This window comes from Streptomyces xylophagus, assembly GCF_000716435.1.
GTDB classification, from domain to species: Bacteria; Actinomycetota; Actinomycetes; order Streptomycetales; family Streptomycetaceae; genus Streptomyces; species Streptomyces xylophagus.
This window is the reverse complement of sequence record NZ_JNWO01000008.1, coordinates 167565-393623: the sequence shown is the minus strand read 5'-3', so window position 1 is coordinate 393623 and position 226059 is coordinate 167565. Positions and strand designations below refer to the sequence as shown.

Annotated in this window: 210 protein-coding genes, 1 pseudogene and 1 riboswitch (2 of these 212 running past the window's edge); of the genes and pseudogenes, 106 read left to right on the top strand and 105 right to left on the bottom strand. The window is 70.3% G+C overall.

What is annotated here, in order from left to right; all coding sequences use genetic code 11:
- On the bottom strand, positions 1-501 hold the 5' portion of the coding sequence (locus tag OO70_RS21815; RefSeq protein ID WP_043673816.1) for an MFS transporter. Its footprint begins 840 nt before the window's first position; only the first 501 of its 1341 coding nucleotides appear in the window; it begins with the start codon at positions 499-501; its stop codon lies beyond the left edge, outside the window.
- A gap of 71 nt (positions 502-572) precedes the next feature.
- Between OO70_RS21815 and OO70_RS21810 the strand changes: the two genes are divergently transcribed.
- On the top strand, positions 573-1649 hold the full coding sequence (locus tag OO70_RS21810) for a GlxA family transcriptional regulator (RefSeq protein WP_043673813.1): 1077 nt from the start codon (positions 573-575) through the stop codon (positions 1647-1649).
- 34 nt (positions 1650-1683) lie between these two features.
- Here the strand turns inward: OO70_RS21810 and OO70_RS21805 are convergent, their stop codons facing one another.
- The 5 genes from OO70_RS21805 to OO70_RS21785 all read right to left on the bottom strand — a co-directional run bounded on the left by OO70_RS21805 (position 1684) and on the right by OO70_RS21785 (position 7784).
- A complete protein-coding gene (locus OO70_RS21805; protein WP_043673811.1) occupies positions 1684-2871 on the bottom strand; it encodes a lactonase family protein in 1188 nt (395 codons plus the stop codon).
- A 292-nt stretch (positions 2872-3163) separates the two neighbouring features.
- A complete protein-coding gene (locus OO70_RS21800) occupies positions 3164-4462 on the bottom strand; it encodes a hypothetical protein (RefSeq protein WP_043673810.1) in 1299 nt (432 codons plus the stop codon).
- A 97-nt stretch (positions 4463-4559) separates the two neighbouring features.
- A complete protein-coding gene (locus OO70_RS21795) occupies positions 4560-5609 on the bottom strand; it encodes a Zn-dependent alcohol dehydrogenase (RefSeq protein WP_043673808.1) in 1050 nt (349 codons plus the stop codon).
- Complete coding sequence (locus OO70_RS21790) at positions 5609-6763, bottom strand: acyl-CoA dehydrogenase family protein (RefSeq protein ID WP_043673807.1); 1155 nt, start codon at positions 6761-6763, stop codon at positions 5609-5611. Before OO70_RS21790 ends, OO70_RS21795 begins: the two co-directional genes overlap by 1 nt.
- Positions 6764-6872: 109 nt before the next feature.
- Positions 6873-7784, bottom strand: a complete 912-nt coding sequence (locus tag OO70_RS21785) for an SDR family oxidoreductase (protein ID WP_043673806.1) — start codon at positions 7782-7784, stop codon at positions 6873-6875.
- 95 nt (positions 7785-7879) lie between these two features.
- Here OO70_RS21785 and OO70_RS21780 point away from each other — a divergent pair, with 95 nt between their 5' ends.
- A complete protein-coding gene (locus tag OO70_RS21780) occupies positions 7880-8815 on the top strand; it encodes a cyclase family protein (protein WP_043673805.1) in 936 nt (311 codons plus the stop codon).
- A 338-nt stretch (positions 8816-9153) separates the two neighbouring features.
- Here the strand turns inward: OO70_RS21780 and OO70_RS21775 are convergent, their stop codons facing one another.
- The 4 genes from OO70_RS21775 to OO70_RS21760 form a co-directional block, all read right to left on the bottom strand.
- The gene (locus tag OO70_RS21775) at positions 9154-9630 is read right to left on the bottom strand and encodes an ATP-binding protein (RefSeq protein ID WP_043673802.1); all 477 of its coding nucleotides are present in this window, start codon (positions 9628-9630) and stop codon (positions 9154-9156) included.
- A gap of 521 nt (positions 9631-10151) precedes the next feature.
- Positions 10152-11069 (bottom strand): acyl-CoA dehydrogenase, encoded by a 918-nt coding sequence (locus tag OO70_RS21770; RefSeq protein ID WP_043673799.1) that lies wholly within the window; start codon positions 11067-11069, stop codon positions 10152-10154.
- Positions 11070-11072: 3 nt separating this feature from the next.
- Positions 11073-12206, bottom strand: coding sequence for an acyl-CoA dehydrogenase family protein (locus OO70_RS21765; protein WP_043673796.1), 1134 nt, complete (start codon positions 12204-12206; stop codon positions 11073-11075).
- A complete protein-coding gene (locus OO70_RS21760) occupies positions 12206-13402 on the bottom strand; it encodes an amidohydrolase family protein (protein ID WP_043673793.1) in 1197 nt (398 codons plus the stop codon). The genes OO70_RS21765 and OO70_RS21760 overlap by 1 nt, the downstream gene beginning before the upstream one ends.
- An 86-nt stretch (positions 13403-13488) precedes the next feature.
- Between OO70_RS21760 and OO70_RS21755 the strand changes: the two genes are divergently transcribed.
- Positions 13489-15030, top strand: a complete 1542-nt coding sequence (locus OO70_RS21755) for a class I adenylate-forming enzyme family protein (protein ID WP_043673789.1) — start codon at positions 13489-13491, stop codon at positions 15028-15030.
- Here OO70_RS21755 and OO70_RS21750 read toward each other — a convergent pair.
- Both OO70_RS21750 and OO70_RS21745 read right to left on the bottom strand, forming a co-directional pair.
- Positions 15014-15526 (bottom strand): EF-hand domain-containing protein, encoded by a 513-nt coding sequence (locus OO70_RS21750; RefSeq protein WP_043673786.1) that lies wholly within the window; start codon positions 15524-15526, stop codon positions 15014-15016. The genes OO70_RS21755 and OO70_RS21750 overlap by 17 nt on opposite strands.
- Positions 15527-15688: 162 nt before the next feature.
- On the bottom strand, positions 15689-16078 hold the full coding sequence (locus OO70_RS21745) for an STAS domain-containing protein (protein ID WP_043673783.1): 390 nt from the start codon (positions 16076-16078) through the stop codon (positions 15689-15691).
- Between the two features lie 321 nt (positions 16079-16399).
- On the opposite strand from OO70_RS21745, the gene OO70_RS21740 reads away from it, so the two are divergent.
- The gene (locus OO70_RS21740) at positions 16400-16972 is read left to right on the top strand and encodes a sigma-70 family RNA polymerase sigma factor (protein ID WP_043673780.1); all 573 of its coding nucleotides are present in this window, start codon (positions 16400-16402) and stop codon (positions 16970-16972) included.
- Positions 16973-17202: 230 nt separating this feature from the next.
- Positions 17203-18456, top strand: coding sequence for a zf-HC2 domain-containing protein (locus OO70_RS21735; RefSeq protein ID WP_078651504.1), 1254 nt, complete (start codon positions 17203-17205; stop codon positions 18454-18456).
- A 325-nt stretch (positions 18457-18781) separates the two neighbouring features.
- On the opposite strand, the gene purU is transcribed toward OO70_RS21735, so the two are convergent.
- Together purU and OO70_RS21725 are read right to left on the bottom strand one after the other, a co-directional pair.
- Positions 18782-19663 (bottom strand): formyltetrahydrofolate deformylase, encoded by an 882-nt coding sequence (gene purU, locus OO70_RS21730; RefSeq protein WP_043673778.1) that lies wholly within the window; start codon positions 19661-19663, stop codon positions 18782-18784.
- 119 nt (positions 19664-19782) lie between these two features.
- On the bottom strand, positions 19783-20283 hold the full coding sequence (locus OO70_RS21725; RefSeq protein ID WP_043673774.1) for an SCO4402 family protein: 501 nt from the start codon (positions 20281-20283) through the stop codon (positions 19783-19785).
- 117 nt (positions 20284-20400) lie between these two features.
- On the opposite strand from OO70_RS21725, the gene OO70_RS21720 reads away from it, so the two are divergent.
- On the top strand, positions 20401-21714 hold the full coding sequence (locus OO70_RS21720; protein WP_043674104.1) for an ABC transporter substrate-binding protein: 1314 nt from the start codon (positions 20401-20403) through the stop codon (positions 21712-21714).
- A 52-nt stretch (positions 21715-21766) separates the two neighbouring features.
- On the opposite strand, the gene OO70_RS21715 is transcribed toward OO70_RS21720, so the two are convergent.
- Together OO70_RS21715 and OO70_RS21710 are read right to left on the bottom strand one after the other, a co-directional pair.
- Positions 21767-23479 (bottom strand): hypothetical protein, encoded by a 1713-nt coding sequence (locus tag OO70_RS21715; RefSeq protein WP_043673771.1) that lies wholly within the window; start codon positions 23477-23479, stop codon positions 21767-21769.
- A gap of 212 nt (positions 23480-23691) precedes the next feature.
- Positions 23692-25077: a hypothetical protein gene (locus OO70_RS21710; protein WP_043673768.1), complete on the bottom strand. Its 1386-nt coding sequence runs from the start codon at positions 25075-25077 to the stop codon at positions 23692-23694.
- Positions 25078-25333: 256 nt separating this feature from the next.
- Here OO70_RS21710 and OO70_RS21705 point away from each other — a divergent pair, with 256 nt between their 5' ends.
- The 3 genes from OO70_RS21705 to OO70_RS21695 all read left to right on the top strand — a co-directional run bounded on the left by OO70_RS21705 (position 25334) and on the right by OO70_RS21695 (position 28459).
- The gene (locus OO70_RS21705; protein ID WP_106971727.1) at positions 25334-25996 is read left to right on the top strand and encodes a bifunctional DNA primase/polymerase; all 663 of its coding nucleotides are present in this window, start codon (positions 25334-25336) and stop codon (positions 25994-25996) included.
- Positions 25997-26081: 85 nt separating this feature from the next.
- Positions 26082-26855 (top strand): ABC transporter ATP-binding protein, encoded by a 774-nt coding sequence (locus OO70_RS21700; RefSeq protein WP_078651495.1) that lies wholly within the window; start codon positions 26082-26084, stop codon positions 26853-26855.
- Entirely contained in the window at positions 26852-28459 is a 1608-nt protein-coding gene (locus tag OO70_RS21695; RefSeq protein ID WP_043673762.1) for a hypothetical protein, read from the top strand. The genes OO70_RS21700 and OO70_RS21695 overlap by 4 nt, the downstream gene beginning before the upstream one ends.
- Positions 28460-28573: 114 nt before the next feature.
- On the opposite strand, the gene OO70_RS21690 is transcribed toward OO70_RS21695, so the two are convergent.
- Together OO70_RS21690 and OO70_RS21685 are read right to left on the bottom strand one after the other, a co-directional pair.
- On the bottom strand, positions 28574-29431 hold the full coding sequence (locus OO70_RS21690) for an alpha/beta fold hydrolase (protein ID WP_043673757.1): 858 nt from the start codon (positions 29429-29431) through the stop codon (positions 28574-28576).
- Positions 29432-30008: 577 nt separating this feature from the next.
- Positions 30009-30701 carry a metal-dependent transcriptional regulator gene (locus tag OO70_RS21685; protein WP_019057324.1) on the bottom strand — a complete coding sequence of 231 codons (693 nt, stop codon included), beginning with the start codon at positions 30699-30701 and terminating at the stop codon, positions 30009-30011.
- Positions 30702-30950: 249 nt separating this feature from the next.
- Here OO70_RS21685 and OO70_RS21680 point away from each other — a divergent pair, with 249 nt between their 5' ends.
- A complete protein-coding gene (locus OO70_RS21680; RefSeq protein WP_043673753.1) occupies positions 30951-31706 on the top strand; it encodes an SIS domain-containing protein in 756 nt (251 codons plus the stop codon).
- A gap of 7 nt (positions 31707-31713) precedes the next feature.
- On the opposite strand, the gene OO70_RS21675 is transcribed toward OO70_RS21680, so the two are convergent.
- Complete coding sequence (locus OO70_RS21675; RefSeq protein WP_043674098.1) at positions 31714-33138, bottom strand: PAS domain-containing protein; 1425 nt, start codon at positions 33136-33138, stop codon at positions 31714-31716.
- Positions 33139-33291: 153 nt separating this feature from the next.
- Between OO70_RS21675 and OO70_RS21670 the strand changes: the two genes are divergently transcribed.
- Positions 33292-33900 (top strand): nucleotidyltransferase family protein, encoded by a 609-nt coding sequence (locus OO70_RS21670; protein WP_043673750.1) that lies wholly within the window; start codon positions 33292-33294, stop codon positions 33898-33900.
- Here OO70_RS21670 and OO70_RS21665 read toward each other — a convergent pair.
- The gene (locus OO70_RS21665; protein WP_043673747.1) at positions 33881-34321 is read right to left on the bottom strand and encodes a GNAT family N-acetyltransferase; all 441 of its coding nucleotides are present in this window, start codon (positions 34319-34321) and stop codon (positions 33881-33883) included. The genes OO70_RS21670 and OO70_RS21665 overlap by 20 nt on opposite strands.
- Before the next feature lie 601 nt (positions 34322-34922).
- Between OO70_RS21665 and iscB the strand changes: the two genes are divergently transcribed.
- Positions 34923-36278 (top strand): RNA-guided endonuclease IscB, encoded by a 1356-nt coding sequence (gene iscB / locus OO70_RS21660; RefSeq protein WP_267881228.1) that lies wholly within the window; start codon positions 34923-34925, stop codon positions 36276-36278.
- A 276-nt stretch (positions 36279-36554) separates the two neighbouring features.
- On the opposite strand, the gene pdxH is transcribed toward iscB, so the two are convergent.
- Complete coding sequence (pdxH, locus tag OO70_RS21655) at positions 36555-37274, bottom strand: pyridoxamine 5'-phosphate oxidase (RefSeq protein WP_043673744.1); 720 nt, start codon at positions 37272-37274, stop codon at positions 36555-36557.
- Positions 37275-37430: 156 nt separating this feature from the next.
- Between pdxH and OO70_RS21650 the strand changes: the two genes are divergently transcribed.
- The gene (locus tag OO70_RS21650) at positions 37431-38531 is read left to right on the top strand and encodes a citrate synthase 2 (protein ID WP_043674089.1); all 1101 of its coding nucleotides are present in this window, start codon (positions 37431-37433) and stop codon (positions 38529-38531) included.
- Between the two features lie 66 nt (positions 38532-38597).
- Here the strand turns inward: OO70_RS21650 and OO70_RS21645 are convergent, their stop codons facing one another.
- From OO70_RS21645 to OO70_RS21585, 14 genes are all read right to left on the bottom strand, one after another.
- Positions 38598-39221 (bottom strand): TetR/AcrR family transcriptional regulator, encoded by a 624-nt coding sequence (locus OO70_RS21645; protein WP_043673738.1) that lies wholly within the window; start codon positions 39219-39221, stop codon positions 38598-38600.
- Positions 39209-39943, bottom strand: a complete 735-nt coding sequence (locus tag OO70_RS21640; protein ID WP_043673732.1) for an enoyl-CoA hydratase family protein — start codon at positions 39941-39943, stop codon at positions 39209-39211. Before OO70_RS21640 ends, OO70_RS21645 begins: the two co-directional genes overlap by 13 nt.
- A complete protein-coding gene (locus tag OO70_RS21635; protein WP_043673726.1) occupies positions 39940-41508 on the bottom strand; it encodes a 4-coumarate--CoA ligase family protein in 1569 nt (522 codons plus the stop codon). The genes OO70_RS21640 and OO70_RS21635 overlap by 4 nt, the downstream gene beginning before the upstream one ends.
- 53 nt (positions 41509-41561) lie before the next feature.
- Positions 41562-42692 (bottom strand): acyl-CoA dehydrogenase family protein, encoded by a 1131-nt coding sequence (locus OO70_RS21630; RefSeq protein ID WP_043673721.1) that lies wholly within the window; start codon positions 42690-42692, stop codon positions 41562-41564.
- Between the two features lie 44 nt (positions 42693-42736).
- A complete protein-coding gene (locus tag OO70_RS21625) occupies positions 42737-44587 on the bottom strand; it encodes an acetyl/propionyl/methylcrotonyl-CoA carboxylase subunit alpha (RefSeq protein ID WP_043674085.1) in 1851 nt (616 codons plus the stop codon).
- 26 nt (positions 44588-44613) lie between these two features.
- Positions 44614-46212: an acyl-CoA carboxylase subunit beta gene (locus OO70_RS21620; protein WP_043673716.1), complete on the bottom strand. Its 1599-nt coding sequence runs from the start codon at positions 46210-46212 to the stop codon at positions 44614-44616.
- Positions 46209-47954, bottom strand: coding sequence for an acyclic terpene utilization AtuA family protein (locus tag OO70_RS21615; protein ID WP_051741480.1), 1746 nt, complete (start codon positions 47952-47954; stop codon positions 46209-46211). Before OO70_RS21615 ends, OO70_RS21620 begins: the two co-directional genes overlap by 4 nt.
- Entirely contained in the window at positions 47951-48751 is an 801-nt protein-coding gene (locus OO70_RS21610) for a TIGR03084 family metal-binding protein (protein WP_043673709.1), read from the bottom strand. The genes OO70_RS21615 and OO70_RS21610 overlap by 4 nt, the downstream gene beginning before the upstream one ends.
- A 95-nt stretch (positions 48752-48846) precedes the next feature.
- A complete protein-coding gene (locus OO70_RS21605; protein WP_043673701.1) occupies positions 48847-49773 on the bottom strand; it encodes an EamA family transporter in 927 nt (308 codons plus the stop codon).
- Positions 49774-49902: 129 nt separating this feature from the next.
- A complete protein-coding gene (locus OO70_RS21600; RefSeq protein WP_043673696.1) occupies positions 49903-51975 on the bottom strand; it encodes an ABC transporter ATP-binding protein in 2073 nt (690 codons plus the stop codon).
- A 104-nt stretch (positions 51976-52079) separates the two neighbouring features.
- Entirely contained in the window at positions 52080-52211 is a 132-nt protein-coding gene (locus OO70_RS56665; RefSeq protein WP_019072556.1) for a hypothetical protein, read from the bottom strand.
- Between the two features lie 258 nt (positions 52212-52469).
- A complete protein-coding gene (locus tag OO70_RS21595; RefSeq protein ID WP_043673692.1) occupies positions 52470-53597 on the bottom strand; it encodes a lipid II:glycine glycyltransferase FemX in 1128 nt (375 codons plus the stop codon).
- A 53-nt stretch (positions 53598-53650) separates the two neighbouring features.
- Positions 53651-54412: a metallophosphoesterase family protein gene (locus OO70_RS21590; protein WP_043673689.1), complete on the bottom strand. Its 762-nt coding sequence runs from the start codon at positions 54410-54412 to the stop codon at positions 53651-53653.
- A complete protein-coding gene (locus OO70_RS21585) occupies positions 54409-57390 on the bottom strand; it encodes an FAD-binding and (Fe-S)-binding domain-containing protein (RefSeq protein ID WP_407702816.1) in 2982 nt (993 codons plus the stop codon). Before OO70_RS21585 ends, OO70_RS21590 begins: the two co-directional genes overlap by 4 nt.
- A gap of 200 nt (positions 57391-57590) precedes the next feature.
- Here OO70_RS21585 and OO70_RS21580 point away from each other — a divergent pair, with 200 nt between their 5' ends.
- The 7 genes from OO70_RS21580 (at position 57591) to serC (ending at position 64367) form a co-directional block, all read left to right on the top strand.
- Complete coding sequence (locus tag OO70_RS21580; protein WP_043673687.1) at positions 57591-59297, top strand: sensor histidine kinase; 1707 nt, start codon at positions 57591-57593, stop codon at positions 59295-59297.
- On the top strand, positions 59294-59698 hold the full coding sequence (locus OO70_RS21575) for a roadblock/LC7 domain-containing protein (protein WP_019057294.1): 405 nt from the start codon (positions 59294-59296) through the stop codon (positions 59696-59698). The genes OO70_RS21580 and OO70_RS21575 overlap by 4 nt, the downstream gene beginning before the upstream one ends.
- Positions 59698-60042, top strand: a complete 345-nt coding sequence (locus OO70_RS21570) for a DUF742 domain-containing protein (protein WP_043673681.1) — start codon at positions 59698-59700, stop codon at positions 60040-60042. Before OO70_RS21575 ends, OO70_RS21570 begins: the two co-directional genes overlap by 1 nt.
- Positions 60023-60661, top strand: a complete 639-nt coding sequence (locus tag OO70_RS21565) for a GTP-binding protein (protein ID WP_078651493.1) — start codon at positions 60023-60025, stop codon at positions 60659-60661. The genes OO70_RS21570 and OO70_RS21565 overlap by 20 nt, the downstream gene beginning before the upstream one ends.
- Positions 60658-61863 carry a cytochrome P450 gene (locus tag OO70_RS21560; RefSeq protein WP_043673675.1) on the top strand — a complete coding sequence of 402 codons (1206 nt, stop codon included), beginning with the start codon at positions 60658-60660 and terminating at the stop codon, positions 61861-61863. The genes OO70_RS21565 and OO70_RS21560 overlap by 4 nt, the downstream gene beginning before the upstream one ends.
- A gap of 65 nt (positions 61864-61928) precedes the next feature.
- Entirely contained in the window at positions 61929-63164 is a 1236-nt protein-coding gene (locus OO70_RS21555; protein WP_043673670.1) for a cytochrome P450 family protein, read from the top strand.
- Between the two features lie 84 nt (positions 63165-63248).
- Positions 63249-64367: a phosphoserine transaminase gene (gene serC, locus OO70_RS21550; protein ID WP_043673667.1), complete on the top strand. Its 1119-nt coding sequence runs from the start codon at positions 63249-63251 to the stop codon at positions 64365-64367.
- Positions 64368-64444: 77 nt separating this feature from the next.
- Here the strand turns inward: serC and OO70_RS21545 are convergent, their stop codons facing one another.
- Positions 64445-65344 carry an NAD-dependent epimerase/dehydratase family protein gene (locus tag OO70_RS21545; RefSeq protein WP_043673664.1) on the bottom strand — a complete coding sequence of 300 codons (900 nt, stop codon included), beginning with the start codon at positions 65342-65344 and terminating at the stop codon, positions 64445-64447.
- Between the two features lie 38 nt (positions 65345-65382).
- Entirely contained in the window at positions 65383-66306 is a 924-nt protein-coding gene (locus OO70_RS21540; RefSeq protein WP_051741479.1) for an alpha/beta fold hydrolase, read from the bottom strand.
- Between the two features lie 75 nt (positions 66307-66381).
- Here OO70_RS21540 and OO70_RS21535 point away from each other — a divergent pair, with 75 nt between their 5' ends.
- The 3 genes from OO70_RS21535 to OO70_RS21525 all read left to right on the top strand — a co-directional run bounded on the left by OO70_RS21535 (position 66382) and on the right by OO70_RS21525 (position 69138).
- Entirely contained in the window at positions 66382-66897 is a 516-nt protein-coding gene (locus tag OO70_RS21535) for a MarR family winged helix-turn-helix transcriptional regulator (protein ID WP_078651492.1), read from the top strand.
- A gap of 159 nt (positions 66898-67056) precedes the next feature.
- Positions 67057-68175, top strand: a complete 1119-nt coding sequence (locus tag OO70_RS21530; RefSeq protein ID WP_043673663.1) for an FAD-dependent oxidoreductase — start codon at positions 67057-67059, stop codon at positions 68173-68175.
- 246 nt (positions 68176-68421) lie between these two features.
- Positions 68422-69138 carry a hypothetical protein gene (locus OO70_RS21525; RefSeq protein WP_043673660.1) on the top strand — a complete coding sequence of 239 codons (717 nt, stop codon included), beginning with the start codon at positions 68422-68424 and terminating at the stop codon, positions 69136-69138.
- A gap of 244 nt (positions 69139-69382) precedes the next feature.
- On the opposite strand, the gene OO70_RS21520 is transcribed toward OO70_RS21525, so the two are convergent.
- Together OO70_RS21520 and OO70_RS21515 are read right to left on the bottom strand one after the other, a co-directional pair.
- Positions 69383-69928: a hypothetical protein gene (locus OO70_RS21520; protein ID WP_043673657.1), complete on the bottom strand. Its 546-nt coding sequence runs from the start codon at positions 69926-69928 to the stop codon at positions 69383-69385.
- Positions 69929-70112: 184 nt separating this feature from the next.
- Positions 70113-71255 (bottom strand): FAD-dependent oxidoreductase, encoded by a 1143-nt coding sequence (locus OO70_RS21515; RefSeq protein ID WP_043673654.1) that lies wholly within the window; start codon positions 71253-71255, stop codon positions 70113-70115.
- Positions 71256-71495: 240 nt separating this feature from the next.
- On the opposite strand from OO70_RS21515, the gene OO70_RS21510 reads away from it, so the two are divergent.
- Positions 71496-72116 (top strand): TetR/AcrR family transcriptional regulator, encoded by a 621-nt coding sequence (locus OO70_RS21510; protein WP_234336899.1) that lies wholly within the window; start codon positions 71496-71498, stop codon positions 72114-72116.
- 42 nt (positions 72117-72158) lie between these two features.
- On the opposite strand, the gene OO70_RS21505 is transcribed toward OO70_RS21510, so the two are convergent.
- Positions 72159-72593, bottom strand: coding sequence for a hypothetical protein (locus tag OO70_RS21505; protein WP_043673651.1), 435 nt, complete (start codon positions 72591-72593; stop codon positions 72159-72161).
- Positions 72594-72659: 66 nt separating this feature from the next.
- Complete coding sequence (locus OO70_RS21500) at positions 72660-74123, bottom strand: MFS transporter (protein ID WP_043673648.1); 1464 nt, start codon at positions 74121-74123, stop codon at positions 72660-72662.
- A gap of 88 nt (positions 74124-74211) precedes the next feature.
- Between OO70_RS21500 and OO70_RS21495 the strand changes: the two genes are divergently transcribed.
- The 3 genes from OO70_RS21495 (at position 74212) to OO70_RS21485 (ending at position 75964) form a co-directional block, all read left to right on the top strand.
- Positions 74212-74781, top strand: a complete 570-nt coding sequence (locus tag OO70_RS21495) for a MarR family winged helix-turn-helix transcriptional regulator (RefSeq protein WP_043673646.1) — start codon at positions 74212-74214, stop codon at positions 74779-74781.
- Positions 74782-74897: 116 nt separating this feature from the next.
- Positions 74898-75449 carry a SigE family RNA polymerase sigma factor gene (locus tag OO70_RS21490; protein ID WP_043673643.1) on the top strand — a complete coding sequence of 184 codons (552 nt, stop codon included), beginning with the start codon at positions 74898-74900 and terminating at the stop codon, positions 75447-75449.
- Positions 75446-75964 (top strand): PASTA domain-containing protein, encoded by a 519-nt coding sequence (locus OO70_RS21485; RefSeq protein ID WP_051741477.1) that lies wholly within the window; start codon positions 75446-75448, stop codon positions 75962-75964. The genes OO70_RS21490 and OO70_RS21485 overlap by 4 nt, the downstream gene beginning before the upstream one ends.
- 74 nt (positions 75965-76038) lie before the next feature.
- Here OO70_RS21485 and OO70_RS21480 read toward each other — a convergent pair whose 3' ends face one another.
- Both OO70_RS21480 and OO70_RS21475 read right to left on the bottom strand, forming a co-directional pair.
- Positions 76039-76908 (bottom strand): ABC transporter permease, encoded by an 870-nt coding sequence (locus OO70_RS21480; RefSeq protein ID WP_043673640.1) that lies wholly within the window; start codon positions 76906-76908, stop codon positions 76039-76041.
- Positions 76905-77906: a daunorubicin resistance protein DrrA family ABC transporter ATP-binding protein gene (locus OO70_RS21475; RefSeq protein WP_043673637.1), complete on the bottom strand. Its 1002-nt coding sequence runs from the start codon at positions 77904-77906 to the stop codon at positions 76905-76907. Before OO70_RS21475 ends, OO70_RS21480 begins: the two co-directional genes overlap by 4 nt.
- Before the next feature lie 85 nt (positions 77907-77991).
- On the opposite strand from OO70_RS21475, the gene OO70_RS21470 reads away from it, so the two are divergent.
- Positions 77992-78774, top strand: a complete 783-nt coding sequence (locus OO70_RS21470; protein WP_043673634.1) for a TetR/AcrR family transcriptional regulator — start codon at positions 77992-77994, stop codon at positions 78772-78774.
- On the opposite strand, the gene OO70_RS21465 is transcribed toward OO70_RS21470, so the two are convergent.
- The gene (locus tag OO70_RS21465; RefSeq protein WP_043673630.1) at positions 78758-79759 is read right to left on the bottom strand and encodes a hypothetical protein; all 1002 of its coding nucleotides are present in this window, start codon (positions 79757-79759) and stop codon (positions 78758-78760) included. The genes OO70_RS21470 and OO70_RS21465 overlap by 17 nt on opposite strands.
- Before the next feature lie 118 nt (positions 79760-79877).
- On the opposite strand from OO70_RS21465, the gene OO70_RS21460 reads away from it, so the two are divergent.
- Entirely contained in the window at positions 79878-80618 is a 741-nt protein-coding gene (locus tag OO70_RS21460; RefSeq protein ID WP_051741488.1) for an SGNH/GDSL hydrolase family protein, read from the top strand.
- A 13-nt stretch (positions 80619-80631) separates the two neighbouring features.
- On the opposite strand, the gene OO70_RS21455 is transcribed toward OO70_RS21460, so the two are convergent.
- On the bottom strand, positions 80632-81417 hold the full coding sequence (locus tag OO70_RS21455; protein WP_043673625.1) for a Stf0 family sulfotransferase: 786 nt from the start codon (positions 81415-81417) through the stop codon (positions 80632-80634).
- A gap of 49 nt (positions 81418-81466) precedes the next feature.
- Between OO70_RS21455 and OO70_RS21450 the strand changes: the two genes are divergently transcribed.
- Together OO70_RS21450 and OO70_RS21445 are read left to right on the top strand one after the other, a co-directional pair.
- Complete coding sequence (locus OO70_RS21450) at positions 81467-82027, top strand: Uma2 family endonuclease (protein WP_043673622.1); 561 nt, start codon at positions 81467-81469, stop codon at positions 82025-82027.
- 44 nt (positions 82028-82071) lie between these two features.
- Positions 82072-83064, top strand: coding sequence for an aldo/keto reductase (locus OO70_RS21445; protein WP_043673619.1), 993 nt, complete (start codon positions 82072-82074; stop codon positions 83062-83064).
- A 200-nt stretch (positions 83065-83264) separates the two neighbouring features.
- Here OO70_RS21445 and thpR read toward each other — a convergent pair whose 3' ends face one another.
- The gene (gene thpR / locus OO70_RS21440; RefSeq protein ID WP_043673617.1) at positions 83265-83819 is read right to left on the bottom strand and encodes an RNA 2',3'-cyclic phosphodiesterase; all 555 of its coding nucleotides are present in this window, start codon (positions 83817-83819) and stop codon (positions 83265-83267) included.
- Between the two features lie 38 nt (positions 83820-83857).
- Here thpR and OO70_RS21435 point away from each other — a divergent pair, with 38 nt between their 5' ends.
- Complete coding sequence (locus OO70_RS21435; RefSeq protein ID WP_043673615.1) at positions 83858-84370, top strand: GNAT family N-acetyltransferase; 513 nt, start codon at positions 83858-83860, stop codon at positions 84368-84370.
- 43 nt (positions 84371-84413) lie between these two features.
- Here OO70_RS21435 and OO70_RS21430 read toward each other — a convergent pair whose 3' ends face one another.
- Entirely contained in the window at positions 84414-85685 is a 1272-nt protein-coding gene (locus OO70_RS21430) for an MFS transporter (protein ID WP_043673612.1), read from the bottom strand.
- Positions 85686-85798: 113 nt separating this feature from the next.
- Complete coding sequence (locus OO70_RS21425; RefSeq protein WP_019072529.1) at positions 85799-86236, bottom strand: MarR family winged helix-turn-helix transcriptional regulator; 438 nt, start codon at positions 86234-86236, stop codon at positions 85799-85801.
- A 207-nt stretch (positions 86237-86443) separates the two neighbouring features.
- On the opposite strand from OO70_RS21425, the gene OO70_RS21420 reads away from it, so the two are divergent.
- On the top strand, positions 86444-86626 hold the full coding sequence (locus tag OO70_RS21420; RefSeq protein ID WP_063749734.1) for a ribbon-helix-helix protein, CopG family: 183 nt from the start codon (positions 86444-86446) through the stop codon (positions 86624-86626).
- On the opposite strand, the gene OO70_RS21415 is transcribed toward OO70_RS21420, so the two are convergent.
- Positions 86619-88013, bottom strand: a complete 1395-nt coding sequence (locus tag OO70_RS21415) for an NCS2 family permease (RefSeq protein WP_043673604.1) — start codon at positions 88011-88013, stop codon at positions 86619-86621. The genes OO70_RS21420 and OO70_RS21415 overlap by 8 nt on opposite strands.
- A gap of 132 nt (positions 88014-88145) precedes the next feature.
- Here OO70_RS21415 and OO70_RS21410 point away from each other — a divergent pair, with 132 nt between their 5' ends.
- Both OO70_RS21410 and OO70_RS21405 read left to right on the top strand, forming a co-directional pair.
- Positions 88146-88433, top strand: a complete 288-nt coding sequence (locus OO70_RS21410; protein WP_043673601.1) for a DUF2530 domain-containing protein — start codon at positions 88146-88148, stop codon at positions 88431-88433.
- A 113-nt stretch (positions 88434-88546) separates the two neighbouring features.
- Complete coding sequence (locus OO70_RS21405) at positions 88547-90943, top strand: cation-translocating P-type ATPase (protein ID WP_043673598.1); 2397 nt, start codon at positions 88547-88549, stop codon at positions 90941-90943.
- Between the two features lie 118 nt (positions 90944-91061).
- Here the strand turns inward: OO70_RS21405 and OO70_RS21400 are convergent, their stop codons facing one another.
- From OO70_RS21400 to OO70_RS21385, 4 genes are all read right to left on the bottom strand, one after another.
- Entirely contained in the window at positions 91062-91997 is a 936-nt protein-coding gene (locus OO70_RS21400; protein ID WP_043673595.1) for a hypothetical protein, read from the bottom strand.
- Between the two features lie 144 nt (positions 91998-92141).
- The gene (locus OO70_RS21395) at positions 92142-92849 is read right to left on the bottom strand and encodes a calcium-binding protein (protein ID WP_234336898.1); all 708 of its coding nucleotides are present in this window, start codon (positions 92847-92849) and stop codon (positions 92142-92144) included.
- A gap of 47 nt (positions 92850-92896) precedes the next feature.
- The gene (locus OO70_RS21390) at positions 92897-93586 is read right to left on the bottom strand and encodes a calcium-binding protein (protein WP_234336897.1); all 690 of its coding nucleotides are present in this window, start codon (positions 93584-93586) and stop codon (positions 92897-92899) included.
- A 135-nt stretch (positions 93587-93721) separates the two neighbouring features.
- Entirely contained in the window at positions 93722-96850 is a 3129-nt protein-coding gene (locus tag OO70_RS21385; RefSeq protein WP_043673592.1) for a sacsin N-terminal ATP-binding-like domain-containing protein, read from the bottom strand.
- 273 nt (positions 96851-97123) lie between these two features.
- On the opposite strand from OO70_RS21385, the gene OO70_RS21380 reads away from it, so the two are divergent.
- Positions 97124-97396, top strand: a complete 273-nt coding sequence (locus OO70_RS21380; protein WP_051741474.1) for a hypothetical protein — start codon at positions 97124-97126, stop codon at positions 97394-97396.
- Here the strand turns inward: OO70_RS21380 and OO70_RS21375 are convergent.
- Genes OO70_RS21375 through OO70_RS21365 form a run of 3 tightly spaced genes read right to left on the bottom strand, consistent with a single transcriptional unit; the run spans position 97383 to position 98631 of the window.
- Positions 97383-97562, bottom strand: coding sequence for a DUF397 domain-containing protein (locus tag OO70_RS21375; RefSeq protein WP_043673588.1), 180 nt, complete (start codon positions 97560-97562; stop codon positions 97383-97385). The genes OO70_RS21380 and OO70_RS21375 overlap by 14 nt on opposite strands.
- Positions 97559-97768, bottom strand: coding sequence for a DUF397 domain-containing protein (locus OO70_RS21370; RefSeq protein ID WP_043673585.1), 210 nt, complete (start codon positions 97766-97768; stop codon positions 97559-97561). The genes OO70_RS21375 and OO70_RS21370 overlap by 4 nt, the downstream gene beginning before the upstream one ends.
- Positions 97765-98631, bottom strand: a complete 867-nt coding sequence (locus tag OO70_RS21365; protein WP_043673581.1) for a helix-turn-helix domain-containing protein — start codon at positions 98629-98631, stop codon at positions 97765-97767. Before OO70_RS21365 ends, OO70_RS21370 begins: the two co-directional genes overlap by 4 nt.
- 154 nt (positions 98632-98785) lie before the next feature.
- Here OO70_RS21365 and OO70_RS21360 point away from each other — a divergent pair, with 154 nt between their 5' ends.
- The 3 genes and pseudogenes from OO70_RS21360 to OO70_RS21350 all read left to right on the top strand — a co-directional run.
- Positions 98786-99280: an ATP-binding protein gene (locus OO70_RS21360; protein ID WP_043673578.1), complete on the top strand. Its 495-nt coding sequence runs from the start codon at positions 98786-98788 to the stop codon at positions 99278-99280.
- 206 nt (positions 99281-99486) lie between these two features.
- Positions 99487-100347, top strand: coding sequence for a helix-turn-helix domain-containing protein (locus tag OO70_RS21355; RefSeq protein WP_043673575.1), 861 nt, complete (start codon positions 99487-99489; stop codon positions 100345-100347).
- A 1-nt stretch (position 100348) separates the two neighbouring features.
- A pseudogene (locus OO70_RS21350) lies at positions 100349-100780 on the top strand (Uma2 family endonuclease); the annotation flags it as partial.
- 2 nt (positions 100781-100782) lie between these two features.
- Here the strand turns inward: OO70_RS21350 and OO70_RS21345 are convergent.
- Entirely contained in the window at positions 100783-101709 is a 927-nt protein-coding gene (locus OO70_RS21345) for a DUF3027 domain-containing protein (RefSeq protein WP_043673572.1), read from the bottom strand.
- A 422-nt stretch (positions 101710-102131) separates the two neighbouring features.
- On the opposite strand from OO70_RS21345, the gene OO70_RS21340 reads away from it, so the two are divergent.
- The 4 genes from OO70_RS21340 to OO70_RS21325 all read left to right on the top strand — a co-directional run bounded on the left by OO70_RS21340 (position 102132) and on the right by OO70_RS21325 (position 105619).
- Positions 102132-103556 (top strand): MFS transporter, encoded by a 1425-nt coding sequence (locus OO70_RS21340; RefSeq protein WP_043673569.1) that lies wholly within the window; start codon positions 102132-102134, stop codon positions 103554-103556.
- A gap of 73 nt (positions 103557-103629) precedes the next feature.
- Positions 103630-104094: a hypothetical protein gene (locus tag OO70_RS21335; protein WP_043673566.1), complete on the top strand. Its 465-nt coding sequence runs from the start codon at positions 103630-103632 to the stop codon at positions 104092-104094.
- Positions 104064-104768, top strand: coding sequence for a futalosine hydrolase (locus OO70_RS21330; RefSeq protein WP_078651487.1), 705 nt, complete (start codon positions 104064-104066; stop codon positions 104766-104768). The genes OO70_RS21335 and OO70_RS21330 overlap by 31 nt, the downstream gene beginning before the upstream one ends.
- A complete protein-coding gene (locus OO70_RS21325) occupies positions 104765-105619 on the top strand; it encodes a 1,4-dihydroxy-6-naphthoate synthase (RefSeq protein WP_199827367.1) in 855 nt (284 codons plus the stop codon). The genes OO70_RS21330 and OO70_RS21325 overlap by 4 nt, the downstream gene beginning before the upstream one ends.
- A 49-nt stretch (positions 105620-105668) precedes the next feature.
- Here OO70_RS21325 and OO70_RS56865 read toward each other — a convergent pair whose 3' ends face one another.
- The gene (locus tag OO70_RS56865; protein ID WP_019057239.1) at positions 105669-106052 is read right to left on the bottom strand and encodes a cold-shock protein; all 384 of its coding nucleotides are present in this window, start codon (positions 106050-106052) and stop codon (positions 105669-105671) included.
- A gap of 151 nt (positions 106053-106203) precedes the next feature.
- On the opposite strand from OO70_RS56865, the gene OO70_RS21315 reads away from it, so the two are divergent.
- Positions 106204-106452: an SUR7/PalI family protein gene (locus tag OO70_RS21315; protein ID WP_043673562.1), complete on the top strand. Its 249-nt coding sequence runs from the start codon at positions 106204-106206 to the stop codon at positions 106450-106452.
- On the opposite strand, the gene OO70_RS21310 is transcribed toward OO70_RS21315, so the two are convergent.
- Together OO70_RS21310 and OO70_RS21305 are read right to left on the bottom strand one after the other, a co-directional pair.
- On the bottom strand, positions 106431-107072 hold the full coding sequence (locus OO70_RS21310) for an HAD family hydrolase (protein ID WP_043673559.1): 642 nt from the start codon (positions 107070-107072) through the stop codon (positions 106431-106433). The genes OO70_RS21315 and OO70_RS21310 overlap by 22 nt on opposite strands.
- A 47-nt stretch (positions 107073-107119) precedes the next feature.
- Positions 107120-108133, bottom strand: coding sequence for a hypothetical protein (locus OO70_RS21305; protein ID WP_043673556.1), 1014 nt, complete (start codon positions 108131-108133; stop codon positions 107120-107122).
- Positions 108134-108332: 199 nt separating this feature from the next.
- Here OO70_RS21305 and OO70_RS21300 point away from each other — a divergent pair, with 199 nt between their 5' ends.
- On the top strand, positions 108333-110951 hold the full coding sequence (locus tag OO70_RS21300; protein WP_043673553.1) for a helicase-associated domain-containing protein: 2619 nt from the start codon (positions 108333-108335) through the stop codon (positions 110949-110951).
- A 43-nt stretch (positions 110952-110994) separates the two neighbouring features.
- Here the strand turns inward: OO70_RS21300 and OO70_RS21295 are convergent, their stop codons facing one another.
- Positions 110995-111510, bottom strand: a complete 516-nt coding sequence (locus OO70_RS21295) for an NUDIX hydrolase (RefSeq protein ID WP_043673551.1) — start codon at positions 111508-111510, stop codon at positions 110995-110997.
- 87 nt (positions 111511-111597) lie between these two features.
- On the opposite strand from OO70_RS21295, the gene OO70_RS21290 reads away from it, so the two are divergent.
- Positions 111598-113241 carry a DNA repair helicase XPB gene (locus OO70_RS21290; RefSeq protein WP_043674050.1) on the top strand — a complete coding sequence of 548 codons (1644 nt, stop codon included), beginning with the start codon at positions 111598-111600 and terminating at the stop codon, positions 113239-113241.
- Here OO70_RS21290 and OO70_RS56070 read toward each other — a convergent pair.
- Entirely contained in the window at positions 113207-113410 is a 204-nt protein-coding gene (locus tag OO70_RS56070) for a hypothetical protein (RefSeq protein ID WP_078651486.1), read from the bottom strand. The genes OO70_RS21290 and OO70_RS56070 overlap by 35 nt on opposite strands.
- A gap of 277 nt (positions 113411-113687) precedes the next feature.
- Here OO70_RS56070 and OO70_RS21285 point away from each other — a divergent pair, with 277 nt between their 5' ends.
- Positions 113688-115727, top strand: coding sequence for a HelD family protein (locus OO70_RS21285; protein WP_043673546.1), 2040 nt, complete (start codon positions 113688-113690; stop codon positions 115725-115727).
- Here the strand turns inward: OO70_RS21285 and OO70_RS21280 are convergent.
- Positions 115724-116053, bottom strand: a complete 330-nt coding sequence (locus OO70_RS21280; RefSeq protein WP_043673544.1) for an ArsR/SmtB family transcription factor — start codon at positions 116051-116053, stop codon at positions 115724-115726. The two genes, OO70_RS21285 and OO70_RS21280, sit on opposite strands and share 4 nt — an antisense overlap.
- Positions 116054-116158: 105 nt before the next feature.
- Between OO70_RS21280 and OO70_RS21275 the strand changes: the two genes are divergently transcribed.
- Positions 116159-117340, top strand: a complete 1182-nt coding sequence (locus OO70_RS21275) for an MFS transporter (protein WP_043673541.1) — start codon at positions 116159-116161, stop codon at positions 117338-117340.
- A 79-nt stretch (positions 117341-117419) separates the two neighbouring features.
- On the opposite strand, the gene OO70_RS21270 is transcribed toward OO70_RS21275, so the two are convergent.
- Positions 117420-118115 carry a copper homeostasis protein CutC gene (locus tag OO70_RS21270; RefSeq protein WP_043673538.1) on the bottom strand — a complete coding sequence of 232 codons (696 nt, stop codon included), beginning with the start codon at positions 118113-118115 and terminating at the stop codon, positions 117420-117422.
- 108 nt (positions 118116-118223) lie between these two features.
- Complete coding sequence (locus OO70_RS21265) at positions 118224-118904, bottom strand: maleylpyruvate isomerase family mycothiol-dependent enzyme (protein WP_043673536.1); 681 nt, start codon at positions 118902-118904, stop codon at positions 118224-118226.
- Between the two features lie 57 nt (positions 118905-118961).
- Here OO70_RS21265 and OO70_RS21260 point away from each other — a divergent pair, with 57 nt between their 5' ends.
- On the top strand, positions 118962-119624 hold the full coding sequence (locus OO70_RS21260) for an HD domain-containing protein (protein ID WP_043673533.1): 663 nt from the start codon (positions 118962-118964) through the stop codon (positions 119622-119624).
- On the opposite strand, the gene OO70_RS51295 is transcribed toward OO70_RS21260, so the two are convergent.
- From OO70_RS51295 to OO70_RS51290, 4 genes are all read right to left on the bottom strand, one after another.
- Positions 119524-121347 carry a S9 family peptidase gene (locus tag OO70_RS51295; protein WP_051741470.1) on the bottom strand — a complete coding sequence of 608 codons (1824 nt, stop codon included), beginning with the start codon at positions 121345-121347 and terminating at the stop codon, positions 119524-119526. The genes OO70_RS21260 and OO70_RS51295 overlap by 101 nt on opposite strands.
- A 404-nt stretch (positions 121348-121751) precedes the next feature.
- Positions 121752-123116 (bottom strand): MATE family efflux transporter, encoded by a 1365-nt coding sequence (locus OO70_RS21250; RefSeq protein WP_043673530.1) that lies wholly within the window; start codon positions 123114-123116, stop codon positions 121752-121754.
- Positions 123113-124150, bottom strand: a complete 1038-nt coding sequence (locus OO70_RS21245; RefSeq protein ID WP_043673526.1) for a SagB/ThcOx family dehydrogenase — start codon at positions 124148-124150, stop codon at positions 123113-123115. Before OO70_RS21245 ends, OO70_RS21250 begins: the two co-directional genes overlap by 4 nt.
- An 88-nt stretch (positions 124151-124238) precedes the next feature.
- Entirely contained in the window at positions 124239-125336 is a 1098-nt protein-coding gene (locus OO70_RS51290) for a SagB/ThcOx family dehydrogenase (protein ID WP_051741468.1), read from the bottom strand.
- A gap of 570 nt (positions 125337-125906) precedes the next feature.
- On the opposite strand from OO70_RS51290, the gene OO70_RS21235 reads away from it, so the two are divergent.
- Positions 125907-126953: a GNAT family N-acetyltransferase gene (locus OO70_RS21235; RefSeq protein ID WP_043673522.1), complete on the top strand. Its 1047-nt coding sequence runs from the start codon at positions 125907-125909 to the stop codon at positions 126951-126953.
- Between the two features lie 36 nt (positions 126954-126989).
- Here OO70_RS21235 and OO70_RS21230 read toward each other — a convergent pair whose 3' ends face one another.
- Both OO70_RS21230 and OO70_RS21225 read right to left on the bottom strand, forming a co-directional pair.
- A complete protein-coding gene (locus OO70_RS21230; RefSeq protein WP_043673515.1) occupies positions 126990-127265 on the bottom strand; it encodes a DUF4031 domain-containing protein in 276 nt (91 codons plus the stop codon).
- Positions 127262-127666 carry a hypothetical protein gene (locus tag OO70_RS21225; RefSeq protein WP_051741466.1) on the bottom strand — a complete coding sequence of 135 codons (405 nt, stop codon included), beginning with the start codon at positions 127664-127666 and terminating at the stop codon, positions 127262-127264. Before OO70_RS21225 ends, OO70_RS21230 begins: the two co-directional genes overlap by 4 nt.
- A gap of 55 nt (positions 127667-127721) precedes the next feature.
- Here OO70_RS21225 and OO70_RS21220 point away from each other — a divergent pair, with 55 nt between their 5' ends.
- The 3 genes from OO70_RS21220 to OO70_RS21210 all read left to right on the top strand — a co-directional run bounded on the left by OO70_RS21220 (position 127722) and on the right by OO70_RS21210 (position 131209).
- Positions 127722-128642, top strand: a complete 921-nt coding sequence (locus tag OO70_RS21220; protein ID WP_043673512.1) for a MurR/RpiR family transcriptional regulator — start codon at positions 127722-127724, stop codon at positions 128640-128642.
- Between the two features lie 184 nt (positions 128643-128826).
- Positions 128827-129762: an N-acetylmuramic acid 6-phosphate etherase gene (gene murQ, locus OO70_RS21215; RefSeq protein WP_043673509.1), complete on the top strand. Its 936-nt coding sequence runs from the start codon at positions 128827-128829 to the stop codon at positions 129760-129762.
- Between the two features lie 16 nt (positions 129763-129778).
- A complete protein-coding gene (locus tag OO70_RS21210; RefSeq protein WP_043673506.1) occupies positions 129779-131209 on the top strand; it encodes a PTS transporter subunit EIIC in 1431 nt (476 codons plus the stop codon).
- Here OO70_RS21210 and OO70_RS21205 read toward each other — a convergent pair.
- Positions 131187-132329, bottom strand: a complete 1143-nt coding sequence (locus OO70_RS21205) for an acyl-CoA dehydrogenase family protein (protein ID WP_106971736.1) — start codon at positions 132327-132329, stop codon at positions 131187-131189. The genes OO70_RS21210 and OO70_RS21205 overlap by 23 nt on opposite strands.
- A gap of 88 nt (positions 132330-132417) precedes the next feature.
- Here OO70_RS21205 and OO70_RS21200 point away from each other — a divergent pair, with 88 nt between their 5' ends.
- Both OO70_RS21200 and OO70_RS21195 read left to right on the top strand, forming a co-directional pair.
- On the top strand, positions 132418-133464 hold the full coding sequence (locus tag OO70_RS21200) for an AraC family transcriptional regulator (RefSeq protein ID WP_051741464.1): 1047 nt from the start codon (positions 132418-132420) through the stop codon (positions 133462-133464).
- An 89-nt stretch (positions 133465-133553) separates the two neighbouring features.
- Positions 133554-134459 carry a TIGR03620 family F420-dependent LLM class oxidoreductase gene (locus OO70_RS21195; protein WP_043673503.1) on the top strand — a complete coding sequence of 302 codons (906 nt, stop codon included), beginning with the start codon at positions 133554-133556 and terminating at the stop codon, positions 134457-134459.
- 52 nt (positions 134460-134511) lie between these two features.
- Here OO70_RS21195 and OO70_RS21190 read toward each other — a convergent pair whose 3' ends face one another.
- Positions 134512-135180 carry a class I SAM-dependent methyltransferase gene (locus OO70_RS21190; RefSeq protein WP_043673500.1) on the bottom strand — a complete coding sequence of 223 codons (669 nt, stop codon included), beginning with the start codon at positions 135178-135180 and terminating at the stop codon, positions 134512-134514.
- 26 nt (positions 135181-135206) lie between these two features.
- Positions 135207-135599, bottom strand: coding sequence for a hypothetical protein (locus tag OO70_RS21185; RefSeq protein WP_043673497.1), 393 nt, complete (start codon positions 135597-135599; stop codon positions 135207-135209).
- A 113-nt stretch (positions 135600-135712) separates the two neighbouring features.
- Between OO70_RS21185 and OO70_RS21180 the strand changes: the two genes are divergently transcribed.
- From OO70_RS21180 to OO70_RS21165, 4 genes are all read left to right on the top strand, one after another.
- The gene (locus tag OO70_RS21180; RefSeq protein WP_043673494.1) at positions 135713-136555 is read left to right on the top strand and encodes a helix-turn-helix domain-containing protein; all 843 of its coding nucleotides are present in this window, start codon (positions 135713-135715) and stop codon (positions 136553-136555) included.
- Positions 136536-136802, top strand: a complete 267-nt coding sequence (locus OO70_RS21175; RefSeq protein WP_043673491.1) for a DUF397 domain-containing protein — start codon at positions 136536-136538, stop codon at positions 136800-136802. Before OO70_RS21180 ends, OO70_RS21175 begins: the two co-directional genes overlap by 20 nt.
- Positions 136803-137018: 216 nt before the next feature.
- Positions 137019-137354, top strand: coding sequence for a helix-turn-helix domain-containing protein (locus OO70_RS21170; protein WP_043673488.1), 336 nt, complete (start codon positions 137019-137021; stop codon positions 137352-137354).
- Between the two features lie 103 nt (positions 137355-137457).
- A complete protein-coding gene (locus OO70_RS21165) occupies positions 137458-138066 on the top strand; it encodes a TetR/AcrR family transcriptional regulator (RefSeq protein WP_043673485.1) in 609 nt (202 codons plus the stop codon).
- Positions 138067-138259: 193 nt separating this feature from the next.
- On the opposite strand, the gene OO70_RS21160 is transcribed toward OO70_RS21165, so the two are convergent.
- Entirely contained in the window at positions 138260-139024 is a 765-nt protein-coding gene (locus tag OO70_RS21160; RefSeq protein ID WP_043673482.1) for an SDR family NAD(P)-dependent oxidoreductase, read from the bottom strand.
- A gap of 314 nt (positions 139025-139338) precedes the next feature.
- Between OO70_RS21160 and OO70_RS21155 the strand changes: the two genes are divergently transcribed.
- A complete protein-coding gene (locus tag OO70_RS21155; protein ID WP_043673478.1) occupies positions 139339-139905 on the top strand; it encodes a hypothetical protein in 567 nt (188 codons plus the stop codon).
- Between the two features lie 237 nt (positions 139906-140142).
- Here the strand turns inward: OO70_RS21155 and OO70_RS21150 are convergent, their stop codons facing one another.
- Positions 140143-141003 (bottom strand): metallophosphoesterase, encoded by an 861-nt coding sequence (locus tag OO70_RS21150; protein WP_043674033.1) that lies wholly within the window; start codon positions 141001-141003, stop codon positions 140143-140145.
- Positions 141004-141050: 47 nt separating this feature from the next.
- A complete protein-coding gene (locus OO70_RS21145; protein ID WP_043673475.1) occupies positions 141051-141647 on the bottom strand; it encodes a GNAT family N-acetyltransferase in 597 nt (198 codons plus the stop codon).
- Positions 141648-142065: 418 nt separating this feature from the next.
- Between OO70_RS21145 and OO70_RS21140 the strand changes: the two genes are divergently transcribed.
- From OO70_RS21140 to OO70_RS21130, 3 genes are all read left to right on the top strand, one after another.
- Positions 142066-148080, top strand: coding sequence for a DNRLRE domain-containing protein (locus OO70_RS21140; protein ID WP_324604865.1), 6015 nt, complete (start codon positions 142066-142068; stop codon positions 148078-148080).
- A 64-nt stretch (positions 148081-148144) separates the two neighbouring features.
- On the top strand, positions 148145-148477 hold the full coding sequence (locus tag OO70_RS21135; RefSeq protein ID WP_043673472.1) for a hypothetical protein: 333 nt from the start codon (positions 148145-148147) through the stop codon (positions 148475-148477).
- Between the two features lie 68 nt (positions 148478-148545).
- On the top strand, positions 148546-148767 hold the full coding sequence (locus OO70_RS21130) for a hypothetical protein (RefSeq protein ID WP_158711498.1): 222 nt from the start codon (positions 148546-148548) through the stop codon (positions 148765-148767).
- 80 nt (positions 148768-148847) lie between these two features.
- Here the strand turns inward: OO70_RS21130 and OO70_RS21125 are convergent, their stop codons facing one another.
- The 5 genes from OO70_RS21125 to thrC form a co-directional block, all read right to left on the bottom strand.
- Positions 148848-150008 (bottom strand): NADH:flavin oxidoreductase, encoded by a 1161-nt coding sequence (locus OO70_RS21125; RefSeq protein WP_106971721.1) that lies wholly within the window; start codon positions 150006-150008, stop codon positions 148848-148850.
- A 203-nt stretch (positions 150009-150211) separates the two neighbouring features.
- Entirely contained in the window at positions 150212-151840 is a 1629-nt protein-coding gene (gene groL, locus OO70_RS21120; protein ID WP_043673463.1) for a chaperonin GroEL, read from the bottom strand.
- A gap of 340 nt (positions 151841-152180) precedes the next feature.
- Positions 152181-152387, bottom strand: coding sequence for a cold-shock protein (locus OO70_RS21115; RefSeq protein ID WP_019057200.1), 207 nt, complete (start codon positions 152385-152387; stop codon positions 152181-152183).
- 431 nt (positions 152388-152818) lie between these two features.
- Positions 152819-153094 carry a MoaD/ThiS family protein gene (locus OO70_RS21110; protein ID WP_043673460.1) on the bottom strand — a complete coding sequence of 92 codons (276 nt, stop codon included), beginning with the start codon at positions 153092-153094 and terminating at the stop codon, positions 152819-152821.
- 94 nt (positions 153095-153188) lie between these two features.
- Positions 153189-154520, bottom strand: a complete 1332-nt coding sequence (gene thrC / locus OO70_RS21105; protein WP_043673458.1) for a threonine synthase — start codon at positions 154518-154520, stop codon at positions 153189-153191.
- A 17-nt stretch (positions 154521-154537) separates the two neighbouring features.
- Positions 154538-154694: riboswitch (SAM riboswitch) on the bottom strand.
- A 182-nt stretch (positions 154695-154876) separates the two neighbouring features.
- Here thrC and OO70_RS21100 point away from each other — a divergent pair.
- The gene (locus OO70_RS21100; RefSeq protein WP_043673456.1) at positions 154877-155821 is read left to right on the top strand and encodes a glucosyl-3-phosphoglycerate synthase; all 945 of its coding nucleotides are present in this window, start codon (positions 154877-154879) and stop codon (positions 155819-155821) included.
- Positions 155822-155916: 95 nt separating this feature from the next.
- Positions 155917-157332 (top strand): alpha,alpha-trehalose-phosphate synthase (UDP-forming), encoded by a 1416-nt coding sequence (locus tag OO70_RS21095; RefSeq protein ID WP_051741461.1) that lies wholly within the window; start codon positions 155917-155919, stop codon positions 157330-157332.
- A gap of 204 nt (positions 157333-157536) precedes the next feature.
- On the opposite strand, the gene otsB is transcribed toward OO70_RS21095, so the two are convergent.
- From otsB to OO70_RS21080, 3 genes are all read right to left on the bottom strand, one after another.
- Complete coding sequence (otsB, locus tag OO70_RS21090; protein ID WP_043673452.1) at positions 157537-158418, bottom strand: trehalose-phosphatase; 882 nt, start codon at positions 158416-158418, stop codon at positions 157537-157539.
- A gap of 84 nt (positions 158419-158502) precedes the next feature.
- Positions 158503-158754, bottom strand: a complete 252-nt coding sequence (locus tag OO70_RS21085) for a DUF3263 domain-containing protein (protein WP_043673450.1) — start codon at positions 158752-158754, stop codon at positions 158503-158505.
- A gap of 42 nt (positions 158755-158796) precedes the next feature.
- Positions 158797-160062: an ABC transporter substrate-binding protein gene (locus OO70_RS21080; protein ID WP_456113476.1), complete on the bottom strand. Its 1266-nt coding sequence runs from the start codon at positions 160060-160062 to the stop codon at positions 158797-158799.
- A 110-nt stretch (positions 160063-160172) separates the two neighbouring features.
- Between OO70_RS21080 and OO70_RS21075 the strand changes: the two genes are divergently transcribed.
- From OO70_RS21075 to OO70_RS21060, 4 genes are all read left to right on the top strand, one after another.
- Positions 160173-161117 carry an ROK family protein gene (locus tag OO70_RS21075; RefSeq protein WP_043673448.1) on the top strand — a complete coding sequence of 315 codons (945 nt, stop codon included), beginning with the start codon at positions 160173-160175 and terminating at the stop codon, positions 161115-161117.
- Positions 161117-162328 carry an N-acetylglucosamine-6-phosphate deacetylase gene (gene nagA / locus OO70_RS21070; RefSeq protein ID WP_199827364.1) on the top strand — a complete coding sequence of 404 codons (1212 nt, stop codon included), beginning with the start codon at positions 161117-161119 and terminating at the stop codon, positions 162326-162328. The genes OO70_RS21075 and nagA overlap by 1 nt, the downstream gene beginning before the upstream one ends.
- 168 nt (positions 162329-162496) lie before the next feature.
- Positions 162497-163426, top strand: a complete 930-nt coding sequence (locus OO70_RS21065) for a 1-phosphofructokinase family hexose kinase (protein ID WP_043673445.1) — start codon at positions 162497-162499, stop codon at positions 163424-163426.
- A gap of 109 nt (positions 163427-163535) precedes the next feature.
- Complete coding sequence (locus OO70_RS21060; RefSeq protein ID WP_078651483.1) at positions 163536-163889, top strand: peptidase inhibitor family I36 protein; 354 nt, start codon at positions 163536-163538, stop codon at positions 163887-163889.
- Between the two features lie 93 nt (positions 163890-163982).
- Here the strand turns inward: OO70_RS21060 and OO70_RS21055 are convergent, their stop codons facing one another.
- Both OO70_RS21055 and cdgB read right to left on the bottom strand, forming a co-directional pair.
- Positions 163983-164942 (bottom strand): carbohydrate-binding protein, encoded by a 960-nt coding sequence (locus OO70_RS21055; RefSeq protein WP_043673439.1) that lies wholly within the window; start codon positions 164940-164942, stop codon positions 163983-163985.
- Between the two features lie 132 nt (positions 164943-165074).
- Positions 165075-166733: a diguanylate cyclase CdgB gene (cdgB, locus tag OO70_RS21050; protein WP_043673436.1), complete on the bottom strand. Its 1659-nt coding sequence runs from the start codon at positions 166731-166733 to the stop codon at positions 165075-165077.
- 305 nt (positions 166734-167038) lie between these two features.
- On the opposite strand from cdgB, the gene OO70_RS21045 reads away from it, so the two are divergent.
- Together OO70_RS21045 and OO70_RS21040 are read left to right on the top strand one after the other, a co-directional pair.
- The gene (locus OO70_RS21045) at positions 167039-167611 is read left to right on the top strand and encodes a flavin reductase family protein (protein ID WP_043673433.1); all 573 of its coding nucleotides are present in this window, start codon (positions 167039-167041) and stop codon (positions 167609-167611) included.
- 57 nt (positions 167612-167668) lie between these two features.
- A complete protein-coding gene (locus OO70_RS21040; RefSeq protein WP_043673430.1) occupies positions 167669-168145 on the top strand; it encodes a GNAT family N-acetyltransferase in 477 nt (158 codons plus the stop codon).
- A 27-nt stretch (positions 168146-168172) separates the two neighbouring features.
- On the opposite strand, the gene OO70_RS21035 is transcribed toward OO70_RS21040, so the two are convergent.
- Positions 168173-169048, bottom strand: a complete 876-nt coding sequence (locus OO70_RS21035) for a sigma-70 family RNA polymerase sigma factor (protein WP_106971720.1) — start codon at positions 169046-169048, stop codon at positions 168173-168175.
- A 100-nt stretch (positions 169049-169148) separates the two neighbouring features.
- On the bottom strand, positions 169149-169586 hold the full coding sequence (gene arfB, locus OO70_RS21030; RefSeq protein ID WP_043673428.1) for an alternative ribosome rescue aminoacyl-tRNA hydrolase ArfB: 438 nt from the start codon (positions 169584-169586) through the stop codon (positions 169149-169151).
- A gap of 168 nt (positions 169587-169754) precedes the next feature.
- Between arfB and OO70_RS21025 the strand changes: the two genes are divergently transcribed.
- The 10 genes from OO70_RS21025 to OO70_RS54655 all read left to right on the top strand — a co-directional run bounded on the left by OO70_RS21025 (position 169755) and on the right by OO70_RS54655 (position 178982).
- Positions 169755-170330 carry a TerD family protein gene (locus OO70_RS21025; RefSeq protein ID WP_019057183.1) on the top strand — a complete coding sequence of 192 codons (576 nt, stop codon included), beginning with the start codon at positions 169755-169757 and terminating at the stop codon, positions 170328-170330.
- Positions 170331-170514: 184 nt separating this feature from the next.
- A complete protein-coding gene (locus tag OO70_RS21020; RefSeq protein WP_043673425.1) occupies positions 170515-171768 on the top strand; it encodes a DUF1266 domain-containing protein in 1254 nt (417 codons plus the stop codon).
- A 63-nt stretch (positions 171769-171831) separates the two neighbouring features.
- Entirely contained in the window at positions 171832-173196 is a 1365-nt protein-coding gene (locus tag OO70_RS51285) for a glycoside hydrolase family 26 protein (protein WP_051741460.1), read from the top strand.
- A 149-nt stretch (positions 173197-173345) separates the two neighbouring features.
- Positions 173346-174029: a DUF4232 domain-containing protein gene (locus OO70_RS21010; RefSeq protein WP_043673421.1), complete on the top strand. Its 684-nt coding sequence runs from the start codon at positions 173346-173348 to the stop codon at positions 174027-174029.
- 141 nt (positions 174030-174170) lie between these two features.
- On the top strand, positions 174171-175076 hold the full coding sequence (locus OO70_RS21005; RefSeq protein WP_267881226.1) for an NAD(P)-dependent oxidoreductase: 906 nt from the start codon (positions 174171-174173) through the stop codon (positions 175074-175076).
- Between the two features lie 26 nt (positions 175077-175102).
- Positions 175103-175405: a hypothetical protein gene (locus OO70_RS54660; RefSeq protein WP_051741459.1), complete on the top strand. Its 303-nt coding sequence runs from the start codon at positions 175103-175105 to the stop codon at positions 175403-175405.
- A gap of 9 nt (positions 175406-175414) precedes the next feature.
- Entirely contained in the window at positions 175415-176392 is a 978-nt protein-coding gene (locus OO70_RS20995) for a bifunctional GNAT family N-acetyltransferase/NUDIX hydrolase (RefSeq protein WP_043673416.1), read from the top strand.
- Positions 176393-176535: 143 nt separating this feature from the next.
- Complete coding sequence (locus OO70_RS20990) at positions 176536-176892, top strand: hypothetical protein (RefSeq protein WP_043673413.1); 357 nt, start codon at positions 176536-176538, stop codon at positions 176890-176892.
- Positions 176889-178247, top strand: coding sequence for a WXG100-like domain-containing protein (locus OO70_RS55380; RefSeq protein ID WP_043673410.1), 1359 nt, complete (start codon positions 176889-176891; stop codon positions 178245-178247). The genes OO70_RS20990 and OO70_RS55380 overlap by 4 nt, the downstream gene beginning before the upstream one ends.
- A gap of 15 nt (positions 178248-178262) precedes the next feature.
- Entirely contained in the window at positions 178263-178982 is a 720-nt protein-coding gene (locus OO70_RS54655; RefSeq protein ID WP_051741458.1) for a hypothetical protein, read from the top strand.
- 30 nt (positions 178983-179012) lie between these two features.
- Here OO70_RS54655 and OO70_RS20975 read toward each other — a convergent pair whose 3' ends face one another.
- A complete protein-coding gene (locus OO70_RS20975) occupies positions 179013-180458 on the bottom strand; it encodes a M1 family metallopeptidase (RefSeq protein WP_043673408.1) in 1446 nt (481 codons plus the stop codon).
- Positions 180459-180684: 226 nt separating this feature from the next.
- Here OO70_RS20975 and OO70_RS20970 point away from each other — a divergent pair, with 226 nt between their 5' ends.
- Positions 180685-181185 carry a hypothetical protein gene (locus tag OO70_RS20970; RefSeq protein WP_043673405.1) on the top strand — a complete coding sequence of 167 codons (501 nt, stop codon included), beginning with the start codon at positions 180685-180687 and terminating at the stop codon, positions 181183-181185.
- A 378-nt stretch (positions 181186-181563) separates the two neighbouring features.
- Here OO70_RS20970 and OO70_RS20965 read toward each other — a convergent pair whose 3' ends face one another.
- A complete protein-coding gene (locus OO70_RS20965) occupies positions 181564-182271 on the bottom strand; it encodes a pentapeptide repeat-containing protein (protein ID WP_199827363.1) in 708 nt (235 codons plus the stop codon).
- Between the two features lie 96 nt (positions 182272-182367).
- Here OO70_RS20965 and OO70_RS20960 point away from each other — a divergent pair, with 96 nt between their 5' ends.
- Both OO70_RS20960 and OO70_RS20955 read left to right on the top strand, forming a co-directional pair.
- On the top strand, positions 182368-183333 hold the full coding sequence (locus OO70_RS20960) for a zinc-binding dehydrogenase (protein ID WP_043673402.1): 966 nt from the start codon (positions 182368-182370) through the stop codon (positions 183331-183333).
- A 56-nt stretch (positions 183334-183389) separates the two neighbouring features.
- Positions 183390-184910: an MFS transporter gene (locus tag OO70_RS20955; RefSeq protein WP_078651482.1), complete on the top strand. Its 1521-nt coding sequence runs from the start codon at positions 183390-183392 to the stop codon at positions 184908-184910.
- A gap of 229 nt (positions 184911-185139) precedes the next feature.
- Here the strand turns inward: OO70_RS20955 and OO70_RS20950 are convergent, their stop codons facing one another.
- Together OO70_RS20950 and OO70_RS20945 are read right to left on the bottom strand one after the other, a co-directional pair.
- A complete protein-coding gene (locus OO70_RS20950) occupies positions 185140-186546 on the bottom strand; it encodes an NAD(P)/FAD-dependent oxidoreductase (RefSeq protein ID WP_043673397.1) in 1407 nt (468 codons plus the stop codon).
- A 9-nt stretch (positions 186547-186555) separates the two neighbouring features.
- Positions 186556-187209 carry a rhomboid-like protein gene (locus tag OO70_RS20945; RefSeq protein ID WP_043673394.1) on the bottom strand — a complete coding sequence of 218 codons (654 nt, stop codon included), beginning with the start codon at positions 187207-187209 and terminating at the stop codon, positions 186556-186558.
- Here OO70_RS20945 and OO70_RS20940 point away from each other — a divergent pair.
- The gene (locus OO70_RS20940) at positions 187208-188137 is read left to right on the top strand and encodes an aminoglycoside phosphotransferase family protein (RefSeq protein WP_063749733.1); all 930 of its coding nucleotides are present in this window, start codon (positions 187208-187210) and stop codon (positions 188135-188137) included. The two genes, OO70_RS20945 and OO70_RS20940, sit on opposite strands and share 2 nt — an antisense overlap.
- Positions 188138-188227: 90 nt before the next feature.
- Here the strand turns inward: OO70_RS20940 and OO70_RS52535 are convergent, their stop codons facing one another.
- Positions 188228-189400, bottom strand: a complete 1173-nt coding sequence (locus tag OO70_RS52535) for a LysR family transcriptional regulator (RefSeq protein ID WP_043674013.1) — start codon at positions 189398-189400, stop codon at positions 188228-188230.
- Positions 189401-189557: 157 nt separating this feature from the next.
- Between OO70_RS52535 and OO70_RS20930 the strand changes: the two genes are divergently transcribed.
- From OO70_RS20930 to OO70_RS20910, 5 genes are all read left to right on the top strand, one after another.
- Positions 189558-190814: an MFS transporter gene (locus OO70_RS20930; RefSeq protein WP_043673389.1), complete on the top strand. Its 1257-nt coding sequence runs from the start codon at positions 189558-189560 to the stop codon at positions 190812-190814.
- Positions 190811-191299 (top strand): GNAT family N-acetyltransferase, encoded by a 489-nt coding sequence (locus OO70_RS20925; RefSeq protein WP_043673386.1) that lies wholly within the window; start codon positions 190811-190813, stop codon positions 191297-191299. Before OO70_RS20930 ends, OO70_RS20925 begins: the two co-directional genes overlap by 4 nt.
- A 604-nt stretch (positions 191300-191903) precedes the next feature.
- On the top strand, positions 191904-192914 hold the full coding sequence (locus OO70_RS20920; RefSeq protein WP_043673384.1) for a DUF4037 domain-containing protein: 1011 nt from the start codon (positions 191904-191906) through the stop codon (positions 192912-192914).
- A gap of 92 nt (positions 192915-193006) precedes the next feature.
- A complete protein-coding gene (locus OO70_RS20915; protein WP_043673381.1) occupies positions 193007-194785 on the top strand; it encodes a histidinol-phosphate aminotransferase family protein in 1779 nt (592 codons plus the stop codon).
- A complete protein-coding gene (locus OO70_RS20910) occupies positions 194782-195585 on the top strand; it encodes a phosphatidate cytidylyltransferase (protein ID WP_199827362.1) in 804 nt (267 codons plus the stop codon). Before OO70_RS20915 ends, OO70_RS20910 begins: the two co-directional genes overlap by 4 nt.
- Positions 195586-195667: 82 nt before the next feature.
- Here the strand turns inward: OO70_RS20910 and OO70_RS20905 are convergent, their stop codons facing one another.
- Positions 195668-198058 carry a proprotein convertase P-domain-containing protein gene (locus tag OO70_RS20905; RefSeq protein ID WP_324604864.1) on the bottom strand — a complete coding sequence of 797 codons (2391 nt, stop codon included), beginning with the start codon at positions 198056-198058 and terminating at the stop codon, positions 195668-195670.
- Between the two features lie 161 nt (positions 198059-198219).
- Positions 198220-199836 (bottom strand): phospholipase A2, encoded by a 1617-nt coding sequence (locus tag OO70_RS20900; RefSeq protein WP_051741456.1) that lies wholly within the window; start codon positions 199834-199836, stop codon positions 198220-198222.
- Positions 199837-200046: 210 nt separating this feature from the next.
- Between OO70_RS20900 and OO70_RS20895 the strand changes: the two genes are divergently transcribed.
- The 3 genes from OO70_RS20895 (at position 200047) to OO70_RS20885 (ending at position 205075) form a co-directional block, all read left to right on the top strand.
- On the top strand, positions 200047-200736 hold the full coding sequence (locus tag OO70_RS20895) for an SCO4225 family membrane protein (protein WP_043673378.1): 690 nt from the start codon (positions 200047-200049) through the stop codon (positions 200734-200736).
- Positions 200737-200820: 84 nt separating this feature from the next.
- Entirely contained in the window at positions 200821-203124 is a 2304-nt protein-coding gene (locus tag OO70_RS20890) for a peptidoglycan recognition protein family protein (protein ID WP_043673375.1), read from the top strand.
- Between the two features lie 238 nt (positions 203125-203362).
- Positions 203363-205075: a membrane protein gene (locus OO70_RS20885; RefSeq protein WP_043673373.1), complete on the top strand. Its 1713-nt coding sequence runs from the start codon at positions 203363-203365 to the stop codon at positions 205073-205075.
- 46 nt (positions 205076-205121) lie between these two features.
- Here OO70_RS20885 and OO70_RS20880 read toward each other — a convergent pair whose 3' ends face one another.
- Positions 205122-207131 carry a glycosyltransferase family 2 protein gene (locus tag OO70_RS20880; RefSeq protein WP_043673371.1) on the bottom strand — a complete coding sequence of 670 codons (2010 nt, stop codon included), beginning with the start codon at positions 207129-207131 and terminating at the stop codon, positions 205122-205124.
- 223 nt (positions 207132-207354) lie between these two features.
- On the opposite strand from OO70_RS20880, the gene OO70_RS20875 reads away from it, so the two are divergent.
- The 3 genes from OO70_RS20875 (at position 207355) to OO70_RS53830 (ending at position 210670) form a co-directional block, all read left to right on the top strand.
- Entirely contained in the window at positions 207355-208422 is a 1068-nt protein-coding gene (locus tag OO70_RS20875; RefSeq protein WP_043673368.1) for a glucose-1-phosphate thymidylyltransferase, read from the top strand.
- A complete protein-coding gene (rfbB, locus tag OO70_RS20870) occupies positions 208419-209429 on the top strand; it encodes a dTDP-glucose 4,6-dehydratase (protein ID WP_043673366.1) in 1011 nt (336 codons plus the stop codon). Before OO70_RS20875 ends, rfbB begins: the two co-directional genes overlap by 4 nt.
- A gap of 431 nt (positions 209430-209860) precedes the next feature.
- Positions 209861-210670, top strand: a complete 810-nt coding sequence (locus OO70_RS53830) for a glycine-rich domain-containing protein (RefSeq protein ID WP_043673363.1) — start codon at positions 209861-209863, stop codon at positions 210668-210670.
- 509 nt (positions 210671-211179) lie between these two features.
- Here the strand turns inward: OO70_RS53830 and OO70_RS20860 are convergent.
- Complete coding sequence (locus OO70_RS20860; RefSeq protein WP_051741454.1) at positions 211180-212124, bottom strand: ribosome-inactivating family protein; 945 nt, start codon at positions 212122-212124, stop codon at positions 211180-211182.
- A 220-nt stretch (positions 212125-212344) separates the two neighbouring features.
- Complete coding sequence (locus OO70_RS20855; RefSeq protein WP_063749732.1) at positions 212345-213832, bottom strand: aldehyde dehydrogenase; 1488 nt, start codon at positions 213830-213832, stop codon at positions 212345-212347.
- Between the two features lie 107 nt (positions 213833-213939).
- Between OO70_RS20855 and OO70_RS20850 the strand changes: the two genes are divergently transcribed.
- Positions 213940-214530 (top strand): TetR/AcrR family transcriptional regulator, encoded by a 591-nt coding sequence (locus OO70_RS20850; RefSeq protein WP_043673357.1) that lies wholly within the window; start codon positions 213940-213942, stop codon positions 214528-214530.
- Positions 214531-215176: 646 nt separating this feature from the next.
- On the opposite strand, the gene OO70_RS20845 is transcribed toward OO70_RS20850, so the two are convergent.
- Both OO70_RS20845 and OO70_RS20840 read right to left on the bottom strand, forming a co-directional pair.
- The gene (locus tag OO70_RS20845; RefSeq protein WP_158711497.1) at positions 215177-215353 is read right to left on the bottom strand and encodes a hypothetical protein; all 177 of its coding nucleotides are present in this window, start codon (positions 215351-215353) and stop codon (positions 215177-215179) included.
- Positions 215354-215564: 211 nt separating this feature from the next.
- Positions 215565-216434: a UbiA family prenyltransferase gene (locus OO70_RS20840; RefSeq protein ID WP_043674001.1), complete on the bottom strand. Its 870-nt coding sequence runs from the start codon at positions 216432-216434 to the stop codon at positions 215565-215567.
- Positions 216435-216584: 150 nt separating this feature from the next.
- Between OO70_RS20840 and OO70_RS20835 the strand changes: the two genes are divergently transcribed.
- The 3 genes from OO70_RS20835 to OO70_RS20825 all read left to right on the top strand — a co-directional run bounded on the left by OO70_RS20835 (position 216585) and on the right by OO70_RS20825 (position 219273).
- Positions 216585-217652: a type III polyketide synthase gene (locus OO70_RS20835; protein WP_043673351.1), complete on the top strand. Its 1068-nt coding sequence runs from the start codon at positions 216585-216587 to the stop codon at positions 217650-217652.
- A gap of 80 nt (positions 217653-217732) precedes the next feature.
- Entirely contained in the window at positions 217733-218263 is a 531-nt protein-coding gene (locus OO70_RS20830) for an isoprenylcysteine carboxyl methyltransferase family protein (RefSeq protein ID WP_043673348.1), read from the top strand.
- Positions 218260-219273, top strand: a complete 1014-nt coding sequence (locus OO70_RS20825; RefSeq protein WP_043673345.1) for an NAD(P)/FAD-dependent oxidoreductase — start codon at positions 218260-218262, stop codon at positions 219271-219273. Before OO70_RS20830 ends, OO70_RS20825 begins: the two co-directional genes overlap by 4 nt.
- Before the next feature lie 42 nt (positions 219274-219315).
- Here OO70_RS20825 and OO70_RS20820 read toward each other — a convergent pair whose 3' ends face one another.
- Positions 219316-219636, bottom strand: coding sequence for a three-helix bundle dimerization domain-containing protein (locus OO70_RS20820; protein ID WP_158711496.1), 321 nt, complete (start codon positions 219634-219636; stop codon positions 219316-219318).
- A gap of 258 nt (positions 219637-219894) precedes the next feature.
- Here OO70_RS20820 and OO70_RS20815 point away from each other — a divergent pair, with 258 nt between their 5' ends.
- Positions 219895-220122 (top strand): hypothetical protein, encoded by a 228-nt coding sequence (locus tag OO70_RS20815; protein WP_043673338.1) that lies wholly within the window; start codon positions 219895-219897, stop codon positions 220120-220122.
- Positions 220123-220295: 173 nt separating this feature from the next.
- On the opposite strand, the gene OO70_RS20810 is transcribed toward OO70_RS20815, so the two are convergent.
- Complete coding sequence (locus tag OO70_RS20810; protein ID WP_043673337.1) at positions 220296-220790, bottom strand: Asp23/Gls24 family envelope stress response protein; 495 nt, start codon at positions 220788-220790, stop codon at positions 220296-220298.
- Positions 220791-221234: 444 nt separating this feature from the next.
- On the opposite strand from OO70_RS20810, the gene OO70_RS20805 reads away from it, so the two are divergent.
- From OO70_RS20805 to OO70_RS20790, 4 genes are all read left to right on the top strand, one after another.
- Positions 221235-221666, top strand: a complete 432-nt coding sequence (locus tag OO70_RS20805) for an STAS domain-containing protein (RefSeq protein ID WP_043673336.1) — start codon at positions 221235-221237, stop codon at positions 221664-221666.
- Complete coding sequence (locus OO70_RS56065) at positions 221663-222322, top strand: hypothetical protein (RefSeq protein ID WP_234336896.1); 660 nt, start codon at positions 221663-221665, stop codon at positions 222320-222322. The genes OO70_RS20805 and OO70_RS56065 overlap by 4 nt, the downstream gene beginning before the upstream one ends.
- Entirely contained in the window at positions 222319-223080 is a 762-nt protein-coding gene (locus tag OO70_RS20795) for an ANTAR domain-containing protein (RefSeq protein WP_043673334.1), read from the top strand. The genes OO70_RS56065 and OO70_RS20795 overlap by 4 nt, the downstream gene beginning before the upstream one ends.
- Positions 223081-223159: 79 nt before the next feature.
- On the top strand, positions 223160-223876 hold the full coding sequence (locus tag OO70_RS20790) for a GAF and ANTAR domain-containing protein (protein WP_043673333.1): 717 nt from the start codon (positions 223160-223162) through the stop codon (positions 223874-223876).
- Positions 223877-223973: 97 nt separating this feature from the next.
- Here OO70_RS20790 and OO70_RS20785 read toward each other — a convergent pair whose 3' ends face one another.
- Complete coding sequence (locus OO70_RS20785) at positions 223974-224276, bottom strand: hypothetical protein (protein WP_199827361.1); 303 nt, start codon at positions 224274-224276, stop codon at positions 223974-223976.
- Positions 224277-224409: 133 nt separating this feature from the next.
- On the opposite strand from OO70_RS20785, the gene OO70_RS55375 reads away from it, so the two are divergent.
- Positions 224410-224580, top strand: coding sequence for a hypothetical protein (locus OO70_RS55375; protein ID WP_199827360.1), 171 nt, complete (start codon positions 224410-224412; stop codon positions 224578-224580).
- A gap of 12 nt (positions 224581-224592) precedes the next feature.
- Here OO70_RS55375 and OO70_RS20780 read toward each other — a convergent pair whose 3' ends face one another.
- Positions 224593-226059: the 3' portion of a phospholipase D family protein gene (locus OO70_RS20780; RefSeq protein WP_043673330.1), read on the bottom strand. The gene runs 129 nt beyond the window's last position; the window shows 1467 of its 1596 coding nt (coding positions 130-1596); the start codon falls outside the window, past its right edge — the gene reads right to left on this strand; its stop codon occupies positions 224593-224595.

The following is a 226059-nucleotide window of genomic DNA, read 5'->3' as shown; positions in this document are numbered from 1 at the left end:
CGCCGTGAGGATGCCTGTGACCAGGCCCTTCCGCGTAGTGAACCAGCGGTTGGTGACCGTCGCCGCGAACGCGAGAGCCATCGAACCGCTGCCCAGACCCACCAACAGGCCCCAGCAGAGCAGCAGTTGCCAGGGCGCCGTCATCCACACCGTCAGGCCGGACCCGAGCGCGATCACGGTCAGCGCGACCGCGACGACGCGCCGGATGCCGAAGCGGTCCATCAGCGCCGCCGCGAACGGGGCCGTCAGCCCGTACAGCGCGAGGTTGATCGAGGCCGCCGCCCCGATCGTGCCGCGCGACCAGCCGAACTCCTGGTGCAGCGGATCGATCAACAGGCCGGGCAGCGAGCGGAAGGCCGCCGCGCCGATGATCGTCACGAAGGTGACGGCGGCGACGAACCAAGCCCTGTGCAGTGACATTTTGCGGCTCCGCCGCGGGCGGTTCGTCCGGGTGGGCCGGACCGCGTTCACAGCGGCGGTCGGTTCGGTTGTCTGGGTCACGACATACAGCTTCCGGCCTGGGACCCCGGCGGGCCATTGGCCCGAAGGACAGCATTCGCTAGGATCGAGCCATGGCCACCGCCACCGCCACCGCCACCGAGGGTTTCCGCCCGCACCGCGTCGTCGTGCTCGCCCTCGACGGCCTCCTCCCCTTCGAGCTGGGCATCCCGCACCGCATCTTCGGCCGCCCCAGGGACCCCGAGACCGGCCGACTCCTGTACGAGGTCGTCACCTGCTCGATCCGCCCGCCCGGCCCGGTCGACACCGACGCCGACTTCGCCATCCAGGTCCCGAACGGCCCGGAGGCCCTGGCCACCGCCGACACGGTGATCGTCCCGGCGTCGTACGAACTCGGCCCGGTCTTCGAGGAGGGCGTCCTCACCCCGGAACTGGCCGACGCCCTCGCCCGCATCCGCCCGGGCACCCGCCTCGCCTCCATCTGCACCGGCGTCTACGTCCTCGCCGCCGCCGGTCTCCTCGACGGCCGCCCGGCGACCACGCACTGGGCGGACGCCGAGCGCTTCCAGCAGCTGTTCCCGCGGATCGAGGTCGACGCGGACGTCCTGTTCATCGACGACGGCGACGTGCTCACCTCGGCGGGTGTCGCGGCCGGCATCGACCTGTGCCTGCACATGGTGCGCCGGGACTTCGGCACGGCGGTCGCCAACGACGTGGCCCGCCGCACGGTCGTACCGCCCCATCGCGACGGCGGTCAGGCGCAGTACATCCACCGCCCGGTCCCGGACCCGCAGTTGGCGACCACGACCGCCGCCCGCGCCTGGGCGCTGGGCCGGCTCCACGCACCCATCCAGCTGCGGGACATGGCCGAGCAGGAGGCCATGTCGGTGCGCACCTTCACCCGCCGCTTCCGCGAGGAGGTCGGCGTCAGCCCCGGCCAGTGGCTCACCCAGCAGCGCGTCGAACGCGCCCGGCACCTCCTGGAGTCCACCGACCTCTCCATGGACCAGGTGGCCACGGACGCCGGCTTCGGCACGGCCCAGTCGATGCGCCAGCATCTCCAGACGGCCCTCGGCGTCACCCCGACGACGTACCGCCGCACCTTCCGAACCGAGACCGGCACCGGCACCGGCACCGGCATCCGGGGCAGCGGGTCCGAGAGTTACGGCGGTGTCGGCACCGCGCCCTGAACCCGTGCCCCGGCCGTCCCTCTCCCCCCGTCTGTCAGCCGGCGACGATCCCCTCGCCGCCCACCGCCCCCGGCACCACGACCGAGCCGATCGCGGTGAGCGAGCCGTCCCTGCCGACCCGGAACTCGTCCACGATGCCCTTCGCGCCGGTCTGGACGTAGAGGTACCGCCCGTCCGACGAAGCCGCCGCGTCCACCGTGCCGGCGTCGGTCGCCGTGTTGCCCAGTGCGGTCAACTCGCCCCGGGGGCCGACCCGGTAGCCGGAGAGCGTGCCGCTGGCGGCGTTGGAGGCGTAGACGTGGTCGCCGACGGTCACCGCCCAGCAGGTGGCGGTCTGACCCGTCGGGACCGTCCCCTTCGCCGTCAGTCCGCCGTCACGGGCGACGGCGAAGGTACCCACCGAGTTCGTCCCGGCCTCCGTCACCTGGATCCGACCGGCGGAGTCGAAGTCGAAGCCGAACGGCACGGCCCCGGGGAGCGAGGTCACCACGGGCTGCGCGGACGGCCCGCCGTGACGGGTGACCGGGAAGACGTCGATGCTCTGCCCCGAGGCCTTGGTGGTGACCACCAGCTTCGAACCGTCAGGGGTGAACGAGATCTGCCCGACGGCCGAAGTCGCCGCGCTCAGACCGAGATCGCGGTGCCACGCGGGGACCTTGACCAGCCGCTCGCCGGTCCGCACGAAGCCCTGTACGGAACCGCCGCCGAGCGTGTTGGCGACGTAGACCCGGTCACCGTGGAAGGTGACGCTGACCGGGAACTCCCCGCCGCTGGAGATCTCCTGGACACGGCGGAGGTGGTCGCCGTGCACGGCGAAGACGGTCACCGTGTTGCTGCCCGCGTTGACGGCGTAGAGCAACTGGTGGCGCCGGTCGTAGGCGAGCGACCCCTGCGAGGCCAGGTGGTCCACGACGGTGCCGGCCAGCACACCGCCCTTGCCCCCGGTGCGGTAGACGCCCTTCTGGGCGAGGGTGCCGTCGGCGGCACGCTCGTAGGCGACCACGGTGTTCGCGGTCGTGTCGTCGGTCTGCACGAACACCGTCGAACTGCCGTAATGCGCACGGGAGTCGGAGCCGTGGTGACCATCAGCGGCGCCGGCCGCGCTGGCAGCGGGAGCGGCGAAGAGGGCCGCAGCGGCGACCGCGACGGCACCCACGCCCGTCGTACGGGCAACACGGGCGATCCGGGCGGCGCGGGAGATACGGGCCTTGGCGAGAGCCATGTCTGAGTACTCCTCTTACGAAAGCGGGATGCGGGATGCGGGAACTTGAGGCGGAATCAGAAACCGGCAGAACGGCACACCTCGGCCCCACCTTCCGACGGGCCCAGGACGCTCACGCTCAATGCCGGACGGCTGTAACGCTAGCCCGCAGCGAAGGGGCGTAAGCGGGCAAAAGGCGCACGCGGCCCCGACGTCCGAGCTTCGTAAGAATCACCGCCGTAACCGCCGCCGTAACCACCGTCGCCTCCGACGTCACCGCCAACTCCGCGCCGGAGCACACCACTCCACAGATCTACAGGCGCCCCTCGGGGTCACCCCGACCACGTATCGCCGCACCTTCCGCACCATCGGCGACCGGTTCCGCGCCAACACCCCCCAGCGCTACGGCGACACCGGCACCCCCCGTCGCACGCCCCGCCCGCCGCACCTCACCCCACCAGCCGGTGACAACCAGCGCCATGGTCAGGCAGACCCCCGCCAGGATCGCCGTCGACGGCGCCACCACCCGCAGCAGCGCCCCGGCCAGCGAACCCGTCGCCGCGTAACCCGCGCCCGCCGCCGCGTACATGAGCGAGTAGCCGGCGGCCAGAGCGCTCGGCGGCAGCACCTCGCGCAGGGAGAGATTCCGGGTGAGCATCGCGCCCGACTGCAGCGCGCCGCCCACGGCGAGCGCGCCCGCGATCCCCACGGTGGCCGCGATCCCCGCCGTGGCCGGTATCAGCGCGGCCAGCGCCACACACGCCGAGGTTCCCGCCATCAGCACCGCGCTGCGGGTGCGCAACAGTCCCGGCCAGTTCCGGATGCCGTAGCCGAACGCGCCGAACCCACCGCCGATCGCCATCCCGGCAAGCAGCGGGCCGGACCAGCCGACGGCGATGCCGCGCTGTTCGAGCAGGGCGGGCAGGACGAGTTCGGAGAGTCCGAGCAGGGCGAGGCTGGCCGCGCCCGTGACATACACCGGCCAGGCACCGACGAGCACCCGGAGCAGCGGAGCAGCGCCCCCTCCTCCCTCACCACCCGCGCCCCACCGGGCCGGCAACAGCCACAACCCCGCGACCGACCACGCCATCAGACCGGCCGCGAGCAGCAGCGGAACGCGCGGCGCGACCCCGAGCGCCAGCCCGGCCACCGCGGCCGGGGACACGGCCCACCCGCCCGCCGTGAGTATCGACTCGACGGACAACGCCTGCGCCACGGATCGCGCGGGCACCAACTCGGTGAGCAGGGTGCGCAGTCCACCGGTGGCGGCGGCCGGCGCGCCCCCGGCGACACAAGCGAACCCGGCGAGCACCGCGGGATGCGCCCCCGGAAACACCCCGAGCCCCAGAAACCCGAGCGTCCCGCACGCGAGCCCGACAGCCAGCTGGACCCGAGCCCGCTCCGGCCGCAACCGCATCCCGAGCACCGGCGCACAGCCGATCTCCCCGATGACGAAGGCCGCCGCGAGTATCGCGCCCAGCGAGTAGCCGCCCGGCCGCTCGCGCACCAGGAAGACCAGGGCCAGCGGCGCCATCGCCACGGGCATACGGGCGCCGACGGCGGTGCAGGCCCAGGTCAGGACCTGTCGGGAGACGACATCGCGGTAGGTCATGCCGAAACGCTACGGGCCGTGACTGACAACGCCCACGGATTATCCGCGCCTGTGGACAACTCCCGGCATGCCACCGTCAAAGCAGCCCGTACATCGGTCAGAACGTCAGAACCCCCCGCGCGACCCGCCCCGCCTCCAGGTCCCCCACCGCCTTCTCGAAGTCCTCCACCGGATACGTCCTGGTGACCAACTCGTCGAGCAGCAGCTGCCCTTGGCGGTAGAGCTGGGTGTACAGCGGGATGTCCCGCTGGGGTCGGGACGATCCGTACCGGCAGCCGAGGATCGACTTGTCCAGGAACATCGACGAGACGAGGAAGGACGCCTCCGCCGTCGCCGGTGCCGTGCCGAGCAGGATCGCCTGGCCGTGACGGTCGAGGAGGTCGACGGCCTGCCGGACCAGTTCGACCCGCCCGACGCACTCGAAGGCGTGGTCCGCCCCCGTGGGCAGCAGGTCCCGCACCCCTTCCGTGGACTTCAGGAAGTCGGTCGCGCCGAACTTCCGCGCCGCCTCCTCCTTCGCCGGGTTCGCGTCGACCGCGACGATCCGCGACGCCCCCGCGATCCGCGCCCCTTGAATCACATTGAGCCCGATCCCCCCGGTCCCGATCACCACCACACTGTCCCCACGATCGACCCGAGCCCGATTCAGCACAGCCCCGACCCCCGTCAGCACCCCGCACCCGATGAGCGCGGCGGACGGCATCGGAATGTCCTTCGGAATCCGCACGGCCTGCACGGCCTTGACCACGGTCCGCTCGGCGAAGGCCGAGTTGGAGGCGAACTGGTAGACCGGCTGCCCGCCCCGCGTGAACGGCTTCCCCGGCCGCCCGATGGCCTGCCGGCACATGGTCGGCCGCCCCCGGTCGCACTCGGCGCAGGTCCCGCAGTTGGCGAGCGTGGAAAGGGCGACATGATCCCCGGCCGACACATGGGTGACGCCCACACCCACGGCCTCCACCACCCCCGCACCCTCATGCCCCAACACCACAGGAACGGGAAAAGGTATGGTCCCGTCCACCACAGACAGATCGCTGTGACACAACCCGGCCGCCGAAATAGCGACCAGCACTTCCCCCGCCCCCGGCTCCCGCACCTCCAGATCGTCCACGACCTGGACCTGCTTGCCGTCGAAGACCACACCGCGCATCAGACGACCCCCTTGGGTTCCCTGGGCAGACCGAGCACCCGCTCGGCGATGATCGTGCGCTGAACCTGGTCCGAGCCGCCGTAGATCGTGTCGGCCCGCGAAAAGAGGAACAGGTGCTGGAGCAGGTCGAGTTCGTACGACGCGGTCGGCGACCAGTCCGCCGGCCCCACCGTCGCGGCAGCCCCCCGCACCGACATCGCCAACTCCCCGAGCCGCTGATGCCATCCGCCCCACAACAGCTTGGCCACACTGGGAGCCCCGGCGTCCCCGGCCCGCCCGAGCGTCCGCAGGGCGTTCCACCGCATGGCCCGCAACTCGGCCCACTGCCGCACGAGTCGATCACGCAACACGGGATCGAGCACGGCCCCGGAGGCGACGGCCGCCTCCACCACCCGCCCCAACTCACCGGCGAACCCGATCTGTTGGGCAAGGGTGGACACCCCCCGCTCGAACCCGAGCAGGCTCATGGCAACCCCCCAGCCCCCACCCTCACCCCCCACAAGATGCTCGCGACGCGCTCGCGCCCCATCAAAGAACACCTCGTTGAACTCACTCGTCCCGGTCAACTGCCGTATGGGCCGCACCTCGACACGCCCCGGCTGATCCATCGGCACCAGCAGAAAACTCAACCCCCGATGCCGCCGCGACCCCACCTCGGTCCGCGCCAACACAAAACACCAGTCGGCCTCATGAGCAAGCGAGGTCCAGATCTTCTGCCCACTGATCCGATACCCCCCGTCCCCCGCATCCCACACAGCAGCGGTCCGCACCCCCGCAAGATCCGACCCGGCCCCCGGCTCGCTGTACCCCTGACACCAGAGTTCGTCCCCGGCAGCAATAGCGGGCAGGAAGCGAGCCTTCTGCTCATCGGTGCCGTGCGCGATGAGGGTGGGCGCGAGCAGATTCTCCCCGATGTGCCCGGACCGCGGCGGTGCCGAAGACCGCGCGTACTCCTCGGCCCAGGCGACCTGTTGGGTGAGAGTGCCGGTCCGATTCCCATAACCCGGCTCCGGCCAACCGAGCCCTATCCACCCGGCTTTACCGAGCACCCGTTCCCAACTACGCCGATCCTGCCCGGACTCGGCATGATCCGACAGCCAGGCCCGCACATCCGCCCGAAACACTTCATCCTCGGCAGCGAATCCAAAATCCACAGGGGGTTCCCTTCCAACACCGGCCAGGTCGACTAACCCAGGGGCGCGGGGAACTGCGCGACCAGCCACAACGCACCCGCACACGCCACACAACCGCACCCCCACCCCACTAGGCGTTAGGCCGCTCCCCACCCCGCGCAGCCCTCTCCATCTCCTGCAACCGAGAAAGCATCGGCATCGGATCCACCCCCACCGACCCCGGCAAAAACTCCGCGATCTTTTCAGCCGTCCAACCGCCGGAGGCATACGCCGCCCGCAACTCCCGAGGCTGAGCCCACACCGCAATCTTCGGCCCGGCAACGGTATAAACCTGCCCGGTAACCCCCTGCTCCCGAGCGGAGTCCGACAACAGATAAACAACCAGCGCCGCAACATCCTCCGGAGACCCGATCTCCGCCAACTCCATGGGAACGTTCGCCGACATCCGCGTACGAGCAACAGGAGCCACCGCATTGGCGGTAACCCCATACTTGTTCAAGCCCAACGCAGCGCTCCGCACCAGCGAGATAATCCCGCCCTTCGCCGCACTGTAATTGGCCTGAGAAACCGACCCTTGATGATTCCCACTGGTGAACCCGATCAACGTCCCGCCCCGCTGCTTCCGCATCACCGCAGAAGCCGCCCGGAAAACGGTGAACGTCCCCTTCAAATGGGTGGCGAGAACGGGATCCCACTCCTCCTCGGACATATTGAAGAGCATCCGCTCCCGAAGAATCCCGGCAACGCAGACAACCCCATCGAGCCGCCCGTACGAAGACAGCGCCACATCAACAACCCGCTGCCCACCAGCCATGGTTGAGATGTCATCGGCAACGGCAGCGGCCTCCCCGCCCGCCGCCAAGATCTCCTTGACCACACCCTCGGCGATCTCACTCGTAGGCGACGCCCCGTCCATCGAGACGCCGTAGTCGTTGACGACGACCCGCGCCCCCTCGGCCGCCGCCCCGAGCGCGACCGCACGCCCGATGCCCCGGCCCGCCCCCGTGACAGCGATGACCTTGCCTGCCAAGAAGTTCCCCATGTCCGGCCCCTCCCGCAGTTTCTGACGGTCCGTTAGATTCGACTCAGATTCTACGACCCGTCAGATGCCTGGAGACAAGCCCCGGGGAGGCCCCGATGTCACAGCCGACACTTGGTCCGGAGTTCCACGACATCGCCAAGCGCGTGAACAACTGGGGCCGTTGGGGGTCGGACGACGAGATCGGCACGCTGAACCTGATCACAGACGACGTGATCCGCGAGGCAGCCACCGAGATCCGGACCGGCCGCCGTATCCCCCTCGCTCTCCCCCTCCAACACGACGGCGTACAGACGGGGTTGATGCCCGGCCGGGTCAACCCCCTGCACGCGATGGTGCAGATCAACCAGGAAATCTTCGGCCCGGGAACGGTGGCGTGCAGCGACGACGCCGTGACCATGGGCCTGCAGGCCGGCACCCACTGGGACGCGCTGACCCATGTCTCGCACTCCGGGAAGCTCTACAACGGCCGCCCGGCAGGGACCGTAACCCCGCACGGCGGGGCCGAGTTCAGCGGCATCGACAAGGCGCGGCACATCGTCTCGCGCGGGGTGCTGCTGGACGTGGCACGCGCGCGCGGCGTCGACCGGCTCGAAGGCGGCCACGCGGTCACGCCGGAGGACCTGGAGGCGGCCGAGCAACTCACGGGCACCCAGGTCCGATCGGGAGACATCGTGCTCGTACGGACCGGCCAGATCCAGGTGTACCTGTCCGGCGACAAGCACGGGTACGGCTACCCGTCCCCCGGTCTCTCGGTCCGTACGCCGGAGTGGTTCCACGCGCGCGATGTCGCCGCGGTCGCCAATGACACGCTGACCTTTGAGATATTTCCGCCGGAGATCGAGAACCTGTGGCTGCCGGTGCACGCCCTCGATCTGGTCGAGATGGGGATGCTGCAGGGCCAGAACTGGAATCTCGAAGAGTTGTCCACAGCCTGTGGACAAGAGAACCGCTACGCGTTCTTCCTGTCGGCGATGCCCGAACCTTTCGTGGGCGCGACGGGAACCCCGGTGGCCCCGATCGCCATCCTCTAGAGCAGTCCGGTTTTGACGAGGGCCGGACTTACGGTCGGATGGCGGCCCGCTGCTGCCCGCCCCGAGCACGGCACCGCGTGCCGCCATCCGACTCCGGCGCCCCGTCCTGGCCCCCGGCCCCGAGGGGGCCCACGCCGAACACGACCCACACTCGCCGAGGGCCCCCGTCACCGAAGCCCTCGTCGTCCCCTCGCGGCGAATCGCTGCCCACAAGCGTGACCAAGCGGTCACGTCGCGTCAACGCCCGTCCGGGGATTTATTCCGTAAGCCCCATTTGTTACAGGGCGCGCACGGAAGCACAGCCCGGCGCATCTCCGCCCGGCACTTGCACAGGGCACCTACACCGCTTCGTACGCGAAGCCCTCGAACTCGAACCCCTCGTACGCCGTGACGCCGCCCCCGAACGCGGCCGCGGCCTCCCGGGGTTCACTGTTCCGGTCGATCTCGCACCAGATGCGCTTGCCGGTACCCTCGGCGCTCCAGCCCCAGCGGTCGGCGAGGCCGTCCACCAGGGCCAGGCCGCGCCCACCGGTCTCGTCGCCCTCCGCGCAGCGCGGCACGGGGGCCTGACAGCTGGTGTCGGCCACCTCGAGGCGCACGGTCGCCGACTCGGTCACCACACCCGGCAGGGAGAGCCGCAGCACGGCCGGACAGCCGGTGTGCACCACGGCGTTGGTGACGAGTTCGGAGACGAGGAGGATCAGCGTCTCGGCGAGCGGCTCGTCGGCTTCTATCCCGGAGCCCGCGAGCCGCGAGCGCGCCCACCGTCGGGCCCGCCCCACCTCCGCGGGGTCGGGCCGGATCTCCAGCTGCATTTGAAGCACCTGCACCGCTCACACCATCCGAACCGGCGGACACATAGCCTCGCGCCTCACGAGGGCCACGATCGTAGCCATTTCCTGCATGGCCAGAACAATGGCCAGGGCAAGGGTCAGAGCAAGGGTCACGGAACGTGAATCCCTTGCGAGACAGCATGGTTGACGTTCAGTCACCCCAACAAGCGCTTCGGGCATATTCCAGCGCGAAGGAGTACGTGTGCGGGATACTGTGCGACGCTCGCCGCGGGAAGTCGAACAGGCAGGGGTGAAAGCCCGTTCTGCCGTACGAGCGGCGGAGCGCGCCACCCGATCCGGGGCCGCCTCACAGGCAACACCGGCATGGCTCGTACCTTGAACCACTCGCATCCCACACAAGGTACCGGAGCCCACAGCCGACTCCGGGCCGTGACGAGTCACGCATAGGACACAACCCGATATCAACGCTCCGTGATTCCGATATGCCACGATCCACGACACCGTTGTCGAGCCCACGCCGGTCGCCGCAGCCCAGCGCCCCGTCACGCCGCACCGGCCACCAGATCCGCGGCGAGCACATCCTCACTCTCCGTACCGCCCCCACCACGCCGAGCACGCACCCACGCCCGTTTCAGATGCAGATGGACCTCGGACTCCCAGGTGAAGCCCATCCCGCCATGCACCTGCAGACAGTCCCGGGCCCCACGCACGGCCGCCTCGTCGGCCAGCAGCCGGGCCGCCGCGATGTCCACCGGATCACAGGTCACGGCAGCCGCGTACACGGCGGCCCGCGCCACCTCGACCCGCACCAAGGCCTGCGCACACAGATGCTTCACGGCCTGAAAAGCCCCGATCGGCTGCCCGAACTGCTCCCGAGTCCGGGCGTGTTGCACCGCCAGCCCACACACACGCGCGGCCGTCCCGAGCTGCTCGGCAGCGGTAAGCAGAACAGCGACAGGCTCGGTCCGCGCCGGAGCCGGCACCCGATGCAACGGCGTCAACGGATCCACCGACCGCAGCGCTACGGCCCCCTCGGCCCCCGGCAACACGACATCGGCCTCGTCCAGCCACTCCACGAGGCTCCCGTCGGCAGCGGCGACCACCGTCTCCCCGGTGGCGGCCCCTGGAACCACCCCGGCAGCAAGATGCGTGGCGACCAACGGCCCAGGCACCAGCGCCGCCCCCACTTCCTCAAACACCAACACGGCTTCGGGCAACCCGAGTCCAGCACCGCCGTCGACTTCGGCCAACCGCAAGGAGAACACCCCAAGCTCTCCGAGGGCCCGCCAGAAATCCCGGTCCAGCCGAGGAGCGCCCTGAAGGGGCGCGGGGCTGTGTACATCAGCGGCTCCGCCGCGGGGCGCGACCAGCCACGACGAACCCGCACCCGACCACCGACCGACCACATCCCGCACAGCAGCCTGCAAAGCCCTCTGCTCCCCGGTCAGTTGAAACCGCACCGCTCACCGCCCCTTCGGCAACCCAAGAATCCGCTCAGCCACGATGTTCTGCTGAATCTGCGAGGTCCCCGCAGCGATGGTGTACGACAGCGACGACAGCCGGTCCAACACCCACGGCCGTTCCAGATCAAGGGAGTTCGGGCCAAGAACATCCGCCGCCGCGTCATACAGCTCCTGACGGGCGTGCGAGTAGCGGAGTTTGAAGACCGACCCGCCCACACCCGGAACGCCGCCGGAGGCCTCCGCCTCGCTCACATTCCACTGCGTAAGCCGCCACAACGCCCGGAACTCCGCGTTCAACCGCCCCAGCCGCCGCCGAAGCACGGAATCGTCCCAACTCCCGTTCCGCCGCGCCTCCAGGGCCAGTTCACCCAACACCCGCCGACAGGCGACGACCTCCCCCACAAAGGCCGTCCCGCGCTCGAAGGACAGCGTCACCATCGTCACGCGCCACCCGTCGTTCTCGTCCCCCACCCGGTTGCCGACAGGCACCCGCACCTCATCGAGGAACACCTCGGCGAACTCGGCGGACCCGGCAAGCGTCCGCAACGGCCGTACGGTGATCCCCGGCGCGTCCATCGGCATCGCGAGCCAGCTGATCCCCCGGTGCTTGGGCGCCGACGCATCCGTCCGGACCAACAACTCGCACCAGTCGGCGACTTCGGCGTGCGAGGTCCAGATCTTGGAACCGGTCACCACGTAGTCGTCGCCGTCCCGCCACGCGCGCGTGCGCAACGCCGCGAGGTCGGACCCGGCGTCCGGTTCGCTGAACCCCTGGCACCACACCTCGTCGCCGCGCAGCACCGGCGGCAGCCAGCGCTCCCGCTGCTCGGGCGTCCCCTCGGCGGCGATCGTCGGCCCGGCGTGCAACAGCCCGACGAAATTGGCCCCTACGTAGGGCGCGCCGGCCTTCTCGGTCTCCTCGAGGAAGATCAGCCGGGTGGTCGGGGAGGCGTCCCAGTGCACGTCGGCGTACCCGGCGTCGTAGAGCATCCGCTGCCAGCCGAGGTCGTAGACGCGCCGGGCGGGCCAGTCGTCCGGAGACGGCTTCGAAGGCAGGGTGGGAAGCACCTTGGCCAGCCACTCCCGCAATCGGGCCCGGTACTCGTCCTCCTCGGGCGTGTACGAGAGGTCCATTACTTGTCGAGGTCCAGGCCCAGCATGCGGATCGCGTTGCCCCGCATCAGCTTGTAGACCGTCTCGTCGTCGAGGCCCTTCACATGGTCGAGGGCGACCTCCTTGGTGTGCGGGAAGGTCGAGTCGACGTGCGGGTAGTCGGTCTCGAAGGTGGCGTTGTCCCGCCCCACCACGTCCAGCGAAGCGACCCCGTGCTTGTCGCGGAAGAAGCAGCAGAACATCTGGCGGTAGTAGTACGTGGAGGGCGGGTCCGGGATGAGGTCCCGCACGCCACCCCACGCGCGGTGCTCCTCCCAGACGTCGTCGGCGCGTTCCAGGGCGTACGGGATCCAGCCCATCTGCCCTTCGGAGTAGGCGAGTTTGAGGGTCGGGAACTTCACCAGGACCCCGCTGAAGAGGAAGTCCATCATCGAGGCCATCGCGTTGTTGAAGGAGAGCGAGGCCTGTACGGCGGGGGGCGCGTCCGGGGAGGCGGCGGGCATCTGGGAGCTGCTGCCGATGTGCATGTTGACGACCGTGCCGGTCTCCTGGCAGACGGCGAAGAACGGGTCCCAGTAACCGGAGTGGATCGACGGCAGCCCAAGGTAAGTGGGGATCTCGGAGAACGTCACCGCCCGCACCCCACGTGCCGCGTTGCGCCGGATCTCCTCGACCGCCAACTCCACGTCCCACAAAGGGATCAGGCACAGCGGGATGAGGCGGCCGCCGCTGTCGCCGCACCACTCCTCGACCATCCAGTCGTTGTAGGCGCGGACGCAGGCGAGCGCGACCTCCTTGTCGTGGGCCTCGGCGAAGGTCTGTCCGCAGAAGCGTGGGAAGGTCGGGAAGCAGAGCGAGCCCTCGACATGGTTGAGGTCCATGTCCGCGAGCCGCGCCTTGGGGTCCCAACAACCCCTGCGCATCTGCTCGCGGGTGATGCCCTCCAGGGTCATCTCGTCGCGGTCGAAGCCCACGGCGGCGATGTTGCGCTTGTACGGGAACTTGAGGTCCTCGTAGATCCACCAGTCGGTGGGCGGCCCGTCCGGGTCCATCGTGATCTGGTACTTGCCCGCCACGTAGGCGAGTTCGCCGATGCCGGCGGTGAGCGGCTGGGGGCCGCGGTCCCGGTACTTCTTCGGCAGCCAGGTCTCGAAGAGGTGCGCGGGTTCGATCACGTGGTCGTCGACGCTGATGATGCGGGGCAGTTCGGTGGCCATGGGTTCCCCTCCGGCGGGACGGTACTTATCTGATGACCCGTCAGATAGCATGTCACCTGACGAGTCGTCAGCCAAGGAGGGGGACCATGAACGAGACGCCGCACTCCCTGAGTTCCTCCCGCACCCTGTGGGAACTGGTCGTCCGCCGCGCCGACTTGACCCCCGACCGCCCGGTTCTCCTCCAGGACGACCGCGCCCTGAGCTTCGGCGAGTTGCGCGACCGGGCGGAGCGAGTGGCGGCCGGCCTGTACGGCATGGGCGTACGGCCCGGCACGGTCGTCGCCTGGCAGCTGCCCACCCGTATCGAGACGGCCCTGCTCTCCTTCGCGCTGGCCCGCCTGGGCGCCGTACAGACGCCGGTGATCCCCTTCTACCGCGACCGCGAAGTCGGCTTCGCGCTACGGGAGTCGAAGGCGGAGTACTTCGCGGTCCCCGGCACCTGGCGCGGCTTCGACCACACGGCGATGGCACGGCGGCTCGGCGCGCGGGGGGTCTTCGAGGCGTACGACGACGCCCAACTCCCGGACGGAGAGCCGGACATACTCCCTCCTCCGCCGGCCGACGGCACCTCCGTCCGCTGGATCTACTGGACCTCCGGCACCACCTCCGACCCCAAGGGCGTGCTGCACACGGACCGTTCACTGATCGCGGGCGGCTCGTGCCTCGCGCACGCGCTGCGGCTGACGGCGGACGACGTGGGCTCGATGGCCTTCCCGTACGCGCACATCGCGGGGCCCGACTACACGGTGATGCTGCTGCTGTACGGCTTCCCGGCGGTGATGTTCGAGCAGTTCGCGCTCCCGGACGCGCTGGAGGGCTATCGCAAGCACGGGGTGACGGTGGCCGGCGGCTCAACTGCCTTCTATTCCATGTTCCTTGCGGAGCAACGCAAGCAGCCGGGGACCAAGGTGATCCCCTCGCTACGGCTGCTCGCGGGCGGCGGGGCGCCCAAGCCGCCGGAGGTCTACCACTCCGTCGTACGGGAGATGGGGGTCCAACTCACCCACGGATACGGCATGACCGAGGTGCCGATGATCACCATGGGGGACCCGGAGGACACGACCGAGAATCTCGCCACGACCGAGGGTCGGCCGCCCGAGGGGATGGAGATACGGATCGCCGAGGGCGGGGAGGTGCGGCTGCGCGGGGAGGCCGTGTGTCAGGGGTACTTGGACCCGGCGCAGACGGCCGAGGCCTTCGACGCGGACGGGTTTCTGCGCACCGGGGACCTGGGGACGGTGACCGACAGCGGGCATCTCATCCTCACCGGGCGGCTGAAGGACGTGATCATCCGCAAGGGCGAGAACATCTCCGCGAAGGAGATCGAGGATCTGCTGGCCGCGCATCCGGACGTCGGTGACGTGGCCGTCGTAGGGCTGCCGGACGTGGAGCGTGGGGAGCGGGTGTGCGCGGTGGTCGAGCAGCCGCCGGGGGCGGGCGAGTTGACCCTGTCCGCCGTGACGGACTATCTGCGCGCGGAAGGGCTGTCCGTGCACAAGCTGCCGGAGCAGCTGGAGATCGTGGACGCCCTTCCGCGCAACGAGACGCTGCGCAAAGTGCTCAAGTACAAGCTGCGGGAGCGCTATTCGGACCCCAGGACGGATCCCGGGGCTATTCCGGGACGGTGAAGTAGCGGGCGAAGGAGGAGATGATCTCCGCCTCGCCGACCTTGCCGTCGCTGTCCGTGTCGAGGGCGTCGGCGGCCATGGCGGCGATGTCGTCGGGGACACCGAGGGCCTTGAGGACGCGCACGGTGTCCGCGATGGTGGCCGAGCCGTCGCCGTCCGGGTCCGCGACGTCGAGGGCCGCGTGCAGGAAGGGGCGGCCGATCTCGGCGAAACGCTCCGGGTTGTCGCGCAGGCGCTTGACCGCGCCGCCCACGAACTCCTCGCGGCTGACGCGCTGGTCGCCGTCCCGGTCGGCGATGCCTGCCATGCCCTGCCAGAACGCCTCGGCGCCGATGTACAGGGCCTGGCCCTTGTCGGAGCGGGCCGCCGTACCGAACTCCGCGAGCAGCGCCTTGGCCGCCGAGCTGAAGTCCTCCCGGTCGATGAAGCCGTTGCCGTCCTGGTCGAAGGTGGCGAACCGGGCGGCGATCCGTCGCTCGTACTCGGTGCTGACCATGTCTTTCGGGCCGCCTTACTCATGTGGGGTGCGCTTGGCTGGAGCGTACGACGCCGGGGCGGGTCCGGGAGCGGAAAACGTCGCTTGTACCAAGACCGGGGAAATTCCGAAACAACGGCGTCACGCGGGAAACCCACGGCGTCGCGCCGGAAACCCGCAGCGTCACGCCGAGAGGGGGTCCGCCTCTTCCTCGGGCGCCTCTTCTGTGGCCGCCATCACATCGGGATAGACGTCGAAGAGGCGGCGCACACCGAGGGCGCCGAGGACCCGGTTGACGTGCGAGCCGTCGACCGCGCCCTGCGCGGGCAGGATGAGGCGCAGGTGTCCCTGGCAGGACCGGATCAGCCGGCGGGCCGCGATGAGCACGCCGACGCCGCTGGAGTCGCAGAACAGCACCTCGGAGAGGTCCACGACCAGGCTGTGGTGACCGTCGGCCACCACGTCGTGCACGCGCTGGCGCAGCACCGGCGAGGTCACCAGGTCCAGTTCGCCGGACACGAGGAGCACGGACCAGCCGCCGCGCTCACCGTCGTTCACTTTGAAGGCCACCATCGCGCCTCTCGCTAGCCGGAACTCCCGGAAACCGTCCGGAAACGGAAGCCGTACCTACGCTTCCTTGCAGCGCGGCTGCCCAGCGGCCGTTCCCTGAAACACGGGGGCAGAAACGGAAAACGATCGGAAGAGGCTTGTTTTGGTCGCCTTCGATCCTGTTCGATCGGGTGTGGGCAGGGTAGGCGCAGATCCGTTACCACCTGCGCCCCTCCGGGGGCGTGCAATTGCAGAATGGGGGGTGCGCTGTCAGACGTGCCCACTACATTCGAAGAGACGGTGAGCGCACGCTTGACTCGGGCACAGGCACGGTGAGGGGGCCGCATGGCGACGAAGGACGCACCGCCCCGTTGGGACCGCAAGATGCAGCAGCGGCTCGCCCGCGGCGAGGCGGCGGCCCTCGGTGAGCTGTACGACCGCTTCGGCTCCCTCGTGCACTCCCTCGCCCACCGCGTCCTCGGCGACGAGACCGCCGCCGACGGCATCACCCGCGAGGTCTTCGCCCACGTCTGGGAACACCCCGACACGTACGACCCCAAGCAGGGCCCCCTTCGTTCCTGGGTGGCCGCGCTGACGCACCGCCTCGCCGTGCAGCGGCTGCGCGCCACCGAGACCGCCGCGCTCGCGCAGGGCGGCCAGGGCACCACCGAGGAGCTGGAGCGCAAGGTCCGCCGCGCCTCCGTCGCCGCCCGCGCCGACTACATCGTCACGTCCATGCCCGCCCCGCTGCGGGCCGCCCTGGAGCTGGCCTACTTCCAGCGCCGTGACTACCGTCAGACCGCCGTCGACCTCGGCGTCACCGAGGACGAGGCCCGCCGCCGCCTCCGCCTCGGCCTCCAACTCCTGTCCACCGCCCACGACGCCGGCGCACCGCCGGGAGCGGGGGGTGGGGCGTGACCGACGCACAGCGCGACGGCTCCGAGGAGTACGAGGGGTACGGCGAAGGGGCCGAGGAAGGGGCAGCGGTCGTGCCGGTGCAGGGCGGGCCGGGGAGCGGGGGTCCTCCAGGTGAGCCGGGTGGCTCCGAGGACGGCGGCTCCGCGCATGGTGGTTCCGGAAACGACCACCGGGTGAACTATGGCTCCGGGAACGGCGGTTCGGTGAACGACGGCGGCGACGGCGACGGCATGCAGGGTGGGCCGGGCGGTCCCGGTGGCGGTCCCGGTGGCGGTTCCGCGAGCAGCGGTTCCGTGGGCGGTGACGGTGAGCCGCCGCGCATCCCGATGCCCCGCGCCTCCGTGGAGGACACCGGGCGCCCGCTGCCCGAACTCGACGCGTCCGAGTCCCGGCCCGTGCCGCTGGTCCTGGAGCACCGGGTGCTGAAGGCGCTGCTCGGCGCGTGGGCGCTGGCCGCGTGCTCGGCGGAGGAGACGGAAGCCGTCGAGGAGCACCTCGGCGAGTGCGGCGCCTGCGCGGACGAGGCGCTGCGGCTGCGCGGTGCCGTAGGACTGCTGCACCCCGTCGAGCCCCTCGACCTCGACCCCGGTCTGCGCACCCGCGTCCTCACCGGCTCCTTCGACCGCCGGCCGCCGCGCATACCGGTGCCGGAGTGGGCGACGCCGTACGACGCGGAGACCGCGCGTCTTGACGCCCTGCTCCAGGACATAGGCGACGCCGAGTGGCACGCGCCCGTACGGCTGCGCTGGTTCGACGGCGAGGGCCCGACGAGCCGCCGTACGACCGTCGCCGGGGTCATCGCGCATCTGCTGACCGTCGACGGCCTGGTCGCGGCGGCGCTGGGCCTCGACGACCCGCTGGCCGGGGAGGTGGACAAACCCGCGACGCCGGCCTCGCGCACCGAGGCGTACTGGCGGGCGTCGTACTTCCCGCCGACCCGCTCCATCCGCGCGCCCTGGCGCGAGCAGAGCCACGACATCGTCCGCACGGTGTCGTTCACCGGCGGCACCACCGGCAGACTCGCCGTCTCCTACGGCGACTTCGAGCTGCCGTTGCACGATGCGATGCTCGACCGGGCCTTCGAGTGCTGGGTGCACGCGGAGGACATCGCGGACGCGGTGGACTATCCGTACGAGCCGCCGTCCCCGCGCTACCTGAACCGGATGATCGACCTCGCGGCGCGCACGCTTCCCGCGGTGCTGGCCGAGCGGCGGCGACACGGGTTGGCTTCGCCGGGCGGGGGGCGGAGTCTGCGGCTGGAGATCGAGGGGCACGGTGGGGGTGAGTGGCTGATCCCTCTCGACTCGCTCGGGGCGGTGGGTTCCGCGGAGCGTGAGGTGGCCCATATCGCGCTGGACGGGGTCGAGTTCTGCCACCTGGCTGCGGAGCATGTGTCACCGGAGGACGCGGCTGCGGGGCAACTCGGTGACCGGGGGGCGATCAGGGATGTGCTGTTCGCTACCGCGTCGTTGAGCCGGATGTAGGGGTGAGTTCCGGTTTCGTCGGCGGCTGCGGGTGAGTGGGGGCCGTTCGCGCAGTTCCTCGCGCCCCTTGGGGGGTTCGGTTTCGGGGACGGCTGCGGGTAGTCCGTGGTTGCTCGCGCAGTTCCCCGCGCCCCTTGAGTACGGGCAGTGGTCCCACCTAAGGGGCGCGGGGAACTGCGCGACCAGCCCCCACGCAGCCGCAGCCGCCCCCGAAACGGAAACCCCGCTCCCCTTCGAAACGCAGGCTCAGTTCCAGGGGCGCGGGGAACTGCGCGACCAGCCCCCACGCAGCCGCAGCCGCCCCAAAACCCGAACCCCCGAGCTCTTAGGCGAACACGACAGTCCGGCGCCCGTTCAGCAGAATCCGGCGCTCCGCGTGCCACTTCACAGCCCGCGCCAGCGCCTGGCACTCCACATCGCGCCCGACCGCCACCAACTGGTCCGGGGTGACGTCATGCCCCACCCGCTCGACCTCCTGCTCGATGATCGGGCCCTCGTCGAGGTCGGCCGTCACATAGTGCGCCGTGGCACCGATCAGCTTCACACCCCGTGCGTGCGCCTGGTGATACGGCTTCGCGCCCTTGAAGCTCGGCAGGAACGAGTGGTGGATGTTGATGATCCGGCCGCTGAGCGCCTTGCAGAGGTCGTCGGAGAGGACCTGCATGTAGCGGGCGAGGACGACGAGTTCGACGTTCTCCTCGCGGACCAGGTCGAGAACCCGCGCCTCGGCCTCGGCCTTGGTGTCCTTCGTCACGGGGATGTGGTGGAAGGGGATGTGGTACGACTCCACCAGCTCGGCGAAGTCGGTGTGGTTGGACACCACCGCCGCGATCTCCACCGGCAGCGCACCGATCCGCGCCCGGAACAGCAGGTCGTTCAGGCAGTGGCCGAACTTGCTGACCATGAGGACGATGCGCATCTTCTCGTCGGCCCGGTTGAGCTGCCAGTCCATGTGGAAGGAGTCACCGATCGCCGCGAAGCTCGCGCGCAGCTTGTCCACGGTCACCGGCGGCTCCGCCGAGAAATGGACGCGCATGAAGAACAGTCCCGTGTCCTGGTCGCCGAACTGCTGGCTGTCCACAATGTTGCAGCCGGTCATGAAGAGGTAGCTCGACACGGCGTGCACGATGCCCTGCTTGTCGGGGCAGGACAGGGTGAGGACGTACTGGTCGGCGGGTGCCGCGGCTGGGGTGGACTGCGCGTTCATGCAGGACAGGGTCCCATATCCCCCCGATCGGAGGGACCGGCGTCCGCCACCCGGACCTACGCCCCGGACCGACGGCACGCACCCACCGTCGGCCTACGCCGACCGCGTCAGCCGTCGAGCTACGCCGACCGCGTCATGATCTGCAGAACCTCCAGCGTCCGCGGCGGCGCGTCCGGGTCCTCCCCGTCGCTCACCGCCATCCGCACATGGGCGTCCCGTGCCGCCCGCACCGCCTCCGGCCACGCCTGGTGGTCGACGTACGCGGCGACCTGGGCGTCCGGTCCGACCTGGTGCATGATCCGCAGGACGCGCAGGACGGCGGTGTCGACGAGGGCCGCCTCCTGGGAGTCGCGGAAGATCGTGCCGACGTATTTCTCGGCGGACCAGTTGTCGAGCCAGGTGTCCTCGACGAGGCGGTAGACGGCGTCGGTGACGTCACCGTAGCCGTCGACACCGGCCAGCCAGACGTTCTGCTGGAACGCCGGGTCCGAGAGCATGTGCAGCGCGGAACGCACGTTGCTGCGCCAGCGCCACCAGGGCATGTCGTTCAGTGGCATGCCGCCCATGGTGGAGGAGCGACGGGGGCGACGGGAAGAGTTCTCCGAACCTTGCACGGTCATCGATCGTACGTTCCTCGTCACACACACAGGAACGCCCCCCGTAATTCACCTCCACGTCACCACTTGTTGACCCCGAGTCACGCCCGGGTTAGCGGTGTGGCGGAAGCGTGTGTGTACATGACCGGCAGGCGGCGCAACCGCAGCACCTTACTCCCCACGATCATCCGGCGGCCCGTCAGAGCATCCGTCACCTCGGCGGCCGCTCTGGTGGCATGCGCGTCGCTCGCGGCCGGCTGCGGAGTGATTCCCGGTACGACGGGGGGCTCCGGGGACGACGCGATCACCGTGATGACCTGGGCGCCGTGGGACACCAACTCGACCAACAAGCCCGGCATGCCCGCCATGGCGACGGCGTACGCGAAGTGGATCAACAAGCACGGCGGTCTCAACGGCCGCAAGCTCAAGGTCCTGACCTGCAACGACCACAACACCAGCGTGTCCGCCGCGAAGTGCGCCCGGCTCGCCGTGCAGGAGAACGTCGTCGCGGTCGTCGGCTCCTACAGCGAGTTCAGCGACTCGTACTTCGCCCCGCTGGAGGGCGCCGGCATCCCGTACATAGGCGGCTACGGCGTGACGAACGAGGAGTTCACCCGCGCCCTGTCCTACCCCGTCAACGGCGGCCAGCCCGCGCTCCTGGCGGGCCTCGGCAAGGAACTCGCCCCCGCCTGCGGCCCGGTCACGCTCGTCCGGCCCGACTCCATCGCCGGCGACGACCTGCCCCCGCTGCTGAACGCCGGGCTCAAGGCGGGCGGGCACGGACCGGCGACCGACCAGCTCGCGGCCGACGACGCCACCGAGTACTCGGACCAGTCGACGCGCGCGCTGGAGAGCGCGAGCGGCGACTCGGGCAAGAAGGGGTGCGTGGTGCCCTCCCTCGGGGACCGCACCGACACCTTCATGGACTCCTTCCGGCGCGACCGCGAGGACTATCCCGCGGTACGGACCGCGACCGTGCTCGGCAGCGTCGACCAGACCGAGATCAACTCCACGGGCGGGCAGTCCGGGCCGTACGAGGGGTCGTACATCACCGGCTGGTACCCGGTCGCCAGCGACGCGCGCTGGAACCCGATGAAGAACGCCGTCAACGAGGTGGCCTTCGGTGACAACCGCATCGACCCGGCGGACGCGGGGGTGCAGACCACCTGGATCGCGTACACCGCGTTCAGGGCCGTCGTGAAGTCGCTCGGCGGCGGCGACGTGAGCGCCGACAACATACGGCGTGCCCTGGACGACGGCGTCAAGGTCAACACGGGCGGGCTCACGCCGACGCTGCAGTGGAGTTCCTCGGACGACAACCTCGCGTCCGTCGGACTGGCCCGCCTCGTGAACGCGGACGTGACGCTTCAGGTCGTACGGAAGGGCGTTCTGGTGTCGGCGAAGAAAGGCTTCTTCGATATGACGAAGACCTTGGACAGCGCGGACCTCGACTGAGAACCGGGACCCGCGCCACCCTTCTTTTTTCCGCTTCTGCTCCGCCGCTGCCTCAGAGCTGGGTCGGCTGGCGCTCGGTCAGGCCGTAGGTCTTCGCGATCGTGTTCCAGAGGGCGGCGGCCTTGACCTTCTGGTTGCTGGCGGTGCCGCTCGCCGCGTTGCCGGCCGCGGTCTGGCCGGTGGTGCGGGCGCTGCCCTTCTTGCAGCCGTGCTTGCCTGCGGCCTGGTCGGCCCAGGCCGCGTAGTGGGTGTCGGCCGACGCTGACGCCTTCCAGGCCTTGGTGAGAGCGGTGGTCAGCGCCTCGTTGGACGGCAGCTTGTCCAGGGTGAGCCCGGACAGCTTGGTCACCAGCTCGGTGCGCTGCTTGGCCGCGTCCCGCAGGTCGGAGGCGGCGCCGTCGAGGTTGTTGCAGGCCTTCACATTGCCCACGGCGTTGATCACCGAGGCACGGCTGCCGCCGCTGTCGGCGAGCAACTTGTCCAGGGCGACGGCCTGTTCCTTGGCGGCGTCGGCGCCCGTCGACGAGGAACCGTCACTCGCGGACGACGTGGCGGCGACGGTCTTGTTGGCGTCGCTCTTGCTGCCGCCGCCGCTGAGCAACGCGCCCGCGCCGACCCCGAGGACGGCGATGACGACCCCGACACCGGCGATCAGCGGCACCCGCGAGCGACGACCGCCCCGGTCGCCGTCGTCGTCCTGCACGGGCGGGGCGTAGGACGGCTGGGCGTACGACGGCTGCGCGTAGCCCGGCTGCCCGCCCTGCGGCGGCTGTTGGAAGCGGGGCATGTGCTGGGTGGCCCCGGCCGGCACCTCGCTCCCGGAGCCGCTGCGGAAGAGGTTGTCGAACTCGGCGGGCGGCTGCCGCTCCCCGGATCCGCCCGGCTGCGCCCCGTACCCGGGTGCGGCGCCCTGCGCGGGCACCGGCGGGAGGAACTGCGTGGGCTGCGCGTCGGGGTGGGAGGCCTGCGGCATCGGCCCGGCGTGCACCTCGGGCGGCAGCGCCCCGGGCACGACCGGCGGGATGTACTGGGTCGCGCCCTCGTCCATGGCGACGGCGGGAACCGGCGGCAGGAACTGCGTGGCGCCCTCGTCGCCGGGCATGTTGACCACCGGCGGGATGAACTGCGTCGCCCCCTCGTCGGCGGGCGGCAGTGGGGCGCTCGGGAACGCGGGCGCGGCGGGCGGCAGGGGCGCGCCCGCACCGGAAGCGCCGTATCCGTATCCGCCGTAGGACTGCGCGTCGGACCCGGCCGCCGGTATCGCGTGCGCCTGGTCGGACGCGTAGCCCGCCCCGACGTACCCGGCGGAGGGCTCCGGGGCGTATCCCGACGGGTACTCCTGTGCGTACGACTGCTGCTGCACGCCGTAGGCCGCGTGCTGGGCGCTCTCCTGGGGCAGGGCCCCCGGCTGGCTCGGGATGCCGTCCTGGGCGCCCCACGGGGACGGCTGCTCGGGGGCGGTCCCCCACTGCTGCTGCGGTTGCTGCTGCGGCAGCTGTTGCGGCTCTCCCCAGCCCTGGCCCGGCGGCGGGGCCGGGGTCTGGTGCTGATGGTGATGCTGTGGGTCGTGCTGCTGGTCCGGGCCCCACGACCCGCCCCAGGGCTGACCGCCGCCCGGGGGTGCTGCCGGCTGCCCGCCCGACTGCTGGTCACCGCGTCCGCCCGTCATACCCGGCAGGAGGGGTGCGCCTCCGTCGGAGGGCAGCACGATGCCTTCGCGCGCGGGCCGCGCCGAGGGCTCCTCGCCCTGTCCACTCTGCGTCACCGGGACTCCTACGAATGGGGGACCTTCGGGATCGTCGGCTCACGCTACCGGGTACCCCGAGCCCGGTGCCACGCAGCACTGGACTGGACCTCTCCACTTGTGACCCCGGTAACAGCTCCGGGACCTCATCCGCCCCAACAACCGCTCCAAATCCCGCTGTACGCCCCCCTTTCACCACCGGAAGACCACCAGAAGCTTCGTTCACTCCCTGTTCACGCGGCGGCCTGCAACTCCATCCGCGCCCCGAACTCCCTCACCACCGGCTCGTCCCGGTACGGCTCCAGGCGCTGCTGGAAGTCGTCCAGATACTCGGCGCCCCGGTTGGACCGCAGCGAGCCGAGCAACTCCACTGCTTTCAGGCCCGTGTTGCAGGCCTGCTCGACCTCGCGCTGCTGCACCTGCGCGCTCGCCAGCAGCACGTACCCGATGGCCCGGCGGCGCGCCCGTGACTCCGGGTGCCCGTCCAGGGACTCCTGCGCGCACCTGGCCGCCGCCTCGGCCTGCCCCAGGTCGCGGTGGCAGTGCGCCAACTCGTCGGCGAGATACGCCTCGTCGAAGTGCCCGATCCACGCCGGGTCGTCCCCGGACGACGGATCCGCCGCGTCCAGCGCGCTCACCGCGCGCCCCGACGCCAGCTGTGCCGACCGCGCGTCACCCATCAGGGCGTGCCCGCGCGCCTCCGCCGCGTAGAACATCGCCTCGGCCCGCGGGGTCACGCGCCCGCGCGCCCCCTCCTGCGCCGCCCGCGCCAACTGCGCGATCTCACGCGGGTTTCCGAGCTGCGCGGCGAGGTGACTCATGGACGCGGCGAGCACGTACCCGCCGTATCCCCGGTCCCCGGCCGCCTGGGCGAGGCGCAGCGCCTGGATGTAGTACCGCTGGGCCAGGCCGGGTTGACCGGTGTCGACGGCCATGTAGCCGGCGAGTTCCGTCAACCGGGCGACGGCGGCGAACAGTTCACGCCCCACGGCCTCCCGGTACGACCCCGCGAGCAGCCCGGAGACGACACTGTTGAGGTAGTGCACGACGACCGGGCGCACATGCCCGCTGCCGTACTGGTGGTCCAACTCGCTGAGCGCCTGCGTCATCGCGCGCACGGCCGCCACGTCGGACTGGCCCACCCGCGGTCCCGCCGCGCGGGCGACCTGCGAGTCCGGCGAGGAGATCAGCCAGTCACGGCTCGGCTCGACCAGCGCGGACGCGGCGACCGACGAACCGGACAGGAAGTCCCGGCGCCCCACGTCACTGCGCCACAGCTCACACACCTGCTCGATGGCCCCGAGGACGGTCGGCGAGAACTGCAGGCCCACACCCGACGCGAGGTTCTTGCCGTTGGCCATGCCGATCTCGTCGATCGTGACCGTACGGCCCAGCTTGCGGCCCAGCGCCTCGGCGATGATCGCCGGGGCCCGCCCGCGCGGCTGCTGTCCCCGCAGCCAACGGGCCACGGACGTCTTGTCGTAGCGCAGGTCGAGACCGTGCTCGGCGCCGCACATGTTGACCCGGCGGGCCAGCCCGGCGTTCGAGCACCCCGCCTCCTGGATGAGCGCCTGCAGCCGTTCGTTCGGCTGCCGCGCGACAAGTGGCCTTGCGGCCATGGCGTACCCCCTGGGAACAACCCCTGAAGCGAAAAGATCCGGCCGTGAAGATCAATGCCCAGCGAACATGGCGAAAATGCGAAGCATGCGAGGAATGCCGGGGTAAAAGCTGGTGCCCGCCCCACAGGTGGCTACCCAACTCCCGCCGTCGTTCCTCCCGCGCGCCCCCGCACATGCCTCCATGCGCCCCAGTTGCGGAATCGATGCTCCTCCCCCGCGCGCGCTACCCCCGTAACTCCAGGTGGGTGCGGGAGTTGTGTTGGGCGTGGAAGAGACGATCGCGGGCACCGAAGCCGCTCAGATTCCGAAGCAGCGCGGGGAATCGCTGCTGGAGACAGCCGTACGCTACGCCGAGGAGCGCCACTGGGACGTCTTCCCCGGCACGTGGCTGGAAGCCGTCGACGGGGTGCAGCACTGCTCGTGCGGCGACCCCGCGTGCGCCGCACCCGGCGCACATCCGGCGCGTGAGGACTGGGCGACGCAGGCGACGGGCAGTGCGACGGTCGCGCGGCGGATGTGGCAGAAGCAGCCGGCGTCTTCGATTCTGTTGCCTACGGGGCGTACGTTCGACGCGATTTCCGTCCCGGAGAGTTCGGGGTTTCTCGCGCTGGCCCGGATGGAGCGCATGGAGTTGACGCTGGGTCCTGTGACGTTGACTCCGGCGCGGCGGATGGAGTTCTTCGTACTGCCCGGGGCTTCGGTGAAGGTGCCGGATCTGGTGCGGAAGATCGGGTGGGCGCCTGCTTCCCTTGATCTTGTGGTGCTGGGTGAGGGTGGGTATGTGGCCGCGCCGCCTACTCGGTTCGGGTCTCGCGGGGCTGTGCAGTGGGCTTGTCGGCCTACCGCTGCGAACCGTTGGCTGCCGGATGCGGAGGAGTTGATCTCGCCGCTCGCCTATGCGTGTGGGCGGGATCGGTAGCGTTGGCGGGTGCGGGCTCGGTGGGGGCTGAGCGCGCAGTTCCCCGCGCCCCTTAGGTGGGGCACCTGACCGTAGGCTGCGAGGTATGACGTCTGCTGCCGTGCGTGTGCGTGGGCTCTGGAAGCGGTTCGGGCAGCAAGTAGCTGTTGCCGGGATTGATCTGGAGTTGCCCTCGGGCAAGTTCATCGGGCTTGTTGGGCCCAATGGGGCCGGGAAGACCACGACTCTCTCCATGGTGACCGGGTTGCTGCGGCCCGATCAGGGGTCCGTCGAGGTCGTCGGGCACGACGTGTGGGCGGACCCCGTGGCCGTGAAGGCGCGGATCGGGGTGTTGCCGGAAGGGCTTCGGCTCTTCGAACGACTCTCGGGACGGGAACTCCTCGGCTACAGCGGGCGGTTGCGGGGGCTGCCCGGGGCCGAGGTGGACAAGCGGGCCACGCAGTTGCTGGACGTGCTCGACCTGGCCGGGGCGCAGCACAAGCTCGTCGTCGACTACTCGACCGGTATGCGCAAGAAGATCGGGCTCGCCGCCGCACTCCTCCACAATCCCGAAGTCCTGTTCCTGGACGAGCCGTTCGAGGGCGTCGACCCGGTCTCCGCGCAGACCATCCGGGGCGTCCTGGAGCGCTACACCGCCTCCGGCGCCACCGTCGTCTTCTCCTCCCACGTCATGGAACTCGTCGAGTCCCTCTGCGACTGGGTCGCCGTGATGGCCGCCGGCCGCATCCGCGCCCAGGGCACCCTCGCCGAGGTGCGCGGCGAAGCACCCACCCTCCAGCAGGCGTTCCTCGAACTCGTCGGCGCCGGTGCCCGCGACCACGGCTCCGACCTCGACTGGCTGGGCGGCGGCACCCGATGAGCGACGCCACGACATCCGCATCGATCACCCCCGTCGTCGTACGGCTGAAGCTGTCGTTGTTGCGCAATGGTCTACGGCAGTCCGGTGGTCGGCGGGCCGCGTATGTCGCGTCGGCGGTGGTGGCGCTGCTGTTCGCGGCGCTCCAGTTGCTCGGCCTGATCTCGCTGCGCGGGGACGCGCACGCGGACTCCGTGGTCGTACTCCTCGTGGCGGTACTGGGGTTGGGCTGGGCGGTGATGCCGCTGTTCTTCCCGTCCGGCGACGAGACCCTCGACCCGACTCGCCTGGTGATGCTGCCACTTCGGCCCCAACCCTTGGTACGGGCACTGCTGGCGGCCTCGTTGGTCGGCATCGGGCCGCTGTTCACGCTGGTGCTGCTGCTCGGTTCGGTGATCGCGGTCGCGCACGGCGCCGCCGCGTACGTCACGGCGGTCCTGGCGCTCCCGCTCTCCCTGCTGATCTGCGTGGCCCTCGCGCGGGCCGTCGCCGCCGCCAACATCCGCCTGCTGACCAGCAGGAAGGGGCGGGACCTCGCGGTGCTGAGCGGGCTGGTGATCGCGGTCGGGGCGCAGTTGGTCAACTTCGGTGCACAGCGCCTGGGTTCATCCGGACTGGCCCAACTCGACCCGGCAGGCGAGGTGTTGCGCTGGGTGCCGCCCGCGTCGGCGGTCGGCGCGGTGGACTCGGTGAGCAGGGGTTCCTACGGCCTGGCGTGCACCCAACTCGCCCTGTCCGTCGGCGCATTGGCCGCCCTGCTGACCCTCTGGTCGCGCACGCTGACCCGGCTGATGACCGCGCCGGACGGCTCCACCCTCCAGTCCGCCGAACCGGCCGCGAAGGACAGGACAGCCGCCGGCGGCCTGGCCCGTCTCCTCCCGTCCGGCCGCACCGGCACGGTCATGGAACGCAGCCTGCGCTACGTCTGGCGCGACCCCAAGACCAAGGCCGCGTGGGTGACTTCGCTGGCGATCGGCCTGATCGTGCCGGTGTTCAACGCGTTGCAGGGCACCGGCTCCGTCTACTTCGCGTGCTTCGCCGCCGGGATGCTCGGCATCCAGATGTACAACCAGTTCGGCCAGGACACCTCGGCGTTCTGGATGGTCGCGATGACGATCTCCACGACCCGGGACGCCTACGTCGAACTCCGCGCCCGCGCCCTCGCGTTGCTGGTGATCACCCTGCCGTACGCGGCCCTCGTCACCGTCCTGACGACAGCGATGCTCGGCGACTGGCCACGCCTCCCGGAGGTCCTCGGCCTCTCCTTCGCCCTCCTCGGCGCGATGCTCGCCACCGGCGCCTGGACCTCGGCCCGCTTCCCCTACTCCATCCCCCAGGGCAGCCACAAAAACGTCGCCCCCGGCCAGGCCGGCCTCGCCTGGATCTCCATCTTCGGCGGCATGATCTCCGCGGCCCTCCTCTGCGCCCCCGTGATCACCCTCACCATCTGGTCCAACGTGAGCGCGAACGGCGACCAGTGGAGCTGGGTCCTGCTACCGGTGGGGGCGGCTTACGGAGCGGCGATCACGTACGCGGGACTGCGATTGGCAGCACCGGGGACGGCAAGGCGACTCCCGGAGATTTTGGCGGCGGTAAGCAAGGGCTGACTTTTCAGCTCAGGGGCAGGCGATTCCCTCAGGGGCGCGGGGAACTGCGCGACCAGCCCCAACGCACCCGCACTCGCCACACAACCGCACCCCCCACCCCCCTAGGCGCCCAACTCACACCAGCACCGCATCAAGAAACGGCTCAACAGCCAACCGCCAGGCCTCGGGCTGGTCGTAGTGCACAAGATGGCCCGCATCAGCCACCTCCGCATACTCCCCCCTGGGAAGGACCCGCACCATCTCCTGCGCCTCAGCCCGCCCCAACTCCCCATCAAGCCCCCGCACCACAAGCGCAGGACACTGCACCTGAGCGAGCTCCTCCCAGTGCGCGTCGTACACCCACGTCTCCCGAGACTTCAGCATCTGCTCCGGCTCGAACACGGGTCGCCACCCGTCGGGAGACTCGTGCATGACCTCGGCATAGAACTCCCCCCGGGAGGGATTCGGCCGCTCCACCCACGGATCGTCCTCACCGAACCACTTACGCACATCCGCGAGCGTGGCAAAGGGAACGGGCCACGACTTGAACCAGTCCGACCACTCCCGCTGCGAGGCCGCGCCCAGCGCGGACGCCCGCATGTCACAGATGATCAACCCCCGCACCAGATCGGGCCGCTTCGCCGCGAGCTGCCACGCGGTCAGCGCACCCATCGCGTGCCCGATGAGGACGACCGGGGCGAGCTCCAGCTGCTCCAGCGCGGCCTCCGCGTCCTCGACGTAGGCCTCGCGGGTGAAGGCCGCCTGCGGCGGCTTGTCGCTCTGGCCGTGGCCGCGCTGGTCGAGCGCGACGGCCCGGTGCCGCTCGGAGAGCCAGCGGGCGGTGGACGCCCAGTGCGAGGCACGGCCCATGAGGCCGTGCAGTAAGAGAACTCCGGGTGCCCGCTCGATCTCCCCCGACTTGGGAGGGTCCGCGAACTCCCATGCGGCCAGGCGTACGCCGCCTGCTCCGGTCACGTCGATGCGCCGCGCCATTGGTCCTGGCACCCCCCTAGCTCCGCACGGACCGCTCGCTCCCGCTTCGAGCCCACCGGTCCTGTGAACCACGCTCTGCCGCTCGTGCCGTTTCTTCTTGCTTCGGTCTCTTCTCTTGCTCGTCTCTTCCTACAGCTCACGCCCCGCGCGTTTCATCACCCACAGGTTATCGAATACAGATTCGAAAATGCTGTTTCCGGCCGCAACACCCCTCGTTCGAGTGACCGGGCTCAAGGAATGATCGCCGCTGCCGAGGGGAGATCTTCAGCGGGAGGCGGACCGCTCGGGGAAACCGGTCCGAAGGGGATGACCTTGAGAGCTCGGGGCTCCGGGTCAGCACAGGGGAGGACAGGCCCCGGCGCCGTGCGGCGCCGGGGCCCTCTCCACGATTGCGGCACATCCTCCCGCCCCCTCACGGTCATATGCCTCACGCGACAGCCTGGCACGCGAAGCGTCCGAGCGCTGCGATTCAGCGCACTGAATCTTGGATTCGCCGAGATCGTCGACCGGTTCCCCGGAACGCCACAACTACCCCTCGCGCCCCACGAGTTGACGACCCGCCGGGAAGAAGAACAGGTCAGCGCTTGGCGACGAACACATGCGAGGCGATCTCCGACTCCAGCTCGGCCGCCTCACCGCCGCTGCCCACCAGCACCCCGCCCGCCGACTCCGTCACACTCACCACCGAGCCGGGCTGCACGCCCGCCCGGCGCAGCGTGTACATGAGCTGCGCGTCCGTCTGGATGGGCTCGCCGATCCGGCGCACGACGACCGTCTTGCCGTCGACGCCCGGGTCGAGGTCGGCCAGCGACACCATGCCCTCGTCCAGGAACGGGTCCGCCCCGTCCTTCTCGCCCAGCTCCTCGAGCCCGGGGATCGGATTGCCGTACGGCGACTCCGTGGGGTGGCGCAGCAGCTCCAGCACGCGCCGCTCCACGGCCTCGCTCATCACGTGCTCCCAGCGGCAGGCCTCGGCGTGCACCTGCTCCCACTCCAGGCCGATCACGTCGACGAGCAGGCACTCGGCGAGCCGGTGCTTGCGCATCACGCGCGTGGCGAGGCGGCGGCCCTCGTCCGTCAGCTCCAGATGGCGGTCGCTGGCCACGGCCACCAGACCGTCGCGCTCCATGCGCGCCACCGTCTGGCTCACCGTCGGCCCGCTCTGGTCGAGCCGCTCGGCGATGCGGGCGCGCATGGGGACCACACCTTCCTCCTCCAGCTCGAGGATGGTGCGGAGATACATCTCCGTGGTGTCGATCAGTCCGGACATACGTGCCCCTCGATTACCTCTGCCCGAAGCTCGACGGCTCCGCGGCGCGTGCGCTGGCCCTGGACTCAATTCTGACGCATAGCACTGACAACCGTGCCGCGCCGTTGAAACCAGCCGGTTACAACCGGCTGCGGCGCCCCTCCCGACGTGCTCCGCGGCGGGCCGGATCGCCCTGGCCGCCGTATTGACATCCCCTTGGTCCAGACCGCACGGTGATCCGCGACACACACTCACCGAGGGGACTTCCGCATGAGCGACCGTACGCCTGCCGGCCAGTTCTTCGACGCCGCGATCACCCTGCTCCAGCGGGTCCGCGACGAAGAGGCCGACTCCGTCGAGGCGGCCGGCACGCTGCTCGCGGACACGGTGAGCGGTGGCGGGCGCCTCTTCGCCTTCGGTGCCGGGCACTCCTCGCTCGCGGCCCAGGACATCGTCTACCGCGCGGGCGGACTCGCCCTCATGAACCTGCTCGCCGTCCCCGGAGTCGTCGGCGTCGACGTCATGCCGGCCACGCTGGGCTCCGCCCTGGAGCGCGTCGACGGCCTCGCGAGCGTCGTCCTGGAGACCTCACCGCTGCGCTCCGGCGACGCCCTGGTGATCATCTCCCTGTCGGGCCGCAACGCCCTGCCGGTCGAGATGGCCATGAAGGCCCGCTCCCTCGGCGTCCGGGTCATCGGCGTGACGTCGGTGGCATACGCCTCGGAAACGACGTCACGGCACGTCTCCGGGACCTACCTCAAGGACCATTGCGACGTCGTCCTCGACTCGAAGATCGCGATCGGCGACGCGGAACTCACCCACGACGCCATCCCGGCCCCCTTCGCCCCCGCCTCCACGGTCGTCACCAGCGCCCTCCTCCAGGCGGTCATGGCGACGGCGGCGGCGACCCTGGCCGAGCGCGGCATCGAGCCGCCGCTGCTGCGCTCCGGGAACGTGGACGGCGGCCACGAGTGGAACGGCCGGGTGTTCGAGGAGTACCGGGACCGGATCTTCTACCAGCGCTGAGCGGCCGCTACTGCTTCTCCCCGGCGGCCCCGGCCAGGTCCAGCGCCGCCGCGATCCGTACGGCCACGTCCTCGGCGTAGATCGAGTCGGACCGTTCGAACTGGCTGCGTCCGCCCCCGCGCAGGAACGTCACGACCCCCAGCGTCCGCCCCCGGCTGCGCAGCACCGCGCACAGCGCGTGCACGGCGTCCACGGGCCACTGCCTGACCCGGGCCCACTCCCGTGCCTGCTCGGGCGGGGCGGTGCCGATGCTGGCCCGCACGGAGCCGACGCGTTCGACGCACTGGAGGGCGGGATGCCCCTCTCCGTAGCGCACGGGCAGCCCGGCCGCGCCGGCCAGCAGACTCGGCCCGGGCGCCCCGGTGGGCGTGGCGGCGACCCGGACGAGCCGTACGCCCGTAGTACGCATCCCGTCACGATCGTTGTCGTTCAACGATCCACCCACGACCCGGTCGACGATCGCGTGGTCGGCGAAGCCGGCGAGCGCGAAGTCGAGGTGGACGGTCGCCGCGTCGCGCGGGTCCTCGCACTCGGCGGCGGCGCGGGCGGCGCGGTGCAGTTGCTGGGCGCGGAAGCGCAGCAGCGAGGCCTCCTGCTCGAGCTGCTTGGCCTCGGTGACGTCCTGGAAGAGCCAGCCGACGCCGAGCGGCACCGGTTCCTCGGTGAGCGGCGAGGCCAGCCGCAGGAAGCCGCTCCGCCAGCAGCGCCGCTGATGTCCTTCCGGCGTCCGTACGCTCACCCAGATCTCCGCGGGCGCCGGCGGCGCGCCCTCGGCGAGCACATGCGTGAGCGCGGCCTCCAACTCCTCGACACCTTGGGCGAGCAGCTCCCCGAGGGGCCGCCCCAGGACGGAGGTGCGCCCGGTACCGAGCGCACGCGCGGCATGCGAGTTGACGACAGCGGGCCGCAGATCGGCATCGACAAGCACAACACCCCAGGAGGCATCCTCAAAGAGGGCCTCACTCAAGGCGATCGACCGCTCCAGGTCGATCTGGGCATGCACTTCACTGAAGGCGCAGTAGACCCCGGCGGGCTTCCCGTCGGGCCCGCGCACGGCGGCGGACTGGGTCCGCACAAGCACCCGTCCGCCATCCTTCGTAAGAAGGGCGAACTCATTGACCTGCCGCCCGGGCGCCTGCATGGCGGACATGAGCCGCCCCTCGACCTCCTCGGCGTCCGCGCTCCGCACGGCCCACCCGGCCAGCCCCTGCCGCCCCACGGCCTCGGCCGCGGTCCAGCCGAGGATGCGCTCCGCCTCACGGTTCCAGTGGGTCAGCACCCCGTCCGCGTCGAAGGCACACAGTGCCGCGTCCATCCCGTCCAACAACGCGGCCAACAGATCGGACCCGCCGACCCCTTCGGGCCCACCGTCCCGCTCGGGCTCGTCGGGACCCAACTCGTCGGTGGTCCCACTACGCCGGGAAGCACTCACCTGGACCCCCTGCAGGCTGCGTCCGCGGACACGACGCGTCGGTTCACTCACTCCCCCTCATTCAACTCGAACGTGACGCAGCACACACTGAGTTCCCGCAAGATTGAAGGAATCGTTGTACGACGCCGACCTGAGCACCGGCACACTCGACCGATGCTCGCCCGCCTCCCCCTCGACGAACAACTCACCGCGCTACGGACGACGTTGTCCCGCAACGAGACCCTCCTGGCGGTCCTGGCCCGCACCGCGACCCTCGGCCTCCCGAACTGGTACCTGACCGCGGGCTGCCTCTTCCAAACCATCTGGAACACGGTCACGGGCCGTCCCCCGACACACGCCATCAAGGACTACGACGTCTTCTACTACGACGACTCGGACCTGTCCTGGGAGGCGGAGGACACGGCGATCCGGGCAGGCCGGGAGGCGTACGCGGGCCTGCCCGCCGAGGTCGAGATCCGCAACGAGGCCCGGGTCCACCTCTGGTACGAGCAGAAGTTCGGCGTCCCGTGCGCGCCGTACGACTCCGTCGAGTCCGCGGTCGACTCCTTCGCGGCGACGACATGCTGCCTGGCCATCCGCCTGAAGGAGGACGGCAGTTGGCGCGTGTACGCCCCGCACGGGCTGTCCGACGTCTTCAACCTGGTCGTACGGCCGAACCCGGTCCAGGCACCCCGAGAGGTCTACGAGACGAAGGCGGCCCGCTGGCAGGAGGCCTGGCCGGAGCTGACGGTCCTGCCGTGGCCTACGCCAGCCGCAACGTGATCCACAGGTCGGTCTCCCCGTCCAGCACATACCGCTCGGTCTCGACGAACCCCCGCGCCTCGGCGAACCGCACCCCGTCCGCGTTGGCGGCCAGCACGACGGTCTCGATCCCCCCGGCACCGAGCGCACGCGCACGCGTGAGGCCGTTTTCGTAGAGGGCCACTCCGTACCCCCGCCGCCGGAACTCGGGCAGCACGCGCGCGATGACGGTCGCCACCGCGTCCTCGCCCTGCGGCGGACGGACGGTGGAACAGCCCACGAGCGTGTCCCCCAGGTACGCGTTCTCCAGCCGATTCCGGCCGCTCCGCTCCCGCACCTCGTCGAGAGACATCGCGGCGGGCGGCACGATCAGGTTGTGGACGTGGCGCCAGTCCCGGAGTCCGGTCTCGTCCGCCACCGGCTCGATACGAAGCTCGGTCACCGCTCACCCCTCCGTCGCGCGCGTGCGCCTCGATCCGGCGCAGCTCGAAGCCGCGCCCCGCCTCTGGATAGCAGAAAGATCGGCTGCGCGTTCGACCAATTCGATCTGTTCGCACGAAGGGGCGACTTCTGTTGGATCACTCCCCCAGGGCAGATCTCCGTCCCTAGCGTCGACCGCACACTTCGGAAAGGAGGCCACTCGCTCCCCGGACATCGACCGGAGTCCGTGCCGCCCGGCGGACGGACGCTGAGTGGCCAGCCCCAGTCATCACGATCGAGGAGATCAGGGAGGTACCTCGATGACTACGTTTCCCGCAGGCGAGCAGACCCACCAGGCTGTGCTTCCTCAGCAGCCTGCTCTGGAATCCGTGGGAGCAGACACCCCTGGGAGCAGGGACGAAACGGCTCACGGACTCCCCGCCATCGCGCGGGGCACCGTCGGGGGACATGGGCGAGGGGAGACCGGCGGGCGCGGTACCAGTGCCCGTCGGCGTCACGCCAAAAGCGCTGCCACGGCGGCGCAGGCGGCAGAGAACCGGAGCGGTGACGCTCCCGCACACCACCCGTCGTACACAGGCGGGGTCGGCGCGAGCAGAGTCTTCGTGCTCGCCAAGGACGGACGGCCTCTCATGCCCTGTCATCCGGCCCGTGCCCGCGAACTCCTGGGAAAGGGGCGGGCCGTGGTCGCCCGGCAGGTGCCGTTCACCATCCGGCTGAGAGACCGCACGCTCGCCGACTCAGTGGTCGACGGAGTGCAATTACGCATCGACCCCGGCTCAAAGGGCACGGGTCTCGCCCTCACCGACGAGAAGCAGGAAGCCGACGAACAGGGCACCCACGTCACCGTGAGACGCGGGCTGATCTCGATCGAACTCCAGCACCGCGGCGATCAGATCCGCATGTGCATGCGGCGACGCGCCGGTTACCGGCGCAGACGCCGCTCGGCCAACTGCCGTTACCGAGCGCCACGTTCGAACAACCGCCCCCGTCCCGCAGGTTGGTTGCCGCCCTCCCTGCGTCACCGGGTCGACACCACCCTGTCCCTGGCAACCCGCCTGTGCCGCTACGCACCCGTCACCGAAGTCCACGTCGAACGCGTCGCGTTCGACACCCATTCCATGAGTTCGGGGAGACGGCTCTCAGGAACCGAGCACGGGCAGGGCGCGCTCGCCGGAACCACCGTCCGTGCCTACCTCCACACCAAGTGGAACAGTGCCTGCGCCTACTGCGACGCCACTGGCGTACCTCTGAACATCGAGCACCTCAGCCCCCGCAGCCGAGGAGGCTCCGACCGCGTCTCGAACCTCGTCCTCGCCTGCGTCCCCTGCAACGAGGCCAAAGGCAGCACCCCGGTCGACACCTTCCTCGCCGACCGGCCCGACCGCCTCGCGAAAATCCTCGAACAGGCCAGGGCACCACTCCGTGACGCCGCCGCCATGAACGCGACCCGTTGGCGTCTCACCGAGGCGCTGGGCACCCTCGGTAGGCCCGTACACGCCTGGTCAGGCGGACTTACCAAGGGGAACCGCGAGGCCATGGGGCTCGCGAAGACGCACACCCTCGACGCGCTGTCCGTCGGCCGCCTGCGTCACGAGCGCGGCGACGCCATCGTGCGCCATCCCGGGCAGGTGCTCGTGGCCAAGGCCGCCGGACGCGGCTCCTACGCCCGTACGACTCCGGATCGGTTCGGCTTTCCGCGGCTTCACCGGGCTCGTGCCAAGCAGCACTTCGGGTACGTCACCGGCGATCTCGTACGGGCCACGGTGCCCTCCGGCAAGTGGGCGGGCACCTGGACCGGCCGCATCGCTGTCCGGGCCAGGGGGCAGCACAGCCTGACGACGTCGGGAGGCCGCATCAACGTCTCTCACCGGAATCTGCGGCTTCTCCAGCGGGGCGACGGATACGGGTACGGCAGCAGGCCGGAGCCATCACGGTCAACAGCCGGGAAAAGCGGTTGATCGATGACCGAGGGCTTCTTAGGGTGTGGCTTACGTAGGAAAGGAGGTGATCGGGTACATGAGTGAAACCCGGACGTACGAGGTGGCTGCGGGCTAGTGGCCCGCCGTCGTACTCGGTTCGGCGCCGGACCAGCGTGTGTGAGTTGCGCGCAACCGGCCTAACCCAACGCAGTCACCCGACCCGCGAGCTCGCCGGTACGTCCGGCCGGCTCCCCCGCCGTGAGGTGGAGGGACCTGAGCTCGCGGGTCGCCTGCGTTTGCCGTAAGACATGCCTGTTAGGGGCTCAGCCGCTCCACCCGCCAGGTCCCGTCCGGCTCGGCGACGTAGCGGAGGCGGTCGTGGAGGCGGTTCTCGCGGCCCTGCCAGAACTCGACCGTCCGGGGGGCGATGCGGAAGCCGCCCCAGTGCGGGGGGACCGGGACCTGTTCGCCCTCCGGGTAGCGGGCGAGCAGGTCGGCGTACGACGACTCCAGTTCGGTGCGGGAGTGGATCACCGACGACTGGGTGCTCGCCCACGCGCCGAGTTGGGAGCCGTGCGGGCGGGTGCGGAAGTACGCGGCGGTCTCGTCGCGGCCGGTGCGGCGGGCGGTGCCGGTGACCAGGACCTGGCGGGCCATCGGGTGCCAGGGGAAGAGCAGCGAGACGTACGGGTTGGTGCCCAGTTCGCGGGCCTTGCGGGAGTCGTAGTTCGTGTAGAAGACGAAGCCCTGGTCGTCGTAATGCTTCATGAGGACCGTGCGGGAGCTGGGGCGGCCCTCGGCGTCGGCGGTGGAGACGACCATGGCGTTCGGCTCGTAGACCAGCTCCTGGACCACCGCCTCCTCGAACCAGCGGCCGAACTGTGCCATGGGGTCGGCCGCCAGGTCGTGCTCGTCGAGGCCCGCCACGCGGTACTGCTTGCGCATCGCGGCGGGGTCGAGGCGTAGATCACGGGCGGCGGTATCGCGGGCGGTGGCTTCACCGGCGGTGGGATCGCGGTCGGTCACGGCGGTCATCTTGCCGTACGACCGTGCGCGGCCACGAGTTCGGGTGGCACTCAGTGCCGCAGGCCCTCCCCCCGGATGGCACTCGGCGTTATGGTGCTGATGTCTCTATCTTCGGCCCGCGAGTCCCGCGAGTGACCGTGGAGCCACAGCATGAGGAGCCGCCTGATGTCCGACTTCGTACCCGGTCTCGAAGGAATCATCGCGTTCGAGACGGAGATCGCCGAACCGGACAAGGAAGGCGGCGCCCTGCGGTACCGGGGCGTCGACATCGAGGATCTGGTCGGTCACGTCTCGTTCGGCAACGTCTGGGGACTGCTCGTCGACGGCGCCTTCAACCCCGGACTGCCGCCCGCCGAGCCGTTCCCGATCCCGGTGCACTCCGGTGACATCCGCGTCGATGTACAGTCCGCGCTGGCCATGCTCGCGCCCGTGTGGGGCCTCAAGCCGCTCCTCGACATCGACGAGGAGCAGGCCCGCGACGACCTCGCCCGTGCCGCCGTCATGGCTCTGTCGTACGTCGCCCAGTCCGCGCGCGGGCAGGGGAACGCGATGGTGCCGCAGCGCGAGATCGACAAGGCGCAGTCCGTTGTCGAGCGGTTCATGATCCGGTGGCGGGGTGAGCCCGATCCGAAGCATGTCGCCGCGGTGGATGCGTATTGGACGTCCGCGGCCGAGCACGGCATGAACGCGTCTACGTTTACGGCTCGGGTTATCGCTTCTACCGGGGCCGATGTTGCTGCCGCGCTGTCCGGGGCCGTGGGCGCGATGTCCGGGCCTCTGCATGGGGGTGCGCCGTCTCGTGTGCTCGGGATGATCGAGGAGATCGAGCGGACGGGGGATGCGGAGGCGTACGTCAAGCAGGCGCTCGACAAGGGTGAGCGGTTGATGGGGTTCGGGCACCGGGTGTATCGGGCCGAGGATCCTCGGGCTCGGGTGTTGCGGCGGACGGCTCGGGAGTTGGGGGCGCCTCGGTTCGAGATCGCGGAGGCGTTGGAGAAGGCGGCGCTGGCCGAGTTGCACGCTCGTCGTCCTGATCGGGTGCTGGCGACCAACGTCGAGTTCTGGGCGGCGATCGTGCTGGACTTCGCGGAGGTGCCGGCGCACATGTTCACTTCGATGTTCACGTGTGCGCGGACTGCGGGGTGGTCGGCGCACATTCTTGAGCAGAAGCGGACGGGGAGGCTTGTGCGGCCTTCTGCTCGGTATGTGGGGCCTGCCGTGCGGGGGCCTGAGTCGATCGAGGGGTTTGGGGATATCGCCCACTGAGGAGAGGCTTGAGGTGCGTGGGCGGGTGCGGGTGCGTTGTGGCTGGTCGCGCAGTTCCCCGCGCCCCTAAAAGCCTCGCCCCAAGGCGTGCTCCAGAAGTGCTGCCCATTGGGCTACCACCCTCTCCCGCCTGCCCCTGTCGTCCGTGAGCAGGTTGGCCAGGCCCAAGCCCCTCGCCATGTCCAGGAGGCCCTGGACCGTTTCTCGTACGCCCGGTCTCGACTCGTCCGCACCCAGCAGATCCACCGCGATGCGGTGGGTCTCTCTGCCTACGCGGGCCTCCAACTCCGTTACCCGGGGGCGGAGTTGCTCCTCGTTGGAGGCGGCTACCCAGAGGTGGAGAGCGGCTCGGAACAGGGGGCCCGTGTAGAGGTCGACCAGGGCCTCGACCACGACGCGGTGGTCTTCGGCGCCCTCCGGGAACAGGGCCCGGAGGGCCGTGGAGCGTTCCTCCGCGACGTACTCGACCGCCGCCGTGAAGAGGTCCTCGCGGGTGGGGAAGTGGTGTTGGGCGGCGCCTCGGGAGACGCCGGCGCGTTCGGCGACGACGGAGACCGTGGAGCCCGCCCAGCCGTGTTCGGCGAGGCAGGACACGGCGGCTTCCAGGAGGCGCTGCCGGGTGGCCCGGCTGCGGTCCTGCTTGGGTCTGCGGTCGACCGTGCCCGTCGCCGCCGCGCTCACACCACCCACACCGGGTCCCGTCGTTCGAGGAATGCTGTCATCCCCTCGTGGGCCTGCGCGGAGGCGAACAGCCGTGCCGAGAGCGCGGTCAGGTCGGCCGCGTCCCGGTCGAAGGTTTCCAGCACCCTAGCCGTGAGCAGCTGTTTCGTCTCGGCCAGGGCCTCGGGGGCGGCTCGACGCAGGCCGTCGAGGATCGGTTCGAGTACGGCGTCCACGTCCTCGGCCGTCGTCGTCAGCAGGCCTACGGCGACTGCCTCCGTCGTGTCGAAGCGTTCGCCGGTGAGGTAGTAGCGGGCCAGGGCGCGGGGGTCCGTGCGGGGCAGGACGGGGAGGGAGATCACCGCGGGGGCGACTCCGATCCGTACCTCTGTGAACGCGAAGGTGGACTCCGTGGACGCCGTCGCGATGTCGCAGGCCGCGAGGAGGCCCAGGCCGCCCGCCCGTACGTGGCCCGTCACTCTCGCGACCACCGGCTTGGGGAGTTCCACGATCTGGCGGAGTACGGCCACCAGGGCGTCCGGGTGCGGTGGGTCCCGTAGGTCCGCGCCCGCGCTGAACGTGTTCCCCGTGTGGGTGAGGACGATCGCCCGTACGTCGGTGTCCTTGGCGCACTCCGTCAGGGCGGCCGCCAACTCGGCCACCAGGGGCGCCGACAGCGCGTTCCGGGTCCCCGGTGAGTCCAGGCTCAGGGTCTCGATGCCACGCGCGCGTGCACGGCCGATCACTGTCATGAGCGGCCCCGCAGTTCCCGGCGCAGGATCTTGCCGGAGGCGGCTCGTGGGACGGCGTCGATGAAGGTGACGATGCGGACCCGCTTGTAGGGGGCGACGCGTTCGGCGACGTACATCAGGACCTCGCTCTGCGAGAGGTCAGGGGCGGTCCGCTGGCGGACCACGTACGCGTGCGGGACCTCGTTGTTGTCCTCGTTGTACTCGCCCACGACCGCCGCGTCGGCGATGTCGGGGTGGGTGAGCAGGAGGGCCTCCAGTTCGGCGGGGGCCACCTGGAAGCCCTTGTACTTGATGAGCTCCTTGACCCGGTCGACGACGAACAGCCAGCCGCCGTCGTCCACGTAGCCGACGTCCCCGGTGTGCAGCCAGCCGTCCTGGTCGATCATCGCGGCGGTGTCGTCGGGGCGTCCCAGGTACCCCTTCATCACCTGGGGGCCACGGATGAGGATCTCGCCGGCCTCGCCGATGCCCAGGTCCTTGTCGGGGTCGTCGAGGGAGACGATCCGCATCTCGGTGCCGGCGATGAGCTTGCCGACGGTTCCGGGGGGCGCCGTGGCCATGTCCCGTACGGGGACCACGTGGGTGCCGGGGGAGAGTTCCGTCATGCCGTACGCCTGGCCCACGGGCGGCAGGCCCAGGCGTTGTGAGCAGGCGGCGGCGAGGTTCGCGTCGAGGGGGGCGGCGGCGCTGATGATGTACTTCAGGGACGAGAGGTCGTACTTGGCGACCGCGGGGTGTTTGGCCAGGGCCAGGACGATCGGCGGGGCGACGTAGAGGCCGGTGATGCGGTGGTTCTCGATGGCCGCGAGGAAGCTCTCCAGCTCGAAGCGCGGGAGGACGACGACCGCGGCGCCGTTCCTCAACGGCGCGTTCATCAGGGCCGTAAGACCGTAGATGTGGAAGAACGGCAGTACGGCGAGGATGCGGTCACCGGGGCCGGTGGGGACCGCGGGCTCCAACTGGGCCAGGTTCGTGGCTATTTGGCGGTGGGTGAGCATGACGCCCTTGGGGAGGGCGGTCGTGCCCGAGGAGTACGGGAGGGCCGCGATGTCCTCCACCGGGTCGATGTCGACCACCGGCTCGGGAGCCGTCGAGGCGAGCATGTCGGCAAGCGAACGGTGTCCGGGCGCGCTGTCGCAGACGAATATCTCCTCGACGCCGCCCGCGAGTTCGGCGGCGCGGCGGGCCGCCTCCAGGAGCGGTGACACGGTGACGATCCAGCGGGCCGCCGAGTCGCGCAGCTGCTTGGCGAACTCCTCGGGCGTGGCGAGCGGGTGCACCGTCGTGACGGAGGCGCCCGCGCGTGTGGCGGCGTAGAAGGCCAGCGGGAAGGCGACCGTGTTCGGGCTGTGCAGGGCGAGAACGTCCCCCTTGCGTACGCCCGCCTCCGCTAGCCCTGCCGCGATACTGCGGTGGAACCGGTCAACCTGGGTGTACGTGAGGGTGGTGCCGTCCGTGCCGTCGACCAGCGCGAGCTCGTCCCCGAACTCGGCGGCACGCGCCAACACCGCGTCATGGATGGGGAGTTCTACGGCCGGAACGTCTGCGTACTCGCTGCGGAACATGGTTCCTCCTGGCGCCGGACCGGCGCGCGGCTTCTGGCTGGCGGGACTTCTGGCTAGTACGACTTGGGCAGGCCCAGGGTCTGGTGGGAGACGTAGTTGAGAATCATCTCCCGGCTCACCGGAGCAATACGAGCCACACGCGCGGCAGTTATCAACGAAGCGAGCCCGAACTCCCGCGTCAGCCCGTTCCCGCCGAGGGTGTGCACGGACTGGTCGACGGCCCGTACGCACGCCTCCCCCGCCGCGTACTTCGCCATGTTGGCGGCCTCGCCCGCGCCGGCGTCGTCACCGGCGTCGTACAGATACGCCGCCTTCTGCATCATCAGACGGGCGAGTTCGAGGTCGATGTGCGCCTGCGCGAGGGGGTGGGCGATGGCCTGGTGGGCGCCGATGGGGGCGTCCCAGACGGTGCGGTCGCGCGCGTACTCGACGGCTCGGGCGAGTGCGTAGCGGCCCATGCCGATCGCGAAGGCGGCGGTCATGATGCGTTCGGGGTTGAGACCGGCGAAGAGTTGGAGGAGGCCCGCGTCTTCGTCTCCGACGAGTGCGTCGGCCGGCAGTCGTACGTCGTCCAAGGTCAGCTCGAACTGCTTCTCGGCGGCGGTGAGTTCCATGTCTATCTGGCGGCGCGTGAAGCCCTGTGCGTCTCGCGGGACGATGAACAGGCAGGGCTTGAGGCGGCCCGTGCGGGAGTCTTCGGTGCGGCCGACTATGAGGGTTGCGTCGGCCAGGTCCACGCCGGAGATGAAGACCTTGCGGCCGGTGAGGAGCCAGTCCGTGCCGTCTTTGCGGGCGGTGGTGGTGATGCGGTGGCTGTTGGAGCCGGCGTCTGGTTCGGTGATGCCGAAGGCCATCGTGCGGGTGCCGTCCGCCAGCGCGGGGAGCCAGGTCTGTTTCTGTTCTTCCGTGCCGAAGCGGGCGATTACCGTGCCACAGATCGCAGGGGACACGACCATCATGAGGAGGGGGCATCCGGCTGTTCCCAACTCCTCCAGGACGATGGAGAGTTCGGCTATGCCGCCGCCTCCGCCGCCGTAAGCCTCCGGCAGGTTGACGCCGAGGTAGCCGAGCTTGGCTGCTTCTGACCAGAGTTGCTCTCGGTCATAGGTGCGGCCGTGCCTTTTGCCTAGGGCGGATACAGCTTCACGTAGGGCTTTGTGCTCGTCTGTTTCGGTCGTGGGCATGTGGCTCCTTCGTCGTGGCTGGTCGCGCAGTTCCCCGCGCCCCTTTAGGTGGGCTGGACTACTGCCAATAGGGCGGCTAGCTGTACCTGTTGGCCAGGTACTGCGTTCAGGGCCGTCAGATTGCCTGTTACCGGGGCTGTGATCTTGTGTTCCATCTTCATTGCCTCCAGCCAGAGGAGGGGGTCTCCGGCCTTTACGGCGGCTCCTACGGCCAGCCCTTCCGCGACCCTCACCACCGTGCCCGGCATCGGGGCCAGCAGTGAGCCCGGGGCCAACTGGGCGGCGGGGTCCGGGAAGCGAGGGAGAGCCGTCAGGGTCGTCGTGTTCACGTACACCCGGTCGGTGTCGTAGCGCGCCACCTCGAACTTCCGCCGCACACCGTCCACTTCCAGTACGACCAGACCGGCGTCCGCGTGGACTACGCGTACCCCTTCCGCGGTCAGGCCGCCCCTCGTGTGGCGGTAGTGGACCTCGTACTCCTCGCCCGCCATGGCGTACCGCTTCACCTGCGGCTGGGACGGTACGTTGCGCCAGCCTCCGGCGAAGCGGGAGCGGCCGTGGGTGTCGGCCAGGGCGGCGGCGAGGGGGGCGTGCGGATCGGGGGCGGCCTCCGTGAGTTCCGGGAGGTGGCGGTCGTAGAAGCCCGTGTCCATGTGGGCGGTCGTGAACTCCTTGTGGCGCAGGGAGTTGACGAGGAGGGCGCGGTTGGTGAGCGGGCCGTGGATCGTCGCCTGGGCCAAGGCCCCCGAGAGTTTACGGACGGCCTCCGCGCGAGTGGGGGCGTGGGCCACGACCTTGGCGAGCATCGGGTCGTAGTGGACGCCGATCTCGTCGCCGTCGGTGTAACCGGTGTCCAGGCGGACGCCGTTCGGGACGGCTATGCGGTGCAGGGTGCCGGTCTGGGGGGTCCAGTCGGTCGCAGGGTCCTCGGCGTACAGGCGGGCCTCGATGGCGTGGCCATGGGGGCGGGGAGGGTCCTTTTCGAGGGGGTCGCCCTCTGCGATCCGTAGTTGCAGGGCCACCAGGTCTATGTCGAACACGGCCTCCGTGACGGGGTGTTCGACCTGGAGGCGGGTGTTCATCTCCAGGAAGTGGGCCTTGCCGTCGGGAGCGACCAGGAACTCGACCGTTCCGGCGCCCTCGTAGGCCACCGAGCGGGCGGCGCGTACGGCCAACTCGCTGAGTTCCCGCGTGAGTTCCTCGGACAGGCCCGGTGCCGGGGACTCCTCGATCACCTTCTGGTGGCGGCGCTGGAGGGAGCAGTCCCGGGTGCCGAGGGCCCACACCGTGCCGTGTGTGTCGGCGAGGATCTGTACCTCGATGTGCCGGCCGCCCTCCACGTAGGGCTCGACGAAGACCTCGCCGTCGCCGAAGGCGCTCATCGCCTCGGCTCGGGCGGCCGTCAACTCTGCTTCCAGGTCGGTGAGTCGGCGGACGATGCGCATGCCGCGTCCGCCGCCGCCCGCCGCTGCCTTCACCAGGACCGGCAGGTCGGCCTCGGTGACGTGCTCCAGGGGCGCGATGCCCATCAGTTCCTTGGCGCGGGTTTTGGAGGCCATCGCCTCGATCGCCTCGGGGGGTGGGCCGATCCACACCAGGCCCGCGTCCAGGACGGCGCGGGCGAAGTCGGCGTTCTCGGAGAGGAAGCCGTAGCCGGGGTGCACCGCGTCGGCGCCCGCCGCGACGGCCGCCTTCACTATCAACTCGCCGCGCAGATACGTCTCTTGGGGCGTCGCCCCGGGCAGCCGTACCGCCGCGTCGGCCATGCGCGTGTGGAGCGCGTTCTCGTCGGCGTCCGAGTGCACGGCGACCGTGCGGATGCCCAGCTCGTGGCAGGTGCGGAAGACCCGGCAGGCGATCTCGCCCCGGTTGGCGACGAGGACGGTCGCGATCATGTGGTCCCTCATGTCGGTCATGGGCCTCACATCCGGAAGACGCCGAAGCCACCGCGCGCGCCCTCGAAGGGCGCCGTGTGGATGGCGGACAGGCACAGGCCGAGGACGGTGCGGGTGTCGCGCGGGTCGATGACACCGTCGTCGTACAGCCGCCCCGACAGGAACATCGGCAGGGACTCGGACTCGATCTGCTGCTCCACCATGGCGCGCAGCGCCGCGTCCGCGTCCTCGTCGTACGGCTGCCCCTTGGCGACCGCCGACTGCCGGGCGACGATCGACAGGACGCCGGCGAGCTGCTGGGGGCCCATGACGGCGGACTTGGCGCTGGGCCAGGCGAAGAGGAAACGGGGGTCGTACGCGCGGCCGCACATGCCGTAGTGGCCGGCGCCGTACGAGGCGCCCATGAGTACGGACAGGTGCGGTACGCGGCTGTTGCTGACGGCGTTGATCATCATCGCGCCGTGCTTGATGATGCCGCCCTGCTCGTACTCCCTGCCGACCATGTAGCCGGTGGTGTTGTGCAGGAAAAGGAGCGGGATATCGCGCTGGTTCGCCAACTGGATGAACTGGGCGGCCTTTTGGGACTCCTGGCTGAACAACACGCCCTGCGCGTTGGCGAGTACGCCGACGGGATAGCCGTGCAGGGTGGCCCAACCCGTCACGAGGCTCGTGCCGTACAGCGGCTTGAACTCGTCGAAGTCGGAGGCGTCGACGAGGCGGGCGACTACCTCGCGTGGGTCGAAGGGGGTTTTGAGGTCCCCCGGGACGATGCCGAGGAGTTCGTCCTCGTCGTACTTGGGAGGCGCGGCCGGTCCCGGATCGCCGTACGCCTTGCGGTGGTTGAGGCGGGCGACGACGCGGCGCGCCTGGCGCAGCGCGTCCTGCTCGTCTACGGCGAAGTGGTCCGCGAGGCCCGACACGCGCGCGTGCATCTCAGCACCGCCGAGCGACTCGTCGTCGCTCTCCTCGCCGGTCGCCATCTTCACGAGCGGCGGCCCGCCGAGGAACACCTTCGCGCGCTCCTTGACCATGATCACGTGGTCGGACATGCCGGGGATGTAGGCGCCGCCGGCGGTCGAGTTCCCGAAGACGACGGCGATGGTGGGGATGCCGGCGGCCGAAAGGCGGGTCAGGTCGCGGAAGATGGCGCCGCCGGGGATGAAGATCTCCTTCTGGGAAGGGAGATCGGCGCCTCCGGACTCGACGAGGCTGATGCAGGGGAGCCGGTTGGCGAGGGCGATGTCGTTCGCTCGCAGGGCCTTCTTCAGCGACCAGGGATTGCTCGCGCCCCCACGCACAGTGGGGTCGTTGGCGGTGATCAGGCACTCGACGCCCTCGACGACACCGATGCCGGTGACGAGCGAGGCGCCGACCGCGTACTCACTCCCCCAGGCGGCGAGCGGCGACAGTTCGAGGAAGGGCGTGTCGGGGTCGAGGAGCAGCTCGATGCGCTCGCGGGCCAGCAACTTGCCGCGCTTGCGGTGCCGTTCGACATACTTCGGCCCGCCACCCGCAAGGGCTTTGGCGTGCTCGGCGTCGAGTTCGTCGAGCTTGGCGAGCATGGCGGTGCGGTTGGCCGTGTAGTCGGGGCCGTGGGTGTCCAGGGCGGACGGAAGGACGGTCACAGGAGGGCCTCCGGGATGTCCAGTCGACGGGAACGCAGCCACTCGCCCAGGGCCTTGGCCTGCGGATCGAAACGGTGCTGGGCGGCGACGCCCTCGCCGAGAATCCCCTCGACGACGAAGTTGAGGGCGCGGAGGTGCGGCAGCACGTGCCGAGTGACCGTCAACTCAGCGGCTTCCGGGAGGAGTTCCCGGAACCTTTCGACGGTCAGCGCATGGGCGAGCCAGCGCCACGTCTCATCCGTACGCGCCCACACCCCCACGTTGGCGTTCCCTCCCTTGTCACCGCTACGGGCCCCGGCGACCAGACCAAGGGCCGCCCGCGCCGTGGGCCCTGCCGGGAGAGGCTCGGGGAGGGCCGGCTGCGGAACGTCTTCCAGTACGAGGGTGTCGTGGGCCGGGGCCACAGCAACCCGCCTCCCGTCGTGGAGGACGGCCACATGGTCGACGGCACTGTGGGGGACATACACATCTTCGAAGACGCCATAGGGCGCTCCCTTTCCAGGTGGGGTCAGCACATGGAAGCCGGGGTAACTGGCAAGCGCGAGCTCGACGGCAGCCGCGCTCAACGCCCGCCCGACGGTCTCCTGATCGGGATCCCGCACGACGAGCCGCAGCAGTGCGCTGGCGGTCTCCTCGGTGGAGGCGTCCGCATGGTCGGTACGGGCGAGATCCCAACGGAGTTCACCGGGCCGCGACTTGGCGTTCCCCTCGCCGAACGCGGCCTCCATCTGCTCCCGGACGAGAGCGGCCTTGCGTTCGATGTCGAGCCCGGTGAGCACGAAGGTGACCTCGTTGCGGAAGCCGCCCAGCCGGTTGAGGCCGACCTTGAGGGAGGGCGGCGGGGCCTCGCCGCGCACCCCCTCGATCCGCACCCGGTCGGGCCCGTCCCCGCCGAGCCGCACGGTGTCGAGGCGGGCAGTGACATCGGGACCGGCGTACCGGGCACCGTGCGTCTCGTAGAGGATCTGCGCGGTGACGGTACCGACGTCCACGACCCCACCCGTGCCAGGGTGTTTGGTGATGACGCAGGAACCGTCCTCGTGAATCTCGGCGAGCGGAAACCCGGGCCGGAGGAGCCTTTCGGGCGGGTGCTCGGTGAAGAAGGCGTAGTTGCCGCCGGTGGCCTGGGTACCGCACTCCAGCACATGTCCGGCGACCACGGCACCCGCGAGCCGGTCGTAGTCGCCGGCCCCCCATCCGAAGTGGGCGACCGCGGGGCCGGTGACCAGGGCGGCATCGGTGACGCGCCCGGTGACCACGACATCGGCCCCCGCGTCGAGACAGGCGGCGATACCGAAGCCGCCGAGATAGGCGTGCGCGGCGAGGGCATCCGGATACCGGGCGGCGAGATCGTCTCCCTCCACGTGCGCTACGCGCACAGGGACCCCGAGGCGATCCGCCAACTTCCTTACGGCGTCGGCGAGTCCGGCCGGATTGAGCCCCCCGGCGTTGGTGACGATCCGCACCCCGCGGTCATGGGCGAGGCCGAGGCACTCCTCCAACTGCTTCAGGAAGGTACGCGCGTATCCGGCGCCGGGGTCCTTCAGCCGGTCCCGCCCGAGGATGAGCATGGTCAGCTCGGCGAGGTAGTCACCGGTGAGGACGTCCAGTTCACCGCCGGTGAGCATCTCGCGCAGGGCGTCGAAGCGGTCGCCGTAGAAGCCGGAGGCGTTGCCTATGCGGAGGGGGGCGGGGCGGGGTGCGGGAGGGGTCGTGGGAGGTGATTCGCTCCGGGGACTCACTGGCCGGCCTCCGTCGGCTTCGGTGGGCGGCCGGTACCGGGTGGGCCCGCGAAGGCCTGGGCGATGTCCAGCCACTGCCCCGCATCGGGGCCCACGGCCTCCACTGCGAGGTCGGTGCGGTGGGCACGCTGAGTGACAAGGAGGCAGAAGTCGAGAGCAGGGCCAGTGACTTTTTGGAGGGCACCTTCGGGGCCGTAGGCCCACAACTCACCGGAGGGAGCGACGAGTTCGACGCGGAACTCCTCGCTCGGCGGGGTGAGCCCATGCACACCGAAGGCGAAGTCACGCGCCCGCACACCGATGCGTACCACATGCCGGAGCCGGTCCGTGGGTGAGCGGACCACACCGAGCGCATCGGCGACATCCTGACCATGGGCCCAGGTCTCCATAAGACGACCGGTGGCCATGGAGGCGGCGGACATGGGTGGCCCGTACCAGGGGAACCGGGTTCCTGTGGGTGCGGAGTACAGGGCGTCCAACAGGGCTGCCCGCCCGGCCCGCCAGTCGGCAAGGAGCTGTGTGGGCGGTTTCGCGGCCCCTTGCTCCGCCCCCTCGTCCACGAACGAGTCGGGAGCGGCGAGCGCCTTCTCGACCAGCGCACCGAACGCGTCCTCGTCCGTCACGGCGAGCAGCGCCGAGTGATCGGTCCAGGCCAGGTGGGCGATCTGGTGGGCGACGGTCCACCGGGCGGCGGGGGTCGCGAACGCCCAGCCCTCCGGGCTCAACTCGGCTACCAGCCGGTCGAGTTCCTCGCTTTCCTCACGCAGGTCGTCGAACACGTGCGTCGGATCGGACATGGGGGGAGCATGGCAGGGGCGCGAGAAACAAGCAAGCGTGCTTGCATTATTCACATCCGGACGGGTCGCTGTGCAGCGAGTGGCCCGACGACCGCCTACGCGTTCGCTTTGCCCCGCCCCACCTGCGTCCGCACCGCCCCCATGCTCGCCACGATGACCAGCCCGATGGCCATGGCCTCGGGGACGGACAGGGCCTGGTGGAGGATCAGGAAGCCCGCTGTTGCCGCCACGGCGGGTTCGAGGCTCATCAGGATGGCGAAGGTGGAGGCGGGGAGGCGGCGCAGGGCGAGGAGTTCAAGGGTGTAGGGGAGGACCGAGGAGAGGATCGCCACCCCTGAGCCGAGGGCGATTGTCGTGGGGTTCAGGAGTCTCGTGCCCGATTCCGCGATGCCGAGCGGCAGGAACACCACCGCCGCCACGACCATCGCCAGGGCCAGGCCGTCGGCCTGGGGGAATCGGCGGCCTGTGCGGGCGCTGAAGATGATGTAGGTCGCCCACATGGCGCCGGCGCCCAGCGCGAAGGCCACTCCTATGGGGTCCAGGCTGCTGAAGCCTCCGCCGCCGAGGAGGAAGACGCCTGCCAGGGCGAGCCCCGCCCACACCGCGTTCACCGCGCGCCGGGATGTCAGGACCGAGAGGGCGAGCGGGCCCAGTACCTCCAGCGTCACCGCCGTACCCAGAGGGATACGGGCCAGCGACTGGTAGAAGAGCCCGTTCATCGCGGCCATCGTGATACCGAAGATGACGACCGTGCCCCAGTCCGTGCGGGAGTGGCCGCGCAGGCTCGGGCGGCAGATCACGAGCAGGACCACCGCCGCCACCAGCAGGCGGAGCGTCACCACACCCAGCGCGCCCACCTGCGGCATGAGCGTCACCGCCAGCGCGCCGCCGAACTGCACCGAGATGCCCCCGGCCAGCACCAGGCCCACCGGCCCGAGCGAGCCGATGCGGCGCGGGGCGGTGGCCTGAGGGGTCACGGGGGTGGTGGTCGACGTACTGGTCGACGTACTGGGGATGCTCACGGCGCTTCCAGGGGCTCAGCTCGGATTCGTCCATCACGGTGCACTTCTCGGTCCATGGTAATGGACTTCGACAGGTGTGCGAACCCTTTATGCAGCTGTCATTCAGGTGCCCTGGAAGCGATCAGTGGTTCAGATGCCGCTCCAGGGGACCTCGTCCCGGAACAGGGGGCGACCGTCGGGGAGGGTGGTGGGCATCGGGCCGAAGAGGGGATCGGCGTACTCCACGTACTGCGAGTACTCGGGCTCTGGGTGCGGGGGCTGGTACGGCTGTGGTGCCCAGCTCTCCGTGAAGACCGGCTGCGGGGAGTACCCGGAGTAGCTCGAGTAGCCGTAGGCGACCGCCGGCTCGGGCGCGGGCGCACCCACCGGCAGTCCCGCCTCCGCGAACATCGGCAACCGCAGTTCCCCGGTGTCCATCACCGCGTTGTTCTGCGAGCGGTGCAGTCGCGAGTAGGCGCCGCCCTGCGCCATCAGCTCCTCGTGCCGGCCCGTCTCCACGATCCGGCCCCGGTCGACGACCAGGATGCGGTCGGCGTCGGGGGCGAGGTTGAGGTCGTGGGTGATCATGATGGTCGTACGGCCCGCCATCAGTCGTCGTAGCGGCTTCACGACCCGGCGGGCGGCCATCGAGTCCAGTCCGGTGGTCGGCTCGTCGAGGACCAGGACCGGCGCGTCGCGCAGGATCGCGCGGGCGATCGCGAGGCGCTGGAGCTGACCGCCGGACAGGCGGGCCGAGTTGGGGTCGACCCTCGTGTCGTAGCCGTCGGGGAGGCGGAGGATGAACTCGTGGGCGTCGGCCGCGATCGCCGCGTCCACGATCGCCTGCTCGCTCGCGCCTGGGCGGCCGCAGGCGATGTTCGCGCGGACGGTGTCGTGCAGGACGAGGGTCTCCTGGGGGAGCAGGGTCACGTACTCGCGCAGCCGGGCGAGGGGGAGGTCTCGCAGCGGTACGCCGTCGAGGAGGACTTCGCCCGCGTCGGGGTCGTAGAAGCGGAGGAGCATTTTGGAGACCGTGGACTTGCCGGCGCCGCTGGGGCCGGTGACGATCACGAGTTCACCGGGGTTGACGGTGAAGGAGAGTTTCTCCAGGGCGACTTGGTCGGCGCCGGGGTAGCTGAAGGAGACGTCGCGGAGTTCGACCGTGCCGTCGGGGCGGCCGGTCTCCGTGTCGCGGGCGGGGTCGGCGACGGAGGGGCGTACGTCGAGGATCTCGATGAGGCGCTCGGCGCCCGCGGTGGCGGCGGTGATGGTCAGGCCGAGTTGGGCGAGGCCGCGGACGGGCGGGTAGAGATAGCCCAAGAAGGCGGAGAACGCGAGGAGTTGACCGAGGGTCATGCGGCCGGTGGAGATCTCCCAGGCGCCGATGCCGATGACGGCGAGCACGCACACCGTCTCGATGACGGACACGAGTTGCTCGTACGCCTCGTTGAGCCGCGTCGAGCAGACCGAGGCGCGGAACCAGGCGCTCGCCTCTTCGTTCAGCCGGCGGCGTTCCGCGTCGCGGCGGCCGTACGCCTGGGTGAGCACGATGTTGCCGAGGGACTCCTCGACGACGGAGGTGATCGCGCCGTCGGCGACCCGGCCCTCGCGCGAGACGTCCTTGATGGAGCCGGAGAAGCGGCGGGCCGCGAGCCAGAAGAGGGGGGCGAGGACGAAGGTCGCCGCGGCCAGGTCCCAGCGCAGCCAGAACGCGGCGGCGGCGTAGAAGAGGGCGGAGAAGATCGCGGAGGCGGTGCCGACGACGCCGGACACGACGAGGGTCTCGATCGCCTCCACGTCGCTGGTCAGACGGGACAACAGGTCGCCCTGGCGGTGCCGTTGGAAGAAGTGCGGCGGCAACTGCTGTACGTGGTCGAAGACATGCTCGCGCAGTCTCATCACGAAACGTTCGGTGGCCCACGCGGCAAGGGAGTTGCCGGCGTACGCGACGACCGCGCCGACGAGCGCCACGCCCAGCCATTTGACGGCGGGGCTCCAGAACGCGCTCAGCGAGCCCTTCGCCAGGGCGCGGTCGGTGAGGTCGCTGAAGAGAAGGATCGACTCGGTCTCGGCGAGCGCGGCGATGACCGTGCACACCCAGACGAGGACCAGCCAGCGTCTGAGGCCCTGGGTGAGCGGCCAGAAGCGACGGAAAGCCGTACGGGCGGGAATGGTGGGAGTTTCGTCGTCCTCGTATTCGAGGTCTTCCTCGTCCGTAGCCATTTCCACAATACGCTCGCTTTCCGTCATCAGAATTCCTTGGACTTTCGAATTCGGGAAAGAAAAGAGGGCCGACTGCGTGGGTCGGCCCTCCCTCTACTGCCGGTTCAGCTGTCCTGGCCGGGCAGCGGCTTCGGCAGGGGCTTCGGCTCGTGCTTCTTGCGGGGCTTCGGGGGCGGCGGGGGCGGAAGCTGCTGCTTCTTGGGCTTGGGCAGCGGGGCGAGCTTGTTGAGGCCCATTCCGAACTCCTAGGTTGTGCAGTGGAATTTGTGCGTCAAAGTCGAGCGTTTTACCGCCCGGGGAATTCCCGACACCCAGAAACTTACACGCCCCTGTAGCCAAGTCGCAGCAAAGTCGTCGAGCGAACGGCAAACATGAGCTGTGAATACCTTTGTGAATCCTGAGTTACGGCGGCGAACCTGAGAGTTCTCTGATAAACCTGAGAGCAGCCTTAACGAACCTGTGCTTCCGCCCTCAAACAAGAGCCCCGGGAGCCCTCAGCGGCGCGCCATGTAGAGGTCCAGCGCCTTGTGCAGCAGCCGGTTGAGGGGGAAGTCCCACTCCCCCAGGTACTCGACGGCCTCTCCACCCGTGCCGGCCTTGAAACGCAGCAGCCCCAGCAGGTGGTTCGACTCCTCAAGGGTGTCCGTGATGCCCCTGAAGTCGTATACGGCGGCGCCGAGTTGGTGGGCGTCGGCCATCATGCGCCACTGCATCGCGTTGTTGGGCTGCACCTCGCGGCGGCGGCTGGTGGAGGCGCCGTAGGAGTACCAGACGTGCCGGCCGACGGTCAGCATCGTGGCCGCGGCGAGGATGTCGCCGTCGTGGTGGGCGAGGTAGAGGCGCATGCGGTCGGGGTGTTCGGCGGTGAGGGCGGTCCACATGCGCTGGAAGTAGGGCAGCGGGCGCGGGATGAAGCGGTCGCGTTCGGCGGTCTCGGCGTAGAGCTCGTAGAAGGCGGGGAGTTCGTCGTAGCCGCCCTGGACCACCTTCACCCCGGCCTTCTCGGCCTTCTTGATGTTGCGGCGCCACTGCTGGTTGAGGCCGGCGTGGATGTCCTCCAACGACCGCCCTGCGAACGGCACTTGGAACACGTACCGCGGCTGCCCGGCCGCGAACCCGTCCTCTCCCCCGGGCTCCGTCTGCTGCCAGCCCGCGCGGCGCAGGCGGTCGGCGATCTCGTAGGCGCGCGGTTCGTACGAGGTCGGCTCCGCGTCCCGCAGGCGGCGTGCGTCCGGGTCGGCGATCGCGGCCTTCACCGCGTCCGCGCTCCAGCGGCGTACGACGACGGGCGGGCCCATCTTCACCGTGAACGCGCCCTGCGACTTGAGGTGGGCGAGCATCGGGTCGAGCCAGCGGTCGAGGTCAGCGGCGTGCCAGTCGATGACCGGCCCCTCGGGCAGATACGCGAGGTACTTCTTGAGTTTGGGCACGGGCCGGTACAACACCAGCCCCACCCCGGCCAGTTGGCCGCCCGTCTCCTCGAACCACCCCAGGCTCTCCGCCCGCCAGTCGGGCTTCACCTCGCCCCACGAGGGGACCTGCATATGGCTGGCGGAGGGGCGGGCCGCGACGAACGCGAGGTGTTCCTCGCGGGTGATGGGGCGGACGCGGAGGTTCGTCATACGTGGGGCTCCCTGGCTGGTCGAGACCGCGGTCGAACAGCCAGCCTAGGCAGTCACCCCCGCCCGTCCCGGGGTCCGAACACCTCCATCGCCTCCGTGTCCGACGCCCGCGCGTTGAGGAAGTAGTCGGCCCACTCGGCGATCTCCGGGTAGCCGGACTCGCGGGTGAGGCGCGCGATAGCCGCCGGGATGTCGTACGGCGTCACGCGCAGGTCCGTGCCGGGGCCGAGCAGGCACCAGTGGGCGCCGGGGCGGCCGTACGGCATGCCGACGCTGCCCGGGTTGACGATCAGACGGCCGTGGGCGAGGCGGACGTACGGCATGTGGGTGTGGCCGCAGACGACTGTGCGGATGTCGTCGTCGAGGCCGGCCAGGACCTCCGTCCAGCGGGCGGGGCGGGAGTCGACGAGGACGACCTCCTCGTCGTCGCGGGGTGTGGCGTGGCAGAAGAGGACCCTGCCGTGGCCTCGGACGGGGAGTGTCAGGGTCTTGGGGAGGCCGGCCAGGAAGTCGATCTGGTCGGCGCGGAGGGCCGTTGCCGCGTAGGGAGCGATCGGGTCGGGGATGTCGTCGCGCTTGCCCCTGCGGTACTCGACCAGTTCGCGGTCCGCGTTGCCCGCGATCCACAGCACGTGGTCGCCCTGCTCGCGCAACAGGTCGACCACTTCCGCCGGTTGGGGGCCGGCCGTGATGTCGCCGGTGAGGACGACGCGGTCGGCGGCGGCCACCTCCGGTTCGGCGAGGACCGCTTCCAGGGCGGGGAGCACTCCGTGGATGTCGGAGAGGACGGCGACTCGGGCCAGTTCGTAGGTCACTTGTCGTCCGCCTCCAACGCCTCCGCCAATACCTCCGCCAGATGCCGCCCCCGTACCCCCGCCAACTGCTCCAGCTGCGTACGGCACGAGAATCCGTCCGCCAGGATCACCGCGTCCTGCGACGCCTCCCGTACCGACGGCAGCAGTTGTTCCTCCGCACAGGCCGCCGACACCTCGTAGTGGCCCTTCTCGAAGCCGAAGTTGCCTGCCAATCCGCAGCAGCCGCCGGAGAGTTCACCGGTGAGGCCGGTCGCCTCGCGCAGGCGGCGGTCGGGGGTGTCGCCGAGGACGGCGTGCTGGTGGCAGTGGGTCTGGCCGACGGTGGGGCGGTCGATGCGGGGCGGGGTCCAGCCGGGGGCGGCGAGGCGCTCCAGGGCCTCCGCGAAGGTGAGGACCCTCGCGGCGAGGCGGGCCGCGCGGGGGTCGTCGGGGAGGAGTTCGGGGAGGTCGGTGCGGAGGGCTGCCGCACAGCTCGGCTCCAGGACGACGAAGTACGCGGGGATCTCGTCCAGTTCGGGCAGGTCGGGGCTCAGGAACACGTCCAGCACGTCGAGCGTGTCGCGCAACACCGCGCGGGCGCGGTCGAGTTGGCCGGTGGACACGTAGGTCAGGCCGCAGCAGACCCGGACTCGGCGGGCCTTCCAGGGGCTGAAGGTGTACGACGTGCCCTCGCCGTCCTCGTCCGGCAGCTCCTTCACGCCCATGGTCTTCGTCGGCATGGGCACCACGAAGAGCCCGGCCGCCTCCAGCACCCGCACGGCCGCCACGCCCACCGACGGTGAGAGGTGTTCCGTGAACGTGTCCGGCCAGATCATGACGGCACCGCCCCGGGGACGCTCGGGTTGCCGGCCCGCTCGGAACTCGGCGCGCATCCCCCGCATCCTCGCCCTGAACCATCGCTTCGACCACCGGGTGAACGTCACCCTCGCCACCCGGGGAATCCTCCGCTCGGGCGCGATCCCGCCCAGCCGCTTGGCCATCCACGCCAACGGGCCCGCGGAAGCAAGGGAGTTGACCAGCCACGCCGTACGCGTCCGCTCCACCAGCCGTAGCCAGCGCGGCAGCCAGCCCATCGCGTAGTGCGCGGCGGGCCGTCGCCGTCCCTCGTAGTGGTGGTGCAGGAACTCCGCCTTGTACGTGGCCATGTCGACCTCGACCGGGCAGTCCGTGCGGCAGCCCTTGCAGGACAGGCACAGGTCGAGCGCGTCGCGTACCTCCGTCGACTTCCAGCCGTCGGTGACCAGTTCACCGGCGAGCATCTCGTGCAGCAGCCGGGCCCGCCCGCGGGTGGAGTGCCGCTCCTCGCCGGTCACCCGGAACGACGGGCACATCACAGAGGGCCCGGAAGCCTCTGTCGTACGACACTTGGCGACCCCCACGCACCGCCGTACCGCCGCCGAGAAGTCGCCGCCGTCGGACGGGTAGCCGAAGGCCACGTCCACCGGCTCGCGGGGCAGGACGGCGAAGCGGAGGTTCGTGTCGAGCGGGGCGGGGCGCACCAGGATGCCCGGGTTGAGGAGGTCGTCCGGGTCCCAGACGGCCTTCGTGCGCTCGAAGAGGGTCACCATCTCGTCGCCGTACATCTTCGGCAGCAGTTCGGCGCGGGCCTGGCCGTCGCCGTGTTCGCCGGAGAGCGAGCCGCCGTGGGCGACGACCAGTTCGGCGAGGTCCTCCGAGAAGCTCCGGAAGCGGGCGACACCCGGCTCCGTCAGCAGGTCGAAGTCGATGCGGACGTGGATGCAGCCGTCCCCGAAGTGGCCGTACGGCGTGCCGCGCAGGCCATGCGTTCCGAGCAGGCCTCTGAAGTCCCGCAGGTACGCGCCCAGTTGAGCCGGCGGCACTGCGCAGTCCTCCCAGCCGGGCCAGGCCTCGGAGCCGTCCGGCATTCTGGTCGCCGTACCGCTGGCGTCCTCGCGGATGCGCCACAACGCCCGTTGGCTCGCCGCCTCCGTCACCACCAGGGAGTCGAGGACGTCGGCCGCGCGGACGATGGTCTCCGCACGCGCGCGTGCCTCCGCCTCCGTGTCGCCGCCGGTCTCCACGAACAACCAGGCACCACCCCGGGGCAGGTCCGCCGTGGAGCGGACCAGATCGGCCGCCATCCCCTCGACGGTGAGCGGTGCGAAGGGCAGCAGGCCTGCCGCCGCCTCCGCCGCCGCGCTCTCGTCGGCGTACGCCAGCACGGCGAGGGCACGCGCGCGGGGCGCCTCGACGAGTCGTACGACCGCCTCCGTGAGGATGCCCAGGGTGCCCTCGCTGCCGCAGAAGGAGCGGGCGACGTCCGCGCCCTTCTCGGGGAGGAGGGCGTCCAGGGCGTAGCCCGAGATACGGCGGGGGAGGTCGGGGAAGCCGGTGCGCAGGCGGGCCAACTCGCCCTCCACGAGCGGCCGGAGACCCTCCGGGGCGCCCGCCCAGTCCTGGCCGAGGCGCAGCAGGTCGCCGCGCGCGGTGATCACGGACAGTTCGCGCACGCTGTCGGCCGTCGTGCCCCAGGCGACCGAGTGGGAGCCGCAGGAGTTGTTGCCGATCATGCCACCGAGGGTGCAGCGGCTGTGGGTGGAGGGGTCGGGGCCGAAGCGCAACCCGTGCGGGGCGGCGGCCTGTTGGAGGCGGTCGAGGACCAGGCCGGGCTGCACGACCGCCGTACGGGAGTCGGGGTCCAGGGACACCAGGGCGTTCATGTGGCGGGTGAAGTCGAGGACCACGCCGGTGCCGGTCGCCTGGCCGGCGATCGAGGTGCCGCCGCCGCGGGCCACGACCGGCACCCCGTGCGAGCGGCAGGCCGCGAGCGTCGCCGCCACGTCGTCGGCGTCACGGGGTGCGACGACACCCAGCGGGACGCGCCGGTAGTTGGACGCGTCCATGGTCATCAGCGCCCGGGACGTGACGTCGAAGCCGACCTCGCCCCGGACGGTCCGCCGCAGCTCTGCCTGGACGTCCGCCAGTCCCGCCTGAAGATCCACCTGAAGATCGGCCATGTCCCCCAGCATGAAGGGATTCTGTAAACGCATCCAGAACCTCCCCAGTTCGATCACTAACTCTCATATAGTGACCGTCAGTTGAGCACCCGGTGTCGCTTCTCGCCCAGGAACCCGACGAGCACCCCCCGAGGACACGACCGAGGACGACTGAGGACCCCGACCAAAGACGCCCGAGGACCCGACCGAGGACCCCCTTCATGACCGCCCCCATACTTGCCGGCGAACGCCCCACCTTCCGCACCGTCGCCCCCGCCCCCATACTCACCGCCGTACTGGCCGGACTCGCGGCCGTCGGCGCTGTCTATGTGACACCCGATGCGAAGCGGCTCCCGATGGCCTGCGGTGCGGCCGCCGGCGCGCTGTTGCTGATCGCGGCGGTCGCGATCGCCGCGCACGCGTACCAGACGGTCCGTATCACCCGCCGTCGGCTGGAGGCCGTCACGCTGGACGCGGGGCGGCTGCTGCAGGAACGGGCGCGGCTGAGCACGGAGTTCGACCGGGAGCGCGTGCAGCTGACCGAGGAGCTGACCCACGAGCGGGCCCGGCTGACCTCGGAACTCTCGCAGGAACGCGCCCGGTTGATCTCCGACTTCTCGCAGGAGCGGATGCGGCTCACCACGTCCTTCGCCGAGGAGCGCACCCGCCTCACGGAGGAGAGCGAGCTGGAGCGCGCCCGACTGACCGCCGAGAACAGGCAGTTGACGGAGCGCGCCCGCCGGGACTCCTACGAGCGGGCCGCCGCGCTCTCCGCGACCGCCAACGCGGCGGGCCGTATGCAGGCGTTGGCCACCGGCATGCTCGCCGACCTGCGCGGCATGGAGGAGCGGCACTCGGACGAGGACGTCCTCGCCGACCTGCTCCACCTCGACCACCGCACCGCGCAGGCGGGCCGGCTGGCCGACTCCGTCGCCGTCCTCACCGGCGCCCGCTCCGGCCGCCGTTGGGCCCGCCCGATCGCCATGGAGTCGATCCTGCGCGGCGCGATGGGCCGGATCAGCGGCTACCAGCGGGTGCGGGTGCACTCCGCGAGCGACGCCGCCGTCGCCGGGCACGCGGCCGAGGGCGTGATGCACGCGCTGGCCGAACTCCTCGACAACGCGGCGAACTTCTCGCCGCCGAGCGCCGAGGTGCATGTGTACGTCGAGGAGGTGCCGGCCGGGGTCATCCTGTCGGTCGAGGACAGCGGTCTGGTCATGGGCGACATCCAACTGCGGCGCGCGGAACGGGCGGTGACCGGCGACTCCGCCGAACTGGGCGGCCTCACCGGCACCCGGCTGGGCCTCGCGGTCGTGGGCCGGCTGGCCCGCAAGTACGGCCTGAAGGTGTCGTACCGGCCCTCCGCGCGCGGCGGCACGGGCGTCCTGATGCTCGTACCGCAGGACATCCTGGTGCCCCAGGACGCCCCGGTGGCGGCGCAGGAGTCCCTCGCGCTCCCCGAGCCGCCGACCGCGCTCACGAAGGAGCCCGAGCCGGAGACCGAGCCGGAACCGGCGGCCGTAGCGGAGCCCTGGGTGTCGTACGCCTCCGGGCGGGCCCTCGACGACCTGGACCCGGAGCCGGTGCCCACGCACGAGTCGCCGGACCGCGGCGCCCTGCCCGAACCGGTGCTGGACGTCCCGGACACCCTGCCCGAAGGCCTGCCCAAGCGGCGCCGGGGTCAGGCGCTGGCGGAGGCCGAGCGTGCACGCGCGCGTGCCGCGTCCCCGTCCGCGGCGCCCGAGCCGAGCCGCGCGCCCTCGGCCGACGACACCCTCGCGCGGACGGCCCGCTTCAACAGCTTCCGGCAGGCCGTACGCGGCGCGGGGGCCGAACAGGCCGTGCCCGCACCGGAGTCGGAGCCCGAGCACACCGAATCAGCAGAGCCCCTCTCCCTCTCCCACCCGGAAGGCAACCCCACGTCATGACCGGCACGACCACCGCCGACGAGAAGCTCACCTGGCTCATCGAGGGCCTCCTGGAGCGCACCCCGGGCGCGCGGCACGCGCTCGTGCTGTCCCGGGACGGCCTGAAGCTGTGCCGGACGCCCGAACTCTCCGTCGACCAGGCCGACCAGCTCGCCGCGATCGCCGCCGGAATCCAGTCGCTGTCGCACGGCGCGTCGGTGGAGTTCGGCGACGGCAGCGGGGGCGTGCGCTCCGCGATGACCGAGTTCTACGGCGGGGTGCTGTTCATCGTCGAGGCGGGCGAGGGCGCGCACCTGGCCCTCGTCACCGCCGAGGACGCGGACGCGGGGCTGATCGGGCACAACATGAGCGAACTGGTGGAACAGCTCGGCGAGCACCTGCGCGCGGAACCCCGTTCGTGATGAGCCGCCCCGGCAGGGACGACTCACCCGACCGCCTCTACACGCTCACCGGAGGCCGCGCCCGCTCCGCACCGGACAGCCCGTTCGACCTGGTGACCCTCGTGGTCGCCGAGTGCGATCCGGTGACCGGGATGCAGTCGGAGCACGCGGCGATCCTGCGGATCACCGAACACCCCACGGCAGTCGTGGAGTTGGCGGCCGAACTGAAGCTCCCGGTGAGCATCACCAAGATTCTCCTCTCCGACCTTCTCGCGGCGGGCCGGGTCAGCGCCCGGCACCCGCGGGGGGCGGTTCTCGATCCCGACGTCCTGGAACAGGTGCTCGTTGGACTCCGCAACCTCTGACGCGCGCACCCCGTTGGGTGCCTCCGCCGACAACGGCCTGAAGATCGTGGTCGTGGGCGGCTTCGGCGTCGGCAAGACCACGCTGGTCCGCTCGGTCAGCGAGATACGTCCCCTCAACACCGAGGAGACGATGACGAAGGCCGGCGAGGCCGTCGACGACATCAGCGAGGTGCGCGGCAAGTCCGCGACCACGGTCGCCTTCGACTTCGGCCGCATCACGCTCGACGCCCGCAATGTGCTGTACCTGTTCGGCGCCCCCGGCCAGGAGCGGTTCTGGTTCCTCTGGGACCGCCTGTTCTCCGGCACGCTCGGCGCGGTCGTCCTCGTCGACACCCGCCGCATCGGCGACTCCTGGTACGCCATCGACCGCCTCGAACACCACGGCACCCCCTTCATCGTGGCCTGCAACGACTTCGGCGGCCCCACCTACGCCCCGCAGCAGATCCGCGAGGCCCTCGACCTCGACCCGCACGTCCCCCTCCTCGACTGCGACGCCCGCTCCCGCGCGTCCGCGAAACAGGTCCTGATCACCCTGGTCGAGCACGTCAAGAGTTCCTACGACGCCCAGGGCCCCGCCCGCCCCCAAGTCCCCGCCCCCCACCAGGAGTTGGCCCTGTGACCGCGCCCGTACCGCTGAGTGGACCCAGGTTCCAGACCGAACCGGCGCAGCTGTACCGGGAGATGAGGCGTGCGCACGGCGCCGTGACCCCGGTGGTGCTCGACGGCGACATCCCGGCCTGGCTGGTGCTCGGCTACCGCGAGCTGCATCAAGTCACCGGCGATCCGGTGCTGTTCAGCCGTGACTCGGACCTGTGGAGCCAGTGGGACCACATCCCCGACGACTGGCCGCTGCTGCCGATGATCGGCCGTAAGCAGCCGTCGATCCTCTACACGGTCGGCGAGCGCCACCGTGAGCGCGTCGGCATGATCAGCGACGCGCTGGAGGCGGTGGACCCGTCCGAACTGCGCGGCTACGCCGAGAAGTTCGCGGACGAGCTGATCGACGGGATCTGCGCCAAGGGCGAGACGGACATCGTCGGCGACTACGCGATGCTGCTGCCGGTACGGGTCCTGGCCCGGCTCTACGGCTTCCGGGACGAGCAGGGCCCGGGTCTGGTCACCGCGCTCAACGACATGATCGACGGACGTGAGCGGGCGATCGCCGGGCAGACCCATCTCGCCGAGTCCATGGGGCAGTTGCTGGCCGACCGGAAGGAGCGGCCGGCCGACGACGTCGTGTCGCGGATGCTCACGCACGCCTCCGGGTTCTCCGACGTGGAGATCGCCCAGGACCTGATGGTGATGATGGCGGCGGGCCACCAGCCGACCGCCGACTGGATCGGCAACTCGCTGCGCCTGATGCTGACCGACGACCGTTTCGCGGCCTCCCTCTTCGGCGGCCGCAACAGTGTCGCCGAGGCGATGAACGAGGTGCTGTGGGAGGACACCCCGACGCAGAACGTGGCCGGGCGCTGGGCCTCCCGCGACACCCAGCTCGGCGGACGCCGCATCCGCGCCGGCGACCTGCTGCTCCTCGGTCTCCAGGGCGCCAACTCCGACCCCCAGGTCCGCACCGACGGCTCCGCGCTGACCGGCGGCAACAACGCGCACTTCTCCTTCGGGCACGGGGAGCACCGGTGTCCGTTCCCCGCGCAGGAGGTCGCCGAGGTCGTCGCGCGGACGGGCATCGAGGTCGTACTGGACCGGCTGCCGGACATCGACCTGGCGGTACCGGCCGAGTCCCTCACACGGAGGCCCTCGCCGTGGCTGCGGGGCCTGACCGCACTGCCGGTGCGGTTCACGCCGGTCCCCGCGCTCTGAGTTCCGAGTTCTGAGTTCTGCCCTTTGCCCGTTGGCCATGAGCCCTGCCCTGGAGGCGATCCCGTATGAGCACCGGTACCGAAGAGACCCGTATTGTCCTGGACCCCTTCGTCGGCGACCTGGACGGCGAGAGCGCCAGGCTGCGCGCCGCCGGTCCGCTGGCCGCCGTAGAACTGCCCGGTGGTGTGCCCGTGTGGGCGGTCACGCATCACGCCGAGGCGAAACAGCTGCTCACGGATCCGCGGCTGGTGAAGGACATCAACGTCTGGGGTGCCTGGCAGCGCGGTGAGATCCCCGCGGACTGGCCGCTGATCGGGCTGGCGAACCCGGGCCGTTCGATGCTGACCGTGGACGGCGCCGACCACCGCCGGATGCGCACGCTGGTCGCGCAGGCGCTCACCCCGCGCCGGGTGGAGCAGATGCGGGAGCGGATCGCGAAGCTGACGGAGGGGCTGCTCAACGGAGTTGAGGCCGTCGAGGGCGAAGTCGTGGACCTCAAGGCAGAGTTCGCGTACCCGCTGCCCATGTTCGTCATCGCCGACCTCATGGGGATAGCGGAGGCCAGACTCCCGCGTCTGAAGGAGCTGTTCGAGAAGTTCTTCTCGACGCAGACCCCGCCGGCCGAGGTCATCGCGACGCTCACGGAGCTCGCGGGCATCATGGCCGAGACGGTCGCGGCGAAGCGCGCGGAGCCGGGCGACGACCTGACCTCGGCCCTGATCGCGGCCTCCGAGGAGGGCGACCACCTCACCGACGAGGAGATCGTCTCCACGCTCCAGCTGATGGTCGCGGCGGGCCACGAGACGACGATCTCGCTGATCGTCAACGCGGTCGTCAACCTGTCGACGCACCCCGTCCAGCGCGCCCTGGTCCTGGCCGGCGAGGCCGACTGGTCGTCGGTGACCGAGGAGACCCTGCGCCACTCGACGCCCACCTCGCACGTCCTGATCCGCTTCGCCACGGAGGACGTCCAGGTCGGCGACAAGGTCCTCCCGGCCGGGGACGCGCTGATCGTGTCGTACGCCGCGATCGGCCGCGACGAGCAGGCGCACGGCCCGACGGCCGGCGAGTTCGACATCACCCGCACCAGCGAGAACCGCCACATCTCCTTCGGCCACGGCCCGCACGTCTGCCCGGGCGCGGCCCTGTCCCGCCTGGAGGCGGACGTGGCACTCCCGGCCCTCTACGAGCGTTTCCCGCACCTGGACCTGGCGGTCCCGGCGTCGGAACTCCGCAACAAGCCGGTGGTGACGCAGAACGACATCTTCGAGCTGCCGGTACGGCTGACGCCGGGCGACTGATCGCACGGTCCACGGGCCGGAGATCCCGTCTCATCGAACGGACACGTTTCCGTCCGGTTTCACCGAGGCGATACCCTCCGGCTCGTGGCTGATATCCAGATCCCCGCTGACATCAAGCCCGCCGACGGACGTTTCGGCGCTGGCCCCTCCAAGGTGCGGACGGAGGCGCTGGACGCGCTGGCCGCCACCGGTACGTCTCTGCTGGGCACGTCCCACCGCCAGGCCCCGGTCAAGAACCTGGTCGGCAAGGTGCGCGAGGGCGTCTCCGCGCTGTTCTCCCTCCCCGAGGGATACGAGGTGATCCTCGGCAACGGCGGCTCGACGGCCTTCTGGGACGTCGCGACCCACGGGCTCATCGAGAACAAGTCGCAGCACCTGACCTTCGGCGAGTTCAGCTCGAAGTTCGCCAAGGCGGCCAAGCTGGCGCCGTGGCTGGCCGAGCCGACGGTGATCTCGTCCGACCCCGGCACGCACCCGGAGCCGGCCGCCGAGGCGGGCGTGGACGTGTACGCGTACACCCACAACGAGACGTCGACGGGCGTCGCGGCCCCCATCAAGCGGGTCGCGGGAGCCGACGAAGGCGCCCTCGTACTCGTCGACGCCACGTCGGGCGCGGGCGGCCTCCCGGTCGACATCGCCGAGACGGACGTCTACTACTTCGCCCCGCAGAAGTCCTTCGCCTCCGACGGCGGCCTGTGGATCGGCGTGTTCTCCCCGGCCGCGATCGAGCGCGCGGAGCGTATCCCCGCGTCCGGCCGCCACGTCCCGGAGTTCTTCAGCCTCCCCACGGCGATCGACAACTCCCGCAAGAACCAGACGTACAACACCCCTGCGCTGTCCACCCTGTTCCTCCTCAACGAGCAGCTGGAGTGGATCAACGGCCAGGGCGGCCTGGCCTGGTCGACGGCCCGCACGAAGGACTCGTCCAGCCGTCTGTACACCTGGGCGGAGGACAGCAAGTACGCGACGCCCTTCGTCGCGGACGCCACCAAGCGCTCCCAGGTCATCGGCACGATCGACTTCGCCGACGAGATCGACGCGGCGGCCGTCGCCAAGGTCCTCCGCGCCAACGGCATCGTCGACACCGAGCCGTACCGCAAGCTCGGCCGCAACCAGCTCCGCGTCGCGATGTTCCCGGCGATCGACCCGGCGGACGTCGAGGCGCTGACGAAGTGCATCGACTACGTCATCGAGAAGCTGTAGTCGCCGTACAGTCACACGGTTCTACGACGCCGAAGGGCGCCCCGCGGATCACCTGCGGGGCGCCCTTCGGCGTCGTGTCAGAAGCGGCTCTCGGCCCAGGCGCGGTAGTGCCGGGTGGGGTTGTCGGTGAAAGAGGTGTGGCGGGGGGTCCAGCCCAGGAGGCGGTGGGCCTTGGCGCTGGTGACCAACTCGTCCTGGTCGGCGGCCAGTTGCAGCATGCCGCCCGCCTCGGCGCTCTCCAGGGCTATCTCACCGGTGTAGCCGGCGGCGCGTACGGCGGTGCGCTGCATGTCCAGGGCGGTGAGGCGTTGGTCGTCGGCGATGACGAAGGTCTCCCCGTCGACGGCTGCGGGGTTGTCGAGGATGCGGACGTAGGCCTCGGCGAGGTCGTCGACGTGGACCCAGCTCCAGCGCTTGGTGGTGTCGCCGTAGAAGACGGGGTTGCCCGCCTCGGCGGCGGCGAACCACTGGCCGGTCATGGAGGTGCTCGCGGGGCCGCCGTACAGGAAGCCGGGGCGGACCACGGTGTGGGCGAGGCCGGAGGCGGCGAGTTCCTTCTCCAGGGTGAAGCGGAAGCCGATGGGGCTCTCGGGGTTTCCGGGGGTGGTCTCGTCCATGAGCGGGAGGCCGGTGCGGCCGTAGGAGGAGATGCCGGTGGTGAACACCAGGTGGCGTCGGCGGCCGTCGCGCTCCTGGGCGGCGAGCAGTTCGGCGAACAGGCGCTGGTCGCCGCCGACGGGGTCGCTCATGTCCAGCAGCAGGTGGACGACCGCATCGGTGCCGTCGAGGTGTCCGCGCCAGGTGTCCGGCTTGGTGAAGTCGCCCTCGACGGGGGTGACTTCGTCCGCGGTGAGCGCGCGGGCCGCGGGGGCGGAGGTGTCGCGGGCCAGGCCGAGGACGGTGTGTCCGGCGCGGGCGAGGGCGGCTGAGACGCGGCGGCCCGCGTAGCCGGTGGCGCCGATGACGAGGATCTGCATGGGGAGTGCTCCGTGTGCGGTGTCGGGCCGGCGGGGGGTCAGGCGCCGGGAGTGGTGGTAACGGGCTTGGTGGCAGCGGGAGTTGTGACCGGCGGGGTGGTGAAGAACCGGGTGAGCCGGTCGGCCGTCCAGGTCGGGTTGTCGGCAGCGAAGGTGTGCGCGGCTCCGGGGACGGTGTCGTGGTCCACGTCGGTCGCGGCGGCGCGGGCACCGGCGAGCAACACGTCCTGGGGCAGGCCGTGTTCGCCGTTCAGGACGAGGACGGGCATGGTCAGGCGGGCGCCGGCGCGGGCCGCCTGCCCGTCCTCGACGAGGGTGGCGTAGTGCTCGAAGCCGCCGCGCATCGCGTCGGGGCGGGTGTGGGCGCGCAGCAGGTCGGCGCGGTCGGCGGCGGTGATGCCGCCGCCGGTCATCAGCGACCAGAAACCGGAGAGGTACGGCTCCTCCTTGCCGGCGGTGAGCATGGCGGCCAGGTCGCTCTGGGCGTGGAAGCCGAAGTGCCAGGAGCCGCCGGTGGCGGGGTTCATGTGCTCCTCCAGGCCGTGGCCGGGCAGGAACGCCTCACTGAGGACCAGCCGGATCACGTCGTCGGGACGGGCCTGGGCCCAGGCGTGCGCGGTCATCGCGCCGACGTCGGTGCCGACGACGAAGGCCCGGTCGTGGCCCAGGTGCCGCAGCAGGAGGTGGAGATCCTCGGCCTCCTCGCGCTTGGTCCAGTGGCCGGGCGGGATCTGGGAGTCGCCGGATCCGCGCAGGTCGGGCGCGACGACCGTGAAGCCGCGTGCGGCGAGCAGGGGCATCAGGGCCCGCCATTCGATCCAGCTGAACGGCCAGCCGTGGAGGAGGACCACGGCGGGGCCTGATCCGCCGGTCACGTAGTGGAGCCGGATGCCGCCGACGTCTGCTGTGGCGTGCTCGAATCCGTCCGGTGCGGGTGCGGGTGCGGATGCTGGGGGAGTCATATGATCACCTCATACTTAATTAGTTAAGCAAGCATCACAGCACTGGTTGCTTAACTAGTCAAATACAGTGGTCGCATGGAGCCCACCGCCGCGGACCCCTCCGCCACCACTCCCGCCACTCCCGCCACTCCCCCCACTCCCGCCAGTGATCCGCTGACGGCCGACGAGCTTCTGCTGTGGCAGAGCCTGGGACGCCTTGTCCACTCCCTGCCGCGCACCCTGGAGCAGGACATGGCCCGCACCGGCGTGACCATGACCGAGTTCGCCGTCCTGCTGCTGCTGAGCGAGGCGCCCGACCGCCGTATGCGGATGTCCGCGCTCGCGACGGCCTCCGGCGTCACCCCGCCCCGCGTCACGCGCATCATCGAGGGCCTGGCCCGCCACGACTACGTGCGCAAGGAACGCCACGGCCTGGACGCACGCGGCAGCGAGGCCGTCCTCACCGACGCCGGGCTACGGGCCATGCGGGCGGCTCAGCCCGCCCATCTCGCCAGCGCCCGGCGCCGGGTCCTCGACCACATCCCGGCGGATCTCCTGCCGGGCATGGCGGAGACACTGGCCGCGCTCGCCGAGGGGCGGCACCGGCAGTAGTCGTCCCCGCTCCGCCTCGCGCATCCTGCGTATCGGCCATGTGTCGGTGCGCTGTCGGTGGTCGACGAGAGGTGTCGGATCTTTGTCGGCAGGGTCTGGAACGTTTCACGGAGGTCCTGCCGGGCGTCCATCCGGCAGGCGTGAACACGAGGAATCACCATGAGCACTCACGTCACGATCATCGGCGCAGGACTCGGCGGCCTCACGCTCGCCCGCGTCCTGCACGTCCACGGAATCCCGTCCACGGTCTACGAAGCGGAGTCCTCCCCGACGGCACGCGCACAGGGCGGACTGCTCGACATCCGCGACTACAACGGCCAACTCGCGCTTCAGGAAGCGGACTTGATGGAGGAGTTCCGCAGTCTCATCCTGGAGGGGCGTCAGGCGATGCGGGTCCTGGACCGGGACGGGAAGATCCTGTTCGACGAGCCGGACGACGGTACGGGTGGCAGCCCCGAGGTGCTGCGCGGCGAGCTGCGGCGGATGCTGCTCGACTCACTCCCGGCCGGCACGGTCCGGTGGGGGCACAAGGTCAGCGGGGTCCGGGCCCTCGACGGGGGCCGCCACGAGGTGGCCTTCGCCGACGGCACCACCGTCACCACGAGCCTGCTGGTCGGCGCGGACGGCGCGTGGTCGCGGGTGCGGCCGTCGCTGTCCGACGCGGCACCCGAGTACATCGGCATCTCGTTCGTCGAGACCTACCTGTTCGACGGTGACACGCGGCACCCGGCCGGCGCGAAGACCATCGGCGCCGGAGCGACGATGGCGCTCGAGCCGGGCAAGGGGATCATGGCCCACCGGGAGCGCGACGGGAACGTCCACTCCTGGGTGATGCTGGCCAGGCCGCAGGACTGGTTCGCCGGCATCGACTTCACCGATCCCGCCGCGGCCACCGCACGGATGGTCGAGGAGTTCGACGGCTGGGCGCCAGAACTCACCGCGCTGATCAGCGACGGTGAGACCGCACCGGTTCTGCGCACCCTCCACACCCTGCCCGTCGACCACCGGTGGGACCGGACACCGGGGGTGACCCTGATCGGCGACGCCGCCCACCTCACCGGCCCGAACGGCGAAGGCGCCAACCTGGCCATGTACGACGGCGCCGAACTCGGCAAGGCCATCGCCGCACACCCCGACGACATCGAGGCCGCGCTCACCGCGTACGAACAGGCCATGTTCCCGCGCAGCGCCGCGTCCGCCGTCGGCGCCCCCGATCTCCACGAGATCCTGGGCGACGACACACCCCACCACCTGATCGACAAGTTCGCCGGGAGCTGAGGCTCCGGCTTCGAGGGTTCGGCGGGCAGGACGGGGCCGAGGGCACTCTTCGCGCGTCCGGACATCAACATTCCGTTTTCTGTCGATATTCGGTGACAAATACGGGACGAGACCGTCGAACGCGCTTACGTACCGTGTACCTGTCGTCTCCTCCTCCCCTTGCCTGGCGCTGAAGCACAGCAAACGCAGGGAGCGGCATGCGATCCCCCTCTTCCGGTTCACGGCCACCATTCGAGGAGTTTTTCCATGCCCGTCGCGCCCGCGCCCGCGCCCGCGCGCCGTCGTCGCCCGTTACTGACCACCACCGTCCTCGTGAGCGCCCTGGGCGCCACCGTCCTGCTGCCGGTGGCGACCGCCTCGGCCGCCACCACCAACCCGGCCGCCCGTTACGCGGGCAAGTCCGTCGCCATCGGCCAGAACCTGGTGGCCGTCCTGCGTGACGACCCCCACGCCGGCGGCCCCGAAGCGTGGATCCGTGCCGTGCAGCCGAACTGGCGGCCGGGCGACGCCTACATGTACCGCGTCGTGGTCAAGCTCGACGCCTCCCACACCACCGCGAAGGAGCGCGGCCTCTCCCTGGCGCTGGTGGGTGCCAAGGGCTCCGCTCCCGCACTCCGGGTGACCGCCGCGAAGAACCGGAAGCACACGTTCCCGCTCCCCGAGGTCGGCACTCCGGACGCGCGGGGCTGCACCATCATCAGCGAGAAGTTCATCGGCGCCGGGACCGTCGCCGTACTGAGCAACGGTCTCCAGGGTCCGTCGGCCTTCTTCAAGGACGCCGGTGACGGCACGCGCGTCGGCGGCGTCGTCAACCGGGCACACCCCGCACTGCCGAAGAGCGCCGGCTTCGTCGCCCGCATCACCGACCCCAACGGTTCGGCCCCCAAGCTCGTCACCAACATGGAGGGCGGCGGCCACCCCGCGAGCACCACGGCCTTCCCGGCCCCCGGGTGCGTGAAGTGACGCGCTAGGAAGGGGAGTTGGGGAAGCTCCGGCTTCTCGGGTACGACACGGAGGGCGCCCGGCGGGAGATTTCCGCCGGGCGCCCTTTCGTCGATCGCCGAGTACGCCGAGTACGCCGAGCGCGCCGAGCAGTTCCGGCGGCGCGAGGCGCGGCGACGACCCCGCCCCAAGTCACCTACGGGCTCCCCGAGTTCGGCAGGCGCCCCTCCCCTCCGGGAGTTCGCTGTGGCCGCCCTGCGTCTGTCTAGCCCTCCCCGTCCGCGTCCGCGTTGGTCAGCGCGTCCATGATCATGCGGGTGGCGAACTCGGGGTTCTCGGTGATGCGGTTGATGTGCTCCGCGAGCAGGAACGCCGTGGCCTCCAGAGGAGTCATCTCCTCCTTGGTCCAGTCCCCGTACTGCCGGCGCCACAGGTTGGGGCTCAGACCGGTGCCCGCGGCGATGGTCAGCCCGGCCATCATGGGGATGGCCTCGGGGGGACAACTCCTGGGCATCATCCGCATGGTGGCCACGAGGGTCGGCACGACGTACTCGAGGACGTCCTTGTCCTGACTCTCGTGGGCCTTCCTCAGCCACGTCATGAACATATAGATGAGCGTGCACGCGCCGTTCAGCAGGTCGTCGAGCCCGTCGGGACCCAGCGACGCGATGAACTGGTCCATCAGCGCCTGCTGTTCGGGGTCGGTCGCGGACTTGCCGTCGTGGACGGTCTTGAGCCGGGAGTCGACCATCATGAGCACCGCACCCACGTCACCGACGGGTGCGTACTGGGGGTCGCAACTCGATGACACAGGATTCCTCCTCAGTCCGGCCGCGCTGAGTAACGCGACGTAACCGCAGAGTAGTTGGCCGGTGGGCTGAGAGTCGGCGACTTGGTCACCTTTACGGCAACAAGGCTCGGGGTTGCATCAACCGCCGTGGACGGTACGGCTGTTCGGCAGTTCAACGAATTCGAACCCTGGGCCGTGCAGCGCGTCACGCATCCCGCCCGGCCCTGCTCATCAGCGCGAGCATGCTGTGGGGTGCGTCGTCGTCGAGCATGACCGCGTACATGTCGTCGTCGTCCGCTTCTACGGCGGCGGCGCGGGCGAACATGTTCCGCTCGTGCTCGGCGAGCGCGGCCTCCACGTCGCCGGGGTGCGCGGCGAGAGCCCGGCCGAGTTCGGCGCCGTCCTGCATGGCGAGGTTGGCGCCCTCACCGTTCGGTGCCCTGAGGTGGGCGGCGTCGCCGAGCAGGGTCACCCCGGGCACACGGTCCCAGCGGTGCCCGGCCGGCAGGGTGACGATGCGGCGCAGCACCGGCGGGGTGTCGCTGCGGGTGACCAGGGCGGTGAGCTCGGGGGCCCAGCCCGCGAACTCGTCGGCGACCCGCGCGGTCAGGGCTTCGGCGTCAGCGGCATCGGTGGTGTCGAGATCGGCGAGCCAGTCCTGGGGCTTCCGCAGCTGGGCGTAGGTGTGCAGGGTGCCGTCGCCCTCCCGGTGGGCCAGGAGTCCCCGGCCCGGCGCGAGCGCGAACAGCGATCCGGCGCCGACCGCTCGCGCGGAGGCGGGATGGCGGGTGTCGGCGTCGGACAGGAACGTCTCCACGCTGCACACGCCGACGTACTCGGGCGTGGCCTCGGAGAGCACGGGGCGCACCCGCGACCACGCGCCGTCGGCGCCGACGAGCAGGCTCGCCGAGATCGCGGTGCCGTCGGCGAAGCCGACCTCGTGCCGGCCCTCGCCGAGGGCGCGCACACCGGTGACCTTGCGCCCCCACCGGACCGTGCCGGAGGGAAGCGCGTCGAGCAGCAGCTGCCGTAGCGCGCCGCGCGGTACCTCGGGGCGCTCGCCGGTGCCCTCGTCGGGCAGGTCGAGCAGCACGGCTCCGGTCCGGTCCAGGACCCGGTAGGCCTCGCGGCCGGGCAGGACGATCTCGCGGAACTCCTCGGTCAACCCGGCTGCCGCCAGCGCCTGTTGGCCGTTCCAGGGGTGGATGTCGAGCAGCCCGCCCTGACGGCGCACGGTCGGCGAGGGCTCCGCCTCGTAGACCGTCGCCGGGATGCCCCGCACATGCAGCACGCGGGCCAGTACCAGGCCGCCGAGACCCGCTCCGATGATCGTGACCTGTGTCGCCAAGGTCTTCCTCCACGAGCTCGCCGGATCCGCGCCGGATGCGCTTTGGATCGCCGATCCAAAGAAAGCTAGCACGGCTTTGGATCGGCGATCCATCCATGTGACACTGGGCCCATGGTGAAGAGGACTCCCGAAGAGACTTCCGAAGAGACTTCCGAGGGAACCTCCGCGGGGCCTTCCAAAAGCTCTTCGGCGGCGGCGCCGCCACGGACCCCGCGGCGCACGGACGGGCTGTCCAGGGAAGTGATCGTCCAGGCCGCGACCGAGCTTCTGGACGGCGGCGGCGAGAGCGCGCTGACGCTGCGCGCGCTCACCGTGCGCCTGAGCACCGGCTACGGAGCGATCTACCACCACGTCGCGGACAAGGGCGACCTGCTCGCGGCGGCCACCGACGACGTCATCACCCGGGTGCTCGCCGACATGGTCATGGACGCGGACCCACGAGAAGCCCTGCGCCGCATGGCAGTCGGCCTGTTCGACGCGATCGACGCCCACCCCTGGGTCGGCACGGAACTCTCCCGGCAACCGTGGCGGCCCGCGATGGTGGAGTTCTACGAGAGCATCGGCAGACTGCTGGACGCGCTCGCCGTCCCCGAGCCGGCGCGCTTCGACGCGGCCGGCACGCTCGTGAACTACGTCATGGGCGTCGCCGGACAGAACGCCGCGAACGCCCGCCGCCGCGCCGGCGACGACACGGACCGAGCGGCCTTCCTCGACAACGTCGCCGAGCAATGGGCCCAACTGGACCCCGACCGCTACCCGTTCGTCCACGCGGCGACGACCCGGCTGCGCGAGCACGACGACCGCGAGCAGTTCATCACCGGCGTCGACATCTTCCTGGCCGGCATCGCGGCCCTGCACTGAGAGCGGGTCCGGCGCCGGCCGCGCGCTACGCCCGCGACACCGTCAGGCGCCGTCAAGTGCCCCGGTGACCTTGCGGATCATGGCCGTTTCGGCGGGCCCCGCGGCACCCTTGTGGGCGCGGGACGCGGCCTCCATCACCGTGACGATCGTGTCGCGGAAGTTCTCCACCTCGGCAGGTGCCTTGGCCTTGAGGAGCGTCACCGAGTCGGACAGGGCCGTGAAGGTGCGGTCCGCGAGGTCGGCGGTCGAACTGCCGCCCAGATCCATGCCCTTGGGCTTCTCGGCCAGGACACGGCCGACCAGTCCGGTGGCGGAGGAGAGGGCCTTGCCGCCGGCCATCCCGGACCGGGTGGAGGAGATCGGGCCGGGGTCGGCGGCAGCCATCAGGGAGACGACGCCGTGGGCGGCGGTCTGCAGGGTCAGCTTCTCGTCGGCGGTCAGGATGGAGGTGGGGGCGGGGGCGGTGTTCTCGGACATGAGGGGTCTCTTTCGTTTGCGGAGAGGGCAACTGCCGTAGGGCAGTGGTGTGTTGATGAGGGACGGTCAGGCGACGGCCTCGGCCTGGTTGCCCACCGCCTTGCGCGGCAGCGCCAGGCACAGCACCGCGCACAGGACGTACGCACCGATGGCCCACGGCCCCGCGTGACTGATGGCGTCCGTGAGGCCCTTGTCGGCGTGGGAGAAGAAGGCGTTGCCGATGACGGCGACGCCGAGGGCTCCGCCGAACTGCTGGGCCGTGGACAGGATTCCGGAGGCGCCGCCCGCCAACTGGCCCGGCACCGTGCTGAGGATGGTGTTGACGAGCGGGATGATCAGGAAGATCAGGCCGACACCGGCCAGGAACAGGCCCGGGACCAACGGCCAGGCGCCGGTGTGCAGTTGGGCGGAGTGCTGTGCCGCGTGACGGACCCAGAACAGGCCGCCCGCCATGACCAGGGCGCCGAGGATCAGCACACTGCGGCCGAACTTGGCGACGAGCGGGTCGACGGCGGGGGCGGCGAGGATCGAGCCCGCGCTGAAGGCGACCATCAGCAGACCGGCCTGCGTGGGGGTGTAGCCCTGGCCGGACTGGAGCCAGATGGTGAAGACCAGCATGAAGCCCGACATGCCGCCGTAGAAGAGGAGTTGGACGAGCAGGCCGGCGCTGAAGGCGGGCTTCTTGAACAGGCCCGTGGGCAGCAGCGGGTGTTCCATGCCGCGCTTCTCCTCCGAGACGGTCAGCGCCGTGATCGCGAGGACACCGGCGGCCAGGCAGATCCAGCCCCACAGCGGCCAGCCGTTGGAACGGCCCTGGACCAGCGGCAGCACGATCGCGACCAGGCCCGCGGCGAGGACGAGGTTGCCGAGCAGGTCGATGCGGCCGGTGAAGGCCCGGTCCTTCGAGGCGGGGATCCACTTGGCGCCCAGGACCAGGACCAGGGCGGCGAGCGGGAGGTTGATGACGAAGATCGTGCGCCAGCCCCAGCCGAACAGGTCCCAGTCGGTCAGCACGCCGCCGAGCAGCACGCCTACGGCGGTGGAGATGCCGGCGATCGCGCCGTACAGGGCGAACGCCTTGCCGCGTTCCTCGCCGTCGAACATGGTGCGGAACGAGGCGAGGATCTGCGGCATGATGACGGCCGCGGCCACGCCCTGGAGTCCGCGCGAGGCGACGAGTACGCCGGGCGACATCGCCAGCGCACTCGCCAGGCTCGTCAGCGCGAACGCGGTGACGCCGGACAGGAACAGCCGCTTGCGGCCGTAGCGGTCGCCCAGGTGCCCGGCGATGATCAGCGTCGCGGCGAAGCCCAGCATGTAGGCGGACACGGTCCACTGCAGTTCGGCCGGGGTGGCCTTCAGCCCGGTGCCGATGGAGGGCAGCGCGGTGTTCACGATCGAGCCGTCGATCATGTCCAGCAGCGCCGCGAGGATCATCACGAACGCCGCCGCCCACCGCTGGGGATACGGCACCGCCCCGCTGCCGCCGCTGTCGGCTACGTTCCTCGTGTTGGTCGTGCTGGACGACATGGCGTTGGCTCCTCAGTTCAGCTTGACTTTCATATATCTTGGCTTTCAAGCCAATGACTGATGGTTACGGTGACGGGAGATAGCTCGAATGTCAAGCGGAACGGCCCCGGGCTCGGACTCAGACGCGGACTCGACCCCGGGCCCGGACTCGGTCGAGGCGCGGCTGGGCGCGGCGGTGCAGCGCTATCAGGCCGCCGTGGACGACTTCGACCGCGAGCTGGCCCGCCTGATGGGCGTCAACGAGACCGACCTGCGCTGTCTGGAGATCCTTCTCTCGGTCGAGGAACTCACCCCGCGCGACCTGAGCCGGCAGCTGGGCCTGACCACCGGGAGCGTCACCACGATGCTCGACCGCCTCGAGAAGCTCGCCTACCTCACCCGCACCCCGCACCCCACCGACCGGCGCAAGACCCTGATCCGCGTCACCCCCGAGGCCGGACAGCGTGCCTACGGCCTGATCGGACCGTTCATCGAGGACGCCGGCCGGCAGGTGCGCGACCGCTACACCCCCGAGCAGCTGGAACTGGTCGCCGACTACCTCGGCTTCAGCCGCGACATCCAGCAGCAGCACGTCGAGCGGCTGCGGAAGCTGCCCGCCCCCCGCCCCACCCGGACCGGCGGCCGCCAGGCCACGGGTTCCCGGTCCTCGACCACATAGCGCCGCCCCTTCTCACTCCCACTCCCCTCCCCTTTGTGTGACGCAGGTCTCAAAGCAGCGATGCAGCAGAAAGGGCCGGCTCGCGCTTAAAGGGGGGACAGGAAGGGAGGAGCGGTGTGGCTCTGCCAGCGAAGTGGAATGCGGGGGAGGATTTCCATTCCTTCGTCGCGACCCGCTCGACGGCATTGTTCCGCGGGGCCCTGGTCCTGACCGGAAGCCGTGAGGCCGCCGAGGACCTGGTCCAGGAAACCCTGGAGCGCACCTGCCGCCGTTGGCGCAGCATCGCCGAAATGGACGCTCCGGACGCTTATGTGCGGCGCATCATGGTGAATCTGGCCAACAACAGGTGGAAGCGGTTCCGCCGGGTCGTACCCCAGCGGGACGCCGGTGACGACCGGCACGCCCCCGGGGACGAATACGGGCGTATCGACAGCCGGGACCAATTGGTCCGCGCCTTGCAACGTCTGCCGATAGGCATGCGCACTGTCGTGGTATTGCGCTATTTCCACGACCTTTCGGATGCCGAGATCGCCGAGGATCTACGGATCTCACCGAGTTCCGTACGGTCCCAGCTCACCCGTGGTCTCGAAAAGCTCCGGGTCCAGATACCCGCACTCTCCGAACCTTCGTCGGCATCGCGGCCCCCGAAAGGAACCCAGACCCGATGACCGGTTACGTATCGCCGCCCTCGGACGGCCGCGACGGTGACATCTCCCTCGCATTCCTCGAACAGGAACTGGTAACCGCCTTGAACGACTTCGCCGGCACCTCCCCCACGCCCCACTTCGACGCCACCAGCATCAAGAAGCGCACCCGCCGCAGGCGCGCCGGTTTCGTGGCCGCCGTCTCCGCGGTCCTCGTCGCGGCCGGCGTCGGCACCGCGCTGGCCGGCGCCGGGACCGGTTCGCACACCGCGCGGCCCGCCGCCCACACCACCACGACCAAGACCACGACCCCGGAGAAGGGGAACGTCACGACGGTGCCCTACGTGAAGCCGTTCGACCTGGGGGGCGTGCCCCTGGCGACGGCCGAGAAGACCCTGACGGACGCCGGCCTCAAGGTCGGCACGATCACCCACGGGGCGGTCGACAACTGCAAGCCGGGCTCGGTCATCACGGTCTCCCCCCTCGCCCCGACGGTCCTGCACGGCGGCGAGAAGGTCGACCTGGGCATCTGCGGCTGACCCGCACGCACACGACAGAGCGGTGGCCCCGCCGCAATCGGGGCCACCGCTCGCTCTCGTCCCACCACGAACGCCTACCGGCTGAGCCTGCCGAACCTCCGTACCGCCAACGGCAGGAACACCAGCGTCAGCGCGGCCGGCCACACCCCGGCGAGCAGCAGCGCGTGCTGCTCCGGCCACGACGTGCCCTGGCCGGTCGGCGCGCCGAAGAGTGCCCGGGTGGCGCCGGCCGTCGAGGAGAGCGGGTTCCAGAGGGCGGCCTGGCCGAGCCAGTGGGGCATCTGCTGCGGGGAGACGTAGATGCTGGAGATCATCGTCAGCGGGAAGACGATCGCGAACAGCCCGCCCACCTGCTCGGGCCCCGGCAGCAGCAGCCCGAGCCAGACACCCACCCAGATCAGCGCGAAGCGCAGCGACAGCAGCAGGACGACGGCCTTCACGAAGCCGAGGCCGTAGCCGAAGAGGGGGCCGGTGCCGAACTCCGGGCGCCAGCCCATGCCGTACGCCGTGGCCATCATGATGCCCAACTCGGCGCAGGAGACGACGAGATCGGTGGCACCGCGCCCGGCGACCACCGCGGACGGCGCCATCGGCATGGAGCGGAACCGGTCGATGACGCCCTTCTTGGAGTCGTTCACGAAGATCGTCGCCGTGGACACGAACCCCATCGCGACCGTCATCACGAACATCCCCGGCATCAGGAACGACTTGTAGTCCCCGCCGCCCGGCACCTGGATCGCCTTGCCGAAGACGTACCCGTACAGCAGCACGGACAGGATCGGGAAGCCCAACTGCCAGAGGATGCTGACCGGTTGACGCCGGTAGTGGGTCAGGCCGCGCCGAACGACGTTCCAGCAGTCGGCGACCGTCCAGAACAGCCGGCCGTGCTGCGGACGCCTGCGGTACGTCCGCCCGGTGCCGTCCGCCGTCGAGGCACCGCTCACGCCACCGCCTCCTCGATCTCCGGTTCCGGCGCCGGTTCTTCTTCCGTACGGCGGCCCGTCAGCCGGAGGAACACGTCGTCCAGGCTGGGGCGGCGCAGGCCGATGTCCTCGACCGGGATGCCGAAGTGCTGGAGGAACCGGGCGACTTCGGTCAGCGAGCCCACCCGGTCTGCGACGGGCGCGTGGACGCGCAACTCCGCGATGTCGGCCTCCGGTTGACCGCCGTACGCGACCCGCCCGACGGCCTGCAACGCGTAGGGGATGTGGGCGGGTTCGCGCACCACGACCTCGACGCGGTCGCCGCCGACGCGGTTCTTGAGGCCGTCGAGGGTGTCGTCGGCGATGGCCTTGCCCTGGTCGATGACGGTGATGCGGGAGGCCAGCCGGTCGGCCTCCTCCAGGTACTGCGTGGTGAGCAGCACGGTGGTGCCGTCGGCCACCAACTCCCGTACGGCTTCCCAGACTTCACCCCGGCTGCGCGGGTCGAGGCCGGTGGTCGGTTCGTCGAGGAAGAGGACGGCCGGGGCGAGGATCATCGACGCGGCGAGGTCCAGGCGCCGCCGCATGCCACCGCTGTAGCCGCCGGCGCCCTTGTCGGCGGCGGCCTCCAGGTCAAACTGGCGCAGGAGCTGTGCCGCCCTCAACTTGGCCCGCCTGCGCCCGAGATGGAAGAGGCGGCCGAACATCTCCAGGTTCTGCCGGCCGGTGAGGATCTCGTCGATCGCCGCGTACTGCCCGGTGAGCCCGATCCGGGAACGCACCTGGCGCGGCTGCCGAGCCACGTCGAGTCCGGCGACGGTCGCCTTTCCGCCGTCGAGCCGGACGAGGGTGGAGAGGATGCGGACGGCGGTGGTCTTGCCGGCGCCGTTCGGGCCGAGCAGACCGTGCACGGTGCCCTCACGGACGGCCAGGTCGAAGCCGTCGAGGGCGCGCTTGTCGCCGTAGCGCTTCTCCAGCCCTTCGGCCTCCACGACGTATCCGCCGTTGCCGTCGCCCATGAACCCTCCCTACCGAACTGCGTGCACCGTATCCGATTACGCGTACGGTGTACTCGGTTTTGGTCCATGGCCCTACACTCCCCCCATGGCAAGCAGCGGTCAGGAGTCCAGCGGCAGTGGTGACATCGCCCGCACCCTCGAACTGCTGTGGGACACCGGCCCACGCCCCAGCCGAGGCCCCAAGCCGGGCCTGACCGTCGACCGGATCGTGGACGCAGCGATCCGCATCGCGGACCAGGAGGGGCTAGACGCGGTCTCCATGCGGCGCGTGGCCACCGATCTGGGCACGGGCGCGATGTCGCTGTACCGGTACGTCCCCGGCAAGGCCGAACTCCTCGACCTGATGCTGGACCGCGTCCGCTTCCCGGACCGCCCCGCGCACGAGGTGCCCGCCGGCGGCTGGCGCACCGCCCTGGAGACCGCGGCCCGCGACGCCCTCGCCGTCCACCGCCGCCACCCCTGGCTGCTGCGCGTCAACCAGTCCCGCCCGCTGCTCGGCCCCCGCGCCCTCGCCACCCTGGAACACCTGCTCGGCCGCATCCGCCCGATGGGCCTGACCGACCCGGAACTCGTCTCGACGGTCGTCATGATCGACGGCTACGTCGTCGGCGCCGCCCGCACCCAGGTCCACCAGGAGGAGGCGGCCCGCAGCACCGGCCTGAGCGACGCGGAGTTCTACGGCGCCCAGGTCCCGGCACTGGAGAAGGCCATGGCGACCGGCGCCTACCCCACCCTCGCGTCCCTCTCCCCCGACACCTTCACGGCCGGCTTCGACCACTTCGAGTTCGGGCTCGGCCGCATCCTGGACGGGCTGGAGGTCGTGGTCCAACAGCGGTGCGAGGCAAGCGAGTTCAGCTACGACGCGTGAGGCGCCGTAGCCCGAACACGGCCCCGCAGACGACCACGACGGCGAGAGCACCCACCTTCACGTTGTTGTCGGAGCCGCCCCCGCCATCGTCACCACTCGCCGAACTCCCGCTCCCGGAAGGCGACTTGGACGAGGACGACGTGGCCCCCTCGGGTGCGTCCTCCGCCTGCACCGGGCTGTCGGTGCCCTCGCTCCCGTACATGAGCTTGGTCCCGTCGAGGGAGTAGCTGACGGACTCCCCCTGCCCCTGCAACGGCACGTCGAGGCGCCCCTCGCGCTTGATCTTGCCGCCGTTCCAGTCGTAGTAGATACCGCCGAAGTAGCCGCGTACGGCGAGCTGTTGGCCGTTCGGGGAGAAGGCGGCGTCGGTGGCCCAGAGGTCGACGGCGGCGATGGGCTTGAAGTAGTTGGTGCCGGAGGAGGAGAGGGTGGCCGGCCCTTCGAAGAGATGCCCGCCGTCCTCCTTCTTGTCGATGATGTACACGCGCCCGGTCTTGGGGTGCACGATCAGCGACTCGGCGTTGCGCGCCCCGTCCGAGTACTTCACGACGTACTGCTTGGCCCGGATCGTCTGGTCCTTGAGCACCTTCGGCTCGGGCAGTTTGTAGATCCAGACGTACGGCCAGGTCCCGTCGAGGTTGTCGCCGATGTCACCGATGTAGATCTCGTTGTGCGGCCCGATGGAGATGGCCTCGACGTCACGCGGCTTGCCGACCCCGCTGAAGGTGACCGTGGCGACCGTCTTGCCGGTGCTGCTGTCGACGGCGTAGATGTACGGGCCGTCGTCGCTGTCGTTGTGCGTCCAGTAGATGCCCGGGTGCAGGTGCGAGGCGGCGAGCCCGCTGGACTCGGTGATCCGGGAGTCCGTGATCGTGAACCCCTTGTCGCCCTTGCCGCCGTCGCCATCGGCGGTCGCTGCTGCTGCGGGAAGGGCGAGCGCGCCGACGAGGAAGCCGGCGCCGAGGAACGCGAGGAAGCGACGCATGCCCCAAGCCTGCCATCTCGCGCTGTACAGCACGGAGAGCGCCCCGGCGGGCCGGGCGTGGTGGGCCTCACACCGCACCCGTTCCGTCGATCGGTGGTTGATCGTCCATCATGAGCGGATGCTCAGGTTCATGCCCGTAGGCGACTCCATGACGATCGGGAGCGCGGGCGAACACACATGGCGTTACCGGATGTGGCAGCACCTGCGCGCGACCTACGGCGGCCCGTTCGCCGTGGTCGGCCCGCGCGAGACGCTGTACGACAAGGCCACGGACACGCCCACGTCGTACGAGTACGCCGACCCCGACTTCCCGCACTTCCACCTCGCCGGCTGGGGCGAGGGCTGGCTGCACATGGCTCCGCTGATCGGCGAGGCGGTGCGCGCACACCGCGCGGACGTCCTCCTCGTCTCCCTCGGCCTGATCGACCTGGGCTTCTACACGAACGCGACCCAGACCGCCGACAACATGCGGTCCTTCGTGGCGCGGGCCCGCGCCGCGAAGCCGTCCGTCCGCATGGTGTTCCTCCCGGTCATCCCGAACGTCCGCGCCCGGACGGACGCCCCCTTCGCCACCGAGGTCGCCCTCTTCAACGAACTCCAGGCGAAGGCGGTCGCCGACCTGGACGACCCACGCTCCCCGCTCCTCCTGGCCTCCCTCCCGGAGTCGTACGACGTCGACCACGACACGTACGACGGCACCCACCCGAACGCGGCCGGCGAGCACAAGATCGCGGGGGCGTTCGCGGGGGCGATGCATCAGGCGTGGGGGGTGGGTGGGGAGTACGGCGGCCCGGAACCGGTCGCCGACACGGAGCCCTTCCACCGGTCCTCCCATCGGCCCTCCCGCAGGCCCAGGTAGGGCCGCCCGGCGACTACCGATACCGGGCGATCCACTCCTCGTTGAGGCGATCGGCCTGGCGGTGGTGGCTGGGGGTGATGTGCCGTCCGGCGGGGAGCGCGAGGCCGAGGAAGTCGAGAACGCGGAGGGTGACGGCTTCCGGGTCTGCGGAGAGGTCCTCGTACCGGATGCGATGCGGCTGAACGCCGTAGCCCTCGAACCAGCGCTCCCACCCGGTGTTGTGCTCGTCGATGGTCCGCAGGATGCGGGTGAGGGCGTCACGGTCGAAGCGGGGCCGTCCATCTGCGGAGCCCTGACCTCCGCTGATCTCGCCCCTCCCACCGACGAACCAGACACCGGTCTGCTCGGCCCGCAGCCACGACACGGCCTGGGCGAGCGTGTCGTCCCGCCACAGCTGGACGAACCGCAGCCGCGTCCCGAACTCCCGCTCCAGCAACCGCAGTTCGTCCCCGGCGAGTTCAGGGTGCAGGCCCGCGAGCCGACTTGCGAGTTCGGCGTGCGTCCCCCACATCAGCTTGGCCCCGAAGACCCCGTTACCGGTCCGGCCCGCCACCAGCGCGGCCCGCACGAAGTCGCCGTAATCCAGGGCGCCTTGCGGTGCGTGCGCGATCCCCCACCGCTCGGCCCACGCCACCTCGTCCGGCGACCGGAAGTAGGCCTGGGGGTGCCCGGCGACGCCGGTGGAGTCGAGCAGGCCCAGGAGGAGGGAGCTGCCGGTTCGGGGGGTGGCGCAGATGAAGTACGAGTCCGTCGAATCATGATTGTCGATGGCGTGATTCCTGCGTCTCCCGGTCACCATGCGTGTCGTTGTACCGCACGGCTGCACTGATGAGGAGGGGAGCGCCACGATGACCGATGAAGGTGGCGAGCTGACACTGGACGTCATGTTCGAGCATCTGGAGAAGTTGCCCGTACCCGGGGGAACGAGGGTCGAGATCGTCGAGGGCAACATCTTCTTCTCGCCACAACGGGACACCCACTCGGAGATCATCCTGGACATCGTCGAACAGCTACGGGCCAAGTACCCCCGGAAGCGCGTGAAGTCCGACGTCCGTATCGACTACCCGGGTCACCTCAACGGATTCGCGACCGACGTGACGGTGATGGCCGAGGGTGCCGAGAAGACGGAGGGCGGGGGCTGGCGCCACCAGGACGTCGAGTTCGTCGCCGAGGTCATCTCCAAGGGCACCGCCGCCAACGACTACGGCCCGAAGAAGGCCGCGTACGCCCTCGCCGAGGTCCCCGTCTACGTCATCGCCGACCCCTACCAGGGCCGCTGCCACATCTACACCCACCCCAAGGGCGACGACTACACGACCGAGACGAAGGTCGCGTTCGGGGACGACATGGATCTCACCGGCACCGTGGTCGGCCTCACCCTCGCCACCGACGAGTTCCCCCGCGACTGACCCCCCTTGCATAGAGCACACTCGAAGTCGTTGGCTAGGTACTCATGAAGTACACGCAGCTCGGACGCACAGGCCTCAAGGTCAGCCGACTGGTCCTCGGCACGATGAACTTCGGTCCGCAGACGAACGAGGCGGACAGCCACGCGATCATGGACGCGGCGCTGGACGCGGGTATCAACTTCTTCGACACCGCCAATGTCTACGGCTGGGGCGAGAACAAGGGCCGCACCGAGGAGATCGTCGGCAACTGGTTCGCCAAGAGCCCCGACCACCGCGACAAGACGGTCCTCGCCACCAAGGTCTACGGCAACATGGCCGCCGACGGCGAGTCCTGGCCCAACCACGACAAGCTCTCCGCGGTCAACATCCGGCGGGCCGTCGACGCCAGCCTCAAGCGGCTGCAGACGGACTACATCGACGTCTACCAGTTCCACCACATCGACCGCGCCACCCCCTTCGAGGAGATCTGGCAGGCGATCGACACCCTCATCCAGCAGGGCAAGATCCTCTACGTCGGTTCCTCCAACTTCCCCGGTTACAAGATCGCCCAGGCCAACGAGATCGCCGCGCGCCGAGGCGGCACCATCGGCCTCGTCAGCGAACAGTGCCTCTACAACCTCGCCGAGCGCCGCGCCGAGATGGAGGTCATCCCGGCCGCGCAGGAGTACGGCCTCGGGGTCATCCCCTGGTCCCCGCTCCAGGGCGGACTCCTCGGCGGAGTCATCAAGAAGGAGGTCACGGGCGGCCGCCGGGCGAGCGGCCGAGCCGCGGATACCCTCGCGAACCCCGCCTCCCGCGCCCAGATCCAGGCCTACGAGGACCTCCTCGACAAGCACGGCATCGAACCCGGCGAGGCGGCCCTTGCCTGGCTCCTCACCCGCCCCGGCGTCACCGGCCCCATCGTCGGCCCCCGCACAGCCGAACAGCTCGACAGCGCGCTGAGGGCCGTAGAGCTGGACCTGACCGAGGAAATCCTCACCTCGCTGGACGAGATCTTCCCGGGACCTGGCCCGTCCCCGGAGGCCTTCGCCTGGTAAACGCCGTAAGGGCAAGCGCCCCTTCTTTTACGGGCGCGGGGAACTGCGCGATCAGCCACACTCGGCCCGCAGCCGACATACGACCGCAGTTCCCCGGTCCTCACTTACCAAGCGCCGCCGCAAGCCCCACGACAACGAACAACAACACAAGCGCACCGGCCATGATCCGGTTCCGGGTTTTCGGGTCCACGTACCCGAGCCTAACCGCCCGCCCCAAACCCCCAACGGCCGACCGCCTCGTACCGCGGCTGCTCCCCGGGAACCCCCGACCTCGGCAGGTTGCTCCGCACCAGCACCAACTCGTCCACCGTCCACGCCCGCCCCACGAAGCCGTCGAGCCGATCGAGATACGGCCGCACATCGACCGCCTCCCGGCTCCGCGCCACGGTCAGATGCGCGCGATACCGCCGGTGCTCCCCTGCCATCGCCTCCTCGCATCCCTCCGCCAACAGCCGCAGCGCAGCGACATCCCCCGCCACCCCCACCCACAACGCCCGCCCCTCCCCGAACTGCCCACCCCCACGCACCGCCAGCCCGAACGGTTCGGTCCGGCGCGCGGTCTTCTCCAGGCGGGCCGACAGTTCGGGTACGACGTCGTCGTCGACCTCGCCGTAGAAGGCCAGAGTGAAGTGCCAGCCCGGACGGCCCGTCCAGCGGAGCGCGTCCGCGCCCGGGAGGCTCCTCAACTCGGCCACTGCGGCGGCGAGTTCGGCGGTGACGTCCTCCGGGGGCAGCACGGCGGCGAAGAGTCTCATGAGCCCCAGCCTGCCACCGCCCCTGCCACTATGAGGACATGGCGATCAGCATCAGGGACGGTGGCGCGGACGACATCCCCGCGATACTCGGCATGCTCGACAGCGCGGTGGCATGGCTCGTCGCGCAGGGGCGTACCGGGCAGTGGGGCAGCACGCCGTGGTCGGAGAATCCGAAGGCCGTGGCGATGGTGGAGCGGTATGTCGCGCAGGGCTCGCCGTACATCGCCGAGGTCGACGGCGTCCCCGCCGGCACGCTCACCCTCACCGACTCCCCCGGGCCGTACATCGACGCCGTGGACGAGCCCGAGCGGTACGTCCATCTCCTCGCCTCCGACCGCCGGTTCAAGGGCTACGGCGTCGGCAGCGCGCTGCTCGCGCACGCGGCGGAGGTGACGCGGCGGGCCGGGATCTCCCTGCTGCGGGTGGACTGTTACGCGGGGGACGACCGCAAGCTCGTCGCCTACTACGAGGGCAACGGGTTCACGGCGACCGAGGCGTTCGTCGTCGGCGAGGACAAGTGGCCGGGACAGGTGCTGGCCCGGAGGGTGTGACACGCACGCCCTCCGGGCCAGTCACGCCGCACACCTACAACTCTCAGGCCGCCGTTGCCAGTTGCTCCCGCTCGCGCGGGACGAAGGCGACGCTCGGGTGGCCGTGGTTCCAGTCGAACGACAGGCGCAGGTCGCCGATGCGGGCCAGGATCACGCCGATCGTGGCCGCGGCGACGGCCGCGACGACGCCGCCCAGGGCGAAGCTCACCCGGGGGCCGTAGGCGTCCGTGATCCAGCCGACGATCGGTGCGCCCACCGGCGTACCGCCCATGAAGACCATCATGAACAGGGCCATGACGCGGCCGCGCATGGCCGGGTCGGTGCCCATCTGGACGGCGGTGTTGGCCGTGACGTTGACCGTCAGGCCGGCGATGCCGATCGGGATCATGAGCAGGGCGAACAGCCAGTACGAGGGTGCTACGGCAGCCACGACTTCCAGCAGGCCGAAGGCGGCCGCCGCCGCGATCAGGACGCGGAGGCGGGTCGTGCCGCGACGGGCGGCGAGCAGCGCGCCGACCAAAGAACCGACCGCCATCAGGGTGTTGAAGAGGCTGTAGGCGCCGGCGCCCGCGTGGAAGATGTCGTCCGCGTAGGCCGACAGCCACACCGGGAAGTTGAAGCCGAAGGTGCCGATGAAGCCGACGAGGACGATCGGCCAGATCAGGTCGGGGCGGCCGGCGACGTAGTGCAGGCCTTCGCGGAGCTGGCCCTTGCCGCGCGGGGCGCGCTGGACGGAGTGCAGGTCGCGGTTGCGCATCAGGAGCAGGCTCGCCAGCGGCGCCACGAACGAGAGGCCGTTGAAGAGGAACGCCCAGCCCGTGCCGACGCCGGTGATCATGACGCCCGCGACGGCGGGGCCGACCAGGCGGGCGGACTGGAAGTTCGCCGAGTTCAGGCTGACCGCGTTCTGCAGCTGCTCGGGGCCGACCATCTCGGAGACGAAGGACTGGCGGGCCGGGTTGTCGACGACCGTGGCGAGACCCACGGCGAAGGCGGCGACATACACGTGCCAGACCTGGACATGGCCGGAGAGGGTCAGGAAGGCGAGGGCGAGGCCGGTCAGGGCCATCGCGGACTGCGTGACGAGAAGGGTGGGGCGCTTGGGCAGCCGGTCGACGAGGACACCGCCGTAGAGCCCGAAGAGCAGCATCGGCAGGAACTGGAGGGCGGTCGTGATGCCTACGGCGGCGGAGGAGCCGGTGAGGCTGAGGACCAGCCAGTCCTGGGCGATGCGCTGCATCCAGGTGCCGGTGTTGGAGACGACCTGGCCGATGAAGAACAGCCGGTAGTTCCGGATCTTCAGCGAGCTGAACATCGAGGACTTGCCGGGGGTGTCAGGGGTGGGCGGGGAGTCGGGGGTGGCTGGCGCGGGTGCGGAATCTGCTCCGGGTCCCGAACTCAAAAGTGTCGCCTCCTACATAGACGGACTTACAGGTGTGCGAGTTTCTCCAGCACGGGGGCGGCGGCGACGATCTTCGCCCACTCGTCCTCGTCGAGGCCGTCGACCAGGCCGGCCAGGAACGCGTTGCGCTTGCGGCGGCTCTCTTCGAGCATCGCCTCGGCCTGGGGGGTCTTGGTGACGACCTTCTGGCGCCGGTCCTCGGGGTGCGGCTCCAGCTGGACCAGGCCCTTGGCCTCCAGCAGCGCCACGATGCGGGTCATCGAGGGCGGCTGCACATGCTCCTTGCGAGCGAGCTCGCCAGGAGTCGCGCTGCCGCAGTTGGACAGGGTGCCCAGCACCGACATCTCGGTGGGGCTCAGTGACTCGTCGACCCGCTGGTGCTTGAGTCGACGGGACAACCGCATCACGGCTGATCGCAGGGAGTTCACGGCGGCAGCGTCGTCGCCATGGGTAAGGTCCGGCATGTTCTTTAGCGTAACTCATTACTCTCGCTAAAGACCAATGGCGACACGCCGAGATGCCCGTGACCCTGGACACTGAACCTGGGGGCCTGGGGGCCTGGGGGCCTGGGGGCCTGGGGGCACCCCCCAGCAAACATCGCGTCACCCATATGAGTGATACCGGCGCGGAACGTCACCCATCGCCCGGAAGCGCCCCGGACCCTCGTGTTCATGGGGACCAGCGTGCTCAGCCTGCGGATAGACGGGGAGCTGCTCGAACGGCTCCGACACCATGCGGCCAAAAGGGGAATGAGCGTCCAGGACTATGTGGTCCGGACGCTCATTCGGGACGACTTCGACGAGCGGTTCCAGACCGCCGTGGAGGAGACCGACAAGTTCTACGGGGTCACGTGAGACCCAGCGCCGGCATCAGGTAGTAGAACCCGAACACCGCCGCGACGACGTACATCGGCACCGGGACCTCCCGGCCCCGGCCCGCCACCAGCCGTAGCACCACGAACGTGATGAAGCCCATGCCGATGCCGTTGGTGATCGAGTAGGTGAACGGCATCATCACCATCGTGATGAAGGCCGGGATCGCGATGGTGTGATCCGCCCAGTCGATCTCCTTGACGGAGCCCGCCAGGATCAGGAAGCCCACCGCGAGCAGCGCGGGGGTGGCCGCCTGGGACGGGACCATCGTGGCGATCGGCGTGAGGAACAGCGCTACGGCGAACAGGGCGCCCGTGACGACGTTCGCGAAGCCGGTGCGGGCGCCCTCGCCGACGCCCGCCGTGGACTCCACGAAGCAGGTGGTCGCGGACGAGGAGCTGGCGCCGCCGGCCGCGACCGCGATGCCGTCGACGAAGAGGACCTTGTTAATGCCGGGCATGTTGCCCTGGGCGTCGGTCAGCTTGGCCTCGTCGCTGATGCCCATGATCGTGCCCATCGCGTCGAAGAAGCACGACAGCAGGACCGTGAAGACGAAGAGCACGCCGGTCAGTACGCCGACCTTGTCGAAGCCGCCGAAGAGGCTGAATTTGCCGATCAGGCCGAAGTCCGGGGTGGCGACCGGGTTTCCGGGCCACTTCGGGGTGGTCAGGCCCCAGGAGGGGATCGTCGCGACCGCGTTCACGATCACCGCGAGGACGGTCGTCGTGACGATGGAGATCAGGATCGCCCCAGAGACCTTGCGGACGATCAGCGCGAGCGTGAGCAGCACGCCGATGACGAAGATCAGGACCGGCCAGCCGTTGAGGTGACCGTCGGCGCCGAGCTGGAGCGGGACGGTGGTCTGGGCGGCGTCCGGGATGCGGGTGATGAACCCGGAGTCCACGAGCCCGATCAGCATGATGAACAGGCCGATACCGATCGAGATGGCCTTGCGCAGTCCGTACGGCACGGCGTTCATGACGCGCTCGCGCAGCCCGGTGGCGACCAGCAGCATCACGACCAGGCCGGCCAGCACGACCATGCCCATCGCGTCCGGCCACGACATGCGCGGCGCGAGCTGGAGGGCGACGACGGAGTTCACACCGAGTCCGGCGGCCAGCGCGATCGGCACGTTGCCGATGACACCCATGAGGAGGGTGGTGAAGGCGGCGGTCACGGCGGTCGCGGTGACCAGCTGGCCGTTGTCGAGGTGGTGCCCGTACATGTCCTTGGCGCTGCCGAGGATGATCGGGTTCAGCACGATGATGTACGCCATCGCGAAGAAGGTGGCGAATCCGCCCCGGATCTCACGGGGGAGGGTGCTGCCCCGTTCGGAGATCTTGAAGTAGCGGTCGAGGGCGGTCGGCATTGGATGTTCCTACGAGCAGAAGTGGACAGACAGAAACCGTTTCAGTATGAACATATGAAGACGTCAGGCGCTATCTCCGCGCGTAGACAGACGGAGATCCACGGGTCTTGTCCCGCCTCGTAAGCTGGGGGCATGGCGAAGTGGACACCGACACACGAGGCACCGGAGCCCCTGGAGGGCCCGATCGTCCCGACCATCATCGGCGGCACGATCCTCTGGTTCGTCCTCTTCCTGGTACAGCTCCCCTTCTACGGCTGGTTCGACGACCACGGTCACCTGTGGTGGCTGTGGACCTGCCTGGCCGGGAGCGGGCTGGGCCTCATCGGCATCTGGTACGTCCGCGGGCGGGACGCGGCGCTCAAGCGGGCGGCGGCCGCGGGGAGTCCGGAAGCGGAAGGGTCGTCGGCTGCTGCCGAGTAACGACACCCCCGTACAACCACGGCATCACTCCACCCCGCCCGCCGTCCTCCCCTGGTCGGATCTTCCGGGCACTCGGCGGGTGAAGCCGTAAATCCGCACGTACCGTCGAATGCATGACGCACACCGACGCGGGCGCCGAACTCGATCCTGTGCACCCCGTGCCCATTCCGGCGCGGCGGGCCCATGGACTCAGCACCGCCGAGGTCGCCGAACGGGTGGCGCGCGGGGAGGTCAACGACGTCCCGGTGCGCAGCAGCCGCTCCCTCGGCGAGATCGTCCGCGCCAACGTCTTCACCCGGTTCAACGCGATCATCGGCGTGCTCTGGCTGATCATGCTGTTCGTGGCGCCGTTCCAGGACAGCCTGTTCGGGTACGTGATCATCGCCAACACCGGGATCGGCGTCATCCAGGAGTGGCGGGCGAAGAAGACCCTCGACTCCCTCGCGGTGATCGGCGAGGCGAAGCCGACGGTACGGCGTGACGGGGCCGCCGTGGAGGTGAGCACCTCCGAGATCGTGCTGGGCGACCTCATCGAGATCGGGCCGGGTGACAAGGTCGTCGTCGACGGCGAGTGTGTCGAGGCCGACGGGCTGGAGATCGACGAGTCGCTGCTCACCGGTGAGGCCGACCCGGTCGTCAAGCGGCCGGGGGACGCGGTCATGTCCGGGAGTTTCGTGGTCGCCGGCGGCGGCGCGTTCGAGGCGACGAAGGTGGGGCGCGAGGCGTACGCCGCCCAACTCGCCGAGGAGGCCTCCCGGTTCACGCTCGTCCACTCCGAACTGCGCACCGGTATCTCCACGATCCTCAAGTACGTGACGTGGATGATGATCCCGACCGCGATCGGCCTGGTCATCAGCCAACTCGTCGTCAAACAGCACGGGTTCAAGGACTCGATCGCGCGGACCGTGGGCGGGATCGTGCCGATGGTGCCCGAGGGGCTGGTGCTGCTCACCTCCGTCGCCTTCGCGATCGGCGTCATCCGGCTTGGCCGGAAACAGTGCCTCGTCCAGGAACTGCCGGCCATCGAGGGCCTCGCCCGCGTCGACACGGTCTGCCTCGACAAGACGGGCACGCTCACCGAGGGCGGCATGGACGTCACCGAGTTGCGTCCGCTCGGCGGGGCCGACGAAACGTACGTACGCAAAGTCCTCGGCGCGCTCGGCGAGTCGGACCCGCGGCCGAACGCGTCGCTTCAGGCGATCATCACCGCCTATCCGGACAGCGAGGAGTGGCGGTGTGTGGAGTCGCTGCCGTTCTCCTCGGCGCGCAAGTACAGCGGGGCGTCCTTCAGTGAGGGGAACGGGGAGTCGAGCACGTGGCTGCTCGGGGCGCCCGATGTGCTGCTGGGTGCGGATGATCCCGCACTGGAGGAGACCGTGCGGCTCAATGAGCAGGGGCTACGGGTGCTGTTGCTGGCCCGGGTCGCGGGTGAGCTGGACGATCCCGAGGTCGCGCGGGAGGCCGAGGCGACCGCGCTGGTGGTGTTGGAGCAGCGGTTGCGGCCCGACGCGGCCGAGACCCTGGCGTACTTCGCCGAGCAGGATGTGCACGCCAAGGTCATCTCCGGGGACAACGCGGTGTCCGTGGGCGCGGTGGCCGGGAAGCTGGGGCTCACCGGGCAGGTCGTGGACGCCCGTCAACTGCCTTCGGATCAGCAGGAGATGGCCAAGTCCCTCGACGAGGGCACGGTGTTCGGGCGGGTCACCCCGCAGCAGAAGCGGGACATGGTGGGGGCGTTGCAGTCGCGCGGGCACACCGTCGCGATGACCGGGGACGGGGTGAACGACGTACTCGCCCTGAAGGATGCCGACATCGGGGTCTCGATGGGCTCCGGGTCCGAGGCCACGCGGGCGGTCGCGCAGATCGTGTTGCTCAACAACAGCTTCGCTACGTTGCCTTCGGTCGTTGCCGAGGGGCGGCGGGTCATCGGGAACATCACGCGGGTGGCGACGCTGTTTCTGGTGAAGACGGTGTACTCGGTGCTGCTGGCGGTGCTGGTGGTGTGCTGGCGGGTTGAATATCCCTTCCTGCCGCGGCACTTGACGCTGTTGTCGACGTTGACGATCGGGGTTCCGGCGTTCTTTCTTGCGCTGGCGCCGAACAAGGAGCGGGCGAAACCCCATTTTGTGCGGCGGGTGATGCGGTATTCGATACCGGGTGGGGTGATCGCCGGGGCGGCGACCTTCGTGACGTATCTGATCGCCCGTCACCAGTACACGGGGAAGGGGTCGTTGGCGGCGGAGACCAGTGCGGCGACCCTGACGCTGTTCCTGATCTCGATGTGGGTGCTGGCGATCATCGCGCGGCCGTACACGTGGTGGCGGGTTGCCCTGGTGGCGTCGATGGGGGCGGCGTTCGTGGTTGTGCTGGTCGTGCCTTGGCTTCAGCACTTCTTCGCGTTGAAGTTGGTGGGGGTGACCATGCCGTGGATCGCGGTGGGGATTTCGGGGGTGGCGGGGGTTTTGCTGGAGGTGGCGTGGAGGTTGGTCGATCGGCGGGGTGTGGCGTGAGTGTTTTTCGGCTGCGGGCCGGTGGGGGCTGGTCGCGCAGTTCCCCGCGCCCCTGAAAGCCAAAAGCAGCGACCCGCGCCCCCGTTTTCAGGGGCGCGGGTCGCTGCCTTTGCTCTGACTACTTCACGTCGACGTAGTCGCCCGTCGCGTTGATCGGGGCGGTGGTTGCCGTGCCCGCGAAGCTGTAGCGGAAGTAGCCGTCGACCGTGGCCTTGACGGTGGTCTTCAGGCTGCCGTTGGACGTGGTCTTGATGGTCTTGACCGTGGTGTAGGTCGTGGCGTTCTTCTTGCGGAACTGGAGCTTCACCGGCTGGGTGGAGTAGCCGGTGTAGTTGTCGCCGTCCCAGTTGGCGCGGGTCAGCTTGCCGGTGACCGTGATGGTCTTGCCCTTCTTGACGGGCTCCGGGGCGGCGTTGACCGTCAGCTTGGACAGACGCGTGACGTTCGGGGAGGCGAAGGCGCCCTGCTCGGCGACGCCGACCTTGGTGATGTCGAAGGTGGAGCTGGTCGGGTCCTGGCCGTTGTACGCGATGGCCAGGGCGCCGGCCTTCCAGGCACCGGCGTCGACGTTCGACAGGTCGCCGTCGGCCGGGCGGATGTCGATCGTGGCCTTGCAGGACTCGGTGGTCGCCGAGGTGACGGTGCAGGTGCCCGGGTTGTCACCGAAGAGCATGTTGGTCGGGTCGGTGAACGAACCCTTGTAGAGGAACGGGCCGCTGTCGAAGTCCGACGCGGTGACGTCGACGTCGGCGCCGTGCGTCAGCGTGTAGGTGACCGGCACGGAGACGTGGGCGGCGGCACCGACCACGATCGGCTTGCCGCTGTGCACCTTGACGTTGGAGAAGGTGACGTCCAGCGCGTACGGCTCGTCGTCGGCGGCCGTGGAGCTGCTGAGCGCGGCCTTGCCGGAGGCGGCGTGGGCGGCCGCGATGACCTTCGCGACGTCCGAGCGGTACGAGCCGGCGTCGGAGCCCGCGGCCTGCGCGGCCGGTACGGCGAAGGCGGAGAGAACCAGGGCGCCGGATACGGCAGCCACGGTGGCGCTTATGCGCATGCGTTCCCCAAGTGGAGAAAGGGGGCCCCGGCGCGCTGGTCGTTCCGAACGGCTCGTCGTCGGCGCCGGGGGCCCAAGTGATGGCGGAGCCTGTTGGCTCACGTGAACTGATTCACGACCAGTGGTGAAGGTTGTACGCCCGAATCAGATTTTTGTACGGGGATTGCGAACCGATACCGTGGTCGTCAGGCTGCCGTTGGAGCTGGTCTTGATGGTCTTGACCGTGGTGTAGGTCGTGGCGCTCTTCTTGCGGAACTGCAGCTTCACCGGCTGGGTCGAGTAACCGGAGTACGTACCGGCGTCCCAGTTGGCGCGGGTCAGCTTGCCGGTGACCGTGATGGTCTTGCCCTTCTTCACGGGCTCCGGGGCGGCGTTGACCGTCAGCTGGGAGGCGCGCTGGACCTGGAAGGTCTTCGCGTTGTCCTTCTGGACGTAGTCGGCGTCCTTGCCCGTGGCGATCGCCCAGACCTTCCAGCCGCCGGCCACGGCGTTGATCAGGTTGTGGGCCGGCTTCATGTCGAAGGTCGACTTGCAGGTCGACGTCGTGGCGTCGACCTTGGTGCAGGTGGCGCGGCCGTCGCTGCTGTTGGCGACAGCGCCGCTGTCGGACGAGTCGATGGTGGCGCCGTGGTACAGGATCGCCTGCGCCCAGTTGACGCCCGAGGCGTCCTTGACCGTGAAGCTGACCGTGATGGTCTTCTTCGCGGTCGCGCCGACGACTACCGGCTTGCCGCCGTTCACCACGACGCTCGAGATCGTGGTGTCCCCCTGGCCGTCGTCGGCCTGCGCGGCAGGCACGGCGAGAGCGGAGAGGGCCAGGGCGCCGGTGACAACGCCGAGGGTGGCACGCATGCGCATGGAGTCCCCAGGTAGAGAAGTGATCGTGTGAGCCTGTTGGCTCAGGTGATGTGATCCACGACGGGTGGTACCGTGGTCGTCAGGCTGCCGTTGGAGCTGGTCTTGATGGTCTTGACCGTGGTGTAGGTCGTGGCGCTCTTCTTGCGGAACTGCAGCTTCACCGGCTGGCCGGCGTAGCCCGCGTTCTTCAGGGTCTCCCAGTTGGCGCGGCTCAGCTTGCCCGTGACCGTGATGGTCTTGCCCTTCTTCACCGGCTCCGGGGCGGCGTTGGCCGACAGCTGGGAGGCGCGCTGGAAGTAGAAGGAGGAGGCCTTCTCCTTCCAGATGTAGTCGCCGTCCTTGGCGTCGACCCACGCGTCGACGTACCAGGTGCCCGCGTTGGCGTTGAGGAGGTAGTCGACCTTCGGGTCCACCAGCACCGAGGCGGAGCAGGTCGAGGTCGTGGCGTTGACCTTGACGCACGTCGGCTTGCTGGTCGTGAGGAAGCCGTAGCCCGGACCCGACAGCGCGAACTCGTCGGCGCCCGCGATGCCCGAGTTGTCGGTGGCCGTCACGCTGACCTTGATGCTCTTCGCGCTGGAGGTGCCCACGGTCACCTTGTTGTCGCCGTCGACGACCACCTTGGTGATCTTTGTGTCGCCCGACCCGCCGTCGGCCTGCGCGGCCGGGACCGCGACGGCGGAGAGGGCGAGGGCGCCGGAGACGGCGACGACGGTGGCACGTATGCGCATGTGTTCCCCCATGGAACGTGAACGTGATCGTGGAGCCCGGTGGCTCAGGTGATCAGATTCGCGACAGGAGGGAAGGGTTGTACAAGTCGTGGAACTTTCTTGGTTGGTTGGTGAAGATCGGCAACGCCCCGCCCACTAGTCGAACCAGCGGTCCCGCGCCAACTCCTCGGTCCGGGAGGGGTCTTCGAGCAACGCGGCCACCTCGAACCGCCGGGGCCACTGCCCCGCCGCCCAGGCGAGCCCGGCCGCGACGCCCTCCAGGGTCGAGGCGTGCAGCACCCCGTCCCTCGTCCGGCGCCAGTCGATCTCGACGCCGTCCACGACGAGTTCCTCGTGTTCGACGTAGGTCGCGGGGGTGAGCGGGCCGAGGAGGGTCCGGACGGATTCCGGTACGTCGTGCTCGGCACCCTCGGAGGTGACCTCGCCGGTGACCGACTCGCTGAGCCGGCGTACCTGGAAGAGTTCGGCCAACTCGGCTGCCCTGGAAGGCCGTACGGGGAGCAGCGGGACGCCCTCGGTGAACGGCAGCAGGTCGGGTGAGTCGACGACCACGGCGTCGGCCGCGTCCACGACCGTCACCTCGCCGTCGACGACGGCGCGCAGGTCGTCCGGGAGGGTCACCTGTTCCGGGTCCAGGTCGGCCAACGCGCCGTAAAGGGCGTGGAGTTGGCTGCCGGTGACCTCGCGGTCCGGGTCGGCGAGCCGGTCGAGGAGTTCGGCGGCGCCGCCCGGCTCGTCGAGCAGCGCGGCCACCGACGTCCGTACGCCCAGCGCCCGCAGCACCTGTTCGTCGTCGAAGCCGGTCGCGTCGGCCTCGTCGTAGAGGCCGCGCAGCAGCGGGTCCCCGCCGGCGGCCAGCAGGCCGGCCGGGCGGCGGCCGTCGAGCACCGGGTGCCCGCGCAACCACCAGGCGGTGTAAGGCCGTACGACTTCGTGCGTGCCGTCGGGCAGCAGGATGCGGACCTGCTGGGTGATCGCGTCGCGGAGGGGAGGTTGGGCGAGGAGGGCCAGTGCTTGGGGCCAGCGGTCGTCGTCGACGAGGTCGAGGTCGCGTACGGCGACGAGTTCGGTGGCTACGGGCGGTACCGGGGTGTCGGGGAAGCGGTCGAGGACGTCTTCCGACCACACGTCCACGGAGTCCAGCAGGCCGGGGTCGTCGGGTTCGGCGAAGTCGCTGTCGCGGGGCTCCAGTTCGTCCGGGTCGAGGACGACGTCGGTGGCGCGGACGAGGGCGAAGGTGGCGAGAACTCCGCAGGCGGCGAGGGGTTGTTCGCCCCAGCGCTCGGCCAACTCCGAATCCACGAAGGCGAGTTCGTCCTCCCGCATCACCTGGGCGAACGGGCTGCCGGGCAGGACCAGTTCGCCGGCGGGCGCGAGTTCGCCCTCCTCGTCGGGCAGGGCGAGGGCGCCGAGCCAGGGTTCGTCACCGGGTTCGAGATCCGCGTCCCGCACGAGAGCGAGCACCGTGTCGGCCAACTCCTCGGCGTCCGGGGCGGGTTCGTCCCATACGGCCCCGCCCTCGTCGTCGAGGGAGGCGGCCACGGCGGCCCGTACCTGGGGCGTGGTGAGGACCGCGCGGGGCGTGGCGGGCAGCGCGCCGAGCTTCTCCAGGAGGGGGTGCGCGGCGTCCGGATGGGCGACCTTGAGCCCGAGCCGGGCGAGGACTTCGGGCTCCACCTGGGCGGAGTCAGGAGTGGGGAGGAGAACCTGCCGGGGCCCGATCGTCGTCCGCCCGTCGGCCAGCGGCACGGGCAGTCCGCTGAGCCGGTCGGGGTCGACGCCCGCGAGGCTGTCGTAGAGCCGCCGCCACCAGCCGGGGTCCTTCTCCAGACCGGCCAGCCGGTCGACGGCGTCGGTGAGCGGGACCCGGGCGACGCCCAACGTCCGTAGTTCCACGCGCCGTTCGAGCCCGGCGGGGAGGAGGGTGGGCAGCACCTCGGCGAGGACCTGCACGGTGTCGGCACCGGCGCCCTCGACGACCTCGGCGTCCCGGGGTCGTAGGGACTCGGGCAGTTCGGAGTCGTCGCCCGTGGGCTCGATGGCGGGCGGCAGGAAGGAGGTACGCGGCAGCCGCTGCAGGATCGCCTGGCGCAGCGTGCCATCCAACTCCCCCTTCCCCAGGGGCCCGGGCACGAGGTCGATGATGCCGGTGGTCACCGGCCGCCAGGCGGCGAGGAGTTCGACGTACGCGTCCGCCGCGCGCTCCACGACGAAGTCGGTCAGCGGACCGGGCGCGGCATGCCGACGGGTGGTGTCGAGCGGGAGCGAAGCGATCAACAGGGCAGGCACGCCCAGGGGTTCGTCGCTGGGCGTGGGCGCGTGCACGACGGGGCTGGTGCGGGGCCGGGCCGGAGTCCCGTCGTCATCGACGGGCACGGCCCAGGTGACGGACCAGTATGGCCGCGCCCGCTCCTCGACGGGCCGGTCGGCGAGCAGTTCCTTGTCGAGCGCCCCGTGCGCGGCGGCGGTACGCCAGCGGGTGGTCCCGTCCCGGGTGTCCTCTACGACGGTGTCGGCGCCGTCGGTGTGCCGGGTGAGGATACGCGGGGCGGCCTGGTCACCGACCTCGACCACGACCTCGGCGAGCCCCGGGAGGGCGAGGAGAAGCGCATCGTCAACGGCGTTGAGAAGTCGCTCGGCGAGGTCCTCGGCGGCGGTGTCGCGCAGCGGGAGGATGACGACGGTGTCGTACGAGTCGGGGGCGGTGCCCTCGGCGGCGAACGGAAGACGGAGAAGAGGGAGGTGACCGTCGCGGCGGCGGATCTCGGTACCGAGTCCGGGGCTGTGCCGGGCGGTGTCGTCGGCGAGCGTGCGGGCTTCGGCGAGAGACCACCGGATACCACCGTGCCGCCCCACGACGGCGGGTTCATCGGTGACGGCGACAACGGCGGCGAACCCCACGCCGAATCGCCCGACGGCGCTGTCACCGGCGTCGCGCTTCGCGGAGGCGCGGAGGGTGGAGAGGGACTCGACACCGGCCGCGTCGAGCGGGGCGCCGGTGTTGGCTGCGCAGAGGACGCCGTCGCGGAGGGTGAGCCGCAGCCGCCCGGGCACGCCCGCGCGGGCGGCTGCGTCGGCGGCGTTCTGAGCGAGCTCGACGACGAGCCGGTCCCGGTACCCGCCGAGGACGAGATCCTCCTCGGCGTTGGCGTCCTCCCGGAACCGCGCCGGGCTGGTCGCCCAGGCGTCGAGCACCCCACGCCGCAGACGGGCGGTCCCGAACGGGTCGGCACCCTCGGCAGCGGGCCGCACGAACTTACTCACGTACGTTCACTCTCCTCATCGGCGTCGCGATGAAGGTACCGCGCGGAGGGGAGTGCGGTTGTCGGGGAGCGGGGTGGGGGCGGGTTTGCTCGGGGTGGGCGTCACGTGCCGGGTGCCGGGTATCCGGTGCGGGGGTGCAGGGGATCGCTGGAAGCTGGGGGTGAAACTAACCGCTGTGCAGCTTGGTGAGTGGTTGGAAATGACCCCAGTCTGTGGAGGGGTGGGGCGGGGGCTGGTCCGGGGCGGATGCGTTCGCTTCCCTAAGCTCGCTTCATGGACATTCGCGACATCGACCCCCGTGACACCACCTGGGAGCAGGACCATGCCCGGTACCGCGTCTACTTCTGGGAGGTGGCGACGGTGACGGCGTACGAATACGAGGTTCTGGGCGAGGTCGACGTCGACGAAGTCCTCACCTGGACGTCCCGGTACGCGGCCGAGCGGGGATGGGCCTACACGGTCTACGCGGCGGTGACGACGGACGGAGACGGTCCGGGACTCATCCGGCTGGCCGGCGTCCTGGGCGACCCGTTCACCGACGCGTGACGAAATCCGTCCAGGCGGAGGGGGTGAGGGTGAGGCGGGGGCCCTCGGCGTGCTTGGAGTCACGGACGTGGACCGTGCGGGGCGCTATCGCGATCTCGACACAGGAATCGCCCTGAGTGCCACCGCTGTAACTGCTCTTGAACCAGGTCAGTTCAGGCGGCGTCACGCTTCTCCCAACTGGCGCACGAAACCCGTCCACGCGGCCGGGGTGACCGCGAACCGGGGGCCCTCCACGTTCTTTGAGTCACGGATGTGGATCGTGCGGGGCGCTATCGCGATCTCGACGCAGGAGTCGCCCTCGGTGCCGTCGCTGTAGCTGCTCTTGAACCACTTCAGCTCAGAGGTTTCCCCGGCTGAGGCCTTGCGGATCATGTTTCTCCCAGCAGTTGCTCGATGAAGACGCGGGACTCCCCCGGCGTGAGAGCCTGGGCCCGGATGGTGCCATACCGCAGTTCGAGAACGCGGAGTTCCCTCGGCTCCGAAGTCGGACGACCACCGAAGGCCCCGTCGGAACGCCCCACGGCCGTGCCGTCCGCGAACTTCAGTAACTCGATCTTGCCATCCACACCGGGGTGCGCGCCGGTTTCCGTAGGCATCACCTGGAACGTGACATTGCGCAACTGCGCCACCTCCAGTAGATGTTCGAGCTGGCCACGCCTCACCATTGTGCCTCCGACGTGACGCCTCAGCGACGCCTCCTCCTGCACGAAGCTGATCGCCGGCACTGACGTCCTGCCGAAAACCGTCTGCCGCGCCATCCGCAAGGCCACCAAACGCTCGATCTCCGCGTCCGGATAGGGCGGCTGCCGCGCCTCGAACAGCGCCCGCGCGTGTTCAGGTGTCTGGAGCAGCCCGTGGATGCTGAGCCCGACGTAGACCCCGATCTCCACCGCACTCGCCTCCAGCTCGGCGATCTTGCGCAGCTTCTTGGGGTACCGGACCTTGGCCACGTCCTCTTTCATCGCCGAGATCAGTCCGCGCGCACCCAACACCTCGTCGGACTTGTCCAGATACTCGGGCCGAGGAATCCGCTTCCCGCCCTCGATCTTGTAGACCAGGTCCTCGCCGTACCCCACCGCCACCGCGAAGTCGGCGGCCCGCATCCCCACCGCTTCTCGCCTCAGCCTCAACTGCCGCCCGACCGTCGCGAGGACCGCCAACCCCCACTCGTCATCGGGGTCGACCTCCCAACCCGGCTCGTCCGCCTCGCTGTTGGATCCCGCTTCCTCAGACATCCCCCGCCCTCCGTCGTACGACCGTGCCGCGACGCCCCCTACCCGCACGCACCGTCCCGACAGCCCGGACACGACCGGACAAGCTCCGGACAGTCACCCTACGCATCGGCAACGTCACTGTTCACGGTAAGCACACACGGCCACGCTGAGTGACGTGATCCAAGAATCCACCGCCACCGAACCCCAACTCGACAACCCCATCCGCAACTTCACGGTGCAGTTGTCCCCCACCCCCCGCGGCGCCCGCCTCGCCCGTCTCCTGGCCACCGAACAACTCCGCGCCTGGGCACTCCCGTTGGACCCGGCCCGCCAACTCGTCGCCGAACTCGCCTCCAACGCCGCCACGCACAGTCGCGTACCGGGCCGGGACTTCAGACTCACCCTCTACGTCGTCGGCGGCACCCTGCGCATCGAGGTCACCGACACCCGGGGCGACCGCCCACCGCGCCCCCAAGACCCCACGCCGGACGCGGAGTCGGGCCGAGGCCTGCTGATCCTTGACGCGCTCGCCGACCGCTGGGGCTGGGCCCCGGGACCGCACCCTCGCAAGACGGTCTGGGCGGAACTTCACCTCGTAGCGGAGCCACCGAACTCCAGAAACCCGAACTCCGGTACAAGTGGCGCCCTTTCCCAAGAACCACGACGGTGAAAGAACCCCCACCAAGCCCCACCCCACCCTCCCGGCAGCACAGCCCGCCGATCGCCCATCTGGGTGAACATCGCCAACTGGGCTGGATTCCGAGCGGGTTGCGTGATCTACGCTCAGCGCACACAACCGCAGACATACGACGGCCCTCGCCGGGACTGGCATCCCAAGGCGAGGGCCTGACCACCAAGGAAGTAGACCCCTTCCCGATGGATACGCACGACATTAGCGCGCCCCCGCGCGCCCAGTCCCGGCACACCGCCGACAAACACCCGAACCAGCGGCACAGCAGGTCCGGTGGGCTGACTCACGACAACGCCCGCCACACCACCCGCTTCACGGTGATCGGCAACCACCTCGCCCAGCACCCGGAGCTGTCGGGTCTGGCGATCGGCCTCGGCGTCCACATCCAGTCGCTCCCGGCAGGAGCCCGCGTCGACATCAAGTCGCTGGCGGCCCGTTTCCCGGAGGGCACGACCCGAATCGCCGCCGCGCTACGGGAGTTGGAGACCCACGGCTACCTGCGCCGCGAACGCCACCGCGTGCCCGACGGCCGCATCGTCACCCGCACGATCTCCTGCAACCAGCCCGGCAGCCGCCGTAGGGACAGCCACGCGGCCCCCAGAGCGGCCAGGCCAGTCAAAGCCGCGCCCCGCAAGGCGCTGCCGCCCGTACCGCGCCCGGCCTACCCCTCCCCCACGCTCATCCAGCAGGCCACGGACCTCCTCGCAGACCTCCGCCGCCAAGACCCCCGCCTGCTCCTGTCGGCCTGCGACACGGCCCACCTGGCCCCGGGCGTCGCGGCCTGGCTGGAGCGAGAGGTCACCCCGACGGCCGTACGCCACACCCTGACCACAGACCTGCCACCCGACCCCCTACGCCGCCCCGCAGCCCTCCTGTCCCACCGCCTGACGGCCCAACTCCCGCCCCCACCACCGTTCCGGGCCCCGACACCACCACCAGCGGTACGGCACCCGCTCCAGAACTGCGACGCCTGCGACCGCGCCTTCCGCTCGCCCACCCCAGGACGCTGCCACGACTGCCGAACCGATCTCCCGGAGGCCGCCTAGCATGACGGCGGGCATCAGTCCGCACGAGCTGACCACGCTGCATCTCCGCAAACGCCTGGAGAAGGTCATGCCGGACGAGCTGGTCGCTCATACGGGTGCACCAGATGTGGAAGCCGAAGGCATCATGCGCCACCCCGACGTAATGGTGATCGCGCGGGCGGACATGGACGTGCCGGGCTCGTTCGACCCGCGCACTTTGATCGCCGCCATCGAAATCGTCTCCCGCCCCAACCCGGACAACGACTGGGTCAGCAAGATGCGCGACTATCCCCTGATCGGGATCCCCATCTACGCCGTCTTCGACCCACGCACCGGTACCGGAGCCGTCCTCACCGACATCCACGCCACCCCCGACGGCCCCCGCTACGCCACCCGCAAGGACTTCGTCTACGGCGAGGACGTCACCATCGCCGACTGGACGATCCCCGCGCAACGCTACGAGTGCCCCAACTCCGCAGATTCCTCGTCCGCCCCTACCGAAACCGACCCCGAATCCGCCGCAGGCCGCAGCGGGAACGGGTCCACCATCGTCTCGTCGATCACCGGTGCCGGCGGCTGGGGCGGTTTGGGCATGATGGCCGCTTCCGAGTGGCCGCCGCAGCCGTAGGCCAAGGACACGACGTGGCCGTCCGCCGGGGAGAACTCGTTCGCGCAGACGCCGAACGCCTGGCCTAGGGAGCCGCCGATCGCGACCAGGAAGCCGCAGCTGACGCAGGCCGCCGGAGCCGCCTGGGCCATCGGGGTCTTGGGGCCGAAGCCGTCCTCCCAGCGGTCGGCGGCGACGTGGAGGCCGTAGCGGGAGAGGACTCGGGCGCGGCGGATGCCCAGTTCCTCCGCCACCGCGGCGATCGAGCCTCGGGTCGGCACGACAGGCAGAGCCGACGGCGCGCCCGCCGTCACCTCCGCGTCCTCCGCCTCCACCAGTTCCGCCATCTCCTCGGAGACCGCGGAGTTCGGCGGGGGCTCGTCCTCGCCCGTGTAGCCGGGCTCCAGACGGAGGTCCTCCGCGTCGGTGGGGAGCAGGTCGCCGGGGCCCATGTCGCCGGGGCGGAGGCGTTCGCTCCACGGGACCCATTCGGGGGCCAGGAGCGAGTCGGGGCCCGGCAACAACACAACCTCGTCCAGGGTCACCAGCTTCGCGCGGGACGCCCTCGCGACCGTCACCGCCCAGCGCCAGCCCCGGTAGCCGAACTCCTTGCACTCGAAGAAGTGCGTGACCACACGGTCGCCCTCGGATTCGAAGCCCGCGTGCTCGCCGACCACGCCGGGCGCGGCGGCCTCCTCGGCTGCGGCACGGGCGAGGTCGACGGCCTCGGCGCACAGGCGGTCGGGGGTGCGGCTTCGCGTGGTCGCTGCGCTCACAGGTATCGCTTCTCTCCTACGCCGTCTCACGGGTGCGCCTGGTGTGGCGAAGGGAGCGGACGGAGCGGCTGAAAGACATGTACCAGGCCCTTGGGGGCACTGGTGGAGGGCCGCGTCGACGTCCGCGCCCGATCGCGCTCGGGCACGCCTACACCATCCATTCTGCGGGATGGCCGAGAGGCGCGCGGCCGAGAACAATCGCCACGGCGCGCTACGCACGCTACCTTCTCCCGCGCCATGCGCCCACACCGACGGCCCCTTGGGCGCCGCGTCGCGGTCAAACAGAGACCTGGACACAGCCATCCGGAGACCTGTGCAACGGCCGGCCGGATACCTGTGCAACGACCCAGAATCCGCCCCCGTACGCCTCCATACGCGCGGTAACCGCACTACTCGCGGCTTTCTCGGGGCACTATGACGGGGTGGCAGCCGCGAGGTCGCCCCAGGGTGCCACCGGACTCGGTGGCGCGAAGGGGAACATCCGAGGTGGCGGTTCGGGCCGGGTCGGCGGTTCCGTCCGCGCGATGGGTCGTGCCCTGCACTTCCCCGTGACCGGTACCGCCCGGGGTATCCGCAAGGCGACCCACGCGCACGGCGCGGGCGAGTCGGGCCTCGGCAGACTGATCGAGCTGCACGCGGTGAACGGCGCCGGCGACGTCATGATCACCGTCGCCCTCGCGTCGACCGTCTTCTTCTCCGTGCCGACCGATGAGGCGCGGGGGCGGGTCGCCCTGTATCTCGCGATCACCATGGCGCCTTTCACGGTTCTCGCGCCGGTGATCGGGCCCCTTCTCGACAAGCTTCCGCACGGGCGCCGCGCCGCGATGGCCGCCGCGATGCTGGCCCGTGCCCTCCTCGCGCTGATCATCTCCGGCGCGGTCGCCAGCGGCAGCCTGGAGCTGTATCCGGCGGCTCTGGGCGCCCTGGTCGCCTCGAAGGCGTACGGCGTCGTCAGAAGTGCCGTGGTGCCCCGGCTGCTGCCACCGCGTATCTCCCTGGTGAAGGCGAATTCGCGCGTCACCCTCGCCGGGCTTCTCGCCACCGGCGTGGCCGCCCCGATCGCCGGCGGGCTGCACGCAATCGGCGATCCCTGGCCGCTCTACGGCGCCTTCGTGATCTTCGTCGCGGGTACGGTCCTGTGTTTCTTCCTGGACCCCAAGGTCGACTCGGCCAAGGGCGAGGACACGGCGCTGCTCGCGGCCGACGAGAACCACCTCCACGGCCCGCATCCCAAGGAGGTCAAGCGTCCGGGGCTGCGCACGGTCGGCATCGCCGTCACCCACGCGCTCGGCGCCAACGCGGCCCTGCGCTGGCTGTCGGGCTTCCTCACCTTCTTCCTCGCGTTCCTGCTCCGCGAGCATCCGATGACCGGACAGAGCGCGGCCGTGTCGCTCGGCATAGTCGCCGTCTCGGCGGGCGTGGGCAACGCCTGCGGTACGGCGGTCGGGTCCTGGCTGCGGCAGCGGGCGCCGGAGCTCATCATCGTGACGGTGATGGCGGTCGTGCTGGGCGCGGCGATCACGGCGGCGATCTTCTTCGGCGCGGCCCTGGTGGCCTGCCTCGCGGCCGCCGCCGGCTTCTGCCAGGCACTCGCCAAACTGTCCCTGGACGCGCTGATCCAGCGGGACGTGCCCGAGCTGGTGCGCACCTCGGCGTTCGCGCGCTCCGAGACGATGCTCCAGATGGCCTGGGTGCTGGGCGGCGCGATCGGCATCGTGATGCCCCTGAACGGCGCCCTCGGCTTCACCCTCGCCGCCGGAGTCATCGCCCTGGGCTGGCTGACCACCCTGCGCGGCCTGCTCGCCTCGGCCCGCCACGGGGGCAACGGGCGCCCGCGAGTGGCCTAACCCGCACCACCCGGCCCGGCACGCCGTACCCCACGTGGGGGGAGTACTGGACGGGCCCGATAACCTTCGCCCCATGACCATGCAATCCGCTGTGCGACGCCGCCGCGCCGTCGCCGCCGCCGGCGCCGTTTCCGCCGGACTGCTCGTCCTGTCGGCGTGCGACAAGCCGACGCCGATCGCGACGATCACCGTCGGGAGGAACTCGGTCCACACGGAGGCCACCTGCTACAACGACGGCGACGCGGTGAAGACCGCCGAGCTGACGAAGTGCCTCAAGGCCTCCACGTCGATCTCGGTCGACCCGGACGAGACCGTGCGCTTCGGTGTCGACCCGAAGATCGCCGACAACAGCTGGACGATCCTGATGAACGGTCAGCCGCTGACCGACTCCAGCAAGAAGACCTACCGCACGATCCCCGGCAGCGTGTTCTTCAACACTCAGTACGGCGCGACCGGCAACTCGACCGTCGTCTCCATCAAGGAGGGCGACAAGACGGTCAAGGGCCTGTGGTCCTTCAAGTTCAAGAAGGACTCCTGACCACGTCTGCCGCTACGCCGTCCTCCGTACGGATTCTCGTCGCCACCGCCGTCCCCGCCGAACGGGACGCGGTGGCACGGGCGTTCACGGGCGACACCCTGTGCACGGTTGATGTCATCGCCGCCGGGGTGGGCCCGGCCGCCGCTGCCGCCGCCACCGCCACGGCCCTCGCCCGCACCCCCTACGGCCTCGTCGTCTCGGCCGGTATCGCCGGTGGTTTCCAGCCCGAGGCGCCCGTCGGTTCCCTCGTGATCGCCGACGAGATCACCGTCGCCGACCTGGGCGCGGAGACAGCGGACGGCTTCCTGCCGGTCACCGAGCTCGGCTTCGGCACCGTCACCCACCGTCCGCCGAGTGCACTCGTACGAGACCTCGCGGCCGCGACCGGCGCCCGCACCGGCGTCGTACTCACCGTCTCCACGGTGACCGGAACGGCCGCCCGCGCCACGGAACTTCGCGCCCGCCACCCCCGGGCCCTCGCGGAGGCGATGGAAGGCTTCGGCGTCGCCGAGGCCGCCGCCGCCCACGGTGTCCCCGTCCTGGAACTGCGCGCGGTCTCCAACCCCGTCGGCCCCCGCGACCGCGCCGCCTGGCGCATCGGCGACGCGCTCGCGGCCCTGACGGAGGGATTCGGGAAGTGCGCGCCCGTACTGGAGAGTTGGAAACAGGTATGACCTCATCGACCGAGCCTTTGCAGATCGCCTACTCCCCCTGCCCGAACGACACGTTCGTCTTCGACGCGTGGGCCCACGGCCGGGTGCCGGGCGCGCCCGCGCTCGACGTGACCTTCGCGGACATCGACATCACCAACGGCATGGCCGAGCGCGGTGAGTTGGATGTACTGAAGGTGTCGTACGCCGTGCTGCCGTACGTTCTAGACGAGTACGCGCTGCTGCCCTGCGGGGGTGCGCTGGGGCGGGGTTGCGGGCCGCTGATCCTCACCCGGGACGCCGACGTGGACCTCACGGGTCGTACGGTCGCCGTGCCGAGCGAGCGGTCGACGGCGTATCTGCTGTTCCGGCTGTGGGCCGCGGACACGATCCCGGGCGGGGTGGGCGAGATCGTCGTCATGCCGTTCCACGAGATCATGCCGGCCGTGCGGGACGGGAAGGTCGACGCGGGGCTCGTCATCCACGAGGCGCGCTTCACGTACCAGAACTACGGGCTGCACAAGCTCGCGGACATGGGCGAGCACTGGGAGGCCACCACCGGGCTGCCGATCCCGCTGGGCGCGATCATCGCCAAGCGGTCGTTGGGCGCGGACACGTTGACCCTGCTCGCCGACTCCGTCCGTACGTCCGTCCGCGCCGCCTGGGACGACCCCGAGGCCTCCCGCCCGTACGTCATGGCCCACGCCCAGGAGATGGACCCGTCCGTCGCCGACCAGCACATCGGTCTGTACGTCAACGAGTTCACGGCGGACCTCGGGGAGGACGGGTATGCGGCGATCCGGGGGTTGCTCACACGCGCGGCGGCCGAGGGGCTGGTGCCGCCCCTCGGCCCGAACTCGCTGGAATTTCCCTAGGTCCCGCTGAGCTTCCTGGTCCTCAAGATCCGCTGGATCTCCCGGATATCTACACGTCCAACTGGTCCGCCACCGCCCGCAACAGGCCCGCGATCTTCGCGCCCGCGGGCTTGTCGGGATAGCGGCCGCGTTCCAGCATGGGCGTGATGTTCTCGAGGAGGGTCGTCAAGTCCTGGACGATGGAGGCCAGTTCGTCCGGCTTCTTGCGCTGGGCCGCCGCGACCGACGGGGTCGGGTCGAGCAGGGTCACCGAGAGGGCCTGGTCGCCGCGCTGACCGGCGACGACCCCGAACTCGACGCGCTGTCCGGGCTTCAGGGCATCAACTCCGGCGGGCAGAACCGAGGAATGGACGAAGACGTCACCGCCGTCGTCACGGGAGAGAAAGCCGAAGCCCTTCTCGCTGTTGAACCACTTGACCTTGCCGGTAGGCACGTCTGTCCTCGTCCTCGTACTCGTCGGAAAACTGCTCTGGATAACACACCGGCGGGTCGTCGGGACCCGCCGGTACCAAGGCTAATGGTCTTCAGGCCGGTGACAAGACGTCGCCGGGTTGTTCCTTTGCGCAGGGAACTACCCTGGTCCAGTGCGTGACAAAACCCAAACGAATTCCGCCGTGGCCGGTGACCGACTGATCCGTGCCGGTGCCATCGTCTTCTTCGTCGGCGCGGTGGCCACACTCGTCACCGTGGTACCGCTGTTGCTCCACACGACGCCTTTTCCGACGTACATGTACCTCTTGAGCATGCTCATGGGCGTCGGATTCCTGCTCGCCGCCGCGGGCGTGCTCCAGTCGGTCGCCGCGGGGCGTCGTCAGGCGCGCGCCACGAGGTAGTCCGAAAGCCATCGCGGGAACTCGGTGAGATCGCCGAGCACGACGTCCGCGCCGGCCGCGCGCAACTCGTCCGCGTCGCACGGCCCGGTCGCCACCGCGACCGACAGGGCATCGGCGCTGCGGGCGCCGCGTACGTCGCCGACGTGATCGCCGACGTAGACGCTCGCGCCCTCCTCGCGCAGTGCCTCCGCCTTCTGCTCGGCCCACAGGTCGCCGATCACGGCGTCGGCGTCGATGCCGAGATGCGCGAGATGCAGCTTCGCGTTGGGCTCGTACTTCGCGGTCACCACGATCGCCCGGCCGCCGGCCGCCCGTACCGCCTCGACCGCCTCGGGGGCGCCGGGCATCGCGGGGGTCGCGGCGACGGCGATCGACGGGTACATCTCGCGGTACAGGTCGGCCACCGCGGGCACCTCGTCCGCCGGGAACCAGTTGATCAACTCGTCGGCGAGCGGCGGCCCGAGCCGGGTGATCGCCAGATCGGCGTCGATGTACGTCCCCGTCCGCTCCGCCAGCGCCAGCATGGCGGCGTGGATACCGGGCCGGGAGTCGATGAGGGTCATGTCGAGATCGAAGCCGACGGTCAGGGCGGGCGCGGAGTACGAAGTCATATGGGCCATTGTGCCCAGTGCCTACGACAATCCCACCGGGCCCTCGACCGCGGTCGTCACCGCTGCCGCTGCGACCGCCACACCAGAAACAGCGCCGACGCCACGGCCGCGCCCCGCACCACCCACGGCCAGGTCTCCGCGATCGCGTCGTTCATGTGGCCCTGCGCGATGGGGGTGCCCCAGCGGCCGGTGTTCCTGCCCCACAGCCAGACGATCCCGGCGACGACGGCGGTCGTCGGCAGGCCGATCACCGCCGCCTTCGTCTCCGCGTCGCTCAGCCGCCGCGAGGCGTACGCGATCAGCCAACCGAGCAGCAGCGCGAACCAGTTGCCGAGTACGGCGCCCACGACGAGCAGCGCGGCTGCGATCAGGAGGAGGGGGTTGGACCAGCGTCCGGCGGGGAGACGGGGGACCATGCGGCGCCGGCGGGCGGGGGCTTCGGGCGCCTGCGGTGCCTCGGGGGTGGTCACCGGTGCCTGCTCGGCCACCGGCTCCGGCGCCTCGGGCGATTCCTTCGGTGTCTCCTTCGGAGTCTCTTTCGGCGGCGGAGGCTTGAGGAGTTCGGGGATCTCGACCCCGCCGGTGAACCCGGGCACGCTGTCGCCGAGCGCGAATCCGTTGCCGCCCTCCGTCCGCCACCAGTCGGGCTGCACGACACTGGCGCCGAGTTCGGACGCGCTCGCGAGGTGCGGTGGGGAGGGGGAGTCGTCGGGTTCGGGTGCGGCCCGGGTGGGGCGCGGACGCGGCAGCGGTACGACCCGGCGCAGGCCCTTCGGCCGTAGATCGTCCTCGTGGTCGCGTTGTACGGGCACGGAGGGGGTCGGTGCCTGGGGGACGCCGGCGCCGGTGCCGGCCGCGGCGACGATCTCGTCCGGGCTGCCGAGGCCCTTGAGGATGCGCTGGACGGCGGCGGGGGTGTCGGCGGTGGCACCGGCCCGCCGCCGGTCGATCTCGTTGCGCAGCTCGGACACGAGCCGCATCCGTGTGACCGAGGGCAACTGCCGCTGCTGCGCGACATCACCGACTCGGCTCAGATACTCGTAGACGACCTGGTCGCTCTCGATACCCACGAAGTCCCCTCCGGGGCGGGTGCGTTGGATACCCCGCCGGAACGACGGTAGCGCAGGTGGAGTGTCGTGTCGGCGCGCGCATCAGGGGTCACGGGGGCTCCGGGCGGGGGCGACACCCTGCGCACGCGGGCTGTCGCGGTCCGCTCACCGGAGGGCGGCCGACACCGGCCCGACCCCCGTACCCGCTACCGTGGGTCGGATGAGCACCCCGGCCACGCCGCCCCGTTCGCTCGCGGAGGCACTCCGAACCAGGGACGACGTCTCCCTCGCCGCGCTGCTGCGCAGCCGTCCCGACCTCATCACGCCCGTGCCCACCGACCTCACGCAGCTCGCCACCCGGGCCGGTACGCGGGCGTCGGTCGTGCGGGCGCTGGAGCGGCTGGACCGTTTCACGCTGCAGACGGCGGAGGCGCTGGCCGTGGCGGCGGACCCGGCGCGGTACGACGAGCTGCTGGGGCTCATGGCGGGCGACGCGCGCGACCCGGCCGTCGTCGACGCGTTGCCCCGCGCCGTCGCGGCCCTGCGCGAGCAGGCGCTGGTGTGGGGTGCGGACGACCGGCTGCGGCTGGTGCGTACGGCGCGCGAGCTGCTGGCGCCGTCGCCGCAGCATCCGTCGCCGACCGGCCTCGGGCCCACGGTCGCGGAGGCCACGGCGGGCATGTCGCCGGGCCGTATCCAGGAGATCGTGACGGCTGCCGGACTGCCCTCCACCCATGACTCGGTGTCCGCGGTGGCCGCGCTCACCAAGCTGTTCACCGGCCGGAGGCGGATGAAGGCACTGCTCGCCGGCGCCCCCGAGGAGTCCCTGGAGGTGCTGAACCGGCTGGTCTGGGGGCCGCCGTACGGGCAGGTCACCGCCGACCCCGCGGCCCGGCTGCGCTGGCTCATCGACCGGGGGCTGCTGCTGCCGACGGCGCCCGGCACGGTCGTACTCCCCCGCGAAGTGGCCCTGCACCTGCGGGCCGGGCGGGCGCACCGCGCGACGGAGCCGGTGGCGCCGGCCGTCGAGACGAAGGTGACGCACCGTCCACAGGTTGTGGACGAGGCGGCGGCCGGGCAGGCGTACACGGCGCTCGCGACGGTCGAGGAGCTGCTGAAGGACTGGGACGAGGGCGGGCCCACAGTGCTCCGGGCCGGCGGCCTGAGCGTCCGGGACCTGAAGCGGACCGCCGTCGCCCTGGACGTCGCGGAGCCCGTCGCCGCGTTCTGGGTCGAACTCGCCTACGCGGCGGGCCTGTTGGCCTCCGACGGCGACGCCGACGAACGGTACGCGGCGACCCCGGCCTACGACGAGTGGCTGGAACAACCCGCCGCACAGCGCTGGGCACGGCTCGCGGAGACCTGGCTGACGGCGACCCGGACGTCGGGGCTGGTCGGCGGGCGCGACACGAAGGAGCGAACGTTGTCGGCGCTGGGGCCCGGTCTCGATCGCTCGGCCGCCCCGGAAGTACGACACCGGGTGCTCGGGCTGCTCGCCGGGCTGCACGTGGGCGCCGCGCCGTCCGCCGAGTCGGTGCTGGCGCGGTTGCGGTGGGAGCGGCCGTTGCGGGGGGCGGGGGGTGCGCAGCGGAGTGCGCAGGAGGGGACGCAGGGAAGTACGCAGGGGGACGACGACCTGCGCAGTCGCCTCGCCCGGTGGACGCTGAACGAGGCGGAGATGTTGGGGGTGACGGGGCGGGGGGCCTTGTCGGCGCAGGGGCGGGCGTTGTTGGGGGCAGGGAAGGGCTCGGCGGCGGGTGCCGTGGTGGAGGGCAGGCTCGCGACGACCGGCGGCTCCGGTACGTCGAGCTCCTCGGGCCCCGGCGACAGACTCCCCGTCCACCACCACAACGCCCGCCCACCCACACCCACTCTCCCCGAGCCCCTCTCCCCCGCCGAACAGTCCATGGCCAGTGCCGCCGCCGCCCGGCTGCTCGCACCGCTGCTCCCCGAGCCGTTGGACCACGTGCTGCTCCAGGCGGACCTGACGGCGGTGGCCCCCGGCCCGCTGCAACGGCCGTTGGCGGACATGCTGGACGTGCTCGCGGACGTGGAGTCCAAGGGCGGTGCGACGGTGTACCGCTTCACGCCGGGCTCGGTGCGCCGCGCGCTGGACGCGGGGCGTTCGGCCTCCGACCTGCACGACTTCCTCACCGCGCACTCCCGTACGCCGGTCCCGCAGCCCCTCGCCTACCTGATCGACGACGTGGCCCGCCGGCACGGCCATCTGCGGATCGGCGCGGCCTCGGCGTACGTGCGCTGCGACGACGACGCGGTGCTCAGCGAGATCCTGGCCGACAAACGGTCCGCGGGCCTGCGCCTGCGCCGCCTCGCGCCGACCGTGCTGGCCGCCCAGGCCGACCCGGCGGCACTCCTCGACGGCCTGCGCGCGATGGGCTTCGCCCCGGCCGCCGAGTCCGCCGACGGCGATGTCGTCATCACCCGCGCCCACGCCCACCGCACCCCGCCCCGCACGGCCCCGGAACCGGTACCGGACGGCCCGCCGACCCCGGACACGACGCTCCTGTCGGCCGCGATCCGCGCGATCAGGGCGGGCGACCGCGCCTCCACGACCCCGCTCAAGACGACCCCTTCGCCGACCGGTGAACTCCCCCGCACCAGTTCCGCCGAGACCCTCGCCACCATGCAGGCCGCCGTCCTCACCGGCGACACCCTCTGGATCGGCTACGTCAACGCCGAGGGCTCCGCCAGCCAGCGCGTCATCGCCCCCATCCGCGTCGAGGGCGGCTTCGTCACCGCGTACGACCACACGGCGGACGAGGTACGGACGTATCCGCTGCACCGGGTGACGGGGGTGGCGGAGTTGGCGGAGGGGTAGATCCTAAAAAAGTGTGTCACTTTCGCCGGAAGTGACACACTTTTCACGGAAGGGTGTCGGCCCGGACCGCCTCGCCCCGGCTCAGATAGCGGTCCAGTGCCTCCAGCGAGTCCGCCACGAACGTCGGGCGCCCGGCCATCTCCCGCAACTCGCCCTCCGTGACCCACGCGTGCCAGGCGATCTCGTCCGGGTCGGGGGTGATGTCCGTGCGGACGACCGCTTCGTGGACGCCCATCCAGTACGGGCTGATCTCGCCCCGGCACAGGTACTTGAACGCGAACCGGACCGGCACCACCACCCCGAGTTCCTCGGTGAGTTCACGGGCCGCCGCCTCCTCGTAGGACTCCCCGACCTCCGCGGCGCCGCCGACCAGGAAGTTGTACTGCCCCGGGAAGCGGGACATGTCCGCCGCCCGCCGGTGCACCAGGACGCGGCCCTCCGCATCCCGGCAGACGGTCGTGGCGACGCGGTGCAGCCAGTGCCGCGCGATGGCCTCGCCCCGGTCCACGGTCCCGACCACCCGGTCCTGCTCGTCCACCCGATCCACGAGTTCGCCCATGGGCCCACCCTCGCAGAGCGCACGCCGTGATCATCGGCCGGTAGTGCACACTTGACGTTTGGCCGTACGGAAGGGATGTGTACGTACGTGAATGGCCCCCTCATCGTCCAGTCCGACAAGACCCTGCTCCTCGAGGTCGACCACGAGCGAGCCGACGACTGCCGGCGCGCCATCGCGCCGTTCGCCGAGCTGGAGCGGGCGCCCGAGCACATCCACACGTATCGGGTGACGCCGCTGGGGCTGTGGAACGCGCGGGCCGCCGGGCACGACGCCGAGCAGGTCGTGGACGCGCTCGTGGAGTACAGCCGGTATCCCGTGCCGCACGCGCTGCTCGTGGACATCGCCGAGACCATGGACCGGTACGGCCGGCTGACCCTCTCCAAACACCCCGCGCACGGGCTCGTTCTCACCACGACCGACCGGCCCGTCCTCGAAGAGATCCTGCGGTCGAAGCGGGTCGCTCCGCTCGTCGGCAACCGGCTCGACCCCGACACCGTGGCCGTGCACCCCTCCGAGCGCGGGCAGATCAAGCAGGTGCTGCTGAAGCTGGGCTGGCCGGCCGAGGACCTCGCCGGGTACGTCGACGGTGAGGCGCACCCGATCGAGCTGGACGAGGACGGGTGGGCGCTGCGCCCCTACCAGAAGCAGGCCGTGGAGAACTTCTGGCACGGTGGCAGTGGTGTCGTCGTCCTGCCGTGTGGGGCCGGGAAGACGCTGGTCGGCGCCGGGGCCATGGCGCAGGCCAAGTCGACCACGCTCATCCTCGTCACCAACACCGTCTCCGCCCGGCAGTGGAAGCACGAGCTGGTGAAGCGGACCTCGCTGACCGAGGAGGAGATCGGCGAGTACAGCGGGACCCGGAAGGAGATCCGGCCCGTCACCATCGCCACCTACCAGGTGCTGACCACGCGGCGGAAGGGGATCTACCCCCACCTGGAGCTCTTCGACTCCCGCGACTGGGGGCTCATCCTCTACGACGAGGTGCACCTGCTGCCCGCGCCCGTCTTCAAGTTCACCGCCGACCTCCAGGCACGGCGGCGGCTCGGGCTGACCGCGACCCTCGTGCGCGAGGACGGCCGGGAGTCGGACGTGTTCTCCCTCATCGGGCCGAAGCGGTTCGACGCTCCATGGAAGGAGATCGAGGCGCAGGGCTACATCGCGCCCGCCGACTGTGTCGAGGTGCGCGTCAATCTCACGGACTCGGAGCGGCTCGCGTACGCCACCGCCGAGACCGAGGAGAAGTACCGCTTCTGTGCGACCACCGCCACGAAGCGGAAGGTCACGGAGGCGATCGTGCGCCGGTTCGCCGGTCAGCAGATCCTCGTCATCGGGCAGTACATCGACCAACTCGACGAGCTGGGCGAGCACTTGAACGCGCCCGTGATCAAGGGCGAGACCTCCAACGCCCAGCGGGAGAAGCTCTTCGGCGCCTTCCGCGAGGGCGAGATCAGCGTGCTCGTCGTGTCCAAGGTCGCCAACTTCTCCATCGACCTGCCGGAGGCGACCGTCGCGATCCAGGTCTCCGGCACGTTCGGCTCCCGCCAGGAGGAGGCACAACGCCTCGGACGGGTACTGCGGCCGAAGGCCGACGGCCACAAGGCCCACTTCTACTCCGTCGTCGCCCGCGACACGATCGACCAGGACTTCGCCGCCCACCGCCAGCGCTTCCTGGCGGAACAGGGGTACGCGTACCGGATCATGGACGCGGACGAGATCCTCGCGGAGAACTGAGAGCTTCTTCGCCGTACTCTCCGAGGACGACCACGCTGAACGCGGCGCCCGCGAAGACTTTTATGGCGCGAAGTGCGTCACCGAGTCGGTGGTGGTGGCTGCCGGTGGCCGGTGTCGCGCCGGTCGGCCGGACGGGGGCGGGGGTGGGGTGAAGCGTTGCTGCGCTCATGACTCCATGGTGCGTCTTGGGACATAAGGTCGGCATCGGTCTGGAGAGCCAACCTCCGAGCCGCCCGTGTACGCCTCCGGGCTGACCCGCTCCCCTCCTGGGTGGAGGGGTCGTCCCCTAGGGGATGAAAAACCATTCGCCTCCCCCGCTCCCCCTGACCTAGAATCTCCGCTCTTGCCAGCCTCCCCGCAGGGAGTGCCGCCGCCCGGACGGAAACCGGTCGGCACCCATCGAGCACACACCCAGCAGCCACAGCAGGTCCTCCGGAGGCACCCCCTTGTCCACGCCCACTGACGACCCCCTCGCCCGCGAACGCTCCCACCTCGCCTCCTCCCGTTCCGCGCTCCGCGCCATGCGCGAAGACGTCGAGTCGCTCGACATCAAGGACGTCACCGCGAACTGGGTCAACGCCGAGGTCCTCGCCCGTCAGATCGACGAGCGCATCAAGGCCCTGGCCGACCTGAGCGACACCCCGCTGTTCTTCGGCCGGCTCAACTACCTGCACGCACCCGGCGCCGAGCAGGCCGAGGGCGCGGAGGGCGAGCAGTTCTACATCGGGCGCCGGCATGTGCACGACGGTGACGGCGACCCGATGGTCATCGACTGGCGTGCGCCGGTCTCGCAGCCGTTCTACCGGGCGTCGAAGAAGGACCCCTTGGATGTCTCGCTGCGCCGCCGCTTCGGTTACACGGGCGGCGACCTCACGGCGTACGAGGACGAGCACCTCATGGACCCGGCCGAGGCCGCCGCGACCAGCAAGCTGCTGCAGCAGGAGATCGAGCGGCCCCGCGTCGGCCCGATGCGCGACATCGTCGCCACCATCCAGCCCGAGCAGGACGAGATCGTGCGCAGCGGACTGGGCGGCACGGTGTGCGTGCAGGGAGGCCCCGGGACCGGGAAGACCGCCGTCGGCCTGCACCGCGTCGCCTACCTCCTCTACGCCCACCGCGAGCGGCTCGCCCGTACCGGCACCCTCGTCATCGGGCCGAACAAGTCCTTCCTCCACTACATCGAGCAAGTCCTGCCCGCGCTGGGCGAGTTGACGGTCCGCCAGGGCACGGTCGACGACCTGGTCGCCCACGTCGAGGTGCGCGGCACGGACGAGGCACCGGCCGCCGTCATCAAGGGCGACGCGCGCATGGCCGAGGTCCTCCGCAGGGCGATCTACTCGCACGTGACTCTGCCGACCGAGCCGGTGATGGTGGTGCGCGGCTCACGCCGGTGGCGGGTACCGGCGTACGAACTCGAAGCCATCGTGCGGGAGTTGCTCGACCGCGACATCCGCTACGGCGCCGCCCGCGAGGCCCTGCCGCAGCGCATCGCGCATGCCGTGCTGGTGCAGATGGAGCGGTCGGGGGAGGCGCCGGACGACCGGGTGCAGGACGCGGTGGCCCGCAACGCCGCGGTGAAGGCGGCCGTGAAGGCGGTGTGGCCGCCGGTCGAGCCCGCGAAACTTGTGCTGCGGCTGCTCAGCGACGCGGACTTCCTCGCCGCGCACGCGGACGGACTCCTCGACGAGGACGAGCAGAAGACGATCCTCTGGTCGAAGCCCGTGCGGAGCATCAAGGCCGCCAAGTGGGCTGCCGCGGACGCCGTGTTGATCGACGAGGCGACCGACCTCGTCCAGCGGACGCACTCGCTAGGGCATGTCGTGCTCGACGAGGCCCAGGACCTCTCCCCGATGCAGTACCGCGCCGTCGGCCGCCGCTGCACCACCGGTTCCGCGACCGTCCTCGGCGACCTGGCACAGGGCACCACGCCCTGGGCGACCCGGAGTTGGGACGAGGCGCTGGCCCACCTCGGCAAGTCCGAGGGCGTGATCGAGGAGTTGACGGCCGGTTTCCGCGTACCGACGGACGTCATCACGTACGCCTCCCGGCTCCTCCCCCACATCGCGCCGGGACTCACCCCCGTCGCCTCGGTCCGTGAGAACCCCGGCTTTTTCGACCTGCGCCCCGTCACCGGTACGGCCGAAGTGGTCGCCGCCTGCGAGGAGTTGCTGCGCAACGAGGGTTCGACGGGCCTGATCGCGGCCGATGCCCGCATCCCCGAACTGGCGGAGGCGCTGACGGCGGCGGGCATCGGTTACATCGACCCGGGCGAGGAGACGACCGCAGACACCCGGCTGACCCTGGTCCCGGCCTCGCTCGCGAAGGGCCTGGAGTACGACTACGTGGTCCTCGACGAACCGCAGGCCGTGGTCGACGGCGAACCCGACGAACGCACCGGCCTGCGCCGCCTGTACGTCTCCCTGACCCGAGCGGTATCGGGCCTGATCGTCACGCACGCGGCACCGCTGCCGCCCCAACTCGCCTAATCAGGCAGGGATTTGAGCAGGGAGTCCAGCAACCCGGGGAACCTCGCGTCCAGGTCGTCCCGCCGCAGCTGCACATAGCGGTTGCGGCCGACGGCCCGGGTCGAGGTGAGCCCGGCCTCGCGCATGATCTTCATGTGGTGCGAGACGGTCGACTTGTGCAGATGAGCGACGCCGAGCTCTTCGGGCGAACAGTTGAACCGCTTCCCCGCCGCATACGCCTTCAGCAGCGACAGCCGCACCGGGTCGGCGAGCGCCTGCAACACCTTGACCAGCTCGATGTCGTCGACGTCCGGCTGCGGCAGCCACTCGTTCTCCGCCTCGCTCACGGGCGCACTCCCCTCCGTACCGTTTGACAATCATCCAACAACCTCTATTGTTTGACCAACGTCAAACCGTTGCGCAGTCCTGCGCCGGACGCACCTGGGGGACCCGTGCGCCTGCTCCTGCTCGCCCTCGGCACCTTCGCCGTAGGAACCGACGGCATGGTGACGGCCGGCATCCTGCCGCTCGTCGCCCGCGATCTGGACGTCTCCATCTCGGTCGCCGGCCAGATGGTCACCGTCTTCGCCCTCTCCTACGGCGTCCTCGCCCCCGTCCTGGCCACGGTCACCGCGCGCTGGCCGCGCCGCCGCGCCCTGCTCACGGCGCTCGCCGTCTTCAGCGCCGCCAACGCCCTTACGGCGCTTGCCCCTTCGTACGACGCGCTGCTGGCGACCCGCGTGCTGGCCGCCGTAGGAGCGGCTCTGTACACCCCCACCGCGAACGCCGTGGCGACGACGCTGGTGCCGGCGGAGCGGCGCGGGCGGGCGATCGCGGTGGTGATGGGCGGGCTGACGGTCGCGACCGCGCTCGGGGTACCGCTGGGCACCTGGATCGGGCGTACGGACTGGCGGCTCACGATGTGGCTGGTGACCGGGCTCGGGGTCGCCGCGTTCGCGGGACTCGCCGTGCTGCTGCCCGAACTCCCGCAGCCCGCCGCCTCGTTGGGCCTGCGCGCGCGGTTCGCCCCGCTGGCCGACCGGCGGGTGCTGGGCGCGGCCGGCACCACCTTCCTGGTCTTCCTGGCCTTCCAGACGACGTACATCTACTACACGGTGGCCACCCGCCCGGCGACCCACGGTTCCCAGGACCGGCTGACCCTGCTGCTCCTGGTGTCCGGCTGCGCGGCGGTCGTGGGTTCGACGGTGAGCGGGCGGGTGATCGACAGGTGGGGGCCGCGGGTGGTGATCCTGTCGGCGAGTACGGCCTATGTGGCGCTGGCGGCCGCCTCCCCGTGGACGCTGCGCACCATGCCGACCGCGCTCGCCGCCTCCGCGCTCGCCCCGGTGTTCGGCTGGTCCATCATGGTCGCCCAGATCACCCGCGTGACCTCCCTCGCCCCCGCCGACGCACCCGTGCTGATCTCCCTCAACAGCAGCGCGCTCTACCTGGGCATGGCGGCGGCCGGCGGCACGGGCAGCCTGGCCCTGAGCCTGTTCGGCGACCGCTGGTTCCTGCTGGCGGGGGCGGGCCTCGCCCTGCTGGCGACGGTCGTGGCGGCACTGACGACACGGCCGGTACGGGGGCCGCAGCGGCAGCCGGCCGCGAGTGCTTCGGAACCGGCGCGCACCTGAGGCCGACGGACGGGGCGCACACCGGGAATCGACGCCCCGCCTCGTCGCGCATCCCTCCCACGACCGTCCTACGACATTCCTACGACCGGGCGTCGAGAACCTTCCGCCACTCCCCGACGGCCGACGCCGAGACCGGTTCCGCCCAGCCGCCCGGCCGAGCGGCCCCGCCGATGTGGAAGGCGTCGACGCCGGCGGCGAGCAGGGTCGGTACGTGGGCGAGGCGCAGGCCGCCGCCGACCAGGACGCGCTGTTCGTAGCCGGGTTCGCCGCGCAGGGCCGCCTCGCGGAGGAGGGTGGGGAGGCCGTCGTCGACGCCCGTCGCCGAGCCGGCGGTGAGGTAGGTGTCGAGTCCGGGCAGGTCCGCGAGCTGCTTGCGCAGGGCGTCGCGGTCGGCGGCGCGGTCGATCGCGCGGTGGAACGTCCAGGCGCAGCCGTCCAGTTCGGCGACGACGCGTTCCACCGCGTCGAGGTCGACGCAGCCGTCCGGGTCGAGGAAGCCGAGCACGAACTGGTCGGCGCCGGCGGTCCGCAGTTCGGTGGCCGCCCGCACCAGCCGGGGGACGTCACCGGCGGCGAAGCCGTCCGCGAGGCGCAGCATCACGCGCAGGTCGATGTCGACGGAGGCGCGGATCGCGGCGAAGGTCTCCACCGGCGGGGTGAGCCCGTCGGCCGCCATGTCGGTGACCAGTTCGAGACGGTCCGCGCCTCCGGCCTGGGCGGCGACCGCGTCCTCGGCGCCGAGGGCGATCACCTCCAGGACTGCACGCGTGCTCATAGGACCCCTTCCGTCGTGTTCCCTGGAGCGGCTACAGGTCTAGTCCAATCTCAGGGTACGCCGGGAGGGGCGGGGCTCGCGAGATCACCCCCGTCACACCCGCAACCGTCACCCGAAGATGTTCAGCTCCTCCGCCGTCGCCCCCGCCAGTTCGTACGCCGACCCGTCCGGCACCGGCCGACCCGAGTACAGCCGTACGAGCGTGGGCGCATCGCCGATGTAGCGCGCGGGCGTCCGCTCCCCCGACGCGTCGCCCAGCCGCAGCGGATCGTCCAGGTCGTCGAGGTCCGCGTGGAGAGGCAGATGGCCCCTCTGCCGGGTCACACGGGAGAGCAGGGTCAGCGCGGACCCCAGCCCCGCACCGCCGTACGCCCCGGGCACCCCGAGCGCGTCCCGTACGTCGCCGGCGTGCACCCACTCCCCGAGCGCGACCCCGTCCAGCGCACCGCCCGCGCGGGCGATCGCCGCACCGGCCTCGGTCATGCCCCGCTCCAGTTCGTCGACGACCCGCGCGTTCGTCCAGTCGGCGCGCTCGGCGATGTCCCGGTCGTTCGCCTCCGGTGAGAACACCCCCTCCTCGAACCGGCGTTCCACCACCCGCGTCAGCGCGGCCGAACAGTGCGCGAGCACGTCCCGCACGGTCCAGCCCGGACACGCGACGGTCGCCCGCGCGAAGTCCTCGTCGGGGCGGGAGCGCAGGAACGGGACGAGCGCGTCGCGTTCGACGGCGAGGAGACGGCCGGGCAGCTCGGGGTCACGTACGTCGTGAGTCGTGTCGGCGTAAGTCATGCGTTCCACGCTAGGCGCGAGGGCGCGGAAGGAAAACAAGGGGCGAAAATGTGAGGCATGGCCGACCTCGACGCCCTCCGCGCCCGCTGGACCCGCGCTCTCGAAGGAGCCCGCACGCCAGCAGGCGGACCCGATCCCGCGCCCTACGCCGAGAACCTCCTCGCCCGCTGGCAGGAGCCGCAGCGGCACTATCACACGCTCACCCACCTCACCGCGGTCCTCGACCACGTCGACGTACTGGAGAAGCACGCCGACGACCCGGACGTCGTACGGCTCGCGGCCTGGTTCCACGACGCGGTCTACCTCCCCGACCGCTCCGAGAACGAGGAACGGTCGGCCCGGCTCGCCGAGCGGGCCCTGACCGAGGCGGGCGTGCCGGAGGTGAAGACCGCCGAGGTCGCCCGCCTCGTCCGCCTCACCGTCACGCACGCCCCCGCCGACGACGACCGCGACGGCCAGGTCCTGTGCGACGCCGACCTCGCGATCCTGGCCGCACCGCCGTCCGCGTACGCCGCGTACACGGCCGCCGTCCGCGAGGAGTACCACTTCGTCCCCAACGACCTCTTCCGGGAGGGCCGTTCGGCGATCCTGCGTCAACTCCTCGCGCTGCCACGGCTGTTCAGGACGCCGTACGGGGCGGCGGAGTGGGAGGCGACGGCGCGGTACAACCTGGCGGCGGAACTGGATCTGCTGGCCTCGGCAGGCCCAAGTGCCGGGTGAGGAAGGCGAACAGCGCGTGCCGGAGGGCTTCCTGCCCCGCTGAACTGCGGACGGCGTGACCGTCGTCCGGCAGGACCAACTCCTCCACCTCCCCGCCCGCCGCGCGTCTCGCCCGTGCGAACGCCTCGACGCCGGCCGCGTCGACGCGCGGATCGTGCGCGCCGCGTACCACCAGTGCCGGGCCGTGCATCGCCGTGACCTGGTGCAGCGGCGAACGGCGCCGCAACTCCGCCTGCGACAACCGGCTCCAGCCGATCTGCTTGTCCCACAGGGCCCGCATGCGCCGCCAATAAGGGCCGTCCGCCCAGTCGGAGGAGGCGAGGTCGACCAACGGGTTCACCGCGACGGCGCAACGGAAACGGGGGTCGGTGAGGGCGAGCAGGGACGCGTAGCCGCCGTAGGAACCGCCGTACGCGGCGATACGGTCCGGATCGCACACCCCCTGCTCGACCAGGGCGTCCACCGCGTCGTACAGATCCCGCTGCATCCGCGCGCCCCACTCGCCGTCCCCGAGATCACGGAAGGCGCGCCCATACCCGGTGGAACCGCGGTAGTTGACGCGCAGCACCGCCGCACCGGCCGCGGCGAGCGACCTCGCCTCGGGGTCGTGACGCCACCGGTCGCGGGCCCACGGTCCGCCGTGAACGCGCAGCACGAGGGGAGGAGTTGGCGCGTCCGGGGGCAGGGTGAGATAGGCGGTGAGGGGGTGGCCGTCGGAGGCGGTGAGGGTGAGGACGGTCGTGCGGGGCCCGCCGGTGGGCGGTTCGACGGACTCAGGCCGCAGCGCTACGGCCGTCCCCTCCCCTCGGTCGTAGACGTAGTGGCGTGGTGCGTGGGCCGGGTCGTGGGCGGCGAGGAGCCAGTGGTCGTCCGCGCCGTCGCGGCCCAGGAGTTCGAGGTCGCCGGGGATGCGGTCGGCGACACGGGCGAGGTCGCGGGCGTAGGCGGGGTCCGCGCAGGTGTGGTGGCGGCGGGCCGCGTGGTGGAGGGCGGCGCGCGGTGTGCCGTCCGGGGCGAGCCAGGCCGTGGTGATGTCGTACGGGGGTGCGGCGAGGAGGGTGCGCGGGCGGCCGGTACCGGGGTGGACGGCGGCGATCCGGACGGCGTCGGCCTGGTACGCGGTCAGCAGCAGGACCTCGCCGGAAGCCGGGTGGATGCCGAGGAGGCGGGTGTCCGGGGCGTCGTCGAGGGGGAGGTCGAGGAGCGGTTGCCACGCGTGGCCGTCCGTCGAGGTGAGCAGGCGCAGGGTGCCGTCGGGGAGGCCCACGAGGCAGGCCCGGCAGGTGAGTTGGTGGTCGAAGGTCCAGTCGCGGGTGCCGTCCGGGCAGTGGGCGAGCGGGTGGGCCGGGGTGAGGTTCAGAGGGAGGTACCAGGGGTGCAGCGCGCGGTCCCCTCGTCGGCGGACGGCCGTGACCATGGCGTGCGGGTGCGCAGGCGAGGTCCATAGTCCGCGCACTTGCAGGGTGCCCTCGGGGGCCAGGTCCAGCAGCGCGCCGTCCGCCAGGCGCAGGGTGTGCGGGGTGAAGCGCTCGCGACCTGTCGACTCCGTGATGAGCAGCAAGTGGGTGCCGTCCGGGGCCCATTGGAGGGCGTGCACGGTGCGGGGGGTGGGGTTGTGCAGGGTGCGTATCTCACCGGTGGCGTGCTCGGTGACTGTGACCGCGCCGTTCGTGTCGACGTATGCCACGGAGTGGCCGTCCGGGGAGAGGGTGGGGGAGGTCATGGACAGCGCCTAAGAGCTCGGGGGGGGTCTGTTGCGGGGCGGCTGCGGGTGCGTTGTGGCTGGTCGCGCAGTTCCCCGCGCCCCTGAGAACCGGGCCTGCGTTTTGAAGGAGCCCAGTTCCGCGCGCCCCTCGCATCAGGGCTCGGAGGGTTCTGTTGCCGGGCGGCCGCGGGCACGTCGTGGCTGGTCGCGCAGTTCCCCGCGCCCCTGGAACTGGGCCCGCGTTTCGAAGGAGCCCAGTTCCCCGCACCGTTGAAGCCAGGCCCGGGTTTCGAAGGAGCCCAGTTCCCCGCACCGTTGAAGCCAGGCCCGGGTTTCGAAGGGGCGCGGGGAACTGCGCGACCAGCCCCCACCCACCCGCAGCCGCCCCTCACACGCGAACCCCCGAGCTCCTGGGCGCGCACTCACACCCCCACCGCCATCATCCGCCGCACCGCCCACTCCGTAACCCCCGCCCGAACCACCCAGTACCCCAACACCCCACCGAACGCCCCGGTCAACCCCCACCCCACCCGCACCGCCACCCAGGCCAACGGGAGTTGAACCACCCAGGACGCAACCGTGTTGGCGACCATGTCCACCCGGGTATTGCGCAGGGCGCGCAACGCGGCCGTGTTGCCGACGGTTACGGCGACGAGGGGCAGACTCAGGGCGACCAGCAGGGTCGCGCCCACCGCGGCGGACACGACAGCCGGGTCGTCGGTGAACAGTCGCAGCACGGGGCGCACGGCAGCGGCCAACGCACCCGCCGCCAGGGTGAGCGCACCGGTGACGAGGACACGGTTGGCCCGCCAGTGGGCGCGGACCGCGTCCGGGCAACCCCCGCCCGCCGCCCGGGACATGAGGACACCCGCCGCCGCCGAGAACGCGTTGGACAGCATGAAGACGAGCAGGACCAGCTGGAACACCACACGGGACGCGGCCAGTTCGGTGAGCGACAGCAGTCCGATCGCGGCGAAGAAGGCGAAGGACGCGAGGTAGTCCACCGCCATGGACACCATCGCCGGCCACGCCAACTCCCAGCTCTCGAAGGCGGATCGGCGGTCCCAGTGGGTCGTCCGCCAGGTGCCGAGCCAGTCCCACAGACCGGCGCGGCGCAGCAGTACGACCTGGAGGGCGCCCGCGCAGAGGAGGGAGAGCGTGACCCCGAGACCGTTCCCGGCGGCGCCGAGCGCCGGCAGGGGGCCGATGCCGTAGATGAGGGCCCAGCTCACGACCAGGTTGACGGGCATGGTGACGCAGTTCGTGAGCAGGGTGAGCCGGGTTCGCCCGGCCGCCTGGAGGGTGATCGTGCCGAGGGCCGAGAGCACCGCGAGGGGCAGGCCGGGGGCGCGGGCGCGAAGGTAGGCGGCACCGGCCGCGACGGCCGTCGGGTCGTGCACGGTGAGGGCGACCAGGGGGCGGGCCGCGAGCATCAGGGCCAGGGCGGCCAGCACCGCCAGCGCGCCGACCGGGCGCAGCGAGGCGTGCAACGCCCTTACGGCGGCGGCCCGTTCACCGGCGCCGAGGTGGCGGGCGCACAGCACCTGGTAGCCCGTGACGCCGGCCAGCAGCACGCCGAGTACCAGTTCCACGACCACGATCGCCCCGGCGACCCCCGCCAGCGCCGCAGAGCTGTAGTGCCCGGTCAGCGCGAGGCTGATGAGGTCACCGGCCCGCGACACGGAGGTCGCGAGGACGGCGGGCAGCGCCAACTCCAGGAGGGGGCGGGCCTGTTCGCGTACCCATCCCCGACGAGCCGGCGTCACCGTGTCCGGTGCGGTGCTCATTTCACGCGCGTCCGGCTGCCGTGCCGCGGATCGGGCCCCATGGTCAGCGTGTAGATGGTGGCCTGGCGCACGGGATCGAGCCCGAGCAGCTCCTCGATCAGTCCGTCCCGCACCGCCGGGGTGACCAACGTGCCCAGACCGTGCGTGTCGGCGAGCAGCAGCAGCCGCTGTGCCAGGTGGCCGGACTCGATGTACAGGTTGCGCAGGGCGCGTTCGTGCCGGTAGCGGTACTGGTACTGCTCGAAGTCCGCGACCATGACCAGCGTGAACGCGGCGGTCAGCGGCCACGGCGAACCGTAGAACACGTCCCGCATGGCGCCCCGGTGGTCGCCGGGGCGGATCTCGGTCAACTCCGGTTCGGCGGGGGCCAGATCGAGGAGCCAGGCGCCGGGGTCGATGCCGTCGACGTTGTACGTCAGGACGTAGAAGTCGAAGGCCGTGCCGAAGGACCGGAGCAGTTCCCAGGGGTCGTCCTCGCCGGTGCGCCGCTGGTTGGCGGCGACCGTGGCGAGTCCGGTGCGCAGGACGTGGGAGAGCGCGCCGGCCGGTGTGGGCCGGGGCAGGTAGCTGCGCACCGAGCGGCGGGTGAGCAGCGCGGTGCCGAGGCTGCGGTCGGGGTCGCCCGGCACCGGCTCGGGCAGCGGCACGCGGCGGCCGTCCGGGCGTATCCGGGGCGGGAGTCGATCACCGCCGCCGTATCCGGCGAGCACCTGCCGACGGGTGTCGACGGCGTCGGGGCCGGAGTCGGCGTAGGGCAGGTCGCGGGAGACGAGGTGGTATTCGAGGGAGGGCCGCCAGCGGCGCCGGTGCCAGAACTCGACGAGTTCCGGGGCGGGTTGGGGTGCGGCCTCGGCCCCGCCCAGCCAGGAGGCGAGGGCGTCGCAGCCGTCCGGCGGGGCGCCCCCGGCGATCGTACGGGCCAGGGTGCGACGGTCGACGTAGCCGCGGCGGCGGCCGGCCAGATCCTGGACGGGCACACCGTCACGCGGACTGAGCCCGCCGCCGATGCGCAGCAGGGGCGTAAGAGCGGACATGGCTGCTCCCTTCGGGTCGTCTGGGGGGTGGGAGATGTGGGGGTCAACTCAGCTGTATGACCTGGCACTTGTCTGTTCGACCAGGGACTCAGCCGAGCGCCACCGTCGCGATCAGCCCCTCCGCCAGGCCGTCGACGCCGATCATCCGCTCGACGCCGGACTCCACATCGCCGTAGGCGGGGAAGGCCGGTATGCCGAAGCCCTCGGCGAGTTGGGTCACGGTGGAGGCGATGTGGCCGACGTCCATGTGGATGCTGCGGTAGGTGCGGGGCTCGCGGTAGCGCCACATGTTGCGGCGGAACACCGAGGTGAGCACGAGCAGACAGCGCACGTCGAACGCGGCGCGGGTGGTGCTGGCCCGGAAGACGCGGCGGAACTCCTCGGAGTCCGGGTCCGGTGCGGGGACGGGCAGTCGGACCAGGGCGTGCAGTCCGCCGTGCACGTGGTACCAGCCGGGTTCGACGCCGTCGACGTCGAGGACCGCGAGATAGCCCTCGGTGGGATGGCGCCGGCCGCCGGAGGGACTGGTGCGGGTGAGGTAGTCGGCGGAGCCCGCTGCGCGGCTGCGGGTCGTCTCGACGATGCCGAGCGCGAGGGCGGCGATGGTGAGGAGTTCGGGCCGGTCGAGGTGCCGGGTGCGACCCGCGTCCGTGCCGACGGGCATGGGGGCGAGGTCCGGGGAGAGTTCGGGGAGCGGTATCCGTTCCGCCGACGCGGGCTCCTTGAAACGGTCGTCGTCGATTTCCTCGTCCCGATACCGGTGAATTCGCTCCCGGTCGACCGCTATTCCCTTGCTGTAATCGACGCCGGGGAAATCATGGGCGGCGATATGGTATTCGGCCGCCATGCGCCAGCCTTTTCCGTCCCATCGCCTGAGGACTTCCTGACCCCATTTGTAGCGCGGGGAGTCGAGGTGCTCCTCGCCGACGATGAGGCCGGCCTTCTCCATCGCGGCGACGACGGCCTCGGCCCGTTCGGGCGGTACGCCGAGTTCGGCGGCCGCCTCCTTGGCCAGCAACGGCCGCTCCAGCGGCCGGCTCGCGAGGACGAGCACCGCCGCCTCCTGCACCCCCAGCTTGAAGGATCGCCTGGTCAGCAGGTCGTCGGCGATCCACTGGCCGGCCGCGCCCGGTCGGGGCGTCAGCCGTATGAACTCACTCGCTTGGACAGACTCAGTCGCTTGCACAGACACAGTCACCCCTCAACTGGGGCTCCGGCGGCCCGGGGAAGTGAATTCCCCGGGCCGCCGGAGCGGGCACAGAATTAGTCGACGTTCGGGCCCTGGAGCAGCATGGGCTCGTAGGACTCGACCTCTTCGATCTCGACGGTCTCGACGATCTCGACGGTGTTCTCCATGGGGAACCTCCTGAATGTTCGGCACTTTGCCTTTTCGCCACCGGCTGTTCGGCGACAACGAAATGATCACCCGGGAATGAGGAGTTCGGCAAGCATCGTCTTTTTGCATCCCTGGAATAACCGGGAGGAATGCAAAGGGGTGGCCATTCCTACCTGTGGGTTACATTTCAGAGGCCATTGAGGGTGCGTCCCGATCGCCACCCCGTGCACCTTTTGCCCGCATCCCTCGGCGGGCCGATTTCGACCCCCGGCGAAGCCGAAGCGTCTGAATGATCAAATCACCGTCATGTGCAGTTGGTGAATGCTTTAACCACAGCGCGCCACGGCCCCGGCCCGTATGCTCCCCCGCATGGGGACCACGGGCGGAAAGACAGACGCAGACCAGACAGACGCACACCAGGTGGAAGAGGCCGTCGCGAGCTGCCTCGCACTGCTGGGGACGGCGACCGACCGGGACTGGGCCGGGGTGAAGGCCGGCCGGCTGGACTGGAGTTGCCGGCTCACCGCCGAGCACATCGCCGGTGATCTCATCTCGTACGCGGGCCAGTTGGCCGGGCGCCCCCAGCACGCGTACGTCCCCTTCGACATCACCCTCGACGACGGCACCGACAACTCCGGTGTCCTGGACGTGATTCGGACGACCGGCGCCCTGCTCGCCGCCGCCGTCCGCACCACCCCCCGCGAGGTGCGCGCCTTCCACCCGTACCCGTTCCGCAGCGCGAACCGCGAGGGCTTCGCCGCGATGGGCGCCGCCGAGGTGCTGCTGCACACGCACGACATCGCCGAGGGCCTGGGGCTGACCTACGAACCGGCCCCGGAACTGAGCGAGTTCGTCCTCACCCGGATCTTCCCGCACGTCCGCCCCGGCGCCGACCACTGGCGCACCCTGCTGTGGGCGACCGGCCGCGGCGAACTCCCCGGCCGCGCCCCCGTCACCGAGTGGCGCTGGCGCAACAACCTCGTCATCCCCACCGAACGCCTCACGCTCCAGGGCGTCAACCCGGCCTCGGCCGCCGACCTGGTCGCCGGTGGCGAGGGCGGGTTCGAGTGGATCGAGGGCGGCCCCTTCCAGGGCACCCGGGACGCCGCGACCTTCCTGCGCAAGGCGTACGAAGGGGGCGTCCACCGCCCGGAGTTCGGCGTGTTCACCCTCGTCCGCCGCGAGGACGGCCGCGCGGTCGGCGGCATGGGCTTCCACGGCGTACCCGACGAGGAGGGCCGCACGGAGATCGGCTACGACCTGGCGGAGGGCGCCCGCGGCCAGGGCTACGCGACGGAGGCCCTGCGCGCGCTGTGCGACTGGGCGCTGGCCCGGGACGACGTACGCACCGTCTTCGCGACGATCGACCGGGACAACCTCGCGTCCCAGGCGGTCGTTTCACGCGTGGGCTTCAAAAAGGTGAGCGAGGACGGGGACGAGGGGTTCGCCTACGAACTCGGCCGCTGAGCGACCGGGCTACCGCGCAACCGGCGCCCTCGCCGGTCAACTGGGCTCCTGCGCCCGCCCCTTGGGCCTGCGCAGCCCCGCCACCGTCAGCAACCGCACCACCTCCCGGCTCCTGACCTCCACCGCACCGGCGGCCACCGCGTCCGCGTAACGGTGCGAGGGAATGTCGTAGTGATCGCGCTCGAAGGCCCGGCGCGGCACGCCCAACTCCTCGGCGAACAGATGGAGTTCGTCGTACGAGACGTCACTGACCAGGTGGGACCACAGCCGCCCGTGCCCCGGCCAGGTCGGTGGGTCGATGTACACGGTCACAGGGACCCCAGGGTTCCCACCGCGGCGACCTTCACGCCCGCCTTGTGGCACACCCAGTGCGGGTCGGGTCCCAGTTCCGGTTCGACCTCCAGGGCGTGCGGGTCGCCGGCCGCGCAGACCGGGCAGAGCGGCCAGCGTCCGTACGCCTCCAGCAGCGCGTCCTGCACGTCCTGAGCGACCAGTCCGGCGACGTACTCCACGCCCTCCGGCCACTGCTCCACCCACCACCGCCGCTCCACGACGGACTCCTCCACCATGGACACCACGTCCGGCGCCACGACCTCGCCCGCGGCCAGGTCGGCGAGCACGAGGGCGCGCGCGGCGTGCAGCGCCTGCTCCAGGGGGCTGATGGGGACGGGCTCGCCGGTCGGGTCGTCAAGGGGGTCGTTGTCGGGGGTCATGCACCCATTGTGCGCACTCTTGACCGGACCACCGCGCCGAAAATATCTTTCAGAGGTGACCCAGGAAGTGAAGGAAATTTTCGGAAGCGCCTCCGGGAGTTCCGGGAGCACGCCACCCGCCGCGCTGGCCGCCAAGGTGCGCACCCTCGCCCCCTCCATGACCCGCTCCATGCAGCGGGTCGCCGAGACCGTCGCCGCCGACCCGGCCGGCTGCGCGGCCCTCACGGTCACCGGCCTCGCCGAACTCACCGGCACCAGCGAGGCCACGGTCGTCCGCACCGCCCGCATCCTCGGCTACCCCGGCTACCGCGACCTGCGCCTCGCCCTGGCCGGGCTCGCCGCGCAGCAGCAGTCCGGGCGCGCGCCCGCCCTCACCACCGACATCGCGGTCGACGACCCGATCGCCGACGTCGTCGCCAAACTCGCCTACGACGAGCAGCAGACCCTCGCCGACACGGCCGCCGGACTCGACACCGTCCAGCTCGGCGCGGCCGTCACCGCGCTCGCGGCGGCCCGCCGCGCCGATGTGTACGGCGTCGGGGCGTCCGGGCTCGTCGCCCAGGACCTCACCCAGAAGCTGCTCCGGATAGGCCTCATAGCCCACGCCCACAGCGACCCGCATCTCGCCGTCACCAACGCCGTGCAGCTGAAGGCGGGCGACGTGGCCATCGCGATCACCCACTCCGGGTCCACGGGCGATGTCATCGAGCCGTTGCGGGTGGCTTTTGAGCATGGGGCTACGACCGTTGCGATCACCGGGCGACCGGACGGGCCGGTGACGCAGTACGCCGACCACATCCTCACGACGTCCACGGCTCGGGAGAGCGAGCTGCGGCCGGCGGCGATGTCGTCCCGGACCAGTCAGCTGCTGGTGGTGGACTGCCTGTTCATCGGGGTGGCGCAGCGGACGTATGAGCAGGCGGCACCGGCGTTGTCGGCGTCTTATGAGGCGCTGGCGCATCGACATAGGCGCTGACGGTTCGTGGTTGTCTGCGGGTGCGTGGGGGCTGGTCGCGCAGTTCCCCGCGCCCCTATAGGTGGGACTTCTCACCGCACATTTGAAAGCGCCGCCGGTGTCGCACCCCCCAGGGGCGCGGGGAACTGCGCGACCAGCCCCCACCGGGCGCCAGACAAGACTCAACCGAAAGAGCCGCTTTCCCATGACCTCTACGTCCAACCCCCGTGACCTCCGAGCCGAGTTGGAGTCACTCACCACCGAAGCCTTCCGCCCCGAACTCGCCGGTATCGATCAACTCCCCACCCTCGACATCGCCCGCCTCATGAACGCCGAGGACGCCACAGTCGCCGCCGCCGTCGCGCAACGCCTCCCCGAAATCTCCGCCGCGATCGACGCCGTAGCGAACCGGATGGAAAGAGGAGGCCGCCTCATCTACATGGGCGCCGGTACCGCCGGCAGGCTGGGCGTGCTGGACGCGTCCGAGTGCCCCCCGACCTTCAACACGGACCCCTCCGACGTGGTCGGCCTGATCGCCGGCGGCCCGAACGCCCTGGTCACGTCCATCGAAGGCGCCGAGGACTCCCGCGACCTGGCCGAGGCCGACCTCGACGCACTCGCGCTCACCGCCGACGACACGGTGGTCGGCATCTCCGCCTCGGGACGCACCCCGTACGCGATCGCAGCCGTAGAACACGCGCGGAGCGAAGGCGCGCTGACCATCGGCCTGTCCTGCAACGAGCACAGCGCGCTCGCGGCAGCCGCCGAACACGGCATCGAGGTCGTCGTGGGCCCCGAACTCCTCACCGGATCAACGAGGTTGAAGGCGGGCACGGCCCAGAAGCTGGTGCTGAACATGCTGTCGACGATCACGATGATCCGGCTGGGCAAGACGTACGGGAACCTGATGGTCGACGTCCGCGCCTCGAACGAGAAGCTGCGCGCCCGCTCCCGCCGTATCGTCGCGCTCGCCACCGGCGCGGACGACGCGGAGATCGAGCGGGCCCTCGCGGCCACCGACGGCGAGGTGAAGAACGCGATCCTGGTGATCCTCGCGGGGGTCGACGGCCCGACGGCCGCCCGCCTTCTGGAGGAGTCCGGGGGCCGGCTGCGCGCGGCGCTGACCGCGGCGACCGCCTGACCAGCAGGCTCGGAGGGTGGATACCTCGCCCTCGTACGACACCACCGCCGCCGCCCTCCTCCCCCTCGTCGGCGGCCCCGCGAACGTCACCTCCGTGGCGCACTGCATGACCCGCCTCCGCCTCGGCCTGGCCGACCGGTCACTGGTGGACGAGGAGGCGCTGCGGGCGCTGCCCGCCGTGCTCGGGGTCGTGGACGACGACACGTACCAGATCGTGCTGGGGCCGGGGGTGGTGGCCCGAGTGACCCCGGAGTTCGACAAGTTGGTGGGGAGCGCCGGTGAACTGGCCGCGCGCGGCGCCGAGTTGAAGGAGGAACAGCGGGCGCGCAACGCGACCCCCGGCAAGATCCTCCTGCGCCGCGTCGCGAACATCTTCGTCCCCCTCATCCCCGCCCTGATCGGCTGCGGAGTACTGGCAGGCCTCAACGGGCTGCTGATCAACATGGGTTGGCTCCCGGGAGTGACGGCCGCCCTCGCCGCCATCGCCTCCGCGTTCCTCGCCCTCATCGCGGTCTTCGTCGGCTACAACACGGCGAAGGAGTTCGGCGGGACGCCCGTGCTGGGCGGTGCGGTGGCGGCGGTCGTGGTGTATCCCGGGGTGGCGAAGGTGACGGCGTTCGGGGTCGCCCTCTCCCCCGGCCAGGGCGGGGTACTGGGCGCACTCGCCGCCGCGCTGCTCGGCACATACGTCGAGAAGTGGTGCCGCACCTGGGTCCCCGCGACCCTCGACGTCCTGGTCACCCCCACCCTGACGGTCCTGATCGCGGGCCTGGCGACGCTTTACGGCCTGATGTACGCGGCCGGCGAGATCTCCACCGCGATCGGCACGGCGGCGAACTGGCTCCTGTCGACCACCGGCCCCTTCGCGGGCCTGATCCTCGGCGGCCTCTTCCTCCCCCTGGTGATGCTGGGCCTCCACCAGGCCCTGATCCCGATCCACACCACCCTCATCCAACAGCAGGGCTATACCGTCCTGTTGCCCATCCTGGCGATGGCGGGCGCGGGCCAGGTGGGTGCGGCGGTCGCCGTGTACTTCCGCCTGCGCCACGACACTTCACTCCGTACGACCATCAAGTCGGCGCTCCCGGCAGGGCTGTTGGGCGTCGGCGAGCCGCTCATCTACGGCGTCTCGCTGCCGTTGGGCCGGCCGTTCCTGACCGCCTGTGCGGGCGGGGCGGCGGGCGGGGCGTTCGTCGGGTTCTTCGCGATGCTGGGCGACAAGGTGGGGGCGACGGCGATCGGACCGTCGGGGTGGGCGCTGTTCCCGTTGCTGGCGGGGAACAGGGGGCTGGGGACGACGGTGGCGATCTACGGGGGCGGGCTGCTGACCGGGTACGGGGTCGGTTTCCTGGCCACGTACGCCTTCGGCCTCGCCCGGCAGAGCAGGCCGCTCCAAGCGGAGAGAGCGGAGAGAGCGGAGAGGCTCACAGATCCATCGAGCGGCTGATGATCTCCTTCATGATCTCGGACGTGCCGCCGTAGATCCGCTGGACGCGGGCATCGGCGTAGCGACGGCAGATCGGGGACTCCCAGAGGTAGCCGGAACCGCCGAACATCTGCAGGCAGTCGTCGACGACCTGGCCCTGCAGTTCGGTGGTGACGAGTTTCACCTCGGCGGCCTGGTCGGCGGTGAGGGTGCCCTGGTTGTGGGCGAGGACGCAGGTGTCGACGAAGGCCTGGGCGGAGGTGATCCGGGCCCGCATCGCGGCCAGCCGGAAGCGGGTGTCCTGGAACTTCGCCAACGGACGCCCGAAGGCGGAGCGTTGCTTGGTGTAGGCGACCGTCTCCCGCAGCGCGGCCCCCGCATGGGCCACCGCGCCCATGGCGACGCCCAGCCGTTCCAGGGCGAACTGCCCCATCAGCAGGGCGAATCCCTGGTCCGGCCCGCCGAGCACATCGGCGTCGGGGACGTGGACGTCGTCGAAGAACAGCTCGGCGGTGTCCCAGGTCCGCATGCCGAGCTTGTCGAGCGTGCGGCCCCGGGTGAAGCCGGGAGTGCCGGTGGCCACGAGGAACAGGCCGATCGCGTGGTCCTCGCCGGTGCGGGCGGCGACGATGACGAGATCCGCGTTGACGCCGCTGGAGATGAAGGTCTTGGCTCCGTTGAGGACCCAGCCGTCCCCGCTCGGGGCGCGCACCGCGTGCGTGCGGATGGCCGCCACGTCCGAACCGGTACCGGGCTCGGTGATCGCGATGGCGAGCACTGTCTCGCCGGAGACCGCGGGGGTGAGGTGGCGGGTCTTCTGGTCATCGGTACCGAACGCGGCCAGGTACGGAGCGACGACACCGGAGTGCAACGGCACCGCGAACCCGGACTCGGCGACCTCCGCCAACTCCTCAATCATGATCTGCTCGTACCGCAGGTCGGCCAGGCCCAGTCCGCCGTACGCGGGATCGGCCCACGGGCACAGCAGGTTCTGTTCGCCCGCGAGCCGCCAGACGTCCTTGCCGACGATCCCGTCGCGCTGCCAGCCGGCCTGCCTCGGCACGACCTCGTGTTCGATGAAGCCGCGCCACGCGGTCCGGTACGCCTCGTGGGCGTCGTCGAAATATCCGTTCCTGATCACGCCCCGACGGTAGGCGCGCGGCACGGCGACCCGTCATGACCTCAGCGCTCACCGCCATTGACTGCCGCGTCCCGTACGATCGGCGGCCATGTCCGCACCTCCGGAGAGCGACGCGTACGGCGCGCCCACCCGCTCGGTCGCCATCCACCACGTGCGGGCCGCGCTGCGCGGAGCCGAGCGGCACGGCAAGGACATCACCGCGCTCCTCGAACAGGCGGCCATCCCACCGCAGTTGCTGGAGGCCCCGCTCGCCCGGGTGTCGCCGCAGCAGTTCGCGCGGCTCACCAAGGCGGTGTGGCAGGCACTCGACGACGAGTTGCAGGGCCTCGGACCACAGCCCCTGAAGGTGGGCACCTTCGCGATGATGTGCCACGCGGTGGTGCACTGCAGCCCCGATCTGCGGACCGCGATCAACCGCAGCAGCACCTTCTACGGCCTGTTCCCCGGCGGCCCCGGCTTCCACATGGAGGAGAACCCCGCAGAGGAGACGAACGAGGCACGGCTCGTCTTCGACCTCACCGCCTTCGACGACCCCGATCACTACCTCGCCGAATCCGCCACCGTCGTCGCCCATCGCTTCGCGGGCTGGCTGATCCGCCGCCGAATCACGCTCACCCGGGTCGAGTTCAGCCACCCGGCCCCGCCGCACGCCCTCGAATACGACCTGCTCTACGGCGCCCCGTGCACGTTCCGGGCCCCGCGCACCGCCCTCGTCTTCGACCGCTCGCTGCTCGAACTGCCCGTACTCCAGGACGAGTCGGGGCTGCGCGCCTTCCTGCGCCGCGCCCCGGACGACGTACTCGCCCGCCTGGACTACGGCAGCACCGCCGCGGCCCAAGTACGCCGACTGCTCGGGCAGTCACTCCCCGACCGGATGCCCGACCCGCAGGACATCGCGGCCCGGCTGGCGGTGAGCGCGCAGACCCTGCGCCGGCGACTGGCGGCGGAGGGCACGTCGTTCCAGCAGATCCGCGATCAACTGCGCCGCGATGTCGCCATCGCGGCACTGGCCGCAGGCACCACCTCCATCGAGGACATCTCACATCAGCTGGGGTTCTCCGAACCCAGCGCCTTCCACCGCGCCTTCAAACGCTGGACCGGCTCCGCGCCCCGCTCCTACCAGCCCGGCGGCTGAGCCACCTCCCCTCGTACGAACACCCGGGTCAACGACGGTGAGCGGCCAGGTCACGGCGCCCACCCGGCCCCCGCCCCTACTGTCCCGGTATGACAGTGAGGGAAGAAGCCGGTCTCGGGCGCGTCGGAATCTGGACCGCGAGCCTGGACGCGGTGCCTCCGGCGGCGGCCGGACAGATCGCGGCCGAGTTGGAGGACCAGGGCTGGGGAACCCTGTGGTTCGGCGAGGCCTACGGCCGGGAGGCATTCAGCCAGGCGGGGTTGCTGCTCGCCGCCACCTCACGCATGCGCGTGGCGACCGGCATCGCCAACATCTGGGCGCGGGACGCGGTCGCGGCGAACGCGGCGTCCCGCACGCTGTCCGCCGCCTACGGAGGCCGATTCGTGCTCGGACTAGGCGTCAGCCACCGGCCGTTGGTCGAACGGGTACGCGGCGGCAGCTACGGCAAGCCCGTCGCCGCCATGCGGGAGTACCTCACGGCGATGGCGGGAGCGACCTTCTACGCCGCCGAGGCCGACGCACCCCGCCCGCCCGTCCTCGTCGCCGCGCTCGGCCCCCGCATGCTGGAGGTGACCCGCGAACTGGCGGACGGCAGCCACCCGTATCTGGTGACACCGGCCCAGACCGCCGAGGTCCGCGCGGCCCTCGGCCCGGACAAGACAGTCGCCGTCGAGCTGGGCGCCGTACTCACCAAGGACCGCGAGACCGCGCTGCGCCGGGCCCACGCCCACCTGGACATCTACACCGGCCTGCCGAACTACCGCAACAACTGGCTGCGGGGCGGCTTCGACGAGACGGACCTCGTACGCGGCGGCTCCGACCGGCTGGCGGAGGCGCTGGTCGCGTGGGGCGACGAGGCGACGATCCTCGACCGGGTACGCGAGCATCTGGACGCGGGCGCCGACCATGTCTGCGTGCAGGTGTTGATGGAGACGCCGTTCGAGGTACCGACGGAGGCGTGGAGCGAGCTCGCACCGGCGCTCGTGGGCGGGTAGCGACAGCGCGCAACGGTCGGTGGAGAGGGGGGATGACGATCGGCGGCGGGAATCATGCCAACGGCGCCCGCCACACCAGCGTGTACCGCCAGAACAGCCACCGCCGCGGCCGGACCCGCGGCAGGACGTGGATCGCCTCGCGGCGGACCTCGGCGAAGGTCATCTCCGGTGGCCGGGTGACGGCGGTCATGGACACCGGGCGGGACACGGCCCTACGACCCCGGTTCTTCAGCCAGCCCACGACGAGGTTCAGGGCGACGGAGAGGGCCCCGAGCAGCTGGTCGACGAGGTCGTCCTCGCGGGCACAGCCGACGACCACGAGGGTTCCACCGGGGGCGAGTTGGTCGCGGAAGCGGGTGAGCGTTTCCGTGAACGGGAGATGGTGGAGGGCGGCGACGCAGGTGATGACGTCGTAGGGGCCGGCGGGTATTCCGTCCGCGGCATCGGCGACGACGAAGTCCACGGGGACGCCGGGCGGGGTCAACTCCCTTGCCCGGGTGATGATTTCGGGATCGGAGTCGATCCCCTCCACACCACCCGTACTCCGCCCGGCCAACAGCCGCGCCAGGTCCCCGCTCCCGCAACCGACGTCCAGGGCGCGCCCGAACCTGCGGGGCAACTGCCGTAGCAGCCAAGGGTGGTAGTGGGCGTTGTGGCTCCAGGGGTGGGCGGAGTTGAAGGCTTCGAGGGCCCGGAGGACTCGGGGCGGGATTGCGGCCATGGTTTCAGTCGATCACGGCGACCGGTTCAGGGCAGGCGGGCTTCACGATTCCGTTCCCGCACCCGCGCCCGCAACACCTCCTCCTGCGCCGCGGGCCCGGTCGCCTCCGGCGGACAGTCCCACTCCCGGCCCCCACCGACCGGCCGCAACTGCACGTTCCCGCCCACGTGCCCCATCACTTCCCCGACCCGCCCGTCCCGTACGTCCACGGCATGCGCCCCGACCGGCGGCCGTTCCCCGCGCAACACGGACGCGAGCTTCTCGGCGGTACGGACATTGCAACGCCCCAGCACGACAAGCGCGAACGGTTCCTCGCTGGCGCCGGTCACCGGGTCCACACACAGGGACGGCAGGACGACACCGACACCGGTGAGCGCCTCCCGGAGCGAAGCGACGACTTCTTCCGTCGACCGCAGCATTCCTTACGCCTCCACGCAGAGTTTGCTGTTCGCAACACAGCGTGGTGGCAACGTGTCTAACCTGGCCATACGGGGAGTCCCAACAAATTCCGGTGTTAGGACAGGGAGTTGCTGTGGCAGGACCGAAGGATCTCGACCCGTCGTCGTCACCGCGCGCTTTGCTCGGCGCCGAACTCCGTCACGCCCGCGAGAAGGCGGGGCTCAGCCAGGACGAGTTGGGGCAACGGTTGTTCGTGAGCGGTTCGTTCATCGGGCAGTTGGAGGCGGGGACGCGGCGGATGTTGCCGGAGTACGCGCGGATGCTGGACGTGGAGTTGGGGACGGGGGATTTCTTCGCGCGGAACTGTGGGGCGGCGGCGAAGTCGAAGTATCCCGAGCACTTTGCGGAGGCGGCGGAGGCGGAAGCGACGGCCACGGAGATCAGGCAGTACTCGACCATGCTCATCCCCGGGTTGCTCCAGACGCCCGAGTACGCACGGGCCGTGTTCCGCGCCTATCAGCCCGCGGCAACGGATGACGTGATCGAGGAACTCGTGACGGCCCGGATCGAGCGGACTCAGCTCCTCGACGACCCAACAGCACCGCTGTTGTGGGCGATTGTTGACGAGGCCGCGTTGCGCCGGGTGGTGGGCGGCCCGGCGGTCATGGCGGCAGCCCTGCATCGCATCACCGGCCTGATGCGCCGGAACCGGGTCATCGTGCAGGTGTTGCCGTTCGAGGCAGGGGCGCATCCCGCCATGCAGGGCTCCATCAAGCTCATGGACTTCGAGGACGCCCCGCCACTGGTCTACTTCGAAGGTGTCGGCACCGGACGTCTGGAGGACGACCCGAGCACCGTCAGGCACCACCGCCTCACCTACGAACTCCTCGCGGCCTGCGCGCTCTCCCCCGAGAAGTCCCTGGCCTTGATCGAGGCGATGGCGCAGGATTACGAGCATGCCGAACAGCACCCCTGAACAAGACCTGCGCACGGCCACTTGGCACAAGTCCAGCTACAGCGGCGGCAGCGGCGGGGACTGCCTCGAAATAGCCCGCTGGCGCAAGTCGACGCACAGCGGCGGCGACGGCGGCGACTGCCTCGAAGTAGCCGACGGCCACCCCGCCCTCGTCCCCGTCCGCGACTCCAAGAACCCCCTCGGCCCGAAACTCGTGTTCCGGGCCGCCGCGTGGTCGTCCTTCGTCGAGGATCTCAAGCACGCCTGACACCGACGCCTCACTCCACCCCGACAACCACCACCGCAAAGTGGAGGAGTACTGGTTCGCAGCGGATCGGCGCATCGTGCTTCTCACCGTCTTCCGCAAGACCCGCATGCATGAGGCGGCCCAGGTCGCGCGCGCGGTGGCCGCTCGCAAGGTGTGCGCCACCGAGCATGGGCCGGCTCACACTACGTACAGTTGCGGCGAAAAAGGAGGCACGCGATGAGCCACACCCGCTGGAAGCTGGCCCGCGAGAAGAAGGTGGCCGAGGAGCACACCGAATCGCCTGAGGTCGCTGCCGAGCGGGCGGAGATCCGGCTGGCCATGGCTTTCGCCAAGGCCGTGTACGACCGCCGGCTGAAACTGGGGCTGACACAAACACAGCTCGCGGACCGTGCCGGGTTGACGCAGGCGAAGATCTCCCGTGTCGAAGGCGCCGACACCTTGCCGACCCTCCCCTTGCTGCGCCGCTTGACCCTGGCCTTGGACGCCTCGCTGAACATCGCACTGGACGATGACCACGAGGAAGTCACGTTCACGGCCCACCCTGCGGCCTGAAGGACCACAGAGGTCAGCCGTACTCCGTGCCGGCCTCCCGGGCTACCCTGGACTCTCCAGTCCATTTAGCGGATGCGGGATACGGGATCCGAGGAGACCAGCCATGCGCGGGCAGCTGACGGCGAAGGGGAAGGCGACCCGGAACCGGATCATCGAAGGCGCTGCCGCGGTGGTCCGGGAGAAGAGTGTCGCCTCGGCGACGCTGGACGACGTCATGGCGCGGACCCGCACGAGCAAGAGCCAGCTCTTCCACTACTTCCCGGCCGGCAAGGACGAACTGCTCCTCGCGGTGGCCCAGTTCGAGGCGGATCAGGTCCTGGAGGACCAGCAGCCGTATCTGAGTTGCCTGGGTTCGTGGGAGGCGTGGGAGCAGTGGCGGGACGTCGTGCTCAAACGCTATGAGGCGCAGGGCGACTGGTGCCCGCTCGGGTCCCTGTTCCTGCAGGTTGGCCGCTCGACTCCCGGAGCCCGGGCGATCGTGATCGAGCTGATGCGCCAGTGGCAGGAGAGCCTGGCGGCGGGCGTCCGGGCACTGCAGGCCGCCGGCCGGCTCCCCGCCGACGTCGATGCCGAGGCGAGGGCCGGGGTCCTGCTCGCCGCGATCCAAGGAGGTGTCTCGGTCCTCCTGTCGACGGGCCGGTCCGATCTCCTGCGCATCGCCCTCGACCAGGGAATCGCGGACCTGCGCCGCGCGGGCTGCGCGGTGACGTGACCGGGCACCGGCCGCTCCACCCGCCCGACGGACACCTCACGTACCCCGCCCCGGCCCCCGACGAACGCCTCACACGCCCGGCACCCCACACCCGGCCCCCGACAGACGGGGTGACGCACCCGGCCCCGGCCCCCCGACCCCCACCACCGGAACGCCCTCACCGACGCACGCCCGGACGCTACGGTCCCGCGCCTCAGCCCGCGATGACAGCGACAGCGTTGCGACCCCCGTCGACGTCGAGCACGATCCCGTGCACGAAGGCGGACTCGTCACCGGCCAGATACACCGCGGCGTTCGCGATCGCGTCAGGTGTTCCGATACGGCCCGCGGGCGTGCCCTTCATCATGACCTCGGCGGGATGGGTCTCGCCGGGGGCGACTTCCAGCACGACACCCGGGGAGATCGCGTTCACCCGTACCCCCTGCGGCCCGAACTCCGCCGCCCAGGCCCGGGTCAGAGTCTCCACCGCCCCCTTGGTCGAGCTGTAGAGGGAGCCGATCGGAATGCCCAGGCGCGAGATCCAGGAACCCAGGTTGATGATCGCTCCGCCGCCGGCCTCCACCATGGCGGGTGCGACGGCCGCGGTGAGGAAGAACGGGGCCTTCACATTGACCGCGTAGACCTGGTCGAAGGTCTTCTCGTCGGTGTCCGCGGTGGAGTCGCCGGGGTAGATGCCGGCGTTGTTGACCAGGACGTCGACACGGCCGCCGAGAATCCGCGTCGCCTCCTTCGCCAGCGCCTGCGAGGAGGAGGCGGCGCCGTCCAGGTCCGCCCGCACGAAGTCGGCACGGCCGCCGCGTGCGCGGATCCCGGCGACGACCTCCTCGCCGCGCTCCGCGCTGCGGCCCGAGACGGCGACATGCGCCCCCTCGGCGGCGAACGCCTCCGCGATGGCCCGCCCGATGTTGCTGGTCGCTCCGGTCACCAGGGCGGTCTTGCCCGAAAGCCTCATCGACATGGTTCAGTTCACTCCGTTGTCCGGTCGGTTCTCGTACGGGACGTGACCCTGGACGGGCCAGGGCGGAGTGCCACTGTGCGACGATGAAATTGGACTCGCAAGTCCAGGATCTGGCCGACGAAACGGCGAAACGGTGAGACCGGCGGGACAAACGAAACTGGCAGGACCGGCGCGAAAGGCCGCGTGCGCGACCGCCCTACGATCGACCGACACCACCCCGGGGCACCATGGAGGGCACCATGGAGGACAGGAGGCAACGCCATGACCCCCCGCACCGCCGAGCACCCACAGACCAAGGATGGCGCCGAGCGACCATGAACCACGCCCAGCAGACCGCCCTAGGCCGCGCCCTCCGCCTCCTCGGCGAGCACGGCGAGGCGCTCACGTCCGACACCCCCGACGCCCGGCTGCACGAGGTCAAGGCGGACCTCAAGCGCGCCCTCGACCTGCTGGACGACAGCGTCAGCGGCAACGCGCCCACCACCCGCTGCCCGGAGCATCCGAACGGCCCGGTCGACAACGACGCCCCCGACCTCTGCCTCCTCTGCGAGACCCGGCGCCGCGCGGCCCGCCGCTCCGAGTTCAACGGCCCCGCCGTCACCCGGCCCACCGACACCACGCCCTCGCGCTACGGCGTACGCGAGGACCGCCCGCAGGCCCAGCAGCGCTGGCTCCCCGAACTGTGGAACGGCCAGGCCTGGCAGCTCTGCGGCACCCCACGCCGCGACCGCCACGAGGCCGAGCTGTACATCAACGCCGCCCGCCGCGGCTCCCGCGCGGCGATGGCGTACCGCCTCGTCCACGAGTTCACCGACTACGAGGTGCTCCGTGTGTGGGGCACACCGGTACACGTGGACATCGAGCCGCTGGGGAATCTGTAGTACGCGCAACGCCGGTACGCACAAGGCCAGTTCACGCAAGGCCAGTTCGCACAACGCGAAGTCCCCGCCCCGCGCGATGCGGGACGGGGACTTCATCGGAGCGCCGGGCAGGCCTTGCACCTGCATTTCCCCGCAGGAAGCGGGGCGTCTTTCCTTGGACCACCAACGCAGCGCCGACCGGCCGGAGTTACGGCGGCGGGCTCAAGATCCACTATACCCCGTGGTCGCGTAAGCCCGCTACGGCGCATGCCGTTCGAGGGCCGACCGAACCTGCTCCGCGTCCAACTGGTACACCGTCTCGTGCGCCCGGGGATCTCGCGCATGGAGGGTATGGAACATCGGCCCGGTCTCCCCGCCCAGCTCCACCAGCGAGGCCGAGGCACCCCGCACGGCCCGCTCGGTGCCGGGCGCGGTGGTCAGATCCAGCCGGTTGACGACACCGGGCGTGACCCACACGGGAGTCGCCTCCAGGAACCCGAAGAGCTGGAGGTGGAAGTGGCCCGTGAGCACGACCCGTACGTCACTCCCCCGGATCGCGTCCGCCAACTCCCCCGGATTCCGCAGCCCGAAGGCCCGCTGCATCGGCGTACCTAGGTTGATCGGCGGATGATGAAAGGCAAGAACGGTCCCGTTCTCGGCCGGAGTCCTCAACTCCTCCTCCAACCAGTCAAGTTGGGCCCGGCTCAGCACCCCGTACACCTCCCCCGGCACGAGCGAGTCGAGCGTGACGATCCGGTACCCGCCGACCGTACTGACAGCGGCACACCCGAACTCCGCCGGAAACACGGCGTCCGCGGCCTCGTGCCCACTCCCCAGCACCTTCCCGAACGCCTCCCGCTCGTCATGGTTCCCGGTCGTGTAGAAGACTGGCACCCCGCCCATCACGCGCGCGAACCCACCCACCAACTCCCGCACGGCCGCGTACGCTTCGACCGCCCCGTCGTTCGCGAGGTCCCCGGTGACGACGACCGCGTCCACACCCCGCTGAAGCCGCAGCTCGGCGAGCATCAACCGCAGCGAGTCCGTCGCGTTGACGCCGTGGCGGTTGGGGGCGTCGGTGCGCTCCAGGTGGGTGTCGGACAGCTGGAGAATCCTCATGTTCCGGCACGCTAGCCCGAGTTGCCACCCCCACCAATAGCCAAAGCTCAACGGGTGGCCGGACGCCACATCGTCGTGACCACCTGGCCGCCGGCGGTGACAATCTCGTCGCGAGCCAGGAAGCCGACGCTCTCGTAACGCTTGTTGTTGGCCGGGTTGGTCGACTCCAGATAGACGGGGGCGCCGAGCGCGTCGATCCGGGCGAGCCCCTCCGTCACCAGGCCCATACCCAGGCCCTTGCCGCGGTGGTCGGCGTGCGTGCCCAGGATCGTGAGGTAGAAGAACGGTTCGACGGGGTGTGCCGCCTCGAACCGCTCCCCCACCACCATGATCGCGCGGGCCGTCTCCGCATCCGTGACCGCGGCCAGCCGCCCCTCCAGCCCGGCGGCCTCCTCCTCGGTCAACTCCACACCGCCCGGCGGAATGAAGACCGCCGCTGCCTCCACCTCCGGCGTCACCAGAGTCCACGGATACCGCAGCGCGGAGCCGGCATAGACCCGCCACATCACGGCCGCCTGCGCGGCCCGCCGCCGCTCGTCGGGGAAGACGGGCCCCCAGACCGGATCGTGGAGGAAGGCGCTGGTGAAGGTGGCGACGACGGCGTCCAGATCGGCGACGGTCGCTACGCGGGAGGCTGAGGTCATACGACTCACGGTACGCACGGACGCCCACAGCCCTCCACGAGGTCATCACAGGGCAATAACAATCTTTACCGCGGCAACAGCACAGACTGCCGGGTACTTTGCACTCATCAGCCACTCTCGGCACCTCTTGTCCGACAGGCAGCCCTTGGTCGATCCACAGAAAGCGCAGCCTCCGGAATCCGGAACCCCGCCCGGGTCAAGAGCAGGTATGCCAGAAGCTCTGGCTTTTGATCACTTCGTGACTTTCCTTTTGCTTCGCTTCACAGTTTCTTGACCTTTTATCAGCGGTTCGTGACGCACTGAGCGTCACGAGGTGATCGCTGGAGTTGAGTTGGGACTCAAGGGGAGAAGGGTCTTCTCGGCCACAAGGGGGCGGGGGAGATCATCGGGAGCTTTGCCGAGGCGTACGGCGCTGGCCGTGGCCGCAGTGCTGGCGGCGGAGACGGCGCTGGTGTCGTTGGAGTCGGGTGCGGCCTTCGCGGCCGACTCGGGCACCACGGTCGCAGCGGCCGTGGCGGACACCAAGTCGGCTGCCTCGTCGGCGGATTCGGTGGACGCGGCGCTGCTCATGGCACGGTTGCAGGACCGGAAGATCGAGGTGCTGTCGGAGCGGACGGCGGACTCGACGACGAACGCGCTGCCGAGCGGTGAGCTGCAGACGTCGACGTACGCGGGGCCGATCCGGCAGCAGGTGGCCGGCGGAACCTGGCGGGACATCGACACCTCGCTGTCGGACACGGGCGCGTCGCTGGAGCCGGACGTCGCCGCGGCCGACATCGCGGTCTCCGACGGCGGTGACACCGCGCTGGTGTCGGTCGACAAGGGGAGCACGTCGTTCGGCCTGGGCTGGGAGTCGAAACTCCCCACGCCGACGGTGAAGGACGACACCGCCTCCTACGACCTGGGCGACGACCAGACCCTGACGGTGACCGCGCTGGCCCAGGGCTTCAGCCAGAACATCGTCCTGGACGCCAAGCCCGACAGCGCCCCGGTGTACCGAATCCCCATGCAGCTCAAGGGACTTGAGCTGTCGATCGCCGACTCCGGCCACCTGCTGCTGAAGAACGCCGACGGCAAGCTGGTCGCCGAGGCGCCCGCGCCGATGATGTGGGACTCCTCCAAGGACGACGCTTCCGGTGAGTCGAAGCACCAGGCGAAGGTCACCACCAAGGTGGAGACCGCAGCCGACGGCACCCAGACCCTGGTTCTCAGTCCCGACGCGGACTACTTGGCCCAGGACCTGACCTACCCGGTCACCGTCGACCCGACCTCGACCCTCGCCGTCACCACGGACACCTGGGTGCAGACGCCGGACTACACCGACTCCCAGGTCTCCTCGACGGAGTTGAAGTCGGGCACGTACGACGCGGGCAGTGATGTGGCGCGCTCGTACCTGAAGTTCGACGTGTCGAAGTTCGCCGGCAAGCACATCACCGACACGAACCTCGCGCTGTACTCGTACTACGCCTCGACCTGCTCCACCTCGGGCGCGGGTACGCAGGTGCGGCGGATCACCTCCACCTGGTCGTCCTCCACCGTCACCTGGGCCGCCCAGCCGTCGACCACCACGACGGGCGCGGTGACCAACACCGCCGCGCTGGGCTACAGCACCTCCTGCCCGGCGGGCACCATGAACTTCGACATCGACACCATCGTGCAGGCCTGGGCGGACGGTTCGACCAACTACGGCCTCCAGGTGCGTGGCGCGAGCGAGACCGACTCGCTGACCTGGCGGCGCTTCCGTTCCGCCAACTACGTCTCCGGGGACGGCTCGACCGAGCCGCACCTGACGGTGACGTACAACTCGTATCCGGCGACGCCGAGTTCGGCGGCGATCTCGCCCTCACAGGTCAACGCCTACAACGGCAAGCGCTACGTCACCTCCCTCACCCCGACCCTCTCGGCGAAGGTCACCGACCCCGACGGGTCGGCCACGAAGGGGCAGTTCGAGGTCACGGCGGACCCGGCGTACGCCGACACCACATACACATACACCGCCACGTCGTCCTCGGTGGCCTCCGGTGCGACGGCGAAGCTCACGATCCCGTCGGCCTCCGCCTTCCCGGCGGGCGTGCACCTGCGGTACCGGGTGCGGGCCTACGACGGTACGGACTACGGCAGTTGGACCGGCTACACCACCTTCGTGATGAACACCGGCCTGCCCGCCGCACCCACCGTCACCTGCGACACGTACACACAGAACGGCTGGACGGCGAAGGCCGACGACGCCGACACCTGCACCATCGACACCTCCTCGTCCGACGGGGCCGGCTACCACTGGGGGCTGGACAACAGCAGCCTGCCGAACAAGAAGCTGGACACCACCAACGGCAACGGCGGCGACGCGGCCACCGTCTCCATCGACCCGGCGAACGGCTGGCACACGCTCTACGCCCGTACCGTCGACTCGGGTGGAAACTTCTCCGCCGCAACCACCGCCTACAGCTTCGGTGTCGGCGCGGACGGCGCGGCGATCCTCTCCCCGGCCGGCGGTGACACCACCGCCCGCCGCCTGACCCTCGCCGCCAAGGGGCTCACGACCTACACGGGTGTGACCTGGCAGTACCGGCGCGGCGAGACCGACACCTGGCACACCGTCCCGGTCGGTGACGTCACCGCCTCCGGCAGCGCGGTCTCCGCCTGGCCGGTCGCCGTCACCAGCGGCACCGCCGCCAAGTTGGTCTGGAACACGGTCAGTTCACTCTCCGAGGACGGCGCGATCGAACTGCGTGCCGCCTTCACCGACGGCACCACCACCGGCTACTCGCAGACCGTCGAGGCCACCCTCGACCGCGACGCGGGCACCGCGCCGACCGCCGAGGTCGGCCCCGGCACGGTGAACCAGCTCACCGGCGACTACACGCTGGACGCCACCGACGCCACCGCCTTCGAAGCCTCCGTCAGCCGCACCTACTCCTCGCGCGCCAACTCCACCGACACCGAGGGCCAGGCCGAGATCTTCGGCCCCGGCTGGACCTCCTCCGTCACGGGTGCGACGAGCGACTACACACAGATCCGCAAGACCTCCGGCACCTCCGTCGAACTGCTCAGCGGGGACGGCGGCGCGATCGCGTTCACGCTGAACTCGGACGGGAGTTGGGCTCCGCAGACCGGCGCCGAGACCCTCACCCTGACGGGCACGTCGTCCGGCACGACGTTCACGCTCACCGACACCGACGCCAACACCACGGTGTTCACGAAGGCGGCCTCCGCAGCGACGACCTGGACCCTGTCCTCCTCCGCCACCGCGGTCGACGACACCACGGTCACCACCGTCTCGGAAACGGTCACCTCCGGCACCACGACCCTGGCGCGGCCCAAGTACGTGATCTCCCCGACCGGCGCGGTCACCGCGGCCACCTGCCAGGCGACGCCCACCACCAAGGGCTGCCGGGTCCTGGAGTTCGTCTACGCCTCGTCCACCACCGCCACGTCCAGCGCGCTGGGCGACTACACGGGCCAGGTCAAGGCGATCAAGCTGTGGGCCACCACCCCGGGTGCCACCGCCGCCACCGCCGAGACCCTCACTTCGTACGCGTACGGAGCGTCCGGCAAGCTCCGCCAGGTCTGGGACCCGCGCATCAGCCCGGCCCTGAAGACGGAGTACACCTACGACTCCGACGGCCGGGTGGAGACCCTCACCAACCCCGGCGAGTTGCCCTGGACGTTCACCTACGGCAAGGCCGGCTCGGCCCTGACCGCGGGCGCGGGCATGCTGCTCAAGGCCACCCGCGCGGCCCTGGCCGAGGGTTCGGACAGCACCACGTCCGGCACGGCGGTCACCACCGTCGTCTACGACGTCCCGCTCTCCGGCACCACCGCCCCGCACCAGATGGACGCCACCACGGTCGCGACCTGGGCGCAGGACGAAGCCCCGACCGACGCCACCGCCGTCTTCCCGGCGGACAGCGTCCCGGCTTCCACCACCGGCAGCGACCTGACGTCTTCGGCGTACGACCGCGCGACCGTCACCTACATCAACGCGAGCGGCGAGGAGACCAACACCGCCAGGCCCGGTGGCCCGATCACCACGACCGAGTACGACGAGTACGGCAACACGGTCGCGGATCTCACCGCGGCCAACCGCGAGCTGGCGCTCGGCGGTTCCGCGGACGAGCTGGCCGAACTCGGCCTGACCAACCTGTCCACCGCCGACCGCGCCCAACTGCTGGCCACGGTCTCCGAGTACTCGGCGGACGGCGAACGCCTCACCGACGAGTACGGCCCCCTGCACGCCGTCACCCTCGCGAAGGAACTGACCGGCTCCACCACCGAGTCGACACTCGCGGCGGGCACGGTGGTCCCGGCCCGCGCCCACACGGCGTACACCTACGACGAGAACAAGCCCACCGACGCGGCGGTCTCCGACCTGGTGACCTCCACGGTCACCGGCGCGTCCGTCGCGGGCTACGCCACCGACGCCGACACCACCACGACCACGACCACCTACGACTGGTCCACCGGCCGGGAGAAGGCCACCGAGGGCGGTGGGACCACAGCGCTCGTGACGACGTACGACGACGCCGGCCGCGTCGCCACCACGCGCACCGCGGGCTCCTCCGGCTCGGACGCGGGCACCCTGGCGTACACGTACTACGACGCGGACGCCTCCGGCACCTGCGCCTCGGTCGCGTGGGACGGCCTGCTCTGCAGGACCGCGCCCGCGGCGGCGATCACCGGCGGTGGGACCAACCCCACCGAAGCGGTCACCACCGTCTACACCTACGACCGATGGGGCCAGGGCGCGGGCAAAGCGGAGACCGCCAACAGCGTGACCCGCACCACCACCATCACGGTGGACGCGGCCGGCCGGACGACCAGCACGGCGATCACCGGCGGCACGGGCACGGACACCCCCGCCACCACCGTCACCTACGACGAGACCAACGGGCAGATCGCCACGCAGACGTCCAACGGCCAGACCATCGCGGCCGGGTATGACGATCTGGGCCGGCAGACCTCGTACGCCGACGGCGCGGGCAACACCAGCACCACGTCGTACGACGTGCTGGACCGCCCGGTGAAGACCACCGACTCGGCCCCGTCCACCGTCACCTACGCCTACGGCACCGCAGGCAAGCTGAAGACCCTGACCGACTCGGTCGCGGGCACCTTCACCGGCACCTACGACGCCGACGGCACGCTGGTGACGGAGACCCTGCCCGGCAGCTACACCCTCACCGTCACCACCGACCCGGCCGGCCAGCAGACCGGCCGCGAATACACGACGTCGGACGGCACCACCGTCGCCTCCGACACCGCCGGTTACACGGTCGCCGGACACCGCTCCGGCCACACCCAGACCGACGGCTCGACGACGGAAACGGCGTACACCTACGACAGTGCCGGCCGCCTCACGAAGGCCGCCGACACCACGGCCAACGGCTGCACCGCCCGCGCCTACACCTTCGACGCGAACAGCAACCGCACGGCCCTGACCGCGAGTTCGGACGACTGCGACAGCAGCACCTCCGACACCACCGCGAACACCACGTCGTACACGTACGATTCGGCGGACCGGCTGGTCAACTCCGGCTACGTCTATGACGCGTTCGGCCGCACCACCACGAGCGGCAGCACGACCCTGGCGTACTACACCAACGACCTGGTGCGCACCGAGACCCTAGGCACCAGCCGTAACTCCTGGTCCCTGGACGCCGCCGGACGCCTCGCCGTCCAGACCGCCCAGACCCAGGCGACCGACGGCACCTGGACCACGTCGTCCACCACGACCAGCCACTACGGCTGCGGCTGCGACAGCCCCACCTGGACGAAGACCGGCACCACCGTCACCCGAAATGTCCAGGACCTCACCGGTGACCTCACCGCCACCACGGGCGCCGACGGCACAGCCGTCCTGCAACTCGCCAACCTGCACGGCGACATCGCCGTCCAGCTCCCGCTGGACACCACCGTCGCGGCCACCGTCCAGCACTATGACGAGTACGGCAACGTCCAGGACGACACAGCGGCCACCCGCTACGGCTGGACCGGCACCAAGCAGCGCTCCGGCGACACGCTCAGCGGTTACACGCTGATGGGGTTGCGGCTGTACGACCCGTCCACGGGACGGTTGCTCCAGGTCGACTCGGTCGTCGAGGGCTCGCCGAATCACTACGGCTACCCTGTCGACCCGGTCATGATGTACGACCTCGACGGTACGAGCTGGTGGAGCAGCTGGTACTGGAAGCGGCGGTGCATCATGCTCGTCGGGATGCTCATCCTCAGCGTCATTCCCTGGACCTCGTGGACCAAGATCGTGACGATCGCGTACCGGATCTCGAGGGATCTGAAGCGCGCGAAGCGAATCATCCGCGTCGTCCGGCGGATCGTCCGCGGCGAAGGGTTCAACGCCAACTCCGTGGTCCAGGGGATCTTCACCCTGTACTTCGGGTGGAACGACATCAAGACCGCCTGCCGCAAGGCATGGTGACCGGCCGACCCGCTGAGGTCCTTTTCCGTCAGTTCCGTTTGCTGGAGAAAGGTTCGTTGCCGGCGTGTTGGACATAGCCCTGTTCGCTGTCGTGGTGGCCGAGTTGCTTGGCATTGCCGGGCTCGCCGCCGCCAACAAGAAGATGGTCACCGATCTTCCGTTTCAGTACGTCCTGTTGGGCGTCATGGCGGTGAGCTGGGGGATGCAACGCTCCACAGGGTCTCGTACGCCGTTCCTGGAGGGCGTACTCGCGGGCGTGGTCATCCCGGTGCTCCTTGTCCGGGCCGTCGAGTACTACTTCGAGCGACGGGAGGAAAGCCGCTTGCGCAGCGTCGTCTTGAAAGGAGCGTGGGTCTTCGTGCCCCTGCACGCCGTGTGCACCGGGATGTTCGGGTGAGACCGGCCCGCACTCCTGCTGACGGCGCCGTACGCGTCCGCCCTCGGATTCTTCGGGCGGGTCGCGGAGTGACGGGACTGATACGACAGTTGCGGGTCTCGCTCCTGGTCGTCCTCGGGGTCTCGGTCTTCGACCTGGGGGACGCGGTGCTGCACGCCGTGTGGTCGGGAGGCTGGTCGGCGACCCTGGGCGACTGGGCCCTGACCACGCTCGCCCTCTGTGTCCTGGTGGCTGTGGTGCACTCCGCGATCTACGGCGCGGTACGCCTGAGGCGCCGGGTGCGGGAGTAACGCGTCGGTCGGGGACGCGACGGGACGACAAGAACGGCCGGGGCAGAAAGCCCCGGCCGTTCTTCATGTGTGTGCCGGCGTCAGCTCAGCGAGCGCAGCGCCGCCGCGTCGTACGGCGCCAGCTCCTCCACCCGCCCCGCGAGCACCTTCGCCGCCCACTCCGGGTCCTGGAGCAGCGCCCGGCCCACCGCGACCATGTCGAACTCGTCGCGCTCCAGGCTGTCGAGGAGGTCGTCGATGCCCTTGAGCGGAGCGCCCTCGCCGCGGAAGCCCTTGAGGAAGTCGCCGTCGAGGCCGACCGAGCCGACGGTGATGGTCTGCTTGCCGGTGAGCTTCTTGGTCCAGCCCGCGAGGTTGAGGTCGGAGCCGGTGTCCTCGAACTCGGGGAGCCAGTAACGGCGGGTGGAGGCGTGGAAGACGTCCACGCCGGCCGCGGCGAGCGGGGTCAGGATGGCCTCCAGCTCCTCCGGGGTCTCGGCGAGCCGGGCACCGTAGACGTCCTGCTTCCACTGCGAGTAGCGGAAGATGATCGGGAACTCCGGGGAGACGGTCTCGCGGACCGCCGCCACGATCTCCGCCGCGAACTTGGTGCGGGCGACCGCGTCACCGCCGTAGGCGTCCGTACGGCGGTTGGTGCCCGCGTACAGGAACTGGTCGAGGAGGTAGCCGTGCGCGCCGTGGAGTTCCACGCCGTCGAAGCCGATGCGCTCGGCCGCGGCGGCCGCCTCGGCGAAGGCGCCGATGACGTCGTCCAGGTCCCGCTGCGTCATGGCCGTACCGGTGACCTCGTCACTGCCGATGCGCAGCCCGGAGGGGCCGACCGCGGGGGCGTCCGCGAACGGCGGCTGGCCCTGCTCGCGGACCATGCCGATGTGCCACAGCTGCGGCACGATCGTGCCGCCCGCCGCGTGCACGCCCTCGGCCACCTTCGCCCAGCCCGCGAGCTGCTCCGCGCCGTGGAAGCGCGGGACGCGGTCGCTCTGCCCGGCCGACTCGTGACCGACGTAGGTCCCCTCGGTGACGATCAGGCCCACGCCCGCGGCGGCACGACGGGAGTAGTACGACACCACGTCCTCACCCGGGATGCCGCCCGGCGAGAACTGCCGGGTCATCGGTGCCATGACGATCCGGTTGGGGACGGTCAGGCCGTTGAGGGTGATCGGGCGGGCGAGAACTTCGGCCGCTCGGGAGGCGGGGGCGGTCGTAGACACGTGTGGGGGCTCCTCGGGATTACCAGGCATCCGGCATCAGGTACCAGGTGGTATGTGCGTATGCATCGATCATGCGTCAACAACAACCTTCCGGCCAAGCCCCTCATTCCGACCGGACGGCGCCTCGCCCTGTGATACCGGACACGATCCCGGACACGCCCGAGGGCGGTACCCCCTGTCGGAACAGGAAGTACCGCCCTCGGTAAGACCGTTGATCAACCGGAAGCGGTCGATCAGAAGTCCATGTCACCGCCCGGCATGCCGCCACCGGCGCCCGCGCCGGCACCGGCCTTCTCCGGCTTGTCGGCGATGACGGCCTCGGTGGTGAGGAACAGCGCGGCGATGGAGGCCGCGTTCTGCAGGGCAGAGCGCGTCACCTTCGCCGGGTCGATGATGCCCTCGGCGATGAGGTCCACGTACTCGCCGGTCGCGGCGTTGAGGCCGTGACCCGGGGTGAGGTTGCGGACCTTCTCCACCACGACGCCGCCTTCGAGGCCGGCGTTGACCGCGATCTGCTTCAGCGGGGCCTCGAGGGCCAGCTTCACGATCGCGGCACCGGTGGCCTCGTCACCTTCGAGCTCGAGCTTCTCGAAGACGCTGCCGGCCTGGATGAGCGCGACGCCGCCACCGGCGACGATGCCCTCCTCGACGGCCGCCTTCGCGTTGCGAACGGCGTCCTCGATGCGGTGCTTGCGCTCCTTGAGCTCGACCTCGGTGGCCGCGCCCGCCTTGATGACGGCGACGCCGCCGGCGAGCTTGGCGAGGCGCTCCTGGAGCTTCTCGCGGTCGTAGTCCGAGTCGCTGTTCTCGATCTCGGCACGGATCTGGTTGACGCGACCGGCAACCTGGTCCGCCGAGCCCGAGCCGTCGACGATCGTCGTCTCGTCCTTGGTGATGACGACCTTGCGGGCGCGGCCGAGGAGATCCACGGTCGCGTTCTCCAGCTTGAGGCCGACCTCCTCGGAGATGACCTCGCCGCCCGTGAGGATGGCGATGTCGCCGAGCATGGCCTTGCGGCGGTCACCGAAGCCCGGAGCCTTGACGGCGACGGACTTGAAGGTGCCGCGGATCTTGTTGACGACCAGCGTGGACAGGGCCTCGCCCTCGACGTCCTCGGCGATGATCAGCAGCGGCTTGCCCGACTGCATGACCTTCTCCAGGAGCGGGAGCAGGTCCTTGACGTTGGCGATCTTCGAGTTGGCGATCAGGATGTACGGGTCGTCGAGCGACGCCTCCATACGCTCCATGTCGGTGGCGAAGTACGCCGAGATGTAGCCCTTGTCGAAGCGCATGCCCTCGGTGAGCTCGAGCTCGAGACCGAAGGTCTGCGACTCCTCGACGGTGATGACGCCTTCCTTGCCGACCTTGTCCATCGCCTCGGCGATGAGCTCGCCGATCTGGGTGTCGGCGGCGGAGATGGAGGCCGTAGAAGCGATCTGCTCCTTGGTCTCCACGTCCTTGGCCTGCTCCAGCAGGGCACCGGAGACGGCCTCGACGGCCTTCTCGATACCGCGCTTGAGGGCCATCGGGTTGGCGCCTGCGGCCACGTTGCGCAGACCCTCCTTGACGAGGGCCTGGGCGAGCACGGTCGCCGTGGTCGTACCGTCGCCGGCGACGTCGTCCGTCTTCTTGGCGACTTCCTTGACCAGCTCGGCGCCGATCTTCTCGTACGGGTCCTCGAGCTCGATCTCCTTGGCGATGGAAACACCATCGTTGGTGATCGTGGGGGCGCCCCACTTCTTCTCGAGGACGACGTTGCGGCCCTTGGGGCCAAGGGTGACCTTGACGGCGTCGGCGAGCTGGTTCATCCCGCGCTCGAGACCGCGCCGTGCCTCCTCGTCGAACGCGATGATCTTGGCCATGTGAAGTGGTCCTCCCGGACTGGGGTGGATTGCTCCGGACCGCGCTGGCGCCCGCGACGGACGGCCTGCCTGCCCCGTGGTTCCTTGCACCACCTGGCCTGCGGGCCTCACCGACCCGGTCCTTCGTTATCACTCTCACCTTCAGAGTGCTAACGCCAATGATTAGCACTCGGCATGGTCGAGTGCAAGCGGCTCCCAGGTACTGACCCCCTCCACCACGGGGCGCGCGAGGCACACTCCGGGCATGCCGAAGGGCTCGTACCCCAGGAGGTGACCCCCCAGGAGTACGAGCCCTTCGGTGAGGAACGAAGAACGTCGCTGCTGTTCGTCGGCGCGTGCTTCAGCTGGTCGCGAGCCGGACCATGTCCGCCTGCGGCCCCTTCTGACCCTGCGAGATCTCGAAATCGACCCGCTGACCCTCTTCCAGGGTGCGGTAGCCGTCCATCTGAATCGCGCTGTAGTGGACGAAAACATCCGCACCACCGTCGACCGCGATGAAGCCGTACCCCTTCTCCGCGTTGAACCATTTGACGGTGCCCTGAGCCATGCCTAACTCCCCTATTACTGGCCCTTGCACGGACCCGCACTTCGCGGATCCGGGTCAGACCTCACCCCCCACAGGATTGGGGGCGTGCGCCGGAACGCGTCGACCGCGGCCGAATGTATCCGTCCAACTGCCGTCTGCAACAGGTCAATCCGACGAGAATTCCGGGCAGGACCGGTCGGGAATTTACGGAGAATTCGTCCGACTTCAGGGCAAGTCGGGCCCCATAAAGGGAACATAAGCCACAAAAGACCTGCACACTTTGGCTACTTCTCATCGCACGCGGAGCCGGTACTCATATGCGTCCGGCATGCGGAGTGGAGCGGGTTCCCCAACTGTACCCCGTTCAACCCTACAGAATTGCCCCCTCCGCTTCTCTCACGGAGGGGGCAATTCGATGAACAGTCGGTAATCGGCATTACCGAGGGTAACGACTAGCCTCCGGCGACGGCCGGAATGATCGAGACGCCGGCCCCGTCCGGAGTGGCCGTCTCCAGCCCCTGCTCGAACCGCACGTCGTCATCGTTCACATACACGTTGACGAACCGCCGCAGCTTGCCCTGGTCGTCCAGGACCCGGGCGGAGATCCCGGCATGGTTCTTCTCCAGGTCGCCGATGACCTCGGCGAGGGTGGCACCTTCGGCGGAGACCTCGGCCTGCCCGCCGGTGTAGGTGCGCAGGATGGTGGGGATACGGACGGAAACGCTCATGCTCAGGACCTCCGGTCAGGTACGGCTTTGTCTTTTAGGGGCGCGGGGAACTGCGCGACCAGCCCCCACCGGGCCCGCAGCCAAAGAACAACGATTACGAGGCGAGCCCAGCGTCCCTGAACGACTCAAGACTCGGCCGGATAGTCGCGGTAAGCCCGGTACCGGCAACCGCATCCAGCGTCTTCAGACCATCACCGGTGTTCAGCACGACAGTCGTCAACGTCGGATCCAGCAACCCGTTCTCGATCAGCTTCTTCGCCACACCGACGGTCACCCCACCCGCGGTCTCCGCAAAGATCCCCTCGGTCTGCGCAAGCAACTTGATCGCGTCGACGACCTGCTCGTCATTGACGTCCTCAACCGCCCCACCCGTACGCCGAGCGATATCGAGGACATACGGACCGTCCGCCGGGTTCCCGATCGCCAGCGACTTCGCGATCGTGTTCGGCTTCTGCGGCCGTACGACGTCATGCCCCGCCTTGTACGCGACGGACACCGGCGAACAACCCTCCGCCTGCGCACCGAAGATCTTGTACGGCTTGTCCTCGACGAGCCCGAGCTTGATCAGCTCCTGCAAGCCCTTGTCGATCTTCGTGAGCTGCGAACCGGAGGCGATGGGAACCACGAGCTGGTCCGGGAGCTGCCAGCCCAGCTGCTCGCAGATCTCGTACGCGAGGGTCTTGGAGCCCTCCGCGTAGTACGGCCGCAGGTTGACGTTGACGAACCCCCAGCCCTCACCCGCCGGGTCGCCGATCAGCTCGGAGCAGAAGCGGTTCACGTCGTCGTAGTTGCCCTCGATGCCGACGAGCTCGCCGCCGTAGATCGCGGCCATGACGACCTTGCCCTCTTCCAGGTCGTGCGGGATGAACACGCAGGAGCGGAACCCGGCGCGCGCGGCGGCGGCACCGACGGCGCCGGCGAGGTTGCCGGTGGAGGAGCAGGAGAGGGTGGTGAAGTCGAAGGCGCGGGCCGCTTCGATGGCCTGCGCTACGACGCGGTCCTTGAAGGAGTGCGTCGGGTTGCCGGAGTCGTCCTTGACGAACAACTTGCCCGCGTCGACGCCCAGTTCGCGGGCGAGGTTGTCGGCCTGGACGAGCTTGGTCCAGCCGGGGTTGATGTTCGGCTTGGTCGCCACGTCGGCGGGGACGGGCAGGAGGGGCGCGTAACGCCAGATGTTCGCGGGGCCCGCCTCGATCTGCTTGCGGAGCTCTTCGGTGTCGTAGGCCGAGAAGTCGTAGGCGATCTCCAGCGGGCCGAAACACTCCTCGCAGGCGAAGACCGGGCCGAGGGGGACGCGGTGTCCGCACTCGCGGCAGGACAGCGCGGTGGCGGGGCCGAGATCGACGGCGTTCGCGGGGGTCGTGTCCGCGGCGGTCGTGTCCGTCTTCGCGGGGTTCGTGGTGCTTGCAACAGTCTGCGCAGCCATGGAGGGGAGGCCCTTTCTCCTCATCTTCCTCACGACGCATCTCGCCGTGAGACGGATTTGGCACCTTCCCGAGCCGGGAGCCTCACCACGTCAGCGTGCAGCTGCGTGCCAAGACCGGCTGGAGGGTTGCCGGGGCTTCATCGGGCCGTATCCCTCTGCCCCTCTGGATGAGCGGTGTTCAGTTGTGTATGCAATTGTCTCGCCGACGGCCCCCGACATGCGATGGTCATCAGCGTTGTTCAAGACTGTAACCGAAGGCCAGGACAGTTGAGTGAGCCGTCCGAACCGCGAGATGGATCACATACTCACTGTCTGTGACCAGCCCTCGCCGAGAGAACGCAGAGGAGCCGCGCAACGTGCTGAAGGAAGTCGAGCACTGGCTGAGCACCCGCTCCTGGTCCATGACCGACCGGCCGCTCCACAAGATTCTGGCCGCGAAGCACCGCACGGGCCAGTCGGTCTCCGTCGTGCTCCCCGCGCTCAACGAGGAAGCGACGGTGGGCGACATCGTCGCGATCATCCGTCACGACCTCATGCAGCAGGTCCCGCTCGTCGACGAGATCGTCGTCGTCGACTCCGGGTCCACCGACCGCACCTCCGAGGTGGCCGCCGCGGCGGGCGCCCGGGTCGTGCACCGTGACGACATCCTGCCCCGCATACCCGCCGTGCCCGGCAAGGGCGAGGTGCTCTGGCGCTCGCTGCTGGTCACCAGCGGCGACATCGTCTGTTTCATCGACGCGGACCTGAAGGAGTTCTCCTCGGACTTCGTCACCGGGATCGTGGGCCCGCTGCTCACCGACCCCGGCGTCGACCTCGTCAAGGCGATGTACGACCGCCCGCTCGGCGGCGCGGCCGGCCAGGGCGGACGTGTCACCGAACTCATGGCGCGCCCGCTGCTGAACATGCACTGGCCGCAGCTGGCCGGTTTCGTACAGCCGCTCGGCGGCGAGTACGCGGCCCGCCGCTCGCTGCTCGAACAGCTGCCGTTCCCGGTCGGGTACGGCGTCGAGCTGGGCATGCTCGTCGACGCGCTGCACCTGGTGGGCCTCGACGCCCTCGCCCAGGTCGACGTGGGCGTGCGCAAGCACCGCCACCAGGACGGGCAGGCGCTGGGCCGCATGGCCGCGCAGATCTACCGCACGGCACAGCTGAGGCTGGCCCGCGGTCACCTCATCCGGCCGTCCCTGACGCAGTTCGAGCGGGGTCCGGACGGTTTCGAGCCGCGCACGTACTCCGTGGACACGGAGGAAAGGCCGCCGATGGCCGACATCACCGAGTACCAGTCACGCAAGGTGGCCTGAGACCCGGCCGGCCGCAGGCCGTATACGGACCCGTCCGGTCCGTTGTGACCCGTCCGTACGTTTGAGCGTTTCCGGGCCGGGCTAGGTTGTGCCGTATGGCTTCTACGTCGTCCCCCTCGTCCGCGTCCGGTGCTGCTCAGGTGCTCGTCGCGTCCAATCGCGGCCCGGTCTCGTACGAGGTGGGCGACGACGGTTCGCTGCGCGCCAAGCGTGGTGGCGGCGGGCTGGTGTCCGGGCTGTCGGCGATCGGGCCGGACGCGGGGGCGCTGTGGGTGTGCTCGGCGCTGTCCGACGGCGACCGGGAAGCGGTACGGCGGGGCGTAGGTGAGGACGGCGTCCGCATGCTCGCCATTCCGGCCGACGTGCACGCCGACGCGTACAACGGCATCGCCAACTCCGTGCTGTGGTTCGTCCACCACATGCTGTACCAGACCCCGCTGGAGCCGGTCTTCGACAAGGAGTTCCGGCGCCAGTGGGCGTCGTACGAGGCGTACAACCGGGCGTTCGCGGAGGCGCTGGCGGAGGAGGCGGCCGAGGGTGCCGTCGCGATCGTGCAGGACTACCACCTGTGCCTGGTTCCGGGGATGCTCCGCGAGTTGCGCCCCGACCTGCGCATCGGCCACTTCTCGCACACGCCGTGGGCGCCGGTGGACTACTTCCGGATGCTGCCGGACGACATCCGGGAGCAGTTGCTGACGGGCATGCTCGGGGCGGACCGGCTCGGCTTCCTCACCCACCGCTGGGCGGACGCGTTCACGGCCTGCTGTACGGAGTTCGCCGGGGGGCTCGGGGACACGCGGATCGGCGTGCACGGGCTCGGTGCGGACGCCGACTTCCTGCGCGCCCGCTCGCACGAGCCGGACGTGGAGGAGCGCATCGTCGCGCTGCGCGAGGAGATCGGCGCGGGCCGCAGGACCATCGTCCGGGTCGACCGCACCGAACTGTCCAAGAACATCGTGCGCGGGCTGCTGGCGTACCGCCAACTCCTCGACGACCACCCGGAGTTGCTGGAGCGGGTCGTGCACGTGGCGTTCGCCTACCCGTCCCGGCAGGATCTCGCCGTCTACCGCGACTACACCGCCGAGGTGCAGCGGGTCGCCGACGAGATCAACTCCCGGTACGGGACGGCGGGTTGGACCCCGGTCGTGCTGCACGTCAAGGACGACTTCGCCCGCTCCCTGGCCGCGTACCGCCTCGCCGACGTGGCCCTCGTCAACCCCATCCGCGACGGCATGAACCTCGTCGCCAAGGAGGTCCCCGTCGTCTCCGACGAGGGCTGCGTCCTGGTCCTCTCCCGGGAGGCGGGCGCGTACGAGGAGTTGGGCGACGATGCGATCCCGGTCAACCCGTACGACGTGATCGGCACGGCGGCCGCCCTCCACGAGGCCCTGACGATGCCGGCCGAGGAACGGGCCGAGCGCACCAAGCGGTTGGCCGCCGCGGCTACGGCCCTTCCGCCGGCCCAGTGGTTCCTGGAACAGCTGAACGCGCTGCGCGATCAGCCGAGTTGAGCCGGCGGCGCGGGCGCGGACAGCGGCCTTTCGGCCGGACCAACCCCATCAACACCCGTTCCGATCAACCCGGTTGAGCCGCCGACACCGCCGGCGACAGCAGCAGCGAACACCTGCCCGCGCGCAGCGCCGGATCGACCGACCTGGGGGCACCCGGGCCGCCACAACACCCCGCCCAGGCTCACCACCAACACCCCCACCCGCTCAGCCCAGTTGAACCGCCAACGCCGACAGCAGCCCCACCACCCCCGCCGCGCCGTCCACCACCAGGTCGGCCCGCTCGCGCAGTTCCGTGACCTCGTCGCTGCCGCTGCACACCAGCAGACCGGGGACGCCGTCCGAGCGGAGTTTCTCGACGGCGGCGAAGGCGGGGAGGTCGCCGAGGTCGTCGCCGGCGTAGAGGACGGACTCGGCGCCGGTCTCGCGGAAGTAGTCGAGGAGGGCTACACCCTTGTCCATGCCCGGCGGGCGCAACTCCAGGACCATGCGGCCGGGTTCGACGATCAGACCGTGGCGGGTGGCGAGGTCGGTGAGGGGGCCGCGGAGGGCCTCGTAGGCGGCCTGGGGGTCGGTGGCGCGGCGGGTGTGGACGGCGAGTGCGCGGCCCTTCTCCTCGATCCAGGTGCCCTGCCAGGCGCCGATCCGGTCGAGGAAGCCCGGGAGTTCGGCGCGGACGGCGGCCACACCGGGGTGCGGGGCGGGGGCGCTGACGGTGCTGCTCACCGCGTCCCAGCGTTCCGTGCCGTAGTGGCCCAGGACGACGAGGTGTTCCAGTCCCGGCACGCCCGCGAAGCCTCCGTTCCGGACCGCTACGCCGGCCGGACGGCCGGTGATCACGGCCACGGAGGCCACCTTCGGGGCGAGAGCGGCCAGCGCGGGCACCGCACCCGGGTGGGCCCGGGCCTGCTCGGGGTCCGGCACGATCGGCGCGAGCGTGCCGTCGAAGTCGAGCCCGATCACCGCAGCGGACGAATTCGCGAGGATCGCTGCGAGACCCTCGCGCCCGGCACCGGTGACGGGATTCGGCAGTACGTCCGGGGAATCGGCGGAGACCTGGGGATCGGTGGAGTCCTTGGGGCTGCCCATACCTCGACCCTATCCGGGCGGGGCCGGACTCACCCCTCGCTCACCGGCGCACGGCCGGGACCCGCGCCTGCCCCACCGCTCCCCTCACCGCTCCGAACGCCGCGTCTCCCGCACCCGTCTCAGCCTGTTCACCGTCACCGGGTCGTGGGCCAGCGCCCGCTCGTCGTCCAGCAGGGCGTTGAGCAGCTGGTAGTAGCGCACGGGGGCCAGGCCCAGCTCCTCGCGTATCGCGCGCTCCTTCACGCCGGGGCCCGGGAAGCCGCGGCGCTCCAGCGCGAGGATGTCCTGTTCCCTTCGGTTCAGCGAGGGAAGTCGCGGGGGCCCGTCCTTGTCCATGCCCTGCACCGTAACCCCCGCCACTGACAACGGCCCTTCCCCCTACTTACCACTCTCCGCCAGCGACGCCGCCGCCTGCAACTGCCCCAGCACCCCCGCCGGGCTGCCGTTCGCGGACACCGCCTGCCCTATCCGCTGCTTGATGTCGGCGCTGACCGTGGCCCAGGAGGTGTTGCCGACCGGGTAGAGGGTCGACAGCGGGAGTTCCTGCAGGAACGGCCTGAGGGCCTGGTCCTGCTGGGACGCCTCCATCTCCTTGGACGCGGAGTTGGTCACGGGAAGGAGGTCGTACTCGCGGGAGAAGGCGAGGACGTTCTTCTCGCTGTAGACGTAGTCGAGGAAGTCACCGATCTGATCGCGGTGGCCGTTCTGCTTGAAGGCGGTCATCCAGTCGGCGACGCCCATCGTGGTCTTGGCCTTGCCGGTGCGCCCCGGCATCGCGACCGTGCCGAACTTGACGCCCTTCTTGGCGGCCTGCTGGATGAGGGTCGGGTGCCCGTTGAGCATGCCTACGTCACCGTTCGCGAAGGCGGCGAACGCGTCCGCGCGGTTGAGCTTCGCCGGTGCCACGGGACCGGTCAGGCCCTTGTCGACGAGGTTGTCGCGCAGCCAGGTGAGGGCGGAGATGTTCTGCGTGGAGTCGAGGGTGTAGGTGCCGATGTCGTCGGTATAACCGCCGCCCCCGCCGAGCAGCCACTGCATCGTCTCGGCCTGCGCCTCCTCGGAACCGAGCGGCAGCGCGAACGGGTACTTCACGCCCCGCGCCTTCAGCGCCTCCGCGTCGGCGGCCAGCTCGCTCCAGTCCTTCGGCGGGGTGAGGCCGGCCGCGGTGAAGAGGGTCTTGTTGTAGAAGAGGACGCGCGTAGACGCGGCGAACGGCATGCCGTACTGGATGTGATCGACCTGCCCGGCGTCGGCGAGCGGCTCCAGGAAGTCGGCCTCGACGGGGATGGAGAGCAGGTCGGCGGTGGAGTACAGCTTGCCCGCCGCCGCGTAGTCCGCGTACGCCCCGATCTGCGCCATGTCGGGCGCCTCGCCCGCGTCGACCATCGCCTTGGTCTTGGCGTCGACCTCGTTCCACGAGTACACACTGACGTCGATCTTCACGCCGGAGTGCTTCGCCTCGTACGCCTTGACGAGTGCGTCCCAGTATTTCTGCGAACTGTTCGACGCGGAGTCGCCGTAGTCGGCGGCGACGAGTCTCAGCGTGACCTCACCGGAGTCCCCGCCGAGGCCACAGCCGCCGAGGACCGCCGTCATGCCCAGTGCGGACACCACCGCGATCATTCCTGTCCTGCGCCGCTGCACTACTGAATCCCCAACCTTTGCTCTCGTGACGTTCGCTCTGCGAACCCATAAGGTCTACACCACGTGAGTGGACTAGACCTCTTGCGGGTAGACGGGCCACACTGTCCCCCGTGAGACATGTCATCGCCCTCGACGTGGGCGGCACCGGGATGAAGGCCGCCCTAGTGGGGGCGGACGGCGAGCTGCTCCACCGGGCCCGCCGGGCGACCGGCCGCGAGCGCGGTCCGGACGTGGTCGTCGAGCACATCCTCGGCTTCGCCGCCGAGCTGCGCGCGTACGGCGAGGAGCACTACGGCGAGCCCGCGTCCGCCGCCGGCGTCGCCGTCCCCGGCATCGTCGACGCCGAACGGGGCATCGCCGCCTACTCGGCCAACCTGGGCTGGCGCGACATCCCCCTGCGCGACCTGCTCGCCGCCCGCCTCGGCGGCGTCCCGGTCGCCCTCGGCCACGACGTGCGCACCGGCGGCCTCGCCGAGGGCCGCATCGGCGCGGGCAAGGGCGCCGACCGCTTCCTGTTCGTCCCGCTCGGCACCGGCATCGCGGGCGCCATCGGCATCGACGGCCGGGTGGAGGCGGGCGCGCACGGCTTCGCCGGCGAGATCGGCCACATCGTCGTACGCCCCGGCGGCACCCCCTGCCCCTGCGGCCAGACCGGCTGCCTGGAGCGGTACGCGTCCGCCGCGGCGGTGACCGAGGCGTGGGCAGCCGTTTCCGGCGCCCCCGGGGCGGACGCGGCGGACTGCGCGAAGGCGGTCACTTCCGGGGACCCTCGCGCGGAAAAGGTCTGGCAGGAAGCCGTAGACGCCCTCGCCGACGGCCTGGTCACCGCCCTCACCCTCCTGGACCCCCGCACGATCATCATCGGTGGCGGCCTGGCCGAGGCGGGGGAAACGTTGTTCACACCACTGCGGGAGGCGGTCCAGGGCCGGATCACCTTCCAGAAGCTGCCGACAATCGTCCCCGCGGCTCTGGGGGACACAGCCGGATGCCTCGGTGCCGGGCTACTGGCCTGGGATCTCCTCACATCAACCGACCGCACGGAGGTAACGCCCTGATGGCAACCCCCCCAGGGGCGCGGGGAACTGCGCGACCAGCCACACTCAACGCGCACTCCGCATCCGGCAACGCGCCCCTCGTCCTCTCCGGCGCCAACGTGGTCCTCCCGACCGGCATCGTGCGCGAAGGCCGCCTCATCATCGACGGCACCCGCATCACCGGCGCCGCCCCCGAGAACGCCCAGGTACTCGATGTCACCGGCTTCACCCTGGTCCCGGGTTTCGTAGACCTGCACAACCACGGCGGCGGCGGAGCCTCTTTCACCTCCGGCACCATCGAGGACGTCCTCAAGGGCATCCACACCCACCGCCTGCACGGCACCACCACCCTCGTCGCCTCGACAGTCACCGGCGAGATGGACTTCCTGGCCCAGCGCGCCGGCCTCCTCTCGGAGCTGGCCGAGCAGGGCGACCTCGCCGGCATCCACTTCGAGGGCCCGTTCATCTCACCGTGCCGCAAGGGCGCGCACTCCGAGGCGCTGCTCCGCGAGCCCGACCCCGCGGACGTCCGCAAGCTGGTCGACGCGGCCCGCGGCCACGCGAAGATGGTCACCCTCGCCACCGAACTCCCCGGCGGCCTCGACTCCGTACGCCTCCTCGCCGAACACGGCGTCATCGCGGCGATCGGGCACACGGACGCGTCGTACGAGCAGACGGTGGAGGCGATCGACGCGGGCGCGACGGTCGCCACGCACCTGTTCAACGCGATGCCGCCGCTCGGTCACCGCGACCCCGGTCCGATCGCGGCGCTGCTCGAGGACGACCGCATCACGGTCGAGTTGATCAACGACGGTACGCATCTCCACCCGGCGGCACTGGAGTTGGCGTTCCATCACGCGGGCGCGGGCCGGGTGGCGTTCATCACGGACGCGATGGACGCGGCGGGCTTCGGCGACGGGCGTTACATGCTCGGCCCGTTGGAGGTCGAGGTGAGCGAGGGGGTGGCGCGGCTCGTGGAAGGCGGTTCGATCGCGGGCTCGACGCTGACCCTGGACCGGGCCTTCAAGCGCGCGGTGACGATCGACCGGCTGCCGGTCGAGGACGTGGTCGCGGCGATCTCGGCCAACCCGGCCATCCTGCTGGGGAGTTACGACGAGATCGGCTCGCTGGAGCCGGGCAAGTACGCGGACCTGGTACTGCTGGACTCCGCGTTCGACGTCAAGGGCGTGATGCGGCGCGGCAGTTGGGTGATGGAGCCCCAACTGGGCTGATCCGTATCGGATCTGAACGAATCTCAACGAATCTCGTCGGATCCCGTCGGATTCACAGGAGACGGTGGCCGGTCCTGGGCTGGGCCGACCGCCGTCTCTTTGGCATGATCGAGCCTCCGGAACAGACGGCAAGCGCATTCATGCGGTACTCGGGGGAGGTCGGACCGGGTGATCCTCACGGTCACACTGAACACCGCTCTCGACATCACCTACCGGGTACGGGAGTTGCGGCCGCACAGCACGCACCGCGTCTCCGAGGTGATCGAACGACCCGGCGGGAAAGGCCTGAACGTGGCCCGGGTCCTCGCCGCTCTCGGCCACGAGGTGACGGTCACCGGTTTCACGGGCGGCGCCACCGGCCGCGTAGTCCAGGACCAACTCACCGGCACCCCAGGCGTATGGGACGCCCTGGTCCCGGTAGCCGATGCAACCCGACGCACGATAGCGATAGTGGACGAGCGAACCGGTGACACGACTCAACTCAACGAGCCCGGCCCGACGGTCACTTCGGCGGAGTGGACGGCCTTCCAGGAGGCGTACGAGGGGTTGTTGGGCGGAGTGTCGGCGGTGGCCCTGTGCGGAAGCCTCCCACCGGGGCTGCCGGTGGGCGCATACGCCGGCCTGATCCGCACCGCACGAGCGGCCGGTGTCCCCGTCCTCCTCGACACCAGCGGCGAACCACTGCGCCGGGGAGTCGCCGCCCGCCCCGACATCCTCAAGCCCAACACCGACGAACTGGCCGAACTCACCGGCTCCCAGGACCCGTTGCGCGCGACGCAGGACGCGCGACGCCGGGGCGCCCGCACGGTGGTCGCCTCCCTCGGCGCGAAGGGCCTCCTGGCGGCAACCCCGGAGGGCACCTGGCACGCGACGCCTCCGGCACGGATACACGGCAACCCGACCGGCGCCGGCGACTCGGCGGTCGCGGGCCTGCTGTCGGGCTTGGTGGAACACCTGCCGTGGCCGGACCGACTGGCACGGGCCGTAGCGCTGTCGGCGGCGACCGTACTGGCGCCGGTGGCGGGCGAGTTCGACCGGGCGGCGTACGAGGAGTTGCTGGGACGGGTCGCGGTGACGGGGGACGCCACAGCGGCGTGACATCGAGGTTGGCCGAGAAATGCCCTTTCCCTCCCGCCCGGCCGGATGATCAGATGATCACCCGTTCGCTGCACTGACCAGCAGCGAAAGACACAAGGGGGAACCTCATATGAGCATGCTCAGAAGGAGCCTGACGACGGCCGCTGTGGCCGGCGTGTTGGTGGGCGGCATCTTCGCCACACCGGCTTCGGCTGCCGATCCCAATACCTGCCCGAAGGGGAAGGTCTGCGGATGGACGGGGAAGAACAGGACCGGAACCCGGCACGTCATGACGGTGACGCCCGGTTGCTATCCCTTCGACACTGCCAAGTCCGTCTCGAACCAGACGTCCTACAAGATCGAGTTCTGGCACATCACCCCCGGCACCGGCTGCGATGTCGGCACCCGGCTGATCACTCTGAAGCCGGGCACCTACTCGGACAATCCCGGCACCGTCACGGGAATCGCCGTCTACGGGCCGTGATACCGGCGGCCACGCCTGAGCTGCACTGACGATGCTCCGCCCGTCACGGGCGGAGCATCGCGCTTACGGCTCTCAGCAGCGGCGTCAAGCGCCTCACGATCCGTCGGTCAGCCACAGCTGGTCGAAGAGCGCGTCGCACTGATTGCCTTGATTGCAGGCGATCTCGATGACGTTTGTGCCCTTGGTCAGGCTGACCGGAGCCCAGGTGCTCTGCCAGCCCTTTTCATAGTTCCCCTTCGGGGAGCCGATGAAGTTCTTCAGACCGATGGGCTGGGTGTTCGCCTTGCCGTTCACCGACAGCGTCGCATTGGCATCGACACCGGGGACGCTGTACCGCGCGTACAACCGGAAGTCCCCTGACTTCTCAATGCCGCTGACCGTCCAAGTGACCTTGGCACCGACCTGGTTGAAGCCGGTCACGTAAATCCCACCGTCAGCCTTCGCACCTTTTATCTCCGACGTCAGAGAGGTGCCACCCTCCAGGCGCAGCGCCTTCGCGTCGGTCTTCGGCAGTTCACCAGCGGTCGAGGCCGAGCTGGTGCTGGACGGACTCGACGAAGCACTCTGCGAAGCCGAAGGCGTAGACCCCGCCTGGTCGCCGCTCTTGTTGTCGTCGTTGCCGTTCATCATCGCCACGCTGATGCCGATGACCACCGCGGCGACGACCGCGATCGCGCCGATCAGCAGGCCCTTGGTGTTGGGGCCGCGGCCTCGGCCACCGCCGCCGTTGTTGTACGACGGGGGCTGCTGGCCTGCGGGCGGGCCGCCGGGGAAGGTCTCCGGGGCCTGGTAGTGCGCGTTCGGCTGGGCGCCGTAGGGCTGCTGTTGCGGGACGGTCTGGCCGTACGGCTGCTGGTACTGGGCGGTGGGGGCGGCGGCCTGCTGGCCGCCGTACTGGCGCTCGCCCACCGGGCGCACTCGGTTGACCGAACCCGGGTAGCCGTAGCCACCGCCGGAGGGCGGCTGGGCGCCGGCGGCCTGGCCGTCCTCGTACAGGTAGCCGAACGGGTCGTCGTCCTCGGGCGTGCTCGCGCCGTTGTTGCCGGGCGTCATCCCTAGGTACTCCTCAACAGGTGCGGGGCGGATCAGAAACGTCAGCTTCATACGTCTGGTGAAGTGCGAGCCTACCCGCTCTGTGTCGTCCAAACGGGTGACTCGGATCGCATCAGATCGCTGACCTGGAGATCATCCCGCACGTCTGTGTTGTTTGGGACGAGATCGTTTCTCGATGTACATCCGTTCGTCAGCGGACTTCAACACCTCGTCCGCCGTCATCCCGCAGTGAGCCCAGCCGATACCGAAACTGGCCCCGACCCGCATGGCCCGGCCGTCGACCCGGATGGGCTGGATGATCTCGTTCCGCAGGCGTACGGCGAGGTCGGCGGCGTCGGCCTTGCCGAGTCCGTCGGCCAGGACGACGAACTCGTCGCCGCCGAGCCGGGCCACCGTGTCACCGTCGCGCACCGCCCGGCCAAGCCGCCGGGCGACCTCGATGAGGACCGCGTCGCCCGCGTTGTGCCCGAACCGGTCGTTGATCGACTTGAAGCCGTCGAGGTCGCAGAAGAGGACCGCGAGCCCCTTGGTGCCGTCGTCGCGCTCGCCCTCGGGGGCGATGGTGTGGACGTGGTGGTCGTAGGCGTCGAGGAGGTCGGCGCCGGGCCGGAAGTCGAAGCCGTGGCCGTTCGCGTCGTAGGCCGGATGTCCGTACGCGGCGTCGATCGACTCGATCTCGCCGGGGAACGCGGACTGCGGGCGCTGACAGAGGCGGGAGGAGAGGCGGGTGCGCAGCTCGGCCGAGTTCGGCAGGCCGGTCAGCGCGTCGTGCGCGGCGCGGTGGGCGAGCTGCAGCTCGCGGCGCTTGCGGTCCTCTATGTCCTCGACATGGGAGAGGAGGAAGCGCGGCCCGTCGGCGGCGTCGGCGACGACGGAGTTGCGGAGCGAGACCCAGACGTACGTGCCGTCCCTGCGGCCCAGGCGGAGCTCCGCGCGGCCGCCCTCCGCCGAGGTTCTGAGGAGGGTGCCTATGTCCTCGGGGTGGACGAGGTCCGAGAAGGAGTAGCGGCGCATCGCGGAGGCGGGACGGCCCAGGAGGCGGCACAGGGCGTCGTTGCTGCGCAGTATTCGGCCGTGCTGGTCGCCGCCCATCTCGGCTATCGCCATGCCGGAGGGGGCGTACTCGAAGGCCTGCCGGAAGCTCTCCTCGCTTGCCCGCAGGGCCTGTTGCTCGCGTTCGAGCCTGACAAGTGCGCGCTGCATATTCGCACGTAGACGCGCGTTGCTGATCGCGATGGCGGCCTGGAAGGCGTACATCTGGAGCGCTTCACGGCCCCATGCGCCCGGTCGGCGGCCGTTGCGCGGCCGGTCCACGGACAGGACGCCGATCAGTTCGCCGCACGAGCCGCCGGAGACGCCGGGCGTGTACATGGGGGCGAAGAGCCGGTCGGAGGGGTGCCACTCGTCCTCGAAGCGGGGTGCGGGGCCGTCGGTGTACCACTGCGGTACGTCGTCCTCGTCGAGGACCCAGCCCTCGGTGTGGGGTATGAACCGCAGGTCGCCCCAGTCCTCGCCCATGCCGAGGCGGCGCTCCCAGGAGGCGCGCGAGCCGACCCGGCCGGTGATGAGTGCCTCGGCGGCGGAGTTGCCCGCGAAGGCGGCGACCACGAGATCGCCGTCGGGGCGGACGAGGTTGACGCATGCCAGCTCGTACCCAAGGCCGTTGACCACGCCGTCGGCGACGGTCTGCAGGGTGTCCGCCAGGCTGCGGGCGGTGTTCATGTCCGCCATGACCGTGTGCAGTTGTCGCAGGGTCGCAAGACGGACGTAGGGTTCCGACTCGGTCTCCATACTCGCCCTCCCCCCGAGACCTCGCAGCGAATCAAGGGTCATCTTCCCCGCCACTGAATCACAGCGCGCTGCCCACTCGGTACACAGGGTCAACAATTACTACCCCTTGTGACTCAAGTCACAGCAGAAGATGAACAATTGAGTGGAGTTTCTGCATTTTCCCTGTGCGTTAACTGAACGCAAACTGTGCGGGTGTGTGGACATGATGCACGACGATGTTCCGCCGCGTGGTCCATTGGTCCTAGGACCCTGTTGGGACCGAGGTCCGATGCGGTGCGCGGACGTCGGAGAATAGCGTTTCGGGCGTGCTGAACACCGCGTCAACCACCAAGGTCGATCCCTCCGGGCATGCTGTGGGGGTGAGCAACGACGAGTTCCGCGCCGCCCTCGCCCGGCTGGCCGCGGGCGTGGTCCTGGTGACCGCGCACGAGGAGCCGTACGACCCGGACGACCCCCAGGCGCCGGTCGGCGAGGACGTGGGCATGACGGCGACCGCCTTCATGTCTGTCTCCCTGGACCCGCCGCTGGTCCTGGTCAGCCTCCGCAACGGCTCCCGCATGGACGACCTCCTCGACGAACAGCCCCTGTGGGCCGTCTCCGTCCTCTCCGAGAGCCAGCGCCACATCGCCGGCCGCTTCGCGATGAAGGGCCGCATCAGCGACCGGCTGCTGTTCGACGACATCCCCTACGCCCACGGGGAGGCGTCCGGCGCGCCCCTGGTCCGCGGCGCCCTCGCCACCCTCGAGTGCCGTACGGAACAGCGGATTCCGGCCGGGGACCACACGCTGGTCATCGGCCGCGTCCTGACGGCGGAGGTGGGCAGCGCGGAGGGCGGCCCGCTGTCCTATTTCCGGGGCAGATACCGGCAGTTGGGGTGATGGCGACGCTGGCCAATTCTGTCGCCCACCCGTGACCCGACCGTTTACTGTGCGCGCATGACGACGATCATCGCCGCCGGGCCCCGCCTCGAAGAGATCACCCCGGCCAACCTCGACGCCGCCGTGGGCATACAGGTCCGCCCCGACCAGGAGTTCGCGGTCACCCCCGTCGTGAAGTCCCTCGCCGAGGCCTACGTCCATCCCGGCACCGCCTGGCCCCGCCTGATCGTCGACGAGGACCGCCCCGTCGGATTCGTCATGGCCTTCTTCGACATCGACTGGAACCTGGACGGCACCGTCATCCGTTCCGGCCTGTGGCGCCTGAACATCGCGGCGGACCAACAGGGCCGCGGCTACGGCCGGTTCGCCGTGGAGTCCGTCGCCGCGGAGATCCGCCGCCGGGGCGGCAAGGAGCTGTACGTCACCTGGCACGAGGGCGAGTCCGGCCCGGCGGAGTTCTACCTGGGCCTGGGTTTCCGGCCCAACGGCGAGCTGAGCGAGGGCGAGACGGTCGGGGTGCTGGAGCTGTCGTAGCCCCGCTTCACAGGCTTTGGCCGCCCCTCAGACCAGCTGGACGTCCAGCGACGCCACCTTCTCCGGGTCCGTCACGATGTCGATCACGGCGATACGGTCGCCCACGAACGTGAAGGTCAGGGTGCGTTCGGGGCGCCCGTCGACGATCAGGGCGATGCCGGTGGCGCCGTCCACCAGGGCGGGCCGTGCGAGGGCGGCGAAGTGCGCGAAGCTCGTCGCACCGGTCGCCACGGCGGCGGCACCCGCGGTCACGGCGCCCTCGGAGCGGGCGACGACGTCCGGGTCGAGCACCTTCACCAGCGCGTCGAAGTCGCCCTCGCGCACGGCGGCGAGGAACGCGTCGGCGACCGCCCGTTGCCGTACGAGATCCGCGTCCGGCGCGGGAGCGCCCTGCACCCGGCGCCGGGCCCGGCTCGCCAACTGCCGTGCCGCCGTGGGCGTACGGCCGACGATGGACGCGATCTCCTCGAACGGCACGGCGAACAGATCGTGCAGCACGAACGCGAGCCGCTCGGCGGGCGTGAGGGTCTCCAGGACTACGAGCAGCGCGACGCCCACGGAATCGGCGAGCAGGGCGTCCTGTTCGGGGTCGGGCGCGGTGGCCGGGACGGGCGTACCGATGTCGAGGGGTTCCTCGGCGCGGGACTTGCGGGAGCGCAGCATGTCGAGGCAGACCCGGCCGACGACGGTGGTGAGCCAGCCCCCGAGGTTCTCCACCTTGTCCGCGTCCGCTCGGCTCAGCCGGAACCAGGCCTCCTGCACGGCGTCGTCGGCCTCGGCGGCCGAGCCGAGCATGCGGTGGGCGACCGCGCGGAGACGGGGGCGATGGGATTCAAATCGGGCGGCGAGAAATTCACCGTCCTGTCGTCGGGGGAATTGTCGGGGGAATTCGAAGTCACCCACGGGTAAACACTCCTCGTCGCGGTCCGTCGTCACCGGTACGACGGAGCACGGGCCGAGGATGTGACAACACCGGCCGAGGATGTGACAAGCGGTGCCGGGATTACCCCCAGTCGCGCCCGGTCCGCCCCCGCTTGGTGTCGGAGCGCGCCTTCTTCTCCCGCAACCGGCGTTCATTGATACCGCGCGGAATACGGGTCGCCCGGCGCGGCTTCGGCGGCGGCGCGGTGGCCTCGGCGAGCAGCGCCGCGAGGCGTACGGCGGCGGTCTCGCGGTTGCGCCACTGGGAGCGGTGCTCGGAGGACCGTACGGTGACGACGCCGTCGACGAGCCGGGAGGCGAGGCGCTCCAGCGCGCGTGCCTTCCACACCTCGGGCAGGGACTCGGTCTTCGCGAGGTCGAAGCGCAGCTCCACCTGGGAGTCGCTGGTGTTGACGTGCTGCCCGCCCGGCCCTGACGACCGCGAGAAACGCCACATGAGCTCGGCCTCGGGCAGGGAGACGGAGCCGCGGATGGCATAGGGACCGGACATGTCCCCCATGGTCGCTCAGCTGTCCCGTCCACGTCACGCGAAATACGGCCGGACGTCGCGGGTAAAGAAAGTAAAGCCACGTGGAACCTTCGGTACCCCTCTTGGCGTTCATAGAGGTACCGGTAGCTTCGTCCTCAGCACGAAGCCCGCACCGCAACGAGGGAAGGACTCCCAACAATGGCTGTAAGCCTGTCCAAGGGTGGCAACGTCTCGCTCACCAAGGAGGCCCCGGGCCTGACCGCCGTCACCGTAGGCCTCGGCTGGGACGTCCGCACCACCACCGGCACGGACTTCGACCTCGACGCCTCGGCGATCGCGGTCAACCCCGAGGGCAAGGTCTACTCGGACGGACACTTCATCTTCTTCAACAACAAGTCGACCCCGGACCAGACCATCGTCCACACCGGTGACAACCGCACGGGCGAGGGCGCGGGCGACGACGAGGCGATCAACGTCAACCTCGCGGGCCTCCCGGCCGACGTCGAGAAGATCGTCTTCCCGGTCTCGATCTACGACGCGGAGACCCGCTCGCAGAACTTCGGCCAGGTCCGCAACGCGTACATCCGCATCGTGAACCAGGCCGGCGGCGCCGAGATCGCCCGCTACGACCTCTCGGAGGACGCGGCGACGGAGACGGCCATGGTCTTCGGCGAGCTGTACCGCAACGGCGCGGAGTGGAAGTTCCGCGCGGTGGGCCAGGGTTACGCCTCGGGCCTGGTCGGCATCGCCCAGGACTTCGGCGTCAACGTCTGACGTCCACGACGCTTGTAATGCCGTGCGCGAAGCCCCTGGTTGCGGTTGCCGCCGGGGGCTTCGGCCTGCGCGGGCACGGGGACGGCACGGAACTGCACGGGGGTCCCACAGGGGGGTCTCAGCCCCGTATGGCAATGTGCCCGGGATCAACAGCCGTTGGCCCCCTGGAAGGACAGCGAGCCCTATGTCGTTCGGACCGTCCCCCGCCGGTTTCGGGCCTCCTTCACCGCCCTCCTGGACCCCGCCGACCGAGACCGAGCGCGCACTGGCCGAGGCCAGGGCGCGCGGCGACTGGGCCGTGTACCACGCCGTGCTCGCCCGGGTCCGCCTCTACTACGTGATGTCGCGCGAGGCCTACGACGCCCAACCCGACCGCGTCCACCGCACGTTCGTCCGCGACCCGCGCGACGGCACCGAGCGCTGGGAGCTGTTCACCGACGGCATGCTGCCCGCGCCGCGCCCCGACGTGGTGTACTCGCGCGCCTCCCTGCGCTGGATCGCGGACGCCTGGAACCCGCGCTGCCCGCCCGCCGTCGTCGTCAACCCCGGCTCCCCGTGCGAACTCGCCCTGCCCTACGGCCCGCCGGGCACGACGGACTGGTCGCGCGCGGCGGAACACATCGGCACCCCCTCCACCTCCATGCGGCTGCGCGCCCTCCACGTCGGCGGCGCGCTCCACGGCCCCGTCGCCCACGGCCTGGCCTGCGGAGCCCTCCTCTGCGTCAACAACGGTTCCCTGTGGAACGCGCCGGCCTGGCACGGACACGGCTACGACGGCGAGCGCCGGCGGCTGCGCGAGTGGTGGGGGATCACCACCCGCGCCGAGTGGCAGCACCATCTGCGCAACCTGCTCGCCGCCGAAGCCTCCAGCTCCGTATGGGAGTTCGCGCTGAGCCTGCGCCGCACGATCGCCCGTGACTTCGGCGGCCACGTCGACACCGGCTACTGGCGCCAGGCCGTCGCCACCGTCATCCGCGCCAACTCCGAGGGCACCACGGTGATCACCGAGGACGGCGTCACCAAGACCGACCCACGCCCCGCGTCGGAGACCGAGGCCCGCGTCGAGGGCGTACAACGCCTCATCGGCCGCATCACCCGCTACGAGGCCCGGATGCGCGCCGACGGCATCCTCGACGAGAACCGCTACGTCACCTCGGTCGAGGCCTGGGACCTGGGCCGCGCCTCGAAGATGGCCCGCTGGGGCCTCGGCGCCCGCTTCTGCACCCTGGCGGAGACCGAGTCCGCCCTCGTCCGCGCGGGCCGCGCCGCCGCCCTCGCCCACCGCTCCTGGCCGGACTTCTCCGCCGGCTACATCCTCGGCCGCTGCCTGCACTTCGACGAGGAGGAGTTCGGCCCCTGGTACCAGGACATGGTCGCCGCGCACCGGATCCTCATGTCGGAGGCGGGGAGTCCCTGGCTGAACATCCCGTTCCGATAGGAGGGTCATAACTAGGAGGGTCATAACCTGGTGAAGATCCGTTCCTCACCCGGAGGTTGAGCCTTGCGAAGACGTACGTTCGTCACCGCCCTCGGCGCCACGGTCGCCGCGTCCGCCGTACCGGGAGTGGCACGGGCGGCCTCGCCGCTCATCTCTCCGACACTGACGGGCCGGGACCCGTCGGCGTCGGCGAACGCGCAGAAGGTCTATGGCCAGTTGGTGTCGCTGGAGAACGCGGCGCGCTCCGGGACCAACCCGATGACGATCATCGGGCAGCACATCGAGACCCAGCAGGAGCTGTACAACACGAGTTACGGGGACACGGGCGGCACAACGTTCTCCGGCTACTACTACAAGAAGGCCGCGGACATCACCGGCAAGCTGTCCGGCTTCGTCGAGATCGACCTCGGTCCCGGGTACGGCGCGACCGGCTGGGGGACGTACGGCGACCGGTCCTACAACCGGCCGCTGGGGCTGCCGACGGGGGTGCGGTGGTGGCAGTACGCGGACGACGCCGTCGACCTCGCCTTCGGTGTGTGGAAGGGTCTGCCGCGCGCGGCAGACGGCAGTTACAACCCGGACGGCACCATGGTCCGGCTCGACGGCACCACCGCGTCCCTCACCAACGGCGGCGCGGCCTCCGGCATCGTGGGCATGAGCTTCCACCAGCCGTACCCGGGTTCCGCGGTGAAGTCCTGGAGCCGGGTCCTCACCCAGGTCGCGGGCCAGCACCCGGGCGGTGTCGACTCCTATCCGGTGGCGACACTCACCACCGACCAGGCATGGTTCGACCGCGTGCTCGACTGGGAGTCGGACACCGACGAGTACCGGGCGCTCCTAGCGGACCTGAGCTTCCTGGCGGCCACGCTCTCGTACTTCGCCGCATGGGACATCCCTGTGCTCCTCCGGCCGTACCACGAGATGAACGGCGACTGGTTCTGGTGGGGCGGGAAGACCCCGGCCTCCTACAAGAAGCTGTGGCGGATCACGTACGACTACCTGGTCAAGACGAAGGGCCTGCACAACCTGGTCTTCGTCTGGTCACCCAACGCCTGGGACCCGCAGGGGGACGACGTCCCGTGGGACTACTACCCCGGGTCCGACCTCGTCGACGTCGTCGGCGTCGACGACTACAGCCCGTCCACCTCGGACCTCACGCACGTGTACTACACGGGGCTGGTCGACTACGCGAAGCCGCGGATGCTCGCCGAGTCGTACAACGTGCCGATCACGGCGGCGGGTTCGAACGCGCTGACCCGCAGCCCGTGGGTGATCTGGAGCATCTGGGGCTCCGGCCTGACCAAGACGGCCATCAACTCGAACGCGGACGTGAAGGCGACGTACTACGCCACGGACCAGGTGTACACGGGCGGTTCGGGCACCGGGTTCGGACAGAACTTCGCGTGGGGGTCGGTGCACGCGCACTGAGCGCGGCGTCCTTCCGAACGAGGGCCCGGGGCTTGAATCCTGATGCGACGTCAGGACACCTCAGTTACAGGTCTGTTGAGAATTCACTCGTACCGTGGTGATCAACACGGCGCTCGTCGGCGCCCCTTATCCAACGGAGAAGCACCACGATGCGTCTGCTCCACGCCGCCACGGCACTCGCCGCCACATCCGCGCTCGCCCTGGCGCTCACCGCCTGCGGGAACGGCAGTGGCGACGACGCCGCGGGCGACCAGTCGTCCGCACCGACGTCCTCGTCCTCGGCCACCGCGGCCGACGGCGCCTCGGCGGAGAACGCGGGTGACACCAAGGACGCGGGCAGCGGCACCGGTGGAAGCGGCAGCAGTGCCACGGGCAGCAGCACCAGCGGCGGTACGGGCACCAGCACCGGCACCGGCGCGAGCCGCTGCCACACCGCCGGGCTCGGCTTCTCGTTCGGCTCCGGCGACGGCAAGATCAGCAGCTCGGACGACCAGCAGCACCTGGCCGTGGTACTGAAGAACAAGACGTCCGCCGCGTGCACCGTCCAGGGCTTCCCCGGGGTCGACCTGAAGTCCTCCGGGGGAAGCTGGTCACTGACCCGCAGCAGTGCAACGCCCCAGAAGGTCACCCTGGCCGCCGGCAGCAGCGCGACGTTCACCATCACCTTCCTGCCGTGGACCCAGGGCAGCGGCACCGAGTTCAAGGCCACGTCCGTCGTCGTCACCCCGCCGAACGAGACCACCTCGGCCACCCTGACCTGGCCCGGCGGCAGCGTCCTGCTCCAGGACGGCGCCACGCATCCCGGCACCTACACCGGCCCCGTCGGCGGCTGAAGGCCGGACCGGGACGATCACCCACGGCGTCTTCGTCTTCCCTCGGTGATCGATAGTGTCTCCAAGTGACCCGCCGGCGGCGGCCTTTCGCGCACGCCGACGGGAAACGACAGACGCGACTCCTGCCATGGCGGTGTTCCTGTGCCCTTGCTGCCCTTGCCCTCGCGCATAGCCCTCGTCGGTGCCGGCCGCATGGGGACACCTCTGTGCGGACGCTTCGTTTCGGCGGGTCACGCGGTGACCGTTTCCGATCTGCGTCCCGAACGGGAAGAAGCGGTGCGTTCGTTGGGCGCGGACTGGGCGCCGTCCGTCACGACGGCCGCGGCCGGGGCGGACGTCCTGGTCACCGTGGTTCCTGGCCCCGACGAGGCGGCGGCAGCTCTTCCGGAAGCCGTGTTCGCCGCCCTGGCCCCTGGGGCGGTGTGGATCGACATGACGAGCAACTCCCCCGCAGCCGCGCGGGAGTTGCGCGAACGCGCCGGCGCCCACGGCGTCGATGTCCTCGAAGCGCCGATGGGCGGCAGCCCCGACGACGCCGAACACGGGCGCGTGCGGCTGTTCGTGGGCGGTTCCGCCGAAGTCCTCGACCGGTGCGGGCCGCTGCTGGAGGCCGTGACGACATCGGACCGGATCCGCCACATGGGCGGCCCCGGAACCGGCTACACGACGAAACTCCTCATCAACCTCCTCTGGTTCGGGCAGGCCACGGCAACCGCCGAGGCCCTTCTGCTCGGACGCCGAGCCGGCATAGACCTCACGGCCCTGCGGGACACGCTGGCGGACAGTGCGGCGGGGAGCGACTTCATCCGCCGGGACCTGTCGGCGCTGTTCGCCGGGGACTACCTCCGCTCCTACGGGCTCGACCGCATCCACGACCAGCTGGAGGTCATCGCCGGTGAAGCCCAAACCCTCGGCACCCCGCACGAGTTGGCCGACACGGTATTGCGCATCCACCGGCAGGCTCTCGAGCGCTTCGGACCCGTGGACGGCGAACTCCTGGCCATAGCCCTCCTGGAGGAGGCCGCCGGCACGCTGCTGCGCCCCTGACCGGTCCGATACGGGTTGCGACCCTGGTGACGCTCGGACCGGTACGTCGCCGGGGGTCGCTCTTCAACGATGCCGGTGGTCACACCGATTCCCTGGCCGTACGCCTCGAAGTCGTCCTGCGCCACGACCGCTTACGCGTCTCGGTCTACGACGACGCCCTCGACGCGGACCCCGAACAGAAACCCGGCGACGCGTACGACGAGAACGGGAGAGGCCTGCTCCTGCTCACCGGCCTCGCCCGGGACTGGGGCGTGCGGCGCGGCGCCACCGCCCACGGCACCCCGGCCGAACACATCTGGTTCGAGCTCGGCGGAGCCCCCGCCCGCTAGCGTGCCCTCATGTTCCTCGAACCGCTCACGCCGACCGAGGCCGGCGCCCTCCCCGGCGAGCTTCTCACCGAGCTGACCGCCCTCTACGCCTCGAACCACGCGTTCCACGCCCTGAGCGGTGACTTCCCGGACCCGGAGGACATCCGGCCCGAGCAGGTGGCGACCGCGCTGGCCGACGAGTTGGCCGATCCGAACACGGAGGTACTGCTCGCCCGCAGCGCAGGGCGGCTCGTGGGGATCGCGATCACTCTCGGGGCGCATCCCGACCCGGCCGACGACGACCCCTGGATCGGCCTGCTGATGATCGACGCCGCTCAGCAACAACAGGGCCACGGACGGCAGTTGGCGTCCCTCGTCGAGAACCGCTTCCGCGAGTCCGGCCGAACCGCCCTACGCCTCGCCGTCCTTGACAACAACCCGCAGGGCCTCGCCTTCTGGACCGCCCTCGGCTACGACGTCATCGACCACCGCCAGGACCGCCAACTCGGCCGCCCCTGCACCGTGTTGCGCAAACAGCTCCGCACACCCCGGCACGCCGCCCGCGTCGCCGTGCTCGACCCCACCGGTTCCGTCTTCCTCTTCCGCTACGACGACTCCGAGAGCGGCGGCTTCTGGGCCCTCCCCGGCGGCGGCCTCGAAGGGGACGAGACCCCGCGCGAGGGTGCCCTGCGCGAACTGCACGAGGAGACCGGCTGGACCGACCTCGCGCCCGGCCCCCTGCTGACCACCAGGGAGGCCGACTTCACCGTCTCCGGCACCCCCGTCCACCAGCACGAGCGCATCTACGTCACCCACGGCCCCCACCGCGAACCCACCGGCCCCGACCTTCCCGCCGCCCATGCCGAGGACGGCATCCGAGCCTGGCGGTGGTGGACTCGGGAGGAGTTGCGCGGGACGACGGAGACCGTGTGGCCGGCTGAACTCGCCGGGCTGCTCGACGAGTTGGAGGAGAGGGAAGAGAGGGAGGGAGAGGGGGAGGGGAGATAGGGAGACAGGCCGGATTCCCCACGAGCATCCCTCACCGCCGAACGGATCTTTGCCCCGCCTTTGCGTTCAACGCAGTTGCGAATCGCACAGTCTGGTTAAGGTCGTACGGCCGACGAGCCGACCACGGGGGAGAGCACGCGTCCATGGGCGACAAGGGCGAGATACTCGACATCAAGATCGCTGACCTCAAAGCGACAGCTCCACACTTCCAGACCCACAGCACCGATCTCGCCAAGGCGCTCACCAAGCTCAGGACAGCTCTCGGAGCGGCGGGTTCTCCCTGGGGCGACGACGAACAGGGCACCGCCTTCCACAGGGCCTACGGCCCGCACGTCACCCAGTTGGAGAATGCGGCGCAGATCCTCTCCGGCGGTCTGGCCAGCGTCCATGAGGCCATGACGGACATGGCGGACGGTCACATCGACCACGAAGAGCTGGTCCGCGCCATGTTCGGCAGGATCAGCGTCAAGGGTGGCGAGAGCGAAGGTGACGGCAGGTGAGCGTCGCCGACAAGGCCAAGAAAATCGTCCAGGACGTCACCGGCATGTGGTGGCCGGCCGCCGACGAGGACGGGCTGCGTGACGCGGCCAAGGCGTGGCGGGACTTCGCCGACGACATCGAGGACGTCACCGCCGCCGCGAACAAGTCGGCCCGCTCCATCATCGAGCACAACAAGGGCGAGGCGATCTCCGCCTTCGACGACCCGTTCTGGCGCCGCTACTACTACGACGGGCACGGCTGGCTCCAGGACATGATCGACGGTGCCCGGGACATGGCCAAGGCCCTCGACAAGTACGCCGACGCCGTGCACTCCGCGACGAAGCACCTCGAACACGAACTGGAGATCGTCGGAGCGACGATCATCGCCGGAACCGCCCTCGCCATCTTCACGGCCGGCATCTCCGAAGGCGCCGCGGCCGCGGCCACCGCGAGCATCGTGGAGATGGCCGGAACCCTCGGCGTGACCGTCTCCACCGAGGTCGCCACCATCGCGGGCACCACCCTCGCCACCGCCGCGCTCGGCGGCATCGAGTCGGTGACCGTGGACCTCGCCGTCGCCCAGCCGGTCGCGATCGCCACCGGCGAGAGCAAGGGCTTCAGCCTCGACGAGGCGAACGACTCGGCCCTCTACGGCATGGCGTTCGGCGGGATGTTCGGCGCGGGCGCGGGCACCGTCCGGGCCGCGACCGAGGCCGGCGGCTTCGGAACCCTCTTCGACGGGCTGACACTGCCGGGAGCGCGGGCCGCCGTGCCCGGAGCGCTCGACCTCGACTCGATCGCCGACGAGGCGCCCAAGCTGATCCGCCAGGACGACGACTTCAGCGCGACACACAATCCGTTCGGCCTGAAGAAGTCCCGGTTCGACCCGGACGTCGGCATCGTCCCCGCCGATCCGGACGGCGAGATCACCCCGCTCCAGCACGTCCTCGGCGGCAAGAACAAGGCCGCCAAGGAGTCCAGCCAGTACACCTCCTTCGCCCCGCAGGACGGCACCGGGAAGGTCTACGGCAACGAGGAGATCCGCGTCGACTACCAGCGGCTCCAGCAGGACATCGACGCGGGCAAGGTCCAAGGAGTCCGGATCCTGAGCCCGGAACAGGTCCAGCGGTCCATCAACGACGAGATCGACAAGGTCGCCGGACGCGAGATCGACGTGCCCGGCACACTCCGTGCCGGTGAAACCGACCAGGCATCCGACTTCGTCGACGGACTCGGGCTGAGCAAGGGCAAGTCACGTAAGGTTCTGGACCGGGTCATGGCCCTGCTCAACACCCGCCGCGACGGCGAGTGGCTGATCAGCGGGACCGTCCCCAAGGAGTACGTCACCGGACCGTTCCCCACCTCCGGATCGTAGGAAAGAGCAGATCCCATGGCCGACACCAAGGACCGCTGGCAGCCCAGCCCCGAGCTGCGGGCCCTGCTCTACACCGACTTCGACGGCAACCCGGCGGACCCCGACGACGTGATCGCCGACGCTCTGGACGACGACGGTTATCTGGAACGCACCCCCGGCCTGACCGCGATCCTCCAGGACACCACCGCCGACCCCGCCGCCCGCCTCCTCGCCTGCTGCGCACTCACCAGCTGGGCCGATCCGCTCGGCTACGACACCGTCCTGCGGGCAGCCGCCGCCCCCGACGACGTGGTCTGGCGCGGTCAGTCCGCCGACCGGTTCTTCAGCCAGGACGACACCTTCGGCCAGCTCGCCGACGCGGTCGGAGCCAGCAGGGACATGGTCGACGAACGCGACAGTGCCGAGCTACGGATCGAGGCGGCGCGCGCTCTGATCTCGCTCGCGGACCGTTTCCAGTTCGACCGGCACATCTCCTCTCTGCTGTCCCGCGAGATCGTCGAAGCCGCTCAGGACGAGATCGACGCCACGGTCGAGCGGGGCATCGGCCGCCTCGCCTCGGGCGAGCACATCCCCTATGACCTCGGCCTCCAACTCGCCCTGCTCACCGTCGCGATGAAGTCATATGACGAGCCGGGCGCGCACGACGCCATGATCCGCCTCGCCGCCGCTCACCCGGGCGAGCGTGCCCTCCGGGAACTCGCGGACGCGACTGGAAGCTCCCTCTGGCTGTTGTAGGGGTCACCGCGGAGGGATCGATCCGGTCGGTCAGGGCCGCGCCGGTTTCCCGTCCCCGTACAGCCAGTCCTTCCAGATTCCGCCGAAGTCCTTGCCCGGCGCCATCTTCTCCACGTACGCCGTGAAGTCCGCCGTGTCCGCGTTGCCGTAGCGGTGCGCGGCTGCCCAGCCCTGGATGATGTCGTAGAACCGCGCGTCGCCGACCGTCCGGCGGATCTTGTGGAGGACCATCGCGCCGCGTTCGTAGACGGGGCTGTCGGAGATGTGGGCGGCACTTGTCGGCTTGGCCGGGGGGAAGGCCCAGATCGCCTCGCTGTCGGCCTTGTTGTCGTAGTAGTCGCCCTTGTACAGGGCGTCGAAGGTCTCCTGGGCCGTGTCACCGTCGTGGTCCTCGTCCCAGAGCCATTCCGCGTACGTCGCGAAGCCCTCGTTGAGCCACATGTCGCGCCAGGTCTTCGGGGTGACGGAGTCGCCGTACCACTGGTGGGCGAGTTCGTGGACGAGGGTGGCGGTGTCGGGGGCACCGGGGAAGAAGGGGCGGGTCTGGGTCTCCAGGGCGTAACCGGCGTCGCCCCGTCGGTCGACGATCGCGCCGGTGGAGGAGAAGGGGTAGGAGCCGAAGTTGTACTCCTCCCACTCCATGATCTCCGGGAGCCGAGCCAGTACCTTGCGGCTCGCCGCCGCTTCGTGCGGGTCCACCGCCGTGTACACGGGCAGGCCGTTCTTCGTGGTGGTGCGGGTGATGTCGTAGTGGCCGATCGCGACCGTGGCCAGGTAGGTCGCCATGGGGTGGGTGGTGCGCCAGCTGTAGGTCGTCGTCGCCCCGCTGCCGTCGCCCGTCGTCGTCTCCGTCGTCGTCTCCGTCCTCAACTCGCCGTTGGAGACCGCCTGCAGGCCCTTCGGGACGGTGATCGTGATGTCGTAAGTCGCCTTGTCGGAGGGGTGGTTGTCGCTGGGGAACCATGCCATCGAGCCCGTCGGTTCGCCCAGTGCCAGCGCGCCGTCCGCCGTGCGCAGCCAGCCCTCCTCCGAGCCGTCGGGGTCGGTGATCGTCTCGGGGGTGCCGGAGTAGCGGACCGTCGTCCGGAACGTCTCGCCCTCGGGGAGGGTGGCGGGTGGGCGGACGGTCAGCTCCTGGCCCTTGCGGGTCCAGCGCGCCTTCCTGCCCGCGACCGTCAGCGACTTGACCTGCATGCCTTTCAGGTCCAGGTCGAAGGCGGAGAGGTCGTGGGTGGCCCGGGCCGTGATCTCCGCCGTGCCCGTCAGGCGGTGGGTGTCGGGGGTGTAGGCGAGGGTCAGGGCGTAGTGGGTGACGTCGTAGCCGCCGTTGCCCGCGTTCGGGAAGTACGGGTCGCCCACGCCGGAAGCGCCGGGAGCGCCGGATGTGCCCTGGGCGCCCGAACCCGTGCACGCGGTGAGGGCGAGGGCCAGCGCGCAGGCGGTGAGCGCGGGGACAAGCGGTACGGATCGGGGCACGTCCGCGATCCTACGAGCCGGGCACGTCCGCGATCCTACGAGCCGGGCACGTCCGCGATCCTACGAGCCGGGCACGTCCGCGATCCTATGAGCGGGGCACGTCCGCGAGCCCACGAGTTCGGGACGCGTCGCCCCGCGGGGGCGTCGTGAGCAGGGGCTCCGGCTGCCCTCGGCCCTCTCCGACCATCTGCCCTCACCCCTCTCCGACCGTGACACCATCACCTACGTGCTCGACATCGGCTACGCCCTCTCCAACCGTTTCCCGGACCCCCCGCAGACCGACTACCGTCGCGCGGACGTCCACGCGCTGCGGCACGACCTGTTCTGCGGTGACGTCTATCTCGCCGACACCAAGGCGGACCGGGAAGTCGCGACGGCCTGGGGATGGGTGCCGGTGCTCGACTTCGCGTGGGCGTTGTGCGACATCGTGGAGCGGATCGACCAGGACCCGGCGGGCTCGCGGGCGTCCCGGCCGCAGCGCGCGGAACTGGACTTCACCGAGTCCACCGACCGGATGCTTTTCGAGCGGCGCTTCGGGTGGGTGGACGTCGAGGCCGACTGGATGCGGCGGGACGAGGAGCCGCTGAGCTTCTCGCACGCCGAACTCCGGCGCGAGGCACGGGACTTCCTGCACGATCTGATCGCCGACCTGGTCGACATGCACGATGCCCTTGGCGAGAACCCGGCGATCTGGACGTTGCAGGCGAGGTTCCCGAGGGTGCGGTGAGCCTCTGGCAGCCCTGAGTTTCCGGCTGCCCTTGCGCTTCCCGGCTGCCCTGAACCCGTGGTGCCGTCCCTGGGGGCTGCGCCCCCAGACCCCCATCGGCCTGAACGGCCTCGTCCTCAAACGCCGGACGGGCTGGGTGATGCCGGCCTGCGCCACAAAGGCACCCCGCCCGTGCCCCGAAGCACCCCCGCACTCCCGTCACCCCGAAGCTCACCCCCGTCACCGCGAAGCGCACTCCCGTCACCCCGAAGCGCACCCCTGTCACCCGAAGAACCCCTCACCTCAAGAAGCGCGCCCCTCACCCCGAAGAGCACCCTCAGCTCAAAAGCCCGCCCCCCTCACCCCGAAGAACCCCTCACCTCAAAAAGCGATCCCCCCTCACCCCTCCACCCGAATCCCCATCTGCACCGCCAACACCGGCGCCAGATCCAACAGTTGCCCCATGCTGATCACCGCCCCCGACAGCCGATCCACTCCCCGCGCGATCTCCAGCTCAGCCGCCCCCCGCAGATCCACATCGGTGAACGTCACCCCCGTGAAGTCCGCCCCCTTCAACGCACAGTCCACGAACTCGACGCGCTCCAGCCGAGCATCAAGAAAGTCCGGCTCCACCAGAACACAACTCTCGAAGACGACATCCCGGAGCCGCGCCTTGCGCAGATTCAGGTAATCGATCTTTCCTCCCCGAATCACCACCCGCTCCAGAACCGCGCCGTGCAGCTGCACACCGCCCATCCTGGCGTCGATCACCTCGACATCGCGCAGGGTCGACTCCGCGAGGTCGGTGCCGACACCCCGTATGCCGGTGAGGACCGAGTCCAGTACGCGGGCGTGATGCAGTCGCGTCTCGTCCAGCGCGCAGCCCGTCAGCGCGCAGTCCATGAAGCGGGCGCCCCCGCCGTCCTGCCCCGCGAAGTCCTCGTCCCGGAACTCCAGCCCGTCGTAGTCCCCGTCCGGCTCCAACTCCCCACCGCCGTAAGCCTCCAGCCCCGGCAACCGCACCTCGGGCCGCCGCGCCCCCTTCACCCCACCCGTCTTACCCGTCTTGTCCGTTCCACCCGTCCCGCCCGCCGCTCTCCTCGCCATGCCCCCATCCTGCACCCCACCACTGACAACGCCCCCGACCTGCGCAGACCCACCACCCCTTGACCTCAAGCGCGCTTGAGGTCGAAGAGTGTCCCCATGCAGGCCATACGACTCCACAGCTTCGGCCCCGCCGAGAACCTCACCTACGAACCCGTCGACGACCCCTCCCCCGCCCCCGGCCAGGTCCGTATCGCCGTCGCCGCGGCCGGAATCCACCTCCTGGACACCGTTCTGCGCAAGGGAGAACAGGGCCCGTTGCCCGAACTCCCCGCTCTCCCCACCATCCCCGGCCGCGAGGTCGCCGGCGTCGTCGAGTCGCTCGGCGAGGGAGTCGCCGGGCTGTGGCTCGGGAAGCGGGTGGTCGCGCATCTCGGGTTCGCGCCGGGCGGGTACGCGGAGTTGGCCGTAGCCGATGTCGAGCGGGTGCACGAGATCCCGGGGAACCTGGACTTCGCCCAGGCCGTCGCCATGATCGGGACGGGGCGTACCGCGATGGGGATCGTGCAGTTCAGCGAGCTGGACAGCGACTCCGTGGTCGTCGTTCCGGCCGCCGCCGGAGGTCTCGGCACCCTGCTCGTGCAGTACGCCGAGCACGCCGGTGCCACCGTGATCGGTCTCGCGGGCGGCCCGGAGAAGGTTGCCCTGGTGCGGGCGAACGGCGCCGATCTCGCCCTCGACTACACGGACCCGGAGTGGCCGGGAAAGGTGCGGGCCTGGCTCGGCGGGCGGCACGCGACCGTCGTGTTCGACGGGGTGGGCGGCGAGATCGCCCGTGAAGCCGTAGGACTGCTCGGGTCCGGCGGTCAGCATGTCGTCTTCGGGTGGTCGAGCGGCGAGCCGTATGCCGCCGAAGGGCTGTCCGAACAGGTGCTCGGGCCCGTGATGATGCGAAAGGCCGGCGGCCCGAGTCCCGTCCGGACGCTGGAGTTGCGCGCGCTAGCCGAGGCGGCGGAGGGCCGGCTGGTGCCGGCCGTCCAACGGTTCCCGCTGGCCGCGGCGGCGGACGCGCACCGGGCGCTGGAGACGAGGAGGACGACCGGGAAAGTGGTCTTGGAACCATGACCGAGCACAGCGGTTCCGCAGATGCGATACATCCCGTTTCATGGTCTTCTGAGCAGATGAGCGTCACCCGAACAGGTGAACCAAACGAACCCGGAACGACGGCCGCGCAGCCCGACCCTCGCCGCTGGTGGGGCCTGGTGATCATCGCTCTCGCGCAGCTGATGGTCGTCCTCGACGCGACGATCGTGAACATCGCACTCCCCTCCGCACAGCGTGACCTGGGCATGTCCGACGGCAACCGCCAATGGGTCATCACCGCCTACACGCTCGCCTTCGGCGGCCTGCTCCTCCTCGGCGGCCGAATCGCCGACCTGGTGGGCCGCAAACGCACCTTCGTCATCGGCCTGATCGGCTTCGCGGGCGCCTCCGCACTCGGCGGCGCGGCCACGACCTCAGGCATGCTCTTCGGCGCCCGCGCGCTCCAGGGCGTCTTCGCCGCCGTACTGGCCCCCTCGGCGCTCAGCCTCCTCACCACCACCTTCACCGACCCGAAGGAACGCGGAAAGGCCTTCGGGATCTACGGCGCGCTCGCGGGCAGCGGTTCGGCGATCGGCTTCATAGCGGGCGGCCTGCTCACCGAGTACCTGAACTGGCGCTGGTGCCTGTACGTCAACATCCCCATCGCGATCATCGCGGTCTTCGGCGCCTTCGCCCTCCTCCACGACCGCCCCGGCCACAAGGGCGCCCGCCTCGACGTACCCGGTGTGCTGCTGGGCTGCGGCGGACTGGTCGCGATCGTCTACGGGTTCAGCGAGGCGGAACCGCGCGGCTGGACGGACTCGCTGGTCCTCGGCCTGTTCGTCGCAGGCGCCGTACTACTCACATCCTTCGTCTGGTGGCAGACGAGGGCCCCCAGCCCCCTCCTCCCCCTCCACATCGTCAAGGACCGCAACCGGGCCGGCTGCTTCCTCACCATGGGGCTCGCCGTCATCGGCATGTTCGGCGTGTTCCTGTTCATGACCTACTACCTCCAGGTCGTCCTCGGCTACTCGCCCGTGAAGACCGGCATGGCCTTCCTTCCCCTCACGGTCGCGATCATCATCGGCTCGACGCAGATCTCGGCCCGGCTGATGCACCATGTGCCGCCGCGCACCCTGATGGTCCCGGGCGCGGTCCTGGCCGCAGGCGGTATGTCCTTCTTCACCCGGCTGACCGTCGAGTCGGACTACGCGACCGAACTCCTCCCCGGGCTGCTGCTGATGGGCCTCGGCATGGGCCTGATCTTCATGCCGGTCTTCGCCACCGCCACGGCCGGAGTCGCCCCGCAGGACTCGGGCGTGACCTCCGCGACCGTCAACACCGCGCAGCAGGTGGGCGGTTCGATCGGCACGGCCCTCCTCAACACGATCGCCACCACCAGCAGCACGGCCTACATCGCCGCCCATCTCCACAACCCGGCCCAGAAGGCCCTCATCACGAGCAAGGGCATCGTCCACGGCTACACGGTCGCCATCTGGTGGGCCGTCGCCGTGATGCTGCTGGCGGGACTGGTCGCGGGGTTGATGGTGACGGCCCGAGCACCGAAGCACGCGGCTACGGCGCAGGCGCCGGAGTCGGAGTCGGAGTCGGTGAACTGAGCGGACAGTCAGCCGCGTACGGCGAGAAGGGGCCGTGTCGGGGGGTGTCCGCCCGCAGCGGTTGGCGCGTCAACACGGCCGAGTTGGTAAATGACCGATTCCGCGCCGTTCCGAGGACGGACACCCCCCGGCACGGCCCCGACCCACCACCAAACCGCAGGCGCAAAGCCGCACCCCCACAAAGCCGCACCCCCACAAAACCGCACCCGACGACAACCCGCCCCAGGCCTCAGTGCCGCCCGGCCACCCGATCGGCAAGCCGCGCCAACCGCGACGACTCCGCACCGTGCCCCGCCAGTTCACGCCGGTCCGCCGCGCGGTACGTCGCGTACATCCCCTGCACGCCCAGCCAACGCAGCGGCTCCGGCTCCCACTTGCGCACCTTGTGATCGACCCACGGCAGTGCGGTGAGGTCAGTAGCGCCGCCCTCCCCCGAATCCAACCGCACCAGATCCCGCAACGTCCGCCCCGCGAGGTTCGTCGTCGCGACCCCCGAGCCGACGTAACCGCCCGCCCACCCCAGCCCCGTCGACCGATCCAGCGTCACCGTCGCGCACCAGTCGCGCGGCACCCCCAGAACCCCTGACCAGGCGTGCTCGACACGCAGCCCGGCCAGCGAGGGGAAGAAGCGCACGAGGATCTCGCGCAGGGCCTCGATCGTCGCCGCCTGTGTGCGCCCGTCGTTGTCGGTCCGCGACCCGAAGCGGTACGGCACCCCGCGCCCGCCCAGCGCGATCCGCCCGTCGGCGGTGCGCTGCGCGTACATGTACGCGTGCGCCATGTCGCCGAGGGCCTCCAGACCGGCCCAACCGACCGACTCCCACTGCTCCTCGGTGAGCGGCTCGGTCGCGATCATCGAGGAGTTCATGGGCAGCCAGGTCCGCCGCTGCCCCTTGAGGTTCGCGGTGAAGCCCTCGGTGCAGCGCAGGACGTAGGGCGCGCGGACGGTGCCGTAGGGCGTGACGGCGTGCCGGGGCCGGATCTCGGTGACGGGCGTCGACTCGTGAATGACGACCCCCAGCGCCTCGGCCGCCGCCGCGAGTCCCTTCACCAGCTTCACCGGATGCAGGCGCGCGCCGTGCGGCGTCCACGTCGAACCGACCGCGTCCGCGACCCGGATCCGCTCGGCGGTCTCGCGGGCGCCGTACAGCTCGCGGTCCTTCTCGCCGTACGACAGCTCGTGCGCGTGGAAGGCCTTCAGCCGCGCCAACTGGGCTGGCGTACAAGCGACTTCGAGCACCCCACCGCGATGGATGTCGGCCTCGATCCGCTCCTCCTCCGCAACCTTGACGACCTCGGCGACGGTGTCGTTCATGGCCTTCTGCAGGCGTACGGCGGCTTCGTGGCCGTGGAGTCTCGCGTACCGGTCGCGGCCCGCGATGCCGTTGTAGAGCCAGCCGCCGTTCCGCCCCGAGGCGCCGTAGCCGCAGAACTTCTGCTCCAGGACGGTGACCCGAAGAGAGGGGGCCGCCTTCTTCAGGTAGTACGCGGTCCACAGTCCCGTGTAGCCGCCGCCGACGATCACGACGTCGGCCGAGGCGTCACCGGCGAGGGGCTCCCGTCGCGCCGGGAGGCCGTCGTCCGTGTACCAGAAGGAGATGCCGCCGTTGACGACACCGCTTGCCGAGCTGCTCATATCCGGACGCTAACCCCTGAGGGCGGCCACTGTCTCCTTCGGATTCCATGCTTTTCCACAGCCCCTGACCAGCGGATAACACGCCAGACCGATCAGCACGGAGGTGAAATGCCCGAGATCGGTGAAGGTGCGGTGGGTGGCCAGCGGCACGCCGTAGACCGCCAGCACGATCACGAGATACGGGTACCGCCACGGCGCCGCGATCCGGTACGCCAGCACCCCCACGACCCCCGCCAGCGCGTAACTCACCCCGATGTCAAGGGTGTTGACCGCGGACTCGGGCGCCATGTCGTTCTTGATCGCCCACAGCAGCGCCCCCTCGCTGATCAGCGTCGCCAGCACATGCGCGGCCACACACACCATCAGCCACCGCGCCGTACCGAGCCAACGCTCCGCCTGCGCGTGGAACACCGTGTACAGCACGGCGTACGGCAGCCAGCGCCCCCCATCCATCCACATCGCGCTCGCGAACAGCACCCGCACCGGGTTGTTCGACAACTCGTGGATGTTGGTGGACCGCTGCCGCAGGAACTCCTGCTCGAACTCCGGCGACATGTGGTGCACGGCGACCGTGGTAACGAACAGAATCCCCAGCCAGACGTAGGTGCCGGGCGCGCTGCGGACGTACGTCCACACCCTGTGGAGGCCCCGGGTAATTCGCATGAGCCGATTCACGCACGCAAGTATCGTCGGAGCCGTGATCGACATTCCGGCCGCGCTGGTCACCTCCCAGGAGACGTTCAACGGCGAGGCCGGCCGCGCCTTCGTCGCCGGGCTGCCGCAGCGGGCGGCCGGCTTCCTGGAGCGGTGGTCGCTCCGGCTCGACGGGCCCTCCATGTACGGCATGTGCGCCCTGGTGCTCCCCGTGCTGCGCGCCGACGGCGGCCGGGCCGCGCTGAAACTCCAGTACCTCGACGAGGAGACCGCGGGCGAGCCGGTCGCGCTGCGCGCCTGGGCCGGCGACGGCGCCGTAGAACTTCTGGAGTACGACGACGAGACCGGCACGCTGCTCCTCGAACGCCTCGACGCGTCCCGCGCGCTCACCCACGAACCGGACGCACGCGCCGCGACCGTCGTCATCGCCAGGCTGTTGGCGCGCCTGACGGCGGTATCCGCACCGCCGGAGCTGCGCCGGCGGCTCGGCCCGGTGGCGGCGGCCATGCTGGAACAGGTCCCCTCGGCCCTCCCCCGCCTCCCGGACCCGGCCGACCGACGCCTGATCGGGGACTGCGCGGCGGCGGTGCGCGAGGTCGCGGCCGAGCCCGGTGACCGGCTGCTGCACTGGGATCTGCACTACGACAACGTCCTCGGCGTCATCGACAACGGGCAGCGTGGGCCCTGGCTCGCCATCGACCCCAAGCCGTTGGCGGGCGACCCCGGCTTCGAACTCTTCCCGGCTCTGCACAACCGTTTCGAGCCCGACGAAATCCGTTGGCGCTTCGACGCGATGACGGACGTGATCGGTCTCGACCGGGCGCGGGCGCGGGCCTGGACGCTCGGGCGGGTGCTGCAGAACGCGCTGTGGGCGATCGAGGACGGGGACCTGCCGGCGCCGCACCATCTGGAGATCGCGCGGCGGCTGCGCGGCTAGGACCTGGCGGTCACGCCCGGGCGGGGCCCCGGTCCCGGCGCCGTCGGGCCTTGCGGTGATGGCGCGCCACCTACGGATCACCCGGTCCGCCTACGCCCACGCCGGTGTCCAGGTCCCCTCGTCGGAGGGGTCGGGGCGTGTCGAGGCGAGGTGGTCGCGGAGGGCCGTGAGCCCGGGGTGTCGGTTGTCGCGGTGGTGGACCAGGGAGTGCGGGTAGACGGGGGTCGGATTCCGTACGGCGATACGGCGCAGGTCGTGGTCGGCGGGCCAGACCAGGCGGGTCTGCTCGCCGACGAGGGTCGCCAGGGAACGGGACCCGGCGATGGTGTCCAGCAGGGGCTCCACCCCGAAGTCGGGGCCGGTGCTCTCGATCGTGAGCCCGAACGCGGCGGCGAACGCGTCGTAGTAGGCGGCCCACTCGGTGCCCGGGACGAGGCCGGGCATCCAGATCCGGTGCCCGACGAGGTCGGCCGGGGTGAGCGTGCGGGCGGCGGCGAGTGCGTGCGCCGGGCCGGTGAGCAGCTGGACGGGTTCGTCGAAGGCGCGGCTGACCTCGATGTCATCGGGAAGCCGACGGCCGGTCTCGGCGAGGGAGAGGGGGACGGAGCCGGAGACGGACCGCGCGGGAGCCGTGCTGCCGGGGAACCGTCTGCCGGTCTCGGCGAGGGAGACGGACCGGGCGGAAGCCGTGCTGCCGGGAAGCCGACGGCCGGTCTCGGCGAGGGAGACGGACCGCGAGGCGCCCGTGCGATCGGGGAACCGACGGCCGGTCTCGGCGACGGCGGCGGACCGCGCGGGGCCCGTGCTGTCGGCAAGCCGACGGCCGGTCACGGTGACGGCGCGGAACGACGCGTCGACCGTGCCGGAGCGGATGGCGTCCACGGCCGCGTCGGCGTCGAAGAGCGTCACGACGTCCAGCTCGATCTCCGGGTGCGCGCGATGGAAGTCGCGCAGCAGCGTGGCCGGGGCGAGCCCGCGACCGATCACGTCGACGCGCAGCGCGCGATGGCCGGGCCGGACGGAGGCGAACGCCCGCGCCTCGGCCCGCAGCAGTTCGCGGGCGTGGGGCAGGAACGCCCGCCCGTCGACGGTCAGTTCGGCCCCGCGCGGGGTCCGCGTGAACAGCCGCACTCCTACGGCCCGCTCCAGCGCGGCGATGCGCTTGGAGACGGCCTGCTGGGTGATCGACAACTCCGTGGCGGCATCCTGGAACCGGCCCGCGTCAGCGATGGCCACGAAGGTGCGCACAGCGTCGAGATCCACGCCGGTGACGATACTGGCGGCCACTGACAACCGCCGTTCACCAGCTGATACAACTCTTGGTTGTGACTGCGTGGCGGGTCGGTTGTTTGACCGGCGGGGGTGCCTCTCGGTTGGATCCCTGAGGTCAACGCGGGGTGGTGCGACCGAGGGAGTACGGGTGGGCAGGCGGGCGCTCGGGCGTCGGTTCGGGTGGTTGTGGGCGGCGTACGCGGTCAGTTCGTACGGCACCGGGCTCGGGTTCGGCGCGTTCCCCTTCCTGGCGATCCTCGTACTGCACTCCGGGCCGACCCAGGTGGCGGTGCTGGCCACCTCGGGGCGGGCGGTGGGAGCCCTGGTCGCGGTCCCACTCGGCCCGTGGGTGGAGTTCCGGCGCAAGCGGCCGGTGATGATCGCGATGGACGTGACCCGGTTCGCGGCGCTGCTGACCGTCCCCGTCGCGTTCGCGTTCGGGCTGCTCACCTTCGCCCAGCTCCTCGTGGTCTCCGTCGTCGTCGCCGCGGCGAACATCGCCTTCAACGCGGCGAGCGGCTCGTACCTGAAGGCGCTCGTGCCGCCGGATGACCTGCTCGTCGCGAACGCCCGCTTCGAGTCCACGACTTGGACCTCGACCATGCTCGGACCGCCGCTCGGCGGGGCCGCGATCGGACTGTTCGGCCCGGTGACGACGGTGGTGGCCGACGCGGTCAGCTACCTGCTCTCGGCGCTGGGCATCCGTGCGATCGGCGGGACGGAACCACGCCCCGAGCGGAGCGGTGCGCCACGGCTGCGCGCGGGCGAGCTGCTCGACGGCTGGCGCTACCTCCTCGCCCACCCCACCCTGCGCCCGCTGCTCCTCAACGCGATGGTGGTCAACGGCCTGATCATGGCCGCCGAGCCGTTGCTCGCCGTGCTCATGCTGGGCCGCCTCGGATTCGCGCCCTGGCAGTACGCCCTCGCGCTCGCGGCCTCATCCGGCGTCGGCGGCTTCGTCGGCTCACGCCTCGCGCGTCCGCTCGCGGCCAGGTTCGGCCGGCGCAGGGTGATGCTGGTCTCCGGGGTACTGCGGGCGTGCTGGCCGCTCGGCCTGGCGTTCGTCCGCCCCGGAGTCCCCGGGATGCTCCTCGTCACCGCCGTCCAACTCGGCCTGGTGACCTGCATCGGCGTCTTCAACCCCCTGCTGGCCACAAGCCGGCTGGAGCAGACCGCCTCCGACCGGGTCGCCCGCACCCTGACCGCCTGGTCGATCAGCACCAGCGCGGCGATCGCGGCACTGACGGCCACGTGGGGCGTACTGGCGGCGGCGACGAGCCCGCGCACGGCGATCGCCCTGGCCGGGGTCCTCCTCCTGGCCTCCCCCCTCCTGCTCCCTCGCGGCAAGGACGGAGGGCGGGACGAACCGGGCAAGAACCCGAGCCCCACTACCCTCTCGGCATGATCCGCACCGCGAACCCCACCGACATCCCCGTCATCCACGCCCTGATCCGCGAACTCGCCGCCTACGAAAAGGAACCCCAGGAGGCGAAGGCGACCCCGGAACAACTCCACGAGGCCCTCTTCGGCCAACACCCCGGCGCCCACGCCCACATCGCGACCGACGACACCACCGGCGAACCGGTCGGCTTCGCCCTCTGGTTCCTCAACTTCTCGACCTGGCGCGGAGTCCACGGCATCTACCTGGAGGACCTGTACGTCCGCCCCACCGCCCGCGGCGCCGGCCACGGCAAGGCCCTCCTCACCGAACTGGCCCGCATCTGCGTCACCCGCGGCTACGAACGCCTCGAGTGGTCCGTCCTCAACTGGAACCGCCCCGCGATCGACTTCTACGAGGCGCTGGGCGCGCGGCCCCAGGACGAGTGGACGGTGTACCGGCTGACGGACGGGGCGTTGAGCGAGTTGGGGGGTGGGGTGCCGGGGCGGTGAACGAGACGGGGGCGGAGCGCCCGGGCCGTGAACGAGTCGGGGGGGGGGCGGGACGCCGGGGGGTTGAGCGAGTCCGGGGGGCGGGACACCAGGGCGGTGAGCGAGTTGAGAGGCGGAGCGCCGGGGCGCTGAGCCCACGGGCGGTGCCCTGCTGGGGAGTTGGGGACACCCGCACGCCGGGACGGTGAGCGAGACGGAGGGCGGGACGCCGGGGTGTTGAGCGAGTTGGGGGGCGGGACGCTGGGGCGGTGAGCGAGTTGAGAGGCGGAGCGCCGGGGCGCTGAGCCCACGGGCGGCGCCCTGCCGGGGAGTTGGGAGACACCCGGACGCCGGGGCGGTGAACGAGCCGGGAAGCGAGACACCAGGACGGTGAGCAAGTTGGGAGGCGGGACGCCGGGGCGGTGAGCCCACGGGCAGTACCCTGCCGGGGAGTTGGGGACACCCGCACGCCGGGACGGTGAACAAGCTGGGAAGCGGAACGCCAGGGCGCTGAGCCCACGGGCGGGGCCCTGCCAGGGAGTTGGGAGATATCCGGGCGCCGGGCCGAGAGGCAGCGGCGGGAATTCGCACGCACGATCAAGCCCGGAACGGGCAGGGTCCCGGCATGAGTTTCACGAACACCTCGCCTTTCTTACCGGGCCTCGAACTCTGCCGCCGTTTCTACACAGAAGCCGTCCGCCCTCTCCTCGAAGAGACCGCCCCCGACATCCCGCACTCCGCCGCCCGCATCGGCGGCGGTTCCGAGGTCCTCGGCTACGACACCCCCCGCTCGACGGACCACGAATGGGGCCCGCGGCTCCAGCTCTTCCTCCGCCCCAGGGACGTCCCCCGGCACGCGGGCCGCATCAGACACCACCTCGCCGAACACCTCCCGAAGACCTTCCACGGCTACCCGACGAACTTCGCCCCGACGGGCGACGGAGACATCCGCGTCATGCGCGGCACGGCCGGGCCCGTCCACCACCGGGTCGAAGTCACCCACACCACAGCCTGGTTCACGGCGACCCTCGGCTTCGACCCCACCCACGACATCACCACCGCCGACTGGCTGACCACCCCCACGCAACTCCTCGCGGAGGTCACGGCAGGCGCGGTCTTCCACGACGGCCTGCATGAACTCGGCCCCCTGCGCCACGCCCTCCGCTGGTATCCCCGCGACATCTGGCTCCACGTCCTGGCCCGCCAGTGGCAGCGGATCTCCGAGCGGGAAGCCTTCGTGGGCCGCTGCGGCGAGGTCGGCGACGAGTTGGGCTCCGCCGTGAACGCGGCCCACCTGGCTCGGCACCTGATGCGCCTCTGCCTCCTCATGGACCGCCACTACCCCCCGTACGACAAATGGCTGGGCAGCGCCTTCGCCCGCACCACCGCCGGCCACCGCCTCACCCCGGTCCTCACGGCCGCCCTGGCGGCCACGGACTGGCACACCCGCGAGAAACACCTCGCGTACGCCTACGAGGCGGTCGCCGGCATCCACAACCAACTCAACCTGACCGACCGGGTCGACCCGTCCACCCGCCCGTACCACTCCAGACCCTTCCGCGTCCTGCACGCCGAACGCTTCACCGAGGCCCTGCTCGCCCGGAGCACGGAGCACACGAGGAACGAGCGCACCTGAGTACGCGTACTCAGGCTGACTGCGTCACCCGGCACTGGCGCTGCCGACATATGTTTCCCATGATTCAACCTTCTTCATCTAAAGAGGTGTTCATGGTTTGCGACCTGCAGCTGCGCACTGCCACCCCGGAGGATCTCGAGTGGATCCACGAGCTGCGCCACAGGGTGTACGCGCAGGAGTTGGGCCAGCATGCGCCTGATCCGTCCGGGCGGCTCCGTGACGGGCTGGACGGTGACAACGTCTACCTGGTCGCCGCGCGAGGCACGGCTCGTATCGGCTTTGTCAGCCTGACTCCGCCGTGGTTGGGACGGTACGGACTGGAGAAGTACCTGACCCGCGACGAGCTGCCGCTGCTGGCCGACGACGACCTGTTCGAGGTACGCATCCTCACCGTCGACCCGAGCTGGCGGACCACCGCGGCGGCACTGCTGCTGATGTACGCGGCGCTGCGCTGGATCGCCGCCAGGGGCGGTCGCCGGGTGGTGGCGATGGGGCGTACCGAACTGCTCGACATGTACCGGGCCGCCGGCCTGCGTCCGGTCGGCCGCACCGTCCACAGCGGTGCGGTGACGTTCGAGGTACTGACCGGAGACGTGGCCGAGCTGACGAAGCTCGCGATGGAGCGGTACCGCACCACGCTGGAGCGCCTGCGGTCAGCGGTGGACTGGCAGTTGGACGTGGCGTTCGCACCCCGACCGGACGGCTGTGAACACGGCGGCGTCTCGTTCACCGCCGTCGGCACCGACTTCCGTACTCTCCACAGGCGCCATCAGATTGTCGCGGCCGATGTGTTGGATGCGTGGTTCTCGCCGGCTCCCGGGGTGCGGGCCGCGCTCGCGGAGGACCCGGCGTGGGCCGCCCGGACCTCTCCGCCGACCGGCGCCGAGGGTCTGGTGGCGGAAATCGCCGCGGCCCGGGCGATACCGGCGGAGTCGCTTGTGGTCGGCGCCGGTTCGTCCGACCTGATCTTCAGGGCGTTCGGCCAGTGGCTGACCCCGGAGAGCAGAGTGCTGCTGATGGATCCGGGCTACGGCGAGTACGCCCACGTCACGGAGAAGGTGATCGGCTGCCGGGTGGACCGGTTCCGGCTGCGCCGCGAGGACGGCTGGCGGATCGACCAGGACCGGCTGTCCGCCGCCGTCGGGTCCGGCGGCTACGACCTTGTGGTGGTGGTCAACCCGAACAACCCGACCGGACGCCACGCGCCGGCCGCGGAGCTGCGTTCGCTGATCGCCGCCGCGCCGGCCCGCACCCGCTGGTGGATCGACGAGGCGTACCTGGGCTACGTAGGCCTGGCCGAGTCCCTCACCGACCTCGCCGCGACGGACCCACGGGTGGTGGTGTGCAGCTCACTGTCCAAGATGTACGCGCTGTCCGGCATGCGGGCCGCGTACCTGGTGGCCGAACCGGCCACCGCGGCGCGGCTGCGCCGTTGGACGCCGCCCTGGCCGGTCAGTCTCCCGGCGCAGCTGGCCGCGGTGGCCGCCCTGCGCGACCCGGCGTACTACAGCGACCGGTGGCTCCGCACCCACGCACTGCGTCGCCAACTGGCAGACGATCTCACCGAGTTGGACGAGAACACGATCGTCGAGGAATCCGTGGCGAACTTCCTCACCGTGATCCTGCCGACGGACGGGCCGAGCGCCGCGCAAGTGGTGACCGAGTGCCGCCGTCACGACGTGTATCTGCGTGATCTGTCGCCGCTGTCCGCGCTGTACGAGGGGCGCGGCGTGCGTATCGCGGTCAAGGACACGGCCGAGAACGCGCGCATCGTGGCTGCCTTCCGTGCCTCCCTGGACGTGCTGCGCCCGGGTCCGGCCTCGCTCGTCCCGACGCCACGGCCCGTTCTCGCCACCGGATCCGCTCTGTGATCACTGTCGCCTCACTGGCGCCCTTCCTCGGCGGGGCGCTGGTGCTGGGCGGCATCGCGGTGGCGGCGTCCCGGCGCCGTGAGTTGCTGATCCGGTGGTGCGCCTGGGCGGTCGGAGTGCCGCTGGTCACGGCCGCGTTCTGGTGGGGCCGCCCGGGCGCCGCGGCTGTCGCCATCGCGGCCGGGGTGATCGCCGTCATGGAGTACGCCGGGCTGATGCGGCTGGGCCGGCCGGACCGGGTGGTGCTGGCCGCGGCGGTGGTGGGCGTGGACCTGACCACCTGGTTGGCCCCCGGAGAGGTGTTCCGGGTGGCTGCCGTCGGGGCTCTCGCGCTGGCCGCGGTACCGCTCCTGGCCGGTGACGCCGACCACGGCCTGCGCCGACTGGGCGCCGGCCTGCTCGGGCTCGTCTGGCTGGGCGTGACGGCCGCGCTGGTGCCGCTCGGTGCGAGCGCCCTCGCCCTCTTCGTGGCGGTCTCGATCGCCGACATCGTGGCGTCCTTCGCCGGTCCGGCGCTGGGCGGGCCGCGGCTGTCGCCCCTGTCACCGGCCAAACGGTGGAGCGGCACTCTCGCCGGGGCAGCGGCCGGCCTCGGCGCACTCGCCGTACTGTCCGCGCTGAGCTGGCCGATGGCGGTCGCGGTGGCGGTGGGTGGTCCGGCCGGCGATCTTCTCGAGTCCATGGTCAAAAGAGGCGCACAGGCGAAGGACTCCGGCCACTGGCTGGCCGGCTCCGGCGGCCTGCTGGACCGGATCGACTCGCTGCTCATGGCGCTGGCGGTGCTGCTCGTCCTGCGCTGACACGGTGGGGAAGCACTGACACCGAGGTGCGCCCCCGCACCAGGCAGGTGCGGGGGCGCGCCGGTTCGCCGTCGGTCGGGGGTCAGAACCTGACGACGAAGTTGTTGACCGTGCCGATGTCGCCGGTTCCCACGTCGTCGACGCGGAGCTTCCACCAGCCGTTGACCGGCAGGTCGGTGGCGTCGACCGTGTAGACCTTCTTGATGACGCCGGCTTCCCCCGGCAGGCCGTTGTCCTTGAGGAGGTGCATGGAGCCGTCCGGGGCGATCAGGTCGATCTTGAGGTCGGCCAGGAACTCGTGCTCGACGTGCACGTACACCTGGAGCTTGGCCGAGCCGACGCCGGACAGACCGACGGCCTTGGTCCAGATCTCCGTGTAGTTCTTGTCCGGTATCGCCTTCACAGTCTGGTTCTCGTACGACGGGAACCCGATCGACCAGCCCTTCAGCTCACCGGTGGAGCCGGTGGCCGAGTCGGTGACCTTCAGGGTCCAGGTGCCGTTGGCGACCGCGTCGGTGGCGTCCACGCCGTAGGTCGTCTGGAGGGTGCCGCCCGCCTCGGAGCCGTAGGGCTTGAGCGTGTAGGACTTGCTGTCCGGGCTCTGGAGGACGAGTCGCAGGTCACCGATCTTGGTATGGGCGATGTTCGCGTACACCTGGAGCGGGCCCGCGGCGTTGCCGTCGATGTCGGAGACGTCGATCGTGGAGGTGATGGTGCCGGTGTCGGGGACGGTCTGGGCTGTCGTCTTCTCGAACGGCGTCGGGAAGATCAGTGACCAGGTCTCCAGTTTTCCGGTGTCCCCGTCGTCCGTGTCGGTCATCCGCAGGGTCCACTCGCCGTTGGCGGGCGAGGCGGAGGCGTCCACGGGGAACTCCGCGACGATGTTGTCCGTGCCGTCGGAGGTGCTCGGACTCTTGAGCAGGTGGACCGTGCCGGTGGGCGAGACGAGTTCCAGCTTGAGGTCGCCCCGGTAGGTGTGGGTGATGTTGACCGACACGGTGAGGTTCTTCGGCGCGTTGCCCGGGTATCCGGCGACGGTCACGGGCGAAGTGGCCGCCGCGCCGGGGGCGTCGGGGATGGTCACGTCCATGTCGTTGTCGACCTGGAAGGAGCGGGGCTTGCCGTCCGACTCGGGCTTCACCTCGATCGCGGTGATGGCCTTGCCGACGTCGATACGCGGAGTGGTCGCTCCGGTGTAGGTGATCGGGGTGCCGCTGGTGGCCAGCAGCGAGACCAGGCTGTCGATGCCCTCGGTGGGATACGTCTGCTTCAGCACGGCGAGCGCACCGGCCACATGCGGGGTCGCCATGGAGGTGCCGTTCTTGCTCGCGTAGGTGTTGCCGGGCACCGAGGAGACGATGGAGGTGCCGGGGGCGAACAGGTCGAGCAGCGGGCCGCGATTGGTGAACGCGGAGAGCTGGTCGTCGTCGGTGGTGGAGCCGACGGTGACGGCGGACGGTACGCAGCCGGGCGCGTTGATCGCGTTGGTGTAGCCGTTGTTGCCGGCCGCGACGACGGTGGCGACGCCCTCGGCGAGCAGGTTGTCGATGATCGTCTTGCGGGCGTCGGCCGTGCACGCGGTGGTCCAACGTCCGCCGCCGAGCGACAGGTTGGCGGCGACGACATTGGCTCCGGCCTTCTTCAGCGCGTACACCTTCTCCAGCCCCTTGATCTGGGAGCTGGTGAAGCTGAGGACGCACGGGCTGGCGCCGGCGCCGCAGTAGTCGTCCGAGGCGAACCGGGAGAACACCTGGATCGCGATGATGTCCGCGCCGGGCGCGACACCACGTGCGGGTGCGCCGCTGATTCCGCTTCCATTGCCCGCGGCGATGCCGGCGACGTGGGTTCCGTGGGAGCACGCGCCGCCCAGCGTCGCGCACGGGCCCGACTCGGCGTCGGCGCTGCCGGTGCCCTGCTGCTCGTCCGTGCCGTCGGGGCAGAGGCTGGTGGCGTCGTAATCGGCGTCGCTGGCGGAGAAGCACGCCTCGGTCTTGACGCGGTTGCCGAGGAACGGGTGCTTGGTGGCGACGCCGGTGTCGAGGATCGCGACAGCGGTGCCGGCGCCGGTCTTTCCGGCGGCGGTGGCCTGGTCGCTGCCGATCTTGACGGTCGACTCGTTCAGCGTGGCCTCGACCGGGACGTCCTCGGTGACACTGACCACGCCCGGCTTGGCGTTCAGCTCCTCAAGGCCCGCCTGGTCCACACGGAGGGTGACCAGCGGCAGGGTGTCGTAGGAGACAAGGACGTCCCCTGCTTCGGCCGCGGAGGCCAGGTCCGTGTTCTGGTCGGTGACGACGTTGACGCGGACGGTGCCGCCGCTCTGGGTCTCGTCGAACAGCGGCGGGTCGACCGGGCCGTCCTCCGCGGCGGAGGCCCGGCCGACGCCGAGCAGGGGATCGGTGCCCACCGGTACGACGGTGAGCACCATGGCCGCCGCCGTGGCGGCGACAACGGCCCATATGGGTCTCTTCACTTACCACTCCAAGGAAAAGTATTTTCAACGCGAAAGGGCGCACCGGCCAGGCACATCGACGCGCGCGGGGACGGGTGCGAAGCCGATGGCCGGGTGTCGACGTGCGCCGCCACCCGGCCATCGGTTCTGACGCCTTGTCCGCCGGACGCTGTCGCCGAGGATCAGGTCGCGTTCGCGCCGTTCTTCGCCCGGCCGAACACCGTCACCGCCGTGTAGTACGTGTTGGCAAGGCCGCGGCAGGGGCTCTTGAAGAAGTAGGAACCGCAGGTCTTGGTGAAGAGCGCGGTGTAGAAGACCGCGTCCACGTTGATGCCCTTGTAGCGGGACAGGTACTTGGAGTAGCCCTTGTAGGTGTTGCCGATGAGGCCGTAGCCGTAGTCGTGCATGTCGCAGGCGGGGCGGAAGTCGTAGCCGAGAGGCTGGTCCGGCGCGGTGGTGCAGTGGTCATGGGTGATGCCTCGCACCCAGGTACCGCCCGGCATCTTCTTCCACGAGGGCGAGTGCCAGCCGTAGTGGGCCACCTTGGAAGTGCAGCCGGACTTCGTGTAGTACATCCAGCTCGTCGCGCTGCTGCACTGCGACGGGGACGACTGGGGGGACGTGATCTCGTCGTCGGCGAGCTCCGAGGCGGCCGGCGCGTCGGTGAGGGTGGAGTCGGGGTTCGCGGCATCACCCGCGACGGCTGTGCCCTGAGCCGGTACCTCCTCCCCGGTGGAGGTGGCGGCCGGGAGGGCGGACTCCCCCGTGAAGTCCAGGTGCCAACTGCCGTTGCTCGGCGAGGTGATGTCGGACAGGCGGTCGGTGGAGTCGTAGGCGTACTCGGTCTGCGCCTCGGTGGACTCGGTCGGGTCGGTCACGGTGCGCAGAAGACCGGAGGTGTCGTAGGCGTACCGGGCGAGGGTCGACACCGTGGCACCCTCGGTGACGGTGATCTCCTTCACCTGGCCCGCGTAGTTGCCGGGCGAGGAGGCCGTGGCCGTGGTCGTGTCCGCGTAGACGACCGCGGTGGAGGTCTCGGGCTTTTCGCCGGCGGCCGGGTTCGTGATCTCGGCCACGCGGCCACGGGCGTCGTAGTCGACGGTGGTGGCGTAAGTGTTGTTGCCGACGCTGGTGACGCGCCATGTGTCGGCGCCGGTGGCGGTCTGCTCCCACTTGTAGGTGGGCTTGAGGTCCGCCGCCGGGATCGGCTGACCGGACGCGTCGGTGAAGGTGTCGTCGCCTTCCGCGACCGCGGAGAGGTCTACGCCGAGTACCTCGACGATGGAGGTCTCCAAGGTCCCGGTCGCCTCGTCCCACCTGGAGGTCTCGGTGATCTGATGCCCGTCGGCGGTCGCGTACTTGTTGACACCACCGCCGCTCGGGAAGTCGACGCTGGACTTGAGGACATACCGGAAGGACTCGTCCACACCCAGGTCGGTCACCACGATGGCGTCGCCCTGCTGCTCCAGTTTCCGGTTGAGCTGACCGCCGGCGAACTCGGCTTCCCAACTGGGGCCGAAGGCACTCATGTCGGCACGGGAGTCCGGCGCGTCCTTGGCTTCGGCGACACTGTCGGACTGGGCGATCACCGAGTGGCGGCGGTTGATGAGAGCGCCGGACACATCGGTCTCGGTGACCTCGAACGACTGGGTTTCCGAGAGATACAGGCCGGGACCGACCTGCTGAATCGTTCCTTCGGCCAGTGGCTGATCGACGGTCTCCGCCGCTGCCGCAGGCAGCTGCGGAAGCAGCAGTGCCATGCCGAGCGCGGCGACGACAGGAAGCGCTGTCTTGCGCACAAGTCCCCCCTTGTGAAGATCCCTTGAGTGATCACCGGGAACATTAAAGGGATGGCAATCAAAACCACAAGCCCATATAAAGGGATCGTCAAGTTCCGCTTGGCTTTTTCTGAACTTCCGTGCAGGGATGGGTACTTGCACTCACGCCAGAGCGTGCTCCCCAGGCCACTATGGAGATCAACAGCCGGACCGACAGGAAGGCCCACCTCGATGCCGAACGCCTCCCACCTGCGCTTCCTCTCGCGCCGACTCCTCGCGCTCGCCACGTGCAACTGGCTCTCCCGGGGCTGTCCGGCCGTCGTCGCCGCCTCCGTCCTGACCATGTTTCCGCTCCCGGACGAAAGCGCTTTCACCCTTGCCCCTCTGTTGCTCACAGCACCCATCTCCTTCCTGGGCGCGGTTCTCCCCTTCGGCCCGGGGACCGAAGGGGGCGGGGCGGTCAGGGCGCCGGCCATCGGCTTCTGGGGCGTGTGGCTCCTTCTGTGCGCCTTCGTGAACGCCGCCGTGCTCGGCGCGCTCGCCACGAGGCCCGCGGCAGCCGCGCGTGAGCCCCCCTCGCACGCCCCGACTCCCTCTGCGCCGGAGGCAACAAACACCACTCGTTCCACGGGCCCGCGTCGGCAACGGGCGCGGACCTTGCCGGCGCCCGCGGTGGACAACTGGCTGGCGCGTGGGCATCTCGCGGTGGTCGCAGCGTCGGTGGGGTTCTTCCTGTGTGCCGCGTACGTGCTGCCGGATGCAGGGTTCGCCGGGATCTGGCCACTCATGGCCACGGCACCGCTCAGCATCCTCGCCTTCCCGGTGTCGACGCCCGGTACGGCCCTGTCCGGGCTGTTCAACGCCGTGCTGCTCGGCCGTCTTCCGCCATGGGCACATCAGGTACGGTTGCCGCGATCTTGACGATTTATTTACAAGTCACCATAAATATGGGCGAGTTATGTCAAACCATGACTCTGTATCGAGGGGGAAGGTGTCCGACCCGGTATGAGAACGCGTCGTTGGTGGGGGACGGGTGCGGTCGTCGCGGCAGCCGTATGTGGGACGTTGGCGGTGCAGGGGGTGAGCGCGAGATCCGGCAGTGGCGAGGGCAGTGGCCGCGATACAGGACCGGTCCGCGATCAAGTGCGGTCAGCCGCGCTGGAGATGAGCGGTGACGGAGGGACCGCCTCGCTCGGTCGACGGGAGGTCAAGCCGTTCAGCATGCTCGGGGTCACATGGCAGAAACCTTCCTCCAGCCTGGTCGGCAAGGTCGAGGTGCGGACCCGGGCCGCCGGGTCCGGGAAATGGTCCGGCTGGCTGACTCTCGACAGTGACATCGGTGCGGGAGAGCGGGGAGCCTCCCGGGGTGGCACCGAGCCCGCTTGGGTCGGTCTTTCCGACGGCGTCGAGGCTCGGGTCGATGGGAAGGCTGCCTCCAGGCTGCCCCAGGGGCTTCGTCTCGACATGGTCACGTCCGGCGGCAAGAACAGAAGCGCAGGGGACGACGTCGAGCCCGCCGCCTTCGTCGCGAACGGGACTGACGGGACCGACGGGACCGAGGAGCCCACCGTTTCCGAGTCCCCGGCGTCCGACCCGACCGACGGCACTCCCACCGAGCCCACGACGCCCGATCCGATCGCCACCGAGCCCTCCCCCACGGACTCCGAGCCCGCGTCGGAGTCGCCGTCCGAGTCTCCCTCGGCCTCCGAGAGCACCGCTCCCAGCGAGTCGGCGACCACCTCGGCCTCGCCCTCGCCTTCGACGACAGCGCCCACCCCGCCGCCTTCCACGGTTCCGCAGCCCGCTGTCACCGCCCGCTCCGGGTGGGGCGCGGATGAATCGCTGAGCCCGGAGGAACCGACGTACATCGCGGGCAAGATCAAGGCGGTGGTGGTCCACCACACGGCCTCGACCAACGACTACACCTGCGCCCAGGCGCCCTCGATCGTCAACGCGATCTACACGTACGACGTGAAGACGCTGGGCTGGAAGGACATCGGCTACAACTTCCTCGTCGACAAGTGCGGGACGATCTACGAGGGCCGCAAGGGCGGTGTCGGTCTCCCGGTCGTCGGCGCGCACGCGTACGGCTTCAACTCGCAGACCACCGGCATCTCCGTCCTCGGCACCTACACGGATGCCGCGCCCTCGACGGAAGCGATGACCTCGGTCGCCCGTCTCTCCGCCTGGAAGCTCGGCCAGTACGGCGTCGAACCGGACGCGAAGGTCACCCTCACCACCGCCGTCAGCGGCCAGAACCTCGCCGGCAAGAGCTGGGGCCCGGGTGAGCAGATGACCCTGCCCGCGATCCACGGCCACCGCGACGGCTACAACACCCTGTGCCCCGGCGACGCCTTCTACGCCGCCCTCGGCACCGTCCGCACGCTGGCCGCAGGCCCTGTCACCGGCCTCACCATCGACGAGGCCAGCGGCACGAGCGTGGTCAGTACGACCTCCTACACCAACGGCCCCCTCAAGGTGACCTGGTCCACCACGACCCCGACGACGCTCATCTCGTCGTACGCGATCCTGGTCGACGGCAGGACAGCCGCCACCGCCGCGGCCACGGCGACCTCCGCCAAGCTGACGCTCACCCCTGGCACTCACCAGGTGCAGGTCAAGGCCGTCCACCAGTCCGGCCGGACCGTCACCAGCGCGGCGCGGACCGTCGTCGCCGAGACCACCGCACCGACCTTCACCACCAAGCCGAACCTGGCCCTGCGGACCGGCACGGTGAACACCACGGCCGTCCCGCTGACCCTCGGCTGGAAGGCGACCGACAACGTCTCCCTGAAGGAGGCGAAGCTCACCGCGCCCCTCGCCAGGACCTACGGGCCGACGGTGACGAGTGCCGCGCAGACCGCCAGGTCCGGTGCCGCCACGACCTGGTCGCTCCGGGCGTACGACGTGGTGGGCAACTCGGCCACCGCCTCCGTGTCGGGGACGCCGGTGATCCTTCAGGAGACCTCGGCCGCGAAGACCGGAGCCTGGACCGTGAAGTCCTCCTCCCAATACCTCGGCGGCGAGTCCCGCACCAGTAGCACCAAGAACGCCTCACTGACCTGGACCTTCACCGGCCGGTCGGTCGCCTGGGTGGTCTCCCGGGCAGCCACCTCCGGACAGGCGGACGTCTACGTCGACGGCAAGAAGGTGACCACCGTGGACCTCAGGTCGTCCACGACGGCTTACCGGAACGCCATCTGGACCAAGACCTGGGCCGGCACCGCGAAGCACACGCTCAAGATCGTGGCGAAGGGCACCGCCGGGCGTCCCGCCATCACCACGGACGGGATCGTCTACCTCAAGTAGACCCAGCGCGCCCGGAACAAGTTCAGCCCGGTTTCCGAAGCCGACCGGTAGCGCCTATTTCCGACTTCCAGGGCTTCGCAAGCCTCGGCCAACCTGTACATGATCGACGGAAACGCCTACATCACCAGAATTGATTGGCCTCGGAGAAGTCAGCAACCGCCACGGATAAGATGGCCGGCTTCTGCTACAAGAACAGTCTCATCTGATCACGATCTGCACTGCTTGAGGTGTGCCCCACATGAGCAAGACGGTCGGCGGTATCGCCACCCATGCCCCGCTGACCCACCCGAGTCCGTCGCAGTCGGCGAGCCCTGCGCCGCTGCACCGCGCGATCACCCTGCTCGCCGTCATCAGTCTGTTCATCGGCACACGCGGCGAATGGTCGACGGCGATCGCTTCCCGGCCCAAGGTCGGCGGAGTGATCATGCTCGGGTATGCGGGCATCCTCATCCTGGGCGTCCTGGCCCTCGCGGTGCGCAACCGTCGCGCTCTCGTACTGGTCGACGCGGGGGTGCTGCTCCTGGGCATCGTGCTGGCCCTGTGCTCGTACGCCCTCGGCAGCGGGATGAACGACGAGACGGTGCTGATGACCCAGGCCACGCACGAATTGGTGCACGGCCACGCGGTGTACGGGCACGAGTGGCCGTGGGTGTTCCAGCAGCACCACGTCGGTGTCACGAAGACGATGTCGGGCGGCGCCGACTACTCCTTCGCGTATCCGCCCCTGGCCGTGCTGCTCAACGCCCCCGTGTACGCGTTGATCGGAGCGAAGGCGGCCACGCTCGTCCCGACCCTCCTGCTGATCGTCGGCGCCGCGGTGCTGTGGTGGCTGCTGCCGACACCGTGGCGGTCGGCCGCGACGGCGGTCTGCCTGGGCTTCCCGATGCTCAAGGGGTACGCGGCCATGGGCTACCCGGCGATCCCGGCACTCGTGCTGCTCATCCCGGTGGTCATCCGCTGGCCCTCGATCGGCGCCGGGGGGCGGCTCCGCCGCTCGGACATCGTGCGCGCCGCGCTCCTCGGGGCCGCCTGCGCGACCCACCAACTGCCCTGGTTCCTCACGCCGTTCCTGCTCGTCGGTGTCTACGCGGTACGGCGCGGTGAGCTCTCGGCGCGGGCGGCTCTCGGCGTGGTCACACGGTTCACCGCGATCTCCGCGGTCGTGGCCCTGACCGCCAACGCCTACTTCATCGCGCAGAGCCCCCGAGCCTGGATAACCGGCCTGGCCCTGCCGTTCACCCAGCACGGGGTCCTGCACGGCCAGGGCATCATGGGCCTGTCGTACTACTTCACCGACGGCAGCAGCCGACTGGACTTCTACTCCTACGGCAGCATGCTGCTGGCCGCCGGGCTGCTCACCCTGTTCGTCCTCTTCGTACGGCGGTTGGGCCCGGCCGCCACCGTCCTGCCGTGGTGCGCGTTCTACCTGGCCACGCGGTCGCAGGACGGCTACTACCTGCTGATGACCCCGTTGTGGGTCGCTGCCGCCGCCACCGCCACCAGCTCCGACTTCGCCTCGGCCTGGCAACCCCGGCTGCCGTTCGGCCGGCGGCGCGTCGTCAGCGCGATGGTGGCAGCAGCGGTGCTGGCGCCGGCCGCCGCGTGCGTGGCCGTCGCCGCCGCGAGCGGGCCGCCGATCCGGCTGGTGATCAGCGGCGTACGGGGCGACAGCGGTGGGGTACACGGGCTCACCGTGCAGGCGACCAACACCGGTGACACCGCGCTGGCTCCGCACTTCGCCTCCAGCACCGGCGAGAGCACATCCGCGTACTGGACCGTGCGCAGCGGCCCGGCCGTGCTGGGTCCGCACCAGTCGGCACGCTACGAGCTCGTGCCGAGCTCGGGACGCTATTCCCTCCCGAACCGGGCCCACTTGCGGGTACGGCTGAGGGTCTTCACGGACAGGCCGCAGACGCTGAGCAGCACGGACATCCACGTACCGAAGCGGTAGCGGCCCTTCCGTCAGAGCGATCGCGCCGACCAGGAACGAGGTTCGGTCACTTCTTCAGCGCCCGACGGAGCTTGCCCGCGGCGCGGCGCAGGATTGTCGTCGCCCCGGGGCGAGGGGCGGGCCTGCGCCGTCCGGGGTCCTTCGCCGCCAGGTCGGCCGCGACAGCGGCGAGACGTTTGACGACGACGCCTCCGCTCGCGGAGACCTCGAGGGCCAGCGGGAGGCCCACCGGACTGCCGGCTCCGGTCGAGGGCGGAGTGAGCTCCAGTCGCCACTCGCCGTCCGCCAACTCGTCGAGCGGGAGGTCGGCACCCAGGTCGGCGTCGCCGGTCACGCGGGCGGTCAGCGTGGCGGGGAGGGCGACCGTACGACCGCTCGCGACGTTCGTCAGCGTCAGGGTTGCCTGACTCTCGGCCTGGACGTGGAACGGCAGGACGACGACGAGGCGGCCGGGGTCCGTCGTCACGGTGACGTCGGCGGAGGCGAGATGGGCGAACTCGTAGGCGAGCCGGTTGGTCTTCTGGTCGACGTCGAGCGAGAGGTTGCCCTGCGGGTCGGTCCAGTACGGCAGGACCAGGTGGGCCGGGGAGCCGACAACGGCACCGCCGCGCCCGCGCCCGGCTTCCTCACTGCGGACGGAGCCGAGGCGGGTCTCCTTGGACCACCCGCACGAGCTGATGCGGATGACGACGTCCCAGATACCGGCGTCCAGTTCTGCGCCGTTCGCCGCCGACAACGGGTCCACCCGCGAGATGGCACGCAGCACCTGCCGGAAGTATCCCTCCTGCCCCTCCACGGCGACCTTCTCGCGGGTGAGATCGACAGGCTGGAAGAACTCCGCAGCCGTCGAACGCTCGCGCAGGACGAGGTCCACCTTCGACTTGGCCAGCGGAGCAGCGGTGTTCGCACCGAGCAGGGCGATGGCGTCCAGGCTGGTCTGCGGCAACGGCGGAACGAGCAGGTCCTTCGCGCCGTCGGCACGGAAGGTGACGGGCGCGCCGCCCGACTTGTACTCGGCGGTGAAGCCGAGCGTCAGCCTGCCGTCCTCCCAGCCGAGCCGCTCGAGAACACCGGAGGGCTTGATCCCCGACTCCCACCGGGCGAACTCCTCGACGTCGGCCAGCCGGTCGGCCGCGATCAGTCCCGCGACGATCTGCTGCGTGGGCTGCAGGCCGGCCGCGACACCAGGTCCGAAGCGCTCGACGACCACCTTGTGGATCTCGTCGAACAGCTCCTGTCGGTAGTCCTCCGGCAGCTTCAGCAGGCGCTGTCCGCGCATGCGCTCGACCATCTCGTTGCGCAGCCAGCGGCGGAAGAGCTTGTCCCGCAGCGGGCCGGGCTCGGTGAGTTCCTCGACGACGTCCAGGGCCTCACGCAGGTTCTTGAAGTAGCCGACCGGGTCGAAGCGCTGGAAGCCCGCGTTGGCCGCGTCCTCACGCTTGATGTGGTAGTAGCACAGGTAGTCGCTGAGCACCGCGACGTTCTCGGCCCGCAGGTACGCCTCGGTGACGAAGACGTGGTCCTCAAGACGTCGACGCCCCTCCATGTAACGGAGGTTGTGCCGGTCGAGGAACTCCTTGCGGAACATCTTGTGGGGGGTGAGGCTGTCGATCAGCGGGGCGTTGTCGACAGTGGCGTGCGGGCGGTTCTTGCGGAACAGCTCCCGGGGAACGCCGCGGCCCTTGCCGACCATCTTGCCCACGATGACGTCGGCCTTGTTCTCCACGCCGTAGTTGTACATGCGCTCGAGAGCTTCGTCGCCCAGCCAGTCGTCGTTGTCCACGAACTGGATGAACTCACCCTTGGCGGCCGCGATGCCCGCGTTGCGGGGCTTGCCGGACCAGCCGGACGCCTCCTGGTGGATGACGTGCATGTGCGCGTGCTCGGCGGCGAGCCGGTCCAGGCGCGCGGGAGTCCCGTCGGTGGAACCGTCGTTCACGAAGATCGCTTCGTACTCGTCGTCCGGCAGGCTCTGACGCAGAAGAGAGGCGATGCAGTCCTCGATGTACTTGCCCGGGTTGTAGACCGGGATCACCACGCTCACCTTGATGGGCATGTGTCTTCTTCCGCCTCAGCTGCTGGGAGTCATTCGTCAGGACCCGGCGCGTGTCGCCGCTCGGTAGACGTTCGATTAAGGCTAGCGGGTGGCCGACCCGCCTCAGTCACAGCAAGTGACGGACCAGGATACAAACGAATCACAAAGCCCATGGAACGGTTTCGCGAACTGTGGTGGACCTGCCGGAGTGTCGCTTGACATGGCCCCGGTTAGGATGCCGCGCATGAAGGCTCTCGTTCTCTCCGGTGGCTCGGGCACACGCCTGCGCCCCATAACCCACACATCGGCCAAGCAGCTGGTGCCCGTCGCCAACAAACCCGTGCTCTTCTACGGTCTCGAGGCCATCGCCGATGCCGGGATCACGGATGTCGGGATCATCGTCGGCGACACCGCCGAGGAGATCCGGGAAGCGGTCGGCGACGGCTCGAAGCTCGGGATCGACGTCACGTACATCCCGCAGGACAAGCCGCTCGGCCTGGCGCACGCGGTGCTCATCGCGAGCGAGTTCCTCGGCGACGACGACTTCGTCATGTACCTCGGCGACAACTTCATCGTGGGCGGCATCACCGGCCTCGTCGACGAGTTCCGCACCGAGCACCCCGACGCGCAGATCCTGTTGACCAAGGTGCCCAACCCGACGTCGTTCGGTGTCGCCGAGCTCGACGAGAACGGCCGCGTCAAGGGCCTGGAGGAGAAGCCGAAGGAGCCCAAGAGCGATCTCGCCCTGGTGGGCGTGTACCTCTTCACTCCGGCGATCCACGAGGCCGTCCGCTCCATCGAGCCCTCCTGGCGCGGCGAGCTGGAGATCACCCACGCCATCCAGTGGCTGATCGACCAGCGCAAGGACGTGCGCTCGACGACCATCTCCGGCTACTGGAAGGACACCGGGAACGTCGCCGACATGCTGGAGGTCAACCGCTCCGTCCTGGAGACGGTCGAGCCCCGCATCGAGGGCACCGTCGACGAGTCCAGCGAGATCATCGGCCGGGTACGCATCGACGCCGGCGCCGAGGTCCGAGGGTCGCGCATCGTCGGCCCGGCCGTCATCGGCCCCGGTGCGGTGATCAGCGACTCGTACATCGGCCCGTTCACCTCGGTCTCCGAGGGCTGCCGGATCGACGACAGCGAGGTCGAGTACTCCATCGTCCTGCGCGACTCCTCCATCACCGGCGTACGACGGGTCGAGGTGTCCCTCATCGGCCGCAACGTCCAGGTCACTCCCGCGCCCCGCAACCCCGCGGCCCACCGTCTCGTTCTCGGCGACCACAGCAAGGTACAGATCTCTTCATGACCTCCCCTTCGGCTCCGGCCCCCTCCACCCGGATCCTGGTGACCGGCGGCGCCGGCTTCATCGGCTCGCACTACGTCCGTACGCTGCTCGGCCCCGAGGGCCCCGGTGACATCACGATCACCGTCCTGGACAAGCTGACGTACGCGGGCAACCCGGCCAACCTCGACGAGGTACGCGAGCACCCCGCCTTCACCTTCGTGCAGGGTGACATCTGCGACCCCGAGCTGGTCGGCAAACTGCTGGCCGAGCACGACCAGGTGGTGCACTTCGCCGCCGAGTCGCATGTGGACCGCTCCATCGACGGCGGCGCGGAGTTCGTGCGCACCAACGTGGTCGGCACCCACACCCTGATCGACGCCGCTCACCACGCGGGCATCAAGACCTTCGTGCACATCTCCACCGACGAGGTCTACGGCTCCATCGACGAGGGCTCCTGGCCCGAGACGCACCCGCTGCAGCCGAACTCGCCGTACTCCTCGGCGAAGGCGTCCAGCGACCTGATCGCGCTGTCGTACCACCGCACCCACGGCCTGGACGTCCGCGTCACCCGCTGCTCCAACAACTACGGGCACCACCACTTCCCCGAGAAGGTCATCCCGCTGTTCGTGACCAACCTCCTCGACGGCAAGAAGGTCCCGCTGTACGGCGACGGCGGCAACGTCCGCGACTGGCTGCACATCGACGACCACGTCCAGGGCATCGAACTCGTGCGCACCAAGGGCCGGGCCGGCGAGGTCTACAACATCGGCGGCGGCACGGAGCTCAGCAACAAGGAGCTCACCGGCCTGCTGCTCGAGGCCTGCGGCACCGACTGGGAGACCAGCGTCGAGTACGTCACCGACCGCAAGGGCCACGACCGCCGCTACTCGGTGGACTGCACGAAGATCCGCGAGGAGCTCGGCTACGAGCCCCGCAAGACCTTCGAGGAAGGCCTCGCGGAGACAGTGCAGTGGTACCGCGACAACCGCGCCTGGTGGGAACCGCTGAAGGAGCGGGCCGCGCTGTGACCGACAACCGCACATGCCTGAGCGGCCCGCTCCACCGAGACGGTTCTGATCAGCCGGCGGTAGCGCGCCCGCCGGGCTTCGCCGTGTCGACCCGGCGATCGTTGGCGTCGAGGTAGGTGGCAGTGCTGTAGTCACCGCAGCTCGGGCTTACTCCGTTGTCCGAGGTCTGACCCCGGTGGGTCTCGGTGGCTCCATGGTCGGCGCTGTCGTAGGTGCGGGGGGTCTTGAGCGGTGTGCCGAACCCTGGCGTTGATGAGGATTGTTGCGCCTGGAATCTGCCACGCCGGGCGTCATGGCGCCCTGAGCAGGGTGAAGGAGGCTCGGCCGTCGCCGACGCGTCAGCGGCGAATGCAGCAAAGATCACGTTCTCCTCGCAATGCGCGCCATATAACTACTTGTGCCCCATTCCAGCGGCTTTGGAGAACGCCGACATGCCGAACAGGCTCCCCCGAACGACCCGCACCCTGCTCTCACGGGTCGTACCCGCGCTCGCCCTCGTCGGGGCACTCAGCTCAGCCGGAACCGCACACGCGGACACCACCCCGCTCACCGTGACCACCTTCGCCACCGCCGGCACCTACGCCTGGACAGTCCCCAACGGAGTCACCTACGTGACGGTCTTCGCCATCGGTCCGGGCAGCGGAGGCGGCAACGGAGGGGACGGATACGTCCAGACCGACCCTGCCCCCTTCCCGACCAGCGGTGGCGGCGGAGGCGGCGGCTCCAGCAGCGGCTCACAGGTCACCTGCGTGCTCCCGGCCACCCCGGGGAGCACCCTGAACATCACCGTCACCAAGGGCGGCATCGGCGGCACCAACATCACAGGCAACGCTACGGGCAACGGTGGCGGGCAGAGCGGCTTTACCGAGATCTCCAAACCCGGTGTTTCAGGCACGGTGACGGCATACCAGGGGGGACCGGGCGGGGGTGGTACCCACGCCCGTACCGGGGCGGCGACCGGTGGGCTGACCAACTCGGCACCTCCCGCCGGCACATGCAGCTATACGGGTGCCACGCTTGTCAACTCGGCAGCCGGCACCGCAGGAACCAGCGGAGGCGACGGGAACGCACAGGCCGGCGGCACCCCCGGCGCTGGGGGCGTGCCGAGCGCGGTCCCCGGTTCCTGCGGCAATGCCGGAACCGGCGGCGACGGCGGCGCGGGCGGAGGCCCTGACGCCAGCTCCGGAAGCACCGGCGCCAACGGCACCGACGGCTGTGTCGTCCTGGCACCGCTCGGCTGACACTCCTGCGAGCGCGGGTCCAAGCGGTCGACCCCGTGAGGCCGCCGACAGACAAAGAGGGCCGCGCGGCATCCACCGCGCGGCCCTCGCCGCTGTTCAGCCCTGGCGCCAGTCCTTCACTGGCCTCCGGTACGACTCCCGCCCGAGACCGGCCCCGCGCACAGAGCCCGCCGTCGCGTTCGCCGAACATCCGCGGCTCGGCATCGTCGCGACCACCAGGGACCACTCCTCCGCGCTCGGCGACCCACTCATCCTGGAAGAACACCGCTGGCGGCATCACCCAACCCTGGACATCTACACGCTGCCCATCACCACCGACCGCGGCGAGGCACTGCGGCGGTTCGGCCGGTCGACCCGCGCATCTCGTTCTCCCGCAGCCACTGACCCAACTCCCTTAAGGAGCAGTTCCCATGGCCGCCGTTATGGGCAACCCGATCACCGTGCTGGCCGCAGTGTCTCCACCGAAGGTGCCCCTTCGCGTGAATGACGCACACGCCGTATGAGGTCTGTCAGAGTTCGTCCTTGGGGTTGGGGTTGGGGCCGTCGTTGAGGGCGATGGCCAGCAGGGCGGCTGCCTGGCGGGCGTCGGAAATGCCGGCCCCGGCGACGCTCGTGCTGGCGCCGTTGTCCGTGCCGTTGACGTGGCCGACGTAGACGTGGCTGACGTTGGCCCAGTTCCGGATCAGGGAGATCTGCTGGGAGCTGTAGGTGACCGAGTTCCCGCTGTCGAAGGAGGGCGCGACGCGGTCGGCCAGGGTACGGAAACGGGCCGCCTCCGAGATGCCGAAGATGAGGCTGAGCAGACCGCGGGCCTGGTTGAGCCGGGTCGAGCCGGCGTTGGCCAGGTCGAACAGGGCCTGCGAGAGGGGGCCGGGGCCGATGGTGACACCGGTCAGGGCCTGGTTGGCGACCCGGGAGAGGGCGTCGTAGCCCTCCCGGCCGACGAAGAAGTTGTCGTCGGTGCTCGACTCGTTGGGGAGGCCCCGGATGAGGTTGAGGACGCGGTTGTGGGACGTGCCCACCGTGTAGACCCGCACCACGTACAGGTCACTGAGGCGCACCACGGCGTGCACGGTGGGCGCGGCGTGTCCCGGGGAGCTGATGACGACGTCGGCGAAGGTGTTCGTCCTCGTGTTGTCCAGGACGGTGACGGTGACCCGGTTGCCCCGCGTGTTGACCACCGGGCCGGTCAGGCGCGCGTTGGCCGTGCTGCGGGCCAGCGCGTCCAGGCCACTGAGCATGGTGCGGTAGCCGTCGGCGCCGTCGTCGATGTCCCAGTGAACCTGCGGGAAGGTGGTCTGCGCCACCTCCTGCGCGTCGATCTTCACACTGTGGGGCCCGGTGGCGGCGCCGGCCGGGCCCGGGGAGGACATGCCGGATACCACGACCGCTCCCGCGAGGACGCACGGAAGGACCGCCGAGAGGCCGACACGTCGGACGACGCTGGCACGCATGAGTTGATCCGATCGGTAGGAGGACGGGGAGAACACAGAGCCGGAAATCCGGCCCGGCCCCACGGAGACTCACACCGGCGGAGTTGATTCACACCCCCTCCCACCAGGGAAAATCAATCCCACGACCACAAGCTGGGCCGCATCTCCTCGGTTCCACAGCGGTCACCTGGTCCGGTCCGCCGTAACGGACCGGACCCGACCGGACCGGGTCGTGCCGCCGCTATCCGTTGATCACGCGGAGGGGTTCGCCGTCGATGAAGATGACGTGGGTGTTGAAGAAGGCGTCCAGGCCCTCGGGGCCGAGTTCGCGGCCGTAGCCGGACTGCTTGACGCCGCCGAACGGTACGCCGATGTCGACGCCGATGCCGTTGTTCAGGTTCACGGTGCCGGAGTTGATCCGCTGGGCCACGCGCAGGGCGTGCTCGGTGTCGGTGCTGTAGACGGCGCCGGACAGGCCGAACTCGGTATCGTTGGCTATGCGGATGGCTTCCTCCTCGTCGCGGTAGGTCAGGACGGTCAGCACAGGTCCGAAGATCTCCTCCTGTGCGACCCGTGCGTCCGGGGATACGCCGGTGATGATCGTGGGGGCGACGTAGTAGCCGACGTCGTGGCCCGGGGCCCGGCCTCCGCCGACCGCGAAGGTGCCACCTTCCTTCTCCGCGGAGGCGAGGTAGTCCAGGACCCGCTCGTAGTGCTTGCGGGTGACCATCGCGCCCACGTCGGTGGCCGGGTCACGGGGATCACCCACGGTCAGCTCGGCGAACGCCTCGGCAAGGGCGGCGACGATCTCGTCGTGACGGTGCTCGGGCACGATGAGCCTGCTGGGGTTGGTGCAGCTCTCGCCGTTGTTCCCGGTGACGCCCGGCACCAGGGTCTCGACGATGCGGTCGAGGTCGGCGTCGTCGAGCACAAGTGCCGGTGATTTCCCGCCGAGTTCGAGGGTGAGCTGCTTGAGGGTGTCGGCGGCAGCGGCGGCGATGCGACGCCCGACCACGGTGCTGCCGGTGAAGGTGATCTTGTCGACGCCCGGGTGGCGCACGAGGTGGTCGCCGCCCGCGGGCAGGGCGTTGACGATGTTCAGCACACCGGCGGGCAGCCCCGCCCGCAGCGCGGCGTCGGCGAAGTAACCCGCGCTCAAGGGCGTGTCCTCGGACGGCTTCATGATGACGGTGCAGCCGGCCAGCAGGGCCTGCGGAAGCTTGAACGCGGCGAGCGCGAGCGGGGCGTTCCACGGAACGATCGCCGCTACGACGCCCACCGGCCGCTTCTCGATACGGGCACTGACCCCCGACAGACCGGTACGCAGTTCGGTCAGCTCCGTCACGTCCGCCAGGGAGGCGTAATAGCGCAGCAGGCCGGGCATGGTCAGAGCCCCGCCGCGGCTCTGCCCGACCGTCAGACCGGTCTCGGCGACCAGCACCTCGGTGACAGGGTCGGCGTCCTTCTCCAGTTCCTCGGCGAACCTCGTCAGAATCTCGGCGCGCTCGCGCAACGTCAGTCGGGGCCACGGGCCGGAGTCGAACGCGGCACGGGCCGCGGCGACGGCCGCGTCGATGTCCTCGGAGCTTGCCGCGGCGGCCGAGCCGATCTCCTTCTCGGTCGCCGGGTCGACGACCGCGATGCGCTCACCGGTGGAGCCGGGACGCCACGTGTTGTTGATGAACAGGTCCCGCTCGAACACGGGCGAGGTGGGTGAGGGAGTACTCATGACATGCCTTCCGCTACGGCCAGTAATGAAAATAACTGGATAGTTACCATCTAGCACGCGGGATCCGAGGTTTGTCAATAACTGGTTGGTTACCTTAGGCTGACCCCATGGCCTACGACTCCGCGGCAACCCGCGCAAAGATCCTCGCGGCGGCGATCGAGGAGTTCAGCGCCTCCGGCTTCGCCGGTGCCCGCATCGACCGCATCGCCGAGGTCTCGGGCGCCAACAAGCGGTCCATCTACGTCTACTACACGAACAAGGAACTCCTGTTCGCCGCCGCCCTGCACAAGGTCATCAGCGAACTGAACGACGCGGTACCGCTCACCGAGGACGACCTGCCGGGCTACGCGGGCCGCATGTTCGACTACCTGACCCGGCACCCCGCCGCGCTGCGCATGCACCTGTGGCGCCAGCTGGAACGGCCCGAGCTGGGCCCCGACGCGGCGGACGTGTACAGCGACAAGATGGCCCGGATGACCGCGGACTCGACCGCCGGGCAGTTGCCGTCGACCGACCTGCTCGTCCTCATCACCGGACTCACGCAGAGCTGGGTGCTCGCGCCACGGGACCTCCTCACAGCCGCCGACGGCACCGACCCCTACCGACCCGAACGGCTCGCCGAACACCGGACCATCGTCGTCGAAGCCGCCCGCCGCCTCTGCGCACCCACCCCGACAGCCGCGGCCACCACACCGTAAGAACACGGCCGGCTCAGCAGGTGGCCAGTGTTCGACCAGACCGTCACCGTCACCGTCCCCGGCCCCCGTCCCTGTTCCCGTCCCGATTGGAGCGGCGGCGACTGCTGCACGGGCTGCCTCAAGCAGACGGCCGCAATCGCGCCCGAGGGCGACCTGACCGCCGGCGCGTGGCCCGCCCTCGGCCCGCTACAGCCTGCCGCACTGCCCCCGGGCTACCCGGCCGCATTCGTCCGAATCGCATGGTGTCGGTCCGCCCAGGCCCGGTCTACGCTACGAGCAGGGCCCTGGCCCCTCTGTCGACCGCGGTCGGCGACGGGCTACCAGCCCGCGTGTGTTGGCCTCCAGTCCCCGGGCCGCAGTGACATTCCGACCACTGTGAGCGGCTGGAGCAGCATCACCGACAACGCGGCTCCAGCCACCTCGTCCTCCCCAGCCCTCTTCGAGCCCGGGATGAATCCCGCGTACCCCGGGCGGGCGGTGAGGATCGTCAGTGCGAGGGCGGCGACGGGAGGGGGCGCCGTCCTCGCACCGTGCGGCCGCCGCCGATGCCCGCCCGCATCCGGCGGCGACCGTTGACGACTTCCGCACCAGGACCCCTGGCCCGGGCATGTCGCCGGTGATCCCGGCAGCAGTCTGCCCGCGTCCTTCACGGCTTCGGGCTCGGGTCGAGTTCCCGCAACGCTGTCCGCAACGCACCGAGCGCGGTGAGATTGGCACTCACCACGAACTGCTCCAGCAGGACACCGGCACGCCGGTGCTTCCTGCTGCGGACCGCCTCCACGATCTCCTCAACGGCCCGACGCTGGACCTCGTCAAACGGCATGTCCCCTGCGTAATCGGCCGCCATCAGACCGCCTTCCTCGCACTGCCCGGCCCAGTGTCCTCCTGTTCGACCCGACGGAGTGCTGCTCGACGACAGTCGGCGAAGACACGCCCCGCGCATGCAGATGCAGATCACGCCAGCTGCGCCACTGGGTTGCGATCACGATGCGCAGCAGGAACTCCCCTACCGCCTGCGGTGCGAGAGGACGCGGTCAGGCGATCCCGGTGCCGCGCACCAGCAGCAACGCCAGGTCCACCACCGCCACGGCGACCGCTGCCGCGAACGCTGCCCGCTCCCGGCGGCGGCCCAGCACCGTCCCCGCCACCGCGACCAGTCCGGCCACCAAGAGCGCCGCCACTCCCCACCTGCCGGGCGGCCCGGCGGGCCCCAGCGCCAGTACCGCGGACGCGGCCACCAGCGGCACCGGCAGCAGCAGCCGCGCGCCGTCCGGGCCCAGCCGGTGCGGCCAGCCCCGTACGCCCGTCGCCAGATCTCCGCGGATGTCCGGCAGCACATCGCCCAGATGCGCGCCTACCCCCAGCAGCGCCCCGGCGGTGACGACCCACCAGGCAGGCCACGGCTGCCCGGGCAGACCCAGTGCCACGAACGCGGGGAGCGCGGCGAAGCCCACCGCGTACGGTGCCCAGGACCATGCCGTCGCCTTGAGCCGCAGGTCGTACGCCCACGCCGCCGCCACCCCGGCCAGGTGAACGGCGCCCGCCCACAGACCACATGCGAACGACAGCGGCACGCACAGCGCCAGCGCGGCATACGCGGCCACCCACACCTCCGTCACACCGACCGTGCCGTCGACCACGGGTTTGCCGCGGCGGCCGGCGGCGATGTCCCGGCGCGCGTCGAACGCGTCGTTGCACCAGCCGACGGACAACTGCCCGGTCAGTACGGCCGCGGCGGTCAGGACACAACGCGCGGCGCCCTGGCCCGCGGTGACGGCGAGCGCGGCCATCAGGGCGGTGACCGCCACGACCGGCCCGGGGTGGCACGACCCGGCCAGGCCGACCATCCGGCCGGCCCAACTCGCCCCGGGGCCGCCGGTCGTCGCGTGCTCGGGAGTGCCCACCCGGCCGATCGTAGGCGCCCGGGCCAGACCCGGCCGCAGCACGCGCTGTCCTGGGCGGACGGCCGTACGGGCGATGCATGGTGTCGAAGTACCGGTCCGGGGAACACGTGGGGAGCGACTCACTCCAGTCGCCAACCGGACGGGAACCACATGACGCGGATCGCCGCCGTTCGAGGTGCTCTCGCACCGCACCGTCGCACCCAGTCCGAGATCACCGACATGGTGGCCCGCACCTGCCTGCCGGAGGGCACCGACCGCCGGGTCCTGGACCGGCTGCACCGCAGCGCGCAGGTCCACTCGCGCCATATGACGCTGCCACTCGAACGGTACGGAGAACTCGACGGATTCGGCGCCGCCAACGACGTCTACATCGCCGCCGCCACCGACCTCGGCGCCAAGGCCGTCCGGGACGCACTGCACCTGGCCGGTCTGTCCCCGGCCGACGTGGACCTGCTGGTCTTCACCTCCGTCACCGGTGTCGCCATCCCCTCCATCGACGCACGGCTGGTCGGCCGCCTCGGACTGCGGCCGGACGTCACACGGCTCCCTCTGTTCGGCCTGGGCTGTGCAGGTGGTGCCGCAGGGCTGGCCCGTATGCACGACTACCTGCTGGGCCGGCCCGACGACGTGGCGGTGCTGCTGTCGGTCGAACTGTGCTCGCTCACCTTCCAGCGCGACGACGCCTCCCTGGCCAACCTGGTCGCCACCGGACTGTTCGGCGACGGCGCCGCCGCGGTCGTCGCCTGCGGCGCGAACCGTCCGCGCCGCCCGGACGAGACCGCCGGCCCGACGATCGTGGACACCCGCAGCCACCTGTACCCGGACACCGGGCGCGTCATGGGCTGGGACATCAAGGACACCGGCTTCCGGATCGTCCTCGACCCGCGGGTCCCCGACGTCGTACGCCGCTACCTCGCCGAGGACGTCGAGGGGTTCCTCGGCGACCACGGGATCAAGCCGAAGGACGTGACCGCCTGGGTGTGCCACCCCGGCGGCCCCAAGGTCCTCGATGCCGTCACCGAGGCCCTCGACCTGCCCGACGACGCCCTCGATGTGACCTGGCGTCACCTGGCCGACGTCGGCAACCTGTCCTCGTCGTCGGTACTCCACGTACTGCGCGACACCCTCGCCGAACACCGCCCGCCGCCGGGCACCCCGGGCGTACTGCTGGCCATGGGACCCGGCTTCGCCTGCGAACTCGTGTTGCTGCGCTGGTAGTTCGGACCTTCGAAGACACGAAGGACTCAAATACGCGAATTGCATGAATTGCATGAATTGCATGAAGGACTCAAGGACACATGATCTGGTACGGACTGCTGGTGGCCGCTGTCGCCGTCGAGCGCGTCGCCGAACTCGTCGTCGCCCGCCGCAACGAACGCTGGAGCACCGCCCGCGGCGCGACCGTCGCCGGGCAGGGCCACTACCCCGCGATGGTCGCCCTCCACACCGGCCTGCTGGCCGCCTGCCCGGCCGAGGTCTGGCTGGGCGACCGGCCCTTCGTACCCGCCCTGGCCTGGCCGATGCTGGCCGTGCTGGTGGGCGCCCAGGCACTGCGGTGGTGGTGCATCCGCACCCTGGGTCCCCGCTGGAACACCCGGGTGATCGTCGTGCCCGGCCTGCCGCTGGTGACGAGCGGCCCCTACCGGTGGCGGTGGCTGCGGCATCCGAACTACGTGGCGGTCGTCGCCGAGGGCGTGGCCCTGCCGCTCGTCCACACCGCCTGGGTCACCGCGGCCGCGTTCACGGTACTCAACGCCGCCCTGCTCACCGTCCGCATCCGCTGCGAGAACCAGGCCCTGGCCACCGCGACCGTCACCGCACCGGCGTGATCGACGTCCTGGTGGCCGGCGGCGGACCCGCCGGACTGGCCGCCGCCATCCACGCCGCACTCGCCGGCCTGGAGGCCGTCGTCGTCGAACCCCGGACCACGCCCGTGGACAAGGCCTGTGGAGAAGGAGTCATGCCCGGCGGTGTCGCCGCGCTGCGCGCACTGGGCGTCGAGGTCGGTGGCCGCGAACTGCGCGGCATCCGCTACCTGGACGGCACCACCCGCGCCGAAGCGTCCTTCCGCGACGGCAACGGGCTGGGAATCCGCCGTACGACACTGCACTCCGCCCTGCACCGGCGCGCGCTCGACCTCGGCGTGCGCATGCTGCCGGGCAAGGTCGGCGAGGTGCGCCAGAACGCGGACACAGTCACCGCCGCCGGAACCACTGCCCGTTGGCTGATCGCCGCGGACGGCCTGCACTCCCCCCTGCGCCGCAGCCTGGGACTGGAGTTGCCGGGCCGCCCCCACGGCCGCTACGGACTGCGCCGCCACTACCGCGTCAAACCGTGGACGGACTTCGTCGAGGTCCACTGGTCCCGGCACGGCGAGGCCTATGTGACACCGGTCGACGACGACCTGGTGGGCGTCGCGGTCCTCAGTCGTAACCGCCGCGGCTACGACGAACACCTGGCCGACTTCCCGGCCCTCACCGCATCCCTGCACGGCCCGACCGCGACAGAGGTACGCGGCGCCGGACCCCTGCGGCAGCGGGTGCGGCGCAAAACCGCCGGCCGTGTTCTGCTCGTCGGCGACGCGGCGGGCTACCTGGACGCCCTCACCGGCGAGGGCATCGCCCTCGCCCTGGCAACGGCCGGGGCAGCCGTCCGCTGCCTGGCCGCAGACCGCCCCGACGACTACGAACGCGCCTGGGCCCGGCTGACCCGACGCCACCGACTACTGACCGGGGCCCTGCTCACCGCGAGCCACCGTCCCGGCACCGCCCGCCTCATCGTCCCCGCGGCATCCCGCATGCCCCCGCTGTTCTCCGCCGCGGTCCACGCGCTGCAGTAGCGGACCGTGCCTTCCACGTGCCGAAAGCCGTGGGCACCGCGCCTATGCCGAGCGGGTCAGGACAACCCGCACCCTTCGACAGGCCCTCGTGATCGAGTGGCCGCGTGCCCCGACCGAATGCTCACGGACGAGAACCGTGGGATCGGAGCGCCGGGTGAGCTGCCGTAGCTTGGTGCGGCAGCTGTGCTCGACGAGGATCGGCACGTAGGTGGGGATACGAGCGTTGCTGAGCGGCCGGTAGGAGTCCTGCACCACGTCCCGCACGATCGCAGCCGTCAGCAGGTCGGCGTAGGAGGTCGTCAGTCGGTTCGTCAGTTCCTGAATGGCGTCAGGTACCGCGGCTTCGGCCGTGTTCGCGCCCATGGGGCGCTCCTCACTGTCGCAGACGGCCGACCGCGGCAGCCGATCAGTGTCCAGGTGCTCGATGTCGGCCTGTCCGCTTCCCACACTTGCACGGATCGCGTCCGTGGCACGAACCACCGGATCTGTTCATCACCTGGCCATCTCGAATCGGTCGGCCTGCGGGAGACGACTGATCGGCGCCGTCCGGGGAATCCGGCAGACAGCGGCGCAGCCACCGGGATCACGTGTGGCTCGTCGTCCACCGGTAGGGGTAGACAGATGCTTGCGTTCGTGGCCGCCGCGTTCTTCGCCATCGCCTTCATCATCCGTGTCACCGAGACGTCGACCGACGTGATCTTCAGCCCGATGAGCCTCATGCTCCTCGGGCTCGCCTTCCTCGCCGCGCACTCGGCCGGCGTGGGGTCGGGCTGGTCCACCCGGCGAAGCTCCAGCCGGGGAAACTCGAACCGGGGCAACTCCAGCCGGCGGAGCGCCAGTCGACGCTGAACGAGCGATGTGTTCCATCCTCCGCCGACGGACCCGAACGCGGAGCCACCTCGGAACTACCCATCAGCGGGGCCGAGTTGAGCCCGGATCAGGCGAACACCGCCTGCCGTCGGCGGCTGCCCCTCTGCCGCAAGGAGCGATGGGGCAGAGGCCCTGCCGCTGCCCCATCGCGACTAGAGCACCCGGTCGTCGCTGCTCTCCGACGTGTCCTCGTCCGGCAGGTGCACGTCGTCGACGGCGATGTTCACCTCGACGACCTCCAGGCCCGTCATCCGTTCCACCGCGGCGATCACGTTCTCGCGGACCTCCGCGGCGACCTCCCGGATGCCGACTCCGTAGGCGACGACGACCTGGAGGTCGATGGCGGTCTGCTTCTCGCCGATCTCGACCTTGACGCCACGCCCCGCGCTCGCGTGCCCGCCGGGGACCCGGTCGCGTACGGCGCCCATGGTGCGGGTGAATCCGCCGCCCAGCGCGTGGATTCCGGGGACTTCCCGTGCGGCGATCCCGGCGATCTTCTCCACCACCCCGTCCGCGATGGTCGTCCGGCCCCGGGTGGCCGGCGGTTCCTGAGACCCGGGCTGTGCGGTCTGCGGCGTCGCACCCGCGCCCGTACCCGGATCGTCGGGATCGGACCTGTACAGGATCGAACCGTTCGGCTCCGTCATGCGAAGCCACCTCCTCGGGCAGTCGACGGGCTGCCGTCCCTGGGCGGCTGTCGGCCGCCACCTTCGTGCCGCTCCCCCCAAGTACCGTGCAGCGCACCGGACATGCACGCGCCACCGGCCTTTCGACGCCGTCCACATCCTGAGACCGGGCGGCCTGGGGCCGTCTGCCGTGCCGGGTCGAGGACTATGCTGCTGTACGGACGTCCCAGACCCCGGCGACTTGTCGTTGCTCGACACAGATAGCTCCGGGGAGCGGACTCTTCGTCCGTCACCCGGCGCATCCCTGGAGGGAACCGGGTGGGTCCACTGTCCTGTCGCACAGGCTGCCGGCCGGCCGCTGCTCCGCCTCCGCCGAACGTACGCCCCCGTCGGCAGCGCGCCAAGGGGCCGGGAATCCCGGCGCCCCCGCGTCCGCCGCCGGACGGTCTTTTGATCCGAGGCGTCATGCCCTTCCCACGGCTCACCATCCACCGTCATGACCGACGCAACCGGGCACTGATCACCCTGTCCGGTGAGATCGACCTGGAATCGGCGCCGCTGCTGCGCGCGGCCCTGGCGCGGTGCCTGTACGACGGCATCCGCATCGTCGATGTCGACCTCACCCCCGTGACCTTCTGCGACTGCAGCGGCCTCAACGCCTTCCTCTACGCCATGCAGAAGACGACCGAGGCCGGCGGCATCCTGCAACTGCACCACCCGCCACCGACGTTGGGGCGGATCCTGGACCTCACCGGCTCCGGGTCCCTGCTCCTCGGCCCTCCGGTCGAACAGTTGTCACCTCCCCCCGGGAATGTCCCGGCCCCGGCCGTCCAACCCCCGCCCCCGCCGCCCCGGCGTACGCCACTGGTGGCCGCCGGTTCGGGCGATGCGCGATGACGGCCCAGCCGGAGCAGAAGCAGCAACACGAGCCCCGCACAGGCGAGTCGTCCACCCTGGAGGCGGTGCGGTTGCGCCGCGTGAACCACTGGCTGGCACAGGGCCTGGGCGGGGAGCTGGCGGATCTGTACATCGACTCCCGCGAGAGGTCCGCCGCCGAGGCGCACCGCAGCCGCAGCCGCCAGGACTTCCTGAACCGTCTCACCGGCGACATCCGCAGGCCGGGGTTCGCCATGGTGATCGCGGAGACTGACCACCTGGTCGGATGCGCCTTCGGATTCCCGGTGCGCAGCGACGGCTTCTGGTGGCTCGGGTTCGACGGAGCACTCCCGCACAGCATCGAGCAACTCACCGCGTCCGGCGGCGTGTTCGCCATCACCGACACCTTGATCCGCCCGCAGGACCAAGGTGTGGGCCGCCGGTTGCAGGAGCGGCTGCTGAGCGACCACCAGGCATCCCTCGGCGCCACCCTGGCGGATCCCGACGATCACCCCACCCTCGCCTCGCTCCGCTCCTGGGGATGGCTGGACGCAGGAGAGATCTGGCGGCCCATGAGCGCCGCGCTGCTGCGGGTGCTGGTCCTTCCCCTCGGAGAACGAACCGCGGCGAGACTGGACGATCTCACCCACGATGCCCGGACCCGGTGGCCCGAGTGAGGTCCGACAGCCGCTCGGCCCGCATCCAGGTACTGGTCGCCGAGCAGGCCGCCCGACGCGGTGCCCGGGTCGGCGTGCTGGACGTGTGCACCGCGGCCGTGGCAGCACTCCCGGTCGGCGGCGCCGGCGTATCGGCAATGTCCCGCACCGCGGCAAGCCATCCCCTCTGCAGCACCGACACCATCAGCGAACAACTGGAAGAACTCCAGCTCACGTTGGGCGAGGGGCCCTGCGTGGACGCGTTCACCCACGGCTCCGCCGTCCTCACACCCGACCTGCGCACCAGTCAACTCCAGGACCACTGGGCCGTGTTCGCCGACGCGGCCCTGGAAGCCGGAGCACGCGCCGTCTTCGCACTCCCCCTGCAAATGGGGGCGATCAGCCCAGGAGTCCTCGACCTGTACGCCGACGTCCCCACCGTGCTGGGCACGGAGGAGCTGGCCGACGCGATGGCGTTCGCCGATCTCGCGACGCTGCTCCTGCTCGACGCCCGGATCGAGGAGACAGGCGCACCGGTCGACGGAGTACTGCTGGAGCGGGGCTTCGAGGACCTGGGCGGCTACCGGGCGGAGATCGACCAGGCCACCGGCATCCTCACCGTCCAGCTCGGCGTCGGCATCGACGAAGCCTTCGTACGGCTGCGCGCCTACGCCTATACGCAGGGACGCCGGCTCGCCGACGTCGCCGCCGACGTGGTCGCCCACCGTCTCCGCTTCTCCCCGGACGCGGAACCCACCCGGACCGACGAGGAGACCTGATGCACCGGCGCCATCCGACAACCGTGCTGTACTTCCCGCCTTCTCCCGGCGGGACCAGTCTCCATCGAGGGTGCCCACGATGAATCAGCAGCTCCTGGCCAAGACGTTCGTCGAGCTGGCCGACAACCTGGTCGCCGACTTCGACCTCATCGATTTCCTGCGCCTGCTCACCGACCGCTGCGTCGGCATGCTCGGCGCGAGCGCCGCCGGGGTACTGCTCGCCGACCGCGACGGCGAACTCCGCGTGATGGCCGCCTCCGACGAACAGGTACGCCTCCTGGAACTCTTCCAGCTCCAGAACGACGAGGGCCCCTGCCTGGCAGCCTTCCGCACCGGCGCACAGGTGATCGTCCCCGACCTCACCCGGGAGATCGACCGCTGGCCGCGGTTCGTCACCGCCGCCCACCGCAGCGGATTCGGAGCCGTCCAGGCACTGCCGATGCGCCTACGGGACGAGACCGTCGGCGCCCTGAACCTCTTCCACGCCACCCCTGGCCCCTTCGACCCGGTCGACGCGCCCGTCGCCCAGGCCCTGGCCGACGTCGCCACCATCAGCCTGCTCCAACAACGCTCCAGCGCCCGCAGCACCGTCCTCAACGAACAGTTGCAGACCGCGCTGAACAGCCGCGTACTGATCGAACAGGCCAAAGGGAAACTCGCCGAACGCCAGAACATCGACATGGAACAGGCCTTCACCACCCTGCGCGGCTACGCCCGCGCCCACAACCGGCGCCTGTCCGACGTGGCCCGCGCCTTCATCGACGACTCCGAACCCCTCCCCGGACTGCTGGTCTGACACCGTCGGCGGAGCGGCGAACGGACACAGTGGACCCGGGCAAGAAGCAACGGGCTGCCCGCCGTATCGGCCGACGGTCCGTGCCGCAGCCGGCCGGTCATGACCGATGCGGCGCCTGGTTGTCGGGGGCGGGAAGGTCGCCGGTGGGAGAGGCCCTGCGGCGCAACCGGCGATGGCGAGTGGTGCGGCGTGTACCGGTCAGGATCAGGCTCAGCCCGAGCAGAGCCGACGCTCCGACGATGATGCCGTAGAGGAAGAGCGTGCCGGTGGAGCCGGTGACGTCGACACCGAAGACCGAGAATCCGCCGGTGAACCCGTGGGCGCCGCCGCTGTTGGAAAGGACGCCGGCGACGCCGATGACCAGCGCGGCGACGAGGATGACGAGTCCGATGACGATCATGACGCGCTCCCGGGATCCACTTCCCCTCCCCACGGTAGAACCGTTCTGCCCGGCAGGCCATCGCCACAGGTTGCGTCCACCTTGAAGTTGAGGTAATCGCGCCATCCGCCCCGATGCCCGGAGGCGTAGGGCCATGGTCTCTTTCCTGGTTGTTCTCTGCAGCGCCGTCGCGCTGATCATCATCGGCGCTGTCGTGGACGGCATGCTGTATCTGCTGTCAACGGGCGTGCTGCTCCTCGTCGTTGCCGTGTTGTACCTGCTTGTGCGCTCGGTTCTGCGCTCGCGCCGACGCCCGGTCCACTGACGCGGGTGCCGTTCAGTACGAGTGGGTGCGGCGCAGGGCCAGCGGGCGGCCGTCGGGGTCGGCGAGCAGTCGGTAGAGCGGGGTGACCAGGGCCGTTGTGACGGGCGACAGACGCGGGGTGCGGTAGGTCCGCAGGCGGCCGGGAGGCCTGGGTCCCCGGCATCCGCCGTCGTACCACGCGTCCAGCGCGGCGGCCGACTCCGCGAAGGCGCGGAATGCCTTCACCGGGTCGCACAGGCCCTGCGGGTCACCGCTGTCCAGATGCTCGCGGGCCAGTTCGAGGCGCAGGTCGCGGGCGTAGGTGCGGGCGCCGTCGCCGAGGCCTCCGGGGTCGCGTGGCTCCCGGGGGTCGATCGCCTCGTCCACAACGGCGCAGCCCAGCTCGGAATCGTGCGTCCAGGAGCGGCGGTTGACGTTGTCCGATCCGACCGAGGCCCACACGTCGTCGATGACGCAGACCTTCGCGTGGACGTACACGGGAGTCCCGGCGTGGTTCTCCACCGCGTAGACGGCGACCCGGTCGCCGCCCGCGCGGCGCAGCAGCTTCAGGGCGCTGATCCGCCCGACGAGGTTCATCGCCCGGGCCACCCGCCCGTCCTCGTCGGGCTGGGCGGGAATGACCGCGACGAGCCGCAACCCGGGGTGGGCGGCCAGCGCCTCGGCGAAGCACCTGACGACCTGCGCGGACCACAGGTACTGGTCCTCCAGGTAGATCAGCGACCGGGCCCGGCGCAGAACCTTTTGGTAACCGCGGGCGATGCTGCGCTCGCCGTGCGGGGCGAAGTCGTAGCCGTGGATACGGGCCGGGTAGGTGCGCAGCAACTGCACGGTCTGCGTTCCGCAGGGCTCGGGGTCGTCCAGCTGCGCGGGCAGCGGGTCCGCGGTGGTGTCCTCATGGCGCCGGAGCTCTCGCAGCCGCACCAGCGGGCTGCGGCTGAGTGGGGCCGGGTCCTCCCAGCGTTCGCGGAAGTTGGCTTCGACATCGCCGACGGCGGGACCGTGGATCGCGAGCTGGATGTCGTGCCAGGGCGGACGCGCCCCGTAGACGGCGGCGAACGGCTGGCTGAGCGGGTCGCCCCGGTGTGCGGTGTCGTCGCGGCGGCTGTGGCACAGGTCGATGCCGCCGACGAAGGCGACGTCCCGCTCGGGCCGTCCCGGGTGGCGCAGTACGACGGACTTCTGGTGGTGCGAGCCGCCGGGGCGCACCCGCATGTCGAGCAGGCACTCGCCGCCCGCCGCCCTGATCTCCTCACCGAGGTGACGGTTCTCGCGTTCGCTGAACTGGAAGCGGTCCAGATGAGAACGCCAGATCAGCCCCTTGACGACGACACCGCGCTCGGCCGCCGCACACAGGACCTGTCCGATCTCGCTGCCGGGGCCGTCGAGCCGTTCGTCGGGGTCGCCGCGCCAGTCGGTGAACAGCAGCAAGTCGCCCGGCTGTTGGGCGCGGACAGCCTTGAGCAGTTCACCGAAGTACAC

Excerpts from the sequence above, each read along its gene's own strand:
- OO70_RS21810 (WP_043673813.1), top strand. The coding sequence starts at position 573 with ATGGCCACCGCCACCGCCACCGCCACCGAGGGTTTCCGCCCGCACCGC.
- OO70_RS21805 (WP_043673811.1), bottom strand. The coding sequence starts at position 2,871 with ATGGCTCTCGCCAAGGCCCGTATCTCCCGCGCCGCCCGGATCGCCCGT.
- OO70_RS21800 (WP_043673810.1), bottom strand. The coding sequence starts at position 4,462 with ATGACCTACCGCGATGTCGTCTCCCGACAGGTCCTGACCTGGGCCTGC.
- OO70_RS21795 (WP_043673808.1), bottom strand. The coding sequence starts at position 5,609 with ATGCGCGGTGTGGTCTTCGACGGCAAGCAGGTCCAGGTCGTGGACGAT.
- OO70_RS21785 (WP_043673806.1), bottom strand. The coding sequence starts at position 7,784 with ATGGGGAACTTCTTGGCAGGCAAGGTCATCGCTGTCACGGGGGCGGGC.
- OO70_RS21780 (WP_043673805.1), top strand. The coding sequence starts at position 7,880 with ATGTCACAGCCGACACTTGGTCCGGAGTTCCACGACATCGCCAAGCGC.
- OO70_RS21775 (WP_043673802.1), bottom strand. The coding sequence starts at position 9,630 with ATGCAGCTGGAGATCCGGCCCGACCCCGCGGAGGTGGGGCGGGCCCGA.
- OO70_RS21765 (WP_043673796.1), bottom strand. The coding sequence starts at position 12,206 with ATGGACCTCTCGTACACGCCCGAGGAGGACGAGTACCGGGCCCGATTG.
- OO70_RS21760 (WP_043673793.1), bottom strand. The coding sequence starts at position 13,402 with ATGGCCACCGAACTGCCCCGCATCATCAGCGTCGACGACCACGTGATC.
- OO70_RS21755 (WP_043673789.1), top strand. The coding sequence starts at position 13,489 with ATGAACGAGACGCCGCACTCCCTGAGTTCCTCCCGCACCCTGTGGGAA.
- OO70_RS21750 (WP_043673786.1), bottom strand. The coding sequence starts at position 15,526 with ATGGTCAGCACCGAGTACGAGCGACGGATCGCCGCCCGGTTCGCCACC.
- OO70_RS21745 (WP_043673783.1), bottom strand. The coding sequence starts at position 16,078 with ATGGTGGCCTTCAAAGTGAACGACGGTGAGCGCGGCGGCTGGTCCGTG.
- OO70_RS21740 (WP_043673780.1), top strand. The coding sequence starts at position 16,400 with ATGGCGACGAAGGACGCACCGCCCCGTTGGGACCGCAAGATGCAGCAG.
- OO70_RS21735 (WP_078651504.1), top strand. The coding sequence starts at position 17,203 with ATGCAGGGTGGGCCGGGCGGTCCCGGTGGCGGTCCCGGTGGCGGTTCC.
- purU (WP_043673778.1), bottom strand. The coding sequence starts at position 19,663 with ATGAACGCGCAGTCCACCCCAGCCGCGGCACCCGCCGACCAGTACGTC.
- OO70_RS21725 (WP_043673774.1), bottom strand. The coding sequence starts at position 20,283 with ATGACCGTGCAAGGTTCGGAGAACTCTTCCCGTCGCCCCCGTCGCTCC.
- OO70_RS21720 (WP_043674104.1), top strand. The coding sequence starts at position 20,401 with ATGACCGGCAGGCGGCGCAACCGCAGCACCTTACTCCCCACGATCATC.
- OO70_RS21710 (WP_043673768.1), bottom strand. The coding sequence starts at position 25,077 with ATGGCCGCAAGGCCACTTGTCGCGCGGCAGCCGAACGAACGGCTGCAG.
- OO70_RS21700 (WP_078651495.1), top strand. The coding sequence starts at position 26,082 with ATGACGTCTGCTGCCGTGCGTGTGCGTGGGCTCTGGAAGCGGTTCGGG.
- OO70_RS21695 (WP_043673762.1), top strand. The coding sequence starts at position 26,852 with ATGAGCGACGCCACGACATCCGCATCGATCACCCCCGTCGTCGTACGG.
- OO70_RS21690 (WP_043673757.1), bottom strand. The coding sequence starts at position 29,431 with ATGGCGCGGCGCATCGACGTGACCGGAGCAGGCGGCGTACGCCTGGCC.
- OO70_RS21685 (WP_019057324.1), bottom strand. The coding sequence starts at position 30,701 with ATGTCCGGACTGATCGACACCACGGAGATGTATCTCCGCACCATCCTC.
- OO70_RS21680 (WP_043673753.1), top strand. The coding sequence starts at position 30,951 with ATGAGCGACCGTACGCCTGCCGGCCAGTTCTTCGACGCCGCGATCACC.
- OO70_RS21670 (WP_043673750.1), top strand. The coding sequence starts at position 33,292 with ATGCTCGCCCGCCTCCCCCTCGACGAACAACTCACCGCGCTACGGACG.
- pdxH (WP_043673744.1), bottom strand. The coding sequence starts at position 37,274 with ATGACCGCCGTGACCGACCGCGATCCCACCGCCGGTGAAGCCACCGCC.
- OO70_RS21650 (WP_043674089.1), top strand. The coding sequence starts at position 37,431 with ATGTCCGACTTCGTACCCGGTCTCGAAGGAATCATCGCGTTCGAGACG.
- OO70_RS21640 (WP_043673732.1), bottom strand. The coding sequence starts at position 39,943 with ATGACAGTGATCGGCCGTGCACGCGCGCGTGGCATCGAGACCCTGAGC.
- OO70_RS21635 (WP_043673726.1), bottom strand. The coding sequence starts at position 41,508 with ATGTTCCGCAGCGAGTACGCAGACGTTCCGGCCGTAGAACTCCCCATC.
- OO70_RS21630 (WP_043673721.1), bottom strand. The coding sequence starts at position 42,692 with ATGCCCACGACCGAAACAGACGAGCACAAAGCCCTACGTGAAGCTGTA.
- OO70_RS21625 (WP_043674085.1), bottom strand. The coding sequence starts at position 44,587 with ATGATCGCGACCGTCCTCGTCGCCAACCGGGGCGAGATCGCCTGCCGG.
- OO70_RS21610 (WP_043673709.1), bottom strand. The coding sequence starts at position 48,751 with ATGTCCGATCCGACGCACGTGTTCGACGACCTGCGTGAGGAAAGCGAG.
- OO70_RS21600 (WP_043673696.1), bottom strand. The coding sequence starts at position 51,975 with ATGGCTACGGACGAGGAAGACCTCGAATACGAGGACGACGAAACTCCC.
- OO70_RS56665 (WP_019072556.1), bottom strand. The coding sequence starts at position 52,211 with ATGGGCCTCAACAAGCTCGCCCCGCTGCCCAAGCCCAAGAAGCAGCAG.
- OO70_RS21595 (WP_043673692.1), bottom strand. The coding sequence starts at position 53,597 with ATGACGAACCTCCGCGTCCGCCCCATCACCCGCGAGGAACACCTCGCG.
- OO70_RS21585 (WP_407702816.1), bottom strand. The coding sequence starts at position 57,390 with ATGGCCGATCTTCAGGTGGATCTTCAGGCGGGACTGGCGGACGTCCAG.
- OO70_RS21580 (WP_043673687.1), top strand. The coding sequence starts at position 57,591 with ATGACCGCCCCCATACTTGCCGGCGAACGCCCCACCTTCCGCACCGTC.
- OO70_RS21575 (WP_019057294.1), top strand. The coding sequence starts at position 59,294 with ATGACCGGCACGACCACCGCCGACGAGAAGCTCACCTGGCTCATCGAG.
- OO70_RS21570 (WP_043673681.1), top strand. The coding sequence starts at position 59,698 with ATGAGCCGCCCCGGCAGGGACGACTCACCCGACCGCCTCTACACGCTC.
- OO70_RS21555 (WP_043673670.1), top strand. The coding sequence starts at position 61,929 with ATGAGCACCGGTACCGAAGAGACCCGTATTGTCCTGGACCCCTTCGTC.
- OO70_RS21545 (WP_043673664.1), bottom strand. The coding sequence starts at position 65,344 with ATGCAGATCCTCGTCATCGGCGCCACCGGCTACGCGGGCCGCCGCGTC.
- OO70_RS21540 (WP_051741479.1), bottom strand. The coding sequence starts at position 66,306 with ATGACTCCCCCAGCATCCGCACCCGCACCCGCACCGGACGGATTCGAG.
- OO70_RS21535 (WP_078651492.1), top strand. The coding sequence starts at position 66,382 with ATGGAGCCCACCGCCGCGGACCCCTCCGCCACCACTCCCGCCACTCCC.
- OO70_RS21530 (WP_043673663.1), top strand. The coding sequence starts at position 67,057 with ATGAGCACTCACGTCACGATCATCGGCGCAGGACTCGGCGGCCTCACG.
- OO70_RS21525 (WP_043673660.1), top strand. The coding sequence starts at position 68,422 with ATGCCCGTCGCGCCCGCGCCCGCGCCCGCGCGCCGTCGTCGCCCGTTA.
- OO70_RS21505 (WP_043673651.1), bottom strand. The coding sequence starts at position 72,593 with ATGTCCGAGAACACCGCCCCCGCCCCCACCTCCATCCTGACCGCCGAC.
- OO70_RS21500 (WP_043673648.1), bottom strand. The coding sequence starts at position 74,123 with ATGTCGTCCAGCACGACCAACACGAGGAACGTAGCCGACAGCGGCGGC.
- OO70_RS21495 (WP_043673646.1), top strand. The coding sequence starts at position 74,212 with ATGTCAAGCGGAACGGCCCCGGGCTCGGACTCAGACGCGGACTCGACC.
- OO70_RS21485 (WP_051741477.1), top strand. The coding sequence starts at position 75,446 with ATGACCGGTTACGTATCGCCGCCCTCGGACGGCCGCGACGGTGACATC.
- OO70_RS21475 (WP_043673637.1), bottom strand. The coding sequence starts at position 77,906 with ATGGGCGACGGCAACGGCGGATACGTCGTGGAGGCCGAAGGGCTGGAG.
- OO70_RS21470 (WP_043673634.1), top strand. The coding sequence starts at position 77,992 with ATGGCAAGCAGCGGTCAGGAGTCCAGCGGCAGTGGTGACATCGCCCGC.
- OO70_RS21465 (WP_043673630.1), bottom strand. The coding sequence starts at position 79,759 with ATGCGTCGCTTCCTCGCGTTCCTCGGCGCCGGCTTCCTCGTCGGCGCG.
- OO70_RS21460 (WP_051741488.1), top strand. The coding sequence starts at position 79,878 with ATGCTCAGGTTCATGCCCGTAGGCGACTCCATGACGATCGGGAGCGCG.
- OO70_RS21455 (WP_043673625.1), bottom strand. The coding sequence starts at position 81,417 with ATGGTGACCGGGAGACGCAGGAATCACGCCATCGACAATCATGATTCG.
- OO70_RS21450 (WP_043673622.1), top strand. The coding sequence starts at position 81,467 with ATGACCGATGAAGGTGGCGAGCTGACACTGGACGTCATGTTCGAGCAT.
- OO70_RS21445 (WP_043673619.1), top strand. The coding sequence starts at position 82,072 with ATGAAGTACACGCAGCTCGGACGCACAGGCCTCAAGGTCAGCCGACTG.
- thpR (WP_043673617.1), bottom strand. The coding sequence starts at position 83,819 with ATGAGACTCTTCGCCGCCGTGCTGCCCCCGGAGGACGTCACCGCCGAA.
- OO70_RS21435 (WP_043673615.1), top strand. The coding sequence starts at position 83,858 with ATGGCGATCAGCATCAGGGACGGTGGCGCGGACGACATCCCCGCGATA.
- OO70_RS21430 (WP_043673612.1), bottom strand. The coding sequence starts at position 85,685 with ATGTTCAGCTCGCTGAAGATCCGGAACTACCGGCTGTTCTTCATCGGC.
- OO70_RS21425 (WP_019072529.1), bottom strand. The coding sequence starts at position 86,236 with ATGCCGGACCTTACCCATGGCGACGACGCTGCCGCCGTGAACTCCCTG.
- OO70_RS21420 (WP_063749734.1), top strand. The coding sequence starts at position 86,444 with ATGGGGACCAGCGTGCTCAGCCTGCGGATAGACGGGGAGCTGCTCGAA.
- OO70_RS21415 (WP_043673604.1), bottom strand. The coding sequence starts at position 88,013 with ATGCCGACCGCCCTCGACCGCTACTTCAAGATCTCCGAACGGGGCAGC.
- OO70_RS21410 (WP_043673601.1), top strand. The coding sequence starts at position 88,146 with ATGGCGAAGTGGACACCGACACACGAGGCACCGGAGCCCCTGGAGGGC.
- OO70_RS21405 (WP_043673598.1), top strand. The coding sequence starts at position 88,547 with ATGACGCACACCGACGCGGGCGCCGAACTCGATCCTGTGCACCCCGTG.
- OO70_RS21400 (WP_043673595.1), bottom strand. The coding sequence starts at position 91,997 with ATGCGCATAAGCGCCACCGTGGCTGCCGTATCCGGCGCCCTGGTTCTC.
- OO70_RS21395 (WP_234336898.1), bottom strand. The coding sequence starts at position 92,849 with ATGCGTGCCACCCTCGGCGTTGTCACCGGCGCCCTGGCCCTCTCCGCT.
- OO70_RS21390 (WP_234336897.1), bottom strand. The coding sequence starts at position 93,586 with ATGCGCATACGTGCCACCGTCGTCGCCGTCTCCGGCGCCCTCGCCCTC.
- OO70_RS21380 (WP_051741474.1), top strand. The coding sequence starts at position 97,124 with ATGGACATTCGCGACATCGACCCCCGTGACACCACCTGGGAGCAGGAC.
- OO70_RS21370 (WP_043673585.1), bottom strand. The coding sequence starts at position 97,768 with ATGATCCGCAAGGCCTCAGCCGGGGAAACCTCTGAGCTGAAGTGGTTC.
- OO70_RS21365 (WP_043673581.1), bottom strand. The coding sequence starts at position 98,631 with ATGTCTGAGGAAGCGGGATCCAACAGCGAGGCGGACGAGCCGGGTTGG.
- OO70_RS21355 (WP_043673575.1), top strand. The coding sequence starts at position 99,487 with ATGGATACGCACGACATTAGCGCGCCCCCGCGCGCCCAGTCCCGGCAC.
- OO70_RS21335 (WP_043673566.1), top strand. The coding sequence starts at position 103,630 with ATGACCATGCAATCCGCTGTGCGACGCCGCCGCGCCGTCGCCGCCGCC.
- OO70_RS21325 (WP_199827367.1), top strand. The coding sequence starts at position 104,765 with ATGACCTCATCGACCGAGCCTTTGCAGATCGCCTACTCCCCCTGCCCG.
- OO70_RS21310 (WP_043673559.1), bottom strand. The coding sequence starts at position 107,072 with ATGGCCCATATGACTTCGTACTCCGCGCCCGCCCTGACCGTCGGCTTC.
- OO70_RS21300 (WP_043673553.1), top strand. The coding sequence starts at position 108,333 with ATGAGCACCCCGGCCACGCCGCCCCGTTCGCTCGCGGAGGCACTCCGA.
- OO70_RS21295 (WP_043673551.1), bottom strand. The coding sequence starts at position 111,510 with ATGGGCGAACTCGTGGATCGGGTGGACGAGCAGGACCGGGTGGTCGGG.
- OO70_RS56070 (WP_078651486.1), bottom strand. The coding sequence starts at position 113,410 with ATGAGCGCAGCAACGCTTCACCCCACCCCCGCCCCCGTCCGGCCGACC.
- OO70_RS21270 (WP_043673538.1), bottom strand. The coding sequence starts at position 118,115 with ATGAGCACGCGTGCAGTCCTGGAGGTGATCGCCCTCGGCGCCGAGGAC.
- OO70_RS21265 (WP_043673536.1), bottom strand. The coding sequence starts at position 118,904 with ATGACTTACGCCGACACGACTCACGACGTACGTGACCCCGAGCTGCCC.
- OO70_RS21260 (WP_043673533.1), top strand. The coding sequence starts at position 118,962 with ATGGCCGACCTCGACGCCCTCCGCGCCCGCTGGACCCGCGCTCTCGAA.
- OO70_RS51295 (WP_051741470.1), bottom strand. The coding sequence starts at position 121,347 with ATGACCTCCCCCACCCTCTCCCCGGACGGCCACTCCGTGGCATACGTC.
- OO70_RS21250 (WP_043673530.1), bottom strand. The coding sequence starts at position 123,116 with ATGAGCACCGCACCGGACACGGTGACGCCGGCTCGTCGGGGATGGGTA.
- OO70_RS21245 (WP_043673526.1), bottom strand. The coding sequence starts at position 124,150 with ATGTCCGCTCTTACGCCCCTGCTGCGCATCGGCGGCGGGCTCAGTCCG.
- OO70_RS21225 (WP_051741466.1), bottom strand. The coding sequence starts at position 127,666 with ATGACCCCCGACAACGACCCCCTTGACGACCCGACCGGCGAGCCCGTC.
- murQ (WP_043673509.1), top strand. The coding sequence starts at position 128,827 with ATGACCTCTACGTCCAACCCCCGTGACCTCCGAGCCGAGTTGGAGTCA.
- OO70_RS21200 (WP_051741464.1), top strand. The coding sequence starts at position 132,418 with ATGTCCGCACCTCCGGAGAGCGACGCGTACGGCGCGCCCACCCGCTCG.
- OO70_RS21195 (WP_043673503.1), top strand. The coding sequence starts at position 133,554 with ATGACAGTGAGGGAAGAAGCCGGTCTCGGGCGCGTCGGAATCTGGACC.
- OO70_RS21190 (WP_043673500.1), bottom strand. The coding sequence starts at position 135,180 with ATGGCCGCAATCCCGCCCCGAGTCCTCCGGGCCCTCGAAGCCTTCAAC.
- OO70_RS21185 (WP_043673497.1), bottom strand. The coding sequence starts at position 135,599 with ATGCTGCGGTCGACGGAAGAAGTCGTCGCTTCGCTCCGGGAGGCGCTC.
- OO70_RS21175 (WP_043673491.1), top strand. The coding sequence starts at position 136,536 with ATGCCGAACAGCACCCCTGAACAAGACCTGCGCACGGCCACTTGGCAC.
- OO70_RS21170 (WP_043673488.1), top strand. The coding sequence starts at position 137,019 with ATGAGCCACACCCGCTGGAAGCTGGCCCGCGAGAAGAAGGTGGCCGAG.
- OO70_RS21165 (WP_043673485.1), top strand. The coding sequence starts at position 137,458 with ATGCGCGGGCAGCTGACGGCGAAGGGGAAGGCGACCCGGAACCGGATC.
- OO70_RS21160 (WP_043673482.1), bottom strand. The coding sequence starts at position 139,024 with ATGTCGATGAGGCTTTCGGGCAAGACCGCCCTGGTGACCGGAGCGACC.
- OO70_RS21155 (WP_043673478.1), top strand. The coding sequence starts at position 139,339 with ATGAACCACGCCCAGCAGACCGCCCTAGGCCGCGCCCTCCGCCTCCTC.
- OO70_RS21150 (WP_043674033.1), bottom strand. The coding sequence starts at position 141,003 with ATGAGGATTCTCCAGCTGTCCGACACCCACCTGGAGCGCACCGACGCC.
- OO70_RS21145 (WP_043673475.1), bottom strand. The coding sequence starts at position 141,647 with ATGACCTCAGCCTCCCGCGTAGCGACCGTCGCCGATCTGGACGCCGTC.
- OO70_RS21125 (WP_106971721.1), bottom strand. The coding sequence starts at position 150,008 with ATGCCTGGTAATCCCGAGGAGCCCCCACACGTGTCTACGACCGCCCCC.
- groL (WP_043673463.1), bottom strand. The coding sequence starts at position 151,840 with ATGGCCAAGATCATCGCGTTCGACGAGGAGGCACGGCGCGGTCTCGAG.
- OO70_RS21115 (WP_019057200.1), bottom strand. The coding sequence starts at position 152,387 with ATGGCTCAGGGCACCGTCAAATGGTTCAACGCGGAGAAGGGGTACGGC.
- OO70_RS21110 (WP_043673460.1), bottom strand. The coding sequence starts at position 153,094 with ATGAGCGTTTCCGTCCGTATCCCCACCATCCTGCGCACCTACACCGGC.
- thrC (WP_043673458.1), bottom strand. The coding sequence starts at position 154,520 with ATGGCTGCGCAGACTGTTGCAAGCACCACGAACCCCGCGAAGACGGAC.
- OO70_RS21095 (WP_051741461.1), top strand. The coding sequence starts at position 155,917 with ATGGCTTCTACGTCGTCCCCCTCGTCCGCGTCCGGTGCTGCTCAGGTG.
- otsB (WP_043673452.1), bottom strand. The coding sequence starts at position 158,418 with ATGGGCAGCCCCAAGGACTCCACCGATCCCCAGGTCTCCGCCGATTCC.
- OO70_RS21085 (WP_043673450.1), bottom strand. The coding sequence starts at position 158,754 with ATGGACAAGGACGGGCCCCCGCGACTTCCCTCGCTGAACCGAAGGGAA.
- nagA (WP_199827364.1), top strand. The coding sequence starts at position 161,117 with ATGGCAACCCCCCCAGGGGCGCGGGGAACTGCGCGACCAGCCACACTC.
- OO70_RS21060 (WP_078651483.1), top strand. The coding sequence starts at position 163,536 with ATGAGCATGCTCAGAAGGAGCCTGACGACGGCCGCTGTGGCCGGCGTG.
- OO70_RS21055 (WP_043673439.1), bottom strand. The coding sequence starts at position 164,942 with ATGACGCCCGGCAACAACGGCGCGAGCACGCCCGAGGACGACGACCCG.
- cdgB (WP_043673436.1), bottom strand. The coding sequence starts at position 166,733 with ATGGAGACCGAGTCGGAACCCTACGTCCGTCTTGCGACCCTGCGACAA.
- OO70_RS21040 (WP_043673430.1), top strand. The coding sequence starts at position 167,669 with ATGACGACGATCATCGCCGCCGGGCCCCGCCTCGAAGAGATCACCCCG.
- arfB (WP_043673428.1), bottom strand. The coding sequence starts at position 169,586 with ATGGGGGACATGTCCGGTCCCTATGCCATCCGCGGCTCCGTCTCCCTG.
- OO70_RS21025 (WP_019057183.1), top strand. The coding sequence starts at position 169,755 with ATGGCTGTAAGCCTGTCCAAGGGTGGCAACGTCTCGCTCACCAAGGAG.
- OO70_RS21020 (WP_043673425.1), top strand. The coding sequence starts at position 170,515 with ATGTCGTTCGGACCGTCCCCCGCCGGTTTCGGGCCTCCTTCACCGCCC.
- OO70_RS21010 (WP_043673421.1), top strand. The coding sequence starts at position 173,346 with ATGCGTCTGCTCCACGCCGCCACGGCACTCGCCGCCACATCCGCGCTC.
- OO70_RS20995 (WP_043673416.1), top strand. The coding sequence starts at position 175,415 with ATGTTCCTCGAACCGCTCACGCCGACCGAGGCCGGCGCCCTCCCCGGC.
- OO70_RS20990 (WP_043673413.1), top strand. The coding sequence starts at position 176,536 with ATGGGCGACAAGGGCGAGATACTCGACATCAAGATCGCTGACCTCAAA.
- OO70_RS54655 (WP_051741458.1), top strand. The coding sequence starts at position 178,263 with ATGGCCGACACCAAGGACCGCTGGCAGCCCAGCCCCGAGCTGCGGGCC.
- OO70_RS20965 (WP_199827363.1), bottom strand. The coding sequence starts at position 182,271 with ATGGCGAGGAGAGCGGCGGGCGGGACGGGTGGAACGGACAAGACGGGT.
- OO70_RS20960 (WP_043673402.1), top strand. The coding sequence starts at position 182,368 with ATGCAGGCCATACGACTCCACAGCTTCGGCCCCGCCGAGAACCTCACC.
- OO70_RS20955 (WP_078651482.1), top strand. The coding sequence starts at position 183,390 with ATGAGCGTCACCCGAACAGGTGAACCAAACGAACCCGGAACGACGGCC.
- OO70_RS20950 (WP_043673397.1), bottom strand. The coding sequence starts at position 186,546 with ATGAGCAGCTCGGCAAGCGGTGTCGTCAACGGCGGCATCTCCTTCTGG.
- OO70_RS20940 (WP_063749733.1), top strand. The coding sequence starts at position 187,208 with ATGAGCCGATTCACGCACGCAAGTATCGTCGGAGCCGTGATCGACATT.
- OO70_RS20945 (WP_043673394.1), bottom strand. The coding sequence starts at position 187,209 with ATGCGAATTACCCGGGGCCTCCACAGGGTGTGGACGTACGTCCGCAGC.
- OO70_RS20925 (WP_043673386.1), top strand. The coding sequence starts at position 190,811 with ATGATCCGCACCGCGAACCCCACCGACATCCCCGTCATCCACGCCCTG.
- OO70_RS20920 (WP_043673384.1), top strand. The coding sequence starts at position 191,904 with ATGAGTTTCACGAACACCTCGCCTTTCTTACCGGGCCTCGAACTCTGC.
- OO70_RS20915 (WP_043673381.1), top strand. The coding sequence starts at position 193,007 with ATGGTTTGCGACCTGCAGCTGCGCACTGCCACCCCGGAGGATCTCGAG.
- OO70_RS20895 (WP_043673378.1), top strand. The coding sequence starts at position 200,047 with ATGCCGAACGCCTCCCACCTGCGCTTCCTCTCGCGCCGACTCCTCGCG.
- OO70_RS20890 (WP_043673375.1), top strand. The coding sequence starts at position 200,821 with ATGAGAACGCGTCGTTGGTGGGGGACGGGTGCGGTCGTCGCGGCAGCC.
- OO70_RS20885 (WP_043673373.1), top strand. The coding sequence starts at position 203,363 with ATGAGCAAGACGGTCGGCGGTATCGCCACCCATGCCCCGCTGACCCAC.
- OO70_RS20880 (WP_043673371.1), bottom strand. The coding sequence starts at position 207,131 with ATGCCCATCAAGGTGAGCGTGGTGATCCCGGTCTACAACCCGGGCAAG.
- OO70_RS20875 (WP_043673368.1), top strand. The coding sequence starts at position 207,355 with ATGAAGGCTCTCGTTCTCTCCGGTGGCTCGGGCACACGCCTGCGCCCC.
- rfbB (WP_043673366.1), top strand. The coding sequence starts at position 208,419 with ATGACCTCCCCTTCGGCTCCGGCCCCCTCCACCCGGATCCTGGTGACC.
- OO70_RS53830 (WP_043673363.1), top strand. The coding sequence starts at position 209,861 with ATGCCGAACAGGCTCCCCCGAACGACCCGCACCCTGCTCTCACGGGTC.
- OO70_RS20860 (WP_051741454.1), bottom strand. The coding sequence starts at position 212,124 with ATGCGTGCCAGCGTCGTCCGACGTGTCGGCCTCTCGGCGGTCCTTCCG.
- OO70_RS20855 (WP_063749732.1), bottom strand. The coding sequence starts at position 213,832 with ATGAGTACTCCCTCACCCACCTCGCCCGTGTTCGAGCGGGACCTGTTC.
- OO70_RS20850 (WP_043673357.1), top strand. The coding sequence starts at position 213,940 with ATGGCCTACGACTCCGCGGCAACCCGCGCAAAGATCCTCGCGGCGGCG.
- OO70_RS20845 (WP_158711497.1), bottom strand. The coding sequence starts at position 215,353 with ATGCCGTTTGACGAGGTCCAGCGTCGGGCCGTTGAGGAGATCGTGGAG.
- OO70_RS20835 (WP_043673351.1), top strand. The coding sequence starts at position 216,585 with ATGACGCGGATCGCCGCCGTTCGAGGTGCTCTCGCACCGCACCGTCGC.
- OO70_RS20830 (WP_043673348.1), top strand. The coding sequence starts at position 217,733 with ATGATCTGGTACGGACTGCTGGTGGCCGCTGTCGCCGTCGAGCGCGTC.
- OO70_RS20820 (WP_158711496.1), bottom strand. The coding sequence starts at position 219,636 with ATGGGCGCGAACACGGCCGAAGCCGCGGTACCTGACGCCATTCAGGAA.
- OO70_RS20815 (WP_043673338.1), top strand. The coding sequence starts at position 219,895 with ATGCTTGCGTTCGTGGCCGCCGCGTTCTTCGCCATCGCCTTCATCATC.
- OO70_RS20810 (WP_043673337.1), bottom strand. The coding sequence starts at position 220,790 with ATGACGGAGCCGAACGGTTCGATCCTGTACAGGTCCGATCCCGACGAT.
- OO70_RS20805 (WP_043673336.1), top strand. The coding sequence starts at position 221,235 with ATGCCCTTCCCACGGCTCACCATCCACCGTCATGACCGACGCAACCGG.
- OO70_RS56065 (WP_234336896.1), top strand. The coding sequence starts at position 221,663 with ATGACGGCCCAGCCGGAGCAGAAGCAGCAACACGAGCCCCGCACAGGC.
- OO70_RS20790 (WP_043673333.1), top strand. The coding sequence starts at position 223,160 with ATGAATCAGCAGCTCCTGGCCAAGACGTTCGTCGAGCTGGCCGACAAC.
- OO70_RS20785 (WP_199827361.1), bottom strand. The coding sequence starts at position 224,276 with ATGATCGTCATCGGACTCGTCATCCTCGTCGCCGCGCTGGTCATCGGC.
- OO70_RS55375 (WP_199827360.1), top strand. The coding sequence starts at position 224,410 with ATGGTCTCTTTCCTGGTTGTTCTCTGCAGCGCCGTCGCGCTGATCATC.